Origin of the sequence: Streptomyces sp. NEAU-sy36 (assembly GCF_013423905.1) — a bacterium.
Classification (GTDB): domain Bacteria; phylum Actinomycetota; class Actinomycetes; order Streptomycetales; family Streptomycetaceae; genus Streptomyces; species Streptomyces misionensis.
The window spans coordinates 707,501-935,992 of sequence record NZ_CP058977.1; the positions used below are offsets into that span (position 1 = coordinate 707,501).

197 protein-coding genes, 6 tRNA genes, 2 rRNA genes, 1 other RNA gene, 1 pseudogene and 1 riboswitch (2 of these 208 only partly in view) are annotated in these 228,492 nt (G+C 72.3%); of the genes and pseudogenes, 109 read left to right on the forward strand and 98 right to left on the reverse strand.

Annotation, left to right across the window (positions count from 1 at the left end; translation table 11 throughout):
• Positions 1-2,194: ribosomal RNA gene (locus HZZ00_RS03200) — 23S ribosomal RNA — on the forward strand (it extends 924 nt beyond the left edge of the window).
• 72 nt (positions 2,195-2,266) lie between these two features.
• Positions 2,267-2,383: ribosomal RNA gene (gene rrf, locus HZZ00_RS03205) — 5S ribosomal RNA — on the forward strand.
• A 97-nt stretch (positions 2,384-2,480) separates the two neighbouring features.
• Here rrf and HZZ00_RS03210 read toward each other — a convergent pair.
• From HZZ00_RS03210 to HZZ00_RS03230, 5 genes are all read right to left on the reverse strand, one after another.
• The gene (locus HZZ00_RS03210; RefSeq protein WP_180330778.1) at positions 2,481-3,791 is read right to left on the reverse strand and encodes a DUF58 domain-containing protein; all 1,311 of its coding nucleotides are present in this window, start codon (positions 3,789-3,791) and stop codon (positions 2,481-2,483) included.
• Positions 3,791-4,780, reverse strand: a complete 990-nt coding sequence (locus HZZ00_RS03215) for a MoxR family ATPase (protein WP_180333370.1) — start codon at positions 4,778-4,780, stop codon at positions 3,791-3,793. Before HZZ00_RS03215 ends, HZZ00_RS03210 begins: the two co-directional genes overlap by 1 nt.
• Positions 4,780-5,973, reverse strand: coding sequence for a DUF4350 domain-containing protein (locus HZZ00_RS03220; RefSeq protein WP_180330779.1), 1,194 nt, complete (start codon positions 5,971-5,973; stop codon positions 4,780-4,782). The genes HZZ00_RS03215 and HZZ00_RS03220 overlap by 1 nt, the downstream gene beginning before the upstream one ends.
• Positions 5,970-6,623, reverse strand: coding sequence for a DUF4129 domain-containing protein (locus HZZ00_RS03225; RefSeq protein ID WP_180333371.1), 654 nt, complete (start codon positions 6,621-6,623; stop codon positions 5,970-5,972). Before HZZ00_RS03225 ends, HZZ00_RS03220 begins: the two co-directional genes overlap by 4 nt.
• A gap of 124 nt (positions 6,624-6,747) precedes the next feature.
• Entirely contained in the window at positions 6,748-8,103 is a 1,356-nt protein-coding gene (locus HZZ00_RS03230) for a hypothetical protein (RefSeq protein ID WP_180330780.1), read from the reverse strand.
• Positions 8,104-8,243: 140 nt separating this feature from the next.
• Between HZZ00_RS03230 and mtnA the strand changes: the two genes are divergently transcribed.
• The 7 genes from mtnA (at position 8,244) to HZZ00_RS03265 (ending at position 17,090) form a co-directional block, all read left to right on the forward strand.
• Positions 8,244-9,374, forward strand: coding sequence for an S-methyl-5-thioribose-1-phosphate isomerase (gene mtnA, locus HZZ00_RS03235; protein WP_180330781.1), 1,131 nt, complete (start codon positions 8,244-8,246; stop codon positions 9,372-9,374).
• A gap of 144 nt (positions 9,375-9,518) precedes the next feature.
• The gene (gene mtrA, locus HZZ00_RS03240) at positions 9,519-10,208 is read left to right on the forward strand and encodes a two-component system response regulator MtrA (RefSeq protein ID WP_187279108.1); all 690 of its coding nucleotides are present in this window, start codon (positions 9,519-9,521) and stop codon (positions 10,206-10,208) included.
• Between the two features lies 1 nt (position 10,209).
• On the forward strand, positions 10,210-12,312 hold the full coding sequence (gene mtrB / locus HZZ00_RS03245; protein ID WP_180330782.1) for an MtrAB system histidine kinase MtrB: 2,103 nt from the start codon (positions 10,210-10,212) through the stop codon (positions 12,310-12,312).
• Complete coding sequence (locus tag HZZ00_RS03250) at positions 12,302-14,128, forward strand: LpqB family beta-propeller domain-containing protein (RefSeq protein WP_180330783.1); 1,827 nt, start codon at positions 12,302-12,304, stop codon at positions 14,126-14,128. The genes mtrB and HZZ00_RS03250 overlap by 11 nt, the downstream gene beginning before the upstream one ends.
• Before the next feature lie 129 nt (positions 14,129-14,257).
• On the forward strand, positions 14,258-15,124 hold the full coding sequence (locus HZZ00_RS03255) for a ComF family protein (protein WP_257585640.1): 867 nt from the start codon (positions 14,258-14,260) through the stop codon (positions 15,122-15,124).
• A gap of 313 nt (positions 15,125-15,437) precedes the next feature.
• On the forward strand, positions 15,438-16,130 hold the full coding sequence (hpf, locus tag HZZ00_RS03260) for a ribosome hibernation-promoting factor, HPF/YfiA family (RefSeq protein WP_107409311.1): 693 nt from the start codon (positions 15,438-15,440) through the stop codon (positions 16,128-16,130).
• A 204-nt stretch (positions 16,131-16,334) separates the two neighbouring features.
• Entirely contained in the window at positions 16,335-17,090 is a 756-nt protein-coding gene (locus HZZ00_RS03265) for a response regulator transcription factor (RefSeq protein ID WP_070022665.1), read from the forward strand.
• Positions 17,091-17,117: 27 nt separating this feature from the next.
• On the opposite strand, the gene HZZ00_RS03270 is transcribed toward HZZ00_RS03265, so the two are convergent.
• Positions 17,118-18,293, reverse strand: a complete 1,176-nt coding sequence (locus tag HZZ00_RS03270; RefSeq protein WP_180330784.1) for a winged helix-turn-helix domain-containing protein — start codon at positions 18,291-18,293, stop codon at positions 17,118-17,120.
• A 48-nt stretch (positions 18,294-18,341) separates the two neighbouring features.
• Positions 18,342-18,914 (reverse strand): GNAT family N-acetyltransferase, encoded by a 573-nt coding sequence (locus tag HZZ00_RS03275; RefSeq protein WP_180330785.1) that lies wholly within the window; start codon positions 18,912-18,914, stop codon positions 18,342-18,344.
• A 254-nt stretch (positions 18,915-19,168) separates the two neighbouring features.
• On the opposite strand from HZZ00_RS03275, the gene secA reads away from it, so the two are divergent.
• Complete coding sequence (gene secA / locus HZZ00_RS03280) at positions 19,169-21,982, forward strand: preprotein translocase subunit SecA (protein ID WP_180330786.1); 2,814 nt, start codon at positions 19,169-19,171, stop codon at positions 21,980-21,982.
• 80 nt (positions 21,983-22,062) lie between these two features.
• Here the strand turns inward: secA and HZZ00_RS03285 are convergent, their stop codons facing one another.
• Entirely contained in the window at positions 22,063-22,563 is a 501-nt protein-coding gene (locus HZZ00_RS03285; RefSeq protein WP_180330787.1) for an Rv3235 family protein, read from the reverse strand.
• A gap of 304 nt (positions 22,564-22,867) precedes the next feature.
• Between HZZ00_RS03285 and HZZ00_RS03290 the strand changes: the two genes are divergently transcribed.
• On the forward strand, positions 22,868-23,380 hold the full coding sequence (locus tag HZZ00_RS03290; RefSeq protein ID WP_180330788.1) for a hypothetical protein: 513 nt from the start codon (positions 22,868-22,870) through the stop codon (positions 23,378-23,380).
• A 57-nt stretch (positions 23,381-23,437) separates the two neighbouring features.
• The gene (locus tag HZZ00_RS03295; RefSeq protein WP_180330789.1) at positions 23,438-24,106 is read left to right on the forward strand and encodes an HAD family hydrolase; all 669 of its coding nucleotides are present in this window, start codon (positions 23,438-23,440) and stop codon (positions 24,104-24,106) included.
• A gap of 51 nt (positions 24,107-24,157) precedes the next feature.
• On the opposite strand, the gene HZZ00_RS03300 is transcribed toward HZZ00_RS03295, so the two are convergent.
• A complete protein-coding gene (locus tag HZZ00_RS03300) occupies positions 24,158-24,724 on the reverse strand; it encodes a DJ-1/PfpI family protein (protein WP_180330790.1) in 567 nt (188 codons plus the stop codon).
• 555 nt (positions 24,725-25,279) lie between these two features.
• Between HZZ00_RS03300 and HZZ00_RS03305 the strand changes: the two genes are divergently transcribed.
• Together HZZ00_RS03305 and HZZ00_RS03310 are read left to right on the forward strand one after the other, a co-directional pair.
• Complete coding sequence (locus tag HZZ00_RS03305; protein WP_180330791.1) at positions 25,280-30,232, forward strand: NAD-glutamate dehydrogenase; 4,953 nt, start codon at positions 25,280-25,282, stop codon at positions 30,230-30,232.
• Positions 30,233-30,428: 196 nt separating this feature from the next.
• Positions 30,429-31,943 (forward strand): hypothetical protein, encoded by a 1,515-nt coding sequence (locus HZZ00_RS03310; RefSeq protein WP_374028512.1) that lies wholly within the window; start codon positions 30,429-30,431, stop codon positions 31,941-31,943.
• An 83-nt stretch (positions 31,944-32,026) separates the two neighbouring features.
• Here HZZ00_RS03310 and HZZ00_RS03315 read toward each other — a convergent pair whose 3' ends face one another.
• The 4 genes from HZZ00_RS03315 to HZZ00_RS03330 form a co-directional block, all read right to left on the reverse strand.
• Positions 32,027-33,703: a glycosyltransferase family 2 protein gene (locus HZZ00_RS03315; RefSeq protein WP_180330794.1), complete on the reverse strand. Its 1,677-nt coding sequence runs from the start codon at positions 33,701-33,703 to the stop codon at positions 32,027-32,029.
• Positions 33,700-35,895 (reverse strand): CDP-glycerol glycerophosphotransferase family protein, encoded by a 2,196-nt coding sequence (locus tag HZZ00_RS03320; protein ID WP_180333372.1) that lies wholly within the window; start codon positions 35,893-35,895, stop codon positions 33,700-33,702. The genes HZZ00_RS03315 and HZZ00_RS03320 overlap by 4 nt, the downstream gene beginning before the upstream one ends.
• A gap of 179 nt (positions 35,896-36,074) precedes the next feature.
• Positions 36,075-36,881 (reverse strand): ABC transporter ATP-binding protein, encoded by an 807-nt coding sequence (locus HZZ00_RS03325; protein WP_180333373.1) that lies wholly within the window; start codon positions 36,879-36,881, stop codon positions 36,075-36,077.
• An 85-nt stretch (positions 36,882-36,966) separates the two neighbouring features.
• Positions 36,967-37,878, reverse strand: coding sequence for an ABC transporter permease (locus HZZ00_RS03330; RefSeq protein ID WP_180330795.1), 912 nt, complete (start codon positions 37,876-37,878; stop codon positions 36,967-36,969).
• Between the two features lie 207 nt (positions 37,879-38,085).
• Between HZZ00_RS03330 and HZZ00_RS03335 the strand changes: the two genes are divergently transcribed.
• Positions 38,086-38,724 (forward strand): TetR/AcrR family transcriptional regulator, encoded by a 639-nt coding sequence (locus HZZ00_RS03335; RefSeq protein ID WP_180330796.1) that lies wholly within the window; start codon positions 38,086-38,088, stop codon positions 38,722-38,724.
• Here HZZ00_RS03335 and HZZ00_RS03340 read toward each other — a convergent pair.
• The 4 genes from HZZ00_RS03340 to HZZ00_RS03355 form a co-directional block, all read right to left on the reverse strand.
• Positions 38,696-39,661 (reverse strand): ADP-ribosylglycohydrolase family protein, encoded by a 966-nt coding sequence (locus tag HZZ00_RS03340; RefSeq protein ID WP_180330798.1) that lies wholly within the window; start codon positions 39,659-39,661, stop codon positions 38,696-38,698. The genes HZZ00_RS03335 and HZZ00_RS03340 overlap by 29 nt on opposite strands.
• A gap of 275 nt (positions 39,662-39,936) precedes the next feature.
• Positions 39,937-40,932, reverse strand: coding sequence for a UDP-glucose 4-epimerase GalE (gene galE / locus HZZ00_RS03345; RefSeq protein WP_180330799.1), 996 nt, complete (start codon positions 40,930-40,932; stop codon positions 39,937-39,939).
• Positions 40,933-41,009: 77 nt separating this feature from the next.
• A complete protein-coding gene (locus HZZ00_RS03350; protein WP_180333374.1) occupies positions 41,010-42,665 on the reverse strand; it encodes a glycosyltransferase family 2 protein in 1,656 nt (551 codons plus the stop codon).
• Positions 42,666-42,709: 44 nt separating this feature from the next.
• Positions 42,710-43,981, reverse strand: coding sequence for a glycosyltransferase 87 family protein (locus HZZ00_RS03355; protein WP_180330800.1), 1,272 nt, complete (start codon positions 43,979-43,981; stop codon positions 42,710-42,712).
• Positions 43,982-44,162: 181 nt separating this feature from the next.
• Here HZZ00_RS03355 and HZZ00_RS03360 point away from each other — a divergent pair, with 181 nt between their 5' ends.
• The gene (locus tag HZZ00_RS03360) at positions 44,163-45,674 is read left to right on the forward strand and encodes a glycosyltransferase family 39 protein (RefSeq protein WP_180330802.1); all 1,512 of its coding nucleotides are present in this window, start codon (positions 44,163-44,165) and stop codon (positions 45,672-45,674) included.
• Here HZZ00_RS03360 and HZZ00_RS03365 read toward each other — a convergent pair.
• Positions 45,622-46,104 carry a MarR family winged helix-turn-helix transcriptional regulator gene (locus HZZ00_RS03365; RefSeq protein WP_180330803.1) on the reverse strand — a complete coding sequence of 161 codons (483 nt, stop codon included), beginning with the start codon at positions 46,102-46,104 and terminating at the stop codon, positions 45,622-45,624. The two genes, HZZ00_RS03360 and HZZ00_RS03365, sit on opposite strands and share 53 nt — an antisense overlap.
• Before the next feature lie 112 nt (positions 46,105-46,216).
• Between HZZ00_RS03365 and HZZ00_RS03370 the strand changes: the two genes are divergently transcribed.
• Complete coding sequence (locus tag HZZ00_RS03370; RefSeq protein ID WP_070022683.1) at positions 46,217-46,630, forward strand: organic hydroperoxide resistance protein; 414 nt, start codon at positions 46,217-46,219, stop codon at positions 46,628-46,630.
• A 22-nt stretch (positions 46,631-46,652) separates the two neighbouring features.
• Here the strand turns inward: HZZ00_RS03370 and HZZ00_RS03375 are convergent, their stop codons facing one another.
• The 7 genes from HZZ00_RS03375 to HZZ00_RS03405 form a co-directional block, all read right to left on the reverse strand.
• Entirely contained in the window at positions 46,653-48,860 is a 2,208-nt protein-coding gene (locus HZZ00_RS03375; protein WP_180330804.1) for a bifunctional glycosyltransferase/CDP-glycerol:glycerophosphate glycerophosphotransferase, read from the reverse strand.
• A 2-nt stretch (positions 48,861-48,862) separates the two neighbouring features.
• Positions 48,863-51,064: a CDP-glycerol glycerophosphotransferase family protein gene (locus tag HZZ00_RS03380; RefSeq protein ID WP_180330805.1), complete on the reverse strand. Its 2,202-nt coding sequence runs from the start codon at positions 51,062-51,064 to the stop codon at positions 48,863-48,865.
• 115 nt (positions 51,065-51,179) lie between these two features.
• Entirely contained in the window at positions 51,180-53,420 is a 2,241-nt protein-coding gene (locus tag HZZ00_RS03385; protein ID WP_180330806.1) for a bifunctional glycosyltransferase/CDP-glycerol:glycerophosphate glycerophosphotransferase, read from the reverse strand.
• A 158-nt stretch (positions 53,421-53,578) separates the two neighbouring features.
• Positions 53,579-54,481, reverse strand: coding sequence for a carbohydrate ABC transporter permease (locus HZZ00_RS03390; RefSeq protein WP_180330807.1), 903 nt, complete (start codon positions 54,479-54,481; stop codon positions 53,579-53,581).
• Positions 54,478-55,821: a carbohydrate ABC transporter permease gene (locus HZZ00_RS03395; RefSeq protein WP_180330808.1), complete on the reverse strand. Its 1,344-nt coding sequence runs from the start codon at positions 55,819-55,821 to the stop codon at positions 54,478-54,480. The genes HZZ00_RS03390 and HZZ00_RS03395 overlap by 4 nt, the downstream gene beginning before the upstream one ends.
• A gap of 7 nt (positions 55,822-55,828) precedes the next feature.
• On the reverse strand, positions 55,829-57,220 hold the full coding sequence (locus tag HZZ00_RS03400; protein ID WP_180330809.1) for an ABC transporter substrate-binding protein: 1,392 nt from the start codon (positions 57,218-57,220) through the stop codon (positions 55,829-55,831).
• Between the two features lie 154 nt (positions 57,221-57,374).
• Positions 57,375-60,563: an FHA domain-containing protein gene (locus HZZ00_RS03405; protein ID WP_180330811.1), complete on the reverse strand. Its 3,189-nt coding sequence runs from the start codon at positions 60,561-60,563 to the stop codon at positions 57,375-57,377.
• 360 nt (positions 60,564-60,923) lie between these two features.
• On the opposite strand from HZZ00_RS03405, the gene HZZ00_RS03410 reads away from it, so the two are divergent.
• The 4 genes from HZZ00_RS03410 (at position 60,924) to HZZ00_RS03425 (ending at position 66,392) form a co-directional block, all read left to right on the forward strand.
• Positions 60,924-62,642, forward strand: a complete 1,719-nt coding sequence (locus HZZ00_RS03410; RefSeq protein ID WP_180330812.1) for a serine/threonine-protein kinase — start codon at positions 60,924-60,926, stop codon at positions 62,640-62,642.
• 134 nt (positions 62,643-62,776) lie between these two features.
• Positions 62,777-64,003: a serine/threonine-protein kinase gene (locus tag HZZ00_RS03415; RefSeq protein WP_180330813.1), complete on the forward strand. Its 1,227-nt coding sequence runs from the start codon at positions 62,777-62,779 to the stop codon at positions 64,001-64,003.
• Positions 64,004-64,196: 193 nt separating this feature from the next.
• Positions 64,197-65,303: a peptide chain release factor 2 gene (gene prfB / locus HZZ00_RS03420; RefSeq protein WP_180330814.1), complete on the forward strand. Its 1,107-nt coding sequence runs from the start codon at positions 64,197-64,199 to the stop codon at positions 65,301-65,303.
• A 303-nt stretch (positions 65,304-65,606) separates the two neighbouring features.
• On the forward strand, positions 65,607-66,392 hold the full coding sequence (locus HZZ00_RS03425) for an LPXTG cell wall anchor domain-containing protein (RefSeq protein ID WP_180330815.1): 786 nt from the start codon (positions 65,607-65,609) through the stop codon (positions 66,390-66,392).
• 146 nt (positions 66,393-66,538) lie between these two features.
• Here HZZ00_RS03425 and HZZ00_RS03430 read toward each other — a convergent pair whose 3' ends face one another.
• The gene (locus tag HZZ00_RS03430; RefSeq protein WP_180330816.1) at positions 66,539-66,730 is read right to left on the reverse strand and encodes a hypothetical protein; all 192 of its coding nucleotides are present in this window, start codon (positions 66,728-66,730) and stop codon (positions 66,539-66,541) included.
• 239 nt (positions 66,731-66,969) lie between these two features.
• Here HZZ00_RS03430 and ftsE point away from each other — a divergent pair, with 239 nt between their 5' ends.
• The 5 genes from ftsE to ssrA all read left to right on the forward strand — a co-directional run bounded on the left by ftsE (position 66,970) and on the right by ssrA (position 70,917).
• Positions 66,970-67,659, forward strand: coding sequence for a cell division ATP-binding protein FtsE (gene ftsE / locus HZZ00_RS03435; RefSeq protein ID WP_070022695.1), 690 nt, complete (start codon positions 66,970-66,972; stop codon positions 67,657-67,659).
• A 43-nt stretch (positions 67,660-67,702) separates the two neighbouring features.
• The gene (gene ftsX / locus HZZ00_RS03440) at positions 67,703-68,620 is read left to right on the forward strand and encodes a permease-like cell division protein FtsX (protein ID WP_070022696.1); all 918 of its coding nucleotides are present in this window, start codon (positions 67,703-67,705) and stop codon (positions 68,618-68,620) included.
• Positions 68,621-68,687: 67 nt separating this feature from the next.
• Complete coding sequence (locus tag HZZ00_RS03445) at positions 68,688-69,854, forward strand: S41 family peptidase (RefSeq protein WP_180330818.1); 1,167 nt, start codon at positions 68,688-68,690, stop codon at positions 69,852-69,854.
• Positions 69,855-69,911: 57 nt separating this feature from the next.
• A complete protein-coding gene (gene smpB / locus HZZ00_RS03450) occupies positions 69,912-70,454 on the forward strand; it encodes an SsrA-binding protein SmpB (RefSeq protein ID WP_257585909.1) in 543 nt (180 codons plus the stop codon).
• 94 nt (positions 70,455-70,548) lie between these two features.
• Positions 70,549-70,917: a transfer-messenger RNA gene (gene ssrA / locus HZZ00_RS03455) on the forward strand.
• Between the two features lie 61 nt (positions 70,918-70,978).
• Here ssrA and HZZ00_RS03460 read toward each other — a convergent pair.
• Both HZZ00_RS03460 and HZZ00_RS03465 read right to left on the reverse strand, forming a co-directional pair.
• Positions 70,979-71,461: a hypothetical protein gene (locus tag HZZ00_RS03460; RefSeq protein ID WP_180330819.1), complete on the reverse strand. Its 483-nt coding sequence runs from the start codon at positions 71,459-71,461 to the stop codon at positions 70,979-70,981.
• A gap of 136 nt (positions 71,462-71,597) precedes the next feature.
• Complete coding sequence (locus tag HZZ00_RS03465; RefSeq protein ID WP_180330820.1) at positions 71,598-72,419, reverse strand: class I SAM-dependent methyltransferase; 822 nt, start codon at positions 72,417-72,419, stop codon at positions 71,598-71,600.
• Positions 72,420-72,592: 173 nt separating this feature from the next.
• On the opposite strand from HZZ00_RS03465, the gene HZZ00_RS03470 reads away from it, so the two are divergent.
• From HZZ00_RS03470 to HZZ00_RS03485, 4 genes are all read left to right on the forward strand, one after another.
• A complete protein-coding gene (locus tag HZZ00_RS03470; protein WP_180330821.1) occupies positions 72,593-73,159 on the forward strand; it encodes an ABATE domain-containing protein in 567 nt (188 codons plus the stop codon).
• A gap of 120 nt (positions 73,160-73,279) precedes the next feature.
• A complete protein-coding gene (locus tag HZZ00_RS03475; protein WP_180330822.1) occupies positions 73,280-75,640 on the forward strand; it encodes a UvrD-helicase domain-containing protein in 2,361 nt (786 codons plus the stop codon).
• Between the two features lie 421 nt (positions 75,641-76,061).
• The gene (locus HZZ00_RS03480; RefSeq protein ID WP_180330823.1) at positions 76,062-77,477 is read left to right on the forward strand and encodes an NAD-dependent malic enzyme; all 1,416 of its coding nucleotides are present in this window, start codon (positions 76,062-76,064) and stop codon (positions 77,475-77,477) included.
• A 292-nt stretch (positions 77,478-77,769) separates the two neighbouring features.
• The gene (locus HZZ00_RS03485; RefSeq protein WP_023550134.1) at positions 77,770-78,051 is read left to right on the forward strand and encodes an HU family DNA-binding protein; all 282 of its coding nucleotides are present in this window, start codon (positions 77,770-77,772) and stop codon (positions 78,049-78,051) included.
• 187 nt (positions 78,052-78,238) lie between these two features.
• On the opposite strand, the gene murA is transcribed toward HZZ00_RS03485, so the two are convergent.
• Positions 78,239-79,579 carry a UDP-N-acetylglucosamine 1-carboxyvinyltransferase gene (gene murA, locus HZZ00_RS03490; protein WP_070022703.1) on the reverse strand — a complete coding sequence of 447 codons (1,341 nt, stop codon included), beginning with the start codon at positions 79,577-79,579 and terminating at the stop codon, positions 78,239-78,241.
• A 271-nt stretch (positions 79,580-79,850) separates the two neighbouring features.
• Here murA and HZZ00_RS03495 point away from each other — a divergent pair, with 271 nt between their 5' ends.
• The 8 genes from HZZ00_RS03495 to HZZ00_RS03530 all read left to right on the forward strand — a co-directional run bounded on the left by HZZ00_RS03495 (position 79,851) and on the right by HZZ00_RS03530 (position 90,786).
• Positions 79,851-80,423: a YqgE/AlgH family protein gene (locus HZZ00_RS03495; RefSeq protein ID WP_180330824.1), complete on the forward strand. Its 573-nt coding sequence runs from the start codon at positions 79,851-79,853 to the stop codon at positions 80,421-80,423.
• Between the two features lie 28 nt (positions 80,424-80,451).
• On the forward strand, positions 80,452-80,742 hold the full coding sequence (locus tag HZZ00_RS03500; protein ID WP_070022705.1) for a DUF3039 domain-containing protein: 291 nt from the start codon (positions 80,452-80,454) through the stop codon (positions 80,740-80,742).
• A 231-nt stretch (positions 80,743-80,973) separates the two neighbouring features.
• Positions 80,974-82,647 (forward strand): beta-N-acetylhexosaminidase, encoded by a 1,674-nt coding sequence (locus HZZ00_RS03505; protein WP_180333376.1) that lies wholly within the window; start codon positions 80,974-80,976, stop codon positions 82,645-82,647.
• A gap of 292 nt (positions 82,648-82,939) precedes the next feature.
• A complete protein-coding gene (locus tag HZZ00_RS03510) occupies positions 82,940-83,833 on the forward strand; it encodes a xanthine dehydrogenase family protein subunit M (protein WP_180330825.1) in 894 nt (297 codons plus the stop codon).
• The gene (locus tag HZZ00_RS03515; RefSeq protein WP_180330826.1) at positions 83,830-86,415 is read left to right on the forward strand and encodes a 2Fe-2S iron-sulfur cluster-binding protein; all 2,586 of its coding nucleotides are present in this window, start codon (positions 83,830-83,832) and stop codon (positions 86,413-86,415) included. Before HZZ00_RS03510 ends, HZZ00_RS03515 begins: the two co-directional genes overlap by 4 nt.
• Positions 86,412-88,721, forward strand: coding sequence for a xanthine dehydrogenase family protein molybdopterin-binding subunit (locus HZZ00_RS03520; RefSeq protein WP_180330827.1), 2,310 nt, complete (start codon positions 86,412-86,414; stop codon positions 88,719-88,721). The genes HZZ00_RS03515 and HZZ00_RS03520 overlap by 4 nt, the downstream gene beginning before the upstream one ends.
• 199 nt (positions 88,722-88,920) lie before the next feature.
• Positions 88,921-90,078 carry an SUKH-4 family immunity protein gene (locus HZZ00_RS03525; protein ID WP_180330828.1) on the forward strand — a complete coding sequence of 386 codons (1,158 nt, stop codon included), beginning with the start codon at positions 88,921-88,923 and terminating at the stop codon, positions 90,076-90,078.
• Between the two features lie 66 nt (positions 90,079-90,144).
• Positions 90,145-90,786 carry a hypothetical protein gene (locus HZZ00_RS03530; protein ID WP_180330829.1) on the forward strand — a complete coding sequence of 214 codons (642 nt, stop codon included), beginning with the start codon at positions 90,145-90,147 and terminating at the stop codon, positions 90,784-90,786.
• A gap of 102 nt (positions 90,787-90,888) precedes the next feature.
• On the opposite strand, the gene HZZ00_RS03535 is transcribed toward HZZ00_RS03530, so the two are convergent.
• A tRNA-Cys gene (locus tag HZZ00_RS03535) sits at positions 90,889-90,960 on the reverse strand.
• Positions 90,961-91,136: 176 nt separating this feature from the next.
• Between HZZ00_RS03535 and HZZ00_RS03540 the strand changes: the two genes are divergently transcribed.
• From HZZ00_RS03540 to HZZ00_RS03555, 4 genes are all read left to right on the forward strand, one after another.
• Positions 91,137-92,573, forward strand: a complete 1,437-nt coding sequence (locus tag HZZ00_RS03540) for an MFS transporter (protein WP_180330830.1) — start codon at positions 91,137-91,139, stop codon at positions 92,571-92,573.
• Positions 92,574-92,723: 150 nt separating this feature from the next.
• Positions 92,724-94,520 (forward strand): DEAD/DEAH box helicase, encoded by a 1,797-nt coding sequence (locus HZZ00_RS03545; protein ID WP_180330831.1) that lies wholly within the window; start codon positions 92,724-92,726, stop codon positions 94,518-94,520.
• Positions 94,521-94,820: 300 nt separating this feature from the next.
• Positions 94,821-95,462: an IclR family transcriptional regulator gene (locus HZZ00_RS03550; RefSeq protein WP_180330832.1), complete on the forward strand. Its 642-nt coding sequence runs from the start codon at positions 94,821-94,823 to the stop codon at positions 95,460-95,462.
• Between the two features lie 55 nt (positions 95,463-95,517).
• A complete protein-coding gene (locus tag HZZ00_RS03555) occupies positions 95,518-96,309 on the forward strand; it encodes a S16 family serine protease (RefSeq protein ID WP_180330833.1) in 792 nt (263 codons plus the stop codon).
• Positions 96,310-96,553: 244 nt separating this feature from the next.
• Here the strand turns inward: HZZ00_RS03555 and HZZ00_RS03560 are convergent, their stop codons facing one another.
• Positions 96,554-97,027, reverse strand: a complete 474-nt coding sequence (locus HZZ00_RS03560; RefSeq protein WP_070022715.1) for an Lrp/AsnC family transcriptional regulator — start codon at positions 97,025-97,027, stop codon at positions 96,554-96,556.
• A 122-nt stretch (positions 97,028-97,149) separates the two neighbouring features.
• Between HZZ00_RS03560 and hppD the strand changes: the two genes are divergently transcribed.
• A complete protein-coding gene (gene hppD / locus HZZ00_RS03565) occupies positions 97,150-98,298 on the forward strand; it encodes a 4-hydroxyphenylpyruvate dioxygenase (protein ID WP_180330834.1) in 1,149 nt (382 codons plus the stop codon).
• Between the two features lie 55 nt (positions 98,299-98,353).
• Here the strand turns inward: hppD and HZZ00_RS03570 are convergent, their stop codons facing one another.
• Complete coding sequence (locus HZZ00_RS03570) at positions 98,354-99,844, reverse strand: tetratricopeptide repeat protein (protein WP_180330835.1); 1,491 nt, start codon at positions 99,842-99,844, stop codon at positions 98,354-98,356.
• Positions 99,845-99,936: 92 nt separating this feature from the next.
• Between HZZ00_RS03570 and HZZ00_RS03575 the strand changes: the two genes are divergently transcribed.
• Positions 99,937-101,352, forward strand: a complete 1,416-nt coding sequence (locus tag HZZ00_RS03575; protein WP_180330836.1) for an FAD-binding oxidoreductase — start codon at positions 99,937-99,939, stop codon at positions 101,350-101,352.
• A gap of 32 nt (positions 101,353-101,384) precedes the next feature.
• Here HZZ00_RS03575 and HZZ00_RS03580 read toward each other — a convergent pair whose 3' ends face one another.
• Complete coding sequence (locus HZZ00_RS03580) at positions 101,385-101,798, reverse strand: SsgA family sporulation/cell division regulator (protein ID WP_180330837.1); 414 nt, start codon at positions 101,796-101,798, stop codon at positions 101,385-101,387.
• Positions 101,799-102,042: 244 nt separating this feature from the next.
• On the opposite strand from HZZ00_RS03580, the gene HZZ00_RS03585 reads away from it, so the two are divergent.
• Positions 102,043-103,578: an RDD family protein gene (locus HZZ00_RS03585; RefSeq protein ID WP_180330838.1), complete on the forward strand. Its 1,536-nt coding sequence runs from the start codon at positions 102,043-102,045 to the stop codon at positions 103,576-103,578.
• Between the two features lie 133 nt (positions 103,579-103,711).
• Positions 103,712-104,431: an RDD family protein gene (locus HZZ00_RS03590; RefSeq protein ID WP_180330839.1), complete on the forward strand. Its 720-nt coding sequence runs from the start codon at positions 103,712-103,714 to the stop codon at positions 104,429-104,431.
• A gap of 21 nt (positions 104,432-104,452) precedes the next feature.
• Here the strand turns inward: HZZ00_RS03590 and HZZ00_RS03595 are convergent, their stop codons facing one another.
• Positions 104,453-104,689: a hypothetical protein gene (locus tag HZZ00_RS03595; RefSeq protein ID WP_180330840.1), complete on the reverse strand. Its 237-nt coding sequence runs from the start codon at positions 104,687-104,689 to the stop codon at positions 104,453-104,455.
• Positions 104,690-105,024: 335 nt separating this feature from the next.
• On the opposite strand from HZZ00_RS03595, the gene HZZ00_RS03600 reads away from it, so the two are divergent.
• Both HZZ00_RS03600 and HZZ00_RS03605 read left to right on the forward strand, forming a co-directional pair.
• Positions 105,025-107,379, forward strand: a complete 2,355-nt coding sequence (locus tag HZZ00_RS03600) for an immune inhibitor A domain-containing protein (protein WP_180330841.1) — start codon at positions 105,025-105,027, stop codon at positions 107,377-107,379.
• A gap of 121 nt (positions 107,380-107,500) precedes the next feature.
• A complete protein-coding gene (locus tag HZZ00_RS03605) occupies positions 107,501-107,824 on the forward strand; it encodes a hypothetical protein (protein WP_180330842.1) in 324 nt (107 codons plus the stop codon).
• 32 nt (positions 107,825-107,856) lie between these two features.
• On the opposite strand, the gene HZZ00_RS03610 is transcribed toward HZZ00_RS03605, so the two are convergent.
• Complete coding sequence (locus HZZ00_RS03610; RefSeq protein ID WP_070022725.1) at positions 107,857-108,450, reverse strand: isochorismatase family protein; 594 nt, start codon at positions 108,448-108,450, stop codon at positions 107,857-107,859.
• Between the two features lie 86 nt (positions 108,451-108,536).
• On the reverse strand, positions 108,537-109,874 hold the full coding sequence (locus HZZ00_RS03615) for a nicotinate phosphoribosyltransferase (protein ID WP_180330843.1): 1,338 nt from the start codon (positions 109,872-109,874) through the stop codon (positions 108,537-108,539).
• A gap of 56 nt (positions 109,875-109,930) precedes the next feature.
• On the opposite strand from HZZ00_RS03615, the gene clpS reads away from it, so the two are divergent.
• The 8 genes from clpS (at position 109,931) to HZZ00_RS03655 (ending at position 117,552) form a co-directional block, all read left to right on the forward strand.
• Complete coding sequence (clpS, locus tag HZZ00_RS03620; RefSeq protein WP_180330844.1) at positions 109,931-110,248, forward strand: ATP-dependent Clp protease adapter ClpS; 318 nt, start codon at positions 109,931-109,933, stop codon at positions 110,246-110,248.
• A 13-nt stretch (positions 110,249-110,261) separates the two neighbouring features.
• On the forward strand, positions 110,262-110,867 hold the full coding sequence (locus tag HZZ00_RS03625; RefSeq protein WP_070022728.1) for a DUF2017 domain-containing protein: 606 nt from the start codon (positions 110,262-110,264) through the stop codon (positions 110,865-110,867).
• A gap of 318 nt (positions 110,868-111,185) precedes the next feature.
• Positions 111,186-112,619: an amino acid permease gene (locus HZZ00_RS03630; RefSeq protein WP_180330845.1), complete on the forward strand. Its 1,434-nt coding sequence runs from the start codon at positions 111,186-111,188 to the stop codon at positions 112,617-112,619.
• Between the two features lie 146 nt (positions 112,620-112,765).
• Positions 112,766-113,188: a Mov34/MPN/PAD-1 family protein gene (locus HZZ00_RS03635; RefSeq protein WP_180330846.1), complete on the forward strand. Its 423-nt coding sequence runs from the start codon at positions 112,766-112,768 to the stop codon at positions 113,186-113,188.
• A gap of 162 nt (positions 113,189-113,350) precedes the next feature.
• Positions 113,351-113,629 carry a MoaD/ThiS family protein gene (locus tag HZZ00_RS03640; protein ID WP_070022731.1) on the forward strand — a complete coding sequence of 93 codons (279 nt, stop codon included), beginning with the start codon at positions 113,351-113,353 and terminating at the stop codon, positions 113,627-113,629.
• Positions 113,630-113,645: 16 nt separating this feature from the next.
• The gene (locus HZZ00_RS03645; protein WP_180330847.1) at positions 113,646-114,596 is read left to right on the forward strand and encodes a PLP-dependent cysteine synthase family protein; all 951 of its coding nucleotides are present in this window, start codon (positions 113,646-113,648) and stop codon (positions 114,594-114,596) included.
• Between the two features lie 269 nt (positions 114,597-114,865).
• Complete coding sequence (locus HZZ00_RS03650) at positions 114,866-116,938, forward strand: putative Ig domain-containing protein (protein WP_180330848.1); 2,073 nt, start codon at positions 114,866-114,868, stop codon at positions 116,936-116,938.
• Positions 116,939-117,108: 170 nt separating this feature from the next.
• Positions 117,109-117,552, forward strand: a complete 444-nt coding sequence (locus HZZ00_RS03655) for a hypothetical protein (RefSeq protein WP_180330849.1) — start codon at positions 117,109-117,111, stop codon at positions 117,550-117,552.
• Here the strand turns inward: HZZ00_RS03655 and HZZ00_RS03660 are convergent.
• Positions 117,549-118,067, reverse strand: a complete 519-nt coding sequence (locus HZZ00_RS03660) for a type II toxin-antitoxin system PemK/MazF family toxin (RefSeq protein WP_180330850.1) — start codon at positions 118,065-118,067, stop codon at positions 117,549-117,551. The two genes, HZZ00_RS03655 and HZZ00_RS03660, sit on opposite strands and share 4 nt — an antisense overlap.
• Positions 118,068-118,328: 261 nt before the next feature.
• Here HZZ00_RS03660 and HZZ00_RS03665 point away from each other — a divergent pair, with 261 nt between their 5' ends.
• The gene (locus tag HZZ00_RS03665) at positions 118,329-119,081 is read left to right on the forward strand and encodes an MBL fold metallo-hydrolase (RefSeq protein ID WP_180330851.1); all 753 of its coding nucleotides are present in this window, start codon (positions 118,329-118,331) and stop codon (positions 119,079-119,081) included.
• A 70-nt stretch (positions 119,082-119,151) separates the two neighbouring features.
• Here HZZ00_RS03665 and HZZ00_RS03670 read toward each other — a convergent pair whose 3' ends face one another.
• Positions 119,152-120,402 carry a PTS transporter subunit EIIC gene (locus HZZ00_RS03670; RefSeq protein WP_146466710.1) on the reverse strand — a complete coding sequence of 417 codons (1,251 nt, stop codon included), beginning with the start codon at positions 120,400-120,402 and terminating at the stop codon, positions 119,152-119,154.
• 129 nt (positions 120,403-120,531) lie between these two features.
• Positions 120,532-121,839 (reverse strand): PTS transporter subunit EIIC, encoded by a 1,308-nt coding sequence (locus HZZ00_RS03675; RefSeq protein WP_180330852.1) that lies wholly within the window; start codon positions 121,837-121,839, stop codon positions 120,532-120,534.
• A gap of 184 nt (positions 121,840-122,023) precedes the next feature.
• Between HZZ00_RS03675 and HZZ00_RS03680 the strand changes: the two genes are divergently transcribed.
• From HZZ00_RS03680 to HZZ00_RS03690, 3 genes are all read left to right on the forward strand, one after another.
• A complete protein-coding gene (locus tag HZZ00_RS03680) occupies positions 122,024-122,257 on the forward strand; it encodes a glucose PTS transporter subunit EIIB (RefSeq protein ID WP_070027295.1) in 234 nt (77 codons plus the stop codon).
• A gap of 79 nt (positions 122,258-122,336) precedes the next feature.
• Positions 122,337-123,074, forward strand: a complete 738-nt coding sequence (gene rph / locus HZZ00_RS03685) for a ribonuclease PH (RefSeq protein ID WP_070027297.1) — start codon at positions 122,337-122,339, stop codon at positions 123,072-123,074.
• A gap of 103 nt (positions 123,075-123,177) precedes the next feature.
• Complete coding sequence (locus HZZ00_RS03690) at positions 123,178-123,576, forward strand: hypothetical protein (protein ID WP_180330853.1); 399 nt, start codon at positions 123,178-123,180, stop codon at positions 123,574-123,576.
• Positions 123,577-123,608: 32 nt separating this feature from the next.
• Here the strand turns inward: HZZ00_RS03690 and HZZ00_RS03695 are convergent, their stop codons facing one another.
• The 4 genes from HZZ00_RS03695 to HZZ00_RS03710 are packed head-to-tail and all read right to left on the reverse strand — an operon-like array spanning position 123,609 to position 127,016.
• Positions 123,609-124,427, reverse strand: a complete 819-nt coding sequence (locus tag HZZ00_RS03695) for a DUF1707 domain-containing protein (RefSeq protein WP_180330854.1) — start codon at positions 124,425-124,427, stop codon at positions 123,609-123,611.
• A gap of 9 nt (positions 124,428-124,436) precedes the next feature.
• Positions 124,437-125,399 (reverse strand): ATP-binding cassette domain-containing protein, encoded by a 963-nt coding sequence (locus tag HZZ00_RS03700; RefSeq protein WP_180330855.1) that lies wholly within the window; start codon positions 125,397-125,399, stop codon positions 124,437-124,439.
• Between the two features lie 2 nt (positions 125,400-125,401).
• A complete protein-coding gene (locus HZZ00_RS03705) occupies positions 125,402-126,166 on the reverse strand; it encodes an ABC transporter permease (RefSeq protein WP_180333377.1) in 765 nt (254 codons plus the stop codon).
• Between the two features lie 49 nt (positions 126,167-126,215).
• The gene (locus HZZ00_RS03710) at positions 126,216-127,016 is read right to left on the reverse strand and encodes an ABC-2 family transporter protein (RefSeq protein WP_180330856.1); all 801 of its coding nucleotides are present in this window, start codon (positions 127,014-127,016) and stop codon (positions 126,216-126,218) included.
• A 976-nt stretch (positions 127,017-127,992) separates the two neighbouring features.
• Here HZZ00_RS03710 and HZZ00_RS03715 point away from each other — a divergent pair.
• Entirely contained in the window at positions 127,993-130,794 is a 2,802-nt protein-coding gene (locus HZZ00_RS03715) for a transglycosylase domain-containing protein (protein WP_257585911.1), read from the forward strand.
• Positions 130,795-130,801: 7 nt separating this feature from the next.
• On the opposite strand, the gene HZZ00_RS03720 is transcribed toward HZZ00_RS03715, so the two are convergent.
• The 3 genes from HZZ00_RS03720 to HZZ00_RS03730 all read right to left on the reverse strand — a co-directional run bounded on the left by HZZ00_RS03720 (position 130,802) and on the right by HZZ00_RS03730 (position 132,037).
• On the reverse strand, positions 130,802-131,122 hold the full coding sequence (locus HZZ00_RS03720; RefSeq protein WP_180330857.1) for a multidrug efflux SMR transporter: 321 nt from the start codon (positions 131,120-131,122) through the stop codon (positions 130,802-130,804).
• A gap of 34 nt (positions 131,123-131,156) precedes the next feature.
• Positions 131,157-131,220: riboswitch (guanidine-III (ykkC-III) riboswitch) on the reverse strand.
• A gap of 75 nt (positions 131,221-131,295) precedes the next feature.
• Positions 131,296-131,598, reverse strand: a complete 303-nt coding sequence (locus tag HZZ00_RS03725) for a co-chaperone GroES (RefSeq protein ID WP_374028541.1) — start codon at positions 131,596-131,598, stop codon at positions 131,296-131,298.
• Between the two features lie 112 nt (positions 131,599-131,710).
• On the reverse strand, positions 131,711-132,037 hold the full coding sequence (locus tag HZZ00_RS03730) for a DUF3618 domain-containing protein (RefSeq protein ID WP_070027312.1): 327 nt from the start codon (positions 132,035-132,037) through the stop codon (positions 131,711-131,713).
• A 104-nt stretch (positions 132,038-132,141) separates the two neighbouring features.
• On the opposite strand from HZZ00_RS03730, the gene bcp reads away from it, so the two are divergent.
• Positions 132,142-132,609 carry a thioredoxin-dependent thiol peroxidase gene (gene bcp, locus HZZ00_RS03735; RefSeq protein WP_070027314.1) on the forward strand — a complete coding sequence of 156 codons (468 nt, stop codon included), beginning with the start codon at positions 132,142-132,144 and terminating at the stop codon, positions 132,607-132,609.
• A 173-nt stretch (positions 132,610-132,782) separates the two neighbouring features.
• Positions 132,783-132,857 (forward strand) — tRNA-Leu (locus tag HZZ00_RS03740).
• A 43-nt stretch (positions 132,858-132,900) separates the two neighbouring features.
• Here HZZ00_RS03740 and rdgB read toward each other — a convergent pair.
• A complete protein-coding gene (gene rdgB, locus HZZ00_RS03745) occupies positions 132,901-133,503 on the reverse strand; it encodes an RdgB/HAM1 family non-canonical purine NTP pyrophosphatase (protein WP_180330858.1) in 603 nt (200 codons plus the stop codon).
• 25 nt (positions 133,504-133,528) lie between these two features.
• Positions 133,529-134,905, reverse strand: a complete 1,377-nt coding sequence (locus tag HZZ00_RS03750; protein WP_374028513.1) for an SGNH/GDSL hydrolase family protein — start codon at positions 134,903-134,905, stop codon at positions 133,529-133,531.
• A gap of 195 nt (positions 134,906-135,100) precedes the next feature.
• On the opposite strand from HZZ00_RS03750, the gene HZZ00_RS03755 reads away from it, so the two are divergent.
• Positions 135,101-136,414, forward strand: a complete 1,314-nt coding sequence (locus tag HZZ00_RS03755; RefSeq protein ID WP_180330860.1) for a DUF445 domain-containing protein — start codon at positions 135,101-135,103, stop codon at positions 136,412-136,414.
• 143 nt (positions 136,415-136,557) lie between these two features.
• On the forward strand, positions 136,558-138,294 hold the full coding sequence (locus HZZ00_RS03760; RefSeq protein WP_257585645.1) for an MFS transporter: 1,737 nt from the start codon (positions 136,558-136,560) through the stop codon (positions 138,292-138,294).
• A 38-nt stretch (positions 138,295-138,332) separates the two neighbouring features.
• Here the strand turns inward: HZZ00_RS03760 and HZZ00_RS38195 are convergent.
• Positions 138,333-138,660, reverse strand: a pseudogene (locus HZZ00_RS38195) (NAD(P)-dependent oxidoreductase); the annotation flags it as partial.
• 2 nt (positions 138,661-138,662) lie between these two features.
• On the opposite strand from HZZ00_RS38195, the gene HZZ00_RS03765 reads away from it, so the two are divergent.
• Positions 138,663-139,034 carry a helix-turn-helix domain-containing protein gene (locus HZZ00_RS03765; protein WP_180330861.1) on the forward strand — a complete coding sequence of 124 codons (372 nt, stop codon included), beginning with the start codon at positions 138,663-138,665 and terminating at the stop codon, positions 139,032-139,034.
• A gap of 70 nt (positions 139,035-139,104) precedes the next feature.
• Here HZZ00_RS03765 and HZZ00_RS03770 read toward each other — a convergent pair whose 3' ends face one another.
• Positions 139,105-139,407 carry a hypothetical protein gene (locus HZZ00_RS03770; protein ID WP_180330862.1) on the reverse strand — a complete coding sequence of 101 codons (303 nt, stop codon included), beginning with the start codon at positions 139,405-139,407 and terminating at the stop codon, positions 139,105-139,107.
• 173 nt (positions 139,408-139,580) lie between these two features.
• Here HZZ00_RS03770 and HZZ00_RS03775 point away from each other — a divergent pair, with 173 nt between their 5' ends.
• Positions 139,581-140,006, forward strand: coding sequence for an Hsp20/alpha crystallin family protein (locus HZZ00_RS03775; RefSeq protein ID WP_180330863.1), 426 nt, complete (start codon positions 139,581-139,583; stop codon positions 140,004-140,006).
• Positions 140,007-140,396: 390 nt separating this feature from the next.
• The gene (locus HZZ00_RS03780; RefSeq protein ID WP_180333380.1) at positions 140,397-140,891 is read left to right on the forward strand and encodes a DUF2267 domain-containing protein; all 495 of its coding nucleotides are present in this window, start codon (positions 140,397-140,399) and stop codon (positions 140,889-140,891) included.
• Positions 140,892-140,932: 41 nt separating this feature from the next.
• Here HZZ00_RS03780 and tgmC read toward each other — a convergent pair whose 3' ends face one another.
• The 8 genes from tgmC to HZZ00_RS03820 form a co-directional block, all read right to left on the reverse strand.
• Positions 140,933-142,156 (reverse strand): ATP-grasp peptide maturase system methyltransferase, encoded by a 1,224-nt coding sequence (gene tgmC / locus HZZ00_RS03785; RefSeq protein WP_180330864.1) that lies wholly within the window; start codon positions 142,154-142,156, stop codon positions 140,933-140,935.
• The gene (gene tgmB, locus HZZ00_RS03790) at positions 142,134-143,132 is read right to left on the reverse strand and encodes an ATP-grasp ribosomal peptide maturase (protein ID WP_180330865.1); all 999 of its coding nucleotides are present in this window, start codon (positions 143,130-143,132) and stop codon (positions 142,134-142,136) included. The genes tgmC and tgmB overlap by 23 nt, the downstream gene beginning before the upstream one ends.
• A gap of 3 nt (positions 143,133-143,135) precedes the next feature.
• Positions 143,136-143,483, reverse strand: a complete 348-nt coding sequence (gene tgmA / locus HZZ00_RS03795) for a putative ATP-grasp-modified RiPP (protein ID WP_257585646.1) — start codon at positions 143,481-143,483, stop codon at positions 143,136-143,138.
• 93 nt (positions 143,484-143,576) lie between these two features.
• Complete coding sequence (locus HZZ00_RS03800) at positions 143,577-144,422, reverse strand: helix-turn-helix transcriptional regulator (protein WP_180330866.1); 846 nt, start codon at positions 144,420-144,422, stop codon at positions 143,577-143,579.
• A 24-nt stretch (positions 144,423-144,446) separates the two neighbouring features.
• On the reverse strand, positions 144,447-144,953 hold the full coding sequence (locus HZZ00_RS03805) for a DUF6879 family protein (RefSeq protein WP_180330867.1): 507 nt from the start codon (positions 144,951-144,953) through the stop codon (positions 144,447-144,449).
• Positions 144,934-145,161, reverse strand: a complete 228-nt coding sequence (locus tag HZZ00_RS03810) for a hypothetical protein (protein WP_180330868.1) — start codon at positions 145,159-145,161, stop codon at positions 144,934-144,936. The genes HZZ00_RS03805 and HZZ00_RS03810 overlap by 20 nt, the downstream gene beginning before the upstream one ends.
• A 129-nt stretch (positions 145,162-145,290) precedes the next feature.
• Positions 145,291-145,503 (reverse strand): DUF397 domain-containing protein, encoded by a 213-nt coding sequence (locus HZZ00_RS03815; protein ID WP_180330869.1) that lies wholly within the window; start codon positions 145,501-145,503, stop codon positions 145,291-145,293.
• The gene (locus HZZ00_RS03820; RefSeq protein ID WP_180330870.1) at positions 145,504-146,349 is read right to left on the reverse strand and encodes a helix-turn-helix transcriptional regulator; all 846 of its coding nucleotides are present in this window, start codon (positions 146,347-146,349) and stop codon (positions 145,504-145,506) included. It abuts the gene before it with no gap.
• A 219-nt stretch (positions 146,350-146,568) separates the two neighbouring features.
• Here HZZ00_RS03820 and HZZ00_RS03825 point away from each other — a divergent pair, with 219 nt between their 5' ends.
• Entirely contained in the window at positions 146,569-147,195 is a 627-nt protein-coding gene (locus tag HZZ00_RS03825; RefSeq protein WP_180330871.1) for an ATP-binding protein, read from the forward strand.
• On the opposite strand, the gene HZZ00_RS03830 is transcribed toward HZZ00_RS03825, so the two are convergent.
• A complete protein-coding gene (locus HZZ00_RS03830; RefSeq protein WP_180330872.1) occupies positions 147,192-147,941 on the reverse strand; it encodes an HNH endonuclease in 750 nt (249 codons plus the stop codon). The two genes, HZZ00_RS03825 and HZZ00_RS03830, sit on opposite strands and share 4 nt — an antisense overlap.
• A gap of 161 nt (positions 147,942-148,102) precedes the next feature.
• Between HZZ00_RS03830 and HZZ00_RS03835 the strand changes: the two genes are divergently transcribed.
• Positions 148,103-149,323, forward strand: a complete 1,221-nt coding sequence (locus HZZ00_RS03835; protein ID WP_180330873.1) for a DNA cytosine methyltransferase — start codon at positions 148,103-148,105, stop codon at positions 149,321-149,323.
• Here the strand turns inward: HZZ00_RS03835 and HZZ00_RS03840 are convergent, their stop codons facing one another.
• Positions 149,324-149,731 carry a very short patch repair endonuclease gene (locus HZZ00_RS03840; protein ID WP_257585913.1) on the reverse strand — a complete coding sequence of 136 codons (408 nt, stop codon included), beginning with the start codon at positions 149,729-149,731 and terminating at the stop codon, positions 149,324-149,326.
• A 258-nt stretch (positions 149,732-149,989) separates the two neighbouring features.
• Between HZZ00_RS03840 and HZZ00_RS03845 the strand changes: the two genes are divergently transcribed.
• Positions 149,990-150,721, forward strand: coding sequence for an NgoMIV family type II restriction endonuclease (locus tag HZZ00_RS03845; protein WP_180330875.1), 732 nt, complete (start codon positions 149,990-149,992; stop codon positions 150,719-150,721).
• Between the two features lie 25 nt (positions 150,722-150,746).
• On the opposite strand, the gene HZZ00_RS03850 is transcribed toward HZZ00_RS03845, so the two are convergent.
• The 5 genes from HZZ00_RS03850 to HZZ00_RS03870 form a co-directional block, all read right to left on the reverse strand.
• Entirely contained in the window at positions 150,747-151,730 is a 984-nt protein-coding gene (locus tag HZZ00_RS03850; protein WP_265537203.1) for a NaeI family type II restriction endonuclease, read from the reverse strand.
• Between the two features lie 28 nt (positions 151,731-151,758).
• A complete protein-coding gene (locus tag HZZ00_RS03855) occupies positions 151,759-154,740 on the reverse strand; it encodes a Z1 domain-containing protein (RefSeq protein ID WP_180330876.1) in 2,982 nt (993 codons plus the stop codon).
• 22 nt (positions 154,741-154,762) lie between these two features.
• Positions 154,763-156,307: an ATP-binding protein gene (locus HZZ00_RS03860; RefSeq protein WP_180330877.1), complete on the reverse strand. Its 1,545-nt coding sequence runs from the start codon at positions 156,305-156,307 to the stop codon at positions 154,763-154,765.
• 413 nt (positions 156,308-156,720) lie between these two features.
• Positions 156,721-157,479, reverse strand: a complete 759-nt coding sequence (locus tag HZZ00_RS03865) for a TIGR03943 family protein (RefSeq protein ID WP_180330878.1) — start codon at positions 157,477-157,479, stop codon at positions 156,721-156,723.
• Positions 157,476-158,522 (reverse strand): permease, encoded by a 1,047-nt coding sequence (locus tag HZZ00_RS03870; RefSeq protein WP_180330879.1) that lies wholly within the window; start codon positions 158,520-158,522, stop codon positions 157,476-157,478. Before HZZ00_RS03870 ends, HZZ00_RS03865 begins: the two co-directional genes overlap by 4 nt.
• 173 nt (positions 158,523-158,695) lie before the next feature.
• Between HZZ00_RS03870 and HZZ00_RS03875 the strand changes: the two genes are divergently transcribed.
• Positions 158,696-159,715, forward strand: coding sequence for a hypothetical protein (locus HZZ00_RS03875; protein ID WP_180330880.1), 1,020 nt, complete (start codon positions 158,696-158,698; stop codon positions 159,713-159,715).
• A 51-nt stretch (positions 159,716-159,766) separates the two neighbouring features.
• Here HZZ00_RS03875 and HZZ00_RS03880 read toward each other — a convergent pair whose 3' ends face one another.
• Positions 159,767-161,176 (reverse strand): MFS transporter, encoded by a 1,410-nt coding sequence (locus tag HZZ00_RS03880; protein WP_180330881.1) that lies wholly within the window; start codon positions 161,174-161,176, stop codon positions 159,767-159,769.
• 140 nt (positions 161,177-161,316) lie between these two features.
• On the opposite strand from HZZ00_RS03880, the gene HZZ00_RS03885 reads away from it, so the two are divergent.
• The 4 genes from HZZ00_RS03885 (at position 161,317) to HZZ00_RS03900 (ending at position 164,048) form a co-directional block, all read left to right on the forward strand.
• Positions 161,317-161,844 (forward strand): helix-turn-helix domain-containing protein, encoded by a 528-nt coding sequence (locus HZZ00_RS03885; RefSeq protein WP_177330012.1) that lies wholly within the window; start codon positions 161,317-161,319, stop codon positions 161,842-161,844.
• A gap of 69 nt (positions 161,845-161,913) precedes the next feature.
• On the forward strand, positions 161,914-162,228 hold the full coding sequence (locus tag HZZ00_RS03890) for a DUF6412 domain-containing protein (protein WP_180330882.1): 315 nt from the start codon (positions 161,914-161,916) through the stop codon (positions 162,226-162,228).
• Between the two features lie 105 nt (positions 162,229-162,333).
• Complete coding sequence (locus HZZ00_RS03895) at positions 162,334-163,050, forward strand: membrane protein insertase YidC (protein WP_180330883.1); 717 nt, start codon at positions 162,334-162,336, stop codon at positions 163,048-163,050.
• A 143-nt stretch (positions 163,051-163,193) separates the two neighbouring features.
• A complete protein-coding gene (locus HZZ00_RS03900) occupies positions 163,194-164,048 on the forward strand; it encodes a fumarylacetoacetate hydrolase family protein (protein ID WP_180330884.1) in 855 nt (284 codons plus the stop codon).
• 70 nt (positions 164,049-164,118) lie between these two features.
• On the opposite strand, the gene HZZ00_RS03905 is transcribed toward HZZ00_RS03900, so the two are convergent.
• The 3 genes from HZZ00_RS03905 to HZZ00_RS03915 form a co-directional block, all read right to left on the reverse strand.
• On the reverse strand, positions 164,119-164,994 hold the full coding sequence (locus tag HZZ00_RS03905) for an LLM class F420-dependent oxidoreductase (protein WP_180330885.1): 876 nt from the start codon (positions 164,992-164,994) through the stop codon (positions 164,119-164,121).
• A 128-nt stretch (positions 164,995-165,122) separates the two neighbouring features.
• Positions 165,123-165,623: a heme-degrading domain-containing protein gene (locus HZZ00_RS03910; RefSeq protein WP_180330886.1), complete on the reverse strand. Its 501-nt coding sequence runs from the start codon at positions 165,621-165,623 to the stop codon at positions 165,123-165,125.
• Positions 165,623-166,693 (reverse strand): Gfo/Idh/MocA family oxidoreductase, encoded by a 1,071-nt coding sequence (locus HZZ00_RS03915; protein ID WP_180330887.1) that lies wholly within the window; start codon positions 166,691-166,693, stop codon positions 165,623-165,625. The genes HZZ00_RS03910 and HZZ00_RS03915 overlap by 1 nt, the downstream gene beginning before the upstream one ends.
• Positions 166,694-166,756: 63 nt before the next feature.
• Between HZZ00_RS03915 and HZZ00_RS03920 the strand changes: the two genes are divergently transcribed.
• The 14 genes from HZZ00_RS03920 (at position 166,757) to HZZ00_RS03985 (ending at position 178,775) form a co-directional block, all read left to right on the forward strand.
• The gene (locus HZZ00_RS03920; RefSeq protein ID WP_257585915.1) at positions 166,757-167,887 is read left to right on the forward strand and encodes an ROK family transcriptional regulator; all 1,131 of its coding nucleotides are present in this window, start codon (positions 166,757-166,759) and stop codon (positions 167,885-167,887) included.
• A gap of 227 nt (positions 167,888-168,114) precedes the next feature.
• On the forward strand, positions 168,115-168,444 hold the full coding sequence (locus tag HZZ00_RS03925; protein WP_180330889.1) for a hypothetical protein: 330 nt from the start codon (positions 168,115-168,117) through the stop codon (positions 168,442-168,444).
• Between the two features lie 16 nt (positions 168,445-168,460).
• A complete protein-coding gene (locus HZZ00_RS03930) occupies positions 168,461-168,736 on the forward strand; it encodes a hypothetical protein (protein WP_180330890.1) in 276 nt (91 codons plus the stop codon).
• Between the two features lie 83 nt (positions 168,737-168,819).
• A complete protein-coding gene (locus HZZ00_RS03935; protein WP_180330891.1) occupies positions 168,820-169,914 on the forward strand; it encodes a hypothetical protein in 1,095 nt (364 codons plus the stop codon).
• 63 nt (positions 169,915-169,977) lie between these two features.
• Positions 169,978-170,733 (forward strand): GntR family transcriptional regulator, encoded by a 756-nt coding sequence (locus HZZ00_RS03940; RefSeq protein WP_180330892.1) that lies wholly within the window; start codon positions 169,978-169,980, stop codon positions 170,731-170,733.
• 175 nt (positions 170,734-170,908) lie between these two features.
• Positions 170,909-172,033, forward strand: a complete 1,125-nt coding sequence (locus HZZ00_RS03945) for a TIGR03364 family FAD-dependent oxidoreductase (RefSeq protein ID WP_180330893.1) — start codon at positions 170,909-170,911, stop codon at positions 172,031-172,033.
• Between the two features lie 7 nt (positions 172,034-172,040).
• Positions 172,041-172,739 carry a phosphonatase-like hydrolase gene (locus HZZ00_RS03950; RefSeq protein ID WP_180330894.1) on the forward strand — a complete coding sequence of 233 codons (699 nt, stop codon included), beginning with the start codon at positions 172,041-172,043 and terminating at the stop codon, positions 172,737-172,739.
• Between the two features lies 1 nt (position 172,740).
• A complete protein-coding gene (locus HZZ00_RS03955; RefSeq protein WP_180330895.1) occupies positions 172,741-173,787 on the forward strand; it encodes an ABC transporter ATP-binding protein in 1,047 nt (348 codons plus the stop codon).
• On the forward strand, positions 173,780-174,658 hold the full coding sequence (locus HZZ00_RS03960) for a 2-aminoethylphosphonate ABC transporter permease subunit (RefSeq protein ID WP_180330896.1): 879 nt from the start codon (positions 173,780-173,782) through the stop codon (positions 174,656-174,658). Before HZZ00_RS03955 ends, HZZ00_RS03960 begins: the two co-directional genes overlap by 8 nt.
• Positions 174,645-175,442, forward strand: a complete 798-nt coding sequence (locus HZZ00_RS03965) for an ABC transporter permease (protein WP_180330897.1) — start codon at positions 174,645-174,647, stop codon at positions 175,440-175,442. Before HZZ00_RS03960 ends, HZZ00_RS03965 begins: the two co-directional genes overlap by 14 nt.
• A gap of 55 nt (positions 175,443-175,497) precedes the next feature.
• Complete coding sequence (locus HZZ00_RS03970) at positions 175,498-176,553, forward strand: 2-aminoethylphosphonate ABC transporter substrate-binding protein (protein ID WP_180330898.1); 1,056 nt, start codon at positions 175,498-175,500, stop codon at positions 176,551-176,553.
• Between the two features lie 115 nt (positions 176,554-176,668).
• Positions 176,669-177,448 carry an HAD-IIA family hydrolase gene (locus tag HZZ00_RS03975; protein ID WP_180330899.1) on the forward strand — a complete coding sequence of 260 codons (780 nt, stop codon included), beginning with the start codon at positions 176,669-176,671 and terminating at the stop codon, positions 177,446-177,448.
• Positions 177,449-177,549: 101 nt separating this feature from the next.
• Positions 177,550-178,116, forward strand: coding sequence for a hypothetical protein (locus HZZ00_RS03980; RefSeq protein WP_180330900.1), 567 nt, complete (start codon positions 177,550-177,552; stop codon positions 178,114-178,116).
• Between the two features lie 8 nt (positions 178,117-178,124).
• Entirely contained in the window at positions 178,125-178,775 is a 651-nt protein-coding gene (locus HZZ00_RS03985) for a class F sortase (protein ID WP_180330901.1), read from the forward strand.
• Positions 178,776-178,837: 62 nt separating this feature from the next.
• Here HZZ00_RS03985 and HZZ00_RS03990 read toward each other — a convergent pair.
• Positions 178,838-178,911 (reverse strand) — tRNA-Lys (locus HZZ00_RS03990).
• Between the two features lie 176 nt (positions 178,912-179,087).
• Between HZZ00_RS03990 and HZZ00_RS03995 the strand changes: the two genes are divergently transcribed.
• The 3 genes from HZZ00_RS03995 (at position 179,088) to HZZ00_RS04005 (ending at position 182,303) form a co-directional block, all read left to right on the forward strand.
• Positions 179,088-180,377 (forward strand): peptidoglycan-binding protein, encoded by a 1,290-nt coding sequence (locus HZZ00_RS03995; protein ID WP_180330902.1) that lies wholly within the window; start codon positions 179,088-179,090, stop codon positions 180,375-180,377.
• A 66-nt stretch (positions 180,378-180,443) separates the two neighbouring features.
• Positions 180,444-181,574, forward strand: coding sequence for an SPFH domain-containing protein (locus tag HZZ00_RS04000; protein WP_180330903.1), 1,131 nt, complete (start codon positions 180,444-180,446; stop codon positions 181,572-181,574).
• A gap of 123 nt (positions 181,575-181,697) precedes the next feature.
• A complete protein-coding gene (locus HZZ00_RS04005; protein WP_070027357.1) occupies positions 181,698-182,303 on the forward strand; it encodes a lytic polysaccharide monooxygenase in 606 nt (201 codons plus the stop codon).
• A 44-nt stretch (positions 182,304-182,347) separates the two neighbouring features.
• Here the strand turns inward: HZZ00_RS04005 and HZZ00_RS04010 are convergent.
• From HZZ00_RS04010 to HZZ00_RS04045, 8 genes are all read right to left on the reverse strand, one after another.
• Positions 182,348-182,421, reverse strand: a tRNA-Lys gene (locus HZZ00_RS04010).
• 87 nt (positions 182,422-182,508) lie between these two features.
• On the reverse strand, positions 182,509-183,267 hold the full coding sequence (locus tag HZZ00_RS04015; protein ID WP_180330904.1) for an IclR family transcriptional regulator: 759 nt from the start codon (positions 183,265-183,267) through the stop codon (positions 182,509-182,511).
• Positions 183,268-183,481: 214 nt separating this feature from the next.
• Positions 183,482-184,264: an ectoine/hydroxyectoine ABC transporter ATP-binding protein EhuA gene (gene ehuA / locus HZZ00_RS04020; RefSeq protein WP_180330905.1), complete on the reverse strand. Its 783-nt coding sequence runs from the start codon at positions 184,262-184,264 to the stop codon at positions 183,482-183,484.
• On the reverse strand, positions 184,254-184,904 hold the full coding sequence (gene ehuD / locus HZZ00_RS04025) for an ectoine/hydroxyectoine ABC transporter permease subunit EhuD (RefSeq protein WP_180330906.1): 651 nt from the start codon (positions 184,902-184,904) through the stop codon (positions 184,254-184,256). Before ehuD ends, ehuA begins: the two co-directional genes overlap by 11 nt.
• The gene (ehuC, locus tag HZZ00_RS04030) at positions 184,901-185,620 is read right to left on the reverse strand and encodes an ectoine/hydroxyectoine ABC transporter permease subunit EhuC (RefSeq protein WP_180330907.1); all 720 of its coding nucleotides are present in this window, start codon (positions 185,618-185,620) and stop codon (positions 184,901-184,903) included. Before ehuC ends, ehuD begins: the two co-directional genes overlap by 4 nt.
• A complete protein-coding gene (gene ehuB, locus HZZ00_RS04035) occupies positions 185,617-186,531 on the reverse strand; it encodes an ectoine/hydroxyectoine ABC transporter substrate-binding protein EhuB (RefSeq protein WP_180330908.1) in 915 nt (304 codons plus the stop codon). The genes ehuC and ehuB overlap by 4 nt, the downstream gene beginning before the upstream one ends.
• 285 nt (positions 186,532-186,816) lie before the next feature.
• Entirely contained in the window at positions 186,817-188,223 is a 1,407-nt protein-coding gene (locus HZZ00_RS04040; RefSeq protein WP_180330909.1) for an amidase, read from the reverse strand.
• A gap of 15 nt (positions 188,224-188,238) precedes the next feature.
• Entirely contained in the window at positions 188,239-189,189 is a 951-nt protein-coding gene (locus HZZ00_RS04045) for a D-2-hydroxyacid dehydrogenase (protein ID WP_180330910.1), read from the reverse strand.
• A 584-nt stretch (positions 189,190-189,773) separates the two neighbouring features.
• On the opposite strand from HZZ00_RS04045, the gene HZZ00_RS04050 reads away from it, so the two are divergent.
• Both HZZ00_RS04050 and HZZ00_RS04055 read left to right on the forward strand, forming a co-directional pair.
• Positions 189,774-190,502: an aspartate/glutamate racemase family protein gene (locus tag HZZ00_RS04050; protein ID WP_180330911.1), complete on the forward strand. Its 729-nt coding sequence runs from the start codon at positions 189,774-189,776 to the stop codon at positions 190,500-190,502.
• Positions 190,503-190,599: 97 nt separating this feature from the next.
• Entirely contained in the window at positions 190,600-191,697 is a 1,098-nt protein-coding gene (locus tag HZZ00_RS04055; protein ID WP_180330912.1) for an LLM class flavin-dependent oxidoreductase, read from the forward strand.
• 6 nt (positions 191,698-191,703) lie between these two features.
• On the opposite strand, the gene HZZ00_RS04060 is transcribed toward HZZ00_RS04055, so the two are convergent.
• Positions 191,704-193,509, reverse strand: a complete 1,806-nt coding sequence (locus HZZ00_RS04060) for a bifunctional diguanylate cyclase/phosphodiesterase (protein ID WP_180330913.1) — start codon at positions 193,507-193,509, stop codon at positions 191,704-191,706.
• A gap of 323 nt (positions 193,510-193,832) precedes the next feature.
• On the opposite strand from HZZ00_RS04060, the gene HZZ00_RS04065 reads away from it, so the two are divergent.
• Positions 193,833-195,092, forward strand: coding sequence for a M6 family metalloprotease domain-containing protein (locus HZZ00_RS04065; RefSeq protein ID WP_180330914.1), 1,260 nt, complete (start codon positions 193,833-193,835; stop codon positions 195,090-195,092).
• A gap of 140 nt (positions 195,093-195,232) precedes the next feature.
• On the opposite strand, the gene HZZ00_RS04070 is transcribed toward HZZ00_RS04065, so the two are convergent.
• The 8 genes from HZZ00_RS04070 to HZZ00_RS04105 form a co-directional block, all read right to left on the reverse strand.
• Positions 195,233-195,306: transfer RNA gene (locus HZZ00_RS04070), tRNA-Lys, on the reverse strand.
• Positions 195,297-195,842, reverse strand: coding sequence for a hypothetical protein (locus tag HZZ00_RS04075; RefSeq protein WP_180330915.1), 546 nt, complete (start codon positions 195,840-195,842; stop codon positions 195,297-195,299). The genes HZZ00_RS04070 and HZZ00_RS04075 overlap by 10 nt, the downstream gene beginning before the upstream one ends.
• Positions 195,843-195,984: 142 nt before the next feature.
• Positions 195,985-196,353, reverse strand: a complete 369-nt coding sequence (locus HZZ00_RS04080) for a hypothetical protein (RefSeq protein WP_180330916.1) — start codon at positions 196,351-196,353, stop codon at positions 195,985-195,987.
• 106 nt (positions 196,354-196,459) lie between these two features.
• Positions 196,460-196,627, reverse strand: coding sequence for a hypothetical protein (locus HZZ00_RS04085; protein ID WP_180330917.1), 168 nt, complete (start codon positions 196,625-196,627; stop codon positions 196,460-196,462).
• Entirely contained in the window at positions 196,624-197,961 is a 1,338-nt protein-coding gene (locus tag HZZ00_RS04090) for an AAA family ATPase (RefSeq protein WP_180330918.1), read from the reverse strand. The genes HZZ00_RS04085 and HZZ00_RS04090 overlap by 4 nt, the downstream gene beginning before the upstream one ends.
• Positions 197,958-199,547, reverse strand: coding sequence for a hypothetical protein (locus tag HZZ00_RS04095; protein WP_180330919.1), 1,590 nt, complete (start codon positions 199,545-199,547; stop codon positions 197,958-197,960). The genes HZZ00_RS04090 and HZZ00_RS04095 overlap by 4 nt, the downstream gene beginning before the upstream one ends.
• Positions 199,538-200,779 carry a hypothetical protein gene (locus HZZ00_RS04100; protein WP_374028514.1) on the reverse strand — a complete coding sequence of 414 codons (1,242 nt, stop codon included), beginning with the start codon at positions 200,777-200,779 and terminating at the stop codon, positions 199,538-199,540. Before HZZ00_RS04100 ends, HZZ00_RS04095 begins: the two co-directional genes overlap by 10 nt.
• Complete coding sequence (locus HZZ00_RS04105) at positions 200,676-201,611, reverse strand: phosphatase PAP2 family protein (RefSeq protein WP_180330920.1); 936 nt, start codon at positions 201,609-201,611, stop codon at positions 200,676-200,678. The genes HZZ00_RS04100 and HZZ00_RS04105 overlap by 104 nt, the downstream gene beginning before the upstream one ends.
• Before the next feature lie 237 nt (positions 201,612-201,848).
• Here HZZ00_RS04105 and HZZ00_RS04110 point away from each other — a divergent pair, with 237 nt between their 5' ends.
• The gene (locus HZZ00_RS04110; protein WP_180330921.1) at positions 201,849-202,445 is read left to right on the forward strand and encodes a histidine phosphatase family protein; all 597 of its coding nucleotides are present in this window, start codon (positions 201,849-201,851) and stop codon (positions 202,443-202,445) included.
• 52 nt (positions 202,446-202,497) lie between these two features.
• Here the strand turns inward: HZZ00_RS04110 and HZZ00_RS04115 are convergent, their stop codons facing one another.
• Positions 202,498-203,970, reverse strand: coding sequence for a hypothetical protein (locus HZZ00_RS04115; RefSeq protein ID WP_180330922.1), 1,473 nt, complete (start codon positions 203,968-203,970; stop codon positions 202,498-202,500).
• 265 nt (positions 203,971-204,235) lie between these two features.
• On the opposite strand from HZZ00_RS04115, the gene HZZ00_RS04120 reads away from it, so the two are divergent.
• Positions 204,236-204,643, forward strand: a complete 408-nt coding sequence (locus tag HZZ00_RS04120) for a hypothetical protein (protein WP_180330923.1) — start codon at positions 204,236-204,238, stop codon at positions 204,641-204,643.
• 34 nt (positions 204,644-204,677) lie between these two features.
• The gene (locus tag HZZ00_RS04125) at positions 204,678-205,550 is read left to right on the forward strand and encodes a spermidine synthase (protein ID WP_180330924.1); all 873 of its coding nucleotides are present in this window, start codon (positions 204,678-204,680) and stop codon (positions 205,548-205,550) included.
• Between the two features lie 147 nt (positions 205,551-205,697).
• On the opposite strand, the gene HZZ00_RS04130 is transcribed toward HZZ00_RS04125, so the two are convergent.
• Positions 205,698-206,243: a hypothetical protein gene (locus HZZ00_RS04130; protein WP_180330925.1), complete on the reverse strand. Its 546-nt coding sequence runs from the start codon at positions 206,241-206,243 to the stop codon at positions 205,698-205,700.
• A 138-nt stretch (positions 206,244-206,381) separates the two neighbouring features.
• Between HZZ00_RS04130 and HZZ00_RS04135 the strand changes: the two genes are divergently transcribed.
• From HZZ00_RS04135 to HZZ00_RS04145, 3 genes are all read left to right on the forward strand, one after another.
• Positions 206,382-207,089, forward strand: coding sequence for a response regulator transcription factor (locus HZZ00_RS04135; RefSeq protein WP_180330926.1), 708 nt, complete (start codon positions 206,382-206,384; stop codon positions 207,087-207,089).
• Entirely contained in the window at positions 207,086-208,489 is a 1,404-nt protein-coding gene (locus tag HZZ00_RS04140) for a HAMP domain-containing sensor histidine kinase (protein ID WP_180330927.1), read from the forward strand. Before HZZ00_RS04135 ends, HZZ00_RS04140 begins: the two co-directional genes overlap by 4 nt.
• Positions 208,490-208,607: 118 nt before the next feature.
• A complete protein-coding gene (locus HZZ00_RS04145) occupies positions 208,608-210,050 on the forward strand; it encodes a cellulose binding domain-containing protein (protein ID WP_180330928.1) in 1,443 nt (480 codons plus the stop codon).
• 196 nt (positions 210,051-210,246) lie between these two features.
• On the opposite strand, the gene HZZ00_RS04150 is transcribed toward HZZ00_RS04145, so the two are convergent.
• A complete protein-coding gene (locus HZZ00_RS04150; protein ID WP_180330929.1) occupies positions 210,247-211,671 on the reverse strand; it encodes a GH1 family beta-glucosidase in 1,425 nt (474 codons plus the stop codon).
• Between the two features lie 116 nt (positions 211,672-211,787).
• Positions 211,788-212,837, reverse strand: coding sequence for a LacI family DNA-binding transcriptional regulator (locus HZZ00_RS04155; protein ID WP_180330930.1), 1,050 nt, complete (start codon positions 212,835-212,837; stop codon positions 211,788-211,790).
• Positions 212,838-213,328: 491 nt separating this feature from the next.
• On the opposite strand from HZZ00_RS04155, the gene HZZ00_RS04160 reads away from it, so the two are divergent.
• The 5 genes from HZZ00_RS04160 to HZZ00_RS04180 all read left to right on the forward strand — a co-directional run bounded on the left by HZZ00_RS04160 (position 213,329) and on the right by HZZ00_RS04180 (position 219,893).
• Positions 213,329-214,645 carry an ABC transporter substrate-binding protein gene (locus HZZ00_RS04160; protein WP_180330931.1) on the forward strand — a complete coding sequence of 439 codons (1,317 nt, stop codon included), beginning with the start codon at positions 213,329-213,331 and terminating at the stop codon, positions 214,643-214,645.
• 425 nt (positions 214,646-215,070) lie between these two features.
• Entirely contained in the window at positions 215,071-216,063 is a 993-nt protein-coding gene (locus HZZ00_RS04165; protein ID WP_180330932.1) for a carbohydrate ABC transporter permease, read from the forward strand.
• Positions 216,064-216,077: 14 nt separating this feature from the next.
• On the forward strand, positions 216,078-216,986 hold the full coding sequence (locus tag HZZ00_RS04170; RefSeq protein ID WP_180330933.1) for a carbohydrate ABC transporter permease: 909 nt from the start codon (positions 216,078-216,080) through the stop codon (positions 216,984-216,986).
• 233 nt (positions 216,987-217,219) lie between these two features.
• Positions 217,220-218,668 carry a GH1 family beta-glucosidase gene (locus HZZ00_RS04175; RefSeq protein ID WP_180330934.1) on the forward strand — a complete coding sequence of 483 codons (1,449 nt, stop codon included), beginning with the start codon at positions 217,220-217,222 and terminating at the stop codon, positions 218,666-218,668.
• A 184-nt stretch (positions 218,669-218,852) separates the two neighbouring features.
• Positions 218,853-219,893: a LacI family DNA-binding transcriptional regulator gene (locus HZZ00_RS04180; protein ID WP_180330935.1), complete on the forward strand. Its 1,041-nt coding sequence runs from the start codon at positions 218,853-218,855 to the stop codon at positions 219,891-219,893.
• A 277-nt stretch (positions 219,894-220,170) separates the two neighbouring features.
• On the opposite strand, the gene HZZ00_RS04185 is transcribed toward HZZ00_RS04180, so the two are convergent.
• From HZZ00_RS04185 to HZZ00_RS04200, 4 genes are all read right to left on the reverse strand, one after another.
• Positions 220,171-220,243 (reverse strand) — tRNA-His (locus HZZ00_RS04185).
• Between the two features lie 116 nt (positions 220,244-220,359).
• Positions 220,360-220,962, reverse strand: coding sequence for an oligoribonuclease (gene orn, locus HZZ00_RS04190; protein WP_180330936.1), 603 nt, complete (start codon positions 220,960-220,962; stop codon positions 220,360-220,362).
• A 160-nt stretch (positions 220,963-221,122) separates the two neighbouring features.
• Positions 221,123-222,343 carry a helix-turn-helix domain-containing protein gene (locus HZZ00_RS04195; RefSeq protein ID WP_180330937.1) on the reverse strand — a complete coding sequence of 407 codons (1,221 nt, stop codon included), beginning with the start codon at positions 222,341-222,343 and terminating at the stop codon, positions 221,123-221,125.
• Positions 222,344-222,721: 378 nt separating this feature from the next.
• The gene (locus HZZ00_RS04200; protein WP_180330938.1) at positions 222,722-223,138 is read right to left on the reverse strand and encodes a hypothetical protein; all 417 of its coding nucleotides are present in this window, start codon (positions 223,136-223,138) and stop codon (positions 222,722-222,724) included.
• Between the two features lie 331 nt (positions 223,139-223,469).
• Here HZZ00_RS04200 and HZZ00_RS04205 point away from each other — a divergent pair, with 331 nt between their 5' ends.
• The gene (locus tag HZZ00_RS04205; protein ID WP_070027390.1) at positions 223,470-223,997 is read left to right on the forward strand and encodes a universal stress protein; all 528 of its coding nucleotides are present in this window, start codon (positions 223,470-223,472) and stop codon (positions 223,995-223,997) included.
• Between the two features lie 48 nt (positions 223,998-224,045).
• Here HZZ00_RS04205 and glmS read toward each other — a convergent pair whose 3' ends face one another.
• The 3 genes from glmS to HZZ00_RS04220 form a co-directional block, all read right to left on the reverse strand.
• Positions 224,046-225,863 (reverse strand): glutamine--fructose-6-phosphate transaminase (isomerizing), encoded by a 1,818-nt coding sequence (gene glmS / locus HZZ00_RS04210; RefSeq protein ID WP_180330939.1) that lies wholly within the window; start codon positions 225,861-225,863, stop codon positions 224,046-224,048.
• Positions 225,864-225,875: 12 nt separating this feature from the next.
• The gene (locus HZZ00_RS04215) at positions 225,876-226,133 is read right to left on the reverse strand and encodes a hypothetical protein (RefSeq protein WP_070027392.1); all 258 of its coding nucleotides are present in this window, start codon (positions 226,131-226,133) and stop codon (positions 225,876-225,878) included.
• 109 nt (positions 226,134-226,242) lie between these two features.
• The gene (locus tag HZZ00_RS04220) at positions 226,243-227,154 is read right to left on the reverse strand and encodes a DUF4429 domain-containing protein (RefSeq protein WP_180330940.1); all 912 of its coding nucleotides are present in this window, start codon (positions 227,152-227,154) and stop codon (positions 226,243-226,245) included.
• Between the two features lie 62 nt (positions 227,155-227,216).
• Here HZZ00_RS04220 and HZZ00_RS04225 point away from each other — a divergent pair, with 62 nt between their 5' ends.
• Positions 227,217-228,492, forward strand: the 5' portion of a protein-coding gene (locus HZZ00_RS04225) for a beta-N-acetylhexosaminidase (RefSeq protein ID WP_180330941.1). It continues 353 nt past the right edge of the window; 1,276 of the gene's 1,629 nt are visible here — the first part of the coding sequence; its start codon is at positions 227,217-227,219; its stop codon lies beyond the right edge, outside the window.

Genomic DNA, 228,492 nt, shown 5'->3' on the forward strand with positions numbered 1-228,492 from the left:
CATTTAGGTGCAGCGTCGTGCGTTTCTTGCCGGAGGTAGAGCACTGGATAGGCGATGGGCCCTACCGGGTTACTGACCTTAGCCAAACTCCGAATGCCGGTAAGTGAGAGCGCGGCAGTGAGACTGTGGGGGATAAGCTCCATGGTCGAGAGGGAAACAGCCCAGAGCATCGACTAAGGCCCCTAAGCGTACGCTAAGTGGGAAAGGATGTGGAGTCGCACAGACAACCAGGAGGTTGGCTTAGAAGCAGCCACCCTTGAAAGAGTGCGTAATAGCTCACTGGTCTAGTGATTCCGCGCCGACAATGTAGCGGGGCTCAAGCGTACCGCCGAAGTCGTGTCATTGCAGCATGAGGGCCAACGCCTGCTGTGATGGGTAGGGGAGCGTCGTCTGCCGGGTGAAGCAGCACCGGAAGGTAGTTGTGGACGGTTGACGAGTGAGAATGCAGGCATGAGTAGCGATTCACACGTGAGAAACGTGTGCGCCGATTGACTAAGGGTTCCTGGGTCAAGCTGATCTGCCCAGGGTAAGTCGGGACCTAAGGCGAGGCCGACAGGCGTAGTCGATGGATAACCGGTTGATATTCCGGTACCCGCTGTGAAGCGTCAAACATCGAGCATCGTGATGCTAAGGCCGTGAAGCCGTCCTGGATCCTTCGGGTGAAGGGGAGTGGTGGAGCCGCTGAACCAAGCGGTTAGTAGGTGAGTGATGGGGTGACGCAGGAAGGTAGTCCATCCCGGGCGGTGGTTGTCCCGGGGTAAGGGTGTAGGCCGCAAGGTAGGCAAATCCGCCTTGCATACGGCTGAGACCTGATGCCGAGCCGATTGTGGTGAAGTGGATGATCCTATGCTGTCGAGAAAAGCCTCTAGCGAGTTTCATGGCGGCCCGTACCCTAAACCGACTCAGGTGGTCAGGTAGAGAATACCGAGGCGTTCGGGTGAACTATGGTTAAGGAACTCGGCAAAATGCCCCCGTAACTTCGGGAGAAGGGGGGCCACACCTGGTGAGAGCACTTGCTGTTCGAGCTGGGGGTGGCCGCAGAGACCAGCGAGAAGCGACTGTTTACTAAAAACACAGGTCCGTGCGAAGCCGTAAGGCGATGTATACGGACTGACGCCTGCCCGGTGCTGGAACGTTAAGGGGACCGGTTAGCTTCACTTCGGTGGGGCGAAGCTGAGAACTTAAGCGCCAGTAAACGGCGGTGGTAACTATAACCATCCTAAGGTAGCGAAATTCCTTGTCGGGTAAGTTCCGACCTGCACGAATGGCGTAACGACTTCTCGACTGTCTCAACCATAGGCCCGGTGAAATTGCACTACGAGTAAAGATGCTCGTTTCGCGCAGCAGGACGGAAAGACCCCGGGACCTTTACTACAGTTTGATATTGGTGTTCGGTTCGGCTTGTGTAGGATAGCTGGGAGACTTTGAAGCGGCCACGCCAGTGGTTGTGGAGTCGTCGTTGAAATACCAGTCTGGTCGTGCTGGATGTCTAACCTGGGTCCGTGATCCGGATCAGGGACAGTGTCTGATGGGTAGTTTAACTGGGGCGGTTGCCTCCTAAAGGGTAACGGAGGCGCCCAAAGGTTCCCTCAGCCTGGTTGGCAATCAGGTGTTGAGTGTAAGTGCACAAGGGAGCTTGACTGTGAGACCGACGGGTCGAGCAGGGACGAAAGTCGGGACTAGTGATCCGGCGGTGGCTTGTGGAAGCGCCGTCGCTCAACGGATAAAAGGTACCCCGGGGATAACAGGCTGATCTTCCCCAAGAGTCCATATCGACGGGATGGTTTGGCACCTCGATGTCGGCTCGTCGCATCCTGGGGCTGGAGTCGGTCCCAAGGGTTGGGCTGTTCGCCCATTAAAGCGGTACGCGAGCTGGGTTTAGAACGTCGTGAGACAGTTCGGTCCCTATCCGCTGTGCGCGTAGGAGTCTTGAGAAGGGCTGTCCCTAGTACGAGAGGACCGGGACGGACGAACCTCTGGTGTGCCAGTTGTTCTGCCAAGGGCATGGCTGGTTGGCTACGTTCGGGAGGGATAACCGCTGAAAGCATCTAAGCGGGAAGCCTGCTTCGAGATGAGGACTCCCACCCACTTGATGGGGTAAGGCTCCCAGTAGACGACTGGGTTGATAGGCCGGATCTGGAAGCCAGGTAACTGGTGGAGGTGACCGGTACTAATAGGCCGAGGGCTTGTCCTCAGTTGCTCGCGTCCACTGTGTTGGTTCTGAAACCACGAACAACCATTGTGCTGGTTGTCAGTTTCATAGTGTTTCGGTGGTTATAGCGTGAGGGAAACGCCCGGTTACATTCCGAACCCGGAAGCTAAGCCTCACAGCGCCGATGGTACTGCAGGGGGGACCCTGTGGGAGAGTAGGACGCCGCCGAACAATTTTTGAGGGGAACCCCCGCACCGTTGGTGCGGGGGTTTTCCGCGTTTCAGGGGAGTTTTATCCGACGCCCCGAAGGGCGACGGACCGACAGCACTCAGAGCCGGCCCGCCGCCTTCAGAGCCAGATAGGCGTCCGCCAAAGCGGGCGCCAGCTCTTCCGGTGTCGCATCGACGACGGTGACACCGTGTCGACGCAATGTGTCGGCGGTGCGCCGGCGTTCGTCCTGAGCCTGGGCCGCCGCAGCGGCCTCGTACACCGCTTCCGCACTACCCCGCGCCTTGGCCATCCGCGCGATGTGCGGGTCGGCCACCGCGGCGACCAGTACCGTGTGCCTTTGCGTCAGCCGGGGCAGAACCGGCAGCAGGCCCTGTTCCACCGGGGCCGCGTCCAACGTCGTCAGCAGCACGACCAGGGAGCGCCGCGGTGCCGTACGCAGGGCCATGGAGGTCAGGCCGCGGCTGTCGGTCTCCACGATCTCCGGTTCGAGCATGGCCATCGCCCCCACGAGCGACGGCAGCAGCTCACCGGCGGATCTGCCCTGGACCAGGGCCCGTACCCGGCGGTCGTAGGCGAGGAGGTCCACGCGGTCGCCGGCCCGGGAGGCGAGGGCCGCGAGGAGGAGGGCCGCGTCCATGGCGGCGTCCAGGCGCGGGACGTCGCCCACTCGCCCGGCGGAGGTGCGGCCGGTGTCCAGCACCAGAAGGATGTGCCGGTCCCGCTCCGGGCGCCAGGTGCGCACGGCGACCGCGGACTGCCGTGCCGTTGCCCGCCAGTCGATCGAGCGGGTGTCGTCACCGGGCACGTACTCCCGGAGGCTGTCGAACTCCGTCCCCTCACCACGCGTCAGGACGCTGGTGCGACCGTCGAGTTCACGCAATCGAGCGAGTTTCGACGGAAGATGCTTCCGGCTCGTGAACGGGGGCAGAACCCGTACAGTCCAGGGCACCCGGTGGGCGCCCTGGCGGGAGAACAGCCCGAGGGGACCATAGGAGCGGATCGTCACGCGATCGGCCTCGCGGTCGCCGCGGCGGGTGGGGCGCAGCCGGGTCGTCACCCGCCGGCGCTCGCCCGGAGGCACGGTCAGGCGGTGCCGGGACGACTCGACCTCCGTCCCGGGCGGCCAACTGCTGGGCGGCCAGCCGTCCCGCAGCCGAGCCCGCAGGAGACGGCGCGACGGGTTGGTTACGGTGAGCGTGACATCGGCGCCTTCCCCGAGGCGTGCGGTGGTGTCGCCGGAGCGCGTGAGCACCAGGCGGCGTACCGGCGCGGCCAGCGCGAAGTCGCAGGCGCAGGCCAGCGCCAGCGGGCCGTTGACCGCGAGGATGCCCGTCCAGCCGGGATCCAGGATGCCGACGGGGATGGAACCGAGGGCCGCCAGGAGGGCGGCGCGTCCGGTGAGGGCCATCAGCGCGGGACCGGGACGTTGGCGAGGACGGCGTCGATGACGGAATCGGCCGTCACCCCCTCCATCTCCGCCTCCGGGCGGAGCTGGACGCGGTGGCGCAGGGTCGGCAGGGCGAGGGCCTTGACGTCGTCGGGGATGACGTAGTCCCGGCCCGTCAGCCAGGCCCAGGCCCGGGCGGTGGACAGGAGGGCGGTGGCCCCGCGGGGGGACACACCCATGGTGAGCGAGGGGGATTCACGGGTGGCACGGCAGATATCCACGACATAGGCCGTGATCTCGGGTGAGACGGTCGTGCCGGCGACCGCGGCACGGGCCGCCTCGAGGTCGGCGGGGCCGGCGACCGGTCGTATGCCCGCCGCCCGCAGATCACGGGGGTTGAAGCCCGAGGCGTGGCGGGTGAGGACGTCGATCTCGTCCTGGCGGGACGGCAGCGGCACCGTCAGCTTGAGCAGGAACCGGTCCAGCTGGGCTTCCGGCAGCGGGTAGGTGCCCTCGTACTCGACCGGGTTCTGGGTCGCCGCGACCAGGAACGGCTCGGGAAGAGGGCGGGGCGTGCCGTCCACCGTGACCTGCCGTTCCTCCATGGCCTCCAGGAGGGAGGACTGGGTCTTGGGCGGGGTGCGGTTGATCTCGTCCGCGAGCAGGAGGTTGGTGAAGACCGGGCCGGGCTGGAAGGAGAACTCGGCGGTACGGGTGTCGTAGACGAGGGAGCCGGTGACGTCGCTCGGCATCAGGTCGGGGGTGAACTGGACCCGCTTGGTGTCGAGTTCCAGGGCGGACGCGAGGGCCCGGACGAGCAGGGTCTTGGCCACGCCGGGGACGCCTTCGAGCAGGACGTGTCCGCGGCACAGGAGGGCGACGACGAGACCGGTCACGGCGGGGTCCTGGCCGACCACGGCTTTGGCGATCTCGGCGCGCAGGGCTTCCAGGGCGGCGCGGGGATCGGCCGCGGCCTCGGTCCCCGCGGCGATGTCGGTGGTCGGGTCCATCATGAACGGCGTACCTCTCTTTCGAGGGCGTCGAGTTGGTCGGTCAGTGCGATCAGGGCCGTGTCGTCGCCGGGCGGCGGCCCGAACAGCAGGGAGCGCAGGTCCTGTCCTTCGCCGGTGAGGCGGGCGGACAGGGCGGGGAGCAGGGCTTCGGGCGTGTGCGCCTGGGCGGCGGGCAGCCCGACGAGAGGGGCGAGGCGGGTGCGGGTGGCGGAGCGGAGAGCGGCGGCCGCGCGGTCGCGGGCGTTGGCCTTGCGGTAGAGGCGGGCGCGGCCCTCGGTGGTCTCCGAGGCCCGGATGGCGACGGGGAGGCGTTCGGGCACGAGGGGCCCGAAGCGCCGTCCGCGCCAGAAGGCGGCGAGGACGGCCGCGATGAAGAGCTGGAGGGTCGCCCACAGCCAGCCTGATGGGAGCAGGTCGAGGAAGCTCTCGCCGTCGGCGTTGTCCGCGGCGGAGTCGTCGGAGAGCGAGGGGAGGTACCAGACCAGATGGGGGCGGGAGCCGAGGAGTTGCAGGGCGAGCGACGCGTTGCCCTGCTTGTCGAGGCGGTCGTTGTAGAGGATGTCGGGCGCGCCGAGGACCACGGTGTCGCCCCCGGACGCCGCGGGGAGCCGCAGCAGCGTGGCGAGCCGGTCGCTGGGGTAGCAGCCCTGGGCGCCGCTCCGGGTGGTGGTGTAGCGGATGCCTCCGGTGTCGGCGCTGCCCGCGCGGCGCGCCTCGGGCAGGTTGCAGTGGGGGGTCAGGGTGGTGTCGAGGCTGTCGGCGGGGTCGGCGACGACCCCGGGGGCTAGCCGTTCGACGGACCAGCCGCTCGCGGCGACCAGGACGGTGCGCCCGCCGGAGGCGGCGGTCGCCCGGTGCAGGGCGGTCTGCTGGCCGCGGGTGAGCAGGTCGGGGACGGCGATCAGGAGGGTGGTGTCGGTGCCGGCGGCGGCGCGGGCCGCGTCGAGGGTGCCGACCACGCGCGTGGTGACCCCGCGCTCGGCCAGCAGCTCGGCGACGGCGCGGCTGCCGGTGGGGTCGGCGGAGCGCGGGTCCAGTTCCCCGTGCCGCTCGGTGGAGCGCACGGCGGCCAGGACGACGGCCCCGGCGAGGAGCAGCACCACGGCGAGGGCGATCCCCCGGGTGCGGGTCCACAGGGCGCGGGCCGTGGGCGCGGTGGAGGTGGTCGGCGGCGCGGCTGCGGTGGTCACTCGGCGGCCCCCTGGCTGGTGCTTCGGGCCGTGTCGGCCGTGCTGTCGGCGTGGGCGGGCCTGGTGCGTTCCAGGTCGCGGTCGAGTTCGGCGAGGCGGCGGTACGACTGCTCGCTCGCGCCGCGTCCGCCGTACGTCACGTCGTCGAACTCGCGGGCGGCGGCGCGCAGCCGGTCGAGGTGCGCGGGCAGGGCGCGGCCGGCCTCGGCGGCCGCCTCGTCGGCGGTCCGGCCCGGGCGGGCGTCGAGTACGGTGCGCTCCTCCAGGGCGCGGACGACGGCCCGCATGCGTTCCTGGACGGCCTGGCTCCAGTGGCCCTGGGCCGCGTGCGCCTCGCTTGCGGCGCGGTGCTCGGCGGCGCTGCGCGGGCCGTCGTCGAACAGGACCGCCGCGGACCGGGGCACGCGGCGGGCGGGGGAGCCCAGGCGCCACCACAGGGCGGCCAGGACGGCGACGACGAACAGCACGACGACCCACAGGCCGACCGAGCCACCGGGGGCCATGGGCGCGGCCGAGCCGAACAGCCCGTCGAGCCAGTTCCACAGTGCCTTCAGGGCGCGTGAGACCAGGCCGGGGTCGTTCTCGTGGTACATGCGCTTGGCCAGCTCGCGCCGGGCCGCCTCCCGCGCGGGATCGCGTGGGTCGGTCACCGGCGGCCCGCCCCCCGCGGCCAGCACGGCGGTGACCGGCGCGCGCAGCAGGCCGTGGACGGCCGTTGCCACGGCGCCGAGCGGGTCCGGCGCCGTGGCGATTCCCCCCGTGAAGATCACCCCGTCAGCTCCGCGGGACGGGGCCGGGGGCGCCGGTGGCGGCGCCCTGGACACCGGCGGCGCGGGCCAGTTCCAGATCGAGGCCCTCGCGGCGGATGCGCTGGTCGACGTAGAGGAGCACGGTGACGCCGGCGGAGATCGGCAGCGTGATGGTGGTGCCGATCACCGCGCCGATCCCGCTGATCAGCAGGAAGGTCCAGCTGACGTGCGCCCCGTTCTCGCCGAGGAAGCCGGCCAGGCCGTCACCGCCCGCGATCAGCGCGGCCACGGTGAACGGGATCGAGATGACGACCTTGGCGATGCCGACGATGAGCCCGGCGAGCAGCTGGATGCCGAGGATGCGCCACCAGGAGCCCTGCACCAGCTTGGTGGAGCGGCGCAGCGACTGCACGATGCCCTGGCGTTCCAGCATCAGCGCGGGCGCGGCCAGCGAGAAGCGCACCGTCAGCCAGATGAGCACGACGAACGCGGCGAGCAGGCCGAATACGAGGAGTGTGATGCCGACGTTCTCGTTGCCGGCGAGGAAGCCGATGATGCCGGGGACCGCGCCGCCCAGCATGACGCCGACGCCGATGAGTCCGAGCAGGAGCAGCTGGCCGAACAGCCTCCACACCTGCGGGCGGGCTTCCCGCCAGGCCTCACCCGGGCTGACCGGCCGGCCGAGGACGGCGCGACTGGTCACGCTCGTCAGCATGGCGGTGGCGATGAGCGTCCCGATCAGGGTGATCAGGGACAGGACGAAGGTACCGAGGAGGGACTCGCCCATGACGCGGAAGGCGTCGGCGGCCGAGGTGCTCGGATCGTTCAGGGTGTCCTGGGTGGCGGTGTTGTTCAGGAAGTAGCGCTGCAGGAGGATCGTGGCGATCTCCGTGACCACGGCGAGCGTCAGGGATATGCCGAGGACCGTGCGCCAGTGGGTGCGCAGGGTGGAGACGGCGCCGTCGAGGATCTCGCCGACGCCGAGCGGGCGCAGCGGGATGACTCCGGGCTTGGCCGCGGGCGGGGCCCAGCCACCGCCCCAGGCTCCGTAACCACCGGGTACGCCGTAGCCGCCGTACCCGCCGGGGGGCGCTCCGTAGCCGCCGTGCATGCCGGGCCCGGGGCCGCCCCAGCCGGGGCCGGGCGGCGGGGGCGGTGGGGTCTGACCGGGGCCGGGGGCTCCGGTGGGCGCGGACCACTGGCCGGCCGCCGGCTGCTCCTTGGACCACTGCGCGCCTGGGCCCTGCGGCTGCGCGCCCGGCTGCGGCGCGGACGCGCCGGAACCGGTTCCGGGGTGGTCGGCCGGGTCGGACGCGCCGGGCTCCCGTCCCTCGGGCGTCGGGTCGGATCCGGGCGAGGCCCAGCCCGGAGTGTCAGTCATCGATGCTCCTTCTCGGTGCCCGTCCGCGGTCGCGGCGGCAGGTTGGCAGACATCGTGCCATGGGTCGGTCAAGGCGGGAGCGGGCGAGGGGAAGGCTGGATGCCTTCAGTTGTCCGCGGTGTCCGGGGCAGACTGACCGCATGGCTGATCATCAGGCACGAAGCGGCGGGGACGAACGGCCGTCCGGAATACCGGCGATCCGATGGGAGGAACCACCCGAAGGTCCCGTACTGGTCCTCCTCGACCAGACGAGGCTTCCCGTGGAAGAGGTGGAGTTGGTGTGCACGGACGCACCGGCGCTGGTGGAGGCGATCTGTTCGCTCGCCGTGCGCGGGGCGCCGCTGCTCGGGATCGCGGGGGCGTACGGCGTCGCGCTCGCCGCCGCGCGCGGCTTCGACGTGCCCGAGGCGGCACAGGCGCTGGAGGCCGCCCGGCCGACCGCGGTGAACCTGTCCGTCGGGGTGCGCCGGGCCTTGGCCGCGCACGAGGCCGAGCTGGCCAGGAGCGGTGAGCCGGCCGCGGCGGCGGAGGCGGCGCTGGCCGCGGCGCGGGCGCTGCACCGGCAGGATGCCGAGGCCAGTGCCCGGATGGCGGCTCACGGTCTGGCGCTGCTGGGCGAGCTGCTGCCCGGCGGCGGTCACCGGATCCTGACCCACTGCAACACCGGGGCGCTGGTCTCGGGCGGTGAGGGCACGGCCTTCGCGGTGGCGCTCGCGGCGCATCGTGAGGGGCGGCTGCGGCGGCTGTGGGTGGACGAGACGCGTCCGCTGCTCCAGGGGGCGCGTCTGACGGCGTACGAGGCGGCGCGCAACGGGATGGCGTACACGCTGCTCACCGACAACGCGGCGGGCTCCCTGTTCGCGGCGGGTGAGGTGGACGCGGTGCTGATCGGCGCGGACCGGATCGCGGCGGACGGCTCGGTGGCGAACAAGGTGGGCAGCTATCCGCTCGCCGTGCTCGCCCGCCACCACCAGGTGCCGTTCATCGTGGTGGCACCACTGACCACGATCGACATGGCCACCCCGGACGGGTCGGCCATCGAGGTCGAGCAGCGCGCCGGCTTCGAGGTGACCGAGGTGATGACGCCGCAGGCGCAGGTGACCGGGGCCGGCGGCGGGGTCCCGGTGGCGCCGCTGGGCACGCAGGCGTACAACCCGGCGTTCGATGTGACACCGCCCGAGCTGGTGACGGCGATCGTGACCGAGGAGGGTGCCGTGTCGCCCGTGACCAGGGAGGCGCTCGCGGCGATGTGCGCCGCGGCGACCGGCTGAGCGGCGCGCGGCGCCGGGCCCGGTCCGGCGCCGCGGTACCGCTGCGCGAGACGGCCGGGGGCAGACAGTGACGGCCCCGTACGACTATCGTCACCGGCCAGTGACCTCGCTCACCAGCGCCTCTGTCACTGTTACGAGAATGGGATGATGTCGTTTATGAAGGGACGAGTCCTTGTCGTCGACGACGACACCGCACTGGCCGAGATGCTCGGCATCGTGCTGCGTGGTGAAGGTTTTGAGCCGTCTTTCGTAGCCGACGGCGACAAGGCGCTGGCCGCGTTCCGTGAGAGCAAGCCCGATCTGGTGTTGCTCGACCTGATGCTGCCCGGACGGGACGGCATCGAGGTGTGCCGGCTGATCCGGGCGGAGTCCGGAGTGCCGATCGTCATGCTCACGGCCAAGAGCGACACCGTCGATGTCGTGGTGGGCCTGGAGTCCGGCGCGGACGACTACATCGTCAAGCCGTTCAAGCCGAAGGAACTGGTGGCGCGGATCCGGGCGCGGCTGCGGCGGTCCGAGGAGCCGGCGCCGGAGCAGCTGACCATCGGTGACCTGGTCATCGACGTGGCCGGGCACTCGGTGAAGCGGGACGGGCAGTCGATCGCGCTGACCCCGCTGGAGTTCGACCTGCTGGTCGCGCTCGCCCGCAAGCCCTGGCAGGTCTTCACGCGCGAGGTGCTGCTCGAACAGGTGTGGGGGTACCGCCACGCCGCCGACACCCGCCTCGTCAACGTCCATGTGCAGCGGCTGCGTTCCAAGGTCGAGAAGGACCCGGAGCGGCCGGAGATCGTGGTGACCGTCCGTGGTGTCGGTTACAAGGCCGGGCCGAGCTGACATGTCCGGGGACAGTGCCGCTTCGGATTCCGGCATGCCCGGAGACCGTCCGCAGCGGCCTGTCGGCCGGACGGCGGCGGGTGCGCGCGTCAGGCAGCTCTTCGAGGGCGGGCTGTTGCAGGACGGGGTGCAGGGCAGCCCGGTCCTGCGGCTCTTCCTGCGCTGGGTGCGCCGGCCGCTGTTGCCGGTGATGCGCCTGTGGCGGCGCAACATCCAGCTCAGGGTCGTCGCCACCACTCTGGTGATGTCGCTGGGCGTGGTCCTGCTGCTCGGCTTCGTGGTGATCGGGCAGGTGCGCAACGGCCTGCTGGACGCGAAGGTGCGGGCCTCGCAGAGCCAGGCCACGGGCGGTTTCGCGGTGGCCAAGCAGCGGGCCGACGAGGCGTCCGGCACCAACGGCACGGGTGCGGACACCGCGCCCGCCACCGCCGACGGCAGTACGGACGGCACCACGGGTGCGGACGGACGGCCGACGCAGAACGTCATCCAGTGGATGAGCGACCTCGTGGAGTCGCTGTCCAGCGGTGGCGCGGGCGCCTTCGACGTGGTGACGCTGCCCGTCGGTGACGACAGCGGCGGCGGCCGCAGCCCGCGCGGCTCCGGGAACGTCAACCCGACCTCCAGCGTCCCCGCCGATCTGCGCGACCGGGTCAACAGCGGGACGACGGCCGCGCAGAGCTACACCCGGATCGTCTACTCCAACGGCAAGGACTCCCAGCCCGCGCTGGTCATCGGCAAGCAGGTCAACGACCCCAACGGACGGCCGTACGAGCTGTACTACCTCTTCCCGCTCACGCAGGAGGAGAAGTCGCTGAGCCTGGTCAAGGGCACCCTGGCGACCGCCGGGCTGTTCGTGGTCGTCCTGCTCGGCGCCATCGCGTGGCTGGTGGTGCGGCAGGTCGTCACGCCGGTGCGGATGGCGGCCGGGATCGCGGAGAGGCTGTCGGCCGGGCGTCTCCAGGAGCGGATGAAGGTCACCGGCGAGGACGACATCGCGCGCCTGGGCGAGGCCTTCAACAAGATGGCGCAGAACCTCCAGGGCAAGATCCAGCAGCTGGAGGACCTGTCGCGGATGCAGCGCCGGTTCGTGTCGGACGTCTCCCACGAACTGCGCACCCCGCTGACCACCGTGCGCATGGCCGCCGACGTCATCCACGAGGCGCGCGAGGACTTCGACCCGGTGACCGCGCGCTCCGCCGAGCTGCTCGCCGACCAGCTGGACCGGTTCGAGTCGCTGCTCGCCGACCTGCTGGAGATCAGCCGCTTCGACGCGGGCGCGGCGGCGCTGGAGGCCGAGCCGATCGATCTCAGGGAGGTCGTGCGGCGTGTGGTCGGCGGCGCCGAGCCGCTCGCCGAGCGCAAGGGCACGCGGATACGCGTGGTCGGCGACCAGCAGCCCGTGGTCGCCGAGGCCGACGCCCGGCGGGTGGAGCGGGTCCTGCGCAACCTCGTCGTCAACGCCGTCGAGCACGGCGAGGGCAGGGACGTCGTCGTGAAGATGGCCGCGGCCGGCGGCGCGGTCGCCGTCGCGGTGCGCGACTACGGCGTCGGGCTCAAGCCCGGCGAGGCGACCCGCGTGTTCAGCCGCTTCTGGCGGGCCGACCCGGCACGCGCGCGCACCACGGGCGGCACCGGTCTCGGGCTGTCGATCGCCCTGGAGGACGCGCGGCTGCACGGTGGCTGGCTCCAGGCGTGGGGCGAGCCGGGCGGCGGGTCGCAGTTCCGGCTGACGCTGCCCCGGACCGCGGACGAGCCGCTGCGGGGATCGCCGATACCGCTGGAGCCCAAGGACTCGCGCCGCAACCGCGGCCTGGACGGGTCCGGTACGGGCCGTGCGGGCGCGGAGAAGCGGGCGACCGTTCCGGCACAGCAGGGCGGCGGTCATCCGCCCGCGCTGCCGCCGCGCGCCCCGGTCGCGCCCGCCGCCGACCCGACCGCACTGCCGGGCAACGGCAACGGGGCGCGCGTGGTGCCCCGGCACGTACGGCCCGAACCCGGACGACCCGATCCCGTACGTCCTGATCCCGTACGACCGGAGCCCCGGCCGGAACCGGCGCGCCCGGAGGACCCGACCGAGCCAGGGGAGGCATTTCGTGGGCGCTGACCGCGAGGGGGGCGCCCGGCGGCGGCCATGGCGCGCGGCGGCGTACACCGCCTTGGGGGTCGTTCTGCTGGCGGGGTGCGCCTCGATGCCCGACAGCGGGGATCTGCGGGACGTGGAGTCCACGCCCCGGCAGGACACCGGAGTGCGCGTGTTCGCCATGCCACCGGCCGACGACGCCACCCCGGGCGAGATCATGCAGGGCTTCCTGGAGGCGCTGACCAGCGACGACCCCGCGTACGACACCGCGCGCAAGTACCTGACGACCGATGCCGCGCGCACCTGGCGGCCGGAGCAGTCCGCCACGGTCCTCGCGAACGGGCCGAGCATCGAGACCGACTGCCGCGCCGGCAACCGGGAGGTGACCAACAGCATCACCTGTGTGCTCACCGGCAGCCGGGTGGCCACGGTCGACGCCCGGCAGGCGTACCAGCCCGCCGACGGCACCTACCGCAAGAAGGTGCACCTCGTGCGGGACGCCAAGACCGGGCAGTGGCGCATCGACGAGCTGCCCGACGGCGTGGTCATGGGCAAGTCGGACTTCCAGCGCAACTACACGTCCGTCGACAAGTACTACTTCGCCTCCGGCACGTCGGTCGGGGCTGCCGGGGAACCGGTCGCGGTCGCCGATCCGGTGTTCGTGCGCAGCAAGGTCGACCCGATGACGCAGATGGTCGCGTCGCTGCTGAAGGGGCCGACCAGCTGGCTCGGTCCGGTGGTCCGCTCCAGCTTCCCGACCGGCACGGCCCTGCAGAAGGGCGTTTCCGGGCTGGCGCCGGACGACCAGAACCAGCTGACGGTGCCCCTGAACCTCAAGGAGTCCCAGGTCTCCGCGGCCAAGTGCACCGAGATGGCCACCCAGGTGCTGTTCACCCTGCGGAACCTGGCCCCGACCCTGGAGTCCGTCGAACTCCAGGGGATCGGCGGCCACCGGCTGTGCGACCTCACCGAGGAGCGCGCCGAGTCCGCCGCGTGGCACGGGTCGGTGAAGCGGCCCGAATACCTGTACTACGTCGACGGCAAGCGCCGGCTGGTGCGGATGCCGAGCGGGAGCACCGGCACCGGTTCCGTGCCGGTGCCGGGCGTGCTCGGCGAGGGCGACCGGACGCTCCAGTCGGTGGCGGTGTCGCGGGACGAGCACAGCGTGGCCGCGGTCGACGACGACGGCGCGTCGCTGCACGTCACGCCGCTGACGTCGGACGGCACGCTCGGCACCGCGCTGGTCACCAGCAAGGGCGCGACCCCCGACGAGCGGCTGACCACCCCGAGCTGGGACGCCCGCGGCGACCTGTGGGTGGCCGACCGCGGCGCCCAGGCGCTGTACGTCGTGGAGCGCGGCGTCGCCAAGGCGGAGAGGGTCGCCGTGCCGGATCTGCCCGGGGACATCAAGGACGTCCGGGTGGCCGCCGACGGCGTGCGCGTCGCGCTGGTCGTGGAGAAGAACGGCAAGCAGTCGCTGCTGATCGGCCGGATCGAGCGCGACGACCGGACCGGCGAGGGCCCCTCGGTGGTCGAACTCCGTTCCGCGGCGCCCGACTTGGAGCAGGTCAGCGCCATGACCTGGGCCGGTGACAGCAGACTGCTGGTGGTCGGCCAGGAGCAGGGCGGCGTGCAGCAGATGCGGTACGTGCAGGTCGACGGCGCCACCCTGGACGGTCCCGCGCCCGGCGCGCTGCCCGGGGTGAAGGCGATCACCGCGTCCGAGGACGACCGGGTGCCGCTGGTGGCCTACTCGGACGACGGGATCGTACGGCTGCCGAGCGGGGCGCAGTGGCAGAAGGTCGACAAGGACGGAACGGCACCGGTCTATCCCGGCTGAGCGTCGAGGCCGCGCCGCCACCAGGGGTTTGTGCAGGTCAGCGCCGTCCCGCGTCGGCCCCGCGAGTTGTCCACAGGCCGTTGTCCACAGGGGTGGTGGGCCTGCCCGGGCCTTGGCACAGTGGTGGCCATGCGCGGGTGGTGGCGGGACCTCACCGACCTGGTGCTGCCGACCGACTGCGCGGGCTGCGGGGCACCTCGTACGACGCTCTGCCCGCGGTGCCGGACCGCACTGGCCGGGGGCGCGCCCCGGCGGGTGCGGCCGCTGCCGGAACCGCCCGGACTGCCGGTGGTGTACGCGTCGGCGCCCTACGCGGAGGCGGTGCGGGCGCTCCTCCTCGCGCACAAGGAGCGGGGCGCGCTGACGCTCACCGGAGCGCTGGGCGCGGCCGTGGCGGGTGCCGTGCGGGCGGGCCTGGGCGGACCGGCAGGGGCGTTCGGGGTGCCCGGGACCGTGGTACTCGTGCCGGTGCCCTCCGCGCGGTGGGCCGTGCGGGCGCGGGGGCACGATCCGGTGCGGCGGATGGCGCTCGCGGCGGCCGGCGAGCTGCGGCGCACCGGGACCCCGGCCCGGGTGGCGGCGGTGCTGCGCCAGCGCAGACCCGTGGCGGACCAGGCCGGGCTGAACGCGCGCCGGCGCCTGGCGAACCTGGCGGGCGCGCTGGAGATCGCCAAGGGCGGTGAGCGGTTGCTCGGCGGCGGCCGGGTGGTGCTGGTCGACGACCTCGTCACCACCGGTGCCACGCTCGCGGAGGCGGCGCGAGCCCTGCGGGAGGGGACCGTCTTGTGCCGGGGGAGGGGAAATGGGTCCACAAGGCCCGTGTACGAGAACGCAACTCGGGAAGGAAGGGAAGAACGACAGACCGGAACGCGACCGGAGAAGGGGAAGTGGGTGCACGGTGCAGTGAAAAACGCGGCGGTGAACGCCCTTGGCGCGCCCTCGTATGCGGCCGTGATCGCCGCTCCGCGGGACACCTTCGAAATAGCCGGGAACTGACTGCGGACCGGCATCGTTGCAGGTACTGAGAGGGTCAATGCACCTGAACGGAGGTACACCGCGGTAGAGGGTGACGACATCCGTCCGGGCGAGATATGTTCGGTTGTGAGGAAAGGCGCAGGCCACACCTCTCATATCCGAATGCCGCGCCGCGGGTTTTCCGCAATTCACCCGCGCCGGTGGGCTGGAGATCCCGCCCATGGGGGAGGAGGAGGTGGACGTCACCAAGTCCGAGGTCCGGTGCTCACCGGACCTGGTGCGAAAGGGAGATGCTCCGCCGAAGCAGCGGAGCGATCCGGGAACGGAGTTCTGCGTGGACATCGTCGTCAAGGGCCGCAAGACCGAGGTGCCCGAGCGGTTCCGCAAGCACGTGGCCGACAAGCTGAAGCTGGAGAAGATCCAGAAGCTCGACGGCAAGGTGATCAGCCTCGACGTCGAGGTGTCCAAGGAGCCCAACCCCCGACAGGCCGACCGCTGCGACCGGGTGGAGATCACGCTCCGCTCCCGTGGCCCGGTCATCCGGGCGGAGGCGGCGGCCAGCGATCCGTACGCGGCACTCGACCTGGCGGCGGAGAAGCTGGAGGCGCGGCTGCGCAAGCAGCACGACAAGCGGTTCTCGCGCCGTGGCGCGCGCCGGATCTCGGCGGCGGAGGTTCCCGACCACGTCCCTGGTGTGGCGACACTGAACGGAAACGGCCTCCCCGTGGGGGAGGAGGAGACGGACGGAGTGCCGACCAAGAAGATCGGCTCGCTGGAGGTCAAGGGTGAAGGCCCCCTGGTCGTCCGCGAGAAGACCCACGTCGCCTCCCCGATGAGCCTGGACCAGGCCCTCTACGAGATGGAACTGGTCGGCCACGACTTCTACTTGTTCGTCGACTCCGAGACGAAGGAGCCGAGCGTCGTCTACCGGCGTCACGCCTACGACTACGGCGTGATCCACCTCAGCACCGACCCGATGGTCGCCGAGGCGCAGCCCCCCGCGGCAGGGGGCACGCTGGGCGGCTGACCGCCCGGGCCGAAGCCGAACCGGTGCCCCTGGAGCGCGCGTGCGCCCCCGGGGCACCAGTGTGCGACCGGTTCGCGCCGCGCACGGCGCCTCGGTGCCGTCCCGGCATGAAATCATGGCCGCAAGGGCCCAACCGGTGGGCCGCTGCCTTGGGTTGGCGATGGCACGGGACCACACAGGCCACAGCCTTCAGGGGGAGGAACGATGGCGGACACCTTCGGACCGATGCGGAGCGAGGAGGCCGACGACACCGACGACGGTGTACTCGGCACGGCCCCCGACGGGGGCCCGCCACGCGGGGAACCGATCAGAGTCCTGGTGGTGGACGACCACGCCCTGTTCCGGCGCGGACTGGAGATCGTGCTCGCGGCCGAGGAGGACATCCAGGTCGTCGGTGAGGCGGGGGACGGCGCCGAGGCCGTGGACAAGGCGGCCGACCTGCTGCCGGACATCGTGCTGATGGACGTCCGGATGCCCCGGCGCGGTGGGATCGAGGCCTGCACCTCCATCAAGGAGGTCGCCCCCAGCGCGAAGATCATCATGCTGACGATCAGCGACGAGGAGGCCGACCTCTACGACGCGATCAAGGCGGGCGCCACCGGATATCTGCTCAAGGAGATCTCCACCGACGAGGTGGCCACCGCCATTCGCGCGGTCGCCGACGGGCAGTCGCAGATCAGCCCGTCCATGGCGTCGAAACTCCTCACCGAGTTCAAGTCGATGATCCAGCGCACCGACGAGCGCCGGCTGGTGCCGGCGCCCCGGTTGACGGACCGTGAGCTGGAAGTCCTCAAACTCGTCGCCACCGGCATGAACAACCGGGATATCGCCAAGGAGTTGTTCATCTCGGAGAACACGGTGAAGAACCACGTCCGCAATATCCTGGAGAAGCTCCAGCTGCACTCCCGGATGGAGGCCGTGGTCTACGCGATGCGGGAGAAGATCCTGGAGATCCGCTGACCGGTAGACCCGCCCGGCGCCGCGGCCTCACCCGAGGGTGCGCGCGAGTTCCGCGGTCAGCGGGCCGCGCAGGGCGGGCGGGTCCACCCGCTCCACCCGGACGTCGGTGCAGTCCACCCAGGTCGCTGCCTCGACCAGGGCCTGGGCGACCGCCGGGACCGCCTTGGGGCCGTCCAGGGTGACCTGCCGGGCGACCAGGGCGCGGCCCTCCCTCGCGGGGTCGACACGCCCGACCAGCCGGCCGCCCGCGAGCACCGGCATCGCGAAATAGCCGTACACCCGCTTGGGCTTGGGGACGTACGCCTCCAGGCGGTGGGTGAAGCCGAAGATGCGCTCCGTGCGCGCCCGTTCCCAGATCAGCGAGTCGAACGGGGACAGCAGGGTGGTGCGGTGGCGGCCGCGCGGTGGTGCCGCCAGGGCCGCCGGATCCGCCCAGGCCGGCTTCCCCCAGCCCTCGACCTCGACCGGCACCAGACCCGAGTCCGCGATCACCGCGTCCACCTGCTCGCCCTTGAGCCGGTGGTAGTCGGCGATGTCCGCGCGGGTGCCCACGCCCAGGGACTCGCCGGCCAGCCGCACCAGGCGGCGCAGGCACTCGGCGTCGTCCAGCTCGTCGTGCAGCAGTTCCGCGGGGACGGCGCGTTCGGCGAGGTCGTACACCCGCTTCCAGCCGCGCCGCTCGACACACACCACCTCGCCGTACATCAGCGCCCGTTCCACCGCGACCTTGGTGCCGGACCAGTCCCACCACTCGCTGGTGCGCTTGGCGCCGCCCAGCTCGGTCGCGGTCAGCGGGCCTTCGACGCGCAGCTGCTTGACGACCTGCTCGTAGGTGCCGTCGGGGAGTTCGTGGTTCCAGTGCGGGCGGTTGCGGTAGGCGCGGCGGCGGAAGGCGAAGTGCGGCCACTCCTCGATGGGCAGGATGCAGGCCGCGTGCGACCAGTACTCGAAAGCGTGCACGTCCTTCCAGTAGGCGTTCTCGACCGTCTTGCGGCCGACCGCGCCGAGGCGGGCGTACGGCACGAGTTCATGGGAGCGCGCCAGGACGGAGATGGTGTCGAGCTGGACCGCGCCGAGATGGCGCAGCACCCCCCGGACCCCGGCGCGCCGGTCGGGCGCGCCGAGCAGTCCCTGGGCCCGCAGGGCGATGCGGCGGGCGTCGTCCGCGGTGAGCGTGGTGGTCGGGCGCGGCAGGGTCGTCATGTCTGCGGACGATAGACGCCGGCACTGACAACGCGTGCCGGGCCCCGGTCATCTCACCGGGCCCGGCAGGTACGGGGCGGTGGACGGCAGGCCGAGGTCCGAGGGGAGCAGGGAGCCGACCCAGCAGTCCCGCCGCACCCCCTTGTTGCTGATCGCGGAGCGCAGGGTGCCCTCCAGGGCGAAGCCGGCGCGCTCGGCCACCGCGCGCGAGGCGTGGTTGCCGACCTCGGCGCGCCACTCGACACGGTCGACGCCCCGGTCGGTGAAGATCCAGCGGCAGGCGGTGAGCACGGCCTCCGTGACGTAGCCGTGGCCGCGGTGCTCCTTGGTGGCCCAGAAGCCGATCTCCGCGGTGGCCGGCGCGTGCATCGTGAGGCTGAGCATGCCGGCCAGCTCTCCGCCGGCGAGGAAGATCCCGAAGGTGAACATCGAACCCAGGGCCCAGCCGTCCGGGACCGTCTCGTGCGTGAAGCCGCGGGCGTGCTCCGGCAGATACGGGGAGGGGATCGTGGTCCAGCGCTGGATGTCGGCGTCCTGGGCGGCCTCGAACACCGCCTCGGTGTCCGCGGGGCCGACGGCGCGCAGCCGCAGCCGGCCGGTGGTGAGCGTGACGGGTTCCATCGGCCGATTCTGCTCGTATCGTCCCGCAAGGGCCATCGATTTCCGCGATCCGTGAGCACGCGATCACATTTCGCACAATTCCCTGCGCGGATGCGGCACTATCCGGATACCCCGTCCGTTGTCCCGGATGAAGCAGTGGCCGGGACGCCAGGCCCTCCCGGCGCGGCCGGGTCCTCGCATACGATGGCCGTTGCTCAGTACGTCACATGGAAAACCGACCGTCCCAGGCCCGACCGGCAAGGAGACCAGCCCCCGTGTCCGTCCTCTCGAAGATCATGCGTGCAGGCGAAGGCAAGATCCTGCGCAAGCTGCACCGCATCGCGGACCAGGTCAACTCCATCGAAGAGGACTTCGTCGACCTCTCCGACGCCGAGCTGCGGGCCCTCACCGATGAGTACAAGCAGCGGTACGCCGACGGTGAGAGCCTGGACGACCTGCTCCCCGAGGCGTTCGCCACCGTCCGCGAGGCCGCCAAGCGCGTCCTGGGCCAGCGTCACTACGACGTGCAGCTGATGGGCGGCGCCGCGCTGCACCTCGGCTACGTGGCCGAGATGAAGACCGGTGAGGGCAAGACGCTCGTCGGCACCCTCCCCGCATACCTGAACGCGCTGTCCGGCGACGGCGTGCACATCGTCACGGTCAACGACTACCTGGCCGAGCGCGACTCCGAGATGATGGGCCGCGTCCACAAGTTCCTGGGTCTCGACGTCGGCGTCATCCTCGCCAGCATGACGCCGGCCCAGCGCCGCGAGCAGTACAACTGCGACATCACCTACGGCACGAACAACGAGTTCGGCTTCGACTACCTGCGCGACAACATGGCCTGGTCGAAGGACGAGCTGGTGCAGCGCGGCCACAACTTCGCCATCGTGGACGAGGTCGACTCCATCCTGGTGGACGAGGCGCGTACCCCACTGATCATCTCCGGCCCGGCCGACCAGGCCACCAAGTGGTACGGCGACTTCGCCAAGCTGGTCCTGCGCCTGAAGAAGGGCGAGGCGGGCAACCCGCTCAAGGGCGTCGAGGAGACCGGCGACTACGACGTCGACGAGAAGAAGCGCACGGTCGCGATCCACGAGTCCGGTGTCAGCAAGGTCGAGGACTGGCTGGGCATCGACAACCTCTACGAGTCGGTGAACACCCCGCTCGTCGGCTACCTGAACAACGCCATCAAGGCGAAGGAACTGTTCAAGAAGGACAAGGACTACGTCGTCATCGACGGCGAGGTCATGATCGTCGACGAGCACACCGGCCGTATCCTCGCCGGCCGCCGCTACAACGAGGGCATGCACCAGGCGATCGAGGCGAAGGAAGGGGTGGAGATCAAGGACGAGAACCAGACGCTCGCCACCATCACCCTCCAGAACTTCTTCCGCCTCTACAAGAAGCTCTCCGGCATGACCGGTACGGCGATGACCGAGGCCGCCGAGTTCCACCAGATCTACAAGCTCGGCGTGGTCCCCATCCCGACCAACAAGCCGATGATCCGCAAGGACCAGTCCGACCTGATCTACCGCACCGAGGTGGCCAAGTTCGAGGCGGTCGTCGACGACATCGCCGAGAAGCACGAGAAGGGCCAGCCGATCCTCGTCGGCACCACCTCCGTCGAGAAGTCCGAGTACCTCTCGCAGCAGCTCAGCAAGCGGGGCATCCAGCACGAGGTGCTGAACGCCAAGCACCACGAGCGTGAGGCGTCGATCGTCGCCCAGGCCGGCCGCAAGGGCGCCGTGACGGTCGCCACCAACATGGCCGGCCGTGGTACGGACATCAAGCTCGGCGGCAACCCCGAGGACCTCGCCGAGGCGGAGCTGCGCCAGCGCGGCCTCGACCCCGAGGAGCACATCGAGGAGTGGGCCGCGGCCCTGCCCGCCGCCCTGGAGAAGGCCGAGCAGGCCGTCAAGGCGGAGAAGGAGGAGGTGGAGGCGCTCGGCGGCCTCTACGTCCTCGGCACCGAGCGGCACGAGTCGCGGCGCATCGACAACCAGCTGCGCGGTCGTTCCGGCCGTCAGGGCGACCCCGGCGAGTCCCGCTTCTACCTCTCCCTCGGCGACGACCTGATGCGCCTGTTCAAGGCACAGATGGTCGAGCGCGTGATGTCCATGGCCAACGTGCCGGACGACGTGCCGATCGAGAACAAGATGGTCACCCGCGCGATCGCCTCCGCGCAGTCGCAGGTCGAGCAGCAGAACTTCGAGACCCGCAAGAACGTCCTGAAGTACGACGAGGTGCTCAACCGGCAGCGCGAGGTCATCTACGGCGAGCGCCGGCGCGTGCTGGAGGGCGAGGACCTGCACGAGCAGATCCAGCACTTCATGGACGACACCATCGACGCGTACGTCGCCGCGGAGACCGCCGAGGGCTTCCCCGAGGACTGGGACCTGGACCGGCTGTGGGGCGCCTTCAAGCAGCTCTACCCGGTGAAGGTCACCATCGAGGAGCTGGAGGACGCGGCCGGCGACCGGGCGGGTCTGACCGCCGAGTTCATCTCGGAGTCCATCAAGGAGGACATCCACGAGCAGTACGAGGCCCGCGAGGCGCAGCTCGGCTCCGAGATCATGCGCGAGCTGGAGCGGCGGGTCGTGCTGTCGGTCCTCGACCGCAAGTGGCGCGAGCACCTCTACGAGATGGACTACCTCCAGGAGGGCATCGGCCTGCGCGCGATGGCGCAGAAGGACCCGCTGGTCGAGTACCAGCGCGAGGGCTTCGACATGTTCACCGCGATGATGGAGGGCATCAAGGAGGAGTCCGTCGGCTACCTGTTCAACCTGGAGGTCCAGGTGGAGCAGCAGGTCGAGGAGGTGCCGGTCGAGGAGGCCGAGCCGGTCGGCGAGGGCGCCCAGGACGCGGTGCCGGCGCAGGCGGGCGCGGGCCGTCCCGAGATCCGCGCGAAGGGGCTCGACGTCCCGCAGCGCCGGGACCTGCACTTCTCCGCGCCCACGGTGGACGGTGAGGGCGGCGTCGTCGAGCGGGACCTGGAGGACGACGGCCCGGTGCGCTCCGCGTCGGACGGGCTGACCCGGGCGGAGCGCCGTAAGCAGGCGAAGGGCGGGCGGCGTCGCAAGAAGTGACGCGCAGCGCCTGAACAAGGGCCGGGTTCCTCGGGGACCCGGCCCTTTTCGCGTGCCGTCGCAGGCGTGGCGCGCCCGAGTCAGGAGGTGACCGCCCGGCCTTGCGGGCCGGTCTCCACGGCGGTGCAGCGCCAGCGCAGGTCCTGGCCGAGTTCCAGCCGGAAGGCCAGGGCACGGAGCTGGTCGCCGGCGGCGATGCGGGCGAAGACCTCCAGGGCGCCCTCGCCGGCGACGTAGTAGCCGATGTCCCGGACGACCGGGCGGGTGCCGCGGGCACGCAGCGGGCGGCGGGCGGCGAGGCGGGCCAGATCGTCGTAGGCGCGGCCGGCCGTGTGGCGGAGCATCCAGTGCACAGGGCGCTGACCGCTCAGGACGGCCAGCAGACGGTCCGCGAAGACATCGGTGGGGCGAGACCGCCCGGCGGTCTCGGCGGGGACCGTACGGGGCGGCTGCGGGGGCGCCGTGCGCCTCGCGGGGGTGCGGGGCGGGGCGCCGGCGGGCCGGCGGGTGTCGTGGCGGGTCGGCGGGCGGTGGCGGGGGCGCGGACGCGGGTGAGGGGTGCGGCTCATGACCTTGTTCATGGGGGTCCCCGTTCGGCGGGCCCGGGGGATACCGGGCGGTAACCAGTTGGTGGGGCTCTTGTACGGGGCCGGGGAGCGCGCGGCAAGGAGGCGGGCCCCGGTGGCGAGGGGGCGGGAAGGGTCACCGGACAGGGGGATGGACAAGGGTGCGGGGCCCGGGATCAAGCGGGTGCACCGGGTGAGGAACGGCCCGTGGGGTTGACGTTCACGGGGTGCGGGCAGGGACCCGAAAGGGGACAGCCGCACGTATCCTGAAGGCCCTCCGGACGGCGGGGGAGCCCATGACCAGGAAAGAGCGGCCAGCATGCGCGTCTACGTCCCCCTGACCCTCCCCGGCCTCGCCGAGGCGCACCGGACGGGTGAGCTCGGGGCCGGCCCCTTCCTCGCGTACGCCGTCACGCCCGCGCTGCGCGAGTGGTACCTCTCCGACGACATCGAGGAACTGGAGTACGCCGCGCTCGGCCGGGCCGCGCTGGCCTCCCTGCGGCTCCTCGCCGCCGACGCCGACGCGCCCCGGCGCCGGGTCGTGGTGGCCGTGGACGTCGCCGACGGCGCCGCCACCGTCGACCCGGACCGCGGGCTCGACCCGGCCGCGCTGGGCGAGGTGACCGTGAACGTGACCGTGCCGCTCGCCAAGGCGGCGGCGGTCCACGTCGACGCCGACGACGCGGAGCAGGACGTGACCGCGGCGGCGCGGGCGCTGGCGGCGGCGGACGACGGGGACGACGACGCGCAGTTCGTGGTGGACGGCGCCGACGACCACGAGCTGCTGTGGTTCGCCACGCAGGAGATCCCCAACCTCGTCGGACGGCGCTGACCAGGCGAAACGGGCGTGCCGGCCGGATTGTCAGTGGGGCCGGGTACGGTCTTGGGCATGGGGAAGCAGGCAAGCGCGCACATCGTCTGGGACTGGAACGGCACGCTCTTCCACGACAACGAGGCGATCATCGGGGCGACCAACGCCGCGTTCGCGGAGCTGGGGCTGGCGCCGATCACGCTGGAGCAGTACCGGGCGCTGTACTGCGTGCCCGTGCCGAAGTTCTACGAGCGGCTGATGGGGCGGCTGCCGACCGACTCCGAGTGGGAGCTGATGGACGGCGTCTTCCACCGGTACTACACGGAGTGGCGGGCGCGGTGCGCGCTGACCGACGGCGCTGCGGAGCTGTTGCTGGGGTGGCGGTCGGCGGGCCACAGCCAGTCGCTGCTGAGCATGTACGGGCACGAGGAACTGGTGCCGCTCGTGCGGGGGTTCGGGATCGAGGAGCACTTCGTCCGGGTGGACGGGCGCACCGGTCCGTCCGGCGGGAGCAAGGCGGAGCACATGGTGCGCCACCTGTCCCGGCTGGCGGGGTCGGTCGACCCGGGGCGGACGGTGGTGATCGGGGACGCGGCGGACGACGCGGTCGCGGCACGGCACGTCGGCGCCGGAGCCGTGCTGTACACCGGGGGCTCGCACAGCAGAGCCAGTCTGGAGGAGGTCGGCGTACCCGTGGTGGACACGCTGGCGGAGGCCGTCGAGGTGGCGCAGGGCATAGCCGTCTGACCGGACGTCGCGACGGCCCCTGCCCGGCCCCCGGCGCCCCGCGCCCGCCCCTCAGTTCACCGGGGCCTTGGCGCGCAGCACCTTGATGAACTCCCGCATCCAGCCGGGGTGATCCGGCCAGGCCCGCGCCGAGACCAGCGTGCCGTCGGTCACCGTCTCCGTGTCCTGGAAGCTCGCGCCGGCCGCCTGCATGTCGGGCTCCAGCGCCGGGTAGGCCGTGACGCGCCGGCCGCGCAGGGTGTCGATCGCGGCGGTGAGCAGCGGGCCGTGGCAGATCTGGGCGACCGGCTTGTCCGCGTCGAAGAAGGCCTTCAGGATCTTGCGCAGTTCGGGATCGTTGCGCAGGTACTCGGGGGCCCGCCCGCCGGGGATCACCAGCGCGACGTACTCCCCGGGGTCCACCTCGGCGAAGGAGAGGTCGGCGGGCCAGGTGTAGCCGGGCTTCTCGGTGTAGGTGTCGTAGCCGGGCTCGAAGTCGTGCACGACGAAGCGGAGCGTCTTCCGGGTGGGGGCCGCGATGTCGACGCCGTAGCCCTCCTCGCGCAGCCGCTGGTAGGGATAGAGGACTTCCAGGGACTCCGCTGCGTCACCGGTGACGATGAGGATCTTCGCGGGCATGTCGGCGCTCCTCCGGACAGGGACAGGCTCCTGGTCGTTCCCAGGGTGCGGCGCGAGGCGGCCGGACGCTACCCCGTCCCGCCCCTCGACCGGCTGATTCCGGTTACGCCACCCGGGTGACACCGGACGCTGTGCAGAACGTCAAACTTTGACCCCCTGTTTTGTACACATACGGCTCATGACGGTTCCAGGGTGAGGAGCGATAGCCTTGTGGCGTGATCAGCGCGATAGCTCGCGGGGCCGATCCGGCTCCCGCCCTGCGCCCGGGTTGCACGGAGCACCTCCGTGACCGGGCGGCGGTCGCTGGTCTTCGCGGGCGGTGCGGGGGCGCGGATGTCCCCCGGACGCCGGGGACGGCTCGGACGGCGACGGTGCCGAGAGCAGCGTCACACCCGGCGGTCGTGTCGGAAAAGGCCGAATACCCCCCGCTCATCCCACCTCGCGGCATAGCGTCGGAACGGACCGGAGACCCCGGGCCGTGGCGTCGAGCCGCGGGGGAAGAGCCAGTACTTCCTTCTACGTCACGCAACGGCGCGCGACAGGAGCCAGAGGACAATGCAGACCAAGCTGGACGAAGCCAAGGCCGAGCTGCTCGAGAGGGCCGCCCGGGTAGCTGAGAACAGCCCGGTCGGGGGGCACCTACCGACCGGGACGACGGGGGAGGGTGCCCCGGACACCCCGGACAGCGAGTCCACCCTCGCCTTCCTCCAGCGCTACTACCTGCACACGGCACCGGAAGACCTCGCCGACCGCGACCCGGTCGACGCCTTCGGCGCCGCGGTCTCGCACTACCGTCTCGCCGAGAACCGCCCCCAGGGCACCGCGAACGTCCGGGTGCACACCCCGACGGTCGAGGAGAACGGCTGGACGTGCAGCCACACGGTCGTCGAGGTCGTGACGGACGACATGCCGTTCCTGGTCGACTCCGTCACCAACGAGCTGACGCGCGGCGGACGCGGCATCCACGTTGTGATCCACCCCCAGTTCGTGGTCCGCCGCGACCTCACCGGCAAGCTGCTGGAGGTCCTGCCGACCCCGCCCACCTCCACCGGTGACCTGCCGCACGACGCGCACGTCGAGTCCTGGATCCACGTCGAGATCGACCGGGAGACCGACCGCGCCGACCTGAAGCAGATCGCCGCAGACCTGCTGCGCGTGCTGTCCGACGTCCGGGAGGCCGTCGAGGACTGGGAGAAGATGCGCGAGGCGGCGACCCGGATCGCCGGCGAGCTGGAGACCGAGCCGGTCCCCGCCGACATGCCCCGGCCGGAGGTCGAGGAGGCCCGCGAGCTGCTGCGCTGGCTCTCCTCCGACCACTTCACCTTCCTGGGCTACCGCGAGTACGAGCTGCGCGGGGACGACACCCTGGCCGCCGTGCCCGGCACCGGCCTCGGCATCCTGCGCTCCGACCCGCAGCACGCGGAGGACGACCAGCACCCGGTCAGCCCCTCCTTCGAGCGGCTGCCGGCCGACGCGCGCGCCAAGGCCCGCGAGCACAAGCTGCTGGTGCTGACCAAGGCGAACAGCCGGGCCACCGTGCACCGGCCGTCGTACCTGGACTACATCGGCGTCAAGAAGTTCGACAAGGACGGCAACGTCGTCGGCGAGCGGCGCTTCCTCGGCCTGTTCTCCTCGGCCGCGTACACCGAGTCGGTGCGCCGGGTGCCCGTCATCCGCCGCAAGGTGGCCGAGGTGCTGGACCGCGCCGGGTTCTCGCCCAACAGCCACGACGGCCGCGACCTGCTCCAGATCCTGGAGACCTACCCGCGCGACGAGCTGTTCCAGACGCCGGCCGCCGAGCTCCAGTCCATCGCCACCAGCGTGCTCTACCTCCAGGAGCGGCGCCGGCTGCGGCTCTACCTGCGCCAGGACGAGTACGGCCGCTACTACTCGGCCCTCGTCTACCTGCCGCGCGACCGCTACACCACCGGCGTGCGCCTGCGGATCATCGACATCCTGAAGGAGGAGCTGGGCGGCACCAGCGTCGACTTCACCGCCTGGAACACCGAGTCGATCCTGTCCCGGCTGCACTTCGTCGTGCGCGTCCCGCAGGGCACCGAGCTGCCCGAGCTGTCCGACGCCGACAAGGAGCGCATCGAGGCCCGCCTGGTCGAGGCCGCCCGCTCCTGGGCGGACGGGTTCGCCGAGGCGCTCAACGCCGAGTGCGGCGAGGAGCGCGCCGCCGAGCTGCTGCGCCGCTACACCAACGCCTTCCCCGAGGGCTACAAGGCCGACCACAGCCCCCGCGCGGCCGTCGCCGACCTGGTGCACCTGGAGCGGCTCACCCGCGACAAGGGCAACGACTTCGCGCTGAGCCTGTACGAGCCGGTGGGCGCCGCCCCCGACGAGCGCCGCTTCAAGATCTACCGCACCGGCGAGTCCGTCTCGCTGTCCGCGGTGCTGCCGGTGCTCCAGCGCATCGGCGTCGAGGTCGTCGACGAGCGGCCGTACGAGCTGCGCTGCTCGGACCGCACCACCGCCTGGATCTACGACTTCGGTCTGCGCATCCCCACGCTCGGCGGCGCGGGCGGCGACCTGCTGGGCGACGACGGCCGCGAGCGCTTCCAGGAGGCGTTCGCCGCCACCTGGACCGGCCGCGCGGAGAACGACGGCTTCAACGCCCTCGTGCTCAGTGCCGGGCTGAACTGGCGCGAGGCCATGGTGCTGCGCGCCTACGCCAAGTACCTGCGCCAGGCCGGTTCGACCTTCTCGCAGGACTACATGGAGGACACCCTCCGCAACAACGTCCACACCACCCGCCTGCTCGTCTCCCTCTTCGAGGCGCGGATGTCGCCGGAGCGGCAGGGGGCCGGCCTGGAGCTGACGGACGCGCTGCTGGAGGAGCTGGACGCGGCGCTGGACCAGGTGGCGAGCCTGGACGAGGACCGCATCCTGCGCTCCTTCCTGACCGTCATCAAGGCGACCCTGCGCACCAACTTCTTCCAGCGGCGCGCCGACGGCAGCCCGCACGACTACGTGTCGATGAAGTTCGACCCGCAGGCCATCCCGGACCTGCCCGCGCCGCGCCCGGCGTTCGAGATCTGGGTGTACTCGCCGCGCGTCGAGGGCGTGCACCTGCGCTTCGGCAAGGTCGCGCGCGGTGGCCTGCGCTGGTCCGACCGGCGCGAGGACTTCCGCACCGAGATCCTGGGCCTGGTCAAGGCACAGATGGTGAAGAACACCGTCATCGTGCCGGTGGGCGCCAAGGGCGGCTTCGTCGCCAAGCAGCTGCCGGACCCGGCCAAGGACCGCGACGCGTGGCTGGCCGAGGGTGTCGCCAGCTACAAGACGTTCATCTCGGCGCTGCTGGACATCACCGACAACATGGTCGGCGGCGAGGTCGTCCCGCCCAAGGACGTGGTCAGGCACGACGGCGACGACACCTACCTGGTCGTCGCGGCCGACAAGGGCACCGCCACCTTCTCCGACATCGCCAACGGGGTCGCCGAGAAGTACAACTTCTGGCTCGGCGACGCGTTCGCCTCCGGCGGCTCGGCGGGCTACGACCACAAGGGCATGGGCATTACCGCGCGCGGCGCGTGGGAGTCCGTCAAGCGGCACTTCCGCGAGCTGGGCGTGGACACCCAGTCCGAGGACTTCACGGTCGTCGGCATCGGCGACATGTCCGGTGACGTGTTCGGCAACGGCATGCTGCTGTCCGAGCACATCCGCCTGGTCGCCGCCTTCGACCACCGGCACATCTTCATCGACCCGAACCCGGACGCGGCCACCTCGTACGCCGAGCGCCGCCGCCTGTTCGAGCTGCCCCGCTCCAGCTGGGCGGACTACGACAAGGAGCTGCTGTCGGCGGGCGGCGGGATCTTCCCGCGCAGCGCCAAGTCGATCCAGCTCAACGCGCACATCCGCGAGGCCCTCGGCATCGAGGACAAGGTCGCCAAGATGACCCCGGCCGACCTGATGAAGACGATCCTGAAGGCGCCGGTCGACCTGCTGTGGAACGGCGGCATCGGCACCTATGTGAAGTCCTCCGCGGAGTCCAACGCGGACGTCGGCGACAAGGCCAACGACGCCATCCGCGTCGACGGCGCCGACCTGCGGGTCAAGGTCGTCGGCGAGGGCGGCAACCTGGGTCTGACCCAGCTCGGCCGGATCGAGTTCGCCACGCAGGGCGGCAAGATCAACACCGACGCGATCGACAACAGCGCCGGCGTGGACACCTCCGACCACGAGGTGAACATCAAGATCCTGCTCAACGGGCTGGTCGCGGACGGCGACATGACCGTCAAGCAGCGCAACAAGCTGCTCGCGGAGATGACCGACGAGGTCGGCGCGCTGGTCCTGCGCAACAACTACGCGCAGAACACCGCGCTCGCCAACGCGCTGTTCCAGGCCAAGGACATGCTCCACGCCCAGCAGCGGTTCATCCGCCACCTGGTGCGCGAGGGCCACCTGGACCGGGCCCTGGAGTTCCTGCCGACCGACCGCCAGATCCGCGAGCGCCTCGCCCAGGGCCAGGGCCTGACCGGCCCGGAGACGGCCGTGGTGCTGGCGTACACGAAGATCACGGTCGCCGAGGAGCTGCTGCACACCTCGCTGCCGGACGACCCGTACCTGCGCACCCTGCTGCACGCGTACTTCCCGAGCGCGCTGCGCGAGCGGTTCGCGGAGGCCGTCGACAACCACCCGCTGCGCCGCGAGATCACCACCACGGTGCTGGTCAACGACACGGTCAACACGGGCGGTACGACGTATCTGCACCGGCTGCGCGAGGAGACCGGAGCCTCCCTGGAGGAGATCGTCCGCGCCCAGACCGCGGCCCGTGCGATCTTCTGCTCGGCCCCGGTGTGGGACGCGGTGGAGGCCCTGGACAACCGGGTCGACGCGGACGTGCAGACCCGGATCCGGCTGCACTCGCGGCGCCTGGTCGAGCGCGGCACCCGCTGGCTGCTCAACAACCGCCCGCAGCCGATCCAGCTCGCCGAGACGGTGGAGTTCTTCGCCGAGCGCGTCGAGCAGGTCTGGCAGCAGCTGCCCAAGCTGGTGCGCGGCGCGGACCAGGAGTGGTACCAGCACGTGTACGACGAGCTGTCCGCGGCCGGCGTCCCCGACGAACTGGCCACCCGCGTGGCCGGGTTCTCCTCCGCCTTCCCGGCGCTCGACATCGTCTCGGTGGCCGACCGGATGGGCAAGGAGCCGCTGGACGTCGCCGAGGTCTACTACGACCTCGCCGACCGCCTCGGCATCAGCCAGCTGATGGACCGCATCATCGAGCTGCCGCGCAACGACCGCTGGCAGTCCATGGCCCGCGCCTCCATCCGCGAGGACCTGTACGCGGCCCACGCGGCGCTCACCGCGGACGTGCTCACGGCGGGCAACGGCACCTCGACGCCGGAGCAGCGCTTCGGGGAGTGGGAGCAGCGCAACGCCCCCATCCTGAGCCGGGCGCGCACCACCCTGGAGGAGATCCGCAGCTCGGACTCCTTCGACCTCGCCAACCTGTCGGTGGCGATGCGGACGATGCGGACGCTGCTGCGCACGCACTCGTAGCCGTAGGGCGACGGGAACGCCCCGGGCCGATGGACCATCGGCCCGGGGCGTTCCCTTTCTTGCCGACCTTTGTACAAAAGCGATCTGCCGATTTACCGTTTCCTGCTAATCGGTGTGATTCGGATAGGGTCTGCGCTGTGAGAGCCAATTACCTGGGCTTTCATTTTTCGTCTATCCATACGGGTGTTCCAACAGGATGCACGCAGCGCCGTCTGACCTCGAAGAGCACGTGAGCCGCCGCACGCCGCCGAACGGCACCGCGCGGGCGGCCAGGGCACTGCCCCAGGCCGCCGCCGTGCTGGTCCTGGTGCTGCTGCTCCTGGTGATCGTCCGGCTGCCGTGGATCGGCGACCTGGGGATGCACGCGGCCACCGTCCAGCGGCTGAGCCACGACCTGCTGCACCCCGGCAACCCGCTGGTCGACGCGGACACCCCGAGCCCGTACTACTCGCCGTGGATGCTGGTGCTGGGCGCGCTCGCCAAGGTGACCGGACTGTCGGTGTTCGTGGTGCTGCGCGTCGCCGCGCTGGCGGGGCTCACCCTGCTGGTCACCGGCGTGTGGCGGTACGTGCGCACGCTCAGCGCGCACCGGGCGGCGCCGGCGCTGGCCCTGCTCAGCCTGGTGCTGCTGTGGGGGACGGCGGTCCTCAACTGGAGCGGCTTCGTCGGCCTGCACTCCCTCGCGCTGACCATCGCCTACCCGAGCGTGTTCGCGCTCGGGCTCACCTTCCACTTCTGGGCCTGGCTCGCCCGCGCCCTGCGGACCGAGGCGTCCTGGGCGCGCTGGCTGGGGCTGGGCGTGCTGTGGGCGCTGGTCCTGCTGTGCCACCAGTTCACGGGCGTCGTCGCCACGCTCGGCGCGCTGGCCATGGTGGTCTCCGCCCGGCCCGGCCGCACGGTGTGGCTGCGGCTCGGCGGCGGGCTGCTCCTCGGCGCGGTGCTGCTGTGGCTGTGGCCGTACTACGACTTCTTCTCGCTGTTCTCCGCGGGGTCCGACCTGGAGGCCATCCACAAGCCGCTGTACGAGCACCTGGGCAGCCGGTTCGCCCTGGTGCTGCTGGGAGTGGCGGCGCTGGCGCTGCGCTTTCGGCGGGACCGGTGGGACGCCCTCGCGCTGTTCTTCCTGCTCGGCGCGCTGGTGTTCGCGGCGGGCGGGCTGACCGGGCACTACAGCTGGGGCCGGGCCATGCCCGCCGCGCTGATCCCGGCGCAGCTCGCCGCGGCGCTGGAGGTGGTGTCGGCCGGCCGCCGGGCGGTGCGGACCGGGTGGGCGTGTGTGCTGGGCGTCGCGCTGGCGGTCGGGGCGTGGGCGCAGGCCGGGACGCTCGGGTACGCGACCGGCAAGGGAGCGCTGCCGTCCGTGCTGGCGGCCAAGTACCAGGCGCCCTGGGTGGGGTACCACTGGCTCACGCCGTGGGTGCGGTACGGCGACGTGGTGATGGCGCGGACGTATCCGGCGCGGCAGATCCCGGCGTACGGGGCGTACACCGTCGCGCCGGGCTATCCCGATGTGTTCCTGCCGGACGCCGCGCGGCGGTCGGCCGCGGTGGACCGGTTCTTCGCGGACGGGACGTCCCCGGCACAGCGGCAGGGGATCCTGCGCGAGTACGGCGTGCGGTGGGTCGTCGGGCCGGCCGGTCTGGCCGGGCCGGGCCTGCGGAAGGTGGCCACGGGGCCGGCGAACCAGGTCCTGTTCCGGGTCGCGCGCTGAGCCGCCGGCGGCCGGAGTGAAGCACCGCGGCCCCGTGGATGTCCACGGGGCCGCGGTGCTACGGCGCTGTCCTGCGCCCGGCGCTACTTCAGGACGCTCGCCACCAGCTTCGCCGCCTTGCGGACCCTGGGGCGGGCGATCTTGCGCAGCACCGGCCGGATCACCGTGGCCGTCGCGCCCACCGGGCGCCAGCGGAGCTGGAGACGGCCGGGGTTGCGGCCCTCCGGCTCCACCGTGACCTCGTGCGGCGTCGCACCGGAGCGGTAGTCGACGCGGGCCGTGGCCGTGGGGAAGTCCAGCGGGGCCAGCAGGACGCCGGAGTTCCACAGACCCTGCTGGTTCAGCCGGACCAGGGGGTGGCGGATGCCCTCGAAGCCCTGGAGAGGGAGTTGCGCGGCGGCGAGGTCCAGCCGGACGCTGCCCTCGAAGACGCCGGGGCTGACCGGGTCCAGCCGGAAGGGCACCGTCATCCGGCGCCCGCCGGGGGAGAGGATCAGACCGGCCCGCTGGGGCCCCACGGGGAGCCGCAGCCCGGGGTCGTATGTGCGGATGGCCAGCGTGAGCGAGGCCCCGCTGCCGCGGGTCAGTTCGGTGATCTCGTGGCGGAACTGCGCCGTCGGGAACGGGCGTGTGTCCAACTCCAGGTCGGCCACGGCCAGTTCACGGCGGCCCCGGTCCGTGTCCGGGACGCTGTCGCCCCAGTACGGCACGCCCGCCGCGTCCGAGGTGACCTGGCGCGGCGCCACCTCCTGGCCGAGTCCGCGCGCCGCCGTCCGGACGTCGGCGAGGCGACCCGAGCGCAGCAGTTCGAGGACGATCCGCTCGGGCCGGGGCAGCCTGGTGTAGGCGCCGGGGGCCAGGGTGTCCAGGTACGGGTTCATGATGTCCGCGAACGCGGCCAGCCACTCGTCGTCCCGGTAAGGCAGGTCGCCCGCGTACATCCGGAAGTCGTGCTTGAGGAACTTGTAGTCCTTGTCCTCCCGCAGCCCCGCGTGCCCGCTCTCCACCAGGAAGTCGTCGATGAGCCGCTGGACGTGCACCCGGTCACGGACGTTGGTGACCTTGTGCCGCTGGTTGGAGATGGACGCCGAGGCGGCCGCCGCGTACGGGTCGATGTACCAGACGTACACCGGGTCCGGGATGATCGTGAACGCCTTGGCCAGGCAGTACGCCTGCGCCGAGAACAGCTGGTCCTCGTAGTGGATGCCCTCGGGGAAGCGCAGGTCGTGCCGGTCCAGGAAGGCGCGCGCGTACATCTTGCTGGTCGACAGGTGCTCGAAGAACAGCCGCGGGTCCGCCTCGATGCCCTCGATCGTGCGGTGCTCGGCGACCAGGTGCGGCATCCACGTCGTACGGCGGCCGTTGTCCACGCGGACCCGGCGCACCGCGCCCATGGTGAAGTCGACCTCGCGCTCGCGGTGCGCGGCCAGCAGCAGTTCCACGGCGTCGGGCGGGAGTTCGTCGTCGCTGTCGAGGAACATCAGATACGGCGCGCGGGCGATCTCGATGGCCCGGTTGCGCGGCGCGCTGCACCCGCCGCTGTTCTCCGGCAGCCGCAGGTACCGGACGCGGGGATCCTCGGCCTCCAGACGGCGCGCCACGGTCGGCGTGTCGTCGGTGGAGTGGTCGTCGCTGATGATGATCTCGATGTTGGCGTGCGTCTGCGCGCGCAACGAGGCGACCGCCCGGGGCAGGCGGGCCGCGTCGTTGTAGACGATGACGGTGACCGTGACGTCGGGGGTCGTGGCCGGGGTCGTCATGCCGTGGCCTCCTCGGGGGTCGGGGCGGGGGTGCGGTCCTCGATCGGCAGCACCGGTGGCAGTGCCTCCTCCGGCTCGCCGAGGAACACCCGACGCACGACCCGCTCGGCGGCGCGGCCGTCGTCGTACTCGCAGAACCGGCGCCGGAAGGCGGTGCGGGCCTTGGCCGCGCTGTCGTCGCGCCAGGCGCCGGAGCGGAAGATCTCCGTCAGCTCCTCCTGGGTGCGGGCGACCTGCCCGGGGTGCTCGGTCATCAGGTCGAAGTAGACGCCGCGGGTGGTGCGGTAGGTCTCCCAGTCGTCGGCGTAGACGACGATCGGGCGGTCCAGGTTGGCGTAGTCGAACATGATCGACGAGTAGTCCGTGACCAGCGCGTCGGCGGCCAGGCACAGCTCCTCGACGGGGTCGTAGGAGGAGACGTCGATGATCCGCCCGGAGCGGCGCAGACCGGTCAGCGGGGAGGTGGCGCCGCCGTAGAAGTAGTGGGCGCGCACCAGCAGGACCGTGTCCTCGCCGAGCCGGTCGGCGAGTTCGGCGAGGTCGAGGCGCGGGGTGAAGCCGGCCTCGTAGTCGCGGTGGGTGGGGGCGTAGAGCACGGCCGTCTTGCCGGGCGCGATACCGAGCCGCTCGCGGGCGGCGCGCACCGCGGCGGCGTCGCTGGTGTAGAAGACGTCGTTGCGCGGGTAGCCGTAGTCCAGCGAGGTGTAGCGGGCCGGGTAGGCGCGTTCCCACATGCGGGTGGAGTGGCTGTTGGCGCTGACGCTGTAGTCCCAGCGGTCGATGCGGGCCAGCAGCGCGGCGAAGTCCAGGCCCTTGGCGGCGGCCGGGTGCTCGATCTGGTCCAGGCCCATGCGCTTGAGCGGGGTGCCGTGGTGGGTCTGGAGGTGGATCGCGTCGGGCCGCTTGACCACCGCGTTGGGGAAGTTGACGTTGTTGACGAGGTACTTGGCGGTGGCCAGCACCTCCCAGTAGCGGCGGGTGCCGGGGACCACGTGGTCGGTGCCGGGCGGCAGCAGGGCCGTGTTGTCCTTGGACACCACCCACACCGGGTGGATGTGCGGGGCGAGTTCGGCCAGCTTGGCGGCGATCGCGGCCGGGTTGCAGGCCACCCCGCGCTCCCAGTAGGCCGCGAACACCGCGAGGTGGGGGTCGACGGGCCGGCTCAGGGCGCGGCGGTACTGCTGGTCGCGGAGCTTGGCGCCGACCTGGCGCTTGCGGGTGCGCACGGCCTTGCGCGCGGCGCGCCGAGTGCGGTTGGCGGCCTGGAACGCGCGGTACTTGGTGTACGCGCCCTCCTCCAGCAGCGCGTGCCGCACGCCCTCGACGCCCGACGGGCGCTCGTAGCGCTCGGGGCGCCAGCGCACCGCGGCGAGGGAGGCGCGGCGGAAGAACTCGCGGGCCACCGCGTCGGGCAGGTTCTCGCCGGCGAAGGTGCGCACCAGGTCGCGCATCATCAGGTCGTAGAGCACCACGCGGGGGGCGCGGCGGTCCTTGGCGAGCGGCATCAGCGACTCGTAGCGCTCGATCAGCCCGTAGCGGTCCTCGGGGGCCAGCGGCGGCAGGCTCTCGGGCCGCAACTCGCGGTTCTCGTAGGCCACTTGGTTCAGGCAGGCGACGCGGCCCGCGTGCAGCAGGGCGGCGCGGGCGGCGCGCGGCTCGTCGTCGGTGGTGAGCTGCTGCTCGTGCGCCTGCCAGAACTCCCGGCGCAGGGCGCGGTTGCCGAGCAGCGGGGTGAGGCGCAGCAGGTCGGCGGCCTCGTCCAGAGGCAGGGCGGCGCGGCCCACGGCGGCGAGGAAGCGGCCGTCGCGCGAGGGGCGGGCGGCGCTCTGCCAGGTGGTGGTGAGGTGGTCGAGCAGGAGGACGTCGACGGAGTCGTCCAGTTCGGCGGCGCGTTCGGCGATCAGCCGGGGCGCGCCGGCGGGCAGGCCGTCCTTGGCGTGCACGAAGTGCAGCCAGCGGCCGGACGCGCGGGCGGCGCCGGCGGACCGGGCCTGGGCGTCACCGGTGCCGTCCGGAAGCGGGACGACGATCGTCTCGGGGGCGTGGCCCGCGGCGGTCTCCCGTGCCCAGTCGCCGACCGCGGCGACGATGATCTCGGCGTCGGACAGCGGATGCGCTTCGAGCGTGTCGAGCAACTCCGTCAGATGCCCCTGCGCGTTGGGTCCGTAGACGATGACGCTGAGTTGGGGCATCGCGGAGGACTCCTTCGGCTCGTGGTGGAGGGTCACCCTTCATAACATACTGTCACTAAGAGGATGAATGGGATGACCACGTTCGGGGTAAGAGGACCGGCCCGACTGGTGAGAGCGTCATCCCGGTCTCCTGGTTTCACGCCGCGCCGTTTTTACGTGGTGACATGTTCCATGGTGCGTTACGCGGCCTTCTTCTGTGCGGGCTTCTTCCCCGTCTTGTCCGACTTGTCACCGGTGAAGGCCTCGTACTCCTTCATGACCTCCTCGGTGGGGCCGTCCATGCGCAGCTCGCCGCGCTCCAGCCACAGCGTGCGCTCGCAGGTGTCGCGGATCGACTTGTTGTTGTGGCTGACCAGGAAGACGGTGCCCGCCTTCTCGCGCAGCTCGCGGATCCTGTCCTCCGAGCGCACCTGGAACCTGCGGTCGCCGGTGGCCAGGGCCTCGTCGATGAGCAGGACGTCGTGGTCCTTGGCGGCGGCGATGGAGAAGCGCAGCCGGGCGGCCATGCCGGAGGAGTAGGTGCGCATCGGCAGGGTGATGAAGTCGCCCTTCTCGTTGATCCCGGAGAAGTCGACGATGTCCTGGTAGCGCTCCCTGACCTGCTCGCGGGACATGCCCATGGCGAGGCCGCCGAGATAGACGTTGCGCTCGCCGGTGAGGTCGTTCATCAGGGCCGCGTTGACGCCCAGCAGGGAGGGCTGGCCGTTGGTGTAGATGTGGCCGCTCTCCACCGGCAGCAGGCCGGCGACGGCCTTCAGCAGGGTGGACTTGCCGGAGCCGTTGGTGCCGATGAGGCCGATCGCCTCGCCCTTGTAGGCGATGAACGACACCTTCTTCACCGCGTGCACCCGGCGCACGCCGGCCGCCTTCTCGGCCTGCTCGCGGCGCAGGATGCGGTTGAGGGCGGCGGTGGCGGAGCCGCGGCCGGCGCCCGTGCCGTTGACCCGGTAGACGATGTCGACGCTGTCGGCGACGACGGTCGGGATCCGGTCGGCCGGTGCGGCGGGCGTGGTGTACGCGGTCCGCCCGTACCCCTCGGGGCCTTCGTTCAGCTGGGTGTACTCGTTGTGCTCAGCCACGGCCGTACGTCTCCTCAGCCTTCCAGAAGTAGATGAAGCCGCCGATGCCGGCGAGCAGGGCCCAGCCGGTCGCCGCCGCCCACACGTGCGGGGGCAGCTGCTTGGCGTGGAAGCTGTCGATCAGCGCGAACCGCATGAGGTCGATGTAGACCGCGGCCGGGTTGGTCTCCAGCGCGACGGTGACCAGGTGCGGCAGGTGGTCCTTCGCGGTGAGCTTGTCGATGCTCCACATGACGCCGGACACGTACATCCAGGTACGCAGGATGAACGGCATCAGCTGGGCGATGTCCGGGGTCTTGGCACCCATTCGCGCCATGATCATCGCCATGCCGGCGTTGAAGGTGAACTGGAGGACGAGCGCGGGGATCACCAGCAGCCAGGACGCGGAGACCGGTACGCCGAAGCAGAGCAGGATGACGACCAGCGCCGCCATCGAGAACAGCAGCTGCTGGAGCTGCTGGAGGCAGAAGGAGATCGGCAGGGCGGCGCGCGGGAAGTGCAGGGCGCGCACCAGGCCGAGGTTGCCGGAGATCGCCCGGGTGCCGACCTGGATCGAGCTCTGCGTGAACGTCCACACGAACACGCCGGTGACCAGGAACGGGATGTAGTCCGGCACGCCGCGCTTGGTGCCCAGCAGCACACCGAAGATGAAGTAGTAGACCGCCGCGTTCAGCAGCGGGGTCATGACCTGCCAGACCTGGCCGAGCTTCGCCTGGCTGTACTGCGCGGTGAGCTTGGCGGTGGCGAAGGCGGTGATGAAGTGGCGCCGGGCCCACAGCTGGCGGATGTACTCCGGCAGCGAGGGGCGGGCGCCGCTGACGGTCAGGCCGTGCCGGGCGGCGAGTGCCTTGAGGTCGTCGGCCGGGGCCTGGGTCGGGGGCGGTGTGTCGAGGACCTGGCTCACATCCGCTGCTTTCGCTCGGGGGGAGGGGGGTGCCACGTCTCCGACTGTGGCCGGATCGGTGGCGGGCCGGTCCCGTCGTCCGGCGTTTCCTTACGGTTCTCTTCACATTCTCTTACGTCGGGACGGGACCGTATCGTCGCAACGTGAGCGTAGAACCAAGTGACGTCGCAACGCAACCGTTTCGTCGTCACGCCCTATGCTGGAGCCATGACCACGAACGCCGCCGAGCCCGCCGACGAATCGCCGACGCGTGCGCGCCGCCGGGCCCCCGCCGGGGCCGCGGTGCTGCGTGAGGACGTGACCGAGGCCATCCGGGCGGCGGTCTTCGAGGAACTGGCCGCGGTCGGCTACGCCCGCATGAGCATCGAGGGGATCGCGCGGCGGGCCGGCGTCGGCAAGACGGCGGTGTACCGGCGCTGGCGCTCGAAGCTCCACCTGGTCCTCGACGTGGTCTCCGCGATGGCGGTGCTCGGTCTGCCGGTGCCGGACACCGGCTCCCTGGAGGGCGACCTGCGGCTGCTCTACGAGGTGACCTCCCGCGCCCTGCGCCACCCCGTCGCCTCACAGGTCATCCCCGACCTCCAGGCCGAGGCCGCCCGCAACCCCGACATCGCCGAGGCCTTCCAGAAGGCGCTGCGCGACGGTCAGGAGGGCGTGGCCAGCAAGATCGTCGCCGCGGCGGCGGAACGCGGCGAGGTGAGCCCCGGGCTCGACCCCGACCTCGCCCTCGACCTCATCTCCGGGCCCCTGTACTGGCGCTCGGTGGTCATCCGGTCCCCGAAGCCGCCGAAGGGCTATCTGGAGCGGCTGGCGCGGGCTACCGCGGGGGCGCTGAAGGCGCTGTGAGCCGGCGGCCCAGGTCGGCCAGGTCCGGGGCGCGCAGCACCCGCCCGCCGGAGCCGGGCAGCGGGACGCGCAGGGCGCCGGACCACCGCTCGGGGACGGCGCCGATCCCGTACACGGCGCCGGCCAGCGCCCCGGTGACCGCGGCCACGGTGTCCGTGTCGCCGCCCAGGTCGACGGCCGCGCGGACCGCCGCCTCGTAGGACGCCGTCGTCCGCAGCGCCCAGACCGCCGAGCCGAGGCAGGGCCAGACCGCGCCGTTGAACTCGGTGGCGAGGTCCGGGTGCCAGTCGGGGGCGAGCACGACGGCGTACCGCTCGCGGTGCCCGGGGCGCAGGGCCGCCAGGGCGCCGGGTACGGCGTCCAGCGGGTCCCCGCCCGCCAGCGCGACCCGGACCAGTTCGTGCAGTACGGCCGTGCCCTCGCCGGCGGCCGGGTCGCCGTGGGTGAGGGCGGACAGGCGGCGCGCGGCGTCCAGGGTGGCGGCCCGGCCGTGCCGGGCGAAGAACACGGCCGAGGGCGCGGCGCGCATCAGGGCGCCGTTTCCGGCGGCCCGCTGGTTCACCCGGAAGTGTTCGGCGGCGGCGGTGTCCCACGGTTCCCCACCGGTCAGCACCGCCTCCGTCTGCAACCCGATGTCCTTCGGACCGGCCGCGGCCCAGTGCTGGAAACGCCGGAAGACGTCGGGGAGGTCCAGGCCGCCGTGCGCCAGCAGCGACTCGGCGACGAGCACGGCCATCTGTGTGTCGTCGGTGGCCTCGCCGGGGTCCCAGCCACCGCCGCCGCACATCTCGTCGGCGGCCCCGGGGACCGGGAAGCGGGCCGAGAAGGCGCCCTCGGGCCCGAACTCGAAGGGCGCGCCGAGGGCGTCGCCCACGGCGGACCCGAGGACGGCACCCGCGGCTCGGTCGGCGGGGGAGGGGGCGGGGGACGGGACCATGGGCGCAGGCTACCGGGAGGGCCCGGGAGCCGGTCCGGCCTTTCGGCGTCTCGTCGCAGGGGGAGGGCGCTCGCCGGTGCCGGCGAGGCGTTCTCCCCCGCACGCGGCGCCGTGGCGGCCGGGCGGCCCCGGGCACCGCGGACGGTCCGGGCTTCCGGTGGCGAGACGAGTGACCTGTGGCGAGACCGGTGACCCATGGCGGGAACCGGCCCGTGGCGGGAGCCCCCCGGCACGGGCGGGCCCGCGCCGGCAGGCGGTTCCGGACGGTGGCCGGGTCAGTCCTTCAGCATCTCGTCGCGCACCGGGATCCAGTCCAGGGCCGAGCGGATGCCCTCCTCCAGGGACAGCTTCGGCGTCCAGCCGAGCAGTTTCGCCGCGCGGTCGCTCGTGGTGTAGCCGCCGGCGACGTCGCCCGGGCGGGGGTCGGTGTCGACGGTCCGCAGGGGCGTGCTGACGACGTTGTTGAACGCGGCGCACAGCTCGCGGACCGTGGTGCCGGACCCGGTGCCCAGGTTGATCGCGATCGACGGCGCCGACGCGGTGAGGACGGAGTCGAAGCGTTCGATCGCCGCGACGTGGGCCGCGGCAAGGTCCCAGACGTGCACGTAGTCCCGGATGCCCGTGCCGTCGCGCGTCGGGTAGTTCACGCCGGTGACCGGGAACGCCGTGCCCTCCTGGTGGGCCTCGATCAGCTTGCCCAGCGCGTGGCTGGGCCGCTTGAGCTGGAGACCGGTGCGCAGCAGGGGGTCGGAGCCGACCGGGTTGAAGTACCGCAGGGACAGCACCCGCAGCTGCCCGGCCGCGGCGATGTCGGCGAACATCCCCTCGCAGACCGCCTTGGTCCGCGCGTAGGGGCTCTGCGGCGCCAGCGGCGACTCCTCGGTGACGGGGGAGCCGTCCTCGGCCCGGTAGATGGAGGCCGAGCTGCTGAAGATGAGCCGGTCGCAGCCGTTGCGGTGGAGATGGCGGACGAAGGCCAGGCTCTTGGTGACGTTCGCCTCGTAGTAGCCGATCGGGTCCGCGACCGACTCCGGCACCACGATCAGCGCCGCGCAGTGCACCACGTGGGAGATGTCCGGGTGCTCCGCGAAGATCCGGTCGACCAGGGCGCCGTCCGCGATGTCACCCTCGTAGAAGATCCGCCCGTCGGTGAACTCGGCGCGGCCGCGCACGAGGTTGTCGAGGATCACCGGGGTGATGCCCGCGTCCAGGCAGGCGGACGCCACGGTGCTTCCGATGTAACCGGCTCCACCGGCGATAAGGACAGACACGATGTTTCTCTTCCCGGCCTCGTTCCAGACCCAGTAGTTCCCGACGCTGTGTTCCCGATGCGGCAGCGGGGACCGTCTCAGTGAAGCAGGCGCCGCAGCCGGTTGCGCAGCACCTGGGTGACGCCCCGCACGCCCGTCGCCACGCGCAGCGCCAGCGCGCCGGAGTGCGTCGCGTACGGCTGCACCAGCAGGACGCCGTGCCGCACGCTCGGTACGGCGCGGCGGCGCAGTCGGCCGGCGCCCGCGCGGGCGTGCGCCGTGACCTCCCGCTCCGCGCCGTCCGCGAAGCGCACGGTCAGCCGCAGGTCCCAGGTGCCCGCGCCGAGCGCGCCCAGGTCGACGGGCAGCTCGGCCGACCAGAGGTCCGCGCCCGCGGGTGAGAGGGCGGCCGTCGCGTGCCCCCGGACCCGGTCGTCGTTCCGGGACGCCCAGAGCACGTCCACCTCCCGGGGGCCCGCCTCGGCGACCCTGCCGTACAGCTCGTGCAGCCGCAGCGTCAGGGGCGTGGCGCGCGCCTGGGGGCGCAGTTCCGCGTCCAGTGCGAGCGGCAGAGCCCGGGTGGGGCTGGTCAGGAAGGGGGTCAGGGCGAGCTGCGGGAGGTCCTCGGACCAGACCGGCACCCCGTCCGGGGTGCGGGCGTACGGAGGGAGCAGCCGGGCCGGGCGGGCGGCCAGGTCCCGTATCCGGGGCAGGTCGCGCGGTTCCGGGGACTCCAGGATCAGCCGGCCCAGCAGCCGGCCGGGCGCGGCCGGGTTCAGCTCCCAGTCGGCGGCGTCGTAGCGCGCGAGGTGTTCCCGGGTGTGCGTCCACCACGCGCGCCGGTACTGCGCGTCGCGCAACCCCAGTTCGCGTGTGTACATCCGCACCTCGTGCTCCAGGAACTTGGCCCGCGCCGCCCGCGCCAGCTCCTTCTGGCCGGCGCCCAGCAGGATGTCGTACGCCAGCGTGCACGCCCGCGTGCGCGCCTTCCAGTTGTCGATGTGCTCGCGGTCGAGGGAGAGCGACAGCCGCTCGGCCGACCGGCGCACGTGCCACACGTACACCCGGTCCGGCACCAGCGCGATGCGCGGGGCGGCGGCCAGCACCCGCGCGGTGAAGACGAAGTCCTCGTAGAGGAAGCGGCCTTCGGGGAAACGGATGTCGTGCTCGCGCAGGAAGTCGGTGCGGTACAGCTTGTTGACGCACAGCGTGTCGTGGACCAGTCGGGGGCGCTGTGCGGGGCGCGCGAGAACGGTGTGCGCCGTGTAGAGGTTCTCCTGCCAGGGCTGTTCGCGACCCGAGGGCAGCTCCCGGCGCACACACAGCCCGCTCGCCACCTCGGCGTGCGCCCCCGTGGCCGCCGTCAGCAGCGCGTCCACCGCGCCCGGCGGCAGTACGTCGTCGCTGTCCAGGAACATCACGTACGGCGCCGTCACCGCGTCGATGCCGGTGTTGCGCGGGCTGCCGCAGCCACCGCTGTTGTCGTCCCGGCGGACCACCCGCAGCCGGGGCTCGTCGGCGGCCAGCCGGTCGAGCAGTTCGGCGCTGCCGTCCGTGGAGCAGTCGTCGACCGCGACCACCTCCGCGACGGCGGGGCCCTGCGCGAGTGCCGAACGCACCGCGTCGGCCACGTGCGCGCGGTCGTTGTAGCCGATGACGACGACACCGACCTGGGCCGGCCGGTGCGCCCCGGACTGCTCGGCGCGCTCTGGGGTCTGGGTGTTCTCTGGCGGGTCAGACGAGTCTGGAAGCATGGGGTCCACGAGCCGGGAGCGTAGAAATATTCGGTAATACCCGGTTAAGAGAGGGTTAGTGCTCGCTCCGGAAGACGGTCGGAATCCGGGTGGGGTTCCTTCGTTTGCCCGCTCTTTGCCCCGGGCGGTCCACAGGAGCGCCACAGCCGCAGGAAAGACAGTAGCGCGGCGGCCGCCAGCATGCCGTTGCGCCCCAGCATCAGCAGGCATCCGCTCCAGGTGCCCGCGATCACCTCCCCGTAGCACAGCGGGTACACCACGGTACTCAACGCGGACGCCGCGAGGACCAGTACGGCCACCGGACGCTGGCCGGTCTGCCGCGAGGTCAGGCACACGGCGGCGAGCCCCAGCAGCCACACCATGTACTGGGGGCTGATGACCCTGCTGGTCACCGTGAACAGCAGCACCGCGCACAGCGCCGCGTCGTACGGGGTCGCCTCGTTCCAGTGCCGCGCCCGCAGCCGCCACAGCACCAGCAGCCCGAACGCGGCGGCCGTCAGCGCGAGGGAGCAGTCCGCGACGACGGACACGTACGGACCCACCAACTCGATGGCCCCGTACTGGTAGTGGGGCCGGCCGGACCAGCCCGCGTGCCGGGCGAGGTTGAGCGCCGTACCGCCGAGCGACTCGATCTGCACGCCGCGCCCGCCCTGTCCGGCCAGGAAGGACAGCGGATGCCGCAACGACAGGGAGAGCACCCCCAGTACGACGGTCCCGGCGCCCGCCGCCCACGCCCACGCCGTGCGCGTCGGCCCGCCCCTGGGGGTGCCGAGGAGCACCAGCGCGGGCCAGCCCTTCACCAGGGCGCCGAGCGCCCCGAGCGCACCGCTCGCGCGCGGAGAGCGCGCCAGCGTCAGCAGGGAGAGCACGGCGAGGGCGGTGACCTGTACGTCGTACCGGGCCAGCGGCAAATGCAGCAGCAGCGGCAGACCGCCCGTCCACAGGGCCGCGCCGAGCAGGCTCCGGCCGTCCCGGCGGCCCGCCCGCACCAGCGCTCCCGCGATCAGCGCGTCCGCCGCCAGCGTCAGCGCCACGAACGCCTGGAAGTACGTCAACCCCGGTACCAGGCCCGGGAGCAGCAGCACCGCGCCCGCGCCCGGCGGGTACTGCCACAGCGTGTCGTGCTCGGGGAACGACCCCTGCGCGAGCACCCCGTACCAGTGGAAGTACAGCCGCCACACCTCCCGCGCCACCGAACCCCCGCTGAGCAGCGGAGAACCGTCGTGCGCGAGCAGCCACAGCATCAGGGCACGGGTGGCGAGCCAGGCGGTGGCGAGCGCGGGGACCGGACCGGGGGTGACACGGAGGCGGTTCATCGCGTTGGAGCCTAAGCCGGGTGGATGGCGTATCGGCGGCGATACACCGTAAACACCTCGGAAACGTTGTCCCAGCACAAAAGATCGGGCCGTGGTGAACGTCGGGCTCCCTGGGGAAGTTCGTGCAGCTGCGTCGCGGAAACCGCCGCGGGCGCCGGTGCGGTTCCGGCGCGGTGCCGTGGTGGGGGCGCCCGTGCTGGCGATGCTGGTGCTCGGGCTGTGGGGGGTGGACCGGGGCGGGATGTGGCGCGACGAGGCCGTCACCTTCCAGGTGGCGCGCCGTACGGTGCCGCAGATCTGGCGGCTGCTGCACGGGGTCGACGCGGTGCACGGGCTCTACTACCTGCTGATGCACTTCGTGCTCGCCGTCCGCGCCGACGAGGTGGTGCTGCGACTGCCGTCGGTGGCCGGTGCCGCGGTGACGGCGGGCCTGGTGGCGGAGGTGGGGGCGCGGCTCGCGCGGCCCCGGGTGGGGTTGTGGGCGGGGCTGCTCTACGCCGTGAACCCGATGGCCGGGCACTACGCGCAGGAGGGGCGGTCGTACGCGCTGGTGGCGGCCGGGGCGATGGGGGCGACGCTGCTCCTGCTGCGGGGAGTGGAGAAGGGGTCCTGGTGGGGGTACGGCCTCGTCCTCGGCGTCACCTGCTGGCTGCACGAGTTCGCGGTGCTGCTGGTGCTCGCCCACGGGGTGTCGCTGGCGCTGGCCCGGGTGGGGGCCCGGGTGTGGCGGGGGTGGGGGTGCGCGGCGGTGGCGGCCGGGGCCGCTGTGGTGCCGATGGCGCTGGTGTCGCGGGCGCAGGCGGCGCAGGTGGCGTGGGTGCGCAGGCCGACGGCCGGGACGGCCGAGGGGCTGCTGCGGTCGTTCTTCGGGGTGCCGCCCGGGGTGTACTGGGTGTGCCTGGGGCTCGCGGTGGTGGGGGCGGCCGGGATGTCCGGGGGCCGGGGGAAGATCACCCTCGCGGGGGTGGCGCTGCCGTTGACGGTGGTGGCGCCGGGCGTGCTGATGCTGGTGTCGCTGTCCTCGCCGCCGCTGTACGTCGACCGGTATGTGCTGTACGCGCTCGCGGGGGCGCCGCTGGCGGTCGCCGCCGGGGCGGAGCGGGTGGTGGCGTGGCCGGCCCGGACCGGCCGGCCGGCCGGTCCGGGCCGGCCGCGTCCGACGTCCGTCCCCGTGACCCTCCTCGGTCTTCTCGCCGTCGCCCTCGTCCTCCTCCAGCAGCTCCCGGTGCTGCGGCAGGACCGGGACCCCGCGCGCCGTCCCGACGACCTCGCGTCGGTCGCGCGGGCGGCCGCGCGCGGGGTGCGGGCCGGGGACGCGGTGCTGTACCTGCCGGGCTCCGCGCGGAACACGGCGCTTGCCTATCCCGGGGCGTTCCGCGGCACGCGGGACCTGGCGCTGGCCAAGCCCGGGGACCGGTCGGGGACGCTGTACGGCGTGGAGGCCCCGGCCGGGGAGGTGCGACGGCGGCTGGGCGGGGTGGCGCGGGTGTGGGTGGTGGCCGACCGGGCCGTGCTGACCGGACGGTGGACGCCGCGCGACCCCGTCGTACGGGCCGAACTGGAAGTCCTCCGGCAGGAGTTCAGGGTGGCCGGCGAGGCCGTGCGGGGCCGGGACGCCGTGCGGCTCTACGTACGGCCCGTCAGTTGCCGGGGTGGGCCTGTGCCGTCGCCGCCGCGTCCAGCGCGCTGGTGAGCCGGTCGAGGCGGGCGTGCAGGTCGGCGATCTCCGCGACGTCGAACCCGGTCGAGCTCATGATGCGGCGCGGCACCTCCAGCGCCCGCTCGCGCAGCCGCGTGCCCTCCTCGGTGAGGTGCACCCGCACCGAGCGCTCGTCCTGCGCGCTGCGCTCGCGCCGTACGAGACCCGCCGTTTCCAGCCGCTTGACCAGCGGGGACAGCGTGCCGGAGTCGAGCCGCAGCTGTTCGCCGAGCTTCTTGACCGGCAGGTCGCCCTGCTCCCACAGCACCAGCATCACCAGGTACTGCGGATAGGTGAGGCCGAGGTCCTTGAGGACCACGCGGTAGACGCCGTTGAAGGCGCGGGAGGCGGCGTGCAGGGCGAAGCAGATCTGGCGGTCCAGGCGGAGCCAGTCCGCCTCGGTGCCGGCGGGGGAAGCGGTCATGGGACCAGGGTAGCCCGGCACCCCACGATTCGATTGTGTACAACTTAATTGTGTGCTTCACTTGTGCTCGCAAGGCAAGCACCGCAGGACACATCGAGAGGGATGGTTCGTCATGGACGCGCTCTACACCGCCGTCGCCACCGCAACCCACGGCCGTGAGGGCCGTGCCGTCACCTCCGACGGAAAGGTCGACGTCAAGCTGGCCCCGCCGGTGGAGCTGGGCGGCAACGGCGAGGGCACCAACCCCGAGCAGCTCTTCGCCGCCGGGTACGCCGCCTGCTTCGGCGGCGCCCTCGGACTCGTCGGCCGCAAGGCCAAGGTGGACGTCTCGGACGCCGCCGTGACCGCCGAGGTCGGCATCGGCAAGCAGGGCGAGGGCTTCGGCCTGAAGGTCACCCTGCGCGTCGAGCTGCCCGACACCGTGGACCGCGAGACCGGAAGCCGGCTGGTCGAGGCCGCCCACCAGGTCTGCCCCTACTCCAACGCCACCCGCGGCAACATCGAGGTCGACCTCGTCGTCGAGTAGTCCGCGGCCCCTTTGGCCGCCCTCACGCCGACGTCAGCGCGTCCCGCCCGGCCGTCGGCTGACCCGGCAGCCGGATGGGACCGGCCGGCATCGGCTCGCCCAGCAGCAGCGTGCGCACGACCCGCTCGGCCGCCCGGCCGTCCTCGAACTCGCAGTAACGGGAGCGGAAGGCGGCCCGCAGCCGCGCCGACTCCTCGTCCCGCCAGCGGCCCGAGGTGAACAACCGGGCCAACTCCCGGTAGGAGCGGGTGACATGGCCGGGCGGCTCGGCGGTGATGTCGATGTAGGCGCCCCGGCTCGCCCGGAACGCGGGCCAGTCGTCGGCGAGCAGCGCGACCGGCCGGTCCAGGTTGACGTAGTCGAACATGACGGACGAGTAGTCGGTGACCAGCGCGTCCGCCGCCAGCAGCACGTCCGACAGGTGCGGTTCGTCCGTCGCGTCGAGCACGACGCCGCGCCGGGCCAGCTCGGTCAGCCCCATGCCCCGCGCCGGGCCGGCGGCCAGCGAGGGGTGCAGCCGCACCACCAGGGTGTGGCCCTCGCCGAGGTCGGCCGCGAACCGGGCCAGGTCGATCCGGTCCACGTGCCCGCCCCTGCGGTAGTCCCGGCGGGTCGGCGCGTACAGCACCACCGTGTGGTCGTCGGGGATGCCGTGCCGGCGCCGGAAGTCGCCGGGGCCGCCGTTGACCAGCACGTCGTTGCGCGGGCTGCCGGTACGGGCCGAGGCGAAGTGGCAGGGGTAGGCCCGCTCGTACACCAGCTCGGAGTGGCGGCCGGCGACCAGGCTGTGGTCCCAGCGGTCGGCGCGGCGCAGCAGCCGCGGCACGTCGACGCCGAGCCGGGCGCCCGGCTTGTCCAGCAGATCGGCGCCCAGGAACTTCAGCGGCGTGCCCTGGTGGGTGTGGATGTACACGCTGCCGGGCCGCTTGGCCGGGGCGGCCGGCCAGTCGGCGTCGCCGACGAGGAACGCGGCCCGCGCCATCACCCGCGCGCAGCGGAGGGTGCCCGCGACCACGTGCTCCACGTCCGGCGGCAGCAGCGCGGCCGCCTCGGCGTCCCGCACCACCCACACCCCGCGCAGGTGCGGGGCGATCCGCCGGGCCGCGTGGTAGACGGCCGCCGGGTCGCCCAGCATGCCCCGGTGCGCGGACGCCGAGTACACCACCAGGTGGGGGTCGAGGGAGCGGCGGGCGTGCAGGGCGGCCCAGCCGGTGCGGGCGCGGCCGGCCGCCGCCTGCCGCGCCGACTGCGTCAGCCGGGCCGCCCCGCGGCCGGCCCGTGCCGCCTGACGCCGCAGCCGGTAGCCGGTCCAGGTGCCCTCCAGCACGGCGACCTCGCCGTCCACCCGTGCGCCCTGCGGCTTCAGCCGGCGGAACAGCTCGGCCGTGCGCCGGAAGAACTCGGCCCGGTCGGCGGGCGGCAGCCGGTCCGGTTTGGCCAGGATGTCCAGGCAGTGCTCGCCCATCTTCCGGTGCAGGTACGGCCGCCAGTGCGCGAGCCGGGGCCGCGCGTCCAGGAACGCGAAGACCCGCTCGTACTGCTCGTGGACGTCGAAGTGCCTGCGGCTGGTGGTGGACAGGATGCTGCCCTGCCTGCGCTGCCGGTAGTTCAGGCAGATCCGGTCCAGCGCGGCGATCCGCCGGGCGCTGAGCAGCACCGGGAACGTCCAGGGGGTGTCCTCGTAGTAGCCCGGCGGGAACGCGAAGCCCTCCGCGTCGACGAACTCCCGGCGGTAGACCTTGTTCCACACCACCATCAGCAGGTCCAGGACGCGCGGGTACCCGGCCGCCGTGAAGGTGTCCGGGCCGGCCTCGGCGAGCACCCCGGCCAGCGCGTTGCGCCGGGTGCCGCCCCACCAGTAGGTGCGCGCGTAGTCGTACACGAGCACGTCCGGGTCGCCGGTCTCCGCCAGCCGGTCGGCGACGGCCCGCAGCGCGCCCGGGGTGAGCGTGTCGTCGCTGTCCAGGAAGAGCAGGTAGTCGCCGGTGGCGTGCGCCAGAGCGGCGTTGCGGGCGCGGCCGAGCCCCACGTTCTCCGGCAGGTGCAGCACCTTCACACGCGCGTCGCGGGCGGCGTACTCGTCCAGGATCGCGCCGCAGTCGTCCGGCGAGCGGTCGTCCACGGCGATCACCTCGACATCCTGGTACGACTGCGCGAGCACCGAGTCCAGGCACTCGGGCAGATACGCCTGCACCCGGTGGCAGGGCACGATCACGCTGAAGCGGGGCACGGTCAGCTCCTCACGAGGGTCGCGGCGGCCGGGGCGGGGACGCGCTCGGCGAGCGGGAGCACCGGCGCGATCGCCTCCGGCGGCTCGCCGAGCAGCACCCGCCGTACGACGCGTTCGGCGGCCCGGCCGTCGTCGAACTGGCAGAAGCGCGCGCGGAACGCGGCCCGCAGCGCCGCCGACCCGGCGCCCGCGTACGAGCCGTCGCGGAAGACGGCGGCCAGCTCCCCGGGGGTGCGGGCGACCGGCCCGGGCGGCTCGGCCGGCAGGTCGAAGTAGACGCCCCGGGTGCGCCGGTAGACGTCCCAGTCGTCGGCGTAGACGACGATCGGCCGGTCCAGGTTGGCGTAGTCGAACATGATGGAGGAGTAGTCGGTGACCAGCGCGTCCGCGGCCAGGCACACGTCCTCGGCGCAGCGGTGCGCGGTGACGTCGATGATCCGGTCCGAGTGCCGGGCGCCGCCCCGGTCGTAGAAGTAGTGGGCGCGCAGCAGGACCACGACGTCCTCGCCGGCCGCCCGGCAGAACTCCTCCAGGTCCAGGCCCGGTTCGAAGCCGGTGTGGTGGTCGCGGTGGGTGGGCGCGTAGAGCACGGCGAGCCGGCCCTCGGGGACGCCCAGCTCCCGCCTGACCCGGGCCACGTCGTCGGCGGTCGCGGTGTAGTAGACGTCGTTGCGCGGATAGCCGTACTCCAGCGCCTCCCAGGAGCCGGGGAAGGCGCGCTCCCACATCCGGGTGGAGTGGCGGTTGGCGGACAGGTTGAAGTCCCAGCGGCCGACCCGGCCGAGCAGCCGGGTGTAGCTGCCGGACCGCGCGGCCACCACGGGGTACGTCGACTGGTCCACGCCCATCGTCTTCAGCGGGGTGCCGTGCTGGGTCTGCAGGTGCACGCTGCCGGGCCGCTTGACCACGCCATCGGCGAAGTTGGCGTTGTTGATCAGATACGTGGCGCGGGCCAGCAGCTCCCAGGCGCGGTGCGAGCCGAGCACCGCGTACTCCACGTCCCGCGGCATGGTGTGCTCCCGGCCGGCCTCCACCAGGAACACCGACCGGATGTGCGGGGCGAGTTCGCGGGCCTTGGCGTGGATCGCGGCCGGGTTGCAGGCGTAGCCGCGGCCCCAGTAGGCGCAGTACACGGCCAGGTTCGGATCGAGGGGGCGGTGCAGGGCGGCGCGGTAGCGCAGCCGGGTGCGCACCGCGTGCGGGCGGGGCAGGGTCGCGGCGGCCCTGCCGGTCAGCCGGTTGGCCTCGCGCAGCGCGCGGAACGCGTCGTAGGCGCCCACCGCCAGCAGCCGGTGCTGCACCCCCAGGCTGCCGCGCGGCATCCGGTGCCCGGCCGGCCGGAAGCGCCGGTAGAGGCGGGCCGCGCGGCGGAAGAACGCCCGGTGCCCCGAGGGCAGCCGCTCCGGCCGGGACGCCGTCCTCAGCACCACCGCGAACAGCTGGTCGAAGAGGGGCCCGGTGCGCTCGGCGGGCAGGGCGCACCCGGCCGCCCGCTCCAGCACCAGCTCCACCTGGTCCAGCAGGGCGAGCTGTTCCGGCCCGGGCTGGTTCAGCCGGCTGCCCTGCCGGCGCAGCCGGTGCCGTACCACCACCCGGCGCAGCACCGCGATCCGCTCGGCGGCGAGCGAGGTCAGCCCGCCCCAGCCGACGTCGGTGAAGTGGCCGTCCGGGAAGACCAGCCGGTGCTCGGCGAGGAAGGCGCGCCGGTACACCGCGCTCCAGGCGGGCAGCCGGACGCCGGTCAGGTGCGGCAGCTCGGCGGGGGCGAAGGCGCCCTCGGGGGCCCGGGCGAGCAGCGGCGCCACCGGATTGGCCGGCTCGCCCTCCCACCAGGGGGCGCGTTCGTGCTCCGCGTACAGCACGTCCACCCCGGCGGTCCCGGCCAGCCGGGCGTCCAGGGCGGCGAGCGCGCCCGGCAGCAGCAGGTCGTCGCCGTCCAGGAACAGCAGATAGGTACCGCTCGCCGCCCGCATCCCGGCGTTGCGCGCTCCGCCGAGACCGGCCGACGGCGGCGAGTGGACCGGGGCCACCCGGGGGTCCCGCCCGGCGTACCCGGCGGCCACCTCGGCGGCCGGGGCGTCGGGCCCGTCGCAGACCGGGATCAGCTCCAGGTCGCCGAAGGACTGGCCGAGGACCGAGTCCAGGGCCTGGGACAGCCGGCCGGCGACCCCGTGGGAGGGGACGATGATGCTGAAGCGGGGCATTCTGCTCTTTCTGTCGTCTTGCGGACGCGGCCGGGCCGTCCCGCCGGACGCCAGGTGGACGGCCGGCTCGGGGCGGGCCGCGTCGAGCCGCGGGGCATGGGAACTCCCGGTGGGATCAACGGTGTTCGGCGGCCCCGGTGACGGGACGCGGGCCCCCCGGGCGCGGCACGGTGGCCAGCGCGGACCGGGTCGCGGCCGCGGCGGCGGACGGCACCGGCCGCCGCTCGGCGGGCGGCACCACCGGCGCCGGGTCGGTCCGCCCCAGCACCACGTGCCGTACGACCCGCTCGGCGGCGCGCCCGTCGTCCCACGGGCAGAACCGCTCCCGGAACGCGGCCCGCAGCGTCGCGGCCCGCGCGCCGTTCCAGTCGCCGCCGGTGAAGACGTCGGCCAGCCCCTCCTCGTCCCACCCCGTCTCGCCCGGCGGCACGGCCCGCAGGTCGACGTAGGCGCCGTGCACGGTCTCGTACGCCGCCCGGTCCCCGGTGTGCAGCACGATCGGCCGGTCCAGGGCCGCGTACTCGAAGAGCAGCGGCGCGTGGTCGGTGAGCAGCGCGTCCGAGGCGAGGCACAGCTCCTGGACGCAGGGGTGCGCGCCGACGTCGACGACCCGGGGACCCTCGACGGGCGCGTCCCCGGGCACGCGGGCCAGCAGCACGAAGCGCGGGCCCAGCCGGTGCGCGAGCAGTTCCAGGTCCAGCGGCGGGTGCTGGGTGCGGCAGTGCTCGCGGCGGGCGGGCGCGTAGAGGATCGCGACGGCGCCCGAGGGGATGCCCAGCCGGGCGCGCAGCCGGGCCACGTCCTCCCGGGTGGCGCGCTGGAAGACGTCGGTGCGCGGGCTGCCGTACTCCAGGGCGGTGTAGCGGCCCGGGTAGACGCGCTCCCAGGTGAGGGTGGAGTGCCGGTTGCCGGAGATCACGTGGTCCCACTGGTCGACGTCCCGCAGCAGCGCCTCGAAGTCCGTGCCGCGGGCCGCCGCCGGGCGTTCCTGGAGGTCCAGGCCGGTGTGCGCGAGCGGGGTGCCCTCCAGGGTGCGGACGAGGATCTGCCCCGGCCGCTTGCGCAGCCCGCGGGTGAGGTGGTCGTCGCCGACCAGGTAGCCGGCGCGGGCCAGTGCCGTCCAGTGGGCGGCCGTGCCGGGGGCGATGCGGCGCGCGCCGGGCGGCAGCGGGCCCCGGTAGGAGGGGTCGGCGAGCCAGGCGGTGCGCACGTGCGGGGCGTACCGCCCGAAGGCCTCCTCCAGCGCGGCCGGGTCGCCGCCGTATCCGCCGCCGGCGGCGAACACCGCCCGGTCGGGGCGCAGCGGCAGGCGCCGCTGGATCCGGTAGTGCAGCGCGAGCGCGCCGCGGCGCACGGCGCGCGCCAGTCCGGTCAGGGTGCGCTGCGCGCGCCGGCGGGCGGCCGCGGCCAGCAGCAGCGCCCGGAAGGTGCGGTGCAGCCCGAACCGGATCAGGACGTGCCGCCGCCGCAGCCGGGTTCCCGGCACCCGGTAGCGGCGGTGGTGGGCGCGGGCCCGGTGCAGGAACTCCCGGTGGCTGCCGCGCGGCAGCCGGTCCCGCCGGGTGAACACCACCCCGTAGTGGTCGATCATCCGGCAGAACAACTCCGGCTTCCAGTGACCCAGTTCGGGATGGTCGGCGACATAGGCGAAGACCCGCTCGTACTGGTCGAACAGATCGAAGTGCCGCCGGCTGGTGGTGGACAGGATGTTGCCCCGGCGGCGCTGCCGGTAGTGCACGCACACCCGGTCCAGGGTCGCGATCGACCCGGCCGTCATCAGCACCGGGAAGGTCCAGGGGGTGTCCTCGTAGTAGCCCGGCGGGAACGCGAAGCCCCGCTCGGTCACGAACTCCCGCCGGTACGCCTTGTTCCAGGCCACCATCAGCACCCGGAGCAGCCCCGGCCGGTCGGTCAGCGGGAAGGGCGCCGGGCCCCGCTCGGTCAGCTCGGCCCGGAGGTGGTTGCGCACCCGCCGGCCGTCCCAGTACGTGCGCTCGTAGTCGTACACCAGCACGTCCGGGTCGCCGGTCGCCCCGATCCGGTCGGCGATGGCCCGCAGCGCGCCCGGGGTGAGGGTGTCGTCGCCGTCCAGGAAGACCAGGTAGTCGCCGCTCGCCTTGGCCATGCCCGCGTTCCGGGCCCGCCCGAGCCCCCGGTTCTCGGCCAGGTGCACCGGCTTCACCCGGGGGTCGCGGGCCGCGTACTCGTCGATGATCGCCCCGCACGCGTCCGGCGAACGGTCGTCCACGGCGATCAGTTCGAGATCCGTGTACGACTGGGAGAGCACCGAGTCCAGGCACGCGGAGAGATACGCCTGGACCTGGTACGCGGGGACGATGACACTGAACCTGGGCACGGGACATCCATGGGTGTGCGGCGCGGGGCGTTGTGCCCGGAAACGGCCGATGGAGTGAATCGGTTACGTCCCGTACGGCATTCGGGGGACACCGGGCGAACGGCGGGGGGCGGGCCCTTCCCGGACCCACCCCCCTCAGCACACGACTCGGCCGGCGCCTACTTGACCGCGCCCGCCATCACGCCGGAGACGAACTGCCGCTGGAACGCGAAGAACACGGCCAGCGGGATCACCATGGAGATGAACGCGCCGGGTGCCAGCACGTCGATGTTGTTGCCGAACTGGCGTACCTGCGTCTGCAGCGCGACCGTGATCGGCTGGGTGCCGGACTTGGTGAACACCAGGGCCACCAGCATGTCGTTCCACACCCACAGGAACTGGAAGATGCCGAGGCTGGCGATGGCCGGTCCACCGAGCGGCATCACCACCCGGGCGAACAACCGCAGTTCACCGGCGCCGTCGAGGCGGGCGGCCTCCAGCAGTTCGCGCGGGATCTCCGCGAAGAAGTTCCGCAGCAGGAACACCGCGAACGGCAGACCGAAGCCGGTGTGGAACAGGACCACCCCGAGGATCGACCCGAACAGGCCGATCTTCCCGAACAGTTCGGCGATCGGGATGAGGGCCACCTGCACCGGCACCACCAGCAGGCTCACCACGCCGAGGAACCACCAGTCCCGGCCCGGGAACTCCAGCCACGCGAACGCGTATCCGGCGAGCGAGCCGATGACCACGACCAGGACCGTCGCCGGGACCGTGATCAGCACCGTGTTCAGCAGGGAGTGGGTGATGTCGCCGTTCTCCAGCAGCTTGCGGTAGCTGTCGAAGGTCAGCTGGGAGGGCTTGGTGAACACCGTCCACCAGCCGCTCGCGCTCATGTCGTCGGGCGAGCGCAGCGAGGAGATCAGCAGCCCGATGGTCGGCACCAGCCAGAACAGGCCGACGAGGACGAGGAAGACGCGGACGGCCCCGCCGCCCAGCCGCTCGGTGATCCTCGCGCCGAGCGAGGGCCGGGCCCGGACGGCGGGCGCCGGCGCGCGCACCTCGGTGGCGGTCGCCGTCATCGCCGCACCTCCCGTCGCAGCCGTCGGACGTTGAACAGCATCACCGGGATCACCAGCAGCAGCAGGAACACCGCGATCGCGCTCGCGACGCCCGGCTGGCCCTCCGCGAAGCCCCTGCGGTACAGCTCCAGGGCGAGCACGTTGGCGTCGTCCTGGGAGGAGCCGGGGGCGATGATGTAGACGAGGTCGAACACCTTCAGCACATTGATCATCAGGGTGACGGTGACGACCGCGAGGACCGGCGCCAGCAGCGGCACGGTGACCCGGCGGAACACCTGCCACTCGTTGGCGCCGTCCACCCGCGCGGCCTCCAGCAACTCCCGTGGCACGCCCGCGAGTCCGGCCGCGATCAGCACCATCGCGAAACCCGCCCACATCCAGACGTACGAACCGATGATCGCGGGGGTGACCAGCGCGGGACCCAGCCACTGCACCCCGTTGTACGGCTCCCGGAAGTTGGCGGCCGGCAGCCGCAGCCGGGCCCCGTCCGCCGCCGCGGGCAGCGTGAAGGTGCCGTCGTCGGCCGCCTTCGCCGAGGCCACCACCTTGCCGTCCTTCACCGCCTCGATCCGCATCCCCGGGTAGCCCACCTCGCTCGGGTCGGGCGCGCCGAGCCGGCCGACGCCCTTGCCGCGGGTGAAGTCCTGCCAGGTGGTGCCGGTCACCTTGCCCGGCTCGGCCTTCGCGGCCGCCGCCCGCTTCGCGCCGCCCGGCATCTTGTCGGGGGCGACGCCGACGAGCGGCAGGGCGACCGGCTGCCCGGCGTGCACCACGGCCCTGGTGACGAAGCCGCCGCCCTGGGCCACCAGCGGTGACCGGCGCCCCGGGTGCGCCATGGGGAAGGCCGAGGACTGGGCGAAGCTGTCGTGCACCGACACCCACACCGCGTTGGCGACGCCCTTGCCGGGGTCCTGGTCGTACACCAGCCGGAAGATGATCCCGGCCGCGAGCATCGAGATCGCCATCGGCATGAAGACGACCAGCTTGAACGCCGTTCCCCAGCGCACCCGTTCGGTCAGCACCGCGAAGATCAGCCCGAGCGCGGTGGACACGGTGGGCGCGAACACCACCCAGATGACGTTGTTCTTCAGCGCCGTGAGGATGCCGTCGTCGGTGAAGACCGTCCGGTAATTGTCGAGACCGGCGAAGCCGTGCCCCGAATTCGTACCGAAACTGCGGACGACCGAGTACCCGATCGGGTAGACCACGAGCGCGCCCAGCAGCACCAGCGCGGGCAGCAGGAACAGCACTGCCACGGTCTTGCGGGTGCCGGTCACGCTCTTGCGGGGACGGGACGCGGCGGGACCCGGTGGGGCCCCGGCCGCAGCTGCCGACGCCATCGCCGGATCAGCTCCCGCTTCCGTACGCGGCCGCCGCGTCCTTCTCCAGCGCGGCCTGGGCACCCGCCACGTCGCCGGGGTTCCTCAGGAAGTCCTGGAGGTCCTTCCACTCGCCCTTGCCCGGGGTGCCGCCGAAGGCCTGCGGCGCCTGGTCGGACATGTCGAAGCGGAAGTCGTCGCCGGACGCGATCAGCGCCTTGGCGATCTTCTGCTGGACGCTGTTCGGGTACGCCGAGATCGGGACGTTCTTGTTCGGCGAGAGGTAGCCGCCCAGCTTCGCCTGGATCGTTGCCGCCTGCGGGGAGGCGAGGAAGGTCATCAGGGCCTGCGCCGCCTTGGAGTCCTTCAGGACCACCGCCGCGTCACCGCCGGAGACCACGGGCGCGGCCGAGCCGACGGCCGGGAACGGGAACACCTTGGCGTCGGTGCCCACCTTCGCCTTGGTCTCACCGATGTTGACCTGCGCGAAGTCGCCCTCGTAGACCATCGCCGCCTTCGGCTGGTCGCCGCCGGTGAAGGTCTGGGTGACCGAGGCCGGGAACTCCGTCTGGAGCGCGCCCTTCTGGCCGCCCGCCAGGTAGTCCTTCTTGCCCCAGATCTGCGCGAGCGTCTGCAGCGCCTGCTTCACCGAGGGGTCGGTCCACTTGATCTTGTGCTGGGCGAGCTGGTCGTACTTCTCGGGGCCCGCCTGCGACAGATAGACGTTCTCGAACCAGTCCGTCAGCGGCCAGCCGTCCGCGCCCGGCACCGAGAAGGGCGTGACCCCGGAGTCGTACACCGCCTGCGCCGTGGTCAGCAGGTCCTTCCAGGTGGTGGGCTCCTTGGCGCCCGCGTTCTCGAAGACCTTGGCGTTGTACCAGACCAGCGACTTGTTGGCGGCCTTGTAGTAGATGCCGTACTGCTTGCCGCCGACCTTCCCGATGTCCTGCCAGCCCTGCGAGTAGTTCTCCGCCAGCTCCTTTTGGGCCTCGGGCCCGACCGGCTTGGCCCACCCCTTGTCCACGGCCTGCTTGATCGCGCCGGGCTGCGGCAGCAGCGCCACGTCCGGCGGCTGGCCGCCCGCGATCTTCGAACCGAGGAAGTTGATGATCGGGTCCTGGGCGGGCACGAAGGTGACCTTGGCGCCGGTGCGCCGCTCGAACTCGGCGAGCACCTTCTTGAAGTTCGCCTGCTCCTGGCCGGTCCACACGGCGGCGATCTCCAACCGCGCGCCGTCCAGTCTGGGCAGGGAGACCGCGTCCCCGGCGGGCGCCGAACTCCCGCCGTCCTTGCCGCCCTTGGCGCCACCGTCGTCCTTCTCCCCGCCGGAGCAGGCGGTGAGCGCGAGGCCCCCCGCGAGCAGGGCGGCGAGCACGGTGGTGGCCCTGCCGGTCCGGATGGTGCTGCTCTTGCTGCGCATCACTTCCCCGTTCGTCGTTCTCCGTTGAACGTCAGAACACTGTCCGTGCGCTCCGGTGTACGCCGGGCCGCTCGGGCTGGGCAAGAGCGCCTACGGTCCTGCGCGGGTGATCGTGACCGGCTCGTGACCGTGGCCGTATGCGCCTTCCGGCCGCCTACAGCAGGGAGGGCACCCGGGAGGCCGAGACCTGGCGGGCGGCGCGTTCCACGGCGCTGGCCAGGAGGGCCAAGTCGGTGGGACCGTTGCCGAGTTCGCGGACCGGTCGGCGGGCCGGCGGATCGCCCATGCGCTGCCAGTCCAGCGGGACGACCGTGGGCCGCTGGGTCGCGGTACGGGGGATGCGTCCGGTCACCCGGCCGCCCTGGAACTCCACCGCCGCGCCGTCCGGATGCGTCAACCGCCCGCGGCCGGGCGCCGGTTCGTCCGGGCCCTGCCTGACCGCGGCCAGTGTGACGCGCAGCGCGGCCCGGCGGGCCGGCTCGCTTTCCGCCGTACGGCCCCCAGGGGCGGCCGCCGCGACCAGGTGCACGCCCAGCCGCTCGCCCTCCCGGGCCACCGCCTCCAGGGCCCGCGTCACCGACCCGGCCGCGGGCCGGCCGGGCGCGCCGAGGGCGGGGGAGACCAGCGCGTCCAGGTCGTCCACGACCACCACCAGCCGAGGCAACGGCGGTACCTCCTCGGCGCGTTGCCGTACCGCCGCGCCCGGTCGCAGCCGCAGCGTGGAGCTGGGCGGCGCCTCGATGTCCCCGGCACCGGCCGGGGTGCGCTGCGCGACGATACGGCCGGAGACCGCGCGCCCCGCGTGCCACTGCGCGAAGTCGGTCCGGCCCAGCAGCTCCGCCCGCCGCTTGAGCTCCGCGCTCAGCGACTGGGCGAACTCCCGCATGCGCATCGGGTCGTTGGCGATCAGATGGGTGGTGACGTGGGGTATCTCCACACAGACCCGCAGACCCTCGGTGCGCCCGCCGCCCGTGCCGACGCCGTCCCGCCCGTCGATGAGCACCATGCCCAGCCGGTCCGGCCGCTCCGCGGCGGCCAGCGAGGCCACCACGGACCGCAGCAGCTCCGTGCGGCCGCTGCCGGGCGGCCCCTCGATCAGCAGGTGCGGCCCGTCGGCCACCAGGTCCGCGGTGACCGGGCCGTGCGGTCCGGCACCGAGCACCGCGCGGGCCCGGCCGCCCAGCGCCTCCGTGTCGTCGGCCGCGTCCGCCCAGCGGGCCATCAGCGAGCCCGGGGTGGCGCGGGCCAGCCCCAGCTCGTCCAGCAGCCGTGCCGACCGCGGCAGCGGCGTGGCCACCAGGGCCTGCCCCTCGGGGGCCGGGCCGTCCGGACGCAGCGGCGCCAGCGCCCGCGCGAACCGCTCCGCCCACGCCGGGGACACCGCGTCCACCGTGGCGAGCACACCGGGCTCCACCGGGCCGCCCGGCGCCACCCGCATCAGCTGGAGGGCGCTCGCCACGTCACCGCTGAGCAGCGCCACGGCACCGCAGTGCCGGAACGTCGGCGCCACCGTGCAGGCCGCCGCGTACGTCCGCCCCACCGGCGACGCGGCCGAGGCGGCCGGCACCTCGGCCAGACACACCACGTGCACGCCGACCCGCGGGCCCACCGCGGCCAGCCGCGCTAGGGCCTCCTGGAGCGCGGTGCCGCCGGGGTCGCCGTCCACCACCACGACGGTGTAGGGGCCGGGGAAGCCGCTCGCCGCGCCCAGTTCGGAGTCGTCCTTGGCCCAGGAGGGGCGGCGGGGGGAGGAGGAGAGGGGAGCGGCGGGCGCGGGCGGCTGCCGCCGGGGGTAGGGGGCCTGCGCCTGCGCCGGGATGCGCGGGGCGTTGACCGCCGTCGCCGTGTTGCCGCCGGCCGCGGTGAAGTCGTCCACCCGGCGCAGCAGTTCCCCGGTGCGCGCGGCCGCCTGCTCACGGTCGTAGGCGAGCAGCAGCCGGCAGTCCTGGCCGTGGTTCGGGCGGACGTGCGGGAGCCAGCCCAGCCAGGACCACTCGGCCGTGCGCTCCTCCACCGGACGGGAACCGTCTGCGCTGATCAGCACGATCTCCAGCAGGTCCGGCGAGTGCAGCGCGGCGAGCTGGGCCAGCACCGCGCGGGCCAGCCCGGACAGCCGGGGCCGGGGACCGGCGAGGCCCAGCGCGCCCGCCTCGCGCAGGGCCGCGGTCATCGGCACGGCGGGCAGCACGCCCGAGCCGTTCGGGGTGCTCCGGTCGGCGGTGCCGAGCCGTACGGTCAGGGCCTCCGGGTGTCCCGGACCGCGCTCCCACAGCCGGGGACCGGGGCCGAGCGCGGTCAGCAGCAGCGCGGCGGGATCGGGCCAGGTCTCGGGCCGCCGGGCGGCATCGGCGTCCGGGCCGCCGTCGGCCGGGGCCGCCTCGCCGTACGCCCGCGGGTCGGCCTCCGGCTGCTCCGCGCGCGAACCGGCCAGCCGCCGGGCCCACGCGCCGAGCCCCCGCCGCCGGACCGGCTGCGCCCCGCCGCCGACGCCGAACCGGCCCGCGTGGGTGTCCCCGCTCCCCGTGGCCGAGTCCTCGACCTGGTGGCCGGCGACGGCGGTCCCCCACGGGACGGAGCCGTAGGCGTGCGCGGTGCCGTCCGCCTCGGCGCGGCCGGCGACGGGAGGACCGAGGGGAGGGGTGGTGTCCGCGCCGGCACCGGGAGAGGTCCCCGGGGCGACCCGGACGCAGCCCTCGCCGTCGGCGACGACCCGCGGCCGGTCCCCGCCGGGAACCCCGCCGGCCGCGACCCGCAGCGCCGACTCGCCGACCCGCACAAGGCTCCCGGAGGGCACCCGTACCGGGCGCTCGCCCACCCGGGCCCCGTCCAGCGTCGTGCCGTTCGTGGAGCCGAGGTCGGCCACGGAGACCCGGCCGTCCGCGCCCACCGTCACCGCGCAGTGCAGACGGGACACGTCGGGGTCGTCCAGCGGTACGTCCGCGTCGGCGGAGCGGCCGATGGTGATCCGCCCGCCGTGCAGCAGGTGCACCCCGCCCGCGTCCGGCCCGGCCACCACGTGCAGCCGGGTGGGCGCGTCGTCCGGCCCGGGGTGCGGCTCGGCGGCCGCGGGCGCGCCCAGGGACAGGACGGCGCCGTCGACCAGCGGGGGCTCGCCGAGGACGGCGCGGCGCGGGTCGAGACGTACCGCGTCGGCGTAGAGCACGACGGCCGCGCCACCCGCGTCCCGTCCGGCGCCCTCTCCGGTGACCGCCCCGGCCAGCGCGGACGCGACCGCGGCGAGGTCGGTGCCCGCGGGCGCCGTGACCAGCACGTCGCGGCTCGCGGCACGGCCCCGCTGCGCGGGCGGGCCCAGCGGGTCTACGACGGTCAGCCGGATCTGCATCGGCGTCAGCGGTCCCTTCTGCGCGGGTCTGCGCGGGCGCGGACTACCCCCCACCCCACACGAGCACGTCGGCCAGTACGGGGAGCATCCTCGCACCTGCCGTCGACGGCGTGCCCGCCACCCGGCGAGAAGTGATCTTGAATGGTCGGCTCTGCCCCCAAAAGTGCCTGACCAGGATGGCGTCATCGATCAGTTGAGATCGGTCACGTACATCGGGTGGCAACCACCTGTCGAAGTGACGCGTCTTCCCTTCGAACATGGTCGGGAACGCTTACGTGGTGCCCCTTGGGGCGGCACTACAGTGGGTCGGAACAACCGGAACGCAAGGCAAGCAACAGCAACCAGCAGGGAGCGCGTGACGTGCGGCCAGTCGGCAGCAAGTACCTGCTTGAGGAGCCGCTCGGACGCGGCGCCACAGGCACCGTCTGGCGTGCCCGCCAGCGCGAGACCGCGGGCGAGGAGGCGGCCGTACCCGGCCAGCCGGGCGAAACGGTCGCCATCAAGGTCCTGAAGGAGGAGCTGGCGAGCGACCCGGACATCGTGATGCGCTTCCTGCGGGAGCGCTCCGTCCTGCTCCGGCTCACCCACCCCAACATCGTCCGGGTCCGCGACCTGGTGGTGGAGGGGGAGCTGCTGGCGCTGGTCATGGACCTCGTCGACGGCCCCGACCTGCACCGCTACCTGCGCGAGAACGGCCCCCTGACGCCGGTCGCCGCCGCCCTGCTGACCGCCCAGATCGCCGACGCGCTCGCCGCGAGCCACGCCGACGGCGTCGTGCACCGCGATCTGAAGCCCGCCAACGTGCTGCTCAAGCAGCAGGACGGCGAGATGCACCCGATGCTGACCGACTTCGGCATCGCCCGCCTCGCCGACTCCCCGGGCCTGACCCGCACCCAGGAGTTCGTCGGCACGCCCGCGTACGTCGCGCCGGAGTCCGCCGAGGGCCGCCCGCAGACCTCCGCCGTGGACGTCTACGGCGCCGGCATCCTGCTGTACGAGCTGGTCACCGGCCGTCCGCCGTTCTCCGGCGGCACCTCCCTGGAGGTGCTGCACCAGCACCTGAGCGCCGAGCCGCGCCGCCCCTCCACCGTCCCGGACCCGCTGTGGACGGTGATCGAGCGCTGCCTGCGCAAGAACCCCGGGGAGCGGCCCAGCGCCGAGAACCTGGCGCGCGGCCTGCGGGTCGTCGCCGCGGGCGTCGGGGTGCACGCGAACGCCGCCGCGATCGCCGCGGCCGAGGGTGTCGGCGCGCTGCTCGCCCCCGACCCGGCCCCGACCGCGGTGCCGGGCGAGCCCGGCGTGCCGGGAGCCGCCGACCCCACGCAGGTGCTGCCGACGAACGCGCCCCCGGGCGCCTACGACCCGAACGGCGCCACCAGCGTCCTGCCGCACACCGCGGGACCCGCGGGCGCCGCCGACCCCACCGCCGTCCTCCCGCACACCGGCGCCGCCGACCCGACGGCCGTGCTGCCGAGCACCGGCGCCGCCGACCCGACGGCCGTGCTGCCGAGCACCGGGCCGGGGCAGCAGGAGCCGGGGCCCGAGCAGCCGCACCCCTGGCAGAACCAGCTGCGCGCCGCCCGCGACCGCAACGAGCAGACGCAGGTCCAGTACCTCTCCCCGGAGGACGACCCGCTGCACCACCGGCCGCACCGCCAGGCCGCCCGCCCGCAGCAGCCGCAGCGCCAGGCCCCGCAGCCCCGGCCGCAGCAGCCGCAGCCGCGCGGCCGGCAGCAGCAGGGGCAGGGGTACCAGCAGGGCTACGGCCACGCCCCGCAGCAGCAGCCCCGGCAGTACGCCCCGCAGCCCCGGCAGTACGCGCCGCCGGAGCCCCAGCGGCCCGCGCGCGAGCCCCGGCCGCCGCGGCAGCGCAGCGCCAACCCGATGAAGATCCCCGGGCTCGGCTGCCTCAAGGGCTGTCTGTTCACGATCGTCATCCTGGTCGTGGCGAGCTGGCTGATCTGGGAGCTGACCCCGCTGCACACCTGGGTCGGCCAGGGGCGCGGTTACTGGCACGAGGTGACGCACTGGGCGGGCCAGGTGAGCGGCTGGGTCAAGGACCTCGGCGGCGGCAACTGACCGGTGGCGCGCCGGCAACCCACCCGTCGGGTAGGGGATTTGTCGACATCTGGCGGGTGATTTCCGTCGCCGCGGTGAAGGTTGGCTCGCCGGACGCGTAGCTTTGGCGACAACACGCGTCTGTAGGAGCAGTCTTGGCACGGAAGATCGGCAGCCGGTACACCGCGAACCAGATCCTGGGGCGGGGCAGCGCCGGCACGGTGTGGCTGGGCGAGGGACCCGAGGGCCCCGTCGCCATCAAGCTGCTGCGGGAGGACCTCTCCTCCGACCAGGAGCTCGTCGGGCGCTTCGTCCAGGAGCGCACCGCACTGCTCGGACTGGAGCACCCGCACATCGTCACCGTGCGCGACCTGGTGGTCGACGGCAACGACCTGGCCCTCGTGATGGACCTGGTGCGCGGCACCGATCTGCGCACCCGCCTGGAGCGGGAGCGGCGGCTCGCCCCCGAGGCGGCCGTGGCGATCGTCGCCGACGTGGCCGACGCGCTGGCCGCCGCTCACAGGGCGGGGGTCGTGCACCGGGACGTCAAGCCGGAGAACGTGCTGCTCGACATGCAGGGCCCGCTCGGCCCCGGCGGTGCCCACCCGGCGCTGCTCACCGACTTCGGCGTGGCCAAGCTGATCGACGCCCCGCGCCGGACCCGCGCGACGAAGATCATCGGCACGCCGGACTACCTCGCGCCCGAGATCGTCGAGGGCCTGCCGCCGCGGGCCTCCGTGGACATCTACGCGCTGGCCACCGTCCTGTACGAGCTGCTGGCCGGCTTCACCCCCTTCGGCGGCGGCCACCCCGGCGCGGTCCTGCGCCGCCATGTCACCGAGACGGTCGTGCCCCTCCCCGGCATCCCCGAGGAGCTGTGGCAGCTGATCGTGCAGTGCCTCGCCAAGGCGCCCGCGTCCCGGCTGCGCGCCTCGGAGCTGGCGGCGCGGCTGCGCGAGCAGCTGCCGACGCTGGCCGGGCTGCCGCCGCTGGACGTGGACGAGCCGGAGCCGGCCGAGCCGCCCGCCGAGACGGAACCGGCCTCCGCGCCCCCCGAGCGGGCCGAGTCGGTGCGCCGCCGGGGCGCGGTCTCCCTCGTGCCGGGCGCCCGCCCCGACTCCAACCGCGACACCCACACCTCGATGCGGGTCCCGGCCCCGGACGAGCTGGCCGGCGGTGCCCACGGCACGGCCCGCGCCCCCCGAACCCCCGGCGCCCCCCGCCCCGGCTCGGCCCGGCACCGCGCCGCGGTACGCCGCCGCCGGATCACCCTGGGCGTGGCCGGGGCGGCGGTCGCGGCGCTCGTCGCCGTCGGCGGCTGGTGGGCCTCCGGCTCGGACGACCAACCGCCCCGGGACACGCACAGCACGTCGACGCCGTGACTCCGCCGCGGGGCCGGCGGGGGCGGCGAGTGCGGTCGTCGGTGCGCGGCCGGGGCCCCGCCCGGACCGCCGTCCGGGCCAGGCGGCCGCGGGGAACCGCCTGAGCGGCCACGACGCGGGCGTACCCGCCGGACCGCCGCCGCCACCCCCGCGCCCGGAGCAGGTCGCTTGCCACAGCCGTTACGCTGGTTGCGTGGCAGTCGTCGATGTTTCCGAAGAGCTGAAGTCCCTCTCCTCGACCATGGAGTCGATCGAGGCCGTCCTGGACCTCGACAAGATGAGGGCAGATATCGCCGTGCTTGAGGAGCAGGCAGCGGCGCCGTCCCTGTGGGACAACCCGGACGAGGCGCAGAAGATCACCAGCAAGCTCTCCCACCTCCAGGCCGAGGTCAGGAAGGCGGAGGCGCTGCGCGGCCGCATCGACGACCTCGCGGTCCTCTTCGAGATGGCCGAGGAGGAGGACGACCCGGACACCCGCGCCGAGGCCGAGTCCGAGCTCACGGCGGTACGCAAGGCGCTGGACGAGATGGAGGTCCGCACCCTCCTGTCCGGCGAGTACGACGCCCGTGAGGCGCTGGTCAACATCCGCGCCGAGGCCGGTGGCGTCGACGCCGCCGACTTCGCCGAGAAGCTCCAGCGCATGTACCTGCGCTGGGCCGAGCAGCGCGGCTACAAGACGGAGATCTACGAGACGTCGTACGCCGAAGAGGCCGGCATCAAGTCGACCACCTTCGCCGTCCAGGCGCCCTACGCCTACGGCACCCTCTCCGTCGAGCAGGGCACCCACCGCCTCGTGCGCATCTCGCCCTTCGACAACCAGGGCCGCCGCCAGACCTCCTTCGCGGGCGTCGAGGTGCTCCCCGTCGTCGAGCAGTCCGACCACGTCGAGATCGACGAGTCCGAGCTGCGCATCGACGTCTACCGTTCCTCCGGCCCCGGCGGCCAGGGCGTCAACACGACCGACTCCGCGGTCCGCATCACGCACATCCCCACGGGCATCGTCGTCTCCTGCCAGAACGAGCGCTCGCAGATCCAGAACCGGGCCACCGCGATGAACGTCCTCCAGGCCAAGCTGCTGGAGCGCCGCCGCCAGGAGGAGCAGGCCAAGATGGACGCCCTCAAGGGCGACGGCGGCAACTCCTGGGGCAACCAGATGCGTTCGTACGTGCTGCACCCCTACCAGATGGTCAAGGACCTGCGCACCGACCACGAAGTCGGCAACCCCGAGGCCGTGTTCAACGGCGAGATCGACGGTTTCCTGGAGGCCGGCATTCGCTGGCGCAAGCAGCAGGAGAAGTAACTTTGTCGACATGACAACTGCCGCCCGCGAGGCGGCAGTTGTCGTTTCGCCCCAGTTTTACGACACGCTTACGGCTTCCAATTCCCCCTGAAAACCCCTTATCGGACAATGCGCTCGCAACGCCCTTGACGTTGCTTTGAAAAACCGAAAAGGTGACTGTGGCATGCGTGTCTTTGGGGCGCATGTGAACCGGGGGGACCGAATCACTCGACTCTGATTCGGGAATCGTCAGCTGCCTCCGTCGATCACGGCCGGCCCCACGCGCTGCCTCATTGACGAATCGCTACTGGGGGTAGCAAGTACATGACTAGGAAGACGCGGATCCGGATCGCCCGGGTCGCCGCGGGTGCCGTGGTCGCGGCCGGTGCCTCGCTGTGTGTCGCGGGTGTCGCCTCGGCCGACCCCGGTCCCATTTGTGACATCATCGTCACCCCTGACTGCCCGGACCCCGGCACGGGCGACCCGGACCCCGGCAACCCGGACCCGGGCAACCCGGATCCGGGCAACCCCGACCCCGGTAACCCCGACCCCGGTAACCCGGACCCGGGCAACCCCGACCCCGGTAACCCGGACCCCGGTAACCCGGACCCGGGCAACCCCGACCCCGGTAACCCCGACCCGGGCAACCCGGACCCCGGTAACCCCGACCCCGGTAACCCGGACCCGGGCAACCCCGACCCCGGTAACCCGGACCCGGGCAACGGCACCGGCGGCTCCGGCAACAACGGCGGCGGTCACGGCAACGGTGGCGGTCACGGCACCGGCGGCAGCGGCAACGGCGGCGGCTCCCACCACGGTGGCGGCACCGGCGGCTCGGGCACCGGCGGCGGCTCCGGCACCGGTGGCAACAACGACACCCCGCAGGGCGGCGGCAACGACAACGTCTCCCAGGAGGCGGGTTCCTCGGCCCTCACCGACACCGGCTCGGACTCCCCGAAGCCGCAGGGCGGCGGCAGCGGCAAGCAGCTCGCCGAGACGGGTGCCGGCCAGACCACCTTCCTGGTGATCGGCGCCGCGACGATGATCGCCGGCGGCATCGGCTTCCGCGTCCTGCCGCGCCTGGCGGGCCGGGGCGGCGCGGCCGCCTGATCGCGGTCACCGGCTGACGACACGCGTACGGGCGTACACCGACCGTACGCATGTCACGCACGGTAAGGGCCCGGAGCGTCACGCTCCGGGCCCTCAAGGCTTTCCGGGGCCTTCGCCGGCCCGCGGTCGCGGTCGCCCGTCCGCGGTCACGCGGTCTGGTGCGCCAGCAGCGCCAGCGCGGCGACCAGCACCGCCAGCAGCGCGATCAGCGCCATCGGGCTGACCCCGCCGAGGAGGCCCTCCTGCTGAAGACGCTCGCGGTTGGCGCGGCACACCGGGCACCGGCCCTCGCTCACGGGCGCCGCACAGTTCGCGCACACCAACCGGTCGTACGTCATGCGCTCGCCCTCCTTGCACCGGCCCTGTCGCTTCGTACAACGCTCAGGGGAACCCGAACGTTCCCCTCCCACTGTGCCAGTTTCCGCCGGGGCGTGCGCGAGGCCCCCGTCAACGCGGTCCATACAAAGGGCGGTGCAAAAGCGTACAAGTCTTGCCCAACCTCAGCCTGCGCCTGCGCTTGCGCACCCGGTTCGCGTATGGTCACGCTCATCTACCCCCGGCGACCCGTGGTGCATCCGTGATCCGATTCGACAACGTCTCCAAGGTCTACCCCAAGCAGACCCGTCCCGCACTCAGGGATGTCTCCCTGGAAGTGGAGAAGGGCGAGTTCGTCTTCCTCGTGGGGTCCTCCGGCTCCGGAAAGTCCACCTTCCTGCGGCTGATCCTCCGCGAGGAGCGGTGCAGCCACGGCCAGGTGCACGTGCTGGGCAAGGACCTCGCGCGCCTCTCCAACTGGAAGGTGCCGCAGATGCGCCGCCAGCTGGGGACCGTCTTCCAGGACTTCCGCCTGCTGCCCAACAAGACGGTCGCGGAGAACGTGGCCTTCGCGCAGGAGGTGATCGGCAAGTCCCGTGGCGAGATCCGCAAGTCCGTGCCCCAGGTGCTCGACCTCGTCGGCCTCGGCGGCAAGGAGGACCGGATGCCCGGCGAGCTGTCCGGCGGCGAGCAGCAGCGCGTGGCCATCGCGCGCGCGTTCGTCAACCGGCCCAAGCTGCTGATCGCCGACGAGCCCACCGGCAACCTCGACCCGCAGACCTCCGTCGGCATCATGAAACTGCTCGACCGGATCAACCGGACGGGCACCACCGTCATCATGGCGACGCACGACCAGAACATCGTGGACCAGATGCGCAAGCGCGTCATCGAGCTGGAGAAGGGACGTCTCGTGCGCGACCAGACCCGCGGCGTCTACGGCTACCAGCACTGACCCGCCGCCCCAGTTCGTCCACGGAAAGGCACAACCCGACGCCATGCGCCCCCAGTTCGTCCTGTCGGAGATCGGTGTCGGTCTCCGCCGCAACCTCACGATGACCTTCGCCGTCATCGTCTCCGTCGCCCTGTCGCTGGCGCTCTTCGGCGGCTCCCTGCTGATGAGCGACCAGGTGAGCACCATGAAGGGCTACTGGTACGACAAGGTCAACGTCTCGATCTTCCTGTGCAACAAGCACGACGCCGAACAGGACGTGCACTGCGCCAAGGGCGCGGTGACCGAGGACCAGAAGAAGCAGATCCTCTCCGACCTGCACAAGATGACCATCGTCGAGAAGGTGGCGTACGAGTCCCAGGACGAGGCGTACAAGCACTACAAGGAGCAGTTCGGCAACTCGCCGCTGGCCGGCTCCCTCACGCCGGACCAGATGCAGGAGTCGTACCGGATCAAGCTCAAGGACCCGCAGAAGTACCAGGTGATCGCGACCGCGTTCAACGGCCGCGACGGCGTGCAGTCGGTGCAGGACCAGAAGGGCATCCTGGACAACCTCTTCCAGCTGCTGAACCTGATGAACCGGGGCGCGCTCGGCGTGATGGCACTGATGCTGTTCGTGGCGCTGCTGCTGATCGTCAACACGGTGCGCGTGTCGGCGTTCAGCCGACGGCGTGAGACCGGCATCATGCGCCTGGTCGGTGCCTCGGGCTTCTACATCCAGGCGCCGTTCATCGCCGAGGCCGCCGTCGCCGGGCTCATCGGCGGTGGCCTGGCCTGCGTCTTCCTGGTGGTCGGCCGGTACTTCACGATCGACCACGGCATGGACCTGTCCCACAAGCTCACGCTCATCAACTTCGTCGGCTGGGACGCCGTGTTGACCAAGCTCCCGCTGATCCTCGCCACCAGCGTGCTGATGCCCGCCCTGGCGGCGTTCTTCGCGCTGCGCAAGTACCTGAAGGTGTGACGCAAACCAAGGCGACGGACGGGGCAACGGGCCGTGACGACGGGCCCGTTGTCCTAGACTCACCGCCATGTCCGGCCGCGACCCGCTCTGTCCGACCTTCCGAGCCCGCCAAGGGGCCGCGCTGACCTTGGTCTTCGCCGGAGTACTCGTCGCCGGGGCGGTCACCGGGGCCTTCCCGGACCCCGACCACACGGCGCGCCGCACCACCGCCGAGCCGGTGGGCGCCGCGCTCCACGAGGACGTTCGGGAGGCCGCCGCACGGGCCATGGCCGACGGCACGTCCCCGATGGAGGCCGCCGAACGGGCCGTCAGCCGCAGCGGGGACCGCTGGGGCGCCGTCTACTCCGAGGGCGAGTACCAGGAGTTCCAGGACTCCCTCGACGGCCGCTACACCGGCGTCGGCCTCTCCGCGGCGCGCGAGCAGGACGGCCGGATCGAGGTGACCGGCGTCCGGCCCGGCTCGCCCGCCGCCGCGGCCGGCATCCGCACCGGCGACCGGCTGCGCAGCGTCGACGGCGCCAGGGCCGACGGCCTGCCGGTCACCGAGGTGGTCTCCCTGCTGCGCGGCGACGCCGACGACGCGCCCGCCGGGACGACCGTCACCCTCGGCCTCCAGCGCGGCGGCCGCACCTGGACCGAGACCCTGCACCGGGCCACGCTGTCCACCGACTCCGTGACCGTGACCCGGCGGTCCGGCCGGGTCACCGTGATCCGGGTCGCCGCCTTCACCCGGGGCACGGGCGCCGAGGTCCGCGAGGCACTGCGCGCCGCGCCGGCCGGCGACGGGATCGCCCTGGACCTGCGCGGCAACTCCGGCGGCCTGGTCACCGAGGCCGTGGCCGCCGCCTCCGCCTTCCTCGACGGCGGCCTGGTGGCCACCTACGACGTCGACGGCGCCCAGCGCGCCCTGCACGCCGCGCCCGGCGGGGACACCGCCCGGCCGCTGGTCGTCCTGGTCGACGGCGGCACCATGAGCGCGGCCGAACTGCTCACCGGCGCCCTCCAGGACCGGGGGCGCGCGGTCGTGATCGGCTCCCGCACCTTCGGCAAGGGCTCCGTCCAGATGCCGACGAACCTGCCCGACGGCTCGGTGGCCGAGCTGACCGTGGGCCACTACCGGACTCCGTCGGGGCACGCGGTCGACGGCCGGGGCATCACACCCGACCTGGAGGCCGGGGACGGCGTCCTGCGGCGCGCCGAGACGGTTCTCGCCGGCCTGGGCGACGCCCGTTAAAGGCTGGCCGCGAGGCCCCCGCGTAGTGCGAAAATGGACGGCACTATGAGCAAGGGAATGTACGTACCCAAGGAGTCCCAGCCCAAGCAGGGCGGCGGGGCGGGCAAGGCCCGGGACGGCGAGAAGGGCGGCAAGCGCAAGATCGTCGCCCAGAACAAGAAGGCCCGGCACGACTACGCGATCATCGACACCTACGAGGCCGGACTCGTGCTCACCGGCACCGAGGTCAAGTCGCTGCGCGAGGGCCGGACCTCGCTGACCGACGGCTTCGTCCAGATCGACCGGGGCGAGGCATGGCTGCACAACGCCCACATCCCCGAGTACCACCAGGGCAGCTGGACCAACCACTCCGCGCGCCGCAAGCGCAAGCTGCTGCTGCACCGCGAGGAGATCGACAAGCTGGAGTCCAAGGCCCAGGAGACGGGGCACACCATCGTGCCGCTCGCCGTGTACTTCCGGGACGGCCGCGCGAAGGCCGAGATCGCGCTCGCCCGGGGCAAGAAGGAGTACGACAAGCGGCAGACTCTGCGGGAGAAGCAGGACCGGCGCGAGTCGGACCGCGCCATCGCGGCGGCGAAGCGGAGGCAGCGCGGCGTGTAGCCCCGGGGAATACGCTGGCATCGGCCTGCGTTGTTCCCGTACGATGGCAGCAGCATCGGGCGCTGGTCCGGTGCGCACCTTGAAAAAACAACATGGGGATGATCGGTTTCGACAGCGGCTGTCGAAGCAGGGGAAGCGTGTCGAGGAAGCGGCCATGATCTCGTAAACCACAGGCCGAAACAAATAATCGCCAACACCAAGCGCGATTCCTTCGCCCTCGCTGCCTAAGTAGCGACTTGCGAAGTGTCAGCCCGGGGCTGTTCCCGACCCGGATCCTGGCATCAGCTAGGGAACTAAACCTTGATCCCGGTCACGGGGTGAAGAGGGAAATCAAACAGTGACTGGGCCCGTCGGCGACTTGTTCGCGTGATCGCCGGGGCCGAGAAAAGCACAGCGAACTGCACACGGAGAAGCCCTGATTCCGCACCGTTGGACGCGGGTTCGATTCCCGCCATCTCCACGAACCCCTCCGGGGGCACCCCATGTGGGCGAAGGCCCCGTCGCTTCGAGCGGCGGGGCCTTCGTCATGCGCGCCCGGCGGGGGCGTGGCGCGCAGGCGGCCCTTGCCGGTTCCGTTCGTACACCGTCACCCGCCGACCGCGCGCCCGCCGGTCCGCCACCACGGTGAAGTACCGCCCCAGGACGGCGCTCTTGGTCCGGTCCCGCCCCGTCGGCCGGTCGGTCGGTGCCGCGTCGGTGACCAGCAGGATCCGCCGCTGCGCCGGCATCGCCGACCGTATGCGCCCCGGAGCCGCCTCCTCGCCGCTCAGCGTGCCGGACGCCACGGGGCCCCTGGCCGGCGCGATGTCCCGGAGGCCGGCGAAGTCGTCGGGACAGACCAGCGCGGAATCACGCCGGGCGACCGGCACGAACAGCACCGCGTCGCCGGCCTGCTTCAGCCGCCGCACCTCTCCGGTCACCGCCCGGACGTCGTCCACCCGGCTGTCCCAGCTGCGCGTGGCCGGCGACTGCGGCAGCAACGCCGCCATCGCCGTCGCGAGCGCCACCGGCACGAGCCACGGCGCCGCCCGGGGGAACCGGGGCGGCGCCGCCCGCACCGCCGCGTGCAGCGCCGCGCCGATCAGCAGGGCCGGCTGGCTCCCCGCCGCGACCGGCCCACGCCACCCCCTGCCCCCGGGTCGGCTACCGCAGCCGGGCCGAGGCGAGGTGCACCGTGAAGCCGCAGGGCACGGTGCCCTCGGGGCTCGTCAGGTCCGCGACGTCGGCGAAGAAGTCCTCCCGGAGCCGCGCGACGGCCGCCGTGTCGAGCGGGCCCAGCTCGTAGAACCCGGAGACGGAGTCCCAGACCCGGGCCACGGGGCCGCCGAGATCGATGGGCACGCTCCGCCACCGCACGGGACCGAAGCCCACGGGCCGCAGGATCTCGTCCAGCCCCGCACGGCTGCGTGTGCGCCGGTCCCCGAGGGACGGAACGCGCGACGAGGCGGGTGCCTCGTCGACCGCGCGCCTCAGCAGCCGTCCGAACCGCTCGAACGCCTCCCCGCCGACGGGGCCGCCGCCGACCACACAGGCCAGCAGCCCGCCCGGCGCGAGCACCCGCGCGATCTCCGCGGCGACCCGCTCGATCTCGTTCATGAGCATCAGCGCGAGGTGCGACACACAGGCGTCGAACCCGCCGTCCGCGAACGGCAGTTCCTGCGCCCGCCCGACGGCCAGCCGGGCCCCGGCCGCCGCGGGCCGGCGCCGGGCGGCCGCCAGCGACTCCGGCGACAGGTCCACCCCGGCGAGCCGCCGCCCCTCGTCGCGGGCCAGCAGTTCGAGCAACAGCCCGTCCCCGCAACCGAGGTCCAGCACGCGCCTGCTCCCGGCGACCTGATCGCACAGGAGCTGGTAACTGGACCTCCCGTCGGGCGCCCGCCCCGACCCGAAGGCCTCGGCGGTCACGGCGGGACGCTCGGCGTGGAAGGCGCGGAGGAAGTCCTCCGGCGCGGCGCTCTTCGTCATCCGCCCAACGTAGGGCGCCCCGGCGCGACGACGCGAGCGCGGCAACCGCCGTCCCGGCGGCGGATGTTCGCCGCCCCCGTCCGGCGCGGGGGGTTCCGGGGACCGCGTCGGACGGGCACTGTGGGAGGAGGGCGATGTGAGACCTCCCCGTATGCCTAGGCGGTGACAGGCACATGGCACTGCGGTTCGATGCCGGACGGGTTTGTCTGGATCTTCTGGCCACCGGCCACCCCCGCGAACAGCTGGTTTCCGTCGGCGCGCTGTGCGCGTGGATACAGGGGGCGGGGATCGTCCCGGCCGGGACCGCGCTGGAGCACGCCGACGCCACCTGGCTCGGGCGGTTCCGGGAAGTGCGGGGCCACGTCCAGCAGTTGGTGCGGCCCGGCGGCGGGGACACCGCGGCGTACCGGCGGGCCCTCGTCCGGGTCAACGACCTGGCCGCGGCCGCGCCCCCCGCCCCCCGCGCGGTGCGCCGCCAAGGTGGGGATCTCGTAAGAGAACTCGCCGCGCCACCCGGGCCCGCCGCGCTGCTTGCCCTCCTCGCCCGGGACGCCGTGGAGCTGATCACCGATCCCGTCGCGCGGGCCGCCGTGCGGGAGTGCGAGGGGGACAACTGTTCGCTCGTCTATCTGGACACCTCCCGGGGCAGGCGCCGCCGCTGGTGCTCCAGCGAGGTCTGCGGCAACCGGGAGCGGGTCGCCCGGCACCGGCGGCGGGCCACCCTGGCCGCCCGTGCGTGAGCCGCCCGCGCCCCGCCGCGCGATCTCCGCTCCCCGCGCCGTACGCCGTGGGGCGCCGTAGCCTCGCGGGCCCCCTTCGCGTACGGTTGACGGCTGCCCAGCACGTCAGAAGGGGGCCCGGTGGCCGCTCAGGTTCAGCATTCCGCGGTCGGCTCGGTACAGGACGCACACGATTCCGCCCGTGACCGAGAGATCAGCGTCGAACAGGCACACCTGGACCGGGTGTACCGGCGGCTCGAGGAGAAGATCCACGAGGCCGAGTTCCTGATGAACGACGCGGCCAAGCGCGGCCAGGTCGGCACCCCCGGCGCGCTCGCCGAGCGGGACGCGCAGGTCTTCCGCGCCGGCATCCACCTCAACCGGCTCAACAACGAGTTCGAGGACTTCCTGTTCGGGCGGATCGACCTGCTGCTCGGGAAGGACGGCAAGAAGGGGCCCGACGGCGCCTACACGGCGGTGGAGCCGGCCGAGGGAGCCGTGCGCGAGGACAACACCGCCGACATCGCCGAGACCCTGCACATCGGGCGGATCGGCGTGCTGGACGCCGAGTACGCGCCCCTCGTCATCGACTGGCGCGCGCCCGCCGCCGCGCCCTTCTACCGGGCCACCCCCGTGGAGCCCGGACGGGTGGTGCGCCGGCGCGTCATCCGGTCCAAGGGGCGCCGGGTGCTCGGCGTCGAGGACGACCTGATGAGGCCCGAGCTGACCGCCCGCCTCGACGGCCGGGAGCTGGCCGTCATCGGCGACGGCGCCCTGATGGCCGCCCTCGGCCAGGCCCGCGGCCACACCATGCGGGACATCGTCTCCTCGATCCAGGCCGAGCAGGACCTCGTGATCCGGGCGCCCGCCGCCTCCATCACCTACGTCGAGGGCGGGCCCGGCACCGGGAAGACCGCCGTCGCGCTGCACCGCGCCGCCTACCTGCTGTACCAGGACCGGCGGCGGTACGCCGGGGGCATCCTGATCGTCTCGCCGACCCCGCTGCTCGTCGCCTACACCGAGGGCGTGCTGCCCTCGCTCGGCGAGGAGGGGCAGGTCGCGATCCGGGCGATCGGTTCGCTGGTCGACGGCGCGGAGGCGACGCTGTACGACTCCCCGTCCGTGGCCCGGGCCAAGGGGTCCCACCGGATGCTGAAGGTGCTGCGGAAGGCCGCCCGGGGCGCCCTGGAGCTGGGGCCGGCCGCTTTCGCGGGGCACGAGGACGACGACACCGAGGGGCCGCGCGCCCCCGGGACCGCCCCGACCCGACTGCGCGTCGTCGCCTTCGGGCGCCGGCTCGAACTGGAGGCCGAGGAGCTGGACCGGATCCGCCGTACCGCCCTCGGCGGCACCGCGCCCGTCAACCTGCTGCGTCCGCGCGCCCGCAAGCTGCTGCTGGACGCCCTGTGGGAGAAGTCCGGGGCCGGCGCCCGGCACACCGACCCGGAGCTGGCCGCAGAGCTGCGGTCGTCGTTCGACGAGGACATCACGACCGAGGACGCCTTCATCGGCTTCCTCGACGCGTGGTGGCCGGAGCTGACCCCGGCACGGGTGCTGGACGCGATGGCCGACGAGAAGCGGCTGGGCCGCTGGGCGCGCAGGATCCTGAACCCGGGGGAGGTGCGCAAGGTGGCCCGCTCGCTGAAGCGGGACGGCCACTCGGTGCACGACATCGCGCTGCTGGACGAGTTGCAGGCGATCCTCGGCGTCCCGGCGCGGCCCCGCAGGAAGCGCGAACTCGACCCGTTGGACCAACTCACCGGCCTGGAGGAGCTGATGCCGGTGCGCGAGGAGAGCCAGCGGGAGCGGGCCGAGCGGCTGGCGCAGGAGCGCACCGAGTACGCGCACGTGATCGTCGACGAGGCACAGGACCTCACGCCGATGCAGTGGCGGATGATCGGCCGGCGCGGCCGGCACGCCACCTGGACGGTGGTCGGGGACCCGGCGCAGTCGTCCTGGTCCGACCCGGACGAGGCGGCCGAGGCCCGCGACGAGGCCCTGGGCAGCCGCCCCCGGCGCCGCTTCCGGCTGACGGTGAACTACCGGAACCCGGCGGAGATCGCCGAGCTGGCCGCCCGGGTGCTCGCGCTCGCGATGCCCGGCTCCGAGTCGCCCACGGCCGTGCGGTCCACCGGTGTCGAGCCGCGCTTCACCGTCGTGGGGGAGTCCCTGGAGGCCACCGTGCGGGCCGAGGCCGAGCGGCTGCTCGGGCTGGTGGACGGCACCGTCGGCGTGGTCGTCGCGATGAACCGGCGCGAGGAGGCGAGACGCTGGCTGGCCGGGCTCGGCGACCGGGTGGTGGCGCTCGGCAGCCTGGAGGCCAAGGGCCTGGAGTACGACGCCACGGTGGTCGTCTCGCCCGCGGAGATCGCGGACGAGTCCCCCGCCGGGCTGCGCGTGCTCTACGTGGCGCTGACGCGGGCCACCCAGCAGCTCACGGTGGTCTCCGGGGAACGGGACGAACCGGACGCGGCCGGGGTGCCGGACCTGCTGCGGGACTGATTTTCCTGTGAACTGCCCGCAGGGGGAATGGCAGTCGGCATCCGTTTGTTAGCCTGGGTACGGCACCGGCTCGATCCAAGCCCCCGGGCCCAACCTTCGTCCCTTCGAGGGACCACTTGCCGCGAGGCGAGCATGGCGGGCCGGTGTCCTTAACGTGGAGGCCCACGTCACGGAAGTGACGTGGGCCTCTTTTCGTTGTCCTGTTCTCGATCCCGCGGGCGCCACGAACGCCGGGGCGCCCCCCTTCCCTTGCCCGACTGTTTCTCGTATTGTGGAAACCGTTTTCCGAAAGTATGCCGCCGTTCGGTAACCGCACATGAACAAAACGTCCGTAACCAAGGGCGACTACCACGTACTCAGCGGTAGGTGCGACGATCGGACGGCACAACTCGCGACACGGTGAAAGCAGAGGAAGTCGGCCATGGCAACGGCGCCCAGCGTCTCCTACTCGATGACCATCCGGCTGGAGGTGCCCGCGAGCGGAACCGCCGTCTCGCAGCTCACCAACGCCGTGGAGTCCTCCGGAGGCTCGGTGACCGGCCTCGACGTCACCGCGTCCGGCCACGAGAAGCTCCGTATCGACGTCACCATCGCGGCCACCTCCACGGCCCACGCCGAGGAGATCGTCGAGAAGCTGCGCGGCATCGAGGGCGTCACCCTCGGCAAGGTCTCCGACCGTACGTTCCTGATGCACCTCGGCGGCAAGATCGAGATGCAGTCCAAGCACCCCATCCGCAACCGTGACGACCTCTCCATGGTCTACACGCCGGGTGTGGCCCGCGTCTGCATGGCCATCGCCGAGAACCCCGAGGACGCCCGCCGCCTCACCATCAAGCGCAACTCCGTTGCGGTCGTGACGGACGGCTCCGCCGTGCTCGGCCTCGGCAACATCGGCCCCAAGGCCGCGCTGCCCGTGATGGAGGGCAAAGCCGCCCTCTTCAAGCGCTTCGCCGGCATCGACGCCTGGCCGATCTGCCTGGACACCCAGGACACCGACGCCATCGTGGAGATCGTCAAGGCGATCGCCCCCGGCTTCGCCGGCATCAACCTGGAGGACATCTCCGCGCCGCGCTGCTTCGAGATCGAGGCCCGGCTGCGCGAGGCCCTGGACATCCCCGTCTTCCACGACGACCAGCACGGCACCGCCATCGTGGTGCTCGCCTCCCTCACCAACGCGCTGCGCGTCACCGACAAGGCGATCGAGAACATCCGGGTCGTCATGTCGGGCGCCGGCGCCGCCGGTACGGCCATCCTCAAGCTGCTGCTCGCGGCGGGCGTCAAGAACGCCGTCGTCGCCGACATCCACGGCGTGGTGCACGCCGGCCGCGAGGACCTGGTGGACGCCCCGGCCGACTCCCCGCTGCGCTGGATCGCCGACAACACCAACCCGGAGGGCCTCACCGGCACCCTGAAGGAGGCCGTGCGCGGCGCGGACGTCTTCATCGGCGTCTCCGCCCCGAACGTCCTGGACGGCGACGACGTGGCCGCCATGGCGGACGGCGCGATCGTGTTCGCGCTCGCGAACCCGGACCCCGAGGTCGACCCGGCGGTCGCCCGCCAGACGGCCGCCGTGGTGGCCACCGGCCGCTCCGACTTCCCCAACCAGATCAACAACGTGCTGGTCTTCCCGGGTGTCTTCCGTGGCCTGCTGGACGCGCAGTCGCGTACCGTCAACACCGAGATGATGCTCGCCGCCGCGAAGGCCCTCGCCGACGTGGTCAGCGAGGACGAGCTGAACCCGAACTACATCATTCCGAGCGTCTTCAACGACAGGGTCGCGGGAGCCGTCGCCGGCGCGGTGCGCGAGGCCGCCAAGGCGGTCGGCGCGACTGCCTGACCAGGGCGTGTCGTACGGTGCCGGGGGCTGTGAGGATCACCACGGCGGACCCCCGCTCCGGCGCGTCGCGGAACCACCTGGTACCGGGCGCCCTCTAGGGTGGCGCCGATCGGGCCCTTTTCGTGTGACTCCCCAGGGTGTTCTCACGACTCCTACGGGTGCCGGATTGGCTTTCCCGCCGCAGGTAGGGGCAGGATGCGTCCCTGGGCGCGAGCGCATCGGCATCGCAGTGCCTGCGGCCTGACCGCCGCGTGGCACACCCCAACGGCAAGAAAAACACGGGAGTAACAACATGAACCGCAGTGAGCTGGTGGCCGCGCTGGCCGACCGCGCCGAGGTGACCCGCAAGGACGCCGACGCCGTGCTGGCCGCGTTCGCCGAGACCGTCGGCGAGATCGTCGCCAAGGGCGACGAGAAGGTCACCATCCCCGGCTTCCTGACCTTCGAGCGCACCCACCGTGCCGCTCGTACCGCGCGCAACCCGCAGACCGGCGAGCCGATCAACATCCCCGCCGGCTACAGCGTGAAGGTCACCGCGGGCTCCAAGCTCAAGGAAGCGGCCAAGGGCAAGTAAGCGCGTAGGCGCTCCGCTGTGCGGCGCCGGTCCGCGGGTCACCGCGGGCCCGCCGTCGCCGATCGCGCGGCTGCCCGCGCCCCGTGGGGCGCGGCCCGGCGGGCGGCGCCGCGAAGAGCCGACGATGCCAACAGGGCGGCCCCCCTCGCACCGAGGGGGGCCGCCCTGTTTGCCGTTTGCTCCGGGGTCAGCCGAGGGCCTTGCCCGGCAGCTCGACCTTGGCGCCGAGCTCCACGAGCTTCTCCATGAAGTTCTCGTAGCCGCGGTTGATCAGGTCGATGCCGTGGACCCGGGAGGTGCCCTCGGCCGCGAGCGCGGCGATCAGGTAGGAGAAGCCGCCGCGCAGGTCGGGGATGACCAGGTCGGCGCCCTGGAGCCGGGTCGGCCCGGAGACGACCGCGGAGTGCAGGAAGTTGCGCTGGCCGAAGCGGCAGTCCGAGCCGCCCAGGCACTCGCGGTAGAGCTGGATGTGCGCGCCCATCTGGTTGAGGGCCGAGGTGAAGCCGAGCCGGGACTCGTAGACGGTCTCGTGGATGATCGACAGACCCGTGGCCTGGGTGAGGGCCACCACCAGCGGCTGCTGCCAGTCGGTCTGGAAACCGGGGTGTACGTCCGTCTCCAGGGCGATGGACTTCAGCTGGCCGCCCGGGTGCCAGAAGCGGATGCCCTCGTCGTCGATCTCGAAGGCGCCGCCCACCTTGCGGTAGGTGTTCAGGAACGTCATCATCGAGCGCTGCTGGGCGCCGCGGACGTAGATGTTGCCGCCGGTCGCGAGCGCCGCAGAGGCCCAGGAGGCGGCCTCCAGGCGGTCCGAGAGGGCCCGGTGGGTGTAGCCGCTCAGCTTGTCCACACCGGTGATCCGGATGGTCCGGTCGGTGTCCATCGCGATGATCGCGCCCATCTTCTGCAGCACGCAGATGAGGTCCTCGATCTCCGGCTCGACCGCCGCGTTGGACAGCTCCGTGACGCCCTCGGCCAGCACGGCCGTCAGCAGCACCTGCTCGGTCGCGCCCACGGACGGGTACGGCAGCCGGATCTTCGTGCCCCGCAGCCCCTTCGGCGCCTCCAGGTACTGGCCGTCCGCGCGCTTCTCGATGGTCGCGCCGAACTGCCGCAGCACGTCGAAGTGGAAGTCGATGGGTCGGCCGCCGATGTCGCAGCCGCCGAGGCCGGGGATGAACGCGTGCCCGAGCCGGTGCAGCAGCGGGCCGCAGAACAGGATCGGGATACGGCTGGAGCCGGCGTGGGCATCGATGTCAGCGACGTTGGCGCTCTCGACGTGGGTCGGGTCGAGCACCAGCTCGCCGGGCTCCTCGCCCGGACGGACCGTCACCCCGTGCAACTGGAGCAGGCCGCGTACGACGCGCACGTCACGGATGTCCGGAACGTTGCGCAGCCGGCTCGGCGCGCTGCCGAGCAGCGCGGCGACCATGGCCTTCGGTACGAGGTTCTTCGCACCGCGGACACGGATCTCGCCCTCAAGCGGGTTTCCGCCGTGGACAAGCAGGACATCGTCGTTGACGGTCATGAATCTCGCGTTCCGATCAGATGGGCAGGGGACCGCCGATCACCGGGCGGGCCGTGGGACAGGGTAATCGCCGATCACCCCCCGCCCGTAAGTCCGCGGACCGCCCCGCCGTGTCATGGGTGTGTCACAACACGAAACGTCCTTGATCGGGCACATGGGGTCACCGGCCGCGCGCGTGCGCCCAGGCCGCTTCCGTGCTCCCTGAGCTGCGTTCACTCCCGCACTCCGATTGGCTCCCCACTCCCGGGGAAGATGCGGGATCATGTCTGGCATGACCGAGGTGTCCTCGCTCACAGGGCGGCTGCTCGTGGCCACCCCCGCCCTGGCGGACCCGAACTTCGACCGCGCGGTGGTGCTCCTCCTCGACCACGACGAGGAGGGTTCCCTCGGCGTCGTACTGAACCGCCCCACCCCCGTGGGCGTCGGCGACATCCTGGAGGGCTGGGCCGAGCTGACCGGCGAGCCCGGCGTCGTCTTCCAGGGCGGTCCCGTCTCGCTGGACTCGGCGCTGGGCGTCGCGGTCGTCCCGGGCGGGGCGAACGGCGAGCGGGCCCCGCTGGGCTGGCGGCGGGTGCACGGCGCGATCGGCCTGGTCGACCTGGAGGCGCCGCCGGAGCTGCTCGCCCCGGTCCTCGGTTCCCTGCGCATCTTCGCCGGGTACGCGGGCTGGGGCCCGGGCCAGCTGGAGGACGAGCTGGCCGAGGGGGCCTGGTACGTCGTCGAGTCCGAACCGGGCGACGTCTCCTCGCCGGCCCCGGAGCGGCTGTGGCGCGAGGTGCTGCGGCGCCAGCGCAGCGAGCTGGCGATGGTGGCCACATATCCGGACGACCCTTCGCTCAACTGATGGCCGGGCGCTTCAGTACCCTGGCGGTATGAGCACTCTTGAGCCCGAGCGCGGGACTGGTACGGGGACCCTCGTAGAGCCGACGCCACAGGTGTCCCACGGCGACGGCGACCACGAGCGCTTCGCCCACTACGTCCAGAAGGACAAGATCATGGCGAGCGCCCTCGACGGCACCCCCGTCGTGGCGCTGTGCGGCAAGGTCTGGGTGCCGGGCCGCGACCCGAAGAAGTACCCCGTGTGTCCCATGTGCAAGGAGATCTACGAGTCCATGGGCAGCGGCGGCGATGACAAGGGCGGCGACAAGGGCAAGGGCAAGTAGCGCCCCGCCCCCCCGTGGTGACCCGCGAGGGCCTCGGTGCGCTTCGGTGCGCGCCGGGGCCCTTCGCCGTGCCGGGGCTTGCTCGTGTCACGCGTCCGGGTGGTCGAGACCTCTTGTGGGCGGGAGGCGCGGGACCTAGCCTCCCTGTCCATCGACCGGTTGTGTGGAGCGAAACGGCCGTTGCGCATGATGCAACGCGAGCGTGGAGGTGCGGCGGACCACATGAGTGACATGAGCGACAAGGGGCCGGTTCCGGCCGATTTCCCGGAGTCCGGGGCGGTGGCGCTGATTCCGGCGCCGGTCCGGGTCTCGGTGCCCGGCACCCGCTGTGTGATCGACGCGGACACGGAGATCGACGCCGGCGAGGGCGCCGAACGGGTGGCGAGCTGGCTGCGCTCGGCCGTCGGCGCGGCCACCGGGCTGCCGCTCGCGCCGTACCGCGACGGCCCCGGCCGCATCCGGCTGCGGATCCTGCCCGCGCTCGCGGACGAGTTCGACGGCCCCGAGTCCTACCGCCTGCGCGCCGAGGGCCGGCGGATCGAACTCGACGGGGCGAGCGCGGCCGGACTCTTCCAGGGCGCGCAGACCCTCCGGCAGCTGCTCGGGCCCGACGCCTTCCGGCGCGCCCCGATCGGCGACCGCGCCGCATGGGAGTTCCCCGCCGTCACCGTCGAGGACAGCCCCCGGTTCGCCTGGCGCGGGCTGCTGCTCGACGTGGCGCGGCACTTCATGCCCAAGGACGGGGTGCTGCGCTATCTCGACCTGATGGCCGCGCACAAACTCAACGTGCTGCATCTGCACCTGACGGACGACCAGGGCTGGCGGATCGAGATCAGGCGCTACCCGAAGCTGACCGAGACCGGCTCCTGGCGGTCCCGGACGAAGTTCGGGCACCGGGCCTCACCGCTGTGGGAGGACAAGCCGCACGGGGGTTACTACACCCAGGACGACATCCGGGAGATCGTCGCCTACGCGGCCGAGCGGCACATCACCGTCGTACCGGAGATCGACGTGCCCGGCCATTCGCAGGCCGCCATCGCCGCGTACCCGGAACTCGGCAACACCGACGTCATCGACACCACGGCCCTCTCCGTCTGGGACACCTGGGGGATCAACTCCAACGTACTGGCTCCCACCGACAACACCCTGCGGTTTTACGAAGGGGTGTTCGAGGAGGTCCTGGAGATGTTCCCCTCACGGTTCATCCACATCGGTGGCGACGAATGCCCGAAGGACCAGTGGCAGAAGTCGTCGGCGGCCCAGGAGCGCATCGCCGGGCTGGGGCTCGCCGACGAGGACCAGCTCCAGTCCTGGTTCGTCCGGCACTTCGACACCTGGCTCGCCGCGCGCGGACGCCGGCTGATCGGCTGGGACGAGATCCTCCAGGGCGGCCTCGCGCCGGGCGCCGCGGTCTCCTCCTGGCGCGGTTTCGAGGGCGGGGTCACCGCCGCCCGGGCCGGGCACGACGTGGTCATGTGCCCCGAGCAGCACGTGTACCTGGACCACCGCCAGGCCCCCGGCGACGACGAGCCGGTGCCGATCGGCTTCGTGCGCACCCTGGAGGACGTCTACCGGTTCGAGCCCGTGCCGGCCGCCCTCACCGAGGCCGAGGCGCGGCATGTGCTCGGCACCCAGGCCAATGTGTGGACCGAGGCCCTGGAGGACGCCGGGCGCGTGGACTACCAGGCGTTTCCCCGGCTCGCCGCCTTCGCCGAGGTCGCCTGGAGCCGGCTGCCGGCCCCCGCGGACCGGGACTTCGCCCGGTTCGAGCGCCGGATGACCGCGCACTACCGGCGACTTGACGCCCTGGGCGTCGCCTACCGGCCGCCCGCCGGGCCCCGGCCGTGGCAGCGGCGCCCCGGGGTGCCGGGCCGCCCGATCGACGGACCGCCGCCCAACAGGTAGCCGCGAACGGCCGGATCCCGGCGGGTGTACTCCAACGGGCCCGCCGGGCAACGCGGATAGAACAGATAGCGGAAAAACCCCGTCAGCATCACCGAAGAGTGGCAATTCGCCCTCTTCGGTGATGCCTCGCCAAACCGTCCATCTCCCCGATGAGGTGGGCGAATGCCTCCTAGCGGACCCCCGCGTCCGGGCCCTGCGAAGATGTGCCAGAGTTGCCACGTCCGCCCTGTCAGCACGTACCGTACGGCGCAACAGGCGGGACCAGGTGGGGCAGCGGGAAGGGGCAGCCGGTTTGACCACGCACGCACCGCAGGCGGGGCAGGCCGTCACGCTGCCCACGACGCTGGACGAGGCGGTGGCGGCGCTCGCCGCGATGCCCACCGCGGTCCCCGTCGCGGGCGGCACCGACCTGATGGCCGCCGTCAACTCCGGGCAGCTCAGGCCCGCGGCCCTGGTCGGCCTCGGCCGGATCAGCGAGATCCGCGGCTGGCAGTACCAGGACGGCCACGCGCTGCTCGGCGCCGGCCTCACCCACGCCCGCATGGGCCGCCCCGACTTCGCGGCCCTCATCCCGGCGCTCGCCGCCGCCGCCCGCGCCGCGGGCCCGCCGCACATCCGCAACGCGGGCACCCTGGGCGGCAACATCGCCTCCGCCGCGCCCACCGGGGACGCGCTGCCGGTGCTCGCCGCCCTGGAGGCCACGCTGATCGTCGCGGGCCAGGGCGGGGCACGCCGGGAGGTCCCGGTCTCGCACCTGCTGGCGGGCGTGGAGATGCTGGGCGGCGGTGAACTCATCGGCTTCGTACGGGTGCCGCTGCTGCACGCCCCGCAGGTCTTTCTGAAGGCCACCGCGCGCACCGGACCCGGCCGCGCCCTCGCCTCCGTGGCGCTCGTCCTCGACCCGGCCCGGCGCGGCGTGCGCTGTGCCGTCGGGGCCATCGCGCCGATGCCGCTGCGGCCGCTGGAGGCCGAGCAGTGGGTCGCGCAGCTCATCGACTGGGACAACGACCGCGCGCTCGTCCCCGAGGCACTGAGTGCCTTCGGCGAGTACGTCGCCGCGGCCTGTATCCCCGACCCGGCGCCGGAGGCGGACGGCTCGGTGCCGTCGCTGCCGCCCGCCGTACTGCACCTGCGGCGCACCGTCGCCGCGCTGGCCCGACGAGCACTGGGGAGGGCGCTGTCGTGACCGACGACCAGCACGGAGAGGGCACGCCCGAGGGCGGCGGGCGCTGGAACCCGCTGCCGGGTGACTACGACGACGGCGCCACCGCCTTCGTCAAGCTCCCCGAGGGCGGCATAGACGCCCTGCTGTCCGGCGACAGCCCGCTGGCCGCGCCCGGCCACGGCTATGTGCCGCCGCGCATCCCGCAGGCCCCCGCGGAGGGCGCCGCCGGGGGCTGGCCCGCCGCGGACGGCGGCGGGTGGCCCGACCCGGGCGCGACGCACGGGGGCGCGGACGACCGGTTCACGTACGACCCGGCCGCCACCCAGCACTGGACCTTCGAGGAGCCCGCGGCTCCGGCCGCGCCCGGCCACGACGTCACCGGGCAGTGGTCCATCCCCGTCGCCGGCGGAGAACTGCCGGACGAGTCGGGCGAGTTCACCACGTCGTCCCTGGTGGAGCAGTGGGGCGGCACCCCGCCGGCCACCCTGCCGGGCGGCGCGCCTGCCCCCTGGGCCACCAACGCCGGCCAGCCCTGGGGGCAGGCGGCCGGGGCCGCGGCCCCGGTGGCGGACGGGTACGCGACCGGCGAGGGGTACGGCACGGAGGCCGGGGGCGCGCCGGGGGAGACGTACGGCGGGACCGGTGGCGTGCCGGGAGAGGTGTACGGCGCGGGGGCCGGGGAGCACCCGGGCGACGAGGACTTCGGCGCGGGGCGTGCGCAGGGCGCGTACGCCGCTCCGGTGCCGGGTGCGGACACGCACGACGGATACGGACCCGCGCAGGGCGCGGACCCACAGACCGGTCACCCGCAGGCCGGTCACCCGCAGGCCGGTCACCCGCAGGGCCGGCACGCCGGAGCGCACGGCGCGGGCCCGCAGGGCGGTACCGCGCCGGGCGCGTACGACCAGGGGGCGTACGAGCAGCCCGCCCGGCCCGACGGCGCGCCCGCGCACGATCCGCACGGCCAGGGTGCGCGGGAACACGCCGCGCACGGACACGACGACCGGATAGAGGGCCCGCTCGGCCAGGCCGGGCAGGGACTGCCGGGACACGCTGAGGCCGCGCACCGGCACACCGCGCACCCCGGACCGGCCCCGGTGGAGCCGGGCCACACCGAGGCGGTCCACACCGCGCCGGACCACACCGACGCCGCCCACGACCCGTCGGCGCCCGGCGCATCGCCGTACTCCACGCCCGGCGCCCACGCGCGGGACGAGCACGCGGCGGAGGCGCACCACACGCCGCCCGCCGGTGTCCCCCTGGAGCAGACCGCGCACGACCCCGCGACGGCCCCTGAGCGTCCCGTCGACGGCCCGGCGGACCACACGGCCCCCGCCGAGCCTGGTGCCGCGCCCGAGGCCGTCACGGAGCCCGGCACGGCCTCCGCCGGGGCGGAGGCGGCGGACGCGGCTGACGCCGCGGTCCAGGAAGCCGAAGCCGCCCCGACGGCACCGGTCGTACCGGAGCAGCGCACCGGCGCGTCCGCGCCCGCCGTGCCCGGGCAGCGGTCCGACACGCCCACGCCCCCCTCCGGCGTACCCACCGTCCCCGCTCCGGCGCACGACGGCGACACGCCGGTGGCACCGTCCGGCGCCCCGGAACACGCCGTCCAGGACGTCCCGGAGGCCGCGCCCGCGGACGGCGCCCGGCAGGAACCCCACGACCTGGCCCAGCGGCCCGGACAGCCGGAACAGACCGAGCCGTCCGAGCTGTCCGAGCCGTCCGAAGGGGCCGAACAGCCCGCCGGATCCGCCGAGTCCGCCCTCGGCGCCCCCGAGGCTCCCGGCACCCCGGACACCGCGGACACCTCGGACGCGCCGGACACTCCGGACGTCCCGGAGGAGCCCGCGCCCCTCCCGCCCCACGACGACCACCCCCTCGCCTCCTACGTCCTGCGGGTGAACGGCTCCGACCGCCGGGTCGCCGACGCCTGGATCGGCGAGTCGCTGCTGTACGTGCTGCGCGAGCGGCTGGGGCTCGCCGGGGCCAAGGACGGCTGCTCGCAGGGCGAGTGCGGGGCCTGCAACGTGCAGGTGGACGGCCGCCTGGTGGCCTCCTGCCTGGTGCCCGCCGTCACCGCGGCCGGCACCGAGGTGCGCACGGTCGAGGGCCTGGCCAAGGACGGGCAACCCTCCGACGTGCAGCGGGCGCTGGCCCGGTGCGGTGCCGTGCAGTGCGGCTTCTGCGTGCCCGGCATGGCGATGACGGTGCACGACCTGCTGGAGGGCAACCCCGCGCCGACCGAGCTGGAGACCCGGCAGGCCCTGTGCGGCAACCTGTGCCGCTGCTCCGGGTACCGGGGCGTCGTCCAGGCCGTCCAGGAGGTCGTCGCCGAGCGCGAGGCCGCGCACGCCCCCGAGCCGGAGGCGGACCCGGCGGGCGAGGCGCGCATCCCGCAGCAGGCGGGCCCCGGCTCCGGCGGCGTCGGCCCGTCGGCGTTCGAGGCACCGGGTGCCTTCGACACGCCGCCGCCCGCGCCGGACGGGTACGGCGACATGCCGGGCGGCTACGGCGAGGCGCCCGACGGCTACGGCGACACGCCGCCCTACGGCACGCCGGGCCCGCACGACCAGCACTACGGCCAGGACGGAGGCCAGGCGTGAGCAACGAAGCCGCCACCGCGACCCCCGCCGGGGAGCCCGCCCCCGAGCCCGAGGGCCCGCCGCACGGCCTCGGCGTCTCCCTGCCGCACGCCGACGCCCGCGCCAAGACCGAGGGCACCTTCCCCTACGCCGCCGATCTGTGGGCCGAGGGCCTGCTCTGGGCGGCCGTACTGCGCTCCCCGCACGCGCACGCGCGGATCGTGTCCATCGACACCCGGCACGCCCGCGAGATGCCCGGCGTGCGCGCCGTCATCACCCACGAGGACGTGCCCGGCACCCCACGCCACGGCCGGGGCACCCCGGACCGGCCGGTGTTCGCCTCCGACGTCGTACGGCACCACGGCGAGCCCATCGCCGCCGTCGCCGCCGACCACCCCGACACCGCGCGGATGGCCGCGGCCGCGATCATCGTCGAGTACGAGATCCTCGACCCGGTGACCGACCCCGAGCAGGCGTTCGAGGCGGAACCGCTGCACCCCGACGGCAACCTGATCCGGCACATCCCGCTGCGCCACGGCGACGCGGAGGCGGTCGGTGAGGTCGTGGTCGAGGGGCTGTACCGCATCGGGCGGCAGGACCCGGCCCCGATCGGCGCCGAGGCCGGACTCGCCGTGCCGCGCCCCGACGGCGGTGTGGAGCTGTACCTGGCCTCCACCGACCCGCACCACGACCGCAACACCGCCGCCGCCTGCTTCGGCCTGTCCCCCGATCGGGTGAAGATCGTGGTCACCGGGGTGCCCGGCGCCACCGCCGACCGCGAGGACCAGGGCTTCCAACTCCCGCTCGGTCTGCTCGCTTTGCGCACCGGCTGCCCGGTGAAGCTCACCGCGAGCCGCGAGGAGTCCTTCCTCGGCCACGTCCACCGCCACCCCACCCTGCTGCGCTACCGCCACCACGCCGACGCCGAGGGCCGGCTGGTCAAGGTGGAGGCGCAGATCCTGCTGGACGCGGGCGCGTACGCCGACACCTCCGCCGACGCGCTGGCCGCCGCGGTCTCCTTCGCGTGCGGCCCGTACGTCGTCCCGAACGCCTTCATCGAGGGCTGGGCCGTGCGCACCAACAACCCGCCCTCCGGCCATGTGCGCGGCGAGGGCGCGATGCAGGTGTGCGCCGCCTACGAGGCCCAGATGGACAAGCTGGCCAGGAAGCTGGGCGCGGACCCGGCCGAGCTGCGGCTGCGCAACGTGCTGGCGACGGGCGACGTGCTGCCCATCGGCCAGACGGTGACCTGCCCCGCCCCGGTCGCCGAACTCCTCCAGGCGGTACGGGACTTCCCGCTGCCGACGCTGCCCAAGGACACGCCCGAGGAGGACTGGCTGCTGCCCGGCGGCCCCGAGGGCGCGGGCGAGCCGCAGGCGGTACGCCGGGGCGTCGGCTACGGCCTCGGCATGGTGCACATGCTCGGCGCGGAGGGCGCCGACGAGGTGTCCACGGCGACGGTCAAGGTGCACGACGGCATGGCGACCGTGCTCTGCGCGGCCGTGGAGACCGGCCAGGGCTTCACCACGCTGGCCCGGCAGATCGTCCAGGAGACCCTCGGCATCGAGGAGGTCCGGGTCGCCCCGGTCGACACCGACCAGCCGCCGTCCGGCGCGGGCTGCCGGGGCCGGCACACCTGGGTGTCCGGCGGCGCGGTGGAGCGGGCGGCGAAGATGGTCCGCACCCAGCTGCTCCAGCCGCTCGCGCACAAGTTCGGCATGTCGACCGAGCTGCTCCAGATCAACGACGGCAAGATCACGTCGTACGACGGGGTGCTGTCGACCACCGTCACCGAGGCGCTGGACGGCAAGGAGCTGTGGGCCACCGCGCAGTGCCGCCCCCACCCCACCGAACCGCTGGACGCCGCCGGGCAGGGCGACGCCTTCGTGGGACTCGCGTTCTGCGCGATCCGCGCGGTGGTGGACGTGGACATCGAGCTGGGCTCGGTCCGGGTGGTGGAGCTGGCGGTCGCCCAGGACGTCGGCCGGGTGCTCAACCCCGCCCAGCTGGCGGCCCGGATCGAGGCGGGCGTCACCCAGGGCGTCGGCATCGCGCTCACCGAGAACCTGCGCACCCCGCGCGGGCTGGTCCGCCATCCCGACCTGACCGGCTACGCCCTGCCGACCGCCCTGGACGCGCCGGACATCCGGATCGTCAAGCTGGTGGAGGAGCGGGACGTGGTCGCGCCCTTCGGCGCCAAGTCGGTCAGCGCGGTACCGGTGGTGACGGCCCCCGCGGCCATCGCCTCCGCCGTCCGCGCGGCCACCGGCCGCCCGGTCAACCGGCTGCCGATCCGCCCCCAGGCCGCGGTCGTCACCACGCGGTGAACGCGGCGGCCGCCGTGCTCCCGGTGAGCGCGGCGGCCGTCCCGACCCGGTGAGTTTCGCGGGGCAACGTGCCCGGGTCGTCCGGCGTCCTTTCCGTCGAGGGGCGTTGTCAGTGGGGCGGCGTAGTGTGCACAGCGGTGGGGGAGCCGGGCAGCGGCGCCGGCCACACTGTCACGCAGTGGGAGATCGCGGGGGAGCGATGAGTACGACGGATGCCTGGACGGCGGCGATCACACTGACCGAGGCGGAGCTGGACCGCCATGTCACCCACGCGCCGACGCGCGGACTGCTCACGGGCCCGGGGCTGCCCGCGGTGACCGACGTGCTGACGTTCTCGCCGCTGCGCGCCCACGGCCTGCGCACCCTCGCGGACGCGGCCGAGGGCCCGCTCCACCTGGCGGAGGAACTGCGCGACCGCCTGGTGATAGGCGAACTGCTCAACCCGCCGGGCACGGAGCGCGAGTCGATCCTGCTCGACGGCGACACGGGCGAGGTGACGACGGCCTACCTGTGCGACCCGTCCGAGTCCCGCCCCTTCGCGCCGTCCCTGGCCACACTGCTGCGGTTCGCCGCGGTCACCGAGGAACTGACGGGCCTGCGCGGTCGGTTCGCCTCCCTGGCGGGCCAGTACGGCCCGAGGACGGTCGCCGAGGCCTCGCGCCGCCTGCTCGCCCTGTTCGAGGAGGGCACGGACGGCGTGGTCCCCCCGTACTGGAAGGCGGCGGCCCTGATCCGCCCGCTGTCCCTGGTCGCGGGCCCCGGTACGGCGTCCGGCCTCGCCCTCGACCTGCCCGCCCGCGTCCTGGACCAGGAGTTCGGACACGGCCGGGTGGCCCGCTTCGAGGACGTCGACTTCCCGGCCACGCTCACCCACGAGCCGACCCGCCGCTTCCTGCGCGAGACCGGGCTGCCGGAGGAGGCGGTCCTCTTCTTCGCCGACCCGGACGCCCCGCTGCCGACCCTGCGCGAACACTTCACCCGGGACCGCCCCGACTACCCGCTGTCCGAACTCCCGGCACACAGCGACCACTTGATCCGCCTGGGCTACCTGGTCGAGGACAACAGCCTGGTGGTGGACGGCCGCACGGGCGCGGTCCTCGCCTTCAGCGAACCGGAGGCGGCGCTCTACCCCCTCAACACCGACGTCTCCACCCTCGCCTTCACCCTCTGGCTGCTGCACCACGAACGCACCATCGACCAGCACCTCTCCCACGAACTCAGCACGGCCTCCTACGACCAACTGGCCGCCGCCATGCTGCACACCCTCACCACCGTCGACCCGACGGCCACGCTGCCCGGCGCGACATGGCACTACTGGACCGAGACGTTCCAGGACGAGGCGGGCGGGGTGCTCTGAGCCCAGGCGCCCGGCGCCTTCCCGACCCAGGCTGAGCCGGCCGAGGCGCCCGCCTATGCTCGGGCCGTGCATCCGCCTTCCGACAGCAGCAATCCGTTGATCGCGGCGTTCCCAGCCGAGCTTGCGAGCGATGCCGAGGCGGTCCTGGCGGTGATGCCTGGTTCTCGACACCAGCCGCATGCCTCGTTCTCGGTCGCTGTAGAGGGCCAGCAGGTTGTGATCCCCGGGCGCCTCTACAACGACGAGCCGCCGACTGACGCGGTGGCGTCCCTTTCGTCGCGCCAACGGCAGCTCCTGCACTGCCTGTACTCAAGGCACTGCGACGGGGTGGTCAGACAGCATCACCTGGAGAAGGCCGTAGGTTCCATGGACTCATGGGTCGTTCCCTACGTCGTGCAGCTGGTTGGCGAGTACGTCGTGGAGATCCTGGTCGCCATCTGCGATGAGCTTGTTGATCTCGTCACGCCCGGCACCTGCGGCCACCTTGCTTACGGGCAGTTCATCGTGGACAACCCCGCCTTCTTCGCGCGCACTCAACGGCGGGTCGTGAGCTACTGGAACTGCTATTACAGGGGCAGGTACGCGAGTTTTCGGGACTACCCGGGATGCACTCTTCTTGACCTCTTCCGGTCCGCCGCCTCCGACAGAGCAGGGCGCCCCTGGCCCAGCCTCGCTCCGGTTGGCGCCAGGGTGGACGGCTGCTGTTAGGAGGCGAGGTCGCCAGGCCGAGCGTGCCTCAGGACCGAGCAGGCGGGGAGGGCGGCATCCGTGAAGGGGTGCCGCCCTCTTGCTCTCCCTGGTCGATATGAGAGGCCGTGGCGGGAATTGAACCCGCGTACCTCGCTTTGCAGGCGAGTCCCTGAGCCACTCGGGCACACGGCCGTGTTGGTGAAACGACCGTAGGGCCCGGGAGCGGTGGGGCTCAAGGGGATGGCCGGGGCCGCAATGTGACTGCCACACCGCGTTCACAGGACGAGGGGGACCAGGACCAAGGTCGTAGCGGGAGGTGGGACCACCGACAGGGGTCAATGTCGGTGACGGGCCTTACCCTGACGGGCATGAGTGTCCTGGGATCCCGTGCCGCCGATGCCGTGGCGGAGGAAGACGTCGAGCCGGACGGCGGTGTGCTCGGCCGGGCCTACCAGGCGCTGAGCGTCGGCATCGTCTCCGTCGTCCTGCTGATCGCCTTCGAGGCGACCGCCGTGGGCACCGCGATGCCCGTCGCCGCCCGCGAGCTGGACGGCGTGGCGCTGTACGCGTTCGCGTTCTCCGGGTACTTCACCACCAGCCTCTTCGGCATGGTCCTCGCCGGTCAGTGGGCCGACCGGCGCGGTCCGCTCGGGGCGCTGACCAGTGGGATCGGGGCCTTCGCGGTGGGGCTGGTGATAGCCGGCACCGCGCGGACGATGTGGGTGTTCATCCTGGGCCGGGCCGTCCAGGGGCTCGGTGGCGGACTGGTCATCGTCGCGCTGTACGTCGTCGTCGGCCGCGCCTACCCCGAGCGGCTGCGCCCCGCGATCATGGCGGCGTTCGCGGCGAGCTGGGTCGTGCCCTCCGTCGTCGGCCCGCTCGCCTCCGGTGCCGTCACCGAGCAGCTCGGCTGGCGCTGGGTGTTCCTCGGCATCCCGGTCCTCGTGGTGTTCCCGCTGGCCCTCGCCCTGCCGCAGATACGCCGGCGGGCGTCCGGACCGGTCGACGCGGAGGCGGGCGCCGCCGCCTTCGACCGGCGGCGCATCCGGCTCGCCCTCGGCATCTCCCTCGGCGCCGGCCTCCTCCAGTACGCCGCCCAGGACCTGCGCCCCCTCTCCCTCGTGCCCGGCGCGGTCGGCGTCGCCCTGCTGGTGCCCGCCGTCCTCGGCCTGCTGCCGCCCGGCACCTGCCGGGCCGCCCGCGGCCTGCCCGCCGTCGTCCTGCTGCGCGGGCTGTCCGCCGGGTCCTTCATCGCCGCGGAGTCCTTCGTGCCGCTGATGCTGGTCACCCAGCGCGGGCTGTCGCCGACGCTCGCCGGGTTCTCGCTGGCCGCGGGCGGCGGCACCTGGGCGCTGGGCTCCTGGGTGCAGTCCCGGCCGCGCCTGGCGCCCCACCGGGAGCGGCTGATGACCGGCGGGATGCTGCTGGTCACCGTCGCGCTGCTGGCCGCGCCGAGCGTGCTGTGGCACTCCGTGCCCGCCTGGACCGTGGCCGTCGCCTGGGCCTTCGGCTGCTTCGGCATGGGCCTGGTGATCTCCTCCACCAGCGTGCTGCTGCTGCGTCTGTCCGCGCCGGAGCAGGCCGGTGCCAACTCCGCCGCGCTCCAGATCTCCGACGGCCTCTCCAACGCCCTGCTGCTCGCCGCCACCGGTGCCGCCTTCGCCGCCCTCGGCGGCGGCACCTCCGCGACCACGACGACCACCTCCTCCCACCCCGCCGCCTTCGCCGCCGTGTTCCTGCCGATGGCGGTGGTGGCCCTGGCCGGGGCCTGGGTGACGACGCGGATGCGGACGGAAACTCCCTGAGTTCGCGCGGCGCGGGCACCGGAGCGCGCCGGTTGTGACGTGAGTCCCACCCTGGGGCGACCCGGCCTCGTTCGGCGTCGGCGGGGAGCGCGGCGCCGGTAGGGTGGCCCGGTTGTCATACGTAGCCGACTGACCTTGACCACGGAGACCGTGACTACCACCGCTTCCTCCACCCCGTCCCACCACCTTTCCCCCGCCTTCCCGGGCCGTGCGCCCTGGGGCACCGCCAGCAAGCTGCGTGCCTGGCAGCAGGGGGCGATGGAGAAGTACATCCAGGAGCAGCCGCGTGACTTCCTCGCCGTCGCCACGCCCGGCGCCGGCAAGACCACCTTCGCGCTGACGCTGGCCTCATGGCTGCTCCACCACCACGTGGTGCAGCAGGTGACGGTGGTCGCGCCCACCGAGCACCTGAAGAAGCAGTGGGCCGAGGCGGCGGTGCGCGTGGGGATCAAGCTCGACCCCGAGTACAGCGCCGGCCCCCTCGGCCGGGAGTACGACGGGGTCGCCGTCACCTACGCCGGTGTCGGCGTGCGCCCCATGCTGCACCGCAACCGCGTCGAGCAGCGCAAGACGCTGGTGATCCTGGACGAGATCCACCACGCCGGCGACTCCAAGTCCTGGGGCGAGGCCTGCCTGGAGGCGTTCGAACCGGCCACCCGGCGGCTCGCGCTGACCGGTACGCCGTTCCGTTCGGACACCAACCCGATCCCCTTCGTGACGTACGAGGAGGACAACGCCGGCATCCGCCGCTCCGCCGCCGACTACACCTACGGGTACGGCTCCGCGCTCGCCGACGGCGTCGTCCGGCCGGTCATCTTCCTCTCCTACAGCGGCAACATGCGCTGGCGCACCAAGGCCGGTGACGAGATCGCCGCCCGGCTCGGGGAGCCGATGACCAAGGACGCGGTCAGCCAGGCCTGGCGCACCGCGCTCGACCCGCGCGGCGAGTGGATGCCGAGCGTGCTGCGCGCCGCCGACCAGCGGCTCACCGAGGTCCGCAAGGGCATCCCGGACGCCGGTGCGCTCGTCATCGCCTCCGACCAGGACTCCGCCCGCGCCTACGCCAAGCTGATCCGTGAGATCACCGGCACGAAGGCCACGCTGGTCCTGTCCGACGACGCCGGCGCCTCCAAGCGCATCGACGACTTCAGCGCGAGCGACGACCGCTGGATGGTCGCGGTGCGCATGGTGTCCGAGGGCGTCGACGTGCCCCGCCTCGCGGTCGGCGTGTACGCCACCACCATCTCCACCCCGCTGTTCTTCGCCCAGGCCGTCGGCCGCTTCGTACGGTCCCGGCGGCGCGGCGAGACCGCCTCCGTCTTCCTGCCGACCGTCCCCGACCTGCTCACCTTCGCCAACGAGATGGAGGTCGAGCGCGACCACGCCCTCGACAAGCCGAAGAAGGAGGGCGAGGAGGACCCGTACGCCGAATCCGAGAAGGAGATGGAGGAGGCGAACAAGGAGCAGGACGAGGACACCGGCGAGCAGGAGCAGTTCGCCTTCGAGGCGCTGGAGTCCGAGGCCGTCTTCGACCGGGTGCTCTACGACGGTGCCGAGTTCGGCATGCAGGCCCACCCGGGCAGCGAGGAGGAGCAGGACTACCTCGGCATCCCCGGGCTGCTGGAGCCGGACCAGGTGCAGCTGCTGCTGCAGAAGCGGCAGGCCCGCCAGATCGCGCACAGCAAGAAGAAGCCCGACACCGAGGCCGACCTGCTGGAACTGCCGGCCGAGCGGCGCCCGGTGGTCAGCCACAAGGAGATGATGGAGCTGCGCAAGCGGCTCAACACCCTGGTCGGCGCGTACGTCCACCAGAGCGGCAAGCCGCACGGGGTGATCCACACCGAGCTGCGCCGGGTGTGCGGCGGGCCGCCGAGCGCGGAGGCCACGGCCGGACAGCTCAAGCAGCGCATCGCCAAGGTGCAGGAGTGGGCGACCAGGATGCGCTGAGGACCGGGCGGGCCGGGTTTACGCTGCCGTACGTATACGGACGAATACCCTCAGTCCGCCTGGGTCCTTGACCGGATTCTGGACCAAGACTTCCGCTCAGCGAACCCCCTTCGCTACTGTCCCGCTACGCATACGCCCCGTGGCAGCGCCGCCGCGGAGCGCAGCCGTGAAAGCGACAGGGTCCGGAGCCGCCGGGCCGTCCTGCCGATCGGCGGCCTCTGGAGCGCGTCGCCGACGGGACTCGGTGACGCATTGTCCGCTCGGGGGCCCGCCGACCTCACCGCCGAAGGAGTGGGGGTCGTGACCGCGGAGACCTCTCAGACGCTCGACCGGGGACTGCGGGTCCTCAAGCTGCTCGCCGACACCGACCACGGGCTGACCGTCACCGAGCTGTCCAACAAACTGGGCGTGAACCGGACCGTGGTGTACCGGTTGCTCGCCACGCTGGAGCAGCACGCCCTCGTCCGGCGCGACCTCGGCGGACGCGCCCGGGTCGGGCTCGGGGTGCTGAGGCTCGGGCGGCAGGTGCATCCGCTGGTGCGGGAGGCCGCGCTCCCCGCCCTGCGCTCGCTGGCCGAGGACATAGGGGCCACGGCGCACCTGACCCTGGTCGACGGCACGGAGGCGCTGGCCGTGGCCGTGGTCGAGCCGAGCTGGACCGACTACCACGTGGCCTACCGCGCGGGCTTCCGGCATCCGCTCGACCGCGGTGCCGCGGGCCGGGCCATCCTCGCGGCCCGCCGCGCCCCCTCCGCCGAGCCCTCCTGCACCCTGACCCAGGGGGAGCTGGAGACGGGGGCGTGCGGTGCGGCGGCGCCGCTGGTGGGGGTGACCGGGGTGGAGGGCAGCGTCGGCGTCGTCATGCTCGCGGACTCCGTGCCGGAGCGGGTGGGTCCCCGGGTGGTGGACGCGGCGCGGGAGGTGGCGGAGGCGCTGCGCTGAGCGCCCCGGCGGCCGCCGGCGCTGCCGCGCGCGGCACGTCACGTAAATTGAACCCGTGCTCTCACGTCTCACGCGTCGCCAAGCCCTCACCGTGTGCGCCCTCCCGGTCGTTGCGCTGTTCGCCACCGCGGTGTTCGCGCCGCTGCCGTTCTCCGTGGCGCAGCCGGGGATGACGGCGAACGTGCTCGGGGCGAACAAGGGCACCCCGGTGATCACGGTGGACGGCGCGCAGACCCGCAGGCCGAGCGGCCAGCTGCGGATGGTCACCATCGTGGCGACCGGCCCCGACGCCCGGGTCTCGCTCGGCGACGTGATCGGCAACTGGTTCCGCACCGACCGTGCCGTGATGCCCCGCGACGCGGTCTACCCGACCGGCGACACCCTCAAGGAGATCGAGCAGCACAACACGGCGCAGATGCGGCAGTCGCAGGACGCGGCGACCAGCGCGGCGCTGAAGTACCTCGACCTGAGCCCCGACCAGGTCAAGGTGACCCTGAAGCTGGCCGACGTGGGCGGTCCGAGCGCGGGCCTGCTGTTCTCCCTGGGCATCATCGACAAGCTGCACGGCGACGGTCACGGCGGCGATCTGACCGGCGGTCGCACCGTCGCCGGTACGGGCACGATCGACGAGGCCGGCCGGGTCGGCGCGGTCGGCGGCGTGGCGCTGAAGACGCAGGCCGCCCGGCGCGACGGCGCCACCGTCTTCCTGGTGCCGAAGGCCGAGTGCGCCGACGCGAAGGCCGAACTGCCCAAGGGACTGCGCCTGGTCCCGGTGACCACGCTGAAGGGCGCGGTCGACTCCCTGGTCTCCCTGGAGAAGGGCACGGGCTCGGTACCGAGCTGTTAGGGCCTCTCGTCTGGATCATGCCGGGCTCGCGGGGTCTGGCACGCACATCTGCGGCGTTGTCGTCGGTCGCCAACTCCCCCACGCTCGGCTTCGCTCGCGCGGGGGCACCCCCATCGCGTTGACTCCCTCCTCCGCCTTGCATCTGCACGCACCAGACCCCTCTCCCTGATCCGGCCTGATCCAAACGAAAGACCCTAGGGGCGCCGCGGCTCGCGGTCGCCGACTCCCGCCAGGATCACCCCGGTTACCCCTCCTCCTCCGCCGCCTGCTCCACCAGGGGGATGATCCGCAGCGGCACCGGGTTCTCCATCACGATCGCCGTGGAGGCGCGCACGATGCCCTCGAAGCCGACGACCCGGTCGATCACCCGCTGCAGATCGGCGTTGGAGCGGGCGACCAGGCGGCAGAGCATGTCGCCGCTGCCCGTGGTGGTGAGCAGTTCCAGTACCTCCGGCACCGTCGCCAGGTAGGCGCGCACGTCCGCCCCCTGGCCCTGCCGGATCTGGAGCGTGGCGAACGCGGTGACCGGATAGCCGAGGGCCGCCGGGTCCACCTGCGGGCCGAAGCCCCGGATGACGCCGTTCGACTGGAGCCGGTCGAGACGGGCCTGCACGGTGCCCCGGGCGACCCCGAGGCGCCGGGACATCTCCAGCACGCCGACGCGCGGCTCGCGCGCCAGCAGCACGATGATCCGCCCGTCCAGATGATCGATCGCCACAGCCCCTCCCGGGGTGGTCATCCTGTACAGAAAGCCCGGCCGGTGGGCCGTTCCGCCTAACAAATTGCCCAGTGAATACGCGAACTATTGCGCACCTTGCAGAGTCGGGTCACCCTTCCGCTATGACGCAGACCACACAGCACACTCCCGAGACGACCGCCCGGCAGGACGACCCCTTCCCGGTCAAGGGAATGGACGCGGTCGTCTTCGCCGTGGGCAACGCCAAGCAGGCGGCGCACTACTACTCCTCCGCCTTCGGCATGAAGCTGGTCGCCTACTCCGGACCGGAGAACGGCAGCCGCGAGACCGCCAGCTACGTCCTGGAGAACGGCTCCGCCCGGTTCGTCTTCACCTCGGTGATCAAGCAGAGCAGCGACTGGGGCCGCTTCATCGAGCGGCACGTGGCCGAGCACGGCGACGGCGTCATCGACCTGGCCATCGAGGTCCCGGACGCCCGCGCCGCGTACGAGTACGCCATCGCGCAGGGCGCGCGCTCGATCGACGAGCCGTACGAGGTCAAGGACGAGCACGGCACCGTCGTCCTCGCCGCCATCGCCACCTACGGCGAGACCCGCCACACCCTGGTGGAGCGCTCCGGCTACGACGGCCCCTACCTCCCCGGTTTCGTGGCCGCCGAGCCGATCGTCGCGCAGCCCGAGCACCGCACCTTCCAGGCGATCGACCACTGCGTCGGCAACGTGGAACTCGGCAAGATGAACGAGTGGGTCGGGTTCTACAACAAGGTCATGGGCTTCACGAACATGAAGGAGTTCGTGGGCGACGACATCGCCACCGAGTACAGCGCGCTGATGTCGAAGGTCGTCGCGGACGGCACCCTGAAGGTGAAGTTCCCGCTCAACGAGCCCGCGATCGCCAAGAAGAAGTCGCAGATCGACGAGTACCTGGAGTTCTACGGCGGTCCCGGCGTCCAGCACATCGCGCTGAACACCAACGACATCGTGCAGACCGTCCGCACCATGCGCGCGGCCGGCGTCGAGTTCCTGAACACCCCGGACTCGTACTACGACACCCTCGGCGAGTGGGCCGGCGAGACCCGGGTGCCGGTGGAGACGCTGCGCGAGCTGAAGATCCTCGTCGACCGCGACGAGGACGGCTACCTGCTGCAGATCTTCACCAAGCCGGTCCAGGACCGGCCGACGGTGTTCTTCGAACTGATCGAGCGGCACGGCTCGATGGGCTTCGGCAAGGGCAACTTCAAGGCCCTGTTCGAGGCGATCGAGCGCGAGCAGGCCAAGCGCGGCAACCTCTGAGCCGCACCCGGTGAGCGGGGCCCGGCATCCCACGTGCCGGGCCTCCGCCCATGTCTCAGCCCGGCACCTCCACGTCCTGCGGTTCGCCCAGCGCCGCGAGCGCCGACCTGGCCTGCGGGGCCCACAGGGGCGAGAAGGACGGGTTGATGCGCAGGGCCTCCTGGAGGCTGCGGCGCGCGGGCCCCTCCAGCTCCAGCGCGGCCTCGATCGCCCCCCGGTGGTAGGAGTACAGCGCGCTGCGCAGGCCGCCGCCCTTCGTGCCGTCCGTCGCGGTCGTGGCGTACTCCAGGGCCTCGTCGTCCTCGCCGACCCGGTGCAGTGCCCAGCCGAGCGCGTCGGCCACCTCGGTCCCGGGCTGGCGGTCGTACTCGGCGCGCAGCCGCTCCACGGCGTCCGACGCGTCCCCGTGGTCGGCCTCGTACCGCCCGAGCACCAGCTCGTCGTCGACCCCGCCCGCCGTCTCCCGCTTCGCCAGCTCGGCCACCTGGTCGTAACTCCGCCGGGCCTCCGCGGTCCGGCCCAGCGACTCGTACAGCTCGCCCAGCTCCAGGGCGTCGCGCGGGTCGGCCCGCCGGTCCAGGGCCGCCCGGTACGCGGTCACCGCCTCGGCCGGCCGCCCCAGCGCCGCCAGCGCCCGCGCCCGTCCGGACGGTGCCGCCTGCTGGTCCGCGTCCAGCCGCAGGGCCTCGTCGTAGTGGCGCAGCGCGTCCTGCGCGTCCCCCCGCTCGAAGGCCAGTTGGCCGAGCTGGGACAGGTAGGCGGCCTGCTGGGCGGGGGAGCCGGCGGCGGCCGCCGCGTCGCTCAGCTGGGCCACCGCGTCCTCGCGCCAGCCCCGGCTCCGGTAGACCGCCGCGGCCTGTGCCATCACGGCGGGCCGTTCGGCCGGCGCGGGCTTCAGCGCCATCAGCTTCTCCAGGGCGGTGCCGACGGATTCGTAGTCGCCGAGCCCGTCGTACGCCTCGATCAGCGGCGCGTACGAGCTCCACCGCTGCGGTGCCAGCTCCTGCGCCTGCTCGCCGTATCGTTTCGCCTCCGAGAAGTCCCGGCGCGCCAGCGCCAGCGCGGCCATCCCGTCCAGCGCCTGGAGGTTCTGCTCCTCGTCCACCACCTGGAGCGAGGTCTGCAAGGCCCGTTCCGCCCTCGGGAAGTCCGCGGCCTGCGCCGTACGGCGGCCCCGTTCGACGTAGGCCGTGCCCAGCACCGCCCACGCCTTCGCGTCCTGGGGCTGCGCCCGCACCCGCTGCTCCTCCTGCCCGATGAGCGCGGTCAGGGCGGGCAGCGCGGCCGGCACCCCGGAGGTCACCGCGGTCAGCGCCTGCGCCGCCTGCGCCGGGGCGCGCACCGGCGCCCGGTGGGCCCGCGGCCCCGCGGCGGGCGGACTCGCGGCCCCGGACCGCAGCCCTGGCCACACCGCCAGCACCGCGCCCGCGACCAGCCCGCCGGTCAGCGCGGTCACCAGCACCCGCCGCAGCAGTCGCCGGGAACGGCGCGGCGTGGAGGGCTCGCTCATCAGGGACGTACCCGGCTCGCTCACTCGGTTGTCCATGGCGCTCACTGTGCGTCAGTACGACAAGAAGATCGCGCCGAGTGAGGCAGGAGGCTGACGGGGTTCACACCGATGGCTGTGAGTGCGAACCTGTGATCATGAGCCGCATCGAAGCGCGCCGCGACGTAGCGGGCGCAGCAACCGGTAGCCTCACCGACCGGCTCCTGGCCGGCCTGCCCGCCGAGGCCGTCCTGACCGACCCGGACGTCACGGCCTCCTACGCCCACGACATGGCCAGCTTCTGCCCCGCCGGGGCCCCGGCCGTCGTGGTCCTGCCGCGCACCGTGGAACAGGTGCAGCACGTCATGCGCACCGCCACCGAACTGCGCGTCCCCGTGGTCCCGCAGGGCGCCCGCAGCGGCCTGTCCGGCGCCGCCAACGCCTCGGACGGCTGCATCGTGCTGTCCCTCGTCAAGATGGACCGCATCCTGGAGATCAACCCCGTCGACCGGGTCGCCGTGGTCGAACCGGGCGTGATCAACGCGGCCCTCTCCCGAGCCGTCGGGGAACACGGCCTGTACTACCCGCCGGACCCCTCCAGCTGGGAGATGTGCACCATCGGCGGCAACATCGGCACCGGCTCCGGCGGCCTGTGCTGTGTGAAGTACGGGGTGACCGCCGAGTACGTCCTCGGCCTGGACGTCGTCCTCGCCGACGGCCGCCTGATGTCCACCGGCCGCCGCACCGCCAAGGGCGTCGCCGGCTACGACCTCACCCGCCTGTTCGTCGGCTCCGAGGGCTCCCTCGGCATCGTCGTCCGCGCGGTCCTCGCCCTCAAGCCCAAGCCGCCCGGACAGCTCGTGATGGCCGCCGAGTTCGCCTCCGCGGAGGCCGCCTGCGAGGCCGTCTGCCACATCATGGAGCGGGGCCACCTGCCCTCCCTGCTCGAACTGATGGACCGTACGACGGTCAAGGCGGTCAACGCCATGGCCCGCATGGGCCTGCCGGAGACCACCGAGGCGCTGCTGCTCGCCGCCTTCGACACCCCCGACCCTGCCACCGACCTCGCCGCCGTCGGCGCCCTGTGCGAGGCGGCCGGCGCCACCCAGGTGGTCCCGGCCGAGGACGCGGCCGAGTCCGAGATGCTGCTCAAGGCCCGGCGGCTCTCGCTGCCCGCGCTGGAGGCGGTCAAGGGCACCACGATGATCGACGACGTGTGCGTCCCGCGCTCCAGGCTCGGCGCCATGCTGGCGGGCATCGAACGGATCGCCGCCAAGTACGGCCTGACGATCGGCGTCTGCGCGCACGCGGGCGACGGCAACACCCACCCCACCGTCTGCTTCGACGCCCAGGACGAGGACGAGTCCCGGCGGGCCCGCGAGTCCTTCGACGAGATCATGGCCCTGGGCCTGGAACTCGGCGGCACCATCACCGGCGAACACGGCGTCGGCGTGCTGAAGAAGGAGTGGCTGGCGCGGGAGATCGGGTCCGTCGGCGTGGAGATGCAGCGGGGGATCAAGGCCGTGTTCGACCCGCTCGGCATCCTCAACCCCGGCAAGCTCTTCTGACGGCGCCCGGCCCCCGGCGACGGGGGACCGGGTCACCGGGCGAGCAACTGGTCGAGCGCGTCGTCGATGCCGAGCTGCCCGCCCTCCGTCCCCGGCGGGACCGCGCGCAGCGTCCGCTCCAGCCAGGCCGACACCTGCGGGACCGGCGCCTCCAGCAGCGCGTCCCCGTCGGGTGAACTCAGCGCCATCAGCACGACGCTGCGCCCGTCCGCCTTCGTCGGCCACACCCGCACGTCCCCGTGCCCGCACGGCCGGAAGACGCCCTCCACCAGCAGTTCGCGGGCGAACGTCCAGTGCACCGGGTGCTCGGAGTTGATGTGGAAGACGATGTGGACGGCGTAGGGGTCGTCGCACCGGTAGGCGAGCAGGGCCGGGACCGGGATGCTCCGCTCGGGCGACAGGATCAGCTTGAGTTCGAGTTCCCGTTCCACCACCGTGTGCTGCATGACCTGGGCTCCTTGTCTGTCGGAGGACGTGCGCGGACCGCGGGGCGCGGGCCCGTACCAGGGGAGAGGAGACGGCGGCGCGGGCATTACGCGGGTTCGGAGAAATTTTTTTCGGCCCGGCGTACCGGGTGCGCCCCGCGTTGCCCGGAAGGAGTGGGTCCTGCGGGACTGGCGGTGGCCGGTGCCCGCGTCTGATAGATGTGGGAGGCCCATCCCACCCACGAGCAGATACGGGACGACGGACATGAGCGCCCCAACCCCGGCCCCAGGTGACGACAGGCCCCGCGAGGGCTACTACCCGGACCCGTCCATCCCCGGCTACGTCCGGTACTGGAACGGCACCGCCTGGGTGCCCGGCACCAGCCGCCCCGCCCCCAAGGACGGCGAACCGCTCAGCCCGCCCCCCGGCGTCACCCCCGCCGTGGAGGAGACGGGCCCGCACTTCTTCGACGAGGAACCCGGTGGCCCGGCGGCCTCGGGACCGGCGGTCACGGGGAACTCCGCGCGGCAGGCGGAGGATTCGGGGACACCCGGCCGGTGGCCGGCGGCGGGCGACGCGGGGGTGGCCGCCGCCGACGGCGCGCCCGGCCGGGAGGCGGAGCGGGCGGGCGGGTCCGGGCAGGCGGGGCAGGCCCGGTGGGGTGGGGCCGGGGTGCCCGGGCAGGCCCGGCAGCCCTGGCAGCAGGGGGCCGCCGCTCCCCGGCAGACTCCGGCCGGCCCGTCCGTGCCCGCGCAGGGCGGTGCCGCCGGTCCCCGGGGCGCCGATCCGCGCGTGGCGCCCGGTCCGGCGCAGCCCGAGGGCCGGGCGGCCCGCGGCGACGGCACGGCGACCATCCCGCCGGCCGGGAGCGAGGCCGCGGACCCCGGCACCTTCGTCTTCCGGCGGCCCGTCACGGGACCGGCCGCGCACACGGACGACGGCACCATGACGATCCGTCCGGTCCCGCCGGGCCAGGGCGGCGCGCCCGGCTTCGGCACCCAGGGCCCGGTCGCCGCGCCCGCCCCCGCCGCGCCCGCCCCCGCCGGGCCGTCCCCGTCCCCCGGCCCCGGTTTCGGCGCCGTGCAGGCACCCCAGGCCCAGGCCCCGCAGCCCCAGCCGCCCCAGACCCGGCAGCCCGCGCCCGCGTCCCCGTCCGGTCCCGCCGCCGTGCCCCCGCAGATGCCCCAGCAGGCGGGCGGCCAGGCGTCCTGGGCACAGCAGGTGCACCAGCTGGCCGGCGGCGCGGACGAGCAGCCGGTGGCGCCGTGGAAACCGCCGGTGGAGGACCTCTTCCAGGCGGCGGCGCGCCGGCAGGCCGCCGCCCGCCCGGCCGGACTGGGCAAGCGGTTCGCGGCCCGGCTGATCGACAGCGTGGTCGTGGGCGCCGTGACCGCCGCCGCGGCCGTGCCGCTCGGCGTCCGGGCCGTCGACCACATCCATCAGAAGATCGACGCGGCCCGGCTGTCCGGGCACGAGGTCACCGTCTGGCTGCTCGACGGCACGACCGGCACCGGCCTCGCCGTCGTGCTCGCCGTGCTGCTCCTGGCCGGCGTGGTCTACGAGGTGCTGCCCACCGTCAAATGGGGCCGCACCCTCGGCAAGAAGCTGTGCGGCCTGGAGGTCCGGGACATCGAGGCGCACGAGCCCCCGACCTTCGCGCCGGCGCTGCGCCGCTGGCTCGTCTACAGCGTCCCCGGGCTGCTCGGCATCGGGATCGTGGGCGTGCTGTGGTGCCTGTTCGACCGGCCCTGGCACCAGTGCTGGCACGACAAGGCGGCCCACACCTTCGTCGCGGGCTGAGCCGCGCGCGGGACCGGGGCGCGGCCGGGCGCTGCACCGGTGCCGGTGCCGGGCCGGGCCCCGCGAACAGGGCCGTCGCCCGTACGGCCGTCCGCCGGATGCGGAACCGGGGCGTTCGCGATCCACTCGGGCCATGAGCAGCACACCGCCCCCCGGCTCCGGAGAGCCGCCACCCGAGGACGACCCGTTCAGGAAGCCGCCCCCGTCGGAGCCGGGGCCGGGCTCGCCGTACGACCGCCCGCCGGACGGCGGCGGCCCGTACCCCCCGCCCTACGGCGGCAGTCAGCCCCCGCCCTCCGGCGGCCCGTACGGGCAGGGCCCCTACGGCGGTGGCCCGTACGGCGGCGGCCCCTACGGAGCCGGTCCGTCCGGCCCCGGCGGTCGTCCCACCGACCCCCTCGCCGGGATGCCCCCGCTCGCCGACAGCGCCAAGCGGACGCTCGCCCGCATCATCGACATGATCCTGGTCGGGATCGTCGTCTACCTGCTCACCTGGGCGTTCAACGTGCGCGAGTACGAGGTGAACGGCGACCGCGTCGACGCCGCCCGCTCGCTCGGCCAGTCCGTCATCGCCGCCGTCCTCTACATCGCCTACGACACCTTCCTGACCCACCGGACCGGTCAGACGCTCGGCAAGAAGTGGCTGCGCATGCGGGTGGCCAACCTGTCCGACGGCGCCACCCCCGGCATGCGGACCGCACTGCTGCGGGCCCTCGTGCTGTGGCTGCCGTTCGCCTTCTGCTGCGCCTGCGTCTGGACCGTGATCTGCGGCGGCTGGAGCTTCTTCGACCGGCCCTACAAGCAGGGCCTGCACGACAAGGCGGCCAGGACGGTGGTGGTCAGCACCGACTGACCGCCGCCGTACCGGCCGGCGTCACAGGGCCGTCGGGACGCGCCGCTCCTCCGGAGCCGCCCCGGCGGCCTCTTCCGTGCCCCGCGCCCGTGGCGCCGGCACCGTCATCGCGACCAGCAGCCCGAGCGCGAGCGCGGCGAGGGCGATGACGGCGATGCCGACGCCCGAACTCGTCTGGGACAGCAGCAGCATGGCGAGGGTCGAGAAGACCACGGTGCACGCACCGTAGGCGAGCTGGGCGACGGTCGGACGAGGCATGGCAATCGTGTCCTCGGAAGTCTTCGTGATCGGTTGACCGGGTGATCGGGTGCCGTTCGACTCTCTTCTCTCCTCGCCTGCATGCCCGAGCGGACCCCTCGGTAAGCGTGACCTAACCCACGGTGCCGATGCACGGGGGGCGCACAGGAAGCACGCCCCGCCTAAAGTCGACGTCAACTCCGCATAGTCCACCAGACCTTACCGAGTCAAGATCTGTCTTTTCTTCTAAACCTCTAGTCAAATGTCGTCACTTGAACACGCGCTTGTCATGCGCGCACGGACTTCCGATCACGGGAACCCCCTGTCCGCGCGCGGGGCGCGGGGGAGGAACTCAAGTGACCAGCAGATCCTGGACGTTCAGAGCGGCCGCCATCGGTGTGACGCTCGCGGCGGCCTCCGCCACGTTCGCCACCTTCGCCGTCGCGGAGGCGAGCACCCAGACCGGGGCCGGCGCCGTACACCGGCACGACCCGGCGCCGGTGCGGCAGCAGACCCACGACCTCGACGGCCCGCTGAGCAAGACCCAGAAGGCGCAGCGCGCCGAGGCCCTCAACCAGGTCATCGCGGGCAAGGCCGCCGCGCAGGAGCGCGACGGTTCCAAGGTCGTCAAGCTCAAGAGCGGCAAGGGCAAGAGCAAGTACGTCGAGCTGAGCCGCGAGAAGACCGACAAGATCTTCACCATCCTGGTGGAGTTCGGCGACAAGACCGATCCGAAGTACGGCGGCACCCCCGGCCCGCTGCACAACACGATCGCCGCGCCGGACCGCAAGCTCGACAACTCCACGGCCTGGCAGCAGGACTACGACCAGAAGCACTTCCAGGACCTGTACTTCGGCACCGGCAAGAACACCGAGTCGCTGAAGAAGTACTACGAGAAGCAGTCCTCGGGCCGCTACTCGGTGGACGGCGAGGTCTCCGACTGGGTCAAGGTCCCCTACAACGAGGCCCGTTACGGCAACAACGCCTGCGGCTCCACCAACTGCACCAGCGTGTGGAACGTCGTCAGGGACGGTCTGAACGCCTGGGTCGCCCAGCAGAAGGCGGCCGGCAAGTCCGACGCCGACATCAAGGCGGACCTGGCCCAGTACGACCAGTGGGACCGCTACGACTACGACGGCGACGGCGACTTCAACGAGCCCGACGGCTACATCGACCACTTCCAGCTGGTCCACGCCGGCGAGGACGAGTCCGCGGGCGGCGGCGTCCAGGGCACCGACGCGATCTGGGCCCACCGCTGGTACGCCTTCGGCACCGACGCGGGCGCCACCGGCCCCACGGACAACAAGCTGGGCGGCGCGCCGGTCGGCGACACCGGCATCTGGGTCGGCGACTACACCATCCAGCCGGAGAACGGCGGCCTCGGCGTCTTCGCCCACGAGTACGGCCACGACCTCGGCCTGCCGGACGAGTACGACACCGACGGCGGCGACAACTCCACCGGCTTCTGGACCCTGATGTCCTCCGGTTCCTGGCTCGGCACCGGCAAGGAAGCCATCGGCGACCTGCCCGGCGACATGAACGCCTGGGACAAGCTCCAGCTGGGCTGGCTGAACTACGACACCGCCAAGGCCGGCACCAAGTCCTCGCACAAGCTGGGCGTCGCCGAGTACAACACCAAGAACAAGCAGGGCCTGGTGGTCAGCCTGCCCGACAAGGCGGTCACCACCACCATCAACGAGCCGGCCGAGGGCGCCACCCAGTGGTGGAGCGGCAGCGGCAACGACCTGAAGAACACGCTGACCCGGGACGTCGACCTCACCGGCAAGTCCTCGGCCGCGCTGACGCTCGACGGCTGGTGGGCCATCGAGGCCGACTACGACTACCTCTACACCGAGGTGTCCACCGACGGCGGCGCCAAGTGGACGGCCGTGGACGGCACGGCGGACGGCAAGGCCATCCCGCGTGACGCCAGCGGCGCGCCCGCGCTGACCGGCTTCTCGGAGAAGAACCAGAAGCTGTCCTACGACCTGAGCGCGTACGCCGGGCAGAAGATCCAGCTCCGCTTCCGCTACGTCACCGACGGCGGCGTCGCGGAGAACGGCTTCACCGCCGACGAGATCACGGTGACCGCCGACGGCACCCCGCTCTTCTCGGACAACGCCGAGACGGCGGACGCCGCCTGGAGCGCGAGCGGCTTCTCCCGCATCGGGGCGTCCTTCACCAAGGACTACCCGCAGTACTACATCGCCGAGAACCGGCAGTACGTGTCGTACGACACCACGCTCAAGACCGGCCCGTACAACTTCGGTTCCGCGGCGCGGCCCGACTGGGTGGAGCACTACCCGTACCAGAACGGCCTGTTGATCTGGAAGTGGGACACCTCCCAGGCCGACAACAACACCAACGTGAACGACCACCCGGGCAGCGGTCTGATCCTCCCGATCGACTCCCACCCGACGGCGCTGCGGTGGGCCGACGGCACCCTGCTGCGCAACCGGATGCAGGCGTACGACTCGCCCTTCAGCCTCTACGGCACGGACGGCATCACGCTGCACAAGGCGGACGTCGCGACGACGGTGAAGCCGTCCAAGGGCGTCCCGGTCTTCGACGACCACGCGAGCACGTACTACGACCCGGCGAACCCGAGCGGTGCGGTGAAGGTAACTGACACCAACACCAAGATCTCGATCGTCCACGAGGCCAAGGACGGCTCCACGATCTCCGTGAAGGTCGGACCCGCGGTGAAGTAGTCCGCATCTATGCAGGTCAGACGCATATCGGCGGCAACCCCTTGGCGGGTTGCCGCCGATCGTGTTTAGGTGCGTTCTGTGGCTCTCTTATTGACACCGAACGAAACGGGGATGTGACCGCATGGCCGCTGGAGGCTTTAGCAAACTGCCGAACGGCACCGTCGTCGTCGCGCTGAACCTGCCGTACGACGCCGCCGGGGTGCGTGTCCTGGTGCACGCCCGCAACCGGGCCCGGGCCCTGACCCGGCTCCGCAACCTGGGCCTGCGCGCGGTCTACCTCCGCGGCAACACGGCTCCGCCGACGCCGGACGAGATCACGGCGGTGCTGCACCATCCGGACGGCCTGATATGGCGCACGACCCCCGCCCCGGGGGACAACGGTGTCATGACCGAGCTGTGGCACCCCATCCGGGCGCTGCTGCGCGGCACGGCGGTGGCGCGGTAGCGCCGGGCGGCGGGGCCCGGCGCCCGCCGGGCTCAGCCGCCCAGCACCGGCTTGCCGGTGAGCTCCACGCCGGCCGCCCGCAGCTCCTCCAGGGCGCGCTCGGTCGTCTCCGCGGAGACCCCGGCCGTCAGGTCGAGCAGGACGGTGGTGCGGAAGCCCTCCCGCGCCGCGTCCAGGGCGGTGGCGCGGACGCAGTGGTCCGTGGCGATGCCCACCACGTCGACCTCCTCGACGTCCCGGGCGCGCAGCCAGTCGGCGAGGGCGGTGCCGTTCTCGTCGCTGCCCTCGAAGCCGCTGTAGGCGGCCGAGTAGGCGCCCTTGTCGAAGACCGCGTCGATCGCGCCGGAGGCGACCGCCGGGGCGAAGTTCGGGTGGAAGCCCACCCCCTCGGTGCCCGCGACGCAGTGCGCGGGCCAGGAGCGGACGTAGTCGGGGTCGTCCGCGAAGTGGCCGCCGGGCGCGATGTGGTGGTCACGGGTGGCCACCACATGTCGGTACCCGGTGCCCGCCGCCTGGCCGATCAGCTCGGTGACGGCGGCGGCCACGTCGGCACCACCGGCCACCGCGAGGCTGCCTCCCTCGCAGAAGTCGTTCTGCACGTCTACGACGATCAAGGCGCGGCGCATGGTGGTGTCCTTCGAACGGCGGTGAAGTATCCGAGCCTAGAGAGTTACGGGCCCGTAGGGGAGAGGGAGGCGACGGCGGTCTGGACCTAGGGCTCGTGCAGGTACTCCGTCGGCAGCACCGGCTCCCCCCGCGACAGCTGCGTCGCGGACAGCGGGAGGTTGGCGCGGGCGGCGATGTGCCGGTCCCGGGGCACGTCCAGCGGCTCGCGGGCCACGACCGTGCCGCCCTCGACCAGCCGCACCAGCAGCTGCCGGTCGGCCAGCTCGGCCGGCACCGGCCCGGTGCCCACCACCTCGGCCTCGGCCACCCCGTCCGCGTCCACCCTGCGCGCCGCCCACTTGCGGCCCCCGACGGAGATCTTGCCGCCGCTGGACTTCTTGGCCACCGGCACCAGCGGCGCGCCCGGGTCGGCGGTCTCCGCGCGGGCGACCAGCTTGTAGACCATGGACGCGGTCGGGTGCCCGGAACCGGTGACCAGCTGGGTGCCCACCCCGTACGCGTCCACCGGCGCGGCGGCCAGCGAGGCGATGGCGTACTCGTCCAGGTCGGAGGTGACCACGATCTTGGTGCCGGTCGCGCCCAGCTCGTCCAGCTGCTGGCGGACCCGGTGGGCGACCAGCAGCAGGTCGCCGGAGTCGATGCGGACCGCGCCCAGCCCGGGGCCGGCGACCTCCACCGCCGTACGGACCGCCTCGGTGACGTCGTAGGTGTCCACCAGCAGCGTGGTGTCCGAGCCGAGGGCGTCCACCTGGGCCCGGAAGGCGTCCCGCTCGCGGTCGTGCAGCAGGGTGAAGGCGTGCGCGGAGGTGCCGACGGTCGGGATGCCGTACCGGAAGCCGGCCGCGAGGTCGGAGGTGGTGGCGAAGCCGCCCACGTAGGCGGCGCGCGCGGCGGCGACGGCCGCCAGCTCGTGGGTGCGGCGGGCGCCCATCTCGATCAGCGGGCGGTCACCGGCCGCGGAGGCCATCCGGGAGGCGGCGGCCGCGATGGCCGAGTCGTGGTTGAGGATGGAGAGGATCACCGTCTCCAGGAGCACGCACTCGGCGAAGCTGCCCTCCACGCGCATGACCGGGGAGCCGGGGAAGTACACCTCGCCCTCGGGGTAGCCCCAGATGTCCCCGGTGAACCGGTAGCCGGCCAGCCACCGCAGGGTCTCCTCGTCGACGATCCGCCGCTCGCGCAGGAAGCGCAGGACGCCCTCGTCGAAGCGGAAGTTCTCCACCGCGTCCAGGACGCGTCCGGTGCCCGCGACGACGCCGTAGCGCCGCCCGTCGGGCAGCCGCCGGGTGAAGACCTCGAACACGCTCCGCCGGTCGGCCGTGCCCGCTTTCAGGGCGGCCTGCAGCATCGTCAGCTCGTACTGGTCCGTGAAGAGCGCCGTCGACGGAACATCCACCGGCAGCCCAAGGTCCGCTGTGTTCATGTCGAGTAGGGTAACCCCATCTCGTCAGTGTGACGATTTCCGGGGCGCGTGGCAGCATGGTCACTGTGACGTCACCCGCGCCCGTAGAGATCGAACGCACCGAGTCGGCGGAGGAGGTCTTCGCCGTACCCGAGCCCGACGTCCCCTGGGTCACCATCGTGCACAACGACCCGGTGAACCTCATGAGCTATGTGACGTACGTCTTCCAGACGTACTTCGGCTACCCCAAGGAAAAGGCCACCAAGCTCATGCTCGACGTCCACCACAAGGGCCGGGCGGTCGTCTCCAGCGGAAGCCGCGAGGAGATGGAACGCGACGTGCAGGCCATGCACGGCTACGGACTGTGGGCCACCCTGCAGCAGGACCGGAAGTAGCGAATCCACTTACATGCCCGGACATTTCGAACCGCTCCCCGGCGGCGGCGCGGCCGTCGCGCTCGACGATGTCGAGATCTCGATCATCCGATCGCTGGCCGTCCAGCTCCTGGAGCTGATCGGCCCGGGTCCCGGCGCGGACGCCCCCGCCGACCCGCTCGCGGAGCTGTTCGCCGAGGGGCCGAGCGAGCCGCCCGCCGACCCGGTGCTGCGCCGGCTCTTCCCGGACGCCTACAGCGACCCGGAGAAGGCCCCGGACTCGCCCGCCCAGGCCGAGGAGCGCCGGGCGCACTCCGCCGAGTTCCGCCGCTACACCGAGAACGACCTGCGGGCCGGCAAGCGGGAGAACGCGCTCGCGGTGATCCGCAGCCTGGACGCGCTCGCCCCCGTGGACGAGGGCGGCGCGGTGCTGAAGCTGACTCCCGAGGAGTCCCGGCGCTGGCTGAACTCCCTCAACGATCTGCGCCTCGCGATCGGTGCCCGGCTGGAGATCACCGACGAGGACGACACCGAGCTGCTGTACCGGCTGCCGGACGAGGACCCGCGCAAGCCGATGGTGATGGCCTATCTGTGGCTGGGCGGACTCCAGGAGACCCTGGTGTCCACCCTTATGCCCTGATCCCGCCCGATCGGCGGTTCGCTCAGCGGACGCTCAAATCCGGATAACGATCCCGTCACCGTTGCGGCCGGGTTTGCCTCATTCGGACGCTATTTGTCTGCTTTTACCTGTGCCTTGCATCACAATCGATCAGGGTGATCAGTGTTGCGGTCGTGATAAATCTTCACGACCGCCCGGCGAACACCACCCACGTTCGGCCGGGTGCGCCACCGAGCCGACGACCGTCGGCCAGGCAACAACTCCATCAATCCGGGGGGATCGTGATCCGGTCCGAGGCCGACGAAGGCCCGGGTCGGAATGGAGAAAGGCGCACCAAAAATGACCTCAGCGCAGGTCGACCAGCATCCCGACGGCCAGGAGGCCGTGCGGGCGGAAGGCGGCGAGGGCGAGGGGTATCAGCGGGGGCTCGGGTCCCGGCAGATCCAGATGATCGCCATCGGCGGTGCCATCGGCACCGGTCTCTTCCTCGGCGCGGGCAAGGGCATCTCCAAGGCCGGACCGAGTCTGATCCTGGCGTACGCCATCGCGGGCTTCGTCATCTTCCTGATCATGCGGGCGCTCGGCGAGCTGCTGATGTACCGCCCGGTCTCCGGCTCCTTCTCGGAGTACGCGCGCGAGTTCATCGGCCCGTTCGCGGGCTTCGTCACCGGCTGGACGTACTGGCTGTTCTGGGTGGTCACCGGCATCACCGAGGTCACCGCCGCGGCCGCGTACATGACGTACTGGTTCTCCATACCGCAGTGGGCCTCGGCCCTGATCTTCACGATCGTGCTCTACGGCGCCAACCTGATCTCCGTGAAGCTCTTCGGTGAGCTGGAGTTCTGGTTCTCCATGGTCAAGGTGACCGCGATCATCGGCATGATCCTGATCTGCGCGGGCATCCTGACGCTCGGCTTCTCCGACGCGGGCAAGACCGCCTCGGTGGGCCACCTGTGGAACGAGGGCGGCTTCTTCCCGCACGGCGTCGGCAGCACCCTGATGACGCTCCAGATGGTCATGTTCGCCTTCCTCGCCGTCGAACTGGTCGGCGTGACCGCGGGCGAGTCCAAGGACCCGCGCAAGGTGCTGCCGAAGGCGATCAACACCGTGCCGTGGCGGATCGCCGTCTTCTACGTCGGCGCGCTCGTCATGATCCTGTCGGTGGTGCCGTGGACCGAGTTCCACGCGGGCAAGAGCCCGTTCGTGGCCGCCTTCCAGGAGATGGGCCTGTCCGTCGGCGCCGGCATCGTCAACTTCGTGGTCCTCACGGCCGCGCTGTCCTCCTGCAACTCCGGCATGTACTCCACCGGCCGGATGCTGCGCGACCTCGCGCTCAACAGCCAGGGCCCGAAGTTCTTCACCAAGCTGACACGGAGCGGTACGCCGCTGGTCGGCACCACGTTCTCCGCCGCGCTGATGCTCGTGGGCGTCTGGATCAACTACCAGTGGCCGGGCAAGGCGTTCGACTACGTGGTCTCCTTCGCGACCATCTCCGGCATGTGGGCGTGGATCGTCATCCTGGTCTGCCACATCCGCTACCGGCGGCTGTCGGACCGCGGCGTCCTGCCCCGCTCGGAGTTCCGGGCCCCCGGCGCCCCGTACGCCAGCGTCTTCGCGCTGCTGTTCATCGGCATGGTGATCGTGCTGATGGGCATCGACAAGGACGCCCGGGTCTCGCTGTACTGCGCGCCGCTGTGGGGTCTGATCCTCGGCGTCTCCTACGCGGTGCTCAAGCGCCGCAACCCGGAGGCCGCGGCCTTCGCCAAGCGCTGACGCCACCGCCGCGACCCCTCCCCGGGACGTCCGGCCGCCGGGAGCACTCGTGGCGCCCCCGGCGGTCGCCGCTCAGGACGTCCGGCATGCGGGCCGCCTCGTACCACCCATCGGTACGGGGCGGCCCTGTGCTTATCCTGACGGGCATGCTGACCATCACCCAGGCGCTGTACGACCAGATCGTCGCCCACGCCCGCAAGGACCACCCCGACGAGGCGTGCGGCGTCGTCGCCGGTCCGGCCGGCTCGGACCGCCCCGAGCGCTTCGTCCCCATGCTCAACGCGGCCATGTCGCCCACCTTCTACGAGTTCGACTCGGGCGATCTGCTCAAGCTCTACCGCGAGCTGGACGACCGCGACGAGGAGCCGGTGGTCATCTACCACTCGCACACCGCGACCGAGGCGTACCCGTCGCGCACCGACATCTCCTACGCCAACGAGCCCGGCGCCCACTACGTCCTGGTCTCCACCGCCGACACCGACGGCCTGGGCGAGTTCCAGTTCCGTTCCTTCCGCATCGTGGACGGCGAGGTCACCGAGGAGGAGGTCAAGGTCGTCGCCGCCTACTGATCTCAGGATGCGACCGGAATCCGTCCGGCAGATGGGATCACATTCCGGAGCGCCGACCGGGAATCGATACGATGAGCCCATGGTTCTGACTGTGGTGCGCGCCTTCTGCTGACGTACCGAGCCCGCAGCCCCGACGAACACTTCCGACAGGAGCCCGCAACCATGGCCATCGAGGTCCGCATCCCGACCATCCTCCGCACCTACACCGACGGTCAGAAGGCGGTGGAGGGCACCGGGAACACCCTCGCCGAGCTCTTCGCCGACCTGGAGAGCCGGCACGCGGGCATCCAGGCCCGCATCGTGGACGGCGACCAGCTGCGCCGGTTCGTCAACGTCTACCTGAACGACGAGGACGTCCGCTTCCTGGACGGCATCAACACGAAGCTGTCCGACGGCGACAACGTCACGATCCTGCCGGCCGTCGCCGGCGGCATGCGCTGATCGGTCCCCGAGAGCGATGCGCTACGACTCCCCGCTGGCCGCGGTGGGCAACACTCCTCTGGTGCGCCTGCCGCGGCTGTCGCCGTCCTCCGAGGTCCGCATCTGGGCGAAGCTGGAGGACCGCAACCCCACCGGCTCGGTCAAGGACCGCCCCGCGCTGCACATGATCGAGCAGGCGGAGAAGGACGGCCGGCTCACCCCCGGCTGCACCATCCTGGAGCCCACCTCCGGCAACACCGGCATCTCGCTGGCCATGGCGGCCAAGCTCAAGGGCTACCGCATGGTGTGCGTGATGCCCGAGAACACCTCGCAGGAGCGCCGGGACCTGCTCGGCATGTGGGGCGCGGAGATCATCTCCTCGCCGGCCGCGGGCGGCTCCAACACCGCCGTACGGGTGGCCAAGGAACTCTCCGCCGAGCACCCCGACTGGGTGATGCTCTACCAGTACGGCAACCCGGACAACGCGGGCGCCCACTACGCCACCACCGGCCCGGAGATCCTGGCGGACCTGCCCTCCGTCACCCACTTCGTCGCGGGCCTCGGCACCACCGGCACCCTGATGGGCGTGGGCCGCTACCTGCGCGAGCACAAGCCGGACGTCAGGATCGTGGCCGCCGAGCCGCGCTACGACGACCTGGTCTACGGCCTGCGCAATCTGGACGAGGGCTTCGTCCCGGAGCTGTACGACGCCTCGGTCCTCACCACCCGCTTCTCGGTGGGCTCCGCCGACGCGGTCACCCGCACCCGTGAGCTGCTCCAGCAGGAGGGCATCTTCGCGGGCGTCTCCACCGGTGCCGCGCTGCACGCGGCGATCGGCGTCGGCAGGAAGGCCGTCAAGGCGGGCGAGAGCGCCGACATCGTCTTCGTCGTGGCGGACGGCGGCTGGAAGTATCTCTCCACCGGCGTCTACACGGCGGCCACCACGGAAGAGGCCATCGAGACGCTGCACGGCCAGCTCTGGGCCTGAAATCCGGGCGGCCTCCCGCCTCAAGCGCAGCCCAGCCCCCTCTCACGAGGGGGCTAAGCCGTTCCTATGGGGAAGCAAAGAATTCCTTCGGGCCCTGCCGGGTGAAGCGTGCCGGAGGCTAGGTTCCTCCCGCACCCTGTCATGTCACGCTCAGCCGACAGGACGAGTGTCTGCGATGTCATGCTCATGACTGCGTGGTCGCCGCTACGCGCGTCACGGGCCTGCCAACCAGTGCGAGAAACCCCACTTCCCGATGGAGGCAGTACCCCATGCGTGAGTCACGCCCGAGCGGGCGCACCCGAAGCATGCGAAGACTTCTGGCCGTCGCCTTCCCCGCTCTGTCCCTGACCGTCGCCGGATTCGCCGCCGCGCCGACGGCCGGTGCCCAGCCCGCCGCGGCCCACCCGCACACCTCCAAGGTCGCCCAGAACAACCAGGCGCTGACCGCACCCGAGCGGCAGACCTTCCACTCGACCGGCAAGGCCGGCCAGAAGGTCCCCACCACCCACCTGTGCGCCGCCCACGCGGCGCCCGGTCACGTGTCCTGCTTCGCGCAGCGCCGCACCGACATCAAGCAGAAGCTGGCCTCGTCGCTCGCCGCCGCGGCGCCCTCCGGCCTCTCCCCGGCCAACCTGCACAGCGCCTACAACCTGCCCACCACGGGCGGTTCGGGCCTGACGGTCGCGGTGGTCGACGCCTACAACGACCCCAACGCCGAGTCGGACCTGGCCACGTACCGCTCCCAGTACGGCCTGTCCTCCTGCACCAAGGCCAACGGCTGCTTCAAGCAGGTCAGCCAGACCGGCTCCACCACCTCGCTGCCGACCAACGACAGCGGCTGGGCCGGTGAAGAGGCGCTCGACATCGACATGGTGAGCGCGGTCTGCCCGAACTGCAACATCATCCTCGTCGAGGCCAACTCCGCGAACGACACCGACCTCGGCATCGCCGAGAACGAGGCCGTCGCGCTGGGCGCCAAGTTCGTCTCCAACAGCTGGGGCGGCTCCGAGGCGTCCTCCCAGACGACCGAGGACTCCCAGTACTTCAAGCACCCGGGCGTCGCGATCACCGTCTCCGCGGGCGACTCCGGCTACGGCGCCGAGTACCCGGCGACCTCCCAGTACGTGACCGCCGTCGGCGGCACCGCCCTCACCACCTCCTCCAACTCCCGTGGCTGGAGCGAGTCGGTGTGGAACACCAGCTCCACCGAGGGCACCGGCTCCGGCTGCTCGGCGTACGACCCGAAGCCGAGCTGGCAGACCGACACCGGCTGCTCCAAGCGCATGGAGGCCGACGTCTCCGCGGTCGCCGACCCGGCCACCGGTGTCGCGGTCTACGACACCTACGGCGGCAGCGGCTGGGCGGTCTACGGCGGCACCAGCGCCTCCTCGCCGATCATCGCCGGCGTCTACGCCCTGGCGGGCACCCCGGGCTCCAGCGACTACCCGGCGAAGTACCCCTACGGCCACACCGGCAACCTGAACGACGTCACCAGCGGCTCCAACGGCTCCTGCACCACGTCGTACTTCTGCAAGGCGACCACCGGCTACGACGGCCCGACCGGCTGGGGCACCCCGAACGGCACCGCGGCCTTCACCTCGGGCGGCAGCACCGGCGGCAACACGGTCTCCGTGACCAACCCGGGCAACCAGTCCACCACCACCGGCGGCTCCGTCAGCCTCCAGATCAAGGCCTCCGACAGCGCGGGCGCGGCCCTGACCTACAGCGCCTCCGGCCTGCCCACCGGCCTGTCGATCAACAGCTCCACCGGTGTGATCTCCGGCACCGCCTCCACCGCGGGCACCTACCAGGTCACCGTCACCGCGAAGGACTCCACCGGCGCGACCGGTTCCACCTCCTTCACCTGGACCGTGGGCACCAGCGGCGGCGGCTGCACCTCGTCCCAGCTGCTGGCCAACCCGGGCTTCGAGTCGGGCAACACCGGCTGGACCGCGAGCAGCGGCGTGATCACCAACGACACCGGTGAGGCGGCGCACGGCGGCTCGTACTACGCCTGGATGGACGGGTACGGCACCTCGCACACCGACACCGTGTCCCAGTCGGTGACGATCCCCGCGGGCTGCAAGGCGACCCTCTCCTTCTACCTGCACATCGACACCGCCGAGAGCGGCAGCACCGCGTACGACAAGCTGACGGTCACCGCCGGTTCGACCACCCTGGCGTCGTACTCGAACGTGAACGCCAACTCGGGCTACGCGCTGAAGACCTTCGACCTGTCCTCGCTGGCGGGCCAGACGGTCACCCTGAAGTTCAACGGCGTGGAGGACTCCTCGCTCCAGACCAGCTTCGTCGTGGACGACACGTCCCTGACGACCAGCTGATCACCCGCACCGCCCGAACCACCCTGCGATCCCGCACGCGGAGCCTTCCGCGTGCGGGATCCGTTCGTTGGCCGGTCCTTTGCCGTCCGGCGGGATCCGTCGCGGGCCGCGGTACGTCACACCGGCACCAGGCGGGCCGACCGGCGGCCCCGCGGAAAGGCGGTCCCCCCATGCGCCGTACGACAGTCCTCGCCCTCGCGGCCACCGCCCTGCTGCTGGCGGGCTGTGGCACCCACACCAGCTCCACCGCGAGCCGGAAGGTCTCCCCGGTCCCCGGGAACCAGGCCCCGGTGTGCCGGAACCAGGTGCGGCTGACCGCCGCCGACAACGGACGCACCCTCTGCGTGGCCAAGGGCGGCGAGGTGCGGCTCGGCCTCACCGGCACCAAGGACCGGCCCTGGAAGCCGGTCACCGTCACCGGCGGTGCCCTCACCGCCGTCAACTCGGGCTTCGTCGTCCGGCCGGGCGACGCCGAGGCCGCCTACCGCGCGGTCGCCCCCGGCACCGGGAGGCTGACCTCGTCCCGCCCCATGTGCGCCCAGCCCACCGCACCGGGCCAGATGGCCTGCAAGGGCATCCAGGACTGGACGGTCACGGTGACCGTGAAGAGCTAACGGGCGAGGTGGCGCACCTGGTCCCACAGGACCGGGTCGACCACCCCCACCCGGCGGCGGAAGTCGCCCACCGGCACCTCGCGCAGCTCGTCGGTGTGCAGGAAGCTGGGGCGGCCCCGCGCGTCGCCGACCGCACCGGGCGGCAGCGGGATCACGCCGGCCCGGTCGTCGTGGAACTTGCTGGTGATCCTGGCGACGGTGGCCCGGTCCCCGCGCACGGCCAGCACCAGACAGGGCCGGTCCTTCCCCGGCCCGTCGCCCACCGCCCCGGCCGACGCGGCGCGCGCGGCCCCGCGGGCCTCCGCGCGGTCCTCGAAGGGGACGTTCGCCCACCAGATGTCACCCGGTGACGGGCGGCCGCCCGGCGCCCGCGCGTCCCGGGCGCCCGGGAGGCCCGGTGGCCGCAGCCGTCGTCGTCCGCGGGGCCGGCGGCCGCGCCCCCAGCCGTCGATGAGCGAGGCCACCAGGGCGAGCAGCACCACCGCGGCGAGCGCCAGCCACCAGGACGTGTCCATACGACGACGTTACCGGCGCGTGCCGCCCGGCGCGCGCCCTCCTGTCGTTCCCGTGCGCCCCGGGTCCAGCCGAACCGGTGACAGCACAGGTGAGTTCGCCCACAACGGCCCCTGGCGGAGGAGCGGCCCGCCCCCTCGCGCCGTAGGCTCGACAGACCCGCACGACCCCCGTCAGCCCTTTTCCGGGGTTCCTCGTCCTGTCCTCGTCCGGGGAGCCTCGGCCCGCCCATCGGTTCTCCCGCCAACGGAGGTTTCTGCTTCATGAAGCTCACCGTCGTCGGCTGCTCGGGGTCGTTCCCGTCCGCGGAATCGGCCTGTTCGAGCTACCTCGTCGAGGCCGACGGCTTCCGGCTGCTCCTCGACATGGGCAACGGCGCCCTGGGCGAGCTGCAGCGCCACTGCGGTCTCTACGACCTCGACGCGATCTTCCTCAGCCATCTCCACCCCGACCACTGCATCGACATGCTCGGGTACTTCGTCGCGCGCTACTACCGACACGACGGCGGCCGGTGCGCGCCCGTGCCGGTCTACGGCCCCGAGGGCACCGAGCACCGGCTGACCACGGCCTACGCCGACACCCCCTCCGCCTCCTCGATGAGCGAGGTGTTCGACTTCCGCACCGTCAAGCCGTCCACGTTCGAGATCGGCCCCTTCACGGTGCACACCGACCTGGTCCGCCACCCCGTGGAGGCGTACGCGGTCCGGCTGGAGCACGGCGGCCGGACCCTCGTCTACTCCGGGGACACCGGCGTCACCCCCGTCCTGGACGAACTGGCCCGGGACGCCGACCTGTTCCTGTGCGAGGCCGCGTTCACGCACGGCAAGGAGAACATCCCCGACCTCCATCTCAACGGCCGCGAGGCGGGCGAGACGGCCACCCGCGCGGCCGTGCGCCGCATGGTCCTGACCCACATCGCCCCGTGGACCGACCCCGAGGCCAACCTCCGCGACGCGCGGGAGGCCTACGCGGGACCGGTCGAACTGGCCGCGCCGGGCGCGGTCTACGAGATCTGAGGCGGCCCCGCGCACGAAGGCCCCGGAACCTCCTGGGTTCCGGGGCCTTCGTCGTGCCGGGCGGGCGGCCTCACGCCTTGGTGAGGTCCTCGACCTCCTCCTCGGGCTCGCGGCCCGGGGTCTTCAGGTCGAACTTGAGGATGGCGAAGCGGAAGACCACGTAGTAGATCACCGCGAAGACCAGTCCGATCGGGATGATCAGCCAGGGCTTGGTCGCCAGGTGCCAGTTGAGCGCGTAGTCGATGAAGCCGGCCGAGAAGTTGAAGCCGTCGTGCACACCCAGGCCCCAGGTCACCGCCATGGACGCGGCGGTGAGCACCGCGTGCACCACGTACAGCAGCGGGGCGATGAACATGAACGAGAACTCGATCGGCTCGGTGACACCGGTGACGAAGGACGTCAGCGCGAGCGAGACCATCATGCCGAGGACGACCTTGCGGCGCTCGGGGCGGGCGCAGTGCGCGATGGCGAGGGCGGCGGCCGGCAGACCGAACATCATGATCGGGAAGAAGCCGGTCTGGAAGAGGCCGGCGGACGGGTCGCCGGCGAGGAACCGGGTGATGTCGCCGTGCACGACCTCGCCGGAGGCCTTCTTGAAGTCGCCGAGCTGGAACCAGGCCACGGTGTTGACGAACTGGTGCATGCCGATCGGGATCAGACCGCGGTTGACCAGGCCGAACAGGGCGGCGCCGCCGGCTCCGAGGCCCGTCATCCACTCGCCGAAGTGCGTGATGCCCTTGCCGATGGGCTCCCAGACCAGCAGGAAGAAGACGCCGACCAGGGTGCCGACGAAGGCCATCAGGATCGGCACCAGGCGGCGGCCGTTGAAGAAGCCGAGCCAGTCCACCAGCTTGGTGCGGTGGAAGCGCTGCCACATCACGGCCGACAGCAGACCCATGATGATGCCGCCGAGGACACCGGGGTCGTTGTAGGTCGCGGCCACGATCTTGCCGTGGTCGATATGCTGGTCGACCAGCGGGAAGGCCTGGAGGACCTTGCTGTAGACGAGGAAGCCGACGACCGCGGCCAGGGCGGTGGAGCCGTCCGACTTCTTGGCGAAGCCGATGGCCACGCCTATGCAGAACAGCAGGGGGAGGGATCCGGTCAGGGCACCGCCGGCCGCGTTGAACACCGTCGCGACCTTGTCCCAGCCAAGGCCGTCCTTGCCGAAGATGTCATCCTGTCCGAGGCGGACCATGATGCCCGCGGCCGGCAGTACGGCGATCGGGAGCTGGAGACTCCGGCCGACCTTCTGCAGGCCCTGGAACAGGCCCGTTCCCCGCTTCTTCGCGGGGGCCGCCGTTGCGGTGGCGGTGCTCATACTGTCCTCCATCGGGTGGTGGTCTACACCACTCACTGGTGTAGACCTTTTGTAGCACGATGAAGGTGCGGTAAGGAACCGTGAGTTCCGCCACCGGAAAGCGGGCCGCGCGGCGCCCAGGCGACGCCGTCAGACCCCGGTGACGTCCTCGCTCCCGGCCTCGGGCTCGCGGCCCGGCGTCTTCAGGTCGAACGCCGTGATGGCGAACCGGAACACGGCGTAGTAGACGAGCGCGAAGGCCAGGCCGATCGGGACGATCAGCCACGGCCTGGTCGCCAGGTGCCAGTTGATGACGTAGTCGATCAGACCCGCCGAGAAACTGAACCCGTCGTGCACCCCGAGCGCCCAGGTCACCGCCATGGAGACCCCGGTGAGCACCGCGTGCACCGCGTACAGGGCCGGCGCGATGAACATGAACGAGTACTCGATCGGCTCGGTGATGCCGGTGACGAACGAGGTCAGCGCCACCGACAGCATCAGACCGCCGACCTCCTTGCGGCGGTGCGGCCTGGCGCAGTGCGTGATCGCCAGCGCGGCGGCCGGCAGCGCGAACATCATGATCGGGAAGAAGCCCGAGGTGAACTGGCCCGCGTGCGGATCGCCCGCCAGGAACATGCTGATGTCGCCGTGCACCACCGTCCCGTCCGGCGCGGTGTAGCTGCCGAACTGGAACCACAGGGGCACGTTCAGGAACTGGTGCAGGCCCACCACGAGCAGCGCCCGGTTGGCGACGCCGAACAGCCCCGCGCCCCACGCCCCGGCCGCGTGCAGCCAGCGGCCGAACGCCTCCAGGCCGGCCCCGACCGGCGGCCACACCCACAGGCACAGCGCCGCGAACACGATGGCGGTGAAGGCCATGAGGATCGGCACCAGCCGGCGGCCGTTGAAGAAACCCAGCCAGTCCACCAGCTTCGTACGGTGGAAACGCGCCCACAGGAACGCGGCCAGCAGTCCCAGCACGATCCCGCCGAAGACCCCCGGGTTCTGGAAGGTGAACGCCGCCACCGTGCCGTTCCCCGCCCGGCAGCCGATGCCGGGCAGGGCCCGCGAACCGGCCGGGCAGTCCTGCGGGAACTGGTGCAGCACCCCGTAGTAGACGAGGAACCCCGCCACGGCGGCGAGCGCCGTCGAACCGTCCGCCTTGCGCGCCATGCCGATCGCCACGCCCACGCAGAACAGCAGCGGCAGCCCCAGCGAACCGTCGAGCAGCGCCCCGCCCGCGCCGCGCATCACCTTGGCCGCCGCGGTCCAGCCCAGCCCACCCTCGCCCACCACGCCCGGCTGCCCGAGACCGATCAGCAGGCCCGCGGCCGGCAGCACCGCGATCGGCAGTTGCAGGCTGCGTCCCATCTTCTGGAGCCCCTGGAACAGCCGGCCCCAGCGCTCCCGCACCACACCGGCCCCGCCCCCGCCACCGGTCGCGCTCCCCTCGCTCATGGGCGTCCTCCGGCCACTCGACTCGGACGCGGTTTGGCGCCCGTCCCCCCGCTGGTGTAGACCAGTCCGCGGACGGTTCCGCTGTCGTGATCGCCATCATTCGGCACGGACGGCATGACCGCTCGCGAAGATGGGCCAACTGTGGGTTACTGCGACAAAGCGGTTCGGATCAGGGAGAAGGAACATGGCCACCAAGGCTGAGAAGATCGTCGCCGGCCTCGGCGGGATCGACAACATCGAGGAGATCGAGGGCTGCATCACCCGGCTGCGCACCGAGGTCTCCGACCCCTCGCTGGTCGACGACGCGGCCCTGAAGGCCGCCGGCGCCCACGGCGTCGTCAAGATGGGCAGCGCCGTCCAGGTCGTCATCGGCACGGACGCCGACCCGATCGCCGCGGAGATCGAAGACATGATGTGACGTCCACCGGGACGCACGGACAGGGGCTCCTCCCGACGCGGGAGGAGCCCCTTCCGCATCTGCGGATAGGCTCCATGCCATGTCTCGCATCGACGGCCGTACTCCCGAACAGCTCCGCCCGGTCACCATCGAACGGGGATGGAGCAAGCACGCCGAGGGCTCCGTCCTCGTCTCCTTCGGCGACACCAGGGTCTTCTGCACCGCCTCCGTCACCGAGGGCGTCCCGCGCTGGCGCAAGGGCAGCGGCGAGGGCTGGGTCACCGCCGAGTACGCCATGCTGCCCCGCGCCACCAACACCCGCGGCGACCGCGAGTCCGTCAAGGGCCGCATCGGCGGCCGCACCCACGAGATCTCCCGCCTCATCGGCCGCTCGCTGCGCGCCGTCATCGACTACAAGGCACTCGGCGAGAACACCGTCGTCCTCGACTGCGACGTCCTCCAGGCCGACGGCGGCACCCGCACCGCCGCCATCACCGGCGCGTACGTCGCCCTCGCCGACGCCGTCGCCTGGGCCCAGGGCAAGAAGCTGATCAAGGCCGGGCGGCAGCCGCTCACCGGCACCGTCAGCGCCGTCTCCGTCGGCATCGTCGGCGGCGTCCCGCTGCTCGACCTGTGCTACGAGGAGGACGTGCGCGCCGAGACCGACATGAACGTCGTCTGCACCGGCGACGGCCGCTTCGTCGAGGTCCAGGGCACCGCCGAGGCCGAGCCCTTCGCCCGCGACGAGCTGAACGCCCTGCTCGACCTCGCGGTCGCCGGCTGCGACAGCCTGGCCGCCCACCAGCGCGCCGCCCTGGAGGCCACGCTCGCCCGGTGACGGGCAACCCACGGCGCCCCCCTCGCGTCCTACCGGTACGGGTGCCCGGCCCGCCGCGCACCCGTACCGCACCAGGGGACATCAGGAGAGGGTGAACACCACCATGGGCGCCAGCCGACGCCGAGGCCGTCTCGCCGCCGTCGCCACCGTCGTGGCGACCGCCGCGCTCACCACCGCCCTCACCGGCTGCGGCACCGTGGACAAGGCCCTGGACTGCGTGCAGACCGCCGACACCATCGCCGACAGCGTCACCGACCTCCAGCAGGCCGTGGAGGACGCCGCGCACGACCCCCGGCGGGCCGACTCCGCGCTCGACTCCATCGAGACCAATCTGCGCAGGATCGGCGACAAGACGGACAGCGCCGACGTCAACCAGGCCGTCGACGACCTCGACCGGGCCGTAGGCCGGGTCCGCACGGCACTGAAGGACGGCGACCGCACGCCCGACGTCGGGCCGGTCACGGACGCGGCGGGCGAGCTGACCAAGGTGTGCACCACGTAGCCACGCCGCCCCGCCGCCCGGCACGGCGCTCCTCAGAGCCCCCGACGCCGCTCCCGCCGCTCCTCACGCCACTCCTCGCGGCGCTCCCGCAGCTCCTCGCGCCGTTCCCGCAGCTCCTCGTGGCGATCCCGGTGCGCCTCGCGCCACTCCTCGCGCGACGACCGGGGCAGCTCGCGCCGGCCCTCCCGGCGCTCCAGCCGCTCCTGCCGGCGCTGCTCCTTCAGCCGCTGCCGCTCCGCCCGCGTCACCTTGCGGGCCACCCCGACCCCGCCCCAGAAGGCGAACCCGCCGATGACCACCCGTGGCGCCCCCGGCTCCGGCGGCCCGTCGTCCCGGGGATGCTCGAAGGCGCCCATGATCCCGATGCCGCGCACCACGACCTCGACCCCCGGCGGCACGATCACCTGGACCCCGCCCATGACCGCCACCACGTTGATCTCCACCTCGCGGTCGGCGAAGTCCGCCTCGCGCAGGTCGATCTCGCCGCCGCCCATGAAGGTGAAGCAACTGAAGCGCCTGGGCATGGTCCAGCGGCCCTTGCGCTCGAACCCCGACAGGATCGCCACCCCGCCGGACGAGGAGCCCTCCCCGCCGACGATCCGGGACGCCCAACCGGCGTCCGGCGCGGGCTGCTTGACGAAGGAGACCGGCGCGGCCGGGGCGCCCGCGGGCAGATCCCGGGTGAGCGGCGCCAGCTCCCCGTACGTACGCGCCCGGTACACCGCCTCCAGCCGTTCCTCGAACTCCTCCATGTCTAGGCGCCCTTCGGCGAGGGCGTCGCGCAGCACCTCGGCCACCCGGTCCCGGTCGGCATCGGAAGCGCGCAGCTCCGCACGTGCGTCGTCGGTCATGGCAGCAGCCTACGAGACCGCCTTCTCCGCGTACATCTTGGCGATGACGGCCTCGATGTCCGGCTCCCGTACCGACAGGTCCACCAGCGGATACTCCGCCGCCAGCCGCGCGACCACCGGCGCCGCCGACTGCCCCGCGGGGAACGCCAACCACTGCCGGGGCCCCTCGACGCGCACCACCCGCGCCGACGGCACCTCCACCGGCGGCAGCTCCCGCTCCAGGTCCACCACCAGCGTCCGCTCGCTCTCCCCGGCCTCGTGCAGCCCGGCGAGCGGGCCGTCGTACATCAGCCGGCCGTGGTCGATCACCATCACCCGGGAGCACAACTGCTCGATGTCCTGGAGGTCGTGGGTGGTCAGCAGCACCGTCGTGCCCTGCGCGGCGTTCAACTCCCGCAGGAAACCCCGCACCTTGGCCTTCGACACGACGTCCAGCCCGATCGTCGGCTCGTCCAGGTACAGCACCTCCGGATCGTGCAGCAGCGCCGCCGCGATGTCCCCGCGCATCCGCTGCCCCAGCGACAGCTGCCGCACCGGCGTGTCCAACAGGGCGCGCAGCTCCAGCAGTTCGACCAGCCGGTCCAGGTTCTCCCGGTAACGCGCGTCCGGGATCCGGTACATGCGGTGGGCCAGCCGGTAGGAGTCGATCAGCGGCAGGTCCCACCACAGCGTGGTGCGCTGCCCGAACACCACCCCGATACGGTGCGCGAGGCGCGACCGCTCCCGCGAGGGATCGATCCCCGCCACCCGCAGCCGCCCCCCGCTCGGCGTCAGGATGCCGGTCAGCATCTTGATCGTCGTCGACTTCCCGGCGCCGTTCGGCCCGATGTAGCCCACCATCTCCCCGCGCGCCACGGTGAACGACAGCGAGTCCACCGCCCGCACCTCCTGCCGCTCCCGCCTGAGGAACCCGGTCTTGCGGCGCACCGAGAAAACCTTCTCCACCCCGTCCAGCTCGATGAAGCCGTCCATGGCTAACTCCCTGTGCTCCGATACGAACGAAGACCCGCCCGCCAGGCCAGCCCGGCCGGCACGCAGCAGACCACCGCCACCAGCGGCGGGGCCCCCGCCACCCACTCCGGCAGCTGCAGCGGATACGGCCGCCCCAGCACGTACGACGCGGGCAGCCAGTTGACGAAGGCCAGCGGCAGCACGAAGGTCACCCCGCGCACCAGCTCCTTCCCGAACACCGTCGGCGGGTACTGGAGCAGCGTCGTACCGCCGTACGTGAACGCGTTCTGCACCTCCGACGCGTCCTGTGCCACGAACTGGAACGCCGCCCCGGCCACGAACACCGCGCAGAAGATCGCGCAGCCGCTCAGCAGCGTCAGCGGCATCAGCAGCAGCTTCCCCGCCGTCCAGCCGACGTCCAGCCGGCTCAGCGCCCAGCCCAGCACCAGCGAGCCCTGTGTCAGCCGGCCCAGGCGCCGCAGCGCGAACCGGTCCGCCGCCACCTGCGCCAGCACCGGCGCCGGCCGCACCAGCAGCGCGTCCAGCGTGCCGTCCCGCAACCGCCGGCCCAGCCGGTCCATCGATCCGATCACCAGGTCCGCCAGACCGAAGGAGACCGCCGACAGGCCGTACAGGAACGCCACTTCGGGCAGCGACCAGCCGCCCAGGGCGTCCACCCGCGAGAACATCAGCATGATCGCCACGAAGTCGAAGAACGTCGCCGCGAAGCTCCCGAACGTCGTCATGGCGAACGACACCCGGTACGCCATCGTCGACCTGATCCACATCCCGGCGATCAGCCGGTACGCCCGCAGCCCCTCCGCGAGCCGCCCGCGCTCAGCCACCCTGCACCACCACCCGCCGCGTCGCCGCCGACTGGAGCAGCCGCCCGGCGCCGAGCAGCACCAGAGCCCACGCGCCCTGGAACAGATAGGTGCGCAGTGGATCCCCGTGCCCGAGCAGGACGTCCGCCGGCGCCTGGAGCAGCGAGGACCAGGGCAGGGCCCGCACGACCGTGCCGAGCGCGCCCGGGAACACGTTCAGCGGCAGCAGCATGCCCGAACAGAAGTAGCCGAGCAGCCAGGTCATCTGGGACATGCCGGTGCCGTCCAGCAGCCAGAACGCGCTCAGCGCGACCAGATAGCGCAGCCCGAAACCGACCAGCATCGCCAGCACCACCGCCACCAGGAACGCCGCCCACCTGCCCGGGTCCGCCGGCAGGTACGCCGGGAAGACCAGCGCGCCGAACACGAACGGCACCACACCCCGCCCCAGCAGCTGGAAGAAGGCCCGGCCCAGGTCCGCGGCCAGCCACCACAGCTGGAGATCGGCGGGCCGGTACAGATCGATCGCCACGTCCCCCGTACGGATGCGTTCCATCAGTTCGTCCTCGACGCCCCCGCCGCTGATCGCGAGCGTCGACAAGAACGCCTGTCCCAGCCATACATAGGTGATGGCCTGAGCCTGGTCATACCCGCCCAGATGCGGCTTCAGGTCCCACAGCGCCCGGTAGGTGTAGACGAGAATCAGCCCGAAGACCGTATTGGTGAACACCCCTGCCGCAGTGGCGGCCCTGTAGGTCGCGTACCGTCTGAATCCCCCCAACGCGACAGCGGCGTACAACCGTCCCGCGCCCACGCCAGTCGACCTCCTCGGACCGCTCGACACCGAAGCGCAGGAGCCTAGTCCGAAGGCCCGGCGGCCGGCCACGCATTTCCCTGCGGAAGCGTGCCGGAAACCGGGAACGGAACGCCAGGTGCGAGAGTCTTCAAAACGGGGGGCAAGGCGTACGAGGCGTACGGGAACGTACGACGCGAAACAGGAGTCCGTGCACGACATGAGCGACGAGCCACAGCCGCAGCAGCCGAAGGAAGGCGTGGCACCGAAGAAGCCGCTGCCGGCTGAGGGGCCAGGGACCCCGGGGGACACCCCCGACACCCCGGAGGGCACCGAGAGGACCAGCCGGAGCAAGGACACCGAGGGGCCCCGGCGCGCCGACCGGTCCGAGGACCGGGCCGCGGAGCCGGAGGGGACCGGTCGGGCGCGGTCCGCCGGCCGCCGGGCCGAGGACACCGGGAAGGCCGGGGACACCGGCCGGGCCGAGGGCGGCGACCGGACCGAGCGGCAGGGCGAACGCGCCGGGCACGCCGGCCGGGCCGAGGGCACCGGGCGATCCCAGCGCGTCGACGCGACCGACGGCACCGACGGCGCGGGCGACGTCCGGGCCGCCCGGGACTCCCGCGAGGCCGGAAACTCGACCGGTGCCGCGAAGAGCGCCGGTGCCGAAAAGGCCGCGGGCGCCGGTGACGCCCGGGGCCGCGAGACGTCCCGCGAGGACCGGGGCGCCGGCGGCGAGCGGGACACCGAGGACACCGCGACGGACGCCGCGGACACCGGGACCCGTCGTTCCGTTCCCGCGCCCCAGGACCGCACGGCCTCCATGGCCCGTGCCCGGCAGGCCGCCCGCGACGCCCGCACCGACACCGGCGCCACCTCGGCCTCCGCACAGGAGGGCACCGACCGGCGCGGCTCCGGCACGCCCGCCGGCAGCGAGAAGCCGCAGGTGCCCGGCGCCCGCACGCCCGAGAAGCAGCAGTCCGCCGAGAGCACCCAGGTGCTGCGCCGGATCACGCCGCCCCGCGAGCCCAAGGAGTCCGGCGAGTCCGGCCCGGGCACGCGCCCGCCCGAGACCACGCAGGTGCTGCGCCGCGTCACCGCCCCGCGCGAGGGCCGGCCGGGCGGTCCCGCCGCGGCGAACCCCGCGAGCGGACCCGAGGCGACCGGCCCCACCACCCACACCACCGGCACCCGTCCGGGCGGCCCCGCCCGGACCGCCCGAGCGGCGGGCGCGGCCGCGGCAGGCGCCGCGGCAGCCGCCGGCCCCGCCGCCGCGGCCGGGGGGAAGGCGGGCGCGGCCGGAGCCGCGGGCACGGCAGCCGCCGGCTCCGCGGCCGGCGCCGCCACCCCCGGCGGCTCCGGCCCCACCCCCGGTCAGCCCGACTCCGGCACCGGACCCCGGCCGACCGCCCACGCCCCCGAAGCCCAGACCACCGCCCTCGCCGCCGCCTCGGACGACCCCGGCGCGGGCAAGGGCAAGAAGCCCAAGCGGCCCAAGCGCACCGGCTGGCGGCGGCTCCTGCCCACCTGGCGGATGGCGCTCGGCACCTTCATCGTCGCCGTGCTCGCGATCGTCGGCCTGTTCTTCGTGGGCTACTCGCTCGTCAACATCCCGCCGGCCAACGCCCTCGCCACCAAACAGGGCAACGTCTACCTCTACGCCGACGGCTCCCAGCTCGCCCGCGACGGCGAGATCAACCGCGAGAACGTCTCCCTCGCGCAGGTCTCCAAGGCCGCCCAGCACGCCGTACTGGCCGCCGAGGACCGGGACTTCTACACCGAGTCCGCCGTCGACCCCAAGGCGATGATCCGCGCCGCCTGGAACACCGCGACCGGCAAGGGCAAGCAGTCCGGCTCCACGATCACCCAGCAGTACGTGAAGAACTACTACCTGGCCCAGGAACAGACGGTCACCCGCAAGGCCAAGGAATTCTTCATCTCCATCAAGCTCGACCGGAACAAGTCCAAGGACGACATCCTCGAGGGCTACCTCAACACCAGCTACTTCGGCCGCAACGCCTACGGCATCCAGGCCGCCGCCCAGGCCTACTACGGCCGCGACGCCAAGGACCTCGACCCGGCCCGCGCCGCCTACCTCGCCGCGCTCGTCAACGCGCCCAGCGAGTACGACGTCGTCGCCCACCCCGAGAACAAGTCCGCCGCCCTGGCCCGCTGGAACTACGTCCTGGACGGCATGGTCAAGCAGGGCTGGCTCAGCCAGTCCGAGCGCGCCGGCATGAAGTTCCCGATGCCCAAGGAGCAGACGACCTCCACCGGCCTGTCCGGTCAGCGCGGCTACCTCGTCGAGGCGGTCAAGCAGTACCTGACCAGCAACAACATCATCGACGCCGACCAGCTCGCGGCCGGCGGCTACCGCATCACCACCACCATCCAGAAGCCCCGCCAGGACGCCTTCGTCAAGGCCGTCGACGACCAGCTGGTCTCCAAGCTGGACAAGAAGAACAACAAGGTCGACAGCTACGTCCGGGCCGGCGGCGCCTCCGTCGACCCCAAGACCGGCGAGGTCGTCGCGATGTACGGCGGCATCGACTACGTGAAGCAGTACACCAACGGCGCGACCCGCGGCGACTTCCAGGTGGGCTCCACCTTCAAGCCCTTCGTCTTCACCTCCGCGGTGCAGAACGGCTCCACCACCCAGGACGGCCGCCCCATCACCCCGAACACCCAGTACGACGGCACCAACGAGCGCCCCGTGCAGGGCTGGACCGGCGGCGGCTACGCCCCGCAGAACGAGGACCAGAAGTCGTACGGGCAGATCACCGTCACCAAGGCCACCGACCTCTCGGTGAACGCGGTGTACGCGCAGATGGCCGTCGACGTCGGCCCCTCCAAGGTCAAGCAGACCGCGATCGACCTGGGCATCCCCTCGGACACCCCGGACCTCCAGCCGTACCCCTCGATCGCGCTCGGCACCGCCACCGCCAGCGTCCTGGACATGGCGGAGGCGTACGCCACGCTCGCCAACCACGGCAAGCACGGCACGTACACCCTGGTCAAGAAGGTCACCCGGAACGGCACCGACGACGTCACGCTGCCCGACCAGCCGGTCAAGCAGGTCGTCAGCCGGGCCGCCGCCGACACCACCACCTCCATGCTGCGGAGCGTGGTCGAGGGCGGTACCGCCACCGCCGCCAAGGCCGCGGGCCGTCCGGCGGCCGGCAAGACCGGCACCGCCGAGAACGACACCGCCGCCTGGTTCGCCGGCTACACCCCCGACCTCGCCACGGTGGTCTCCGTGATGGGGCAGGACCCGGTCACCGCCAAGCACATGCCGCTGTACGGCGCCCTCGGCCAGGCCCGCATGAACGGTGGCGGCCCGCCCACCCAGATCTGGGCCCAGTACACCCACGACGCCCTGCAGAACAGCGCCGTCGCGAGCTTCGACCTCCAGCTCCAGCCCGGCGCCGACCAGCCGCAGCCGCCCGGCCCGGGCGACCCGAGCCAGTCCGCCGGCACCGACGGCCAGGACAACGGCGGCACCGGCACCCCGAGCGGCACCCCCAGCGGCACCCCCACCGACGGCGGCACCACCGCGGGTGACACGGGCACCGGCGGCGCCGCGACCGGCGGGACCGCCGACACCGGCGGCACCCCGGCCACCGACGGCGGCACCACCGCCGGCGACCCGGGCACCGGCGGCGCCGCGACCGGCGGCGACCCCGGCACCGGCGGCGCACCGGGCGGCGGCACCCCCGGCGGCGGCACGGCCACCGGAGGCGGCACGACGGACGGCACCGGCACGGGCACCGGGCCAGGAGGCACGGGAACCGGGCTCTGAGCCCGGCTCAATGACCGCCGGTCGCCTTCAGCCCCACGACGGCGACCAGCAGCAGACACACGAAGAAGATCCGGGCGGCGGTGACCGGCTCACCGAACACCACCATGCCGAGCACCGCCGCACCGGCCGCGCCGATCCCGACCCACACCCCGTAGGCCGTACCGATCGGCAGGGTCCTCGCGGCGTACGACAGCAGCACCATGCTGGCGACGATGCCCGCACCGGTGAGCACACTGGGCACCGGCCGGGTGAAGCCCTCGCTGTACTTCATGCCGACCGACCAGCCGACCTCCAGCAGACCGGCCACGACAAGCAGAACCCAGGCCACGACGGCACCTCCGAGACGAACGACGTTTCTCCGCGGTGCGTCGTCTTTGCCTGCATCCCGGTACGGCGCGTCTCGTCGGGCTCCCTTCGAAGCTAGCAAAAGCACGACAAGAAGGGCTGGTGACCATGGTCACCAGCCCTTCTCGCACGCGTCCCGTGCCGGACGCTACGGCCTCACAGATACAGCCCGGTGGAGTCCTGCGACCCCTCGAACCGGTCCGCGGCCACGGCGTGCAGATCACGCTCGCGCATCAGCACGTACGCCACGCCCCGCACCTCGACCTCGGCCCGGTCCTCCGGGTCGAACAGCACCCGGTCACCGGGCTCCACGGTCCGTACGTTCTGACCGACCGCGACGACCTCGGCCCAGGCCAGCCGACGCCCGACCGCCGCCGTCGCGGGAATCAGAATGCCGCCCCCGGACCGCCGCTCGCCCTCACCGGACTCCTGCTTGACCAGCACCCGGTCGTGCAGCATCCGGATGGGCAGCTTGTCGTGCTGCGGGGTGCTCTGCTGGTTTCTGTTGGCGCTCACGCCTCGAACCTACCTGCCTTCTGCGCGCCCGTCGTCGCCCGGGTGGCCGTCGCCGTCAGCGCCCGCGCCGCCGGGACAGGGCGAGCAGGCCCCCGACCCCGACGACGACGAGCGCCACCGGCAGTACCCGGTCCATGCGCAGCCGCCCGTGCTCATCCGCGAACTGCGCCCTGACATCACTCACCACTCGGTTGACCTGCACATACGCGCGGCCCATCGTGTGGTCGATATTGGCGACGGCCTTGGCCTTCGCATCCCCGATGATCGTCTTCGGGTGCACCCGCACCCCGATCTCGTCGAGGGTCTCGGCCAGCACTTCGCGGCGGCGCTTGATGTCCGCCTCGATCTGCGCCGGGGTTCTGGTGTCCGCCGTGTCCGCCACCGTACGGCCTCCGAAGTCTGCCGGGATTGAGCTGTTGCTGTTCCGAACAGTTTGTCAGCTCCGGCCCGCGCCGCACCGCAAGGCCCCCCGGTTACGCTGGTCCGATGAGCGAGCGACTCCAGCCGGGGGACGTGGCCCCCGCCTTCACCCTCCCCGACGCCGACGGGAACGAGGTCTCCCTCGCGGACCACAAGGGCCGCAAGGTCATCGTCTACTTCTACCCCGCGGCACTCACCCCCGGCTGCACCAAGCAGGCCTGCGACTTCACCGACAACCTCGACCTGCTGGCCGGCGCCGGCTACGACGTCATCGGCATCTCCCCGGACGCCCCCGAGAAGCTGGCCAGGTTCCGCGAGAAGGAATCCCTCAAGGTCACCCTCCTCGCCGACCCCGACAAGAAGGTCACCGAGGCCTACGGCGCCTACGGCGAGAAGAAGAACTACGGCAAGACGTACATGGGCGTCATCCGCTCCACGTTCGTCATCGACGAACAGGGCACCGTCGAACGCGCCCTCTACAACGTCCGCGCCACCGGCCACGTCGCCAAGATCATCAAGGACCTCGGTATCTGAACCTCCGGCTCCGCAGCCGACGGCCCGCCCCGGAACCTTGGGGGCGGGCCGCGTTCCTTTTCCGACGAGGCGGCTGATGTGCCCCAACTGCCGTGTCCTCACCGGCATCTGGCACAGGGGAGGGCGCCGGTCACAAACTCCGCGCGGCGCCAGTAGAGTAGGCGCAGCGTCGAGGGCCCGTACCCCAGCTGGCAAGAGGGCGCCGGTTTAGGTCCGGTGTGTCGTGGGTTCGAGTCCCACCGGGCCCACGCGCACAGAGGGGCTGCCCGACGGACAGCCCCTCTTCCATGCTCAGCCCACCAGCTCCCGCACCACCGGCACCAGGGCCCGGAACGCCTTGCCCCGGTGGCTGATGGCGTTCTTCTCGGCGGCGGTCAGTTCGGCGCAGGTCCGGGTTTCGCCGTCGGGCTGGAGGATCGGGTCGTAGCCGAAGCCACCCGTGCCCGCCGGGGCGAGCCGCAGGGTGCCGCGCAGCTGGCCCTCGACCACCCGTTCCGTGCCGTCCGGCAGGGCCAGGGCGGCGGCGCAGGCGAAGTGCGCGCCGCGGTGCTCCTCGGCGATGTCGGAGAGCTGGGCCAGCAGCAGGTCGAGGTTGGCCTGGTCGTCGCCGTGGCGGCCGGACCAGCGGGCCGAGAAGATGCCCGGGGCGCCGTTGAGGACGTCCACGCACAGACCGGAGTCGTCGGCGACCGCGGGCAGCCCGGTGGCCTGTGCCAGTGCGTGCGCCTTGAGCAGGGCGTTCTCGGCGAAGGTGACGCCGGTCTCCTTGACGTCGGGGATCTCGGGGTAGGCGTCGGCGCCGACCAGTTCGTGGGGGAGTCCGGCGTCGGCCAGGATGGCCCTCAGCTCGGTGATCTTTCCGGCGTTGCGGGTGGCGAGGATCAAGCGGGTCATGCCGCCAGTATTCCTCGCCCCGCGCTCACAGCTCCGCCTGCCCCGCGCCCTTGAGCGTGCGCAGGTCGAACACCTCGGCCATCTTCGCGAAGCCCCGGTCGCCGGGGTGCAGATGGTCGCCGGAGTCGTAGTCGGGGCGCAGCCGGCGCGGGTCGTAGGGATCGCGGAGCGCCTTGTCGAAGTCGACGACCGCGTCGTACACCCCGCCCGCGCGGATCTCCGCGTTGATCTGCCGGCGGACCGCCTCCCGGGCGGGGGTCCAGCCCCGGTGGCCCCCGAAGGGCATCAGGGTGGCGCCGACGACCTTCAGTCCGCGGGCGTGGGCGTCGCGGACGAGGGTGCGCAGGCCGCCGAGGACGCGGTCGGGATCGGCGAGGCGGGGGTTGCGCAGGATGTCGTTGATGCCGAGGTCGACGACGACCACCTTGACGTTGGTGCGGGAGAGCGCGTCGCGTCCGAAGCGGTCGAGTCCGCTCTGGTTCTCCGCGGGGCGGCCGAGGCCGTCGGCGAGGACCTGGTTGCCGCTGATGCCTTCGTTGACGACGCTGTAGCGCGGGAGTCGCCGTCCGTCCTGGAGCGCGGTGCGCAGCCGGCCGCCGAGCAGGTCGGGCCAGCGGCGGTTGGCGTTGGTGGTGGAGGTGATGCCGTCGGTGATGGAGTCGCCGAAGACGACGACGGTGCCGTCGGCCTCGTTGCTCAGCACGTCGAGGGCGGTGACGTAGCGCCAGTAGGGCGTCTGCCGGGTGTAGGGGGCGCCGGTGGAGTCCTCGGTGCGGTCGCCGGTGGCGACGTAGGAGATCTGCCGGGCGTGCGGGTGGTAGGTGACCGGTCCGGAGGGGGTGGGGGAGTAGGTGGTGACCAGGACGTCGGTGCCGTGGGGTATGAGCAGGTGGACGGCGTCGCTGACGACTTCCTCGCCGGCGGGTATGACGACGCCGGTGGCGCCGTTGAAGGTGAGCCGGCGCATGGTGTCCGCGTCGGCGGCGGCGGTGGCGTCCCCGGCGGGCAGGGCGATCGTGGCGTGGGTGATGTCCAGGGGGGACTGGCCGTAGAGGTTGGAGAGGGTGATGCGGGCGCTGGTGCCGCCGGCGTCGGCGTGGACGACGTTGCGTACCGAGTGGCCCGCGAGGCCGGTCGTCTCGGTGCCGGGTTCGCCGCCGACGGGGGCGGTGGCCCAGGAGCCGACCCAGGTGCCGGTGGAGACGGGGGCGGCGGCGGAGTCGCGGTGCGGGCGGCCGTCGGCGAGGGCGCCGGCGGGGGCGCCGCGGCCGGGTGCGGCGGTGACGTAGATGCCGGCGCATACGGCGATGACGAGCGCGAGGAGCGCGCCGAGCAGGGTGAGGTACTTCGCGCGGTGCTGTGTGCGGGCCTGCCCCGGGGCCCGGTCATGACGCCTGGTCACGCTTGTGTCGTTCTCCTCGGGCGAGGGAGCCCCGGGCTCCGGTCTTGATGAGTCCATGATGCGTCATGGGCCGGGGTGCGCCGGTGGGCCCCCGTCCGTTCCCCCGCCGGGACAGACGCCCGGAACTCCCGTTCCGTTCCGGTGGTCTGTCGGCAAGGGACAATTGTGTGCGGTATCACCGAGCGGGTGGAGCTGATGGAACCTACCGAGACGGAAACGGCCGGGCCGGCCGCGTCGTACCGGACGATGACGGCCTTCACTCCGGCCGACGAGGAGCGCCGGCGCGGGGTGCGGCGCATGAAGGCGACCGCGACGGGCCTGTTGTTGCTGGTGGCCCTGGTCTACGTGCTGGCCAAGGTGGCCCAGGGCGCGGGTGCGGGCGCGTGGGCGGACTACGTCTCCGCTGCGGCGGAGGCGGGCATGGTGGGTGCGCTGGCGGACTGGTTCGCGGTCACGGCGCTGTTCCGGCACCCCCTCGGTCTGCCGATCCCGCACACGGCGATCATCCCGACGAAGAAGGACCAGCTGGGTGTCTCGCTGGGCGAGTTCGTGGGGGAGAACTTCCTGTCCCGGGACGTGGTGCGGCAGCGGCTGCGGGCGGTGGGCATCGGCAGCCGGCTGGGTGCCTGGCTGGCCGAGCCGGAGCACGCGGACCGGGTGACGGCGGAGCTGGCGACGGCGTTGCGGGGCGCGCTCACGGTGTTGCGGGACTCCGATGTGCAGGCGGTGGTGGGGGAGGCGATCACCCGGCGGGCGGGTGCCCGGGAGATCGCGCCGGGGCTGGGCAAGCTGCTGGAGAAGGTCGTCGCGGACGGTGGTCACAAGCGGGCGGTGGACCTGGTGGTCTCGCGTGCGCACGACTGGCTGGTGCTGCACGGCGACAACGTGATGGGGGCGGTGCAGGGCGGGGCGCCCGGCTGGACCCCGCGGTTCGTGGACCGCAAGGTCGGCGAGCGGGTCTACAAGGAGTTGCTGCGTTTCTGCGCGGAGATGCGGGACATGCCGTCGCATCCGGCGCGTGGCGCGCTGGACCGTTTCCTCACGGATTTCGCCTCCGATCTCCAGTCGGACACCGAGACCCGGGCGCGGGTGGAGCGGCTCAAGGGCGAGGTGCTGGGCCGTGGCGAGGTGCAGGATCTGATCGCGTCCGCGTGGACGGCCGTGCGGTCGATGATCGTGGCGGCGGCGGAGGACGAGCGCAGCGAGCTGCGGATGCGGTTGCGGGCGGCGCTGCTGTCGCTGGGCGAGCGGATGGCGCACGAGCCGAAGGTGCAGGAGAAGGTGGACAGCTGGGTGGAGGGTGCGGCGGTGCACGTGGTGTCCACCTACCGCAAGGAGATCACCTCGCTCATCACGGACACGGTGGCGGGCTGGGACGCCGAGCACACCACCCGGAAGATCGAGGCGCACATCGGCCGCGATCTGCAGTTCATCCGGATCAATGGCACGGTGGTGGGATCACTGGCGGGACTGCTGATCTTCACGGTGTCGCGGGCGGTGGGCGGCTGACGGCCGGATGACGCCGGGTGGCGTACTGCGGCCGGTCCGGGGCCTGTTCGCCGCCTCGACCGCCTGAATCGGCAGGACAGGGGCACCCGTCGAGCTGTCGCCTCTCCGCGCAGGAGGGGCGTCCTTCGACGAGGAGGGAGCCGATGACAGGAGCCGAGATGGGGGCGCCGGGGGCCGGGGCGGCCGGGGCCGGTGATGCGGGACGACGGGCCCGGGAGGACGGGCGCGTCGGTGGCGGCGGTCCGCACGGCGGCGGGCCGGGCGGTGGCGGCGGGCGGGCGGACGACGCCCGCTCCGGCGGCGGGACCGGCGGGGGCGACCTGACCGGCAGAGCCGGCCGGACGGGCGCCGGGGCAGCCGGCGGGGCCGACGGCGGCGGCCGGACCATCACCACGGACATCCCCGCGCGCCTGGACCGCCTCCCCTGGTCCCGCTGGCACTGGACGATCGTCATCGGCCTGGGCACGGTGTGGATCCTGGACGGCCTGGAGGTCACGGTCGTCGGCAACATCGCCAGCCGTCTGGCCGAACCGGGCAGCGGTCTGTCGATCACGTCCGGTCAGATCACCGGTCTTGCCGCCGCGCTGTACGTGGCGGGTGCCTGTCTGGGCGCCCTGTTCTGGGGCCGGCTGACCGACCGGTTCGGCCGCAAGAAGCTGTTCATGATCACCCTCGCGGTGTATCTGGTGGCGACGGCGCTGACCGCGGTCTCATGGGAGGCGTGGTGGTTCTTCCTGTTCCGGTTCCTGACCGGTTTCGGCATCGGCGGTGAGTACGCGGCGATCAACTCGGCGATCGACGAGCTGATCCCGGCGAACTACCGCGGCCGGGTCGACCTGGTCATCAACGGCAGCTTCTGGCTGGGCGCGGTGGGCGGTTCGCTGCTGTCCATCGTCGCGCTGAACACGGGCCTGCTGCCGATGAACGTCGGCTGGCGCCTGACCTTCGCGCTGGGCGCCGTACTGGCGCTGGTGATCCTCCTGGTACGGCGGCACGTGCCGGAGAGTCCGCGCTGGCTGCTGATCCACGGCCGCGACCGGGAGGCGGAGGAGATCGTCTCCGGCATCGAGCGGCAGGTGGAGGCGGAGAAGGGCACCCGGCTGCCCGCGACCGACGCGCGGCTGGAGATCCACCAGCGCAAGAGCGTCACGTTCGCGGAGATCGCCCGTACGGTCTTCGGCCGCTACCGCAGGCGGGCCGTGCTCGGCTTCTCGCTCTTCATCGGCCAGGCGTTCCTGTACAACGCGATCACCTTCGGCTTCGGCGCCATCCTGACCAAGTTCTTCGGTGTGCCGAGCGACCGTACCGGCTACTACTTCGCGGTGATCGCGGTCGGCAACTTCTGCGGTCCGCTGCTGCTGGGCAAGCTCTTCGACACGGTCGGCCGCCGGGTGATGATCTCCTCCACCTATCTGCTGTCGGGCCTGCTGCTGTTCGGCACGGCCTGGCTGTTCGACCGGGGCGTGCTCGACGCGGCGACGCTGACGGCCTGCTGGTGCGCGGTCCTGTTCTTCGCCTCGGCGGGCGCGTCCAGCGCGTATCTGACGGTGTCGGAGATCTTCCCGATGGAGACCAGGGCGATGTCGATCGCCTTCTTCTACGCCCTGGGCACCGCGGCCGGCGGCATCAGCGGCCCCCTGCTCTTCGCCGACCTCACCGGCACCGGCCGGGTCGGCGACACGGTGCTGGCGTTCTGCATCGGCGCGTCCCTGATGTGCGCGGCGGGCCTGGTGGCGGCGGCCCTGGCGGTACGGGCGGAACGCCGTTCCCTGGAGGACGTCGCGCGCCCGCTGACGGCGGTGGGCGACGGCACCGGGCCCTCCGGCAGCCGCCCCCAGGGCCCCTCGACACCACCACCGCCGGCGGCGAGCAGGCCGTGAGGCGCTCGCGGCGAGGGGGTGACGTGACGGTGCGATGGTCAGCGCACGAGCAGCTCGATCACGCCCGTCAGGCCCTCCTCGCCGCTGCCCTCGGCCAGGCGGCGGTGCATCAGTTCGAAGCAGGGCCGAGCGGTTCCGGGCTGACACCCTGTTCCTCGGCGGTGGCAGGAAGGCCCGCGTGCCGGTCACCTGCATGGCGAGGTCGGGGACGACGCCCTTGGCGTAGTCGCCGCCGCGCAGATGGCCTTCGGTCTGGTGGACGGCCGGGGCCATCGCGGTGAGCCGGTCGGCGAGCAGTGGGGCGAGCGCCGCGGGGTCGATGCCCTCCTTGCGGATCAGGGCGAAGGCGTGCGCGGCCCCCGCGAAGCATGACGACACTGAACCGGCCGGGCGCCCCGGACGGACACGTCCGCGGGATCGACACCGCGATGGAGGTGATCGGCGGCAAGGGGAAGGTGCTGATCCTCTGGGCGCTCCACGAGCACCCCTGCCGCCGCTTCGGCGAGCTGCGCCGGCTGCTGCCGGGGATCACCGAGACGGTGCTCGCCTCCCACCTGCGCGAGCTGGAAGCGGACGGTGTCGTGCACCGCGTCTCCTGCGACGAGGTGCCGCCCCGCGCGGAGTACTCGCCGACCGAGGACGGAAGACGCCTCACCGACGCGCTCCAGCCGCCGGCCGCGTGGGGCCACGAGCGGCCGGCCGCGCCGAGGGGGCCGGAGGGCGCGGCGGACCGGTCCTGACGCGCACGCACTGCTCGCGGCCGCTCGCCGGCGGCCGCGAGCGGCACGGTGGCGTCGGCGCGGGCGGACTCTAGGCCTTGCGGTCGGCGACGGCCCAGGAGGCGAGGGCGACGGCGCCCGCGACACCGAAGACCGAGGGCCAGGCGCCGACCTTCTTGGCCAGCGGGTGGGAACCGGCGAACGCGGCGACGTAGGCGGCGGTCAGCGCGCCCGCGGCCTTGCCGCCGGCCTGCTTGCGCCACTGCTGGGCCGCGGCGGCACCGGCGACGGCCAGCACGGCCCCGCCGAGCTGACGCTTCTTGGTCCAGCGGGCGACCCCGTACCCGCCGACGAGCCCGCTCGCGGCGACGACAGCGCTGGGAACCTTGGCCATGAGTGCCTCCGAAAGTCGTAGGGGGAGATACCCCTCATCTCGCCCCCGAGGCTAACGCGCCGGCCTGCGCACATACGGAAGCTGAGTCGAGGCTTGTCAACTTTCCGGCTTGGAGCTATATAAGAAGCCGTAGGGCATCGCACCCAAGCGCCTGAAGAGAGGAGTGACCTGTGATGCTCATGCGCACCGACCCGTTCCGCGAATTCGACCGACTCGCGCAGCAGGTCCTCGGCAATACCGCCCGCCCGGCCGCGATGCCGATGGACGCCTACCGGGCAGGCGACGACTTCCTGGTCCATTTCGACCTGCCGGGCATCGACCCCGAGACGATCGAGCTGGACGTCGAACGCAACGTCCTCAACGTCCGCGCCGAGCGCCGCAGCCCGGCCCCCGAGGGCGCGGAGGTGCTGGTCGCCGAGCGACCCACGGGCAGCTTCACCCGCCAGCTCTTCCTCGGTGACACGCTCGACACGGACCGCATCGACGCCTCGTACGAGTCCGGCGTGCTGACCCTGCGCATCCCGGTGGCCGAACAGGCCAAGCCCCGCCGCATCCAGATCACCGGCGGATCGGACTCCCGCAGGCAGATCAGCGGCTGACGCACGCCCACGGGGCGGTGAGCGGGGCCGGTTCCGGTGAGGCACCCGGAGACGGCCCCGCTCACCGCCCCGGCCGGTGGGAGGGACCCGGGCCCCGGGTCCCTCCCACCCCTGCCGCCTGCCTCCCACCCCTGCCGTTCGGCCCCGGGAACTGCCCACCCGTCCCGGTCGGCCGGCCACCCGGCGGGGTACCGAACCACTGGATCTACCGGACGCCCGGCACCGCCCGACGTGCCCCGGAAAGGAGCCATGACGATGACGACGACGGCGACCACGACGCTGACGAAGCCGAGAACCCCGGAGGCGGCGACGAAGCCGGTAACCCCCGAGACGACGATGAAGCCGGGGACCGCCGAGACGGCGATGAAGCGGGGGACCGCCGAGACGGCGATGAAGCCGGGAACCCCCGAGACGGTGAGGAAGCAGAGGACCCACGAAGCGGCGACGAAGCGGGGAACCACCGACTCGGCCCGCTGGCGGCAACTGACCGAGTCCGTCCGCGAGATGGGTCAGTACACGACGCGGGCGGAGGCCGAGCGCGTCACCCGCATCGTCCTGTCGGCCCTCGGCGGCCATGTGACCGGCGACGAGCGCGTCGCCCTGGCCCAGGCCCTGCCCCGCGAGGCCGGCCGCGTGATCGCCGCCCAGATCCCGGCGACCCACCCGATGACGGCACGCGAGTTCGTGGAGTCGATAGCCACCCGCATTGAGGGCGCGACCCCGGCCACGGCCCGCTGGGACGTCAGCTCCGTCCTGAGCACCCTCGCCCAGACCATCGGCACCTCCCTGACCACCCGCATCCTGGCCCAACTCCCGCCGGGGTACGCGTTGTTGTTCGGGAGGGCGGAGCTGGTGACGACGGCCAGCTCCTCCGCGGGCCTGTGATGACCTGCCCGGCCAGGTGCCGGGCAGGTGTATGCGGTCGGTCAGGCGGTGCGGGCGTGGCCGTAGCCGCCGGAGGGCAGGGGAAGGCTCGGCAGATGCGGGTGGCTCAGGACCTGCTCCTCCGCACGGACATGCAGCCTGAACATGCCGGGGTCAGGCCTGCCCGCGGCGTCGAATGCGTCAAGAACTCCTTCGATCCGCTCCCACAACCTCACCGAACCGGCCTCGCGCACATCCCAGCCGGGCCGGCGCGGAGTGAGGGAGGCCGCGGAACCGCTGACGACATCGACCAGGACCACGGTGTCCCCGAAGGTGGTCAACTGGGCGTCAGGCACGGCGCACTGGGCGAGGTAGCGCAGGTGGAACGCCTTTGTGGTGGCAGCCGTGATCCTTTCCGGTCCGTGCCGCACCGGCCTGGCCTTCTCAGGCAGCCCCGCCAGCCAGTGCGCGGGATTACCGAAAGCGGGTGCCGCGTGCGCACGGGCGGCCATGAAGGAGACCGTGCCCGGAAGCAGTGTCCCCTCGGCGGTACCGTCCCCGGAGACCGTGAGCAGGACGCGGGCGTAGCCGTACATCCAACCGGACAGGGTCAGCAGGATCTTCCCTCCTGGCCTGGTCTGCGCGATGAGCGCGGGCGGTACGGCGCGGAATGAGCAGGCGGCCACGACGCGGTCGAAGTGCGCCTCCGGCCAGTAGCCGTACCAGCCGTCGGCCACCGCCAGGGTTGGTGTGTACCCGCAGCCGTGCAGTGCCGTCGCCGCCGTCTCCAGGCGCCTCGGGTCGGCGTCGAGGCTCGTGATGCCGGCTGAGCCAAGCCGCTCACAGGCCAGCGCGGTCGAGTAGCCGCTCCCCGTGCCGATCTCCAGCACGGTGTGCCCCTCCGTGACATCGGCATCGGCCCACATCCGCAGCACGAGCGAGGGCAGGGTGGACGACGACGTGGGCGTCCCACCGTGCCGTACCCGGGGTGCGGCCCAGTCGGGCTCATGCTCGTCGAACTGTGTGATCAGCGTGCGGTCGGAGTACGCGGCCGCCAGCCAGCGGCCGTAGTCGGCATCGGCGGTGACGGGCTCCCATACGGTGAGCCCGTGCTCGTCCGGCTCCTGGGCGGGGAGGTAGAAGCCGGGCACGAACCGGTGCCGGGGCACTGCGGCCACGGCCGCCCGCCAGGCGGGATCGTCCAGTGCGCCGCTGGTTTCGAGTGACTCCGTCATGGCTTCGCGCAGCCTGATGGCGTCGGTCTCAGATGCGGCCGGCATCATCATCGGCAGTGCCCTCCTGTGTGGTCAGAATGTCGGCGAACGCCTCAGCGATGGCCGGGGCGTCCGGAAGCCAGCCCCACTGCCCGTTCGGATTGCACTCGATCGCCCACCAGTTCCCAGGTTCGTCGGCAGGCCCCGTGAGGGCGAAGTCGAAGCATCCGAAGACCAGACCGGATGACGACAGGTAGCTGTGCAGAGCGGTGCGCACCGGTTCCGGTACGGCGACGGGGGTGTGGACCAGCTGGTCCCAGTCGCCCCTGCGCCAGTCCAAGGCACCGCCCGGCGTGGTGATCAGCTGCGCGAAGACCCGGTGACCGACGACGGTGACGCGCACGTCCCCGGTCTTCGGAATTTCGGCCTGGAAGAGATGTGCCGTCACGACGACCGTCTCGTCCAAAGTGTGGGGATCGATCCGCTGGGTCCAGATCGCCCCGGCTCGGCCGTCGTCGCCCGGAGGCAGTCCGCGAAAGGTCTTGTAGACGACGTACTCGTGACCAGCGGCGAACTCAACGGCCTCATCGAGGTCATTGGTGATGAGTGTCGGCGGAACGCGCAGTCCGAGGGCGGCGAAGTGCTGAAGCTGGGCGGGTTTGAAGTCCGCGCGTGCCACCGCGGACGGGTGGTTGACGTAACGAGGTGCGTGCAGACCACTCAGCACACCGCCGAGCCCGTGCCGCGCCTCGGCGGCGACGAAGTCCCCCTGCTGCCCCGGAACACGGCCGGCGCAGGCCGAGTACGGGCGCGGGCGGCGCCAGTAGACCGCTGCCACGTCCTCGAGCTCTACCTCCCGGGTCGGGGTGCGCAACCGTCCACTCCACCTCGGCACTCCCGCGCCCAAGTGGAACCCGAACACGAGAGCGGGCCCGATGTCGGCGGGATCGACACGGACGACCGGCACATCCCTCTCGTTCAGCACGCCGATGACATGGTCCGCGGTCAGGTCTTCCAGCGCGGTGACGACCAGTACCGTCGAGCCCATCGCTCAGTCCGACTCGTAGTCCGTGGTGTGGTCGTCCTGCGTCTGCGGTTGCGGCCCCTGTCCGTCCCCTCCTCCGGAGACCGAAGTGGTGCCCGTCGTCCTGGACGTACCGTGCCTGCCCATCTCGACCAGCCTGCCGTCGGCGTCCGTGTAGCAGGCGGTCTGCGAGCCGGGGTCCAGAACCACCGAGACGTAAGGAGCGGGTCCGACGGGCAGCCGGTCGGTCACGAGACGCATGGCCCAGGGCGCGCCACCCGGGTCGGTGGCGGGCTCCTTGGCTACGAGCAGGGCACCTTCATGACCGAAGAGTTCCGTCGCCTGGCTCAGTCGCGCCCTGATCTGACTCACCATGTGCCGCCTTCCCTCCGCTTTCACGATGTGTGTGGAAAACGCTAGGAATGACCAGACGATCGGCTCTATGGATGTGCGCGAACTTGCACACCGTCACGCGCAGGAGGCGATGGCGGACGCGATCAACGCGCGCGCCGGTGCGCCATGGACAGCCAAGTCGGCGAGTGCGGAGAACGTCCGTCCGTAGGTACCGACTTCGTGCGGCTGGGTGATGGTCAGGAAGGCGGAGACGAGCTCTACGTTGACCTGCTCCTCATCGAAGATCCAGAAGTCTTCGACGGGCCAGAGGGCGGAGCGGTCCGCGCTCAGAGGGATCACGCCGAGGCTGACGTTGGGCAGCGAGGCCAGGGACAGGAGATGGCCGAGCTGCCCGGCCATCGTCTCCGGCCCGCCGATCCGGTGCCGCAGCGTGCTTTCTTCCAGGACCACGGCGAAGCGGCGCCGTCCGTCGTGCAGCAGCCGCTGCTTGTCCACCCGCACCTGGACGGCTGCCTCCAGATCGTCGGGCACGGCACGCCGGTCACGGATCGACCTCAGCAGCGCCGTGATGTAACCACGGGTCTGGAACGGGCCCGGAACCAGCCACGAGGAGTACGCCCGGAAGCGCAGTGTGCGTTCCCAGAGGGGAAGGACCGACTCCTGGGCCCGGCGCAGCCCGGACCGCTCCATACGCCGCCATTCGACGTAGGCGCCGTCGATGTTGCGCGCCGTGGCGATGAGGTCCGCGGTCTGCCCGGTCGCGCCGCAATGCAGTGTGTACATCCGCAGGTCGTCATCGGAGGGCGCTGTCCGGCCGTTCTCGATGCGGCTGCATTTGCTCTCGTGCCAGCCGGCCAGGGAGGCGAGCTGCCGCGCGGTGAGGCCCGAGTCCTGCCGGATCTCACGCAGCCGTTTCCCCAGGGTCTCCCGGGCTTGCTGGACGCTGGATGACGAAGCCACTTCAGACCGCCCGGATGCGCCCTGTCAGATCGGCTGGTACTGACCGTGGGGGACAGCCCGGTCCCACACGGAGGCGAAGGCCGAGGAACACAGCCGCACCACGGCCGGGTCGGTGACCAGCTCTTCGCCGGTCATCGTGCCATCGCCGGCGAAATGGTTGAACAGCACGGACTCGTTGTCGAACAGCCAGAAATCGTTGCCCGGCAGCGTGAGGGCGGAGGCCTGCCTGCGGGGCAGCCAGCGGACGTCTTCGCCGGCCTTGATGTTGTGCGGGCTGGTCAGTTCGTACTCGTAGCGGACATAGGGCGAGACGGGTTCCGAGACGATGCGGGCCCGCTGTACGGACACCCCCCTTGCGACCGTGGCGGAGACCAGCTCACCCCACCAGGACCAGCGCTCCGCCGGGTCGAACCGCTCGCCCGCCGTCCACTCACGGTAGTCCTCGTCGAGCGCGTACGCGTCCCGTGTCTCAAGGTGGCGGCAACTGTGCCGGGCCGTGCGGAAGAGTTCCTCAATCGCCGTCTCGGACAACGCCGTTCACCTCCGGGAAGAACTGCATCATGCGCCGCGGGAACTCGATCACCGTCTCATGATCGGGGATGTCCAGCTGTGCCAGCCGGCCGGGGTCCGTGACCCGCCAGCCCTGGAGGATGTAGTGCCCCGTCTCGTCGTCCAGGTACACGGTCGGGGAGCCGTTGTTGGGACTCTCGGGGTCCTTGCCCAGCCGGTGCAGTGCCATGTGCCCTCCGCGGTGACGAGTGACGATCGACAGGAACAGGCTTGCGCCGGCCGGGCATGGCGGGCCAGCGGCTTGCACGAACTTCTACGGTGCTGGGCCCCGTCCCCTTACCCTCCGAGCGGCGAGGGTTCAGTTCCCCAGTTGCCCGTTCCCCACGGCCTCGGAGAACGCCTGCCAGGCCCCGCCGTGGAGAACGAGGATGGGACCGCTGACGTTCTTCGAGTCGCGTACCAGCACACCAGAGGGCACGAACGCGGCCTCCACGCATTCGGTCGCGTTGCCGCCGCTGTACGACGACTTGAACCAGCGGGGCTCCGGTGCAGGCTGAGGGCCGGCGGACATTCACAGCTCCTTGAGGGCGCGGTGGATCAAGGCGGAAGAGGCTTCCATGTCCAACGCTTGTGCCTGGAGGTACTCGAACGCAAGCCTGTACCGGTCAAGTTCCTCGTCCTTCTCCAGGAAGAGTGAGCCCGTGTGGAAGTCGACGTACACGACGTCGAGCACCGGCTCGGGCCCGCCGAAGATGACGAAGCTGCCCAGCGCGGCGGCATGGGCGCCCTTTGAGAACGGCAGCACCTGAAGCGTGACGTGGGGAAGCTCGTTGGCTTCGAGCAGCCGGCCGAGCTGCTCCCTCATGATCTGAGGTGAGCCGACGACACGGCGGACAACGGACTCATCGAGGATCGCCCACAGCCGCGGCGGTTTCGGGCGGGTGAGGATCTCCTGCCGCTTCATGCGGATGCCGACCAACCGGTCGATCTCTTCCTGTGCGAGGGGTACTTCGTTGGCCTTCTGCAGCGCGGTGCTGTAAGCCCGCGTCTGGAGGAGGCCGGGTACGTAGACGCATGAGAAGTGACTCTCACGTACGGCTTCGTCCTCCAGGGTGAGCAGCAGGTTCATGCTCTCCGGGATGGAGTCGGCGAAGGAGTGCCACCAGCCCTGCTGCTTCGCGCCCTTCGCCAGGCTCACCACGGAGTCGCGCTCGGCGTCGCTTGCCCCGTACTCGCGGCACAGTGCCTCAACGATGACCCACTTGACCGGCCCAGCCTGGGTTTCATAGCGGCTGACCGTCGCCTTCGAGACGCCGACAAGCCGCCCTGCCTCCTCAAGGGTCAGGCCCTTGCGGGCGCGCAACTTGCGCATCATCGCACCAAGTTGGCGGCGGCGTGTGGTGGTCCGCTCGGACATTCGGCTCCTTCGCCGTGCGCTGGGGTGATGGCCCGGAGATCCCGATCAGGCTAGGGAGCCGTGAAGCCGCCCCACCACCGGATTCACTCGATCGATTCCCGTGAGAAGTTGCATGGCGAGAGTTCTCATATGCCATGCTCGACCTCAGACCGCTACGCAATGCAGCCGTTCGGATACGGCGGGCGCAGGCATGTGCGTGGCCCGGGAGGGAGGACCGCCATGTCCGACCGTGAAGTCAGGGAGCCCGGACTCCGTTGTGTGCTGCCTTTTGCGGCCACAGCCTCGGAGATGAGGATGCTGCGCAGAGCGGCAGCAAATCAGCTGGGCCGCTGGGGCATGCCTGTGGACACCGAGGAGGTCGCACTTCTGGTCACGGAGCTTGCGACGAATGTCGTCAAGCATGTCGGCGAGGGAGTGACCGCTGCCCTCGTCCTCGAATGGAGAGGCGGAAGGCTGAGGATCGAGATGCACGACGGCAGTCGGACTATGCCGGTCCGGGCATCTCTGTCGTGCACTGAAGAGTGCGGGCGTGGCCTGCATCTCCTGGCAACCCTTGCAGCTGATTGGGGAGCGGCCCCGACTGCGGCCGGTAAGACGGTTTGGTGTGAGGTGGAGCTGGGGGCACAGCAGACATACCGACGACTTGAGCGGGCTGCCTGCGCTCTGGAGGGCTATGCGGGCGGCAAAGTGGATTTCCGGCATACGGTCAACCGCATCAGCCTTGAAGAGGCGGCGATCGAACTGATCGCAGACCTGCTGCACTGGACCGCTTCCCGTGGGCACGACCCGGACGAGATCCTGGACCGTGCCCAGGTCCATTACGAGGCCGAAGCGGGTGCTGCCTAGTGCAACGCCGAATGAGCGGACTTCCCCATCAGTGCGCGAAGGGATGCTGGGGTACGCCAGGTGGCGCCGGGGCGACTCCTGTGGCACATCCTGTGGCAGTTGGCGCAAAGGCAAGCAAGATCGGCGAGTCTGGTCTCTCTTTGGCCGGAGACATGCAAAGGCATGACGTGATGCACTTCGATGTAGCCTTCGCCGAGTTCGCCGTAAGTGCGCGCGAAGTCGAAGTCGCACACCTCGCAACTGAGTGGCCGGCCTTGACGGCGCATCTGGTCGATCTTGAGTCTGCGCAGCCGCGGGTCACGCTCCCGCGCCAGGGCCCGGCGGACGAGCAGACGTCCTTCGATGGCTGTGACCCCCGTCTCGTCGACTTCCTCGGGCTGAGGCGGGATGGTGTGCAGCTCGCCCGAGCTGATGCCGTCCTCGATGGCCTGGGCGGCTTGGAGCATCTCGGCTTCACGGCTGAGGAACGCATCGATCATCAGCAGCGTCGGCCTCCCGCACCGCGTGGCTGCTCCGTTGTACTGCGGGTGGTTTGTTGCAAAATCAGTGGTTTTGCGGCTGACGCTGCCGGGAGACCTGAACCCGGGGAGTGCGAGCGCCTCGGTGCTGTGGATCGGAAGCGAGCGAAGCAGTTCCGACAGCTCGTGCACCTCCGGATCCGTGGTTCGCAGCTCCCGCCATCCGTTCTTCACGACCAGTGCTCCGGCCAGTACAAGTTCGTCTTCCGTCCAAGCAGGCGTCCGCATGCGCAATATCGTATGAGTGTTCGGCGTGACGGAGGGTGCGTTCAGCGAACGGCGGGGCGTGCGGCACACTTGGTGAGGTCTCGTTGTCAGTGGGGTCTGTCACCCTCAGTGATGGTGGATTGCAAGATGTGTCTGCCGCTGCACGGCTGTAAGGAGGGGGCATGACCCACGCGAAGGAAGCTGCGCACGTGAGCGCGGAGTCAACCGGGCCCGAGTTCACATCGATCGAGATCTGTGCTGGCGCCGGCGGGCAGGCCGTTGGTCTTCATCAGGCAGGGTTCAGACACCTGGCTCTGGTCGAGATCGACAGGCATGCTGCTGAAACCCTTGCGCTCAACATCAATGACCATGAGGTCTGGGGCTGGGAGAGGAAGCACTGCGACATCCTGGCGACTGACGTCAAGGAGTTCGACCCCTACAGTGACCTGGTCAAGGGTGCTGATCTGCTGAAGAAGGGCGAACTGGACCTGCTGGCTGGCGGTGTGCCATGCCCTCCGTTCTCTCACGCTGGGAAGCAACTCGGGAAAGCCGACGAGCGCGACCTTTTCCCGCGCATGCTGGATCTGGTCGACGCCCTGAGGCCGCGCGCGGTGATGATCGAGAACGTCCGAGGGATCATGGATCCGAAGTTCTCGGACTACCGCGACTGGATCAAGGCGCGCCTCCAGAGCGGAAAGTACCGAGGAGACGACGGGCAGATCGCTTATGACGAGGGTCTCGGATACACCGTTGCTGAGTGGGGCGTCCTGGAGGCCAGCGATTTCGGAGTGCCGCAGCTTCGGCCGCGGGCCATCCTCGTTGCGTTCCGCAACGATGTCCTCAGGGATCTGAAGTACGAGTGGCCTTCGGCTACACACGAGGACCCGGTCAGCGTCGCTGACAGCCTTGAGGCATCCATGCGGGAGCGATTCGAGCGGTACTTCGAGGGCGTGCACGCACAGACGGCACGCGATGCTTTCGACCGGTGGCTGAAGAAAGCCCGCGATCGTGATGCCGAACTCAAGGGCAAGGGCGGAGGTATCGCACCTACGCTTGTCGGAGGGTCGAAGAAGCATGGTGGAGCTGACCTTGGGCCGAGCCGTGCAAAGGCGGCCTGGAAACTGCTTGGCGTCTCAGGCCTTGGCGTTGCCAACGATATCGAGACGTGCGCAAAGAAGCAGACGGAAACCCGTGATCTTTTCGGGCCCGACGGACCGATGCTCACTGTGCGGCAGGCGGCTATCATCCAGGGCTTCCCGCCCGAATGGGATTTCGCGGGCGGGAAGACTGCACAGTACCGGCAGGTGGGTAATGCCTTTCCGCCGCCGGTAGCGAGGGCTGTCGGTAAGTCGATCATCGATGTCCTGAGGGCTGCCCGGGAACGCGATCAGAAGAAGGGCTGATCAGCTGGCGTTCTGCCCCTTGCTGCGGTTTGCGTTGCGCCGCTTTTCGACCTCGGCGGCGATCTGGGCAGCGCAGTCCTCCGATGGCTCGTGTTCCCAGAACCGGAGCACCGTCCAGCCCGCCTCCTCCAGGCGCTGGTCGGTGTCCCGGTCGCGTGCCATGTTGCGAGCCACTTTGTCCGACCAGTAGCCGGGGTTGGTCCTTGGCGGGACGTAGTGCTCCGGACAGCCGTGCCAGTAGCAACCGTCGATGAAGACAGCCACCTTGGCAGGGCGGAAGACCATGTCCGCGGTCCGGCGAAGTCCGGGCAGCGGCTTGGCTGCGACTCTGTAGCGGAGCCCCTGGGCATGCACGAGCCTCCGGATGAGCCACTCCGGCTTGGTGTCCCGGTTCCGGATGGCCTGCATGTTGCGGCGACGGGCGGCGGATGAGGCCCAAGATCCTTCCGGGGGGATCCAGCTGTCAGTCACGCGTGCTCTCCTACGCGGCGATCAGTAAGCTCTGAGTCCGCACATGTACATGATCTGTGGTGGGGGCACCATATGACAACGCTAGCCGACCGTGGAGAGAACGGATCGGGACGGGACGACCCCTTGGCCGCGGTGCCCTCGTGGCTCCCCCAGCTGTTCGCGTGGAAGCCGGCAACCCCGCGTAGCAGGGCACGTGTGGAGGAAGTCCTCGGGCGGGACACGGCCCCGAATATTGCAGATCTGTCGCAGCGGGCAAGTCTGGGAATCGCTGGACATATATTCGACCGACTTCAGATCGACAAAGTCGTCTCCGACGGTGATGACGATGACGAGAGCTTGGGGAAGCTGCTAGAAATAGGCGTCGAAGGTCATCTTGCTGATTGTTTCAGGGATAGCCAGCGATGTAGCGCGTGGAACGTGCGCAGGAACTCCAAGATTTGGGATTTCTGGCAGTACTCGCATATACGCGAGCTGAGAGAGGCCGCTGACAATTATGCCGATATCAGGGATTTGATCGCAGCCGACTACCTGATTGACCCGGACGTGACCATCGATGTGCCCGGTCGATATGGAAGGGTGTTGCGGGCAGTGGTCTCCTGTAAGTGGACCATTCGTTCTGATCGCGCCCAGAATGTTCGGCATGAGTTCAATTCGCTCATCAGGTCCCGCCGCGGCAGGGCTCCCCATCTTGTTGCCGTTACAGCAGAGCCCCTGCCGAGCAGGCTGAGCGCCCTTACGCAGGGGATGGGTGAAATTGATGCCGTCTATCATGTCGCCTATGAGCTTTTGCGGGAAGCCGTAAGCGAGTACACACCTCTCTCCCCTAGGCGGGGAGAGAAGTCTCAACGTGAACATCTTGATGCCATGATAAAGACTGGACGTCTCAGGGATTATCGGGATCTAGTGGACGACATCCTGGCTGAGTAACCGCTCCCTGGATTGCATAACAAACTCAGCCCGTGTGTGACGGAAGCGCCGGCGCCTTGACGGTGGGATCTTCATCGGAGGCGCATGCCCAGAAACGCCCCTCCAGGAATACGGCTGGGCGGTCTGCTTCCCTCACGGCCACCGGGGTGAGGCGGGTGCTGACAAACTCGCCTTCTCTTGGGGAGGGCAGCTTCAGTTGATCAGCAATACGCTTGTGGCTGTCGTAGTCGCCCATGATGACGATTCCCTCGGGCTGCAGTGCGGACCGGCACCCGCCATTACCGCGAACTCGCTTCATGTAGTCCTTCTGCTGGGCCACAGAACGGATAACGTTGCGTCCGATGCGGCGGTCCCGGACCCGGCGGAAAAGCTCGTTAAGCCGCTGCTGCCCGGACTGGTGACTGAAAACTGCCTTACGATCATCTGCATCCATGTGAAGCAGAATGTTTTCGGGAAGTTCTGCGTCACGCCACAGCCAGTGGATGTTGCTGCGGTGCTCTGCTTTAATTGTCATCTTGAGATCTCGGTTGTTGCCCCGGTTGAGCCACTCCGGACGTATGCGCATCAGCCCGGCACTCCAGCGCGTTCGCTGGTCGTCTGCCCATACCAGGAGACACAGGTGCCCTAGTGCCTCCGGCGGAATCATCCACCCGCCAAAATGCTGGGAGAACTTGCAGTCAACGTCGACGCCTGCGATCCGGTAGTCCATCTCCCGTCCGTCGTCGAACTTGAACTCCCGCTGGAGGTTAATCTCCACCAGAGTGCCTGCGTGGGTTTTCTCGGTTTTGAAAAGGTCGTTCCAGTCGTAGCGGCCAGTGACTTCACCGTTGAGCAGCTGGTCGATGGTATCCCGGAGAACTGTAGCGAAGCGTTCTTCGGACGACTTGTTGGCGGACTTCAGGCCGCGAATATATTCGTAAACTTTTCTGAGCTCGTTATCGCCATCCTGTGCATCCTGGTGCCCGATGTACGCGGCCGCCCTGATGTCATCACATTCAAAAGGAAGCAACTTCTGTCCCGTTGATTTCTCGATCTGATTAGGGCTGGCTGTCAGTGGTGTCGATGATCACAGCATCAGGGCGACTGGAATCCTTGACTCTAAAACGCACAAGCTGACGCTTGGAGTCGATGGCGGCGCGGGGCGGGATCACAGTGAAGGCCATGATTACGTCAGCGCTGTCGGCTGCTCCCGTCGCTGCGGCTGCTCGCACTTCTGCATCCGTGGCTGCTTCGACCACGGGGTACAGCAGCACAACGCCGCGGTGCGGGCCCATGGAGGATGCACCGCCGCCAGACGCATCCTGAGCCTGGTCGGTGATCTGCTGCGCGTAGGCGCGGTGCTCCAGGCCTGAGATACGGCCGAAGGACACCTTGCCGTCCTGGCGGCTGCGGCGGAAGAGGGAGAACGGGCCGTAGCCCATGACGCTCGCCTCTATGCGGTGCCGCTCGGTCCGGTGCGGGGCGATGACAAGCCAGTCGTCGACCCGGCCAAGGCGGCCGTCTAGCTGAGAGAGGTAAGTGAGATGGGGCGCCAGCACATTGCCGCCCTCCCACTTGAGCGAACTCAGGATGCCAAGCAGTTCAGCGTGCGGTACGACAGTGGTCGCAGCCTGAAAGCTTCGCGGCAGCGGTGAAGTGCTGTCGGGCTGAAGACGGCAGGTGCTGCGAGAACCGCTCAGCCGCGCCAGCACGGTCTTCCACTGCGCTGTGTTCTCGCTGGTTGTGCCGGCATCCAGGGGGTAGGCGGCAGGTTCAATGGGTCGGCCTGGCGAGCGAATCTCCACCAGCTCCGCGTTGAACATCTTGTTACGGGCGGAGGGCTTCACCCACGGGAGGTGCTGGGCGACAAGTGGCGGAATCTGCGCGGGTGTCACCTGTGGGCGGCCGTCGACCAGCGGTGCGTAGCGGGCGAGTTCTGCTCGGAACAGCTCCTCGTCAAGGCATATCGCCTCAAAGGCCTCGTACAGATCGACGGTCTTCGTCTTGCCGATCAGTTCCTCGCGGCCGATGTACAGGCGCACCAGGTCCCGGTAGCCGGGGCGGAAGCCGAACCACCGGCCCATCTGCATCAGGGTGTCTGCCTGCCGTGTCGTCCGGCGGTAGTAGGTGACGGTCAGACCCTCGACGGTGAAACCGCGGGACAGCTTGGTCCCGCCCACCAGGATCTTCCAGACGTTGGGAGTGCCATCGAAGTCCAGGTTGAGCTGGGCGAAGTCACGATCAGTGTCGCCGTTGACCACGATGACTGGACCGCCGCCCTGGTTGATCAACTGACGCGCCCGGCTTATGTAGGGGCGCAGCTCTTCATAGGTTGCGGGAGTGGGGAGCCCTTCAGCCTGTGCTGCAGAAACCGGTGCGAAGTCAGAGGCGAACAGCTCCGCAAGCCGCGTGTGCCCCTCCGGGCCGGTGTATCCGGCGTCGTTCCAGAGGGTGGTGAGACGGTCTGCCAGTATGCGATGCTCGTCCATTTTCACCGACTCGTGGACGAGCATGGTGTGGTGCCGGAAAGGACCCTCAGGTACACCCTGCGCGGCTCTGTAAAGCTTGACCGCGCCCGAGAGGACGAAGGAATCCATGGCTTCCTGAAGACGATCTCCCGTGTCTGCCTTGATGCCCCGTACGTGGGCCTTCTCCTTGGAGTTGGCCACCGTCCGCTCGTCCCAGGGGACGAGCGAATCGAGGTCGTGGAAGTCTTCGACGCCCATGTAGCCGGCAGGCCGGGGAAGAGAGATGAGGAAGTCCCGAGGGAAGATGTCCTCGTCATCTCCGGGATCGACAAAGACGTTTGCGAAAGGCGTGGCTGTGTAGCCCACGTACTGGGCGCGCGGAAGCACGCGCAGCAAGTCGGTGATCAGGCCGTTGATGGCAGTGCGGCTGACCTTGCCGGCCGCCCACTTCTTCGGATCGGTGGTGTTGACGGAAGCCTGGTCCGACTCGTCATCGATGATCAGGGCGGGGATCTCGGCAAGGAGCGGCCCGATCTTACGCAGGTCCTTCACCAGGTTGGACAGGACCGTCTTGTTCTTCTTGACGACCATGAGCCGTGCCGCCGCGCGGTGCAGGTTGACCGGGTCGTACAGCGGCCGAGTGCGGTCATGCTTCTCGAATTCCAGGGCCCGGATGCCGTTCAGCAGTTCCCGGTAGTCGTCATTGCGCGTGGTGAGCCGCTCGATGTCGAAGGCACCGAGGGCGGACGGCCTGCCACCGTGAGAGACGAATTTGTCCGGCCAGTCCTCGTCATCCTGGTAGTCGATTCCGATCACGGCGTCCGGGTCGTGCGGGTCGGCACCGCGCAGGATGTTCTCCTGACCGATCAGCTCCATGTCGAGGCGACGCTGGGTCTGGGCCCGGAGAAGGTTCAGGGTGCCGCCAAGGACGATCACCAAGCGGTAACCGGCGTCAATTGCCTTGGCGGTCACTCCAGTGAAGTTCGCCGTCTTACCAGACTGGACGTAGCCGACGACGAGTCCCCGGGCGCCGTACGCGTCCTTCCGGCTCGGGTCCGACAGGCGCTCGACAACACTGTGAGCTGCCTGATCGAGGCTGGCCACTGCGCTGTCGGGCCATCCCTTGCTGCGCAGGAGGCGTTCGTAAGCGTTCCAGTAGAAGGAACGCGTCACCGCACCCTCGCGGGTGTACCAAGGATCGAATTCCTTGCTGATCACGACCGCACCCGGTTCCTTGAACACAGGCACAGCCGAGTCCAGGGCTTTGCACAGGTCTGCGTCGAAGCCGAGTTTCACGTATGCGTCAGCCCGGCGGGCATCACTGCGGGCGGGCGAAGAGGACCATGAGGCGTGCTCATCAAGGTCCCAACTGGTGAGCGTGCGGTGCCAGAGGGCGATGAGTTCATCACCGGGCGAGGCCGCCAGGAGCCGTTCCCGGAAGTGGCTGAAGCCTTCTTCAGAGGAAGTCTGGTCGTCGGCCAGTACAGAGGAGAGCTGTGCAAAGTCTCTGGGGCCGCCGCGTTTCATGGCAGCCAGGACGTCGACATGAAGGTTGAGGAGGTGGTCGCTCATTGCAGTTGTAACCGTCCCGGAGTTAGTCAGCGCTCGTCTCGTATCGGGCCATCTCGCAGCGGGCTGCGGTGATGAGGACGCTGTTCCACAGCGCCATCTCGTCATCGCGCTGTGCGCTGGAGCGTCCCATACGGAAGTTCTTCTCAAGCATCAGATACAGCAGGCCTTTGAGGACCGGGGCGTCGTTAGAGCCAGCACGGCGGTCGCCGTTGAATGCCTGGCGGTACTCCCGGTTGAGGCGCACGACGTGCTCGTCGCGGTCGATGGCGAAGAACAGGTGAGGGGGCAGACTCTCCCAGCGGAAGGTGATGGGGTCTTCCCCGTCCATCTGCGGCAGTTCATCGCGCAGTGTGCGCTTCAGCTTCGGGTCCACACCCTTCCCGGGCGGGATCACCTCCGGCCGTTTGACCTCGGTAGACCGACGGGCTGCTTCGCGGTAAGTGGTCTCAGCGTCGTGCAGGTACGCCGTGAAGCTGCGGCCCGCGGCGTCAGCGGCTTTTTCCAGCCCGCGGGCGAACGCCGGCGTGACGTTCACACCGTCCTTCTTCACTGTGAGACTGAATACCTCGTTCTCGGTGACGGGCAGGTCAATCGCTATGCGAGCCAGGCTGTGGTGAGACTCGGCGCTCCGGGTGCCGTTCCAGCCGCCGGCCTGGACGAGGCGGTTGTGACGGTAGATGTAGAACCCCTGCCGCTCTGCGAGCGGACCGATGCCACGGAACGCGACCAGCGGTGACTTGGGCGGCCAGACATGCGCCGTCATCGTCATGTCGCCTACGCCCTCGATGGGCGCCGTGTAGGTCCGTGGGTAACCCGATCGGCCAGAGACCCGGTACCCGAACGGATCGATTGGTTCGATACCCCGGTGGTCGAGTTCTTCGCGGGTGTTTACGTCTTCTACGACGATGTCGATGTGGAAGTCGTCCTGGGAGAGGAAGCGGTGCAGGTACAAGCCCAGGTGTGTTTCGAGCTTTTCGATCGCCTCGTTGAGGAAGCGGTCAGCCTGTCCGGATGTCACTGTGTCGAAGGCGCGGACGCCGTCCCAGCGCACTATCGTGCCGTGCCACTCAATGATCCCGTCGTACCGGTCGACCAAATCCTGGCAGTAGCGGGCATCGACGATGTCACAGCTGAAGTCCGCCTCGGCAGCTGACGTTCGCCAGCGGCGGCCTGCTGAAGGGCTCCGTCGCGTGCGGCTGATGACTGTCAGGGCGTCAGCGTGCGAGAGGGAGGCTGCTTTCAGACCGGCACCGAAGTGGCCCAGAGCAGAGGCTGCATAGGAGGCCTGGCCACCCACTGTCATAGCGACATCGAGCCCGGCCTCGTCCATGCCATGACCATCGTCGATGACGAGCAGGCTCAGAAGCCGGTTGGCGTCGCGCAGGAAGCTCACGACGACTTTGCTTGCCCCGGCGTCGATGGAGTTGTCGATGAGGTCGGCGATGGCCGCCTCGAAGCCGTAGCCCTGATGAGTGAGGGACTGGACGTATCGCGCGGCTGGCGGTAGCCGCTTGCTGCCGTTGGTGGGAACTTCGTACTGCCAGTCAGCAGAAGGCTCGTAAGGCATGGGCGGTGACGACTCCTGGACACACGCAGACGGAGCCTGCGTGGGGGAGTGTGGCCCGTCATCCGGTAAACGCTAAGTAGGCAAGACGGTACTGCACGGGTCGGGTAATTAGCCCAGCAGTACGGGGACTTAGCTCGGACATTCTGTCCGTGGATGACACTCGGTCAGTGTTTGACTGAAATGTCGGAGACTGTGGCTGTAAAGGCCAACCGGGTCGGCGGTGGCAGAGCGGAGCTTGCGTTGCCACCCGGGCCACTGGCGGTATGCCGAGCAGACGGCGGCGGCACTGGAGCGCCAGTGGGGAGCGGGCTGGGGCGGTGGGCGGATGCGGCGGGCTGCGACGGTGGCCCGCGTCGTCGGGCACAGGCACCGGCGCAGGCGCCCCGGCGGCGTCGCCAGAGCGGTCACGGGATTCAGGAACCGCCCGCCCGCGTGGTGGGCAACGGAAGGGCGTCCTGGTAGCCGTTGACCGGCCGGGGCACCTTCGTGACCGTACGGGCGTCCAGCGCGACCTGCGCCGAGCCGGTGCCCAGGGTGCCCGCGGGGTGCCAGCTCCCGGTGACCGACACCCACGTGTCGGCGGCGAGCACGGGCCCGCCGTAGATCCGCACCTTGACCGACTGGGCGTCCGCGGCGCAGCAGTTGATGATGATGCGGGTCAGGTCCCAGCCGTCCTTCCCGTGCGGCGTGACGATCCCGGTCATCGTGACGGTGCGCCCCTCGATGGCCCGCGAACGGTCCTGCCGTACCCGGCTGGTGAAGTCGGACAGGGTCATCGGCAGCGGCGAGGTGGCGGGCAACGGGGCGAAGGCGCCCTGGCGGGCGACGGGCTTGGCCGGCTGCCGGGCTGCGGTGTAGGCGCCGAGGGCGGGCGGCGCGTAGCAGAGCAGGCTGAGCGCGGGCAGCAGCAACAGCCAGGCGACGCGCGGCATACCGGAGTGGTCGTGTCCGTGCTCGTGCTCGTGTCCGTGTTCCTCGGAGTCCCGTCGCCGCCCCTTCCGGTCGAGGACGGCGCCGGCGACCCCGAGCAGGACCAGCACCACGCCCGAGGCGATGAGCAGGGGCCGCATGCTCTCCTTGACGTAGCGCAGGCACAGGTCGGTGACGAGGGAGACGCGCAGCAGCCCGAGCCCGCACAGCACGAGCAGCCCCGCCTGGAACGACCGTTTCACAGGAGCGCCCCTCCGATCAGCGCGCTGCACACGACGGCGACCACGAGGGTGGCCGCGCAGAACCGCACGGCGAACGCCCGCCCGAAGGTCCCCGCCTGCAAGGCGATCAGCTTCAGGTCGACCATGGGACCCACCACCATGAACGCCAGCCGCGCGACCGGCGGGAACCCGGTGAGCGAGGCGGCGAGGAAGGCGTCCGCCTCCGAGCAGACGGCGAGCAGCACGGCGAGGGCGGCCAGGAAGAGCACGGACAGCCAGGGCGTCCCGGCGAAGGTGTCGAGCACGGAGCGCGGGACGGCGACGTTGAAGGTGGCCGCCGCCATCGCGCCGAGCACGAGGAACCCGCCGGCGTGCAGGAAGTCGTGCTGGAAGCCGAGCCGGAACTCGTTCCAGCGGCTGTGGCCCGTCTGGTGCCCGGTGTGCCGTACGGCCGGCCGCAGCCACTCGCTCCGCCCGAACCGAAGCCACAGCCAGCCCATGACGACGGCGGTGGCGAGCGAGGCCAGCAGCCGGGCCAGCACCATGGCCGGGTCGCCGGGGAAGGCGATCGCGGTGGCGGTGAGCACGACCGGGTTGACGGCCGGCGCGGACAGCAGGAACGCGAACGCCGCGGCCGGGGTGACCCCGCGCCCGATGAGGCTGTTGGCGACGGGCACCGAGGCGCACTCGCAGCCCGGCAGCACGACCCCCGCCACCCCCGCCACCGGTACGGCGAGCACGGGCCGCCGCGGCAGCATCCGCCGGAACAGCCGCTCGGGCACGAAGGCGTTGATCGCCCCGGACAGGGCCGTGCCCAGCAGCAGGAACGGCAGCGCCTGCACGGTGACCGCCAGACACACGGTCCGCCACGCCTGCACCGCCGGGGCGTCGCCCCACCGCCCGACGAGGAAGAGCAGGGTCCCGGGCACGACGGCGGCGCCGACGAGCAGCAACGGCCAGAACCGGGGCGGTGCGCTCGCGGCCGTCGCCTCTCCCGCCGTCCCCTCATCCGCCGCTGCCGGACCGTCCTGATCGGCCTGGACCAGCTCCCCCGTCAACCGCATCCCGACCCCACGTCCAGATGTCCACACGGACGGGTGTCCATGCGGATGTCGCTGTCGGCACCGAAGATAGCGACCGCTCCTGTGCACGGGTGCCGCGCACCCTGGTACCGCTCACGGGTGCCTGCCCCCACCGTGCCTCACGTTTGTCGGCGCCCGGCAGTACGGTGTCCCCCATGCGCCCCGACACGCCTGCCGAGAACGTCGACCACACCGCCGAAGCGGCACGCCTGGAGCGGACCGCCGGCCTGTACCCGGAGGACGCCGAGGCCCTGCTCCTGCGGGCGGCGGCCCACCTGGAGCTGTCCGGCGACCGCCCCGCGGCCACCACCCTCTACGACCGCCTGCTGTCCACCCCCGGCATCCTGGAGAACCCGTCCCTGGTGCGGGCCCTGAAGGCGGCCAACCTCTGGGAGTACGGCCACGAGGCGGAGGCCAGGGCGATCATCGAGGGCATCCGCGCCACGGCCCCGCGCGACCCCGGCCCGTGGCTGATCGTCGCGGAGTCCCTGGAGTCCCACGACGAGCTGGAGGCGGCGGAGGACACCTTCACGGAGGCGGCGCGGCTCCTCCTGCCCGACACCCAGGAGATCCCGCTCCCCCTGCACCCCCTCCTCTACGGCCGCCACCGCGTCCGCCGCATGCGGGGCCTGCCGCACGACGACTGGGACACCCTCGCCGACACCCTGCACACCGGTCCGGTCACCCTGGACGAACTGCACGACCCGAAACGCGTCTGGTCCCTGGGCTCCGACAACCCCGCCGAGCTCCAGGCCGAGATCTCCCGCCTCCGCGCCGAACTGGGCACCTACCGCGAGGCCCTCTCCCGCCCCTTCCCGGTCGCCGTCCTGCACTGGCCGGCCCCGGAACTGGCGGAACTCCTCTCGGCCTACCCCGCCCTCGCCACGGAGTACCCGTCCCATGAGGCCCACCTCGCGACCATAGAGTCCTCCCTGCGCGAACTCTCCACCTCCGGCACGGCCAACCTCGGCATCGTCACCGGCACCGTCCCCTCCTACGAAGCCTTCGCCGCCTCCGAATCCACCTCCCCGGACGACCCGACCCTGCTCCCCCAGTACGCCACGACCCTGGCCTCCAGGGGCCGCGCGGTGGCCTGGCCGCCGGGGGTGGGGGCGGGGTGTTGGTGCGGGTCGGAGGAGGCGTATGAGGGGTGTCACGGCAGCCTGGCCGTCTGATACCAGGCATGAGTACTGCGGGCGCCTGGGGCATGCTGCACCCGGTGGTCTTTACCGGCGCTCCCGCACCACCATCACCCCCACCGCCCCCGCCAGCGCCAGTCCCGCCGACACCACCAGGGCGAGGTCCGTGCCGTGGGCGAGGTCGCCGCCCGAGGTGGCGAGGGCGATGGTGAGGGCGACGCCGGCGCTGGAGCCGATGTAGCGCAGGGTCTGCTGGGCGCCGGAGCCCATGGCGGCGCGTTCGCGCGGGACGGAGTCGACGGCGAGCAGCGGCAGGGCGCCGTTGAGCAGGCCGCTGCCGACGCCGCCGATGGCCAGGCCGGGCAGCAGCCGGGTCCAGGAGTCCGCGCCGACGGCCCCGAGCATCGTCAGGACGGCGACCATGTGCAGGGCGAAGCCCAGGGCCAGTTGCGCGCGCGGCGGTATCCGGCCGGGCAGCCGCTTGACCTGGAGGGCGACGGCGAAGCTCAGTCCGGACCAGAGCAGCAGCAGGCCGGCCGTGGCGAGGGGGGACAGGTGCATGGCCTGCTGCACCACGGCGGGCAGGTAGCTGAAGGGGGCGATCACGGCGAGGCCGGTGAACAGGCCGCCCGCGGAGGAGGACAGGAAGCGGGGGCGGCGCAGCAGGCCGAGGTCGATCATCGGGGTGCCGGAGCGGCGCTCCACCGCGACGAACGCGCCGACCAGCAGCACCGCCGCCGCGAGCAGCAGGCCCACCGGGGCCCGCAGCCAGCCGTCCCGGCCCAGGGTCAGGGCCGCGATCAGAGCGGTCAGGGCGGTGCCGAAGGTGAGGGCGCCGAGGATGTCGGGGCGGCCGCCGCGGGGCGCGCGGGACTCGGTGAGGGCGAGGGTGCCGAGTGCGGCCAGGAGCAGGGCGAGGGCGCCGAGGACGCCGTAGCCGACGCGCCAGTTCGGCAGGGACGCGGCGACCAGGGGGCCGGCCGCGATGCCGCCGCTGACGAAGGCGCCCCAGACGCCGGTCGCGTGCAGTCGGCCGCGTGGGCTCGGGAAGGCGTGCACGATCAGGCCGAGGCCGCTGGCCAGCAGGGCCGCGCTCGCGGCGCCCTGGGCGATGCGGGCCAGGGTGAACTGCCAGGTGGACGTGGTCAGCGCGCCGAGGGCGGTGGTGAGGCCCAGGGCCAGGGTGCCGCTGAGGAAGATCCGGCGGCGGCCGTAGTCGTCGGCGAGGCTGCCGGCCACCAGGAGCAGGGCGGCGAGGCCGAGCGGGGTGCCGTTCAGGAGCCAGGCCTGGGCGGAGAGCGAGGTGTGCAGGGCGGCCGCCGTCTGCGGCAGCGTGACCATCGGGGCGGTGTAGTTCATCAGGGTCACGGCGGTCGCCGCGCTGGTGAGGGCGAGGGTGGCGCGGGGGCGGACGGGGGTGTCCGGGCCGTCGTGCGCACCTCCTCCCGCGCGCGCCGTACGCGCCTGCCGTACGGCGGTGGAATCGAGCCCGGTCATGGCAAGTCCTGTCCCGCCCCGGCCCGCGCTGCCGGACCGAAGGGCATCAGTTCGTTCATTGAACCTTGCTGTCCCGGTCACCGTAACACGATCGGTTCGATGACTGAACCAACCGGCGGGAAGTCGCTACAGTGGGGGACATGGCACTGGGCAAGGACTACGCGACACAGGAGTGCTCGATCGCCCGCGCGCTCGAAGTCGTCGGCGAGCGCTGGACGCTGCTCGTCGTCCGGGACGCGCTCTACGGCGTGCGGCGCTACAACGACTTCCTGGTCCACCTCGGCATCCCGCGCGCCGTCCTGGCCGCCCGGCTGCAGACGCTGACCGCCGAGGGCATCCTCGAAAAGCGCCGCTACCAGCAGTCGCCGCCCCGGGACGAGTACGTCGTCACCGAGCGCGGCATCGCCCTGTGGCCCACCCTGCGCTCGCTGGGCAACTGGGGCCGCGAGCAGTTCGACGGGGCCCGGCTGCGCTACTTCCGGCACGCCGCGTGCGGCACCGAGATCGGGCCGTACGGCGAATGCGCCCTGTGCGGAACCATCGTGCCGGTCGCGGACGTTGTCATGGAGCCGGGCCCCGGGCTCGATCCGGACCCGGCGGACCCGGTCAGCCGCGCCCTGCTGAAGCCCAAGCGGCTGCTGGAACCGCTGGAGACCGAACAGGCGTAACCGAGCAGGCATAATCGACGCACAGGCACGATCGGCGGGATGAGACGCCGGCCAGGGGAGGGGGAAGCGATGAGCCGCGAGCGCAGCCGTGCCGTCGCGTTCCTGCTGGCCCCCCTGTTCCTGCTGCTCTCCCTCGCCCTCCTCGACACCGGCGGCCTCACCACCGCCGTCGCCCTCGCCGCGACCGCCGCCGCCGGTTCCGCGCTCGCCCTGTGCAGCCACCTGGCCGCCCGCTCCGTGCCCGCCGTGCCGCCCACCCGGGTGCGCACCGCGATACGCGACCGGGCCCGGCGCACGGCCTTCCTGCCCCAGCGCGACCCCGACGCCCCCGGCCGACGCCGGCCCAGGGCGCCCGGACGGACCCTTCCGGCGACCGCCGCGTAGGGCACACCGGGCACGCACCACAGCCCCTCCGTGACCCCGCGCGGGTCGTCCTGCCGAACCCTCACTTCGCATTCCGGCACGACGAGACCCCCGGAGGGCTCACCCATGTCCGTCTTCTCCGTGTTCGCGCACCTGGTCGAGCGGCTCGCCGACCTGCTCGCGCCGCTCTGCCACGCCTCCGCGACCGCCGCCGCGATCGTCCTGTTCACCGCGCTCGTACGCCTGCTCGTCCACCCCCTCTCCCGCGCCGCCGCCCGCGGCCAGCGGGCCCGCGCCGCGCTCCAGCCGAGGATCGCCGAGCTGCGCCGACGGCACGCCAAGGACCCGGAGCGGCTGCGGCAGGCGGTGCTGGAGCTGCACACCGAGGAAAAGGTCTCGCCGCTGTCCGGCATCCTGCCCGGCCTGCTCCAGCTCCCCGCCTTCTTCCTGCTCTACCACCTGTTCTCCGGCGCCGGCGGCGCGGGCGGCGAGCTGCTCGCCCACCGGCTGTTCGCGGCGCCGCTCGGCGGCCGGTGGGCCGACGCGCTCGCCGGGGGCGGGCTGTTCGGCGGGGCCGGGATGGTCTACCTCGGGCTCTTCGCGCTGGTCGCCGCGGTCGCCACCTTCAACTACCTGCGCACCAGGCGGCAGATGGCGCAGAACCCGGTCATGGCCGCCGCCGGCGGCGAGGAGGTGCCGGGGCTCGGCGCGGTCGGCAAGGTGATGCCGTTCCTGTCCTTCCTCACCCTGGTCACCGTGGCCGTCGTACCGCTCGCCGCCGCGCTGTACGTCGTCACCAGTACGACCTGGAGCGCGGTGGAGCGGGCCGCGCTGTACCGCTAGCGGCGCCCGCGGGCGGCGCTCGGGCACGGTCCACTCCCTGAACAGGGTCTTGCGGGCCGGGCGGGGGACTTGGAGGATCGTCCGGTCCTCCGATGGCTGCACCCGTCGGCCGGGCGCCTCCGCGATCGAAGGAGATGGTGACCATGAAGCTGCTGCGAGTCGGTACGGCGGGGGCGGAACGCCCGGCGCTGCTCGACGACGGCGGGACCCTGCGTGACCTGTCCGCACTCGTGGACGACATCGACGGCGCGCTCCTCGCCGACGAGTCCGCGCTGGCCCGGGTGCGGGCGGCGGCCGGCTCCGGTGAGCTGCCCGCGCTGGACCCGGGGCTGCGGATCGGGCCCCCGCTCGGCCGCATCGGCAAGATCGTGTGCATCGGGCTCAACTACCACGACCACGCCCGGGAGACCGGTGCCGAGCCGCCCGCGGAGCCGGTCGTCTTCCTCAAGGCGCCGGACACCGTCGTCGGCCCGGACGACACCGTGCTCGTGCCGCGCGGCTCCGCCAAGACCGACTGGGAGGTGGAGCTGGCGGTCGTCATCGGGCGCACGGCCCGTCATCTGGAGTCGGCCGAGGAAGGGCTCGCGCACGTCGCCGGGTACGCCGTCGCGCACGACGTCTCCGAGCGGGAGTTCCAGATGGAGCGCGGCGGGACCTGGGACAAGGGCAAGAACTGCGAGACGTTCAACCCGCTGGGCCCGTGGCTGGTGACGGCCGACGAGGTGCCGGACCCGCAGCGGCTGGCGCTGAGGCTGTGGGTCAACGGGGAGCTGAAGCAGGACGGTACGACGGCGGAGCAGATCTTCCCGGTGGGGGAGGTGGTGCGGTACGTGAGCCGGTTCATGACGCTGTACCCCGGTGACGTGATCAACACCGGGACGCCCGCGGGGGTGGCGATGGGGCGGCCCGAGCCGAAGCCGTATCTGAGGGCCGGGGACGTGGTCGAGCTGGAGGTCGAGGGGCTCGGCCGGCAGCGGCAGGTGCTGAAGGACGCGTAGCCCCCGTCGTCGGGCCGGAGTCCGGGGAACCGCGGCGCGCGGTTCCCCGTGGGCCCGGCGGGCCGATGCGTCAGCCGAGCAGCGCGGCGAGGCGGCGCCATTCCTCCCTCGGCAGGGTGCTGCCGGTGGTCTCGGTGACCACCTGGAGGGCCACGTGGTCGGCGCCCGCCTCGTGGAAGGCGTCGACGCGCTCGCGGACGCGGGTGTCGTCGCCCCAGGCGAAGACCGCGTCGATGAGCTGGTCGCTGCCGCCGTCGGCCACGTCGGCCTCGGCGAAGCCCAGGCGCAGGAAGTTGTTGGTGTAGTTGGGGAGTTCGAGGTACCGCGAGAGGTAGGCGCGCGCGATCGCGCGGGCACGGTCCGGGTCCGCTTCCAGGACGACCTTCAACTCCGGCGCAAGCAGCGGCTGTTCGCCGAGGATCTCGCGGGCCTTGGCGGTGTGCTCGGGGGTGACCAGGTAGGGGATGGCGCCGGCCGCCCGGTCGCCGGACAGCTTCAGCATCTTGGGGCCGAGGGCGGCCAGCACGCGCCGGTCGGCGGGCAGGCCCGCCTTGTCCAGCTCGTCCAGGTAGCCGACCATCGTGGCGTACGGCCGCTGGTAGCCCTCCACCCTGGGGCCGTGGCTCACCCCGAGGCCCAGCACGAAGCGGCCGGGGTGGGCCGACTCCAGCTCGGCGAAGTCGGCGGCGGTCTCGGCGGCCTCCCGCTGCCAGACGCTCTGGATGCTGGTGCCGACGGTGATCCGGCCGGTCGCCCCGATGAGCGGGGCGGCGTTCGCGGCGGTGCTGTTGCCGCCCAGCCAGATGGCGCCGTAGCCGAGTTCCTCCAGCTCGGCGGCGGCCTCGGCCTGTTCGGTGCGGCGGTCGGGCTCCTCCGCGCGCAGCGCGACGTCCCAGACGCCGTACCGGCCGACGTGCTGCTTCAGCGGGCCTGTGGTGTCACTCATGCGGGCGATCCCTCCGGGTGGTGGGGCTGTGCTGTGATCATCACTTCCCACTGCCAACCGGAGGGCGCCTCCGCTGATTCCCGCGGTTCTCCCCCGAGGCCGAAGTTCCCCCGGTCGGCCGAGGCCGCTCAGCCCGCCGACGTGCCGAGGAACCTCTCCAGCGCCGCCACCACCAGCCGGTGGTCCTCCACCTGCGGCAGACCGGAGACGGTCACCGCGCCGATGACGCCGACGTCCGCCACCCGGATGGGGAAGGAGCCGCCGTGGGCCGCGTAGACGTCGGGGTCGAGGCGGGAGGAGTGCTCGAACGTGGTGCCCTTGGCGCGGAAGCGGGACCCGACCAGGTAGGAGGGGGCGCCGTAGCGCACGGCCACCCGGCGCTTGCGGTCGATCCAGGCGTCGTTGTCCGGGGTGGAGCCGGGCAGGGCCGCGTGGAAGAGCTGCTGGCCGGCGCGGTGGATGTCGATGGCGATGGGCAGCCGGCGCTCGCGGGCCATCTCCACCAGGAGGGAGCCGAGGGCCCACGCGTCCTCGTAGCTGAACCGCTGGAACACCAGGCGGCGTTCCTGTTCCTCCAGCTCCTCGATGGTGGGCGCGGGCGCGAGCTCGGCAGTGGTCGACTGGGACATCAGAGGCTCACCGTCACTTTCTCCTGGGCGGACCTGCGGGCCGCCTCCAGTACGTCGAGGGCGGCGGCCGCCTCCAGGGCGGTCACCGGGTTCGGCCCCGCGCCGGCGAGGGCGGCGGCGACGGCCGCGTAGTACGCCGGGTAGTCGCCGGGCAGGGTCGGTACGGGGGTGCCGCCACCGGTCAGCGGCGACTCGCCGGCGCCGATGCGGCCGTGCAGCGACGCGGGCTCGGCGCCCCACTGGGGGCCCGGGCGCAGGCCCTCGCGCAGGGCGCCCTCCTGGGGGTCGAGGCCGTACTTCACATAGCCCGCCTCGGAGCCCAGCACGCGAAAGCGCGGGCCGAGCTGGGGGGTCGTCGCGGACACGTAGAGGTGGGAGCGGACGCCGCAGGCGTGGGTGAGGGCGATGAAGGTGTCGTCGTCGGCCTCGGCGCCCGGACGGCGGACGTCCGCCTCGGCGTACACCTCGGTGGCCGGGCCGAACAGGACGAGGGCCTGGTCGACGACGTGGCTGCCGAGGTCGTAGAGCAGGCCGCCGATCTCCGCCGGGTCGCCCGACTCGCGCCAGCCGCCCTTGGGCTTCGGGCGCCAGCGCTCGAAGCGGGACTCGAACCGGCGGACCTCGCCGAGCGCGCCGTCCGCGAGGAGGGCGCGCAGGGTCAGGAAGTCGTTGTCCCAGCGGCGGTTCTGGAAGACCGACAGCAGCAGGCCGCGCTCCTCGGCGAGGGCGGCGAGCGCCCGGGCCTCGGCCGCGGTGCCGGCGACCGGCTTGTCCACGACCACGGGCAGGCCCGCGTCGAGGGCGGCGGTCGCGAGCGGGACGTGGGTCTTGTTCGGGGAGGCGATGACGACCAGGTCCAGCTCGGCCGCGCGGGCGAACAGCTCGTCGGGGGTCGCGGCGAGCGTCACGCCCGGGAACTCGCCGCGGGCCTGCCGCTGCCGCTCCGGGTCGGAGGTGACGACCGTGTCCAGGGCGAGGCCCTCGGTCGCGGCGATCAACGGGGCGTGGAAGACGGAGCCGGCGAGACCGTAACCGATCAGGCCGACGCGGAAGGGCGTGGCGGCAGTCATGACTCCCACTTTCGCAACGCCGTTGCCAAAGTGCAAGCGGTGGGGACAATGGGGCGTGTGAGCATGAACAGGGCGAGGGGCGGACGGGCCGGGACCGGGGCGGACGTGGGCGCGGTGCGGTCGCACAACAGCGCGCTCGTGCTCGGTCTGCTGCGGGGGGCCGGGGCGGCGGGGATCAGCCGGCTGGAGCTGGCCGAGCGGACCGGGCTGACCCCGCAGGCCGTCAGCAAGATCACCGGACGGCTGCGGGAGGCGGGACTCGCGGCGGAGGCCGGGCGGCGGGCGTCCACCGGGGGCAAGCCGCGCACCGTGCTGCGGCTGGTGCCGGAGGCCGGGCACGCGGTCGGGGTCCATGTGGACCGGGACGAGCTGCGGGTGGTGCTGATACGCCTGGACGGGGCCGTGGTGGGGGAGCGGCGCGGGGCGCTGGACCTGGGGGCCGGGGCGGAGGCCGTGCTGGGGACGGTCGCGGCGGAGGTGACCGGGCTGGTGCGGGAGTGCCTCGGGGAGTTCGGTGAGCTCGCCGAGGTGGACTCGCTGCTGGGGGTGGGGGTCGCGCTGCCCGGGCCGCTCGACCATGTGCGCGGGGTGCTGCACCGGGTCACCGGGTTTCCGGGCTGGGACGGGTTTCCGCTGCGGGACGCGCTGCGGGAGCGGCTGGGGGTGCCGGTGACGGTGGACAAGGACACCAACGCGGCGGCGGTGGGGCTGGCGGTCGGGGGCGAGGGCGGGTCCTTCGCCTATCTGCACCTCGGTACCGGGCTCGGCGCCGGGCTCGTGATCGACGGACGGGTGCACCGGGGGGCGCGGACGGGGGCGGGGGAGTTCGGGCACCAGGTCGTCCAGCTGGACGGGCCGCCCTGTGAGTGCGGGGACCGGGGATGTCTGGAGGCGCTGTGCCTGTCCGCCGTGGCGCGGGGCGACGTGGCCACGGCGGCGCGGGTGCTCGGGGTGGGCGCCGGGAACCTGGTGGGGCTGCTGGACATCGACCGGGTGCTGCTCGGGGGGCGGACGGTGGCGGCGGACCCGGAGCCGTACGTGCGGGGCGTCGCCGAGGTGCTGGCGGCGCGGACGGCCCGCGAAGGGGTACGGGAGGGGGTGCCCGTACGGGTGGCGGCCCGCGGCGAGGCGGCCGTGGGGGAAGGAGCCGCGGAGCTGGTACTGGGGGAGTTGTTCGGGCGAGCGGGGGAGTGACGGGGGCGGCCGGCGGGTGAGGTGTGCCGGCTGTCGTCCGGGAGGGTGGGGTGTGACGGCGAGGCGGGTACGGCTGTTCGTGACGAGGGATCGGCCGGGGCGCGCGGAACCCGTGCGCCGTCACGACGTCCCCGCTTCCCCCGCGGCGCGCCCCGGCGGTGTGCGAGCGGGTGTCCGTGCCGGGGTACTCGTGGGGTTGCTGTTGCCCCAGGGGACGGAGGTGCGGTGTGAAGGCGCTCAAGCTGAGGATCGTCACCGTGTTGGTGGGCGCGGGAATGCTCTGGTCGCCGGGGGTCGCGCAGGCCCTCGCGGCGCAGGGCAGGGGCTACGCGTACTGCGGGGTGGACCGCGCCTCCGGGCTCGGGGTGATGGCGGCCCGGAGCGTGCCCTGCGGGGCGGCGCTCGACGTCGCGGCCGCCTACACGAAGGGCCGGGCCGCCGAGGTGCACGCGGCCGGGTCACGGTGGGTGTGCGGGGAACGGCAGGGGGACCCCGACCCGTACCAGGCCTGCGCCGACGTACGGAGCGGTGGCCGGGTGGTCACGCTGGTCTCCTGAACCCCCGGAGGTTCCCATGCCGTCCACGCGGCTCTCCGCGCTCGCGGCCGGTGCCGTGACGCTGCTCGCGCTCTCCGTCTCCGTCCCGGCGGCCCGGGCGGACACCGGCTGCGACCGGGCCCTCGCGGCCGCCGAGCGGGCGGAGCGCTCCTACGACGCCATGAGGGCGGACCTGCTGCGCGCCGTCGCCGACGGCGGCCACCCGGACATCTCGCAGGAGCGGGCGCTGCGCCGGGCCGAGGCCGAGCGGGACGCGACCGCGTCCGCGGCCCAGCGGGCCTGCCGCCCCTGACCCCGGCCGATCGGGGGGATCTGCGGGCGCCACCGGAGCGGCGCCGCGGGATTCGGGGCCCGCACCGGCATGGTCATGTGTTCATGCGACTGTGCACGCCCCTGCACCCGCCCCTGCGCTCGTCCCCGTCCCGGTTCCGTCTCTTCCGCACCCCGTCCCGCCGTCTCCCGGCCGCGCGCCCCCTGCCGCCCCACCGCCTGCCGCCCCGCCCCCTGACCCTGCGCGCCCTGGGTCTCGCCGTGGCCGCCGTCCTCGTCCCCGGGCCGGCGGCCGCCGTCGACGCGGGGCCCTCGCCGTCCTGCGCGGCGCCGGGCGAACGGGACTTCCCGCTGGCCACCCGGATCCGCGGCGGCCCCGACTCGTACCGGCCGGGCGGCGGCCGCGGCACCTGGTACATCGACCTCACCAACACCACCACCCGCTCCTGCCCCGCCGTTCACCCGGTCGTCGTCCTCGTCGACGACCGGCACGCGCTGCGGCCGGAGCAGGCGCGCCTGGACTTCCACGACGGGTCCCGCAGCCGGCCGGTGGCATTCGACAGCAGCGACGAGAAGGAGTTGATCGGCGTGCTGGACGCACCCGGATTCGGCGGCTTCACCGTGCCGCCCGGCAAGACCGTCAGCGTGCGGGTCCGGCTGGCGCTCACCCGTGACGCCGCCGTCCCCGACCAGGTCACCGCGAAAGCCGCCGCCGTGCAGCGCCGGGGCCGGGACGGGGACTGGGTCGGGGAGTCCAACGTCTACCGGTTCGGCGTCGGCACGCCGGGCGACGGCGCGGGGGAGACCTCCGCGAGCCCGGACACGGACCGCACCCCGGTCGCACAGCACCTGCCGGAGGGGAGCACCCGCACCAGCACCAGCACCAGTACCGGTGCCGGCACCGGCACCGGCACCGACACCGGCACCGGCACGGGAACGAGTACGGACCCGGAGGCGAGCGCGGGCACGCAGGCGAGTCCGGACGCCGGTACCGCCACCGGCCGGTCGTCCCAGGACATCGACGGCGCGGCCCCCGCCAACCCCTCCCTCTCCTTCGCGAAGGACGCGCAGGAGGCCGGGGAGCGCGCCCGCGAGCTGGCCCGGACCGGACCCGGCCTCACCCACGGACTGTTCGCCGCGGCCGGCGCCCTGCTCTGTGTGGCCGGCGCCGCTTTCCTGGTGGCCCGCGGGCGCCGCTGACCTGGCGGCGCCGACTCCCCACCCGTGGCCGCCCCGACGGCTCCCGTCTGCGACGATCCCTGCGTGGACTACCCCTATGAGCAGGCCCCAGGTGCCCCGGTCCGGTCCGGTATCCCCGAGCACGGGCGGATCCCGAAGTACTACGCGGTGAAGGCCCGGATCGCCGCGCTGCTGGAGGAACTGGGGGAGGACAGCGTCATCCCGACCGAGCGGGACCTCGCGGAGCGGTACGACGTCGCCCGCGAGACCGTGCGGCAGGCCGTGCGGGAACTGGTGCTGGAGGGGCGGCTGCGCAGGCGCGGGCGCGGGACCGTGGTCGCCGGACCCAAGCTGGCGCAGCCGCTGTCCCTGGCCAGCTACACCGAGGGGGTGCGCCGGCAGGGCCGTACCCCGGGCCGGGCGCTCGTCACCCTGGACCGGTTCCCCTGCCCCGGCCCGCTCGCCGCCGAGACCGGGCTGACCCGGGGCGAGCCCGTCTGGCACCTGGAGCGGGTGCTGCTCGCCGACGAGGAGCGGGTCGGCCTGGAGAGCACGTACGTGGCCGTCGAGCGGGTGCCCCGGCTGGACTCCGACTTCGACGCCGACTCCTCCTTCTACGGCTATCTCGCCGCCCAGGGCATCACCTTCGGCGACGCCGACGAGCGCATCGAGACCGTGCTCGCCACCCCCCGCGAGGCGCTGCTCATCGGCACCCCGCCCGCGCTCCCCATGCTGCTGATCCACCGGGTCTCCCGGGACGCCGACGGCCGCCCCCTGGAGCGGGTGCGGTCGCTGTACCGGGGCGACCGGTTCTCCTTCACCACGCACCTCCAGGGCTGACGGAACCCCTCCCGCCTTCCGGCGCCGTCCCGCCGTTTCGTCGCGTTCGATCCGCTACGGGCACCTCCTTATGTAACGACAAGATAACGGGTCTAGCCCAAACTTGGAGGGTCGTTCACCGTCCCGTCGACGCGCGGACGTCTTCGGTTACCCGCCCCCGAGCACCGTTGGCGTCGTGAGAGTGACAGTCGTCGGAGGCGGCGTGGTCGGCACCATGCACGCCTGGCAAGCAATCGAACGTGGCCACGAGGTCGTACAGATCGAGCGCGAGGCGGAGGCGCGCGGCGCGTCGCTGCGCAACTTCGGGCAGATCTGGGTGAGCGGCCGGGCGGGGGGCGAGGAACTGGAGACCGCGCTGCGGGCGCGGGAGCTGTGGGAGGAGATCGGCGGCCGGGTGCCCGCGCTGGGCTTCCGCGCCAACGGCTCGCTCACCCCGGTGCGCACGGACCTCGAACTGGCCGTGGCCGAGGCCGCCGTGGCCCGCCCCGACGCCGCCGCCCGCGGCTACGCGCTGCTGACCCCGGGCGAGGCCCGCACGCTCAACCCGGCGCTGCGCGGCGAGTTCACCGCGGCCCTGCACTGCGAACGGGACGCGGCGGTCGAGCCCCGCACCGCCCAGCGCGCCCTGCGCGAGGAACTGCGCAAGTCGCCCCGCTACACCTTCCTGCCGGGCCGCGAGGTCCGTGACGTGGTCGGCGCCGGAGCCGTCCGCGACGACCACGGGGACGTGCACCACGCCGACGCGGTCGTGCTGGCCACCGGCGCCTGGCTCGGCGGTCTGGTCCGCGAGCTGGCCGGTCCCGAACTGCCGGTGCGCCGGGTCCGGTTGCAGATGATGCAGACGGACCCGCTGGGCGAGGCGCTGCCCACCTCGGTGGCCGACGGTGACAGCTTCCGCTACTACCCGGCCTACGCCTCCCCGGCACTGGACGCGCTCAACGCCGGCCAGCCGCAGCCCGAGACCGCGGCGGCGCACAAGATGCAGCTGCTCATGGTGCAGCGCGCCGACGGCGGTCTGACCATCGGCGACACCCACGAGTACGAGCACCCCTTCGCCTTCGACACCGTCGAGGAGCCGTACGAGCACCTGAAGGGCGTCGTGGAGACCCTGCTCGGCCGGCCGCTGCCGCGCATCCGGCACCGCTGGGCGGGGGTGTACGCGCAGTGCGCCGACAAGAGCCGCGTGGTGCACCGCCAGCAGGTGAGCGACGGGGTATGGCTGGTCACCGGGCCCGGCGGCCGGGGCATGACCTGCTCCCCCGCGATAGCCGAGACCACCGCGAACGAACTGGGCTGGTGAGCACCCCATGACCGACACCACCACCGACATCCGCCTCGTCGTCCTCGACATGGCCGGGACCACCGTCGCCGACGGCGGGCTCGTGGAGCGCGCCTTCGCCGAGGCCGCCGCCGAACTCGGCGTCCGGGAGGGCACCGCCGAGCACGCCGAGCACCTCGCCTACGTCCGCGCCACCATGGGCGAGTCCAAGATCTCCGTCTTCCGGCACCTGTTCGGGGACGAGGAGCGCGCCCGGCGCGCCAACGCCGCCTTCGAGAAGGCGTACGGCGAGCTGGTGGACGCCGGGCTGATCGCCCCCGTCCCCGGCGCCCGCGAGGCCGTCGAGGCACTGCTCGCGAGCGGCCGCGCCGTGGTGCTGACCACCGGCTTCGCCCGGGTCACCCAGGACGCCATCCTGGCCGCGCTCGGCTGGCGGGACCTGGTGCCGCTCACCCTGTGCCCGGCCGACGCCGGCGGGCGGGGGCGGCCCTTCCCGGACATGGTCCTGGAAGCCTTCCTTCGCACCAAGGCGGCCGAGGACGTACGGCAGGTCGCCGTCGTCGGCGACACCTCGTACGACGTGCTCAGCGGTGTGCGCGCGGGCGCCGGACTGGTCGCGGGCGTGCGCACCGGGGCCCATGGCGACGAGCAGTTCCGCGCCGCCGGGGCCACCCACGTCCTGGACTCCGTGGCCGGACTGCCGGCGCTGCTCGCGGGAGCCCGGTGAGATGAGCATCCGCTTCGATTCCGTCACGGTCGCCTACGACGGCAATGTCGTCCTCGACTCCCTCGATCTGAGTGTCGAGCCCGGCGAGGTCATGGCGCTCCTCGGGCCGTCCGGCTCCGGCAAGACGACCGCGCTGCGGGCGGTCGCCGGGTTCGTCCGGCCCGCCTCCGGGCGGGTGCTCCTCGGCGGCCGGGACGTGACGGACCTGCCGCCGTACCGGCGGGGCATCGGGATGGTCGTCCAGCAGTACGCGCTCTTCCCGCACATGCGGGTGGACGAGAACGTGGCCTTCGGACTGAAGGCCCGGGGGACGGCCAAGAGCGAGATCCGGCAACGGGTCGGCGAGGCACTGGAGATGACCGGCATGGCCGCCTACGCCCGCCGTCATCCGCGCGAGCTGTCCGGCGGACAGCAGCAGCGGGTCGCCATCGCCCGCGCGCTCGCCATCCGGCCCGGCGTGCTCCTCCTGGACGAGCCGCTGTCCGCGCTCGACGCCCGGCTGCGCTCCGGGATGCTCGCCGAACTCGCCCGGCTGCACCGCGAGTTGCCGGACGTCACCATGCTGTACGTCACCCACGACCAGGTCGAGGCGCTGACCCTCGCCGACCGGATCGCGGTGATGGACAAGGCACGGCTGCGCGCCTGCGGAACGCCCAGGGACCTGTACCGGGCGCCCACCGACGAGTTCACCGCGTCCTTCGTGGGCGGCGCGAACCTGCTGCCGGTGACGGTCGGTTCCGGGGGTGTCGACGTCGCCGGCCGGGAGGTGAAGGTGGACACGGCGGGAGCGGTCGCGGGGGCGCGGGCCACCCTGTGCGTCCGGCCGCACCTGATCGGGCTCGGCGCGGGGCCGAACCAGCTCACCGGCGTGGTCCAGGAGATCCAGTGGCGGGGGGCCACGCACCGGGTCCATGTGAAGGTCGGCGAGCACGACGTCATGGCGGACGTGCGCGAGCTGCGGGACCCGCCGGCGCGCGGGACCGAGGTCGCGCTGCACTTCGCCGCCGACGACGCGGTGCTGCTGCCCGCGGGGGTCGGCCATGGCTGAGGCGGTGCGCACAGCGCGGGTCGTCCGCGCCGGCGCGGGCGGCTCCCCGCGTTCCCTCCGGGCGTTCGCCTGGGCCCTTCCCCCGGTCGCCCTCCTCGCCCTCTTCTTCCTCTACCCGCTCGCCCTCGTGGTGCGGCAGTCCTTCCGGCCCGACAGCGGCGGGACCTCCGTCCGGCCGTACGCCGACGTGTTCGCCTCGGAGGCGTTCCGGCAGGCGCTGTGGACCACCGTGTGGCTGGCGCTCGCCGCCACCGTCGGGTGCCTCGTGCTCGGGTTCCTGCTGGCCCTGGTGATCGCGTTCGTGCCGTTCCCCGGGGCGAAGGCGGTGGCGCGGTTCGTCGACGTGTTCCTGTCCTTCCCGTCCTTCCTGATCACGCTGGCCCTGCTGTTCGTCTACGGCAGCGTCGGCATGGCCAACGGCGCGTGGACCGGGCTGACCGGCGCGGCGCAGGGGCCCTTCCAGTTCCTCAACACTCCCTGGGGCGTGCTGCTCGCGGAAGTCACCTACTTCACGCCGTTCGTCATGCGGCCCCTGCTCGCCGCCTTCTCGCAGCTGGACACCGCCCAGCTGGAGGCGGCCGGTTCGCTGGGGGCGCGGGCGCCGCGGATCGTACGGAAGGTGATCCTGCCGGAGGCGCTGCCCGCGCTCGCGGCCGGCGGCAGCCTCGTCCTGGTGCTCTGCCTCAACGAGTTCGGCATCGTGCTGTTCACCGGCGCGAAGGGCGTCACCACCCTGCCGATGCTCGTCTACAGCAAGGCGATCCTGGAGTCCGACTACCCGGGCGCCTGTGTGGTCGCCGTCGTCAACGTCCTGATCTCCGTGGGTCTTTACGGCCTCTACCGGGTGGTGAGCCGTCGTGCTGGTGCATAGCCGAGGGGCCAGGTGGGCCCTGTGGGCGGTGTTCCTCGTCCTCTTCCTGCCGCTGTTCGCGCTGCCCCTGCTGGTGGTGCTGGGCGCCTCCTTCGCCACCCACTGGTCCAGTGTCCTGCCCTCGGGCCCGACGCTCGCCAACTACCGCTCCGCGACCCAGGGCGAGGCGCTCCAGGCGCTCGTCACCAGCCTGCTCACGGCCGCCGGGGCCAGCCTCCTCGCACTGGCCGCCGGCACCTGGGCCGCGCTCGCCGGGGCGGCCCTGGGCAAGCGGGGCAAGCGGGTGCTCGACGCCCTGTTCGTGCTGCCGGTCGCGGTGCCCTCGGTGGTGGTGGGCCTCTCCGTCCTGGTGGCCTTCTCCCAGCCGCCGCTGCTGCTCAACGGCACCCGGTGGATCGTGATCGTCGCGCACACCGTGCTGGTCACCGCCTTCGCCCACCAGTCCGTGGCGGCGGCGATCACCCGCCTCGACCCGGCCTACGAGCAGGCCGCCGCCTCCCTCGGCGCCCGGCCCTCCCGGGTGCTGTGGCGGGTGCGGCTGCCCCTGCTGCTGCCCTCCCTCACCGCGGCCGCCGGACTCTGCTTCGCCCTGTCCATGGGCGAGCTGAGCGCCACGATGATGCTCTATCCGCCGGACTGGACCCCGCTGCCCGTCCTGATCTACGCGGCCACCGACCGGGGCGCCCTGTTCAGCGGCTCCGCCGTCGCCATGGTGCTGATGGCCGCCACCCTGCTCGTCCTGTTCGCCGTCTCCCGGGTCCGCACCCGGGCGTCGTACCGCTGACCCTCCCGCCGTCTCCCTCCCGACCGCCGTGAAAACGCCAGGAGTCCGTTCCGCCATGTCCAGAACCCGCGTCTCCCTCGCCATAGCCCTCGTCCTGCTCGCCACCCCCGCGCTGTCCGCCTGTGGCGGCTCCTCCGCCGCCTCCGACGCCAAGGAGGTCACCGTCTACAGCGCGGACGGCCTCAAGGGCGAGAACGGTGACGGCTGGTACGACAAGGTCTTCGCGGACTTCACCAAGAAGACCGGCATCAAGGTCAAGTACGTCGAGGGCGGCTCCGGCGAGGTGGTGCAGCGCGCCGTCCGCGAGAAGAGCAACCCGCAGGCCGATGTGCTGGTCACCCTGCCGCCGTTCATCCAGGAGGCGGACGGCAAGGGCCTGCTGGAGAAGTACGAGCCCAAGGACTCCACGGCGGTCAGCGGGGCCGACAAGGCCCCCGACGGCACGTGGACGGCCGTCGTCAACAACTACTTCGGCTTCGTCTACAACAAGAAGGAGCTGAAGCAGGCCCCGAAGACCTGGGACGACCTGCTCGACGCCAGGTACAAGAACAAGTTGCAGTACTCCACCCCGGGCGTCGCCGGCGACGGCACGGCCGTGCTCATCCAGGCCATGCACGACCTCGGCGGCAAGGACCAGGCCCTCGCCTACCTGAAGAAGCTCCAGGCCAACAACGTCGGCCCGTCCGCCTCCACCGGCAAGCTGGCGCCCAAGGTGGACAAGGGCGAGCTGCTGGTCGCCAACGGCGACGTGCAGATGAACTTCGCGCAGTCCAAGACCATGCCCAACCTCGGCATTTGGTTCCCGGCCGGCAAGGACGGCAAGCCCTCCACCTTCGCGCTGCCGTACGCGGCCGGGCTCGTCTCCAAGGCCCCGCACGGCGCCAACGGCAGGAAGCTCCTCGACTTCATGCTGTCACGGCAGGCCCAGGCCGAGGTCAGCTCGGTCGGCGGGGGCTTCGCCGTCCGCGAGGACGTCAAGGCCACCGACGCCAACGCCGCCGCACTCGCCAAGCTGATGGACGGCGTCGGGTTCTTCCAGCCCGACTGGAACGACATCGACAAGAACCTCGCGTCCTACGTCGACGACTGGAAGTCCGCGACGGGCAGCTGATCGCACGGACTCCGGGGTACGGATCGGCCGGGTCTGGCTACGCTGGGGAGCGTCGGTACGCCGTGGTTCCGGCGCCCCCGTCCGTTGATCCCACGCATGCCAGGAGACGCACAACATGGCAGACCGCAAGCCCATCGAATCGTGGCTCACCGACATGGACGGCGTCCTGATCCACGAGGGTGTGCCGATCCCCGGCGCCGAGGCCTTCCTGAAGAAGCTGCGCGACTCGGGCCGCCCCTTCCTGGTCCTCACCAACAACTCCATCTACACCGCCCGCGACCTGCACGCCCGGCTGCGCCGCATGGGCCTGGACGTGCCGACCGAGAACATCTGGACGTCGGCCCTGGCCACCGCCCAGTTCCTGAACGACCAGCGCCCGGGCGGCAGCGCCTACGTCATCGGCGAGGCCGGCCTGACCACCGCGCTGCACGACATCGGCTACATACTCACCGACCACGAGCCCGACTTCGTGATCCTCGGCGAGACCCGCACCTACTCCTTCGAGGCCCTGACCAAGGCCGTCCGGCTGATCAACGCCGGCGCCCGGTTCATCGCCACCAACCCCGACAACGTCGGCCCCTCCACCGACGGCGACCTGCCCGCCACCGGCTCGGTCGCCGCCCTGATCACCGCCGCGACCGGCCGCAGCCCGTACTTCGTCGGCAAGCCCAACCCGCTGATGATGCGCGCGGGCCTGAACGCGATCGGCGCCCACTCCGAGACCTCCGCGATGATCGGCGACCGCATGGACACCGACGTGCTGGCGGGCCTGGAGGCCGGGATGCGCACCTTCCTGGTGCTCAGCGGGGTCACCCGGATCGCCGAGGTGGACCGCCACCCCTTCCGGCCCTCCCGGATCGTCGACTCCATCGCGGACCTCGTCGACCTCGTCTGAGCCGGCCGGGTCCGGGCATCACCCGGACGGAGCAGCGGAGCGCCCCCCGAGGTGCGGGGGCGCCCGGGCCGGGGGAACCTCCTGATGTCTGGAGGTTCACGATGGGCTCACTACCCCTCACTGTGTGCAGCGGCCTGCTGGCCGTCGCCGCGCTCGGACCGGCGGCCCAGGCGGCCCACGCGGCGGGCGGCGGCACCCTCGCCGCCGTGCCCGAGTCCCCCGCGCCGGGGACCGACGTGACCCTGCGGGTCGACGGCTGCACCGGGAGACAGGCCACCGCCGTCTCCCGCGCCTTCGTCAGCGACGCCCGGCTGACCGGCGCCGGGGGCACCTTGTCCGGCGAGACCCGCGTGGGCTCCTCCGTCGGGCCGGGCGCCTACGACGTCAAGGTCACCTGCGCGGACCGGGTGGTCGACGGCACCATCACGGTCGTGGCGAAAGGGGCCGCCAAAGGAGCCGGCGCGAGCGCCCAGGGACAGCCCGGCGGGCCGCCCGCCACGCCCGTCGCCCCGGTCGACGCGGGCGGTGGCGCCACCGCCCGGTTCGCCACCGTCGCCACCAGCGGGAGCGGACCGGAGACCGCCCAGGCCCTGACCGGTCTCGCGCTGGCCTCGATCGCCGCCGTCGCCGTGGGACTGCGCGCCCGCCGCGGCCGCCGCCCGCACTGAGGGCGCGGATGCGCGAAGAGCACCTCCGCGGCCGTCTGTGCACCGCCCTGACCTGGGCGGTGCTGCTGCTCGGGCTGTGGCTGTGGGGGCGGGCCGTCACCGCCGTACCCCAGGAGGTACGGCGCCCCGCGACCGGTGATCTGTTCGCCCTCGGCGCCACCGCGCCCGTCCGGCTGCCGCCCCCCGCGCGGCCGCTGCCGAACGCGCTGCCCCAGCGCATCGACATCCCCCGGCTCGGCGTCCAGGCGCCGGTGGTGACCCGCGGTCTGGACGCGCGCGGCGCGCTCGACCCGCCGCCCTTCGGCCAGCCCGGCGTGGTCGGCTGGTACGGCGCCGGGACCCGGCCGGGCGCGAGCGGTGCCGCCCTGATGGTGGGCCACCTCGACACCGACACCCGGCCCGCCGTGTTCCACGGGCTGCGCACCCTCACCCCCGGCGCCGCGGTGCGGGTGGTCCGCTCGGACGGCAGGGTCGCCCGGTTCACCGTCGAGGACGTCCGCGTCCTGCCCCGTACCCGCTTCGACGCCCGGCAGGCCTACGCGCCGCGCGTGCCCGGCCGGGCCGAGCTGCGCCTGATCACCTGCGGCGGCGGCTTCCGCGACGGCGCCTACACGGCGAACGTGGTCGTCTCGGCGTACCTCACCGGTGCCACGGGGTGACATGACAGTGGCCCGGCATGCGGAAAGGCCCCTCGCTGCTGCGAGGGGCCTTTCCGTGTCGGTGCGCCGCCAGGGACTCGAACCCCGGACCCGCTGATTAAGAGTCAGCTGCTCTAACCAACTGAGCTAGCGGCGCCTGCTGACAGAGAGAACTCTACCTGACCTGCGGGGGTGCTGATGACCACGCGGGGGAGGCCGCAGGGGGTGCCGTACATCATTCGGACCGTCAAAGTGCGCGCCGTGGCCAGAGTTGGAAAACTGATCAACGTGCACACAAGCGGACGAAAACACCATGAATGTGAGGCAGATCGCATGGCCGCTCCGGCGTTCGAGGAGTTCGAACCCGCGCGTGACTGCGGTTGTCCCGGCTGTGTCCACCGGCGGCGCACCCCCCGCCGCCCGCTGTCCGGCCGGATCGGCCACCGTCCCGCGGCCCGCGGCATGGTCCTCGTCGCCGCCGTGTCCGCCGCGCTCGGCGCGACGCCCCCGGCGATCGCTCTCACCGCCGGCCACGGACCGCACCGCCAGGCCGTCCCCGGCGACGGCGAGCCCGACACCCCCCAGGGCACCGAGTCCCCGCTGCACGGCCCGGCCGGCAGACCGGCCGCGCCCGGAGGCGTCGGCACCCCGCAGACCACCCGGGACGCCATCATCAAGCGGGCCAGGTCGTGGGTGACCGCCAAGGTGCCGTACAGCATGAGCCGCTACTGGACCGACGGCTACCGGCAGGACTGCTCCGGCTATGTCTCCATGGCCTGGGGGCTGAACAGCAACCAGTGGACCGGCAGCCTCGCCAAGTACGGCGTGAGGATCAAGAAGTCCCAGCTCCAGCCCGGCGACATCCTGCTCCACCACAACACGGCCGACCCCCAGCAGGGCTCCCACGTGGTGATCTTCGGCGGCTGGACGGACTACACGCACACCTACTACAAGGTCTACGAGCAGACGCCCCCGCACACCCGCTCCCAGACCACGCCGTACCCCTACTGGAACCACACCGGCGGGTACGTGCCGTACCGCTACAAGGGCCTGACCGACGGCAGTCCCGGCCCCGAGGCGGCGGACGGCAAGGTCGCGGACCTCTTCCCGGGCGCCGCGTCCTTCGGGCCCGGCGCGCACAACGCCCACGTCACCCAGCTGGGGCAGATGCTGGTGGCCCGGGGCGCGGGACCGTACTACCCGAAGGGCCCGGGGCCGGTCTGGAGCGAGGGGGACCGGCGGGCCACCGAGGCGTTCCAGCGGGCCCAGGGCTGGACCGACGAGGAGGCCGACGGGCTGCCGGGCCCGCGCACCTGGGCGCTGCTCGTCTCCGGCGGGGGCCGGGACATCGCCCCGGACGAGGACGGCCCCGCCTCGCACGGGGTGCCGGGCTACCCCGGCAAGGCGTACTTCCGCCCGGGGCAGAGCAACGACCACATCACCCGGCTCGGGGCCCAGTTGGTGACCAAGGGGTTCGGCCGGTTCTACGACACCGGGCCCGGCCCGCGGTGGGGCGAGGCGGACCGGCGGGCGGTGGCCGCCTTCCAGCGTTCCCAGGGCTGGCGGGGCGGCGCGGCCGACGGCAGTCCGGGCCCGGAGACCTGGCGCCGCCTGTTCGCGTGACTCCCCGGTGTCGCCCCCCTGTTCACCCATTTCATGACGCATCTGGCGCGGAGGCTGGAGGCACGCATGAGTACGACCACCTCGCACACACCGTCCGGATCCGAGGGGCGACCGCAGGACGCCACGGCCACCGGCACCCGCCCGGCCCGGCTGATCCGGAACGAGTCCACCACCGAGATTCCGGTCCATCTGCTCTTCCGCGACGATCCCGGCCCGGACGGGACGCCGCCGCGGCCCGCCGTCGTGGGGCGCCGCCAGGGCACGGGCGAGCTGCCGCGCGCGAGCCGTCCGGCCGAGCGGCGGCCCCCGCTGCCCCGGGTCGACCCGGAGCTGCGCGAGCGCCCGGCACGGGTGCTGCCCGGGGCGGCCGGGGTGCTCGCCGGGGCCTGCGGGGTCACCGGCGCGCTGGCCGCGTCCTGGTGGGCCGGGGTGCTGCCGCCGCTCGCCGTGCAGGCGCTGCGGCTGCCGGCGCCCGCGGACCCGGGCCTCGGACCGGCGCAGTGGGCGGCGTACGCCGGGGCCGGGCTGCTCGGCGCGGCCGGTTTCGGCGGGCTGGCCCGGGGCCGCACCGGCCGGGCCTGGGTGGTGGGCCTGTTCGGCCGGTACCGGGGCACCGTCCGGCGCACCGGGCTGCTCTGGGTCAACCCGCTGCTGCGCCGCAGGCGGGTGGATGTGCGGCTGCGGCACTGGCGCAGCGAGGCGATGCCCGCGGCGGACCCGGGCGGGCTGGCGGTGCGGGTGGTGGTGCTGGTGGTGTGGCGGGTGCGGGACACCGCGCGGGCGGTGCTCGGCCTGGAGGACCACGAGCGGTACCTGCGCGAGTGTGTGGAGGCGGCGCTGGCCCGGGTGCCGGTGGAGCCGGCGGTCGGCAGCCGGGGCGGCCCCGCGGTGGCCGGGGAGGCGCTGACCCGGCTGGTGGTGGCGGAGACCGCGCCGGCCGGTCTGGAGGTGTTCTCCGTGCGGCCGCTGCGGGCGGAGTACGCCCCCGAGATCGCGGACGCGATGCAGCGCCGCCGGATCGCCGCGCTGGAGGCCCGGCAGCGGGCCAGCATGCTCAGCTCGGTCGTGGACTCCGTGGAGGACACGGTGACCCGGCTGACCACGCGCGGGCTGGTCGAGCTGGACGACTCCGAGCGCAAGGTGCTGGTGCGGGATCTGACGGTGGCGTTCTGCGCGGGCCGCGGGGAGCGGGCGTAGCCGGTCCGTTCGCTTCTGCCACTGGTATGGACATGCTCAAGTGCCGCCCATAATCTGTGAGTTGGTCTAGACCTACCCTCTGCACGGCTCACCGAACTCCCCACGTTCTCCAGGAGCGGCAGTATGCGCACCAAGACGAAGATGTCCGCGGTCGTGCTCGGAGTGGTGACCGCCGGAGCGTTCGCGCTCTCCACCGGCGGCGCCAGCGGGCACGGCTACACCGACCTCCCCGTCAGCAGGCAGAAGCTCTGCGCCGACGGCACGGTCAAGGGCTGCGGCGACATCCAGTACGAGCCGCAGAGCGTCGAGGGCCCCAAGGGCTTCCCGGCCGCCGGGCCCGCCGACGGCCAGCTCTGCAACGGCGGGGTGGACCGCTTCACCCAGCTCAGCTCACCGACCGCCCCGTCCGGCGCGGCCTGGCCCACCACCAAGGTGACCGGCGGGCAGTCGTACACCTTCCGCTGGCAGTTCACCGCCCGGCACGCCACGACGGACTTCAAGTACTACGTCACCAAGCCGGGCTGGAACCAGAACCACCCGCTGTCCCGGTCGGACCTCAACCTCACGCCGTTCCTGACGGTGCCCTACAACGGTCAGCAGCCGCCGGCGACGCTCAGCCACAGCGGCACCCTGCCCACGGGCCTGTCCGGACACCACGTGATCCTCGCGGTGTGGACGATCGCCGACACGGGCAACGCGTTCTACGCGTGCTCGGACGTCACGTTCTAGGCATGCGGAAGGCCCCTCACCGAGGTGAGGGGCCCTTTCCACTGTGCGCCGCCAGGGACTCGAACCCCGGACCCGCTGATTAAGAGTCAGCTGCTCTAACCAACTGAGCTAGCGGCGCGTGACTCTCGCCTTCCGCTTTCCGCGGCCGGCGACGAAGAAAATACTACCTGGTCCCCGGGAGTGCTCGTGACCACCCGGGGTGTCGTCAGAGGGCCAGCGACAGCAGCACCGGTGCGGCGTTCCGGTTGAGCGCGTCCGCGGCCCGCTTCAGCCGGTGCGCGTGCTCCACCGGGAGCGACAGCGCCAGGCAGCCCACCGAGGCGCCCGCGGTGATCGGTACGGCCGCGCAGACCGTGCCCACCGCGTACTCCTGGAGGTCCAGCACCGGCACCGTGGGCGGCTGGGACTCCAGGCGGGACAGCAGCAGCTTGTCGCTGGTGATGGTGCGCGAGGTGAGCCGGGCCATCTTGTGCCGGGCCAGGTGGTCGCGGCGGGCGTTGTGGTCCAGCTGGGTGAGCAGGCTCTTGCCGACCGCCGTGGCATGGGCGGAGACGCGGAAGTCCACCCACTCGTTGACCGCGGGCATGCCGGGTCCGGCGGCGTACTGGGTGACCTTCACCTCGCCGTCGACGTAGCGGCTGATGTAGACGGCCGCGCCGACCGAGTCGCGCAGCCGGTCCAGGGTGCGCTGGAGCTTGTCGGCGAGGGCCCGCTCGCGGTCCTCGGCCGAGGTGAGACGGCGCAGGGTGTCACCGGTGACGTACGCGCCGCCGCCGACCTGCTCGACGTAGCCCTCCCGGCGCAGCATCCGCAGCAGCGGGGCGAGCCGCTCGGGACCGAGGCCGGTGAGCCGGGTCAGCTCGGTCTCGGTGACCCCGGTGGCGGTGCGCGCCACGGTCTCCAGCACGCGCAGCGCGTCCTGGACCGAGTGGTACGGGGCGGTCGGCTCGTGCATCAGCGCCACGGTGTTCCCCCCTGCGCTCGCTTACTGGGCCGTGGATCTCCGGACGGTGCGGCGCTTCCACGATAACGGGCAAACGGCCGCCGGGGAGAGGGCGTTGACAAGTTTCCGATCCGCCCCTCCCGCTCCCGGCGGCGGCCCGAACTGCGGCGACGACCCATTGGCATATGCCAGGGTCATGCCCCAATGGCTGGACCTCGGCCGTTGCCCGCAGCCCTCACAGCACCGCGCTCAGGAACTCCCGGGTGCGCTCCTGCTCCGGCTCGGAGAAGATCTTCTCCGGCGGCCCCGACTCGATCACCCGGCCGCCGTCGAACATCAGTACCTGATCGGAGATGTCCCGGGCGAAGCCCATCTCGTGCGTCACGCACAGCATGGTGATGTCGGTGCTGCGCGCGATGTCCCGCAGCAGATCGAGCACCCCGGCGACCAGCTCCGGGTCGAGCGCGGAGGTCACCTCGTCCAGCAGCAGCACCCGCGGCCGCATCGCCAGCGCCCGCGCGATCGCCACCCGCTGCTGCTGCCCGCCGGACAGCTGGGCCGGGCGCGCACCGCACTTGTCGGCGAGGCCCACCAGCTCCAGCAGCTCCCGGGCCCGCTCCTCCGCCTCGTCCCTGGACAGGCCGAGGACCCGCACCGGCGCCTCGGTCAGATTGCGCAGCACCGTCATGTTCGGGAACAGGTTGAAGTGCTGGAACACCATCCCGATCTTCTTGCGGACCTCCCGGACCCGCTTCTCCGGCGCCGGGAACAGCTTCTCGCCGTCGACGGTGATGGTCCCCTCGTCCGGCTTGGTCAGGGTCATCAGGAGTCTGAGGATCGTGGTCTTGCCGGAGCCGGACGGCCCGATCAGGGTCACGTGCCTGCCGGGCTGGACGGCGAAGTCCAGGTGGTCGAGCACGGTGTTCGCGCCGAAGCGCTTGGTGACCTGCTCCAGGCGGATCAGATCGGCCGGCTGGGCCGCGGTGACGGACGGCTCGGTACGGGTCTCAACGGACAAGGCGTCGCTCCAGGGCTCGCAGGAGAAGGGAGGCCAGGTAGGAGATGAGGACGAAGGCCACGCCGATCACGGTGAGCGGCTCGGTGAACTGGAAGCGCTGCTGGGAGAAGAGCCGGGCCTGGCCCAGCATCTCCAGCACGGTGATCACCATCAGCATCGGTGTGTCCTTGAGCATGGAGATCACGTAGTTGCCCAGCGCCGGCACCACCCGGCGGATCGCCTGCGGCAGGATCACCGCGGTCCAGGTCCGCCGCCGCGGCAGGTTCAGCGCGGTCGCCGCCTCCCACTGGCCGACGGGCACCGCCTCGATGCCGGCCCGGTAGACCTGCATGGTGTACGTCGAGTAGTGCAGGCCGATCGCGAAGACGCCGGTGGTCAGCGCGGAGAACGTCAGCCCCCACTCCGGCAGCACGTAGAAGAGGAAGAACAGCTGCACCAGCAGCGGGGTGTTGCGCACGAACTCCGTGACCACCCCGACCGGCCAGCGCACCCAGCGGGTCGGCGTCCGCATCAGCAGCGTCCACACCAGGCCGAGGGTGAAGGACAGCAGCGAACCCAGCGCCAGCGCCTGGAGGGTGACCAGCAGGCCGTCCCGGAAGTGCGGCATGAAGTCGCTCACCGCGTGCCAGTCCCACGTCATGCGACACCACCGCCCACCCCGGTCGTCCGCGCCCGCTTCGGCTCACGCGCCGCCCGCTCCGTGCCGGCGTCCTTGCCGATCCCGGCCTTCAGCCGCTTCTCCAGGCCGCGCATCAGCCGGGTCAGCACGAAGGCGATCACGAAGTAGATGACCAGCACGTACGTGTAGATCTCCGCGCTCTGCTGGAGCGCGAGCCGCACCAGGTTGGCGCTGAACGTCAGATCGCCCATGCCCATGACCGACACCAGCGCGGTGCCCTTGAGCAGCTCGATCAGCAGATTGCAGAAGGGGGGGATCATCTCCGGCACCGCCTGCGGCAGCACGATCAGCCGCATCCGCTGCGCCGGAGTGAAGCTCAGCGCGATCCCGCCCTCGCGCTGCGCCGGGTCCACCGCGTTCAGCGCTCCGCGCACGATCTCCGAGCCGTAGGCGCCGTACGTCAGTCCCAGCGCCAGCGTGCCCGCCCACATCGGCACCAGCTGCCAGCCGAAGGCGATCGGCAGCACGAAGAACACCCAGAAGATCATCACCAGCGCCGAGGTGCCGCGGAAGACCTCGGTGTAGACGCCGGCCGTGAAGCGCACGATCCACAACCGGTGGGTGCGCGCCATGCCGACCACGAAGGACACCGCGGCGGCCAGCAGCGCGCTGAACACCAGCAGCTGGACGGTGGTCCAGACGCCCTTGAGCACCAGTTCCCAGAGCCCCGAGGTCATTGCCCGCACAGCTCCTTCGCCGTCAGGTCCGTCATCTCGGCCTTGCCGAAACCGAACGGCCGCAGGATGCGGAACAGCTCCCCGGTCCGCTTCAGCTCGCGCAGCTCGGCGTTGAAGGCGTCCCGCAGCCGCGTCTCGGTCGGCCGGAACGCGAACGCCCCGCCGTCCACATGCGGCTTGCCCCCGACCAGCGGCGCGAACGGCGCGGTGGCCTCCGCCCTGGCCGACTTCCGCACGACCTCGCGGGTGGTGAGCGCCGTACCCGCGAACACGTCCACACGGCCCGCCTCGACCGCGTTCAACCCGGCCACCTGGTCCGGCACGATCAGGATGTCGCTCTGCCTGTAGCCCGCCTCGACGGCGTACTGGATCTCGGCGTACCCGGTCCCGGTCGCGAACTTCGCCTTCTTCGCGACGACGTCCGCGTAGGAGTGCAACCCCTTCGGGTTCCCCTTGCGGACGATGAACGAATCCAGCATCTGGTAATCCGGGTCCGCGAAGATCACCTGCTTGCAGCGGTCGGCGTTGACGTACATGCCGGCCGCGACCACGTCGAACTGCTGCGAGTTCAGGCCGGGGACGAGCGAGCCGAACTCGGTCGGCACCGGCTGCACCCGGTCCACCCCGAGCCGCTTGAAGACCACCTTCGCCAGCTCGGGCGCCTCACCGGTGAGACGGCCGTCCTTGTCGATGTACCCGAAGGGGATCTCCCCGGCGATCCCGAGGCGTACGACGCCCTGCGCGCGGAGCCGGTCGAGCAGGTCGCCGCCGTTCCCGCCGGCGGCCGCCACCCGCGTGCAGCCCGCGGCGCCCAGCGCCCCGAGCGCCGCGAACCCGCGGAGCAACGTCCGCCGGCCGGGTCTGTGCTGCGGCCGGAAAGTGTGTATGCCGTTCCCATGTGGTGCAGCCATGGCGGCGCGGCTACCCAAGCGAATCCGGGGTATGCACCCCGGTTTTACGGCCGGACGGAGCGTCACCGTCCCGTCCGGGCGACGGCATCCGCGGTGCCGCACACGGAAGTTGACCGGTCGTGCGCCCCTGACCTGCGCGGCGTTCTCCGGCGAGGGCCGCCACGCCGGACCCCCGCGCGCCGGGACCCACACCCGTTCCCGCCCCGGCCTCCACAGAACCCCCACCGGAGGACCCGACGGTCACCCGGCCCCCCCGGAGACCTCTGCCGCTCCCTCCCGGCCGGCTCAGTTCCCGGCGGGCGTGACCACCGGGCAGCACGCGACCCCGGCCTCGTACAGCGCGTGCGCGGCCCGCAGCACGAGGTCGTCGCGGTGGCGGGCGGCGACGAGCTGGAGGCCGACGGGCAGGCCGTCCCCGTCCGTGCCGACCGGCACCGACGCGGCCGGCTGCTGGGTGAGGTTGAAGGGGTAGGTGAACGGCGTCCAGCCGGTCCAGCGCCGGTGGGCCGAACCCCTCGGCACCTCCGCACCCGCCTCGAACGCCGTCAGCGGCAGCGTCGGCGTCACCAGCAGGTCGTACCGCTCGTGGAACCGCCCCATCCGCCGGCCCAGATCCATCCGGGCGTCCACCGCCGCCAGATAGTCCAGCGCGCTCAGCCGCGCCCCCCGCGCACAGACCTCCGCCAGCCCCGGGTCGAGGAGCTTGCGCAGGTGCGGGGAGAGCAGCTGGGCGATCCGGGCCGCGCCGCTGGACCACAGGGCCTCGAACGCCTCCACCGGATCGCTGAAGTCGGGGTCCGCCTCCTCGACGTACGCGCCGAGGTCCGCGAGCCGCGCCACCGCCCGCCGTACCGCCGCCGCGACCGCCGGTGCCACCGCCACCTGCCCGCCGAACGACGGCGAGTACGCCACCCGCAGCCCCCGCACACCCCCGGCCAGCGCGTGGGTGAAGGAGCCCGGTGCGGGCGGCAGCGCCGACCAGTCGCGGGCGTCCGGCCCGGCGACGACGTCGAGCAGCAGCGCCGCGTCGGCCGCGTCCCGGGTCATCGGCCCGACGTGGGCCAGCGTGCCGAACGGGCTGGCCGGATACAGCGGCACCCTGCCGTACGTCGGCTTCAGCCCGAAGATCCCGCAGAACGCGGCCGGGATCCGGATGCTGCCCCCGCCGTCCGTGCCCAGCGACAGCGGGCCCGCGCCGAGCGCCACCGCAGCCGCGCTGCCGCCGCTGGAGCCGCCCGTGGTGCGCGAGGTGTCGTACGGATTGCGGGTGACACCGGTCAGCGGCGAGTCGGTGACCCCCTTCCAGCCGAACTCGGGTGTCGTCGTCTTGCCGAGGAACACCGCGCCGTGCTCCCGCAGCCGGGCCACCGAGGGCGCGTCCTCCGCCCAGGCACCACGCTCGGACAGGGTCCGCGAGCCGCGCAGCGTGGGGTGGCCGCGCAGCAGCAGCAGGTCCTTCACGCTCACCGGCACCCCGTCCAGCAGCCCCGCCGGCTCCCCGCGCCGCCAGCGCCCGGCCGACTCCCGCGCCCGCGCCAGCGCGTCCCGCTCGGTCAGCCGGACGAACGCGTTCACCCGCGACTGGGTGCGCCGGGCCAGCGCCAGTGCCTGCTCGGTCGCCTCCACCGGAGTGAACTCGCCCGTGCGGTAGCCGTCCAGGAGCCGGCGGGCGGTGAGGTCGGTGAGCTGCATGCACCCTCCAGGAGGTCAGTGGCCGGGCACGTATCCACGCGTCTTGTCGACCACGTTCACCAGTGATCTGCCCGCGGCCCACCGCTCGAACAACTCCACGAACTGCCGCCCCAGTTCGTCGCGCCAGCCGACCGTGTCCCCGCTCATGTGCGGGGAGACGATCAGCCCCGGAAGCTCCCACAGCGGGCTGTCCGCGGGCAGCGGCTCGGCGGCGAACACGTCCAGGGCGGCACCCGCGATCCAGCGCCGGGTCAGGGCCCGCGCGAGCGCCTCCTCGTCGACCAGCTGCCCGCGCCCGACGTTGACGAAGAACGCCGAGGGCTGCATCACGCCGAACCGGTGCGCGTCGAACATGCGGTACGTGGCCTCCGTCAGCGGCGCCGCCGCGATCACCCAGTCCGCGCGGGAGATCAGCCGGTCCAGGTCGGCCGGCCCGTACACACCGGTCCGCGGCACCCGCCCGACGAGTGCCGTCGTCACCCCCAGCGCCTTCAGCATCCGGACGATCGCCCGGCCGATGGGACCCGAACCGACCACACAGGCACGGGTACCCGCCACCCGCCGGCTCTCCCGGTGCCGCCACACCCGCTCCCGCTGCTGCTCCAGGGTGCGCGGCAGCTCCTTGGCCACGGCCAGCACCAGGGCCGCCACGTACTCGGCGATCGGCTGGTCGAAGACGCCGCGGGCGTTGGTGACCACCGTCTGCGACGCGGCCAGCTCCGGGCACATCAGATGGTCCACGCCCGCGCTCGCCGTGTGCACCCAGCGCGGCCGGGGCCCCGGGCCCGGCCACGCCTCGCGCACCGCGGTCGAGGTGAAGTCCCAGACCAGCAGCACGTCCGCCGTGGGCAGCCGCTCGGCCAGGTGCGCCGCGTCCGTACTCACGACCCGGGCGCGCCCGGTCAGCCGGCCGAGCCGGGGCGGCGGCTCGGCGTCCAGCACGAGCAGGGTGGGGACGGTCGTCATGGGCGCGGCTCCCGTCGTCCGAGGGGGTGCCTGCCCAGGCGTCCGGGAGGTGCCGCCGCGAACGCCTGAGATGCACGGATCGTCCACGCTCGCACCCCGGCCCACCGTCGTCAACACGGGCGTTCCCGCCATCCGTTGTCCCCGCCCTCCCCGTCCTTCTCTTCCTTCGAGGGTGCGGCCGGTGCCTGCGACGGACGCCCCCCTCCCCGGCGGCCCCGCCGGGGGGCACGGCGGCGCGCGCCCTGACCGCCGTGGCCCCGGAGCGATCGCCCGCGCCCCGGGCGGCCTCCTCGGCGGGACCGCGGGCGAGCGGGCGAGGCGCGCGGCCATGATCCGGGTCCGCGCCCGGCCCGCGTCACCACCTCCGGCGCCCCGGGCGCAGCACCGCAGCGGCCGGGCACCGAGCGCCTCGCCCCGGTCACGCCCCGCACGGCCCGCGTGCCGTCCGCTCTCGGCCAACCAGGTCGCGATGTGGGCTGCGCCGCGGAGGCTGGGTACCCGAGCCGTGGAACCGTACCGGGCGCCGCGCACGAGGGTGCCCGGACACGGGCCGTACCGCACGACCGGACGCAGGAAGGCTGGACATGACCGCACTCGGATTCCTCTACCCGGGTCACTTCGCCGAGGACGACTATCCGCGCATCGAGCAGCTCCTGGGCAGCGACATCCGGGTGGACCTGGTCCACACCGACATCGGCGAGGGCGCGCAGCGGGTGGCCGCGCTGCGCGAGATGGGCTCCGCCGAGCGGCTGCGCGAGGGCATGGAGCGGCTGCGGCTGGCCGGTGCGGAGACGGTGGTGTGGGCGTGCACCAGCGGCGGCTTCGTGCACGGCTGGCAGGGCGCCCAGGACCAGGTGCGCACGCTGGCCCGGCTGGCCGGGATGCCGGCCTCCTCGACGTCCTTCGGCTTCGTGCACGCGGCCCGTGAGCTGGGGGTGCGGCGGGTCGCCGTGGGCGCCACCTACCCGCAGGACGTCACCGCGCTGTTCGCCGAGTTCCTGCGGGCGGCCGGCCTGGAGGTGGCCGCCGTGCACTCCTCGGGGGTCGTCGCCGCCGAGGCGGCCCGCTGGGGCGAGGACGACGTACTGGCGCTCGCGCGGGCCGCGGACGACCCCGGTGCGGACGCGGTGCTGCTGCCGGACACCGCCCTGCACACGGCCGCCTGCCTCGGCCTGCTGGAGAAGTCCCTGTCCAAGCCGGTGCTCACCGCCAACCAGGTCACGGTGTGGGAGGGACTGCGGCTCGCCGACCGGCGGGTTAACGCGCCGGAGCTGGGGACGCTGTTCACCCGGGAACCGCTGGTCCAGGTCTGAGGACCGGGACCGGGCGGCCGGCGGCGGAATATCCGGGGGGCCGCCCCCGGTTACCACTGACCGGCACAGCTCACGCCGCGAACAGGAGGCCCTCACCGTGTCGGCAGACGAGGCAGACGAGATCCGGGGAACGACGCACGGCACCGCGCCCGTCCCTCTCTCCGTGCTGGACCTGGTGACCGTCGGCGCGGGCCGCACCGCCACCGATGCCCTGCGCACCAGCGTCGAGCTGTCCCGGCTCACCGAGGCCCGCGGGTTCCACCGTTACTGGGTCGCCGAGCACCACTCCATGCCGGGCGTCGCCTCATCCTCGCCGGCCGTGATCCTCGCCCACCTCGCCGCCCACACCGACCGCATCCGGCTCGGCTCGGGCGGCGTCATGCTGCCCAACCACGCCCCCCTGGTGATCGCCGAGCAGTTCGGCACGCTGGAGGCGATGGCGCCGGGACGGGTCGACCTCGGGCTCGGCCGGGCCCCCGGCACCGACGGCGCCACGGCCGCGGCCCTGCGCCGCACCGACACCCTGAACGAGGGCGCCGACGACTTCCCGCAGCAGCTCGCCGAGCTGACCCGCTTCCTCGACGACGACTTCCCCGACGGCCACCCCTACCGGCGCATCCACGCCATCCCGGGCCCGGTCCAGGGGAGCACCCCGGGCGGGGTCCAGTCCCCGCACCGCCCGCCGATCTGGCTGCTGGGCTCCTCCGGGTTCTCCGCCCAGCTGGCCGGCATGCTCGGCCTGCCGTTCGCCTTCGCGCACCACTTCTCGGCGCAGAACACCATCCCCGCGCTCGACCTGTACCGCCAGACCTTCCGGCCCTCCGAGGTGCTGGCCGAGCCGTACGCCCTGATCGGCGTCTCCGCGCTGGCCACCGACGAGGAGGGCGAGGCGCGCCGCCAGACCCGCGCGATGGGCCTGAACATGCTCCGGCTGCGCACCGGCCGCCCCGGTCTGTTCCCCGACCCCGCGGAGGCCGAGCGGCAGGAACTCGGCCCGATGGAGGAGGAGTTCATCGACTCCTGGTCGTCCAACGTGGTGTACGGCACCGCCGACGAGGTGCGGACCGGCCTCGACGAGCTGCAAAAGCGCACCGGGGCCGACGAGCTGATGCTCACCACCCACGCCCACCGCGGCGAACTGCGCGTCCGCTCCTACGAGTTGATTGCCGACGCCTATGGGCTGCCCACCGCTTAGGGCCGGTCACGGCTTTCCCGCCGCGTAACTGCGGGCGCCCAGCAGCTCGGAGATGCGGTCCGGCGGCACCGGGCGGGAGTACAGCCAGCCCTGCCCGGTGTCGCAGCCGATCCGCCGCAGCCGGCTCGCCTGCGCCGCGGTCTCCACGCACTCGGCGGTGACCGTCAGCCCGAGCCGGTGGGCCAGCTGGATCATCGCCTCCACGATCACCTCGTCGGCGGGGTTCGGCGGCACCCCCTTGGGCGCCTCCTCGTACTGGAAGCCGCGGACGAAGGAACCGTCCAGCTTCAGCGCGGAGACCGGCAGCCGGCTGAGGTAGGCGAGGTTGGAGTAGCCGGTGCCGAAGTCGTCGATGGCGATGCGCACCCCCATGTCGCTCAGGGCCTGCAACGCCTGGAGCGGGCGGCCCGCCGAGCCCATCACCGCGGACTCGGTCAGTTCCAGCTGCAACAGGTGCGGGGCCAGCCCGGTCTCCGCGAGGGTCTGCGCCACATCGGCCACCAGATCGGAGTCCCACACCTGGCGCACGGCCACGTTCACGCTGACGAAGATCGGCGGCTCGCCGGGGTGGTCCAGCTGCCAGCGGCGGGCCTGCCGGCAGGCGGTGACCAGCGCCCAGCGGCCGAGCTGCACGATCGAACCGTCCTCCTCGGCCAGCCCGATGAACCGATTCGGCGTCAGCGTGCCGAACTGCGGATGGTGCCAGCGCACCAGCGCCTCGACCCCGGACAGCCGGCCGTCCTCCATGCCCACCAGCGGCTGGTAGTCCAGCACGAACTCGCCGCGCTCGATGGCGGGGCGCAGGGTGGAGGAGAGGGCCTGGCGGGTCATCCGGTGCGCGTTGCGCTCGGGGTCGAACAGGGTCCAGCGCGCCTTGCCGTCGGCCTTCGCCCAATAGAGCGTCGTGTCGGCCGCCTGCATCAGACCGGTCGCGGTGGTCCCCGCCGCATGGCGTTCCACCACACCGATGGAGGCCGTCAGCGACAGCCGCTGCCCGGCCAGGTCGAAGGGCTCCTCAAGGGACTTGAGCGCCGACTCGGCGAGGTCGGCGAGCTGTTCGGTGCCGGTGGAGTCCTCCACCAGCAGCGCGAACTCGTCGCCGCCGAGCCGGGCCACCAGCGGGGTGGCGGCGCGGGCGTACCCGGCCGCGTCGGCGACCGCGGTCAGCCGCTCGGCGACGGCCGCGAGCAGCCGGTCGCCGACCCGGTGGCCGAGGGTGTCGTTGACGGCCTTGAACCCGTCCAGGTCCAGGTAGCACAGTCCGATCCGGCCGGTTCCGCCGCGCTCGTACGACTCCGCCTCCAGCGCGGCCGACAACCGCTCGAAGAACAGGGTGCGGTTGGGCAGCCGGGTCACCGGGTCGTGCATCTGCAAGTGCCGCAACCGCGCCTGGAGTTCGCGCCGGGCGCTGATGTCGGCGACGGACAGCAGCACGCCCGCCTCGCCGTCGGTCAGCGGGGCGACGGTGAGCTGCACCCATACCGAGTTGCCCCCGGGGTGCTTCAGCCGGCGGGTGCAGCGCAGCCGGGCCTGCCGGCCGCTCAGCACCTCGCGGTAGGCGTGCCAGGAGCGGACGTCGGCGGTCAGGTCCACCAGGTCGGCGGCGGCCCGGCCGGCGAGGGAGGCGTGGTCGAGGCCGAGGAGTTCACCGAAGGCGGGGTTGGCGCGGACGACGATTCCCGCGTGGTCCACGACGGCCATGGCGAGCGGGGCCGCCCCGAAGACACGGTCGTAGGTGGTGTGATCACTGTCTGTGACGGCTGACCGGTCGAGGTCTGCCGCGGGCGTCGGCCCTTCGGACGTTCCGCTCACCGCTCGCTCCCGCAGTGCACTCGATCTCTGTCCGTGCCGGAAAGTGTGCCGATCATAGAGGCTGGCCCCGGGCCCTTCCAGCCACCGTCCAGTCTCCCGGACCGGTGGGACTTTCTGACAGATCGTTTCTGCCCGCACCTGGACGGGTTATTGAGACCGTCGACCAGTTGTGACGTTCCGTGAGTGATGCGGTGATGTCGTGCGCCGTCGTGCGCCTGGCGCCCGAATGGGGAGTGCTCACTCTTCCGGTGCAGACAAACAGGGCATGGAGTGGCGAAACACAGCAATCTGGGTGCGGGTCCGTCGAACCGCGTCCGGAGGTCATGTCCGTGCCCCTGCTGCGCAGCACCGCCGCCGTGTGCACCACGTTGTCGGCGCTGGCCGCGACCTCGATCATCGCCGGACCGTCGGTCGCCGAGCCCTTCGCCACGGCCCCGTGCGCCCTGCACCGCACCGGTGCCCGCCACTCCGAGGGGGCGGACACCTGGGACGCGGACTACGCCCGCCCCACCAGGGCGCTGAACGCCGTCATGATCTTCCTGTCGTTCCCGGACGCGGTCCCGCAGACCACCCCGGCGGAGCTGACCGCCGACCACTTCCCGCAGACCAGCCGCTACTTCGAGCAGGCTTCCTACGGCAGGTTCAGCCTGCGCGCGCATCCGCTGGGCCACTGGTTGCGTATGCCCCGTCCGTCGACGGCGTACTCCGTACGGCGGGACTGGGCCGCCGAGGACCGGGCCGCGTATCTGCGGGACGCCTTCAAAGTGGCCGACAAAGCCGTCGACTTCTCCCGCTACCAGGTGGTGTACCTCGTCGCGGACCCGGACGCGCCCGGCGTGGACTCCGACGCCACCAAGGTCGTCAACCTGGACACGCCCGTCCACGTGGACGGCACGGACGTACGGCGGGTCGTCACGGTGTTCGAGAAGCACCCGCCGGACCGGCTGGTCCTCGCCCATGAGACCGGCCATGTCTTCGACCTGCCCGACCTCTACCACCGCCCGGCCGACGGCAAGGGGGACTGGGACACCTATGTCGGCGACTGGGACCTGATGGGCAGCCAGTTCGGCCTGTCGCCGGACATGTTCGCCTGGCACAAGTGGCGGCTCGGCTGGCTGGATCCGCGCCAGGTGATGTGCGTCCGCGGCGCCGGTCCGACCCGGCTCACCCTGGAGCCCCTCGCGGCGGGGCCCGGCACTCCCGTGCAGGGGGCCGCCGGGGCGCCCGCGTTCGGTCTCGGCGACGGGCTGAAGCTGGCGGTGGTGCGCACCGGCCCGGACAGCGTCCTCGCCGTGGAGGCCCGTACCGCCGCCGGCAACGACCGCACCACCTGCCGCGAGGGCATCCTCGTCTACCGGGTGCGCAGCGGCGCCGAGTCCGGCGGCGGCCCCGTCGAGGTCGTCGACGCCCACCCGCACACCGAGGCCTGCCCGGACGACTCGGTCTACCCGCCCCTCGCGGACGCCCCGATCGCCCTGGGGGAGAGTTTCACCGTCCCGGGCGCGGGCGTGAAGATCGAGGCGGAGGACCGGACGGCCTCGGGGGCGTGGACGGTGAAGATCACACAGCGGATCACCGGGTGACTCCTCGGCGACGGTGGCCGGGCCGGCCCTGGCCGGCGTGTGGGTGGCCGAGCCCCCACGGCGCGCGGCGAAGCCGCGCAAAAACAGCGATGGCGAGACACGGCCGCGTTTCGCGGTCATGTCTCGCCATCGCCCTCGCGTGCGCCGCCAGGGACTCGAACCCCGGACCCGCTGATTAAGAGTCAGCTGCTCTAACCAACTGAGCTAGCGGCGCCTGCTGACGTCGTAGACCTTAGCATCCTCGTCGGCGGGAGGAAAAATCGATATCCGAACCGCCGTGCGTGCCGCCCGCACGGCCGCCCACAGCACCACCTCCGGGCCCGGCAGCCAGGGGCGGCGCGTGTCCGGGGCCACCACCCAGCGGGGCCCGCCGCAGGTGTCGCCGCCGTCCGGCGCCGGGACGGTCACCGCGTCGCCCGTGCCGTGGCACAGCAGGGGCGGCACCGCCGCCGCCCGGTGCGAGCCCCACTCCTCCCAGGCCAGCAGCGAGGGCAGCCGGTGGGCGGTGCCGGGGGCGCAGAACAGCAGCATCCGGCCGCGGGACATCGCGACCGGGCCCGAACCGGGGCCCCCCTCCCACAGGCGGTCCAGCATCCGGCGCCCGAAGACGACCGGGGCGCTCACCACGTCGAAGACGGTGCCGCAGGGCAGGGCGGCCGGGGCGGACGTGTACGGCGGGTACGTCCCGGCGGAGGCCAGCCAGGCGGCGCCGTCGGGGGTGACGCGGGTGACGTTCGGCGTACTGCTCATGTCATCCAGATCTACCCGCCGTGAGCAACCGGTTCTCCTGAGTTGCGGAAAACCGGGACAGGGGAGGAGACGGGGAGTATCTTGCCCCCCTGGCATATGCCAGGTGAGGGATCACCCGGGGGCGCACGGAATCACCGCGGGGTCACACGGGGTCGGCGGAGGTCCGTCCCTCGCTGTCGCCGCGCATCAGGTCCCGGCCGAACTCGACCATCTTCCTCGCGTAGTCCTCGGTCCACTCGGCCCGGTCGGCGATGTCGGCGGCCGTCAGCCGGTCGAACCGGCGCGGGTCGGCGAGCTGGGCCGCGGCGATGGCCTGGAACTCCACGGCCCGGTCGGCGGCCGCGCGGAACGCCTGGGTCAGCTCCGTGGCCCGGGCCAGCAGCGCCCGCGGATCCTCGATCGACTCCAGGTCGAAGAAGTGCTCGGGATCGGCGGCCGCCTCCGCGGGCTCGAAGATCAGGGGCGCGGGGCGTAGCCGCGGTTCGTTCCGACGCGGCGTGGGCTCCGCCATGTCTTCTCTCCTCCTCGTACGACCTTCGTACGGTTCGCTGGGCACCACCTCCGTGGTGGGCCACCGTCCATTGTCCCGCGCCCACGCAAGGGGCCCGAGCCCCCGCTCACGGCCGCCACTCCATCCGGTGCTCCGCCAGGTGGGAGAGGACCGCGTGGTTCGCCTCCCACCCGTCCGGGCCGTGGCCATCGGCCGCCTCCGGCGGCGTGCCGGACTCCGTCCGGCGGACCGGGCCCGGGTCGCCCGCCGGACCGGCGCCCGAGCCCCCGCTCACGGGCGCCACTCCACCCGGTGCTCCGCCAGGTGGGAGAGGACTGCGTGGTTCGCCTCCCACCCGTCCGGGAACTTCACCAGCGTGCCGAGCTGGACCGGTTCCGTGGACGGGTAGTCGTCGAGCAGGTCGCTCACTCCGGCGCGGCAGACCACGACGCAGGCGTGCCGGTGGCGGGAGGCCAGGACGCACAGGCGGCCGGTCTCCAGGTGGAAGGCGGTGGCGTCGGGGCGGCCGGACAGCGGGTGCAGGACGACCGTGACGTCGTACTCGCGGCCCTGGAGCCGGTTCGCGGTGTCGACCGTCACCTCGAAGACGCCCAGGTCCGCCAGCGCGGAGCGGACCGCGGCCGCCTGGTCGCGGTGGGCGGTGCCGACGGCGATCCGGGCGGCGGTGAGCGGGGTCGGGTCCGGCGAGCGCTCGGAGACGGCCGCACCGCCGCGGTCCAGCAGGCGCCGTACCACCAGCGCCACCGCGCGCACCGCCTCCGGATCGGTGCGCGGGGTGTGCCGGGCGGGCAGCTCCAGCAGGCCCCAGCCGGACGCGGCGGCCTCGTCGATCACCCGGTCCGGACCCGAACCGTCGGACGGCACGGCGAAGCCGAGCCTGCGGTCGCCGTGCCCGGTGCCGCTGCGGAAGGGGGTGTACGGGTAGAACGCGTCCGAGACCAGGGGCGCGGCGGAGGCGGGCAGCCGCCAGGAGACCGGCAGCCGGTGCTGGGGCAGGCCCGGGTTGTGGGCCAGCAGGGTGGTCACGGCGGAGGCCGACGGGTCGTACGACAGCCCCGCCCACTGCTCGCTGCCGACGATCGCGAACGGGTCCAGCTGGCCGGGGTCGCCCACGAACAGCGCCCGTTCGAACAGCCCGGCCACGGCGAGCAGGGAGTCCGAACGCATCTGGTACGCCTCGTCCACGATCGCGTGCCGCCACGGCTCGTCCACCGTCACATGCGCCCACTTCGCGGCGGTGGACAGCACCACCGGCAACCCGGCGAGGTCCGCCGCCTTCGCCGAGGTGCGCACGCCCGGCAGGTCGTCCAGCGCCTTGTCGTAGGCGTCGGCGTCGCTGCTGTGCAGCCGGCCCACGGGCAGCTCGGGGTTCTTCTCGGCGAGGCGCAGCACGAGGTCGTCGACCTGGGCGTTGGTCTGCGCCACCACCATCAACGGGCGCCCCGCGTCGGCGAGTTCCAGCGCCGCCCGGACCACCAGGGTGGACTTCCCGGCACCGGGCGGGGAGTCGACCACCACGCCCCGCTCGGTGCCGTGCAGCGTGTCGTCGAGGATCGCGTCGGTGGCGCGGGCGGCCGCGGCCCCGGGATCGGCGTCGACGGTCGTCACAGCACGTCCTCCTCGGTGATCGGATCGGCGGCCTCCGGCACCGCCTCGCCGGGCGGCCCGCCATGGGTCCACGGGGTCTCCTCCGGGTCGGGCAGCTTCGCCCCGCCGCGCTGCTCGTGCTCGAAGAGGGTGAAGCAGACCCGGTCCCCCTTCTCGGGCACCGAGCCGGGCTCCGGCTCCCTGCCCCGGCCCATCTTGTCCAGGATCCGCAGCACCACCGTGTCCCCGGCGGCCCGCTCCACGAACTCCGCCGACTGCGGGCGGCCGTCCAGCGAGCGGTAGACCTTCGCGCGCTCCGCCAGGTGCGGCAGGTCCTCGGTGCGGACCGTCACCAGCGGGCGCGGGCTCGGCCGTCTGCCCTCGCTGTACGCCATCACGACCTCGGTGACCTCGCCCGCGAACGCCTCGCCGGCCAGCCGCCGCCCCGCCATCACCAGCGGATCGTCCAGCGCCTCCTGCGCCTCCAGGCGGGCCTGTTCGCGCTCGCGCGTGGCCAGCTTGTTCGCCGCGGTCACCGCGTCGTCCCGGCGCGGCTGCGGGGGTTCCCCGGCCAGCACCCGGTCCCGGTGGCCGGTGAACGACCAGCGGTCCCGCAGCCAGCGCTCCGCCACATGCGCGCCCTCGGGCAGCGCCCGCAGCAGGTCCAGGCCCCGCCACACCGCGTCCCAGGTGGGCCGGGTCCGGCTCTCGACCAGTTCCCGCACGTCCCGCTCGGCCCGGGTGAGCGCGGCCAGCCGGTCGTCGGCGTCCAGCGGGTCCTCGGCGGCGGCCAGGGCCGTGCGCGCCCGGTCGTACCGCTCGATCGCCGGGGCCAGCAGCTTGTTGTCGAACGCCGGGTCGGTGGCCGGGCCGGCGGGCGGGCACAGCAGCTGCCCGGCCGCGTCCCGCGCCAGCTCGGCCCGGTGCGCGGCGTCGGCGCCGCTGTCGCCCGCCGGGGGGTCGATCCACGCCAGCAGCGCCCCCAGGTGCTGGTCCTCCAGGCCGGACTGGCCGGTCGCCCAGTGCCGGGACAGCACGTCGGTGAGGGCGAGCAGCAGCGCGGAGCCGGGGACCCGGGACCGCTCCCCGTAGTGGGTGAGCCAGCGGCCGAGCAACGGCACCCGGGGCGGCGCCGGATAGGGCGCCTGCGGGTCCTGCTCGGACGTACGGCGAAAGCGCATGGAGCGGCCGAGCAGCCGCACGAAGTCCAGGCCGGCGCGGCTCGGCACGATCAGCTGGGGCGCGTCCGTGCACAGCTCCACCTCGACCTTGACCCGCTTGCCGGTCTCCGGGTCGGTCTCGGTGCGCTCGGCGGCCTCCACGGACCCGGCGTAGGAGTCGATGTACGGCAGGATCACGTCCGCCAGTTCGGCGAGGAACGCGAAGCGCAGCTCGCGGTCGCGCGGCTGCGGCACGACCAGCAGCCGGGGCGCGTCCCGGTCGGTGCCGACCAGCGCGCCGAGCGGGGCGCCGGTCTCGCCCGCGGTGGTCAGCGGCACGAACACCAGGGGATGCCCGGAGACATGCCGGTGCAGCACGGTGGCGGCGGGCTGGGCCCGGCCGGTGCCGACGGCCTCCAGCCGGGCCAGGGTGTCGATCAGCGACATGCGGGCGCCACCTCCCCGGGACCTGCCTCCCGAAGCCCTGTATCCGGAAGTCCTGTCTCGCGCAGCCCTGCCTCCCGGAGGGCCTCCGCGCGCAGGGCCGCCGCCCGGCGCAGGGCGGCCACCGCCGGGTCGTCCGCTTCGCCGGCCTCGCCGTGCGCCGCCGCGAGGACCTCCTCCACCGTGGTCAGGCCGCCCAGTTCGGCGCGCAGCGGGCGGCCGAGCCGGGTCACGGAGCCGGCCGAGCGGGCACGGTCGCGGCAGTGGAAGGCCAGCTCGCAGGCGGACAGGCACTCGGGCGCGTAGGCGGCCGGGACCGCCGCCACGGCCGCCGTCAGTTCCTCGGCGCCGCGGTCGGGCGCGAAACAGGTGCCCTCGGGCAGCGCGTCGGCGATCTCCTCGATCCGGGTGAGCCGGGTGAGCTGCCGCGCGGTGACCGCGCGCTGCTTGCGCACGTCGACCGCGCTGCCGGCGGGCAGGTTGGAGAAGTCCTTGGGACACACCAGCAGCACCCGGTGGCGCACCCGCGGGGCCGGGTCCAACCGGGCGGCGACCTCCTCCAGGGCCAGCACGTACACCGCCGCCTGCCGGGCCGCGGCGCCGACCTTCGCCGGGTCCGCCGAACCGTCCAGCATCGGGAAGGACTTGATCTCCACCACCGACCAGCTGCCGTCCGGGTGCACCACCACCGCGTCCGGTTCCAGGAACGCGAGCGAGCCCGCCACGTCCAGCGCCAGCATGGGGTGGTCGAGCAGTGTCCAGCCGCCCGCGCGCGTCGCCTCCCGCAGCGCCAGCGCCGTGCGCGCCGTACGGCCCTCGGGGCCCGGCGCGGTCAGATCGGGCACCGCCGCCGACTCGGGTGCCTCGGCGCGCGGATCGAGCCGGGTGTGCGCGAGGCGCAGCAGCTCCGCGCCGCCGTCCGCCTTCACCTTCGCCTCGAACGCGTTGCCCCGGGTCAGCGCGAACTGCGACTGCCCGAAGGCCGAGGGCGCGCCCAGCGCGTCGGCCAGCCGGGCCTTGTCCACCCCGGCGCCGTCCAGGATCGCCCGTCTGCGGCACCCGGGGTTCGCGGCCAGCGCCGCGAGGGCGCGCGCGTCCAGGGCCTTCGCCGGTACGTCGGGGCCGCGCAGCTCAGCGAGCCGGTGCCGGAGCCCCTTCGCCCGCGTCGGTGGGGGAGGCGTCCGGCTCGGCTGGGGCGCCGGGCCGCGACTCGCGCTGCCGTGGAATTCGCTCACCCGCGGAAGTCTTGCATCCGCCACTGACAACCGGGGAATCCGCGCCCCGCACGGACCCCGGGAACAGCCGGGCCCGCACCAGGTCGGCGGCCCGCGTCACCCACGGCGCGAGCAGGTGGCCGACGCCCATCACGGCGACGCCGGCGAGCGCGTCCAGCAGATAGTGGTTGGCGGTGCCCATCACGACCAGCGCGGTGCCCAGCGGGTAGACCACGCCGAGGACCTTGGTGAGCCGGGTGCCGCCGTGCCGCCACAGCATCACCCCGCACCACAGCGCCCAGCCGACGTGCAGACTCGGCATGGCCGCGTACTGGTTGGTCATTCCGCCCAGGCCCCGCGGCGCGCTGGCGTCGCCGCCCCACCAGCCGTACGCGCTGTAGTGGGCCATGGTGTCCACGAAGCCCTCGCCGGCGGCGAGCAGCCGCGGCGGGCAGGTCGGCATCAGGGTGAAGCCGATCAGGCCGATGAACGTGGACGTCATCAGCCAGGTGCGGGCGCGCCGGTAGTACTCGGCGCGGGACCGGAACAGCCACACCAGGATCGCGGGCGTGACCAGGTAGTGCAGCGAGGCGTACCAGAAGTCCGCGGGTATCCCGAGCCAGGGCTCGCGGGTGAACAGGCGGTTGAGGGGGTGCTCGGCGTTCAGGTGGAGCAGCTTCTCGGCACGCAGCAGGGTCAGGCCGTGCTCGACGGCGTCGTCCACGTCGCCGCGTACGACGAGGCGGCCGGCCGAGTAACAGCCGTAGACCAGCAGGAGCAGTGGCAGTTCGGTCCACCAGCGCAGCCGGGTGCGGGGCACCGTCCCGGTGCCCGGTGTCTCGGTCTGCGCCATCCGATCGTCCTCCCCCTTCTGCGGTACGGCCGCCCGGTGGGCGACCGTGCCACTTTACGGTGTCCGTTCCTCACCCGTGCGGGTGCTCCGGAGCCGGTCCGCGAGGGTGCTCCGGCCCACAAAGACGTCACCGGTGGCCGCCGGGTTGCCCGTGCCGGGGGTGAGCGATGATGAAAGGGCCGACTCTCGTTGTTCCTGTGACGTCCCTGTGGCGTACGCCTCCCGGAAAGGTCCCCCATGGCACCGCGCATCCTGCTGGCCCGGCACGGACAGACCGCCTGGTCGCTGTCCGGCAAGCACACCGGCCGGACGGATGTGCCGCTCCTGGAAGAGGGCCGGTGCGGGGCGAAGCTGCTCGGCGAGCGGCTGCACCGGGCGCCGCTGAACGGGCTGCCGGGTGCCGAGGTGCGCACCAGCCCGCTGTCCCGGGCACGGGAGACCTGCGAACTCGCCGGGTTCGGGGAGCGGGCCGAGACCTGGGACGCGCTGCTGGAGTGGGACTACGGCGCGTACGAGGGGATGACCCCGGCGCAGATCCAGGCGGTGCGGCCTGGGTGGCTGATCTGGCGCGACGGCGTCCCCGAAGGGGAGACGACCGCCGAGGTCACCGCCCGCGTGGACGAGGTGATCGGCTGGGCCCGTTCGGCCGACCGCGACGTCCTGCTGTTCGCCCACGGCCACGTCCTGCGTTCCCTGGCCGCGCGCTGGCTGGGCTTCCCGCTGGACTTCGGCGCCCGCATCCGCCTCAATCCGACGTCTCTTTCGATCCTGGGCTGGGCCTACGGCGAACCGGCGCTGGAGAGCTGGAACGACGTGGGCCACCTGGCGGACTGAACGGGGCGGGCGCGCGACCGGAGGCGGCGGGGGCTTCCTCGTCCGCGTCGCGTCAGGCTCCCGCCACCCGGGGCAGCGCCTTGTGGCGGTCCAGGAAGTCCGACACCCCGGAGGCCCGCCGGTGCGGCAGCAGCACCCGCGCGGTGCCCGCCAGCATCGTCTGGATGCGGGAGGACTGGACCTGGTCCAGCAGGGAGAGCACCCGCATCCCCGCCTCCGCCGCCTCGTCGGGACGGCCCTCGCGGGCGAGGTCGTCGGCCAGTTCCGCCGTGTACAGCGCGAGGTTCCGCGCGAAGTGGGGATCCTGGAGGTCCGCCGCCCGCCGTGCGTGCCGGGACGCGCGCCGCCAGTCGCCCAGCATGGACCAGCACTGCGCTTCCAGCCCCTCCAACTCGGCCTCGCCGTAGAAGCTCATCCACTCCGGGTCGGCGCCCGAGCACCCCCGCGCGAACAGGGCCTGCGCCCGCACCAGCGCCCGCGCGCAGCCGGTGCGGTCGGCGAGCCCCGCCCAGCCGCCCGCCTCCCGCAGCGCCAGCAGGGACATCAGCCGGTCCGAGCCCAGGCCCCGGGCCGCACGTTGCGCGGCCTGCGCGGCCCGCACCGCCTCCCGGGGCCGCCCCGCGTCCCGGGCCAGGAAGGCGGTGTTGCAGAAGGCATGCGCCTCCAGCCCCTCGTCCCCGGTCATCCGGGCCGTGGCCAGCGCCTCCGCGTAGTGCGAGCGGGCGTCGTCGAAGCGGCCGGAGTCATGCGCCAGCCAGCCCACGGAGATGGCGAGTTCACCCGCGCCCGCGTGCAGCCGGTCGACCGTGGTCTGCCGGGTGGCACCGGCGTCCAGCAGCGCGTAGGCGGCGCGCAGCGGAGCCGCCGCGCGCCGGTAGAGCCCGTCCGCGCCGTGCCGGTCGTCCAGCAGCCGGATCCGGCGGACGGCCTCCTCCAGGGCCGCCGCCTCGGCGCTCCCGGGCCGGCGCGGGGGCAGGGCCGCGGCCGCGGTGTCCGGAGCGAGCCCCAGCGGGCCCAGCGCGGCGGCGGCCACCGTGGCTCCTCCGCCGGTCATGAATGCGCGACGCAGCACGTCGCTCTCCTCGTGGTTCGGGTGGTCGTGCGGGCACGGCCCCTGCGGGCCGCACCCCTCGTGCGGGTCATACGGGTCCTGCTGGTCCTGCGGCTCGGACCCCGCCGGGGCGGCACCCTGCTCCGCTCCGCCGGCGAGCGCCCGCGGGGCCGTGCGCGCCGCGCGGCCGCGGACGGACGAGCGGGGCGCGAAGCCGAGGTCGGCGAGCGTACGGCCGGGGAACATGTGCAGGAACACACGTTCGTAGGCGTAGTTGGGGCAGCGGATCTCACCCGCCTCGACCCGCCCGACGTAGCGCGCGTCACAGCTCACCCGCTCACCGATCTCCCGCGCGGCCCGCCGCACCAGCGCCGCGAACTCGGCCGGTGAGTGCCGGCCGCGCAGCCGCCGGAAGGCGAGGTTCGGCCGGGGTGGCCGCTCGGGCTGTGACGAGGTCACGGTAGACGACGCCATGGCCGGGTCCTCTCGTGCGAACCGTCGAACCATGCCGGGCGCGGGGCGACTCGGGAGGTGTCGCCCGAGGGACGCCCCGATTCCGGCGAGCAAGAACGTACCGGCTGTGCCGGAGCCGCCACGCTCGGTTTGGCCACAAACCGGATATCTCATACGTGATCTGCCATGAAGTGCCATCCTTTGCGGCGCACTTGTGCCGTAGCCGTTGACACGGTCGCGCGTTGGACCCCATGGACCGCGACAGTGCCGTGTGGTGGAGGCGGGCATGCAGACCAGCCAGAGCAACGAACCGTGCGCGTCGCCGTCGTCGCCCGGGCCGGGCGGCACGGCGTGCGACCTGGTGACCGTACCGGCCCGGCAGGGCCTGGAAGCGGTCGACATCCTGCGGCGCGGGGCCGCCGACGCGGTGGGACCCGTCCTGCACGACGACGACCGCGACACCCTCGGCTTCCTGGTGCCCGCCGGCACCGCCGCCTGCTGGGACGTGCCGGGCAGCACCTGCACCGAGACCGACGGCCGCGGGCTGCGCCTGGCGCCGGAGCCCCCGGTGCGGGGCGCCGACTGGCTCCTGCCCCCGGGCGAGGAGGCCGATCTCGCGACCGATCCGGTGGTGCTGCGCGAGGCACTGGGCGAGGCGGCGCGGCTGCTCCGGGCCGCGGACGACTGCCGCTGAAACGTTTACCGCGGGCGCCTGCGAAAATGGCGGGATGGGCAGGTCGAGGAACACGCGGCGCGCTGCGGCGGCCGCCGTCGGTGTCGTCGAGGAGACGGTCGACGGCGGGCTGGCGCGGCTCGTGCCGGACCCCGACCGCGGCCGGGCGTGGACCCTCACGATCGACGGGGCGCCGCAGTCGCACGTCGACCTGGACGACCCGGCGTACCTCTCCTTCGAGTACCAGCGCCGCCTCGGCCACGTCATCGACCTCGCCGCCCCGCCCGGCAGGCCCGTCCACGCGGTGCACCTCGGCGGCGGCGCCCTCACGCTGGCCCGGTACGTCGCCGCCACCAGGCCCCGCTCCACCCAGCAGGTCGTGGAGCGGGACGCGAGCCTGGTCCGGCTGGTGCGGCGCGAGCTGCCGCTGGACCCCAACGCGCGGATCCGGGTGCGCTCGACGGACGCCCGCGAAGGACTCGCCAAGGTGCCCGACGGCTGGGCCGACCTGGTCGTCGCCGATGTCTTCAGCGGCGCCCGCACCCCCGCCCACCTCACCTCCACCGAGTTCCTGGACGAGGTCCGCCGCGCCCTGAAGCCGTCCGGGGTCTACGCCGCCAACCTCGCCGACGGCCCCCCGCTCGCCCATCTGCGGGGCCAGATCGCCACCGCCGCCGCCCGGTTCGGCGAACTCGCGCTGATCGCCGACCCGGCCATGCTGCGCGGCAAGCGCTTCGCCAACGCGATCCTGGTCGCCTCCGACCTGCCGCTGCCGATCGCCGAGCTGACCCGCCGCGCCGCCTCCGACCCGCACACCGCCCGGGTCGAACACGGCAGACAGCTCACCGACTTCACCGGCGGCGCGCGCCCCGTCACGGACGCGGCGGCCGTGGACTCGCCGGCCCCACCGCCGTCGGTCTTCCGCTGACGCGACCGGACCGGGGGCGGCCGGGTTCCGGCGACCGTCTCATGGCGGCCGGCGATCGCGGATCGGCAGCCGTGGACTGCCGATTGCCGATTGCCGATTGCCGACTGCCGACTGTGGATCGTCGACCGCCGACCACTCGCCCGACGATCAATAACTGCCGATCTCCACGTGCGGCGGCCCGTCGTGCCACGTGCAGAACACCGACACCCGGTCCGTGCCCCGGCTGAACTCCACCCGGATCCACGAGGGCGTCTTCCACACCTGCATCGACCAGCCCGCCCCCGGCGTCGCCGAGACCAGCGTGGCGTCGGCCGCGCCCAGCTCGAACACGGCCCGCCCGCCCGCGGTGTCGTACGCCTTGACCGTGCCGGAATCGGAGCCGGAGCCGGAGCCGGACGGGGAGCCGGAGGGCGCGGGCGTGGGACCGGGGGAGCGGTGGACGGTCCGGGTGGGGGAGGGGGCCGGGGCAGCGGACCGCGACCGGGACGGCGGCGGGGTGTCGGCCGTCCGCGTGCCCGCAGCGGTGGCCGCCGTCGCCATCGTCGTCGGGGACCCCGCGCCCACCACCGGCAGGGCGCGCGGCGGGTCGTACGCGGTGCCGGCCATCACCGTGTGCACGCCCCACCACGACAGCGTGACCGCCGCGCCGGTCGCGAGCAGCCACGCCAGTACGTGTACGAGTCCTCTGCGCATCGCGCCCATCCTGCCCCACCCCGCGCTCGCGCCCCGCACGCACGCCCCGCGCCCGCGTCCGCGGCCCGGCTTTTCCACAGCCGCGGAGTTGTCCACAGGCCCGCGCCGGGTCCTCGCGCATGGCGTACGGTGCGGCGCATGGCAAGTGTGCTCGTGGTCGAGGACGACCAGTTCGTACGCTCGGCGCTCATCCGGCAGTTGACCGACGCCTCGCACACCGTGCGCAGCGTCGGCACCGCGCTGGAGGCGCTGCGCGAGGTCGCGCACCACCGTTTCGACGTGGTGATCCTGGACCTCGGACTGCCCGATCTGGACGGCTCCGAGGCCCTGAAGATGCTGCGCGGCATCACCGACGTCCCGGTCATCATCGCCACCGCCCGGGACGACGAGGCGGAGATCGTCCGCCTGCTCAACGCGGGCGCGGACGACTACCTCACCAAGCCGTTCTCGGTCGACCACCTCTCCGCCCGGATAACGGCGGTGCTGCGCCGGGCCCGTGCGGCCGGCGGCGAGGCCCCGCCCTCGGCCGTCCTGCGCGTCGGCGGCCTCACCGTGGACCCGCTGCGCCGCCAGGCCGAGCTGGACGGCACCCGACTCGACCTCACCCGCCGCGAGTTCGACCTGCTCGCCTTCCTCGCGGGCCGCCCCGGCGTCGTCGTCCCCCGCAGGGAACTCCTCGCCGAGGTCTGGCAGCAGTCGTACGGCGACGACCAGACCATCGACGTCCATCTGTCCTGGCTGCGCCGGAAGCTGGGGGAGACGGCGGCCCGGCCGCGTTATCTGCACACCCTGCGGGGCGTCGGAGTGAAGCTGGAGCCGCCCGTGGACGCGGAGCCACCGCGATGAGATGGGCCCTGGTCAAGGTGTGCCTCGCGGTCACCACCATGGTCGTGGTCGCCTTCGCGGTGCCGCTCGGCCTGGTGGTCCGCGAGATGGCCCGCGACCGTGCCTTCGCGGGCGCCGAGCGGGAGGCCGCCGCGGTCGCGCCCGCGCTGTCCATCACCACCGACCGGGACAAGCTGGAGCGGGTGGTGGCCTCAGCGGGCGCCGGTTCGAAGATGGCCGTCCATCTGCCCGCCGACGGCACCCGCGGCCCGCTGGACATCGGCGGGCGGCGCGCCGCCGACCGCGACGTCCAGGCGGTGCGCAGGCTCGGCCGGGCCTCCACGGCCACCGTCACCGGCGGCTTCGCCCTGCTCCAGCCGGTGGCGCTCGGCTCCGGCTCGATCGCCGTGGTCGAGGTGTACGTACCGGAGTCCGAGGTGACCAACGGCGTCGGCACGGCCTGGGCGGTGCTGGCCGGCGTCGGCCTCGCGCTGATCGTCGGCTCGGTCGCCGTCGCCGACCGGCTCGGGGTGCGCATGGTGCGGCCCGCGCGCCGGCTGGTCGAGGGCGCGCGCGAACTGGGCGAGGGCAAACTGGGCGCCCGGGTTCCGGAGGACGGCCCGACCGAACTGCGGCTCGCGGCGATCGCGTTCAACTCCATGGCCGACCAGGTCGTCCAACTCCTGGCCAACGAACGGGAGCTGGCCGCCGACCTCTCGCACCGGCTGCGCACCCCGCTCACCGTGCTCAGACTCAACGCGGCCTCCCTGGGGGCCGGACCGGCCGCCGAGCAGACCCGCACCGCCGTCGCCCAGCTGGAGCGCGAGGTGGACACCATCATCCGCACGGCCCGGGAGGCCAAGCCGCAAACGGCCCCCGCCGGTCCCGGCGCCGGCTGTGACGCGGCCGAAGTGGTGCGCGAACGCATGGAGTTCTGGTCCGCCCTCGCCGAGGACGAGGGCCGCACCTGGCGGGTGGCCGGTGCGGACCGCCCGGTGCGGATACCCGTGGCCCGCGCCGACCTGGCCGCCGCGCTCGACGCCCTGCTCGGCAATGTCTTCCGGCACACCCCGGAGGGCACCGCCTTGGCGGTCGACGTGCACCACGGCGAGGACGCGGTGATCGTGCTGGTCTCCGACGCGGGCCCCGGCATAGCCGACCCCGAGGCGGCGATGGCCCGCGGCCGGGGTTCCGGAACCGCCGGCTCGACCGGGCTCGGCCTCGACATCGTGCGCAGGCTCGCCGAGTCCACCGGCGGCGACGTCCGCATCGGCGGCTCGGTCCTGGGCGGCACCGAGATACGGGTCCGGTTCCAGTCCGACGGGCGCCGACCGCGCGGGCGGGGCCACCGAGGGGCCGCGCGAAGGCGCCGGGCACGCACCCTGGTCTCCACCTTTAACCGCCCCCGATCCCATCCTTAAGCGAACCCTAAGATCGCCAACCGCCGTCCGCATCGGGCCCTTTGCCCGATTCCGGATCGCTAGCGTGCTGCCGCACCGCACCCCCCGTGCGAAACCCCGAACGAAGGCAGGCAGGCGTATGAGCACGCACCGGCGCAGGATCAGTGGCAGGAACAAGGCGATAGGCGGCCTGGTCGCCGCGGCCGTGGTCGGCGGCGGGGCACTCCTGTTCACGGGCACGGCGAGCGCGGCGGTGGTGAACGCCGCGTACACCAGGACCAGCGACTGGTCGACCGGCTACACCGGCCAGTACGTCGTCACCAACAACAGCACCGCGCGGGAGAAGTCCTGGACGCTGGAGTTCGACCTGCCGGCCGGGGCCAGGCTGTCCTCGCTGTGGAACGGCGAGTCGAGCGTCAGCGGACAGCACGTCACCGTGCGTCCCGCGAGCTGGGACAGCCAGGGGCTGGCCCCGGGCGCGTCGGTGACCGTCGGCTTCGTGGTCGAGGGCAGCGGCGCCCCGACGGGCTGCCGGATCGACGACGCCCCCTGCTCCACCGACGACGGCCCGGCCCCCGAGCCGAGCGGCCGCCCGACCCAGAGCCAGTCCCCGGCGCCGACCCCGACCCCCACGCCCACCAAGACGTCGACCCCCACCCCCACCCCGACCACCGGCACGGGCACCACCGCCTCCGCCGGCTTCGCCCCCTACGTGGACACCTCCCTCTACCCGGCCTACGACCTGCTCGGCGCCGCGAACGCGACCGGGGTGAAGAACTACAACCTGGCGTTCGTCACCGACGGCGGCGGCTGCACCCCCAAGTGGGGCGGGGTCACCGATCCGGCCGACGACGCGGTGGCCGCGCAGATCGGCAAGCTGCGGGCCGCGGGCGGTGACGTCCGGGTCTCCTTCGGCGGCGCCTCCGGCTCCGAGCTGGCCACCACCTGCTCCTCCGCGGACGCGCTCGCGGCGGCGTACGGCAAGGTGATCGACGCGTTCAAGCTGACCAAGGTCGACTTCGACGTCGAGGGCGGCGCGCTGCCCGACACGGCCGCCAACACCCGCCGTGCCCAGGCCATCGCCAAGCTCCAGGCCCAGCACCCCGGCCTGGACGTCTCCTTCACCCTCCCGGTGATGCCCGAGGGCCTCACCCAGGACGGCGTGAACCTGCTGACCAACGCCAAGGCCAACGGCGTCCGGACCGGAACCGTCAACATCATGGCGATGGACTACGGCTCCTCCTACAGCGGCGACATGGGCGGCTACGCCGAGCAGGCCGCCACCGCCACGCAGGCCCAGGTCAAGAGCGTGCTCGGACTCTCCGACGCGGCCGCCTGGAAGGCCGTCGCGGTCACCCCGATGATCGGCGTCAACGACGTCTCCTCCGAGGTCTTCAAGCTCGACGACGCCACGCAGCTGGCAGCCTTCGCCAAGTCCAAGGGCCTCGGCGGCCTGTCCATGTGGTCGGCCGCCCGCGACCAGCAGTGCCCCGGCGGCCCCAAGCCCTCCGCCGACCCGACGTGCAGCTCCATCACCCAGGACAAGTACGCCTTCGCCAAGGCGTTCGCCACCTTCGGCTGACCGCCGTCACCACCGAGTCGGCCCCGGCCGGGCCCCCCGCCTCGGCCGGGGCCGACTCCTTCGCCGGGCGGACCACCGCCGTCCCGCCGCCGGTCCGGCGGCGGGACCGGGGCCCGGCCCGGCGCTCATCGGCGCGCCGCCGGTCTCCCGCCGAGCGGGCCGCTCGGCCTTTTCGGCGGGAGGCCGCACGCGCCCGTCAGACGTCCTCCACCGGGGGCAGTTCCCCGGTCCGCGCCGCGCGTGCGTACCAGAGGGCGCTCGACTTGGGGGTGCGCTCCTGGGTCGCGTAGTCCACGTACACCGCGCCGAACCGCTTGTCGTAGCCGTACGCCCACTCGAAGTTGTCCAGGAGGGACCACAGGTAGTAGCCGCGCACGTCGGCCCCGTCGGCGATGGCGCGGTTCACCTCGGCGAGGTGGGCGCGCAGATAGGCGACGCGCTCGGGGTCGTGCACCCGGCCGTCGGCGCCGCGCTTGTCGTCGTAGGCCGCGCCGTTCTCCGTCACGTACAGCTGGAGCCCCGGGGCCTCGCGGGAGTAGCGCGTGATCAGGTCGTACAGGCCCGTCGGCTCGACCGTCCAGCCCATCGCGGTGCGCTCGCCCGGCGTCTGGTGGAACGCCACGTCCTCCGAGCCCGGCCACGGCGAGTGCGTGCTCGTCCCGTGCCCGTCCGCGCGCGGGCCGTCCGGCGCGGACCCGGGCGACGAGACCAGCGCCGGTGTGTAGTAGTTGAGGCCCAGCGCGTCCAGGGGCTGGTGGATGTCCGCCAGGTCCCCGTCGCGGACGTACGACCAGTCGGTGACCGACGACGTGGCCTCCAGCAGCGTGGCCGGGTACGCGCCGTGCAGGATCGGGCCGTGGAAGACGCCGTTGGCGAGGTCGTCGATCCGCCGCGCCGCCGCCAGGTCCGCCGGGCTCTGCGTCAGCGGCCGGATCACCTGGGAGTTGAGGCTGACCGCGACCGAGCGGTGCGCGGGCAGCACCGAGCGCAGTGCCTGGGTGGCCAGCCCGTGGGCCAGGTTCAGGTGGTGGGCGGCGCGCAGGGCGGCGGCCGGTTCGGTCCGGCCCGGCGCGTGCACCCCGGAGCCGTAGCCCAGGAAGGCGCTGCACCAGGGCTCGTTGAGGGTGATCCACTGCTCCACGCGGTCGCCGAGCGCCTCGCCCACGAGCTGCGCGTACTCCGCGAAGCGCAGCGCGGTGTCCCGCTCCGGCCAGCCGCCCGCGTCCTCCAGCTCCTGCGGCAGGTCCCAGTGGTAGAGGGTGACGGCGGGCTTGATGCCGTGGGACAGCAGCTCGTCGACCAGCCGGCGGTAGAAGTCCAGGCCCGCCTGCGCGGCGGGGCCCCGGCCGGTGGGCCGCACCCGCGGCCAGGACACCGAGAAGCGGTAGGCGTTCAGGCCGAGTCCGGCCATGAGGGCCACGTCGTCGCGGTAGCGGTGGTAGTGGTCGACCGCGACGTCGCCGGTGTCCCCGCCGGCCGTCTTGCCGGGGGTATGGCTGAAGGTGTCCCAGATCGAGGGGGTACGGCCGCCCTCGCCTACCGCGCCCTCGATCTGGTAGGCGGACGTCGCCGCGCCCCAGAGGAAGGCGGGAGGGAAGGACACGGTCATCGGTTCGGGCATGGAATCGCTCCCACGAGTCGAGTGGGACCATTATGCATGGGAGCGCTCCCATAGAGAATGGGCGGACCACTGGCGGTATCCGAAGGGCGGGGTTCCGGGCCGGTTCCAGGCCGGTTCTAGGCCGATTCCCGCACGACCAGTTCCGTCGGCAGCACCACGGCCCGGTGGCCGGTGCCGCGGTGGGTGATCTCGTCCAGCAGCAGGCTCGCCATGGTGCGGCCCATCTCCTCCAGGGGCTGGCGGACGCTGGTCAGCGGGGGATCGATGTGCCGGGCCACGATCGAGTCGTCGAAGCCGACGACGGCCACGTCCTGCGGCACCCGCCGGTGCGCGGCGCGCAGTTCCAGGACCGCGCCCGAGGCCATCACGTCGGAGGCGGCGAAGACGGCGTCGAGGCCGGGGCGCCGGCGCAGGAGCGCGCGCATGGCGGCGCGCCCGCCCTCCTCCGTGAAGTCGCCGGAGGCGATCAGTTCCTCGTCGGCGGCGAGGCCCGCGCGGTGCAGTGCCTCGCGGTAGCCGTCGAGGCGCTCGCGGGCCACGTCCATGTCCATCGGGCCGGTGATCGTGGCGATGCTCCTGCGGCCGCCCGCCAGCAGGTGCTCGACCGCGACCCGGGCGCCGCCCCTGTTGTCGGCGCGGACGTGCCCGAGCCGCTCGGTGTCGCTGCGCCGTCCGGCCAGCACGGTCGGCACGGCCAGTTCGTCCAGCCGGTCGGGCAGGGTGTCGTCGCTGTGCACGGCCATCATCAGCACCCCGTCCACCCGCTGTGCGGACAGGTAGGCCGCGAGGCGCGCGTACTCGGACTCATCCCGCGCCAGCACCAGCAGCAACTGCATCCCGGCACCGGCGAGTCCGGCGGAGACGCCTCGGATGATCTCCGAGAAGTACGGCTCGGAGAAGAGCCGGTTCTCGGCGTCGGGGACGACCAGGGCCACGGAGTCGGTGCGGCGGGTGACCAGGGAACGGGCGGCGCGGTTGGGGACGTAGCCCAGTTCGGCGATCGCCTGCTCCACGGCGGCGCGGGACCGGTCGCTGACCTTGGGGGAGCCGTTGATCACCCGCGAGACGGTGCCGCGGCCGACCCCGGCACGGGCGGCGACGGCGTTCAGAGTCGGGCGCCGGACGTCCGCGATCCTGTGCGGCTGCGGCAGTTCGGCAGTGCTCATCGTTCACCTTCCGGTGCTTGGTGGGGGGTGGCTTCATTCTGGCCCAGAAAAGTCCGGCCACCGGCCCGGCTCCTCGCCGGACGCCGGCGTTCCCCTCGGCGGAACCGCCCTGACCTGGACGAACGGCGCGGCGGCGGCGGGCGCCCGGCTCATCTGACGTTCCCTCAGGTGAAACGTGAACGTGACGTGCTGAACACGCTTGCGCAACAACGCCGTTTTCAAGTCTTGACACTTGGCCCGGCAGCAACGAGTCTTCCGGCATGCCGCGTGGGAGCGGTCCCACGGGGTGACCGGGGCTCGCACCCCCCGTGGCTTGAAACCACCAAAGGTCCTTCCCTCTGCACCCATTGACACGCCGTTGACCAGCACTTCATCGCACGCCGAGCGCTGTGGGCTGGCCGCTGCTCGAACCGAGAGGGCAGGTCCGGGCCGTCGCACGCCGGCGGTCGGATTCCTGAGGTCCGTTCCCCACTGGAACAAGGAGTAGTGGAATGCGCATCACCCGTACCGGCGGCCACGGCCGCAGAGCGGCGGCCGTGGCCACGGCGGTCCTGGCGGCCTCCGCCGTGCTGCTGACCGGCTGCAGCAGCGACGGCGACTCGAACGCCTCGGACTCCAACGGGAACATCACCCTCAAACTGGCGGACTTCGGCCAGTTCGGCTACAAGGAAGCCGGCCTGCTGGAGCAGTACCACAAGCTCCACCCGAACATCACGGTCAAGGAGGAGACCACCGCCAACGAGCAGGACTACTACCCGAAGCTGCTTCAGCAGTTGAACTCGGGCAGCGGTCTCGGCGACGTCACGGGCATCGAAGTCGGCCGCATCAAGGAGGTCGTGGACACCCAGGCGGGCAAGTTCGCGGACCTCAGCAAGTCGATCAACGTGAGCGACTGGGTCTCCTGGAAGGAGAAGCAGGCGACCGCGCAGGACGGCTCGGTGATAGGCGCCGGCACCGACATCGGCCCGATGTCCCTGTGCTACCGCAAGGACCTGTTCGAGAAGGCGGGCCTGCCCACCGACCGCGAGGCCGTGGCGAAGGCGGTCTCGGGCGGCTGGGAGGACTACCTCAAGCTGGGCGAGCAGTACCAGAAGAAGGCGCCCGCCGGCACCAAGTTCATGGACTCCGCGAGCGCCATGTACAACGCGGTCGTCAGCTCCTCCTCGCAGCAGTACTACGACAACTCCGGCAAGCCGGTCTACAAGGACAGCGCGTCCGTCAAGCAGGGCTGGAACCTGGCCGCCGAGGCCGCGTCGAAGAAGCTCAGCGCCGGCCTGGCCCAGTTCCAGGACCCGTGGCAGGCGGCGCTGCGCAAGGGCACCGTGGCCACCGTGGTGTGCCCCGCCTGGATGGCCGCGCAGATCTCGACCTACTCCGGTGACGCCTACAAGGGCAAGTGGGACATCTCCCGCGCCCCCGGCACCACCGCGGCCAACTGGGGCGGCTCCTTCCTCGCCGTGCCCAAGAGCGGCAAGCACGTCAAGGAGGCCATCGAGCTGGTCAAGTGGCTGACCGCCCCCGAGCAGCAGGCCGCCGTCTTCAAGGCCGTCGGTGTCTTCCCGTCCAACAAGGGCGCGTACCAGCTGGCCAGCGTGAAGAACGCCAAGCTCCCGTACTTCAGCGACGCCCCGATCGGGCAGATCTACGCCGACGAGGCCAACTCCATCCCGGAGGCCGTGCTCGGCCAGAAGGACGGCGTGATCAAGGACACCATCTCCACCCAGATCAACAACATGGAGCAGCGCGGCACCAAGCCGGACAAGGCCTGGAAGGACGCCACCGACACCATCGACAAGGCGATCGGCTGACGACCGCCGGGTGCGGGCGGCCCCACCGGCCGCCCGCACCCCGCCCGCGCGGAGCCGTGTCCCGGTCGCCGTCGCGGGCGCGGGGCCGCCGAGCGGGGCGGGCCGGGCACCGGGCCATGGACAGCGGGACCCGGACCGGCACCGCCACGCTCGGCAGGACCACTCCCTGACCGCCGCTTCCCGCCGGACCGCCACGTCCGGCGGGAAGCGCCGGCCGGGCAGGCACCAGGCCCCAGGCCGGTGCCCGGCGGGACCGGACCCGGCGTCCGGTCCCGCCGGGGCCGGCCCCGCACGCACGTCAGGCCGCGGCGCGGGCCGCTCGGCACTTCAGTCCATCCGCACAAGGAGCGGCGGGACGGGCGCCCGGTTCCCGAACGCGTCTTTCGCCCCGTACCCGGCCCAGACCTTCAGGGAAGGACTCCCTCGTGGCAACGACAACCCCCGTACGGGGTACCAGCACCCCGCCCCCCGGCGGCTCCGGCGCCGCGCCGAACGGCCGCGGCGGGTGGCGCAGCCGGCTGTGGCGCTTCGACGACCTCGCCTCGCCGTACGCCTACATCGCCCCCTTCTTCCTCGTCTTCGGCGCCTTCGGGCTCTACCCGCTCCTCTACACCGGCTGGATCGCCCTGCACCGGGTGGAGATGACGAGCCTGAGCCAGTCCCAGTGGGTCGGCTTCGACAACTTCTCCAAGATCCTCCAGGACTCCGAGTTCTGGACGGCTGTCGCCAACACCTTCGTCATCGGCGTCCTCTCCACCGTCCCGCAGCTCCTCGTGGCGCTCGGGCTCGCCCACCTGCTCAACTACAAGCTGCGCGCCAGCACGTTCTGGCGGACGGTCATCCTCACCCCGTACGCCACCTCGGTGGCCACCGCGGCGCTGGTCTTCGCCCTGGTCTTCCGGGCCGACGGCGGTGTCCTCAACTGGGTGCTGCACTTCTTCGGCGCAGGCAACACCGACTGGGGCAACGGGGAGTGGACCTCGAAGATAGCCATCTCGGTCATCGTGATCTGGCGCTGGACCGGCTACAACGCGCTGATCTACCTCGCCGCCATGCAGGCGGTGCCCAGCGACCTGTACGAGGCCGCCTCGATCGACGGAGCGACGCGCTGGCAGCAGTTCCGCAAGGTGACGATCCCCGCGCTGCGGCCCACGATCCTGTTCACCATCGTCATCTCGACGATCGGCTCCATGCAGCTGTTCGGTGAGCCGCTGCTGCTGCAAGGGGGCACGCTCGGCGCCGTCGGCGGCAGCGAGCACCAGTACGAGACGCTCAGCATCTACCTCTACAACTACGGCTGGAAGCTCGGGCACCTGGGCCCGGCCGCCGCCGTGGCCTGGGCGATGCTCGTCCTGCTGCTGCTCATCGCCTTGATCAACTGGATCGTCGGCCGGTTCGTGCGCAAGAGCGCGGCCTGACGGGAGCGATATCGATGACCACGATCAGTCCCACCAACACCGCCGCGCCGGACATCCTCGCCCACGAGGGCAGGGGCCGCCGACGCTTCAAGATCGGCGCCGGCCAGCAGCTCAAGGGCGGCCCGTTCACCTACATCGCGCTCGTCGTCGTCGGCCTGGGCTCGATCCTCCCGCTGTACTGGACGCTGGTGGCCGCCTCGCACGACCAGCAGCGGGTCCTGGACACCCCGCCGCCGCTGATACCGGGCGGCAGGCTGTGGAGCAACCTCCAGGCCGCCTGGGAGCAGGCCAACCTGGGCAAGGCCATCGTCAACAGCGTGATCGTGGCCGGCTGCATCACCGCCGCGACCCTGTTCTTCTGCACCCTCGCCGGGTACGCCTTCGCCAAGATGCGCTTCCGCGGCCGTGGCGTGCTGATGACCGCGGTCATCGCCACCCTGACCATCCCGCCGCAGCTCAGCGTGGTCCCGCTGTTCATGCTGATGTCCGACATCGGGTGGGGCGGCAAGCTGGAGTCGGTGATCTTCCCGACCCTGGTCGGCGCCTTCGGTGTCTTCTTCATGCGCCAGTACCTGCTGGAGGCCCTGCCCTACGAGCTGATCGAGGCGGCCAAGGTGGACGGGGCGAGCAACATCCGCATCGTCTGGAACGTGGTCCTGCCCGCGGCCCGGCCCGCGATGATGGTGCTCGGCATGCTCACCTTCGTGCAGGCGTGGAACGACTTCTTCTGGCCCTTCCTCGCACTGAACCAGGAGAACCCGACCATCCAGGTGGCGCTCGGCCAGCTCAGCGCCTCCTACACCCCCGACCAGAGCATCGTCATGGCCGGAGCCCTGATCAGCACGCTGCCGCTGCTGGTCGTCTTCATCGTCTTCGGCAAGCAGATCGTCGGCGGGATCATGGCGGGCGCCGTCAAGGGCTGAGGCCCCCGGGCCCGCGTCCGGGCCCCGCCCCGTACGTCCCGCCGTCCGCCCCCTGCGGCCCGTCCGGTACGACCCGCACACTGTCCGGCCCGCCCCGCGCGCGGGCCGTACCGGACGGGCGTTCACCAACGCCCCGGCTCTTTCCTTCCCCCGACCCCCGTCCACCACCGGTCCCGCACCGCCGGGCCACCGTCCGTACCCTTCCTCACGCCACCTTTGGGAGCGCTCTCACCATGACCGCCGTACGACCCGAGACCAGTGCCCAGCAGGCGTCGAGCACCTCGTTCCCGCCGGGCTTCGTCTGGGGTGCCGCCACCGCCGCCTACCAGGTGGAGGGGGCCGCCGCCGAGGACGGCCGCACCCCCTCCATCTGGGACACCTTCAGCCACACCCCCGGCAAGGTCCGCAACGGCGACACCGGTGACATCGCCGCCGACCACTACCACCGCTACCGCGACGACGTCGCGCTGATGAAGGACCTCGGCCTCAAGGCGTACCGGTTCTCCATCTCCTGGTCCCGGGTGCAGCCCACCGGCCGCGGCCCCGCCGTCGAGCGCGGCCTGGACTTCTACCGCAGGCTCACCGACGAGCTGCTCGAAGCGGGCATCACACCGGTCGCCACCCTGTACCACTGGGACCTGCCGCAGGAGCTGGAGGACGTCGGCGGCTGGCCGCACCGGGACACCGCGCACCGGTTCGCCGAGTACGCCGAGATCATGGCCCGCGCCCTCGGCGACCGGGTCGGCGTGTGGACCACCCTCAACGAACCGTGGTGCAGCGCCTTCCTCGGCTACGGCTCCGGCGTGCACGCGCCCGGCCGCACCGACCCGGCCGCCACCCTGCGCGCCGCGCACCACCTCAACCTCGCGCACGGCAAGGCCGTCGGGGCGCTGCGCTCGGTCCTGCCGTCGTCCGCGCAGGTCTCCCTCACCCTCAACCTGCACCAGGTGCGCCCGCTGACCGACAGCGCGGCCGACGCCGAGGCCGCGCGCCGCATCGACGCGGTCGGCAACCGGATCTTCACCGGCCCGGTCCTGGACGGCGCCTACCCCGAGGACCTGCTCGCCGACACCGCGCACCTCGTCGACTGGTCCGAGCTGGTGCACGACGGCGACCTGGCGGAGATCTCCCGGCCGATCGACGTGCTCGGCGTCAACTACTACTCGCCCACCGTGGTGTCCCTGGCCGCCGAGGGCACCGGTACCACCAAGAACGACGGCCACGGCGCCAGCGAGCACTCCCCGTGGACCGGCTGCGACGACGTCGCCTTCCACCTCGCCAACGATCAGCTGACCGCGATGAACTGGGCCATCGACGCCGACGGGCTGCACACCCTGCTGACCGGGCTCGCGGCCTCGCACCCGCAGCTGCCGCTGATGGTCACCGAGAACGGGGCCGCCTTCGACGACTACGCCTCCCCCGAGGGCCGGGTCGAGGACCCGCAGCGCATCGCCTATCTGCACGGCCACCTGGAGGCGGTGCACCGGGCCATCGCCGACGGAGCGGACGTGCGCGGCTACTTCCTGTGGTCCCTGCTGGACAACTTCGAGTGGTCCTACGGCTATTCGAAGCGCTTCGGCGCCGTCTACGTCGACTACCCCACCCAGCGCCGCATCCCCAAGGCGAGCGCCCACTGGTACGCCGGCGTGATCCGCGACAACGCGCTGCCGGCCGGCCGGTGAACCGGACGGGGGCCTGAGCGACCACGGGCCCGAGGGGCGCGGCCGTGATACCGGCCGCGCCCCTGCGCGTTCCCGGGGGGCGAGGGGCGACGGAGCCGGCCCGGCGAGGGACGATGGGCGCGGGGGCGGATCCGCCCCTGCTGTTACATTCCTGGCCTGAGGGCGGCGAACGGGAGGCGCGACCATGGCGGTCAACGGTGGACGGGGCCGGGGCGGCCGGCGGCCGACCCTGGAGGAGGTCGCCGCGCGGGCCGGAGTCGGCCGCGGCACGGTCTCGCGCGTGATCAACGGCTCGCCCCGGGTCAGCGACGCGACCCGCGCCGCGGTGGAGGCGGCGGTCGCCGAACTCGGTTACGTCCCCAACACCGCGGCCCGCGCCCTGGCCGCCAACCGCACCGACGCCATCGCCCTGGTGGTGCCCGAGCCGGAGACCCGGTTCTTCGCCGAGCCGTACTTCTCCGACATGCTGCACGGGGTGGGCGCCGAACTGGCCGAGACCGAGACGCAGTTGCTGCTCATCTTCGCGGGCAGCGACCGGGAACGGCGGCGGCTGGCCCAGTACCTGGCGGCCCACCGGGTGGACGGCGTCCTGCTGGTCTCCGTGCACGCCGACGACCCGCTGCCCGACCTGCTGGCCCAGCTGGAGATCCCGGCGGTGATCAGCGGCCCGCGCTCGGCCGCGGAGACGCTCACCTCGGTGGATTCGGACAACTACGGCGGCGCCCGCGCGGCCGTGGAGCACCTGCTGTCCCGGGGGCGTACCCGGATCGCCCACATCACCGGACGCCCGGACGTGTACGGCGCCCAGCGCCGCGTCGACGGCTACCGCGACGCCCTGCGCGCGGCCGGCCAGGAGCCGGACGAACTCCTCGTCGAACCCGGCGACTTCACCGAGGAGGGCGGCCGCCGGGCCATGTCCGCCCTGCTGTCGCGCCGCCCCGACCTGGACGCGGTCTTCGCCGGCTCGGACGTGACGGCGGCCGGCGCCCGCCAGGTGCTGCGCGAGGAGGGCCGCCGCATCCCCGACGACGTCGCCCTGGTCGGCTACGACGACTCCGCCATCGCCCGCCACATGGACCCGCCCCTCACCAGCGTCCGCCAGCCCATCGAGCAGATGGGCCGGACCATGATCAGCCTGCTCCAGGCCGAGGTGGCCGGCGGCAGCGGCCCGCGGCAGCGGCACACGGTGCTGCCGACGGAACTGGTGCCGCGGGCGTCGTCCTGAGCGGGCGCCGCAGGCGGTCGGGCCCGCGCGGGCGTGAGCGGCCGCGGCCGGGTCGCGGGACGTGCTCTCGCGCGCTGCCGGCGGGCGACGCGGGACGGGCCGGCGGACGATCCGGCGGATCTCCCGCCGTGGACGCGGTGCGACGAGAGCCCCGGCCGCGAGGTGATCGCCGTCGAGCGGGCCGTGGTCTCGCGCCGCCGTCCGGCGGAACGCGGGGGCCGAACGCGAAACAGCCGGTGATCCCGTCGTGCGACGGAATCACCGGCTGATCGTTCAGGGTGAGTGACGGGACTCGAACCCGCGACATCCTGGACCACAACCAGGTGCTCTACCAGCTGAGCTACACCCACCACGACTGGTGTGGGAACTTGTCGTTTCCCCGACCGGCCGAGAAGAAGTCTACAGGGTCCGAAGGGGTGCTCGCGCACAGGTTTTCGCGCCGCACCCCCCACGGCCCCCGGACGTACTACTTCGCCGGCACCACGTGCCTGGCCGCGATTGTCCGCGCCGTGTCCGAGTCGGGCCCGGGCTGCGGCACGAAGATGGCCTCGCGGTAGTAGCGCAGCTCGGCGATCGACTCGCGGATGTCGGCGAGGGCCCGGTGGTTGCCGTTCTTCTCCGGGCTGTTGAAGTACGCCCGCGGGTACCAGCGGCGGGCCAGCTCCTTGATCGAGGAGACGTCCACGATCCGGTAGTGCAGCCAGTCCTCCAGCGTCGGCATGTCCCGCAGCAGGAAGCCGCGGTCGGTGCCGACCGAGTTGCCGCACAGCGGAGCCTTGCCCGGCTCCTTCACGTGCTCCTTGATGTACGCCAGGACCTGCTCCTCGGCGTCCTGGAGCGTCGTGCCGTTCGGGAGCTCGGCGAGCAGCCCGGACGCGGTGTGCATCTGACGCACCACCTCCGGCATCGTCTCCAGCGCCCGCTCCGGCGGGCGGATGACGATGTCCACCCCCTCGCCGAGTACGTTCAGCTCGGAGTCGGTGACGAGGGCGGCCACCTCGATGAGAGCGTCGTCGGACAGCGAGAGGCCGGTCATCTCGCAGTCGATCCACACCATGCGATCGTTCATGCGACCACCCTAAGGCGGACCTGAGCGTTTGGGATGCCCCGCGTCGGTACCGGCCGCGGACGAGAGGACGGCCGCGGGGGAGAACCGCCGGGGAGCCGGGGGAGGGGAGCGGGGGCGGAGCCCGAAGACTCCGCCCCCGCTCCCCGACCGTCGGGACCCGTCAGCTTCCGGCGCGCGGCCCGGGGAGCAGCGTCACCGCCCCGGCCGCCGCCGTGCGCCGGCTCTGGATCGGCACCCCGCTGTCCCGCTCCGGGTGCAGCACCGAGCCCATCGGGCCGGGGCCCGGCAGGCCCGGGGGCGGCATCGGCTGACCGGACGGCGGCTGCGCGCCGACCGCCTCCGGCTCACCCGGCTTGTCGCCCTGCGGCCGGCGGGCCCGGTAGGCGGCCCGGTACGCGGCCGGCGAGGAGCCCAGCTGGCGGCGGAAGTGCCCGCGCAGCGCGACCGGCGAGCGGAACCCGCAGCGCCCGGCCACCTCGTCCACCGAGTAGTCCGACGTCTCCAGCAGCCGCTGCGCCTGGAGCACCCGCTGGGTGATCAGCCACTGCAACGGCGCGCTGCCGGTGAGCGAGCGGAACCGGCGGTCGAACGTACGGCGGCTCATGTACGCGCGGGCCGCCAGCGTCTCCACGTCGAACTGCTCGTGGAGGTGCTCCAGCGCCCAGGCGACAACCTCGGCGAGCGGGTCGGCGCCGATCTCCTCCGGTAAAGACCGGTCGAGGTAGCGCTCCTGACCGCCGGACCGGCGCGGCGGGACCACCAGGCGCCGGGCGAGCGCGCCGGCCGCCTCGTTGCCGTGGTCCGTGCGCACGATATGAAGACAGAGATCGATTCCGGCCGCCGTACCCGCGCTGGTGAGCACGTCGCCGTCGTCGACGAACAGCTCCCGCGGATCGACGTGCACCGACGGATAGCGCTTGGCCAGCGTCGGCGCGTACATCCAGTGGGTGGTCGCCGGGCGGCCGTCCAGCAGTCCGGCCGCCGCCAGCACGAACGCGCCGGTGCACAGCCCCACGATGCGGGCGCCTTCCTCGTGCGCCCGGCGCAGTGCGTCGAGCGCCTCCTCCGGCGGCGGCGCGGTGATCGAGCGCCAGGCCGGTACGACGACGGTGCCGGCGCGGGAGATCGCCTCCAGCCCGTGCGGCGCGGTGAGTTCGAGGCCCCCCGTGGTCCGCAGGGGTCCTTCCTCACCGCCGCACACCAGCAGCCGGTAGCGCGGCACCCCGGCGTCCTGGCGGTCGATCCCGAACACCGACAGCGGTATGGAACTCTCGAAGATGGGGCCGCCGCTGAACAGCAGCACCGCGACGATCTCCTTGCGGCGACGCCCGGACAGCTTCCGGACGGCGGCTTCCGGCGCGGCAGTGGAGTCGTGGCTCATACTGCTAAGCCCCCCTCGGTGGTCGCGGCTCCTCGGTTGTGTCGCTCCTGCACGTTTCCCCTCGGTCCTGCACGAGTCCCCCGCCGTAAGACAGTCAAGATCGAATCTACTGGGTCCCGCGAACACACGGTGACCAGTTCCAAATGCGGCACATTGTCGACATGACAACTTGGCGTGAAGCATTCGATCACGAAGGGTTGCACTCGCGAGCCGTGCAGGGAAGTGCGCCTCGTGGCAGTGGCCAAAGCGCGTAGGGTGCGCAGCGCCCCGCAGACCCTTTCCGTGCAGGTGGAACGGGGGTTGAGGGGTGGTCAGGAGCACCTTTGGGCGAGAACCGGAAGTTGGCTGAAAAGAAGCGCTTGGAAGCGTGGAAACCGGTCAGTCGACCGGTGTCCGCTCCCGGGTGTGACGTCCGCCTCTTTGCACGCCGGAACGGTCCGCCCCGCGTGCGCCCCCGTGCCGGGCACCGCGCCCGTGGCCCCCGCCGGCGCCGTCGGCACCCCGCCGCGCGCCGCGCGCTCCCCGCGCCCGCCGGCACCCTCGCACACCCCGGCCCGCCCGTGCGCCCCGGGTGCCCCGCGCACCCCGCGCACCTCGCTCCGAGCGGCGCAGCAGCAGCCGGCAGACGGCGGTGACGGCGGCCAGGCCCAGCGCGGTGCCCGTGGCCCCGGCCAGCGAGGTGCCGTACCAGACCAGGACCACGGGGACGAGGACGCAGCTGAAGGCGGCCCAGCGGATCAGCTCGCTCGCGCTGTCCGGCGCGGCGGGCTCCTCGTCGGTCCGGGGACCGGGCATCTCGTACTCCCTGTGGCGCCTCGTGGCTCGCTGTGGCGGTGGCTCACCCCCTTCAACGCCCGTCCGACCGGTCGGTCACCGGCCGTGCGGCTGTGAATCCCGTGCAAACCGCCTGTACGGGGCAGCGAGCATTGCGTTACGGGCGCGGCTCGTGCATGCTCCGGTGAACCCCTGCGGACGTCGGGGGAGCGCTTACGGAGCGTGCAAGGGATCTGGGCTCGGGAGGCGTGCCGCCGTACCCTTGGGGGTATGGGGTGGGGAAGATGTTTCCCGGACAGCTCCGCTGCACACTGTCGTCCATCCCATAAAGGATCACAACGCCGAGACAGCCATGGCCGGTCACGAATTCTTCGAACCCGCGGACCGCAAGCGGCCGGTCGCCGATCCCACGGCGGCCGATCCCCTGGCGGCGGACGAGTCACGCCAATCCTGCGATCCAGCCTTCCGGCACGGGGTCGTCGTCGGCTTCGACGGCTCCACCTCCAGTGAGCGCGCCCTCGCCTATGCGATAGGCATGGCCCACCGCTCCCACTCCGGCCTGATCATCGTGCACGTCGCCAACCGGTTGCCGACCACCGTGTGGGCGGGCTGCGAGCCCCCGGTCTTCGTGGACGTACCGGACCACCGCACGGAGGTCCTCGGTCTCGAACTGGCCTGCGCGGACTACCTCTCCGAGGTGCCGTGGATCCTGGTCGAGCGCGGCGGGGACATCTGCCACGAACTCGAAGAGGTGGGGCGGGAGTACGAGGCGGACGCGATCGTCGTCGGCTCCACCCAGGGCATCGTGGGCCGGATCTTCGGCTCCGTCGCGGGGCGGCTCGCCCGCCGGGCGCGGCGGCCGGTGATCGTCATCCCCTGACACGGGAAGGACCCCCGTGCGCCGCGCACGGGGGTCCCTTCCGGTCCGCTACTCGACCGTCACCGACTTCGCCAGGTTCCTCGGCTTGTCGATGTCCCGGCCGAGGGCCTTCGCCGTGTGGTAGGCGAGGAGCTGGAGCGGGATGCCCATCAGGATCGGGTCGAGCTCGTCCTCGTTCTTGGGCACCACGATGGTCTGGTCGGCCTTCTCCTGGTGCTGGTGGGCCACCGCGAGGATCTTGCCCTCGCGGGCCTTGATCTCCTCCAGCGCGGCGCGGTTCTTCTCCAGCAGGTCGTCGTCGGGGACGATCGCGACCGTCGGCAGGGCCGGCTCGATCAGCGCCAGCGGGCCGTGCTTCAGCTCGGAGGCCGGGTAGGCCTCGGCGTGGATGTAGGAGACCTCCTTCAGCTTGAGGGAGGCCTCGCGGGCGACCGGGTAGCCGCGGACCCGGCCGATGAAGAGCATCGAGCGGGCGTCGGCGTACAGCTCGGCCAGCTCCTTGATCTGCTCCTCCTGCTTGAGGATCTCGGTGATCTGCCCGGGCAGCTTGCGCAGGCCCTCGATGATCCGCTTGCCGTCGCGCACCGAGAGGTCGCGGGTGCGGCCCAGGTGCAGGGCGAGCAGGGCGAAGGCGACCGTGGTGTTGGTGAAGCACTTGGTCGACACGACGCAGACCTCGGGGCCCGCGTGCACGTAGATGCCGGCGTCCGCCTCGCGCGCGATCGCCGAACCGACCACGTTGACGACGCCGAAGACCCGCGCGCCCTTGCGCTTGAGCTCCTGCACGGCGGCGAGGACGTCGTACGTCTCGCCGGACTGGGAGACGGCGACGTACAGGGTGTCGGGGTCCACGACCGCGTTGCGGTAGCGGAACTCGGAGGCCGGCTCGGCGTCGGCGGGGATGCGGGCCAGCTCCTCGATCATCTGGGCGCCGATCATGCCCGCGTGGTACGAGGTGCCGCAGCCGAGGATCTTCACCCGGCGGATCTGCCGGGCCTCGCGGGCGCCCAGGTTGAGCCCGCCGAGGTGCACGGTGGAGAACCGGTCGTCGATCCGGCCGCGCAGCACGCGGTCGACCGCGTCGGCCTGCTCGAAGATCTCCTTGTGCATGTAGGTGTCGTGGCCGCCCATGTCGTACGACTCGGCCTCCCACTCCACCGTGGTGGGCTCGCTCGTGGTGCGGGTGCCCTCGGTGGTGTAGGTGCGGAAGTCGTCGGCCTTGAGGGTGGCCATCTCGCCGTCGTCCAGGGTCACTATCTGACGGGTGTGCATGACCAGGGCGGCGATGTCGGAGGCGACGAACATCTCCTTCTCGCCGATGCCGAGGACGACCGGGGAGCCGTTGCGGGCCACCACGATCCGGTCGGGGAAGTCGGCGTGCAGCACGGCGATGCCGTACGTGCCCTCGATCAGCCGGACCGCCTGGCGGACCTTGTCCTCCAGCTTCTCGGCGGTCGAGCGGGCGATGAGGTGGGTGAGGACCTCGGTGTCGGTCTCGGAGAGGAACTCGACGCCGTCCGCCTCCAGCTTGCGGCGCAGGTCGGCGGCGTTGTCGATGATGCCGTTGTGGACGACGGCGACCTTGTTGTCGGCCGACATGTGCGGGTGGGCGTTCACGTCGGAGGGGGCGCCGTGGGTGGCCCAGCGGGTGTGGGCGATGCCGGTGGTGCCCTTGAAGCGCGCCGGGATCTTCGCCTCCAGGTCGCGCACCCGGCCCTTGGCCTTGACCATCTTCAGGCCGGGCGTCTTCGGGGAGGTGACGACGACGCCCGCGGAGTCGTACCCGCGGTACTCCAGCCGCTGGAGGCCCTCCAGGAGGAGGGGGGCGACGTCACGCTTCCCGATGTAACCGACAATTCCGCACATATACAGGTATTCCTAGCCGTAGACGATGCGGCGCAGCTGCCTGAGCGTCAGCTCGGGCGGTGCCACCGCTCGATATCTGAGGTCCGCCCCGATCCGTTCGAAGATCTCCGCGTTCACCAGGCCCTGGGCCTGGAGCTCGCGGTGGCGGCGACGGACGAAGTCCTCCGTCGACTCGTCGAAATAGGCGAGCACGTCCTGGATCACCCGCAGCGCCTCGCCCCTGGCCAAGGGCGTGGACCGCATCAGATGATCTACGAGTTCGTCGTGCACCCGGTAGATCCTCGGGCACCGGAGACGGTTTCGCAAGAATCCTGCCCGATATCGGGCAGCCACCGGCCGGGCGGGGCCGCGGAGTCCCGCCCATCGCCTGTGGCTCACCTCACATCTTGTCCAGCACCGCCCGCTTGGCCAGCGTGAACTCCTCCTCGGTCAGCACCCCGTCACGGCGCAGCTCGCCCAGCTCCCGCAGCCGGCGCAGCAGCGCGTCGTGGGTGTCCTCGGCGGCCCCCTGCTCCGGTGCGGGTCCCTGCTCCGGCGGCGGCGTCCGCCGCGGCGCGGGCAGCTCCTCGCGGCGGCCGGCGGACCCCGGCGCCGAGGGGTGCGGCAGCCGTGCCTGTACGGCGGCGGCCACCAGCGCCATCAGCGGGTCCTTGCGGAAGCCCCACAGCTCCACGGCGTTCGGGTCGTACTTGGCCCGCGCGGTGACCGGGGTGCCCCGCACCACGAACCGCAGGTGCCCGTTCTCCAGCCCGGACGCGGGCCGCCACTCCACACCGAGGATGTCGGCGAGCGGGAGGGTCCGGGTGCCGGTCTCGGCCTTGACGTTTTCGGTCTTCCAGTTCCACTCCAGCCGCACCCGCTCCCCGTCGAAGTGCGCGCTGCCGTCCCCGGCGGACGCGGACACCGGCAGCGGCGGGCCCGGCAGCAGATAGCCGGAGACCGGCTCGGGGGAAATCCCCTCCAGCAGCAGGGCGTTGCGCACCTCGTCCGCGAAGTACTCGGCGACGCCGTACCGGTCGGGCTGCACGGTCAGCCGGTAGGGGTCGTCGGCCTCGCCGAGCCGGCCGCCGGTCGCCCGGAGCAGGGGGTCGGCGCCCTCGCGCAGCCGCAGCCTCAGCCACCCCGACTTCCTGCCCTGCTCGACGGAGACGGAGGCCAACGCGCCGAGCGGGACCACGAGTTCGCCGAGTTCCCGGCGCAGCAGCCCGACCGACTTGTCCCGGCCCGGAGTGAGCCGCAGGGCGTCGCCGTCGAAGATCCAGGTGCCGTCCTTCTGGATGATTTCCGCCATAGAGGGATTGTTTCACCGGATCTGCGGGAGAGTGGTCTCGACCAGATACGAAGGGAGCGCATGTGAGACGGAACCACAGCTCGACTCCCCGAACCGGCCGCGTTCTCGGTTCGCTGCTGCTCGTCGCGGCGGCCGGCGCCTTCGCCCTCGGCGCCGCCCCCACCGCGCCCGAGGCGCGCGCCGCCACCGCGGGCGCCCGCGCCGCGGCCCCCGTCCCCCTGGACCGGGTTGTCCCGGCCCCCGCCTCCGTCACCCCCGGCGGAGCGCCGTACCGCATCACCCGGGGCACCGCCGTCCGGGTCGACGACTCGGCCGAGGTCCGCCGCGTCGGCGCCTATCTCACCGGCATCCTGCGGCCCTCCACCGGCTATCCGCTGCCGCTCACCGACCACGGCGGCGGCATCCGGCTCCACCTGGCCAAGAGCGGCCTGGGCGCCGAGGGCTACCGGCTGCACAGCGGCCCCGACGGCGTCACCCTCACCGCGGACACCCCGGCCGGACTCTTCCACGGTGTGCAGACGCTGCGTCAGCTGCTTCCCCCCGCCGTGGAGAAGAAGTCGGTGAGCCGGCGCAGCTGGCGGATCGCCGGCGGCACCATCGAGGACCGGCCCCGCTACGCCTACCGCGGCGCCATGCTGGACGTCTCCCGGCACTTCTTCGGCGTCGGCCAGGTGAAGCGGTACATCGACGAACTCGCGCTGTACAAGATCAACGAGCTGCATCTGCACCTCAGCGACGACCAGGGCTGGCGCATCGCCGTCGACTCCTGGCCGCGCCTGTCGGCCTACGGCGGCGCCACCGAGGTCGGCGGCGGCAAGGGCGGCTACTACACCAAGGCGCAGTACCGGCAGATCGTCTCCTACGCCGCCTCCCGCTACGTGGAGGTCGTCCCGGAGATCGACATGCCCGGCCACACCAACGCGGCCCTCGCCTCGTACGCCCGGCTCAACTGCGACGGCGTGGCACCCCCGCGCTACACCGGCACCAGCGTCGGCTTCAGCTCGCTGTGCGTCTCCAAGGACGTCACCTACACCTTCGTCGACGACGTGGTGCGGGAGCTGGCCGCGCTCACCCCGGGCCGCTACCTGCACATCGGCGGCGACGAGGCGCACTCCACCAGCCACACCGACTACGTGACGTTCATGGACCGGGTGCAGCCGGTCGTCGCCAAGTACGGCAAGACGGTCATCGGCTGGCACCAGCTCACGGGCGCCCACCCCGCCAAGGGCGCCCTCGCCCAGTACTGGGGCCTGGACGGCACCGGCGCGGCCGAGAAGGAACAGGTCGCACGGGCCGCCCGCAACGGCACCGGGCTGATCCTGTCCCCGGCCGACCGGG

Coding starts and splice junctions, on each gene's coding strand:
- HZZ00_RS03210 (WP_180330778.1), bottom strand. CDS start 3,791: ATGGCCCTCACCGGACGCGCCGCCCTCCTGGCGGCCCTCGGTTCCATC.
- HZZ00_RS03215 (WP_180333370.1), bottom strand. CDS start 4,780: ATGGACCCGACCACCGACATCGCCGCGGGGACCGAGGCCGCGGCCGAT.
- HZZ00_RS03230 (WP_180330780.1), bottom strand. CDS start 8,103: ATGACTGACACTCCGGGCTGGGCCTCGCCCGGATCCGACCCGACGCCC.
- mtnA (WP_180330781.1), top strand. CDS start 8,244: ATGGCTGATCATCAGGCACGAAGCGGCGGGGACGAACGGCCGTCCGGA.
- mtrA (WP_187279108.1), top strand. CDS start 9,519: ATGATGTCGTTTATGAAGGGACGAGTCCTTGTCGTCGACGACGACACC.
- mtrB (WP_180330782.1), top strand. CDS start 10,210: ATGTCCGGGGACAGTGCCGCTTCGGATTCCGGCATGCCCGGAGACCGT.
- HZZ00_RS03255 (WP_257585640.1), top strand. CDS start 14,258: ATGCGCGGGTGGTGGCGGGACCTCACCGACCTGGTGCTGCCGACCGAC.
- HZZ00_RS03265 (WP_070022665.1), top strand. CDS start 16,335: ATGGCGGACACCTTCGGACCGATGCGGAGCGAGGAGGCCGACGACACC.
- HZZ00_RS03270 (WP_180330784.1), bottom strand. CDS start 18,293: ATGACGACCCTGCCGCGCCCGACCACCACGCTCACCGCGGACGACGCC.
- HZZ00_RS03275 (WP_180330785.1), bottom strand. CDS start 18,914: ATGGAACCCGTCACGCTCACCACCGGCCGGCTGCGGCTGCGCGCCGTC.
- HZZ00_RS03285 (WP_180330787.1), bottom strand. CDS start 22,563: ATGAACAAGGTCATGAGCCGCACCCCTCACCCGCGTCCGCGCCCCCGC.
- HZZ00_RS03290 (WP_180330788.1), top strand. CDS start 22,868: ATGCGCGTCTACGTCCCCCTGACCCTCCCCGGCCTCGCCGAGGCGCAC.
- HZZ00_RS03295 (WP_180330789.1), top strand. CDS start 23,438: ATGGGGAAGCAGGCAAGCGCGCACATCGTCTGGGACTGGAACGGCACG.
- HZZ00_RS03300 (WP_180330790.1), bottom strand. CDS start 24,724: ATGCCCGCGAAGATCCTCATCGTCACCGGTGACGCAGCGGAGTCCCTG.
- HZZ00_RS03305 (WP_180330791.1), top strand. CDS start 25,280: ATGCAGACCAAGCTGGACGAAGCCAAGGCCGAGCTGCTCGAGAGGGCC.
- HZZ00_RS03310 (WP_374028512.1), top strand. CDS start 30,429: ATGCACGCAGCGCCGTCTGACCTCGAAGAGCACGTGAGCCGCCGCACG.
- HZZ00_RS03315 (WP_180330794.1), bottom strand. CDS start 33,703: ATGACGACCCCGGCCACGACCCCCGACGTCACGGTCACCGTCATCGTC.
- HZZ00_RS03320 (WP_180333372.1), bottom strand. CDS start 35,895: ATGCCCCAACTCAGCGTCATCGTCTACGGACCCAACGCGCAGGGGCAT.
- HZZ00_RS03335 (WP_180330796.1), top strand. CDS start 38,086: ATGACCACGAACGCCGCCGAGCCCGCCGACGAATCGCCGACGCGTGCG.
- HZZ00_RS03340 (WP_180330798.1), bottom strand. CDS start 39,661: ATGGTCCCGTCCCCCGCCCCCTCCCCCGCCGACCGAGCCGCGGGTGCC.
- HZZ00_RS03350 (WP_180333374.1), bottom strand. CDS start 42,665: ATGCTTCCAGACTCGTCTGACCCGCCAGAGAACACCCAGACCCCAGAG.
- HZZ00_RS03355 (WP_180330800.1), bottom strand. CDS start 43,981: ATGAACCGCCTCCGTGTCACCCCCGGTCCGGTCCCCGCGCTCGCCACC.
- HZZ00_RS03365 (WP_180330803.1), bottom strand. CDS start 46,104: ATGACCGCTTCCCCCGCCGGCACCGAGGCGGACTGGCTCCGCCTGGAC.
- HZZ00_RS03370 (WP_070022683.1), top strand. CDS start 46,217: ATGGACGCGCTCTACACCGCCGTCGCCACCGCAACCCACGGCCGTGAG.
- HZZ00_RS03380 (WP_180330805.1), bottom strand. CDS start 51,064: ATGCCCCGCTTCAGCATCATCGTCCCCTCCCACGGGGTCGCCGGCCGG.
- HZZ00_RS03390 (WP_180330807.1), bottom strand. CDS start 54,481: ATGACGGCGACCGCCACCGAGGTGCGCGCGCCGGCGCCCGCCGTCCGG.
- HZZ00_RS03395 (WP_180330808.1), bottom strand. CDS start 55,821: ATGGCGTCGGCAGCTGCGGCCGGGGCCCCACCGGGTCCCGCCGCGTCC.
- HZZ00_RS03400 (WP_180330809.1), bottom strand. CDS start 57,220: ATGCGCAGCAAGAGCAGCACCATCCGGACCGGCAGGGCCACCACCGTG.
- HZZ00_RS03405 (WP_180330811.1), bottom strand. CDS start 60,563: ATGCAGATCCGGCTGACCGTCGTAGACCCGCTGGGCCCGCCCGCGCAG.
- HZZ00_RS03425 (WP_180330815.1), top strand. CDS start 65,607: ATGACTAGGAAGACGCGGATCCGGATCGCCCGGGTCGCCGCGGGTGCC.
- HZZ00_RS03430 (WP_180330816.1), bottom strand. CDS start 66,730: ATGACGTACGACCGGTTGGTGTGCGCGAACTGTGCGGCGCCCGTGAGC.
- ftsX (WP_070022696.1), top strand. CDS start 67,703: ATGCGCCCCCAGTTCGTCCTGTCGGAGATCGGTGTCGGTCTCCGCCGC.
- HZZ00_RS03445 (WP_180330818.1), top strand. CDS start 68,688: ATGTCCGGCCGCGACCCGCTCTGTCCGACCTTCCGAGCCCGCCAAGGG.
- smpB (WP_257585909.1), top strand. CDS start 69,912: ATGTACGTACCCAAGGAGTCCCAGCCCAAGCAGGGCGGCGGGGCGGGC.
- HZZ00_RS03465 (WP_180330820.1), bottom strand. CDS start 72,419: ATGACGAAGAGCGCCGCGCCGGAGGACTTCCTCCGCGCCTTCCACGCC.
- HZZ00_RS03470 (WP_180330821.1), top strand. CDS start 72,593: ATGGCACTGCGGTTCGATGCCGGACGGGTTTGTCTGGATCTTCTGGCC.
- HZZ00_RS03480 (WP_180330823.1), top strand. CDS start 76,062: ATGGCAACGGCGCCCAGCGTCTCCTACTCGATGACCATCCGGCTGGAG.
- HZZ00_RS03485 (WP_023550134.1), top strand. CDS start 77,770: ATGAACCGCAGTGAGCTGGTGGCCGCGCTGGCCGACCGCGCCGAGGTG.
- murA (WP_070022703.1), bottom strand. CDS start 79,579: ATGACCGTCAACGACGATGTCCTGCTTGTCCACGGCGGAAACCCGCTT.
- HZZ00_RS03495 (WP_180330824.1), top strand. CDS start 79,851: ATGACCGAGGTGTCCTCGCTCACAGGGCGGCTGCTCGTGGCCACCCCC.
- HZZ00_RS03500 (WP_070022705.1), top strand. CDS start 80,452: ATGAGCACTCTTGAGCCCGAGCGCGGGACTGGTACGGGGACCCTCGTA.
- HZZ00_RS03505 (WP_180333376.1), top strand. CDS start 80,974: ATGAGCGACAAGGGGCCGGTTCCGGCCGATTTCCCGGAGTCCGGGGCG.
- HZZ00_RS03525 (WP_180330828.1), top strand. CDS start 88,921: ATGAGTACGACGGATGCCTGGACGGCGGCGATCACACTGACCGAGGCG.
- HZZ00_RS03540 (WP_180330830.1), top strand. CDS start 91,137: ATGAGTGTCCTGGGATCCCGTGCCGCCGATGCCGTGGCGGAGGAAGAC.
- hppD (WP_180330834.1), top strand. CDS start 97,150: ATGACGCAGACCACACAGCACACTCCCGAGACGACCGCCCGGCAGGAC.
- HZZ00_RS03570 (WP_180330835.1), bottom strand. CDS start 99,844: ATGGACAACCGAGTGAGCGAGCCGGGTACGTCCCTGATGAGCGAGCCC.
- HZZ00_RS03580 (WP_180330837.1), bottom strand. CDS start 101,798: ATGCAGCACACGGTGGTGGAACGGGAACTCGAACTCAAGCTGATCCTG.
- HZZ00_RS03585 (WP_180330838.1), top strand. CDS start 102,043: ATGAGCGCCCCAACCCCGGCCCCAGGTGACGACAGGCCCCGCGAGGGC.
- HZZ00_RS03590 (WP_180330839.1), top strand. CDS start 103,712: ATGAGCAGCACACCGCCCCCCGGCTCCGGAGAGCCGCCACCCGAGGAC.
- HZZ00_RS03595 (WP_180330840.1), bottom strand. CDS start 104,689: ATGCCTCGTCCGACCGTCGCCCAGCTCGCCTACGGTGCGTGCACCGTG.
- HZZ00_RS03605 (WP_180330842.1), top strand. CDS start 107,501: ATGGCCGCTGGAGGCTTTAGCAAACTGCCGAACGGCACCGTCGTCGTC.
- HZZ00_RS03610 (WP_070022725.1), bottom strand. CDS start 108,450: ATGCGCCGCGCCTTGATCGTCGTAGACGTGCAGAACGACTTCTGCGAG.
- HZZ00_RS03615 (WP_180330843.1), bottom strand. CDS start 109,874: ATGAACACAGCGGACCTTGGGCTGCCGGTGGATGTTCCGTCGACGGCG.
- clpS (WP_180330844.1), top strand. CDS start 109,931: ATGGTCACTGTGACGTCACCCGCGCCCGTAGAGATCGAACGCACCGAG.
- HZZ00_RS03625 (WP_070022728.1), top strand. CDS start 110,262: ATGCCCGGACATTTCGAACCGCTCCCCGGCGGCGGCGCGGCCGTCGCG.
- HZZ00_RS03630 (WP_180330845.1), top strand. CDS start 111,186: ATGACCTCAGCGCAGGTCGACCAGCATCCCGACGGCCAGGAGGCCGTG.
- HZZ00_RS03635 (WP_180330846.1), top strand. CDS start 112,766: ATGCTGACCATCACCCAGGCGCTGTACGACCAGATCGTCGCCCACGCC.
- HZZ00_RS03640 (WP_070022731.1), top strand. CDS start 113,351: ATGGCCATCGAGGTCCGCATCCCGACCATCCTCCGCACCTACACCGAC.
- HZZ00_RS03645 (WP_180330847.1), top strand. CDS start 113,646: ATGCGCTACGACTCCCCGCTGGCCGCGGTGGGCAACACTCCTCTGGTG.
- HZZ00_RS03650 (WP_180330848.1), top strand. CDS start 114,866: ATGCGTGAGTCACGCCCGAGCGGGCGCACCCGAAGCATGCGAAGACTT.
- HZZ00_RS03655 (WP_180330849.1), top strand. CDS start 117,109: ATGCGCCGTACGACAGTCCTCGCCCTCGCGGCCACCGCCCTGCTGCTG.
- HZZ00_RS03660 (WP_180330850.1), bottom strand. CDS start 118,067: ATGGACACGTCCTGGTGGCTGGCGCTCGCCGCGGTGGTGCTGCTCGCC.
- HZZ00_RS03665 (WP_180330851.1), top strand. CDS start 118,329: ATGAAGCTCACCGTCGTCGGCTGCTCGGGGTCGTTCCCGTCCGCGGAA.
- HZZ00_RS03670 (WP_146466710.1), bottom strand. CDS start 120,402: ATGAGCACCGCCACCGCAACGGCGGCCCCCGCGAAGAAGCGGGGAACG.
- HZZ00_RS03675 (WP_180330852.1), bottom strand. CDS start 121,839: ATGAGCGAGGGGAGCGCGACCGGTGGCGGGGGCGGGGCCGGTGTGGTG.
- HZZ00_RS03680 (WP_070027295.1), top strand. CDS start 122,024: ATGGCCACCAAGGCTGAGAAGATCGTCGCCGGCCTCGGCGGGATCGAC.
- rph (WP_070027297.1), top strand. CDS start 122,337: ATGTCTCGCATCGACGGCCGTACTCCCGAACAGCTCCGCCCGGTCACC.
- HZZ00_RS03690 (WP_180330853.1), top strand. CDS start 123,178: ATGGGCGCCAGCCGACGCCGAGGCCGTCTCGCCGCCGTCGCCACCGTC.
- HZZ00_RS03695 (WP_180330854.1), bottom strand. CDS start 124,427: ATGACCGACGACGCACGTGCGGAGCTGCGCGCTTCCGATGCCGACCGG.
- HZZ00_RS03700 (WP_180330855.1), bottom strand. CDS start 125,399: ATGGACGGCTTCATCGAGCTGGACGGGGTGGAGAAGGTTTTCTCGGTG.
- HZZ00_RS03705 (WP_180333377.1), bottom strand. CDS start 126,166: ATGTGGATCAGGTCGACGATGGCGTACCGGGTGTCGTTCGCCATGACG.
- HZZ00_RS03725 (WP_374028541.1), bottom strand. CDS start 131,598: ATGCTGCACGACCGGGTGCTGGTCAAGCAGGAGTCCGGTGAGGGCGAG.
- bcp (WP_070027314.1), top strand. CDS start 132,142: ATGAGCGAGCGACTCCAGCCGGGGGACGTGGCCCCCGCCTTCACCCTC.
- rdgB (WP_180330858.1), bottom strand. CDS start 133,503: ATGACCCGCTTGATCCTCGCCACCCGCAACGCCGGAAAGATCACCGAG.
- HZZ00_RS03755 (WP_180330860.1), top strand. CDS start 135,101: ATGGAACCTACCGAGACGGAAACGGCCGGGCCGGCCGCGTCGTACCGG.
- HZZ00_RS03760 (WP_257585645.1), top strand. CDS start 136,558: ATGACAGGAGCCGAGATGGGGGCGCCGGGGGCCGGGGCGGCCGGGGCC.
- HZZ00_RS03765 (WP_180330861.1), top strand. CDS start 138,663: ATGACGACACTGAACCGGCCGGGCGCCCCGGACGGACACGTCCGCGGG.
- HZZ00_RS03770 (WP_180330862.1), bottom strand. CDS start 139,407: ATGGCCAAGGTTCCCAGCGCTGTCGTCGCCGCGAGCGGGCTCGTCGGC.
- HZZ00_RS03775 (WP_180330863.1), top strand. CDS start 139,581: ATGCTCATGCGCACCGACCCGTTCCGCGAATTCGACCGACTCGCGCAG.
- HZZ00_RS03780 (WP_180333380.1), top strand. CDS start 140,397: ATGAAGCCGGGAACCCCCGAGACGGTGAGGAAGCAGAGGACCCACGAA.
- tgmC (WP_180330864.1), bottom strand. CDS start 142,156: ATGATGATGCCGGCCGCATCTGAGACCGACGCCATCAGGCTGCGCGAA.
- tgmB (WP_180330865.1), bottom strand. CDS start 143,132: ATGGGCTCGACGGTACTGGTCGTCACCGCGCTGGAAGACCTGACCGCG.
- tgmA (WP_257585646.1), bottom strand. CDS start 143,483: ATGGTGAGTCAGATCAGGGCGCGACTGAGCCAGGCGACGGAACTCTTC.
- HZZ00_RS03810 (WP_180330868.1), bottom strand. CDS start 145,161: ATGGCACTGCACCGGCTGGGCAAGGACCCCGAGAGTCCCAACAACGGC.
- HZZ00_RS03815 (WP_180330869.1), bottom strand. CDS start 145,503: ATGTCCGCCGGCCCTCAGCCTGCACCGGAGCCCCGCTGGTTCAAGTCG.
- HZZ00_RS03820 (WP_180330870.1), bottom strand. CDS start 146,349: ATGTCCGAGCGGACCACCACACGCCGCCGCCAACTTGGTGCGATGATG.
- HZZ00_RS03825 (WP_180330871.1), top strand. CDS start 146,569: ATGTCCGACCGTGAAGTCAGGGAGCCCGGACTCCGTTGTGTGCTGCCT.
- HZZ00_RS03830 (WP_180330872.1), bottom strand. CDS start 147,941: ATGCGGACGCCTGCTTGGACGGAAGACGAACTTGTACTGGCCGGAGCA.
- HZZ00_RS03835 (WP_180330873.1), top strand. CDS start 148,103: ATGACCCACGCGAAGGAAGCTGCGCACGTGAGCGCGGAGTCAACCGGG.
- HZZ00_RS03840 (WP_257585913.1), bottom strand. CDS start 149,731: ATGCAGGCCATCCGGAACCGGGACACCAAGCCGGAGTGGCTCATCCGG.
- HZZ00_RS03855 (WP_180330876.1), bottom strand. CDS start 154,740: ATGAGCGACCACCTCCTCAACCTTCATGTCGACGTCCTGGCTGCCATG.
- HZZ00_RS03860 (WP_180330877.1), bottom strand. CDS start 156,307: ATGCCTTACGAGCCTTCTGCTGACTGGCAGTACGAAGTTCCCACCAAC.
- HZZ00_RS03870 (WP_180330879.1), bottom strand. CDS start 158,522: ATGCGGTTGACGGGGGAGCTGGTCCAGGCCGATCAGGACGGTCCGGCA.
- HZZ00_RS03875 (WP_180330880.1), top strand. CDS start 158,696: ATGCGCCCCGACACGCCTGCCGAGAACGTCGACCACACCGCCGAAGCG.
- HZZ00_RS03880 (WP_180330881.1), bottom strand. CDS start 161,176: ATGACCGGGCTCGATTCCACCGCCGTACGGCAGGCGCGTACGGCGCGC.
- HZZ00_RS03885 (WP_177330012.1), top strand. CDS start 161,317: ATGGCACTGGGCAAGGACTACGCGACACAGGAGTGCTCGATCGCCCGC.
- HZZ00_RS03890 (WP_180330882.1), top strand. CDS start 161,914: ATGAGCCGCGAGCGCAGCCGTGCCGTCGCGTTCCTGCTGGCCCCCCTG.
- HZZ00_RS03895 (WP_180330883.1), top strand. CDS start 162,334: ATGTCCGTCTTCTCCGTGTTCGCGCACCTGGTCGAGCGGCTCGCCGAC.
- HZZ00_RS03900 (WP_180330884.1), top strand. CDS start 163,194: ATGAAGCTGCTGCGAGTCGGTACGGCGGGGGCGGAACGCCCGGCGCTG.
- HZZ00_RS03905 (WP_180330885.1), bottom strand. CDS start 164,994: ATGAGTGACACCACAGGCCCGCTGAAGCAGCACGTCGGCCGGTACGGC.
- HZZ00_RS03910 (WP_180330886.1), bottom strand. CDS start 165,623: ATGTCCCAGTCGACCACTGCCGAGCTCGCGCCCGCGCCCACCATCGAG.
- HZZ00_RS03915 (WP_180330887.1), bottom strand. CDS start 166,693: ATGACTGCCGCCACGCCCTTCCGCGTCGGCCTGATCGGTTACGGTCTC.
- HZZ00_RS03920 (WP_257585915.1), top strand. CDS start 166,757: ATGAACAGGGCGAGGGGCGGACGGGCCGGGACCGGGGCGGACGTGGGC.
- HZZ00_RS03930 (WP_180330890.1), top strand. CDS start 168,461: ATGCCGTCCACGCGGCTCTCCGCGCTCGCGGCCGGTGCCGTGACGCTG.
- HZZ00_RS03935 (WP_180330891.1), top strand. CDS start 168,820: ATGCGACTGTGCACGCCCCTGCACCCGCCCCTGCGCTCGTCCCCGTCC.
- HZZ00_RS03950 (WP_180330894.1), top strand. CDS start 172,041: ATGACCGACACCACCACCGACATCCGCCTCGTCGTCCTCGACATGGCC.
- HZZ00_RS03955 (WP_180330895.1), top strand. CDS start 172,741: ATGAGCATCCGCTTCGATTCCGTCACGGTCGCCTACGACGGCAATGTC.
- HZZ00_RS03960 (WP_180330896.1), top strand. CDS start 173,780: ATGGCTGAGGCGGTGCGCACAGCGCGGGTCGTCCGCGCCGGCGCGGGC.
- HZZ00_RS03970 (WP_180330898.1), top strand. CDS start 175,498: ATGTCCAGAACCCGCGTCTCCCTCGCCATAGCCCTCGTCCTGCTCGCC.
- HZZ00_RS03975 (WP_180330899.1), top strand. CDS start 176,669: ATGGCAGACCGCAAGCCCATCGAATCGTGGCTCACCGACATGGACGGC.
- HZZ00_RS03980 (WP_180330900.1), top strand. CDS start 177,550: ATGGGCTCACTACCCCTCACTGTGTGCAGCGGCCTGCTGGCCGTCGCC.
- HZZ00_RS03985 (WP_180330901.1), top strand. CDS start 178,125: ATGCGCGAAGAGCACCTCCGCGGCCGTCTGTGCACCGCCCTGACCTGG.
- HZZ00_RS03995 (WP_180330902.1), top strand. CDS start 179,088: ATGGCCGCTCCGGCGTTCGAGGAGTTCGAACCCGCGCGTGACTGCGGT.
- HZZ00_RS04000 (WP_180330903.1), top strand. CDS start 180,444: ATGAGTACGACCACCTCGCACACACCGTCCGGATCCGAGGGGCGACCG.
- HZZ00_RS04005 (WP_070027357.1), top strand. CDS start 181,698: ATGCGCACCAAGACGAAGATGTCCGCGGTCGTGCTCGGAGTGGTGACC.
- ehuD (WP_180330906.1), bottom strand. CDS start 184,904: ATGACGTGGGACTGGCACGCGGTGAGCGACTTCATGCCGCACTTCCGG.
- ehuC (WP_180330907.1), bottom strand. CDS start 185,620: ATGACCTCGGGGCTCTGGGAACTGGTGCTCAAGGGCGTCTGGACCACC.
- ehuB (WP_180330908.1), bottom strand. CDS start 186,531: ATGGCTGCACCACATGGGAACGGCATACACACTTTCCGGCCGCAGCAC.
- HZZ00_RS04040 (WP_180330909.1), bottom strand. CDS start 188,223: ATGCAGCTCACCGACCTCACCGCCCGCCGGCTCCTGGACGGCTACCGC.
- HZZ00_RS04045 (WP_180330910.1), bottom strand. CDS start 189,189: ATGACGACCGTCCCCACCCTGCTCGTGCTGGACGCCGAGCCGCCGCCC.
- HZZ00_RS04050 (WP_180330911.1), top strand. CDS start 189,774: ATGACCGCACTCGGATTCCTCTACCCGGGTCACTTCGCCGAGGACGAC.
- HZZ00_RS04065 (WP_180330914.1), top strand. CDS start 193,833: ATGTCCGTGCCCCTGCTGCGCAGCACCGCCGCCGTGTGCACCACGTTG.
- HZZ00_RS04075 (WP_180330915.1), bottom strand. CDS start 195,842: ATGAGCAGTACGCCGAACGTCACCCGCGTCACCCCCGACGGCGCCGCC.
- HZZ00_RS04080 (WP_180330916.1), bottom strand. CDS start 196,353: ATGGCGGAGCCCACGCCGCGTCGGAACGAACCGCGGCTACGCCCCGCG.
- HZZ00_RS04095 (WP_180330919.1), bottom strand. CDS start 199,547: ATGTCGCTGATCGACACCCTGGCCCGGCTGGAGGCCGTCGGCACCGGC.
- HZZ00_RS04105 (WP_180330920.1), bottom strand. CDS start 201,611: ATGGCGCAGACCGAGACACCGGGCACCGGGACGGTGCCCCGCACCCGG.
- HZZ00_RS04110 (WP_180330921.1), top strand. CDS start 201,849: ATGGCACCGCGCATCCTGCTGGCCCGGCACGGACAGACCGCCTGGTCG.
- HZZ00_RS04115 (WP_180330922.1), bottom strand. CDS start 203,970: ATGGCGTCGTCTACCGTGACCTCGTCACAGCCCGAGCGGCCACCCCGG.
- HZZ00_RS04120 (WP_180330923.1), top strand. CDS start 204,236: ATGCAGACCAGCCAGAGCAACGAACCGTGCGCGTCGCCGTCGTCGCCC.
- HZZ00_RS04125 (WP_180330924.1), top strand. CDS start 204,678: ATGGGCAGGTCGAGGAACACGCGGCGCGCTGCGGCGGCCGCCGTCGGT.
- HZZ00_RS04130 (WP_180330925.1), bottom strand. CDS start 206,243: ATGCGCAGAGGACTCGTACACGTACTGGCGTGGCTGCTCGCGACCGGC.
- HZZ00_RS04135 (WP_180330926.1), top strand. CDS start 206,382: ATGGCAAGTGTGCTCGTGGTCGAGGACGACCAGTTCGTACGCTCGGCG.
- HZZ00_RS04140 (WP_180330927.1), top strand. CDS start 207,086: ATGAGATGGGCCCTGGTCAAGGTGTGCCTCGCGGTCACCACCATGGTC.
- HZZ00_RS04145 (WP_180330928.1), top strand. CDS start 208,608: ATGAGCACGCACCGGCGCAGGATCAGTGGCAGGAACAAGGCGATAGGC.
- HZZ00_RS04150 (WP_180330929.1), bottom strand. CDS start 211,671: ATGCCCGAACCGATGACCGTGTCCTTCCCTCCCGCCTTCCTCTGGGGC.
- HZZ00_RS04155 (WP_180330930.1), bottom strand. CDS start 212,837: ATGAGCACTGCCGAACTGCCGCAGCCGCACAGGATCGCGGACGTCCGG.
- HZZ00_RS04160 (WP_180330931.1), top strand. CDS start 213,329: ATGCGCATCACCCGTACCGGCGGCCACGGCCGCAGAGCGGCGGCCGTG.
- HZZ00_RS04170 (WP_180330933.1), top strand. CDS start 216,078: ATGACCACGATCAGTCCCACCAACACCGCCGCGCCGGACATCCTCGCC.
- HZZ00_RS04175 (WP_180330934.1), top strand. CDS start 217,220: ATGACCGCCGTACGACCCGAGACCAGTGCCCAGCAGGCGTCGAGCACC.
- HZZ00_RS04180 (WP_180330935.1), top strand. CDS start 218,853: ATGGCGGTCAACGGTGGACGGGGCCGGGGCGGCCGGCGGCCGACCCTG.
- orn (WP_180330936.1), bottom strand. CDS start 220,962: ATGAACGATCGCATGGTGTGGATCGACTGCGAGATGACCGGCCTCTCG.
- HZZ00_RS04195 (WP_180330937.1), bottom strand. CDS start 222,343: ATGAGCCACGACTCCACTGCCGCGCCGGAAGCCGCCGTCCGGAAGCTG.
- HZZ00_RS04200 (WP_180330938.1), bottom strand. CDS start 223,138: ATGCCCGGTCCCCGGACCGACGAGGAGCCCGCCGCGCCGGACAGCGCG.
- HZZ00_RS04205 (WP_070027390.1), top strand. CDS start 223,470: ATGGCCGGTCACGAATTCTTCGAACCCGCGGACCGCAAGCGGCCGGTC.
- glmS (WP_180330939.1), bottom strand. CDS start 225,863: ATGTGCGGAATTGTCGGTTACATCGGGAAGCGTGACGTCGCCCCCCTC.
- HZZ00_RS04220 (WP_180330940.1), bottom strand. CDS start 227,154: ATGGCGGAAATCATCCAGAAGGACGGCACCTGGATCTTCGACGGCGAC.